The organism is Rhodococcus sp. NPDC060090 (assembly GCF_042729855.1).
Taxonomy (GTDB): Bacteria; Actinomycetota; Actinomycetes; order Mycobacteriales; family Mycobacteriaceae; genus Rhodococcus.
On record NZ_JBHWXB010000013.1, the window covers coordinates 1 to 204,577 of the forward strand.

At 66.0% G+C, this 204,577-nt stretch carries 176 protein-coding genes and 2 pseudogenes; 86 read left to right on the forward strand and 92 right to left on the reverse strand.

The window, feature by feature from the left end:
* Window positions 1-255 precede the first annotated feature (255 nt).
* From ACFWCF_RS18175 to ACFWCF_RS18215, 9 genes are all read left to right on the forward strand, one after another.
* Window positions 256-426, forward strand: a complete 171-nt coding sequence (locus ACFWCF_RS18175; RefSeq protein ID WP_378489723.1) for a hypothetical protein — start codon at window positions 256-258, stop codon at window positions 424-426.
* Between the two features lie 172 nt (window positions 427-598).
* Window positions 599-775: a putative ATP-grasp target RiPP gene (locus ACFWCF_RS18180; RefSeq protein ID WP_378564102.1), complete on the forward strand. Its 177-nt coding sequence runs from the start codon at window positions 599-601 to the stop codon at window positions 773-775.
* Window positions 776-876: 101 nt separating this feature from the next.
* Entirely contained in the window at window positions 877-1,890 is a 1,014-nt protein-coding gene (locus ACFWCF_RS18185; protein WP_378564105.1) for an MvdC/MvdD family ATP grasp protein, read from the forward strand.
* The gene (locus tag ACFWCF_RS18190) at window positions 1,887-2,981 is read left to right on the forward strand and encodes a TIGR04500 family putative peptide maturation system protein (protein ID WP_378564108.1); all 1,095 of its coding nucleotides are present in this window, start codon (window positions 1,887-1,889) and stop codon (window positions 2,979-2,981) included. The genes ACFWCF_RS18185 and ACFWCF_RS18190 overlap by 4 nt, the downstream gene beginning before the upstream one ends.
* Window positions 2,978-5,128 carry a peptidase domain-containing ABC transporter gene (locus ACFWCF_RS18195; RefSeq protein ID WP_378564111.1) on the forward strand — a complete coding sequence of 717 codons (2,151 nt, stop codon included), beginning with the start codon at window positions 2,978-2,980 and terminating at the stop codon, window positions 5,126-5,128. Before ACFWCF_RS18190 ends, ACFWCF_RS18195 begins: the two co-directional genes overlap by 4 nt.
* Before the next feature lie 54 nt (window positions 5,129-5,182).
* Window positions 5,183-8,014, forward strand: coding sequence for a BTAD domain-containing putative transcriptional regulator (locus ACFWCF_RS18200; protein ID WP_378564114.1), 2,832 nt, complete (start codon window positions 5,183-5,185; stop codon window positions 8,012-8,014).
* A gap of 97 nt (window positions 8,015-8,111) precedes the next feature.
* Entirely contained in the window at window positions 8,112-9,593 is a 1,482-nt protein-coding gene (locus tag ACFWCF_RS18205; RefSeq protein WP_378564117.1) for a carboxylesterase/lipase family protein, read from the forward strand.
* Between the two features lie 77 nt (window positions 9,594-9,670).
* On the forward strand, window positions 9,671-11,791 hold the full coding sequence (locus ACFWCF_RS18210; RefSeq protein ID WP_378564120.1) for a catalase: 2,121 nt from the start codon (window positions 9,671-9,673) through the stop codon (window positions 11,789-11,791).
* Between the two features lie 220 nt (window positions 11,792-12,011).
* Window positions 12,012-12,506 carry a DUF4383 domain-containing protein gene (locus ACFWCF_RS18215; protein WP_378564123.1) on the forward strand — a complete coding sequence of 165 codons (495 nt, stop codon included), beginning with the start codon at window positions 12,012-12,014 and terminating at the stop codon, window positions 12,504-12,506.
* Between the two features lie 4 nt (window positions 12,507-12,510).
* On the opposite strand, the gene ACFWCF_RS18220 is transcribed toward ACFWCF_RS18215, so the two are convergent.
* Window positions 12,511-13,326 (reverse strand): DUF1206 domain-containing protein, encoded by an 816-nt coding sequence (locus ACFWCF_RS18220; RefSeq protein ID WP_378564126.1) that lies wholly within the window; start codon window positions 13,324-13,326, stop codon window positions 12,511-12,513.
* Window positions 13,327-13,517: 191 nt separating this feature from the next.
* On the opposite strand from ACFWCF_RS18220, the gene ACFWCF_RS18225 reads away from it, so the two are divergent.
* On the forward strand, window positions 13,518-13,787 hold the full coding sequence (locus tag ACFWCF_RS18225) for a DUF4235 domain-containing protein (protein WP_378564129.1): 270 nt from the start codon (window positions 13,518-13,520) through the stop codon (window positions 13,785-13,787).
* Between the two features lie 56 nt (window positions 13,788-13,843).
* Here ACFWCF_RS18225 and ACFWCF_RS18230 read toward each other — a convergent pair whose 3' ends face one another.
* The 5 genes from ACFWCF_RS18230 to ACFWCF_RS18250 form a co-directional block, all read right to left on the reverse strand.
* Complete coding sequence (locus ACFWCF_RS18230; RefSeq protein ID WP_378564132.1) at window positions 13,844-14,167, reverse strand: YbaB/EbfC family nucleoid-associated protein; 324 nt, start codon at window positions 14,165-14,167, stop codon at window positions 13,844-13,846.
* Window positions 14,168-14,183: 16 nt separating this feature from the next.
* Complete coding sequence (locus tag ACFWCF_RS18235; protein WP_378564135.1) at window positions 14,184-14,966, reverse strand: hypothetical protein; 783 nt, start codon at window positions 14,964-14,966, stop codon at window positions 14,184-14,186.
* Window positions 14,967-14,986: 20 nt separating this feature from the next.
* Window positions 14,987-17,350 carry a hypothetical protein gene (locus ACFWCF_RS18240; protein WP_378564138.1) on the reverse strand — a complete coding sequence of 788 codons (2,364 nt, stop codon included), beginning with the start codon at window positions 17,348-17,350 and terminating at the stop codon, window positions 14,987-14,989.
* Window positions 17,351-17,704 (reverse strand): hypothetical protein, encoded by a 354-nt coding sequence (locus tag ACFWCF_RS18245; RefSeq protein ID WP_378564141.1) that lies wholly within the window; start codon window positions 17,702-17,704, stop codon window positions 17,351-17,353.
* A 76-nt stretch (window positions 17,705-17,780) separates the two neighbouring features.
* A complete protein-coding gene (locus ACFWCF_RS18250) occupies window positions 17,781-18,812 on the reverse strand; it encodes an FAD-dependent monooxygenase (RefSeq protein ID WP_378564144.1) in 1,032 nt (343 codons plus the stop codon).
* A 67-nt stretch (window positions 18,813-18,879) separates the two neighbouring features.
* Between ACFWCF_RS18250 and ACFWCF_RS18255 the strand changes: the two genes are divergently transcribed.
* The 3 genes from ACFWCF_RS18255 to ACFWCF_RS18265 all read left to right on the forward strand — a co-directional run bounded on the left by ACFWCF_RS18255 (window position 18,880) and on the right by ACFWCF_RS18265 (window position 25,803).
* The gene (locus ACFWCF_RS18255; protein ID WP_378564147.1) at window positions 18,880-19,461 is read left to right on the forward strand and encodes a TetR/AcrR family transcriptional regulator; all 582 of its coding nucleotides are present in this window, start codon (window positions 18,880-18,882) and stop codon (window positions 19,459-19,461) included.
* Between the two features lie 302 nt (window positions 19,462-19,763).
* Window positions 19,764-24,359 carry a glutamate synthase large subunit gene (gltB, locus tag ACFWCF_RS18260; RefSeq protein WP_378564150.1) on the forward strand — a complete coding sequence of 1,532 codons (4,596 nt, stop codon included), beginning with the start codon at window positions 19,764-19,766 and terminating at the stop codon, window positions 24,357-24,359.
* Window positions 24,352-25,803, forward strand: coding sequence for a glutamate synthase subunit beta (locus ACFWCF_RS18265; protein WP_378564153.1), 1,452 nt, complete (start codon window positions 24,352-24,354; stop codon window positions 25,801-25,803). Before gltB ends, ACFWCF_RS18265 begins: the two co-directional genes overlap by 8 nt.
* 59 nt (window positions 25,804-25,862) lie before the next feature.
* On the opposite strand, the gene ACFWCF_RS18270 is transcribed toward ACFWCF_RS18265, so the two are convergent.
* From ACFWCF_RS18270 to ACFWCF_RS18285, 4 genes are all read right to left on the reverse strand, one after another.
* Entirely contained in the window at window positions 25,863-26,807 is a 945-nt protein-coding gene (locus tag ACFWCF_RS18270; RefSeq protein ID WP_378564157.1) for an NAD(P)H-dependent flavin oxidoreductase, read from the reverse strand.
* Complete coding sequence (locus ACFWCF_RS18275) at window positions 26,804-28,537, reverse strand: class I adenylate-forming enzyme family protein (protein ID WP_378564160.1); 1,734 nt, start codon at window positions 28,535-28,537, stop codon at window positions 26,804-26,806. The genes ACFWCF_RS18270 and ACFWCF_RS18275 overlap by 4 nt, the downstream gene beginning before the upstream one ends.
* 66 nt (window positions 28,538-28,603) lie before the next feature.
* Entirely contained in the window at window positions 28,604-29,767 is a 1,164-nt protein-coding gene (locus tag ACFWCF_RS18280; protein ID WP_378564519.1) for an acetyl-CoA C-acyltransferase, read from the reverse strand.
* 190 nt (window positions 29,768-29,957) lie between these two features.
* Entirely contained in the window at window positions 29,958-30,899 is a 942-nt protein-coding gene (locus ACFWCF_RS18285) for a winged helix-turn-helix transcriptional regulator (protein ID WP_378564163.1), read from the reverse strand.
* A 149-nt stretch (window positions 30,900-31,048) separates the two neighbouring features.
* Between ACFWCF_RS18285 and ACFWCF_RS18290 the strand changes: the two genes are divergently transcribed.
* The 4 genes from ACFWCF_RS18290 to ACFWCF_RS18305 all read left to right on the forward strand — a co-directional run bounded on the left by ACFWCF_RS18290 (window position 31,049) and on the right by ACFWCF_RS18305 (window position 35,695).
* Entirely contained in the window at window positions 31,049-32,269 is a 1,221-nt protein-coding gene (locus tag ACFWCF_RS18290) for an acetyl-CoA acetyltransferase (RefSeq protein WP_378564166.1), read from the forward strand.
* A 15-nt stretch (window positions 32,270-32,284) separates the two neighbouring features.
* A complete protein-coding gene (locus ACFWCF_RS18295; protein ID WP_378564169.1) occupies window positions 32,285-33,799 on the forward strand; it encodes a carotenoid oxygenase family protein in 1,515 nt (504 codons plus the stop codon).
* 86 nt (window positions 33,800-33,885) lie between these two features.
* On the forward strand, window positions 33,886-34,671 hold the full coding sequence (locus tag ACFWCF_RS18300; protein WP_378564172.1) for a YncE family protein: 786 nt from the start codon (window positions 33,886-33,888) through the stop codon (window positions 34,669-34,671).
* A 115-nt stretch (window positions 34,672-34,786) separates the two neighbouring features.
* Window positions 34,787-35,695, forward strand: coding sequence for a cutinase family protein (locus ACFWCF_RS18305; protein ID WP_378564175.1), 909 nt, complete (start codon window positions 34,787-34,789; stop codon window positions 35,693-35,695).
* Window positions 35,696-35,714: 19 nt separating this feature from the next.
* Here ACFWCF_RS18305 and ACFWCF_RS18310 read toward each other — a convergent pair whose 3' ends face one another.
* The 9 genes and pseudogenes from ACFWCF_RS18310 to ACFWCF_RS18350 all read right to left on the reverse strand — a co-directional run bounded on the left by ACFWCF_RS18310 (window position 35,715) and on the right by ACFWCF_RS18350 (window position 52,361).
* Window positions 35,715-36,623, reverse strand: a complete 909-nt coding sequence (locus ACFWCF_RS18310; protein ID WP_378564178.1) for an SDR family NAD(P)-dependent oxidoreductase — start codon at window positions 36,621-36,623, stop codon at window positions 35,715-35,717.
* 46 nt (window positions 36,624-36,669) lie between these two features.
* Window positions 36,670-38,253 (reverse strand): molybdopterin-dependent oxidoreductase, encoded by a 1,584-nt coding sequence (locus ACFWCF_RS18315; RefSeq protein ID WP_378564181.1) that lies wholly within the window; start codon window positions 38,251-38,253, stop codon window positions 36,670-36,672.
* A 101-nt stretch (window positions 38,254-38,354) separates the two neighbouring features.
* Window positions 38,355-38,729, reverse strand: a complete 375-nt coding sequence (locus tag ACFWCF_RS18320; RefSeq protein WP_378564184.1) for a hypothetical protein — start codon at window positions 38,727-38,729, stop codon at window positions 38,355-38,357.
* Between the two features lie 43 nt (window positions 38,730-38,772).
* Window positions 38,773-39,372, reverse strand: a complete 600-nt coding sequence (locus tag ACFWCF_RS18325) for a histidine phosphatase family protein (protein WP_378564522.1) — start codon at window positions 39,370-39,372, stop codon at window positions 38,773-38,775.
* A 97-nt stretch (window positions 39,373-39,469) separates the two neighbouring features.
* Window positions 39,470-41,398 carry a sensor histidine kinase gene (locus ACFWCF_RS18330; RefSeq protein WP_378564187.1) on the reverse strand — a complete coding sequence of 643 codons (1,929 nt, stop codon included), beginning with the start codon at window positions 41,396-41,398 and terminating at the stop codon, window positions 39,470-39,472.
* 150 nt (window positions 41,399-41,548) lie between these two features.
* Entirely contained in the window at window positions 41,549-44,902 is a 3,354-nt protein-coding gene (gene lysX / locus ACFWCF_RS18335; RefSeq protein WP_378564189.1) for a bifunctional lysylphosphatidylglycerol synthetase/lysine--tRNA ligase LysX, read from the reverse strand.
* A gap of 46 nt (window positions 44,903-44,948) precedes the next feature.
* Window positions 44,949-47,051, reverse strand: coding sequence for an MMPL family transporter (locus ACFWCF_RS18340; RefSeq protein WP_378564192.1), 2,103 nt, complete (start codon window positions 47,049-47,051; stop codon window positions 44,949-44,951).
* Window positions 47,052-47,196: 145 nt separating this feature from the next.
* Window positions 47,197-50,642: pseudogene (locus ACFWCF_RS18345) on the reverse strand (DEAD/DEAH box helicase family protein).
* A 210-nt stretch (window positions 50,643-50,852) separates the two neighbouring features.
* Window positions 50,853-52,361, reverse strand: a complete 1,509-nt coding sequence (locus ACFWCF_RS18350) for a DUF222 domain-containing protein (protein WP_378564195.1) — start codon at window positions 52,359-52,361, stop codon at window positions 50,853-50,855.
* A gap of 104 nt (window positions 52,362-52,465) precedes the next feature.
* Here ACFWCF_RS18350 and ACFWCF_RS18355 point away from each other — a divergent pair, with 104 nt between their 5' ends.
* Together ACFWCF_RS18355 and ACFWCF_RS18360 are read left to right on the forward strand one after the other, a co-directional pair.
* Window positions 52,466-53,050 carry a helix-turn-helix domain-containing protein gene (locus tag ACFWCF_RS18355; RefSeq protein WP_378564198.1) on the forward strand — a complete coding sequence of 195 codons (585 nt, stop codon included), beginning with the start codon at window positions 52,466-52,468 and terminating at the stop codon, window positions 53,048-53,050.
* A complete protein-coding gene (locus tag ACFWCF_RS18360; protein ID WP_378564201.1) occupies window positions 53,044-53,745 on the forward strand; it encodes an RES family NAD+ phosphorylase in 702 nt (233 codons plus the stop codon). Before ACFWCF_RS18355 ends, ACFWCF_RS18360 begins: the two co-directional genes overlap by 7 nt.
* Window positions 53,746-54,741: 996 nt before the next feature.
* Here ACFWCF_RS18360 and ACFWCF_RS18365 read toward each other — a convergent pair.
* The 3 genes and pseudogenes from ACFWCF_RS18365 to ACFWCF_RS18375 all read right to left on the reverse strand — a co-directional run bounded on the left by ACFWCF_RS18365 (window position 54,742) and on the right by ACFWCF_RS18375 (window position 58,349).
* The gene (locus ACFWCF_RS18365; RefSeq protein ID WP_378564525.1) at window positions 54,742-55,647 is read right to left on the reverse strand and encodes a restriction endonuclease; all 906 of its coding nucleotides are present in this window, start codon (window positions 55,645-55,647) and stop codon (window positions 54,742-54,744) included.
* A 17-nt stretch (window positions 55,648-55,664) separates the two neighbouring features.
* Window positions 55,665-56,810 (reverse strand): restriction endonuclease subunit S, encoded by a 1,146-nt coding sequence (locus ACFWCF_RS18370; RefSeq protein ID WP_378564204.1) that lies wholly within the window; start codon window positions 56,808-56,810, stop codon window positions 55,665-55,667.
* Window positions 56,807-58,349, reverse strand: a pseudogene (locus tag ACFWCF_RS18375) (N-6 DNA methylase). The gene ACFWCF_RS18370 and the pseudogene ACFWCF_RS18375 overlap by 4 nt, the downstream one beginning before the upstream one ends.
* 92 nt (window positions 58,350-58,441) lie before the next feature.
* On the opposite strand from ACFWCF_RS18375, the gene ACFWCF_RS18380 reads away from it, so the two are divergent.
* Entirely contained in the window at window positions 58,442-59,245 is an 804-nt protein-coding gene (locus ACFWCF_RS18380) for a putative protein N(5)-glutamine methyltransferase (protein ID WP_378564207.1), read from the forward strand.
* A 13-nt stretch (window positions 59,246-59,258) separates the two neighbouring features.
* On the opposite strand, the gene ACFWCF_RS18385 is transcribed toward ACFWCF_RS18380, so the two are convergent.
* Together ACFWCF_RS18385 and ACFWCF_RS18390 are read right to left on the reverse strand one after the other, a co-directional pair.
* Window positions 59,259-60,002, reverse strand: coding sequence for an anti-sigma factor domain-containing protein (locus ACFWCF_RS18385; RefSeq protein WP_378564210.1), 744 nt, complete (start codon window positions 60,000-60,002; stop codon window positions 59,259-59,261).
* Window positions 59,992-60,567 carry a sigma-70 family RNA polymerase sigma factor gene (locus ACFWCF_RS18390; protein ID WP_378564214.1) on the reverse strand — a complete coding sequence of 192 codons (576 nt, stop codon included), beginning with the start codon at window positions 60,565-60,567 and terminating at the stop codon, window positions 59,992-59,994. The genes ACFWCF_RS18385 and ACFWCF_RS18390 overlap by 11 nt, the downstream gene beginning before the upstream one ends.
* A gap of 332 nt (window positions 60,568-60,899) precedes the next feature.
* Here ACFWCF_RS18390 and ACFWCF_RS18395 point away from each other — a divergent pair, with 332 nt between their 5' ends.
* The gene (locus ACFWCF_RS18395) at window positions 60,900-61,571 is read left to right on the forward strand and encodes a fasciclin domain-containing protein (RefSeq protein WP_378564217.1); all 672 of its coding nucleotides are present in this window, start codon (window positions 60,900-60,902) and stop codon (window positions 61,569-61,571) included.
* 47 nt (window positions 61,572-61,618) lie between these two features.
* Entirely contained in the window at window positions 61,619-62,200 is a 582-nt protein-coding gene (locus tag ACFWCF_RS18400) for a lipocalin family protein (protein ID WP_378564220.1), read from the forward strand.
* A gap of 31 nt (window positions 62,201-62,231) precedes the next feature.
* Here the strand turns inward: ACFWCF_RS18400 and ACFWCF_RS18405 are convergent, their stop codons facing one another.
* The 3 genes from ACFWCF_RS18405 to ACFWCF_RS18415 all read right to left on the reverse strand — a co-directional run bounded on the left by ACFWCF_RS18405 (window position 62,232) and on the right by ACFWCF_RS18415 (window position 66,505).
* On the reverse strand, window positions 62,232-63,731 hold the full coding sequence (locus ACFWCF_RS18405) for an SDR family oxidoreductase (RefSeq protein WP_378564223.1): 1,500 nt from the start codon (window positions 63,729-63,731) through the stop codon (window positions 62,232-62,234).
* Window positions 63,728-65,092, reverse strand: coding sequence for a TIGR01777 family oxidoreductase (locus tag ACFWCF_RS18410; protein WP_378564226.1), 1,365 nt, complete (start codon window positions 65,090-65,092; stop codon window positions 63,728-63,730). The genes ACFWCF_RS18405 and ACFWCF_RS18410 overlap by 4 nt, the downstream gene beginning before the upstream one ends.
* A 63-nt stretch (window positions 65,093-65,155) precedes the next feature.
* Window positions 65,156-66,505, reverse strand: a complete 1,350-nt coding sequence (locus tag ACFWCF_RS18415; RefSeq protein ID WP_378564229.1) for a cryptochrome/photolyase family protein — start codon at window positions 66,503-66,505, stop codon at window positions 65,156-65,158.
* A gap of 58 nt (window positions 66,506-66,563) precedes the next feature.
* On the opposite strand from ACFWCF_RS18415, the gene ACFWCF_RS18420 reads away from it, so the two are divergent.
* Window positions 66,564-66,785, forward strand: coding sequence for an RNA-binding S4 domain-containing protein (locus ACFWCF_RS18420; protein WP_378564232.1), 222 nt, complete (start codon window positions 66,564-66,566; stop codon window positions 66,783-66,785).
* Between the two features lie 6 nt (window positions 66,786-66,791).
* On the opposite strand, the gene rraA is transcribed toward ACFWCF_RS18420, so the two are convergent.
* A complete protein-coding gene (gene rraA / locus ACFWCF_RS18425) occupies window positions 66,792-67,280 on the reverse strand; it encodes a ribonuclease E activity regulator RraA (RefSeq protein ID WP_378564235.1) in 489 nt (162 codons plus the stop codon).
* Between the two features lie 134 nt (window positions 67,281-67,414).
* Between rraA and ACFWCF_RS18430 the strand changes: the two genes are divergently transcribed.
* Window positions 67,415-68,164: a FadR/GntR family transcriptional regulator gene (locus tag ACFWCF_RS18430; RefSeq protein ID WP_378564238.1), complete on the forward strand. Its 750-nt coding sequence runs from the start codon at window positions 67,415-67,417 to the stop codon at window positions 68,162-68,164.
* Between the two features lie 71 nt (window positions 68,165-68,235).
* Here the strand turns inward: ACFWCF_RS18430 and ACFWCF_RS18435 are convergent, their stop codons facing one another.
* Together ACFWCF_RS18435 and ACFWCF_RS18440 are read right to left on the reverse strand one after the other, a co-directional pair.
* Entirely contained in the window at window positions 68,236-68,610 is a 375-nt protein-coding gene (locus ACFWCF_RS18435) for a DUF5313 family protein (protein ID WP_378564241.1), read from the reverse strand.
* A gap of 18 nt (window positions 68,611-68,628) precedes the next feature.
* Window positions 68,629-70,470, reverse strand: a complete 1,842-nt coding sequence (locus ACFWCF_RS18440) for an AMP-dependent synthetase/ligase (RefSeq protein WP_378564244.1) — start codon at window positions 70,468-70,470, stop codon at window positions 68,629-68,631.
* A 162-nt stretch (window positions 70,471-70,632) separates the two neighbouring features.
* On the opposite strand from ACFWCF_RS18440, the gene ACFWCF_RS18445 reads away from it, so the two are divergent.
* Together ACFWCF_RS18445 and ACFWCF_RS18450 are read left to right on the forward strand one after the other, a co-directional pair.
* On the forward strand, window positions 70,633-71,262 hold the full coding sequence (locus ACFWCF_RS18445; RefSeq protein ID WP_378564247.1) for an SRPBCC family protein: 630 nt from the start codon (window positions 70,633-70,635) through the stop codon (window positions 71,260-71,262).
* 76 nt (window positions 71,263-71,338) lie between these two features.
* Window positions 71,339-72,892: a succinic semialdehyde dehydrogenase gene (locus ACFWCF_RS18450; RefSeq protein ID WP_378564250.1), complete on the forward strand. Its 1,554-nt coding sequence runs from the start codon at window positions 71,339-71,341 to the stop codon at window positions 72,890-72,892.
* Window positions 72,893-72,959: 67 nt separating this feature from the next.
* Here the strand turns inward: ACFWCF_RS18450 and ACFWCF_RS18455 are convergent, their stop codons facing one another.
* The 5 genes from ACFWCF_RS18455 to ACFWCF_RS18475 form a co-directional block, all read right to left on the reverse strand.
* Window positions 72,960-74,507 (reverse strand): MDR family MFS transporter, encoded by a 1,548-nt coding sequence (locus tag ACFWCF_RS18455; protein WP_378564253.1) that lies wholly within the window; start codon window positions 74,505-74,507, stop codon window positions 72,960-72,962.
* Window positions 74,504-75,142 carry a TetR/AcrR family transcriptional regulator gene (locus ACFWCF_RS18460; RefSeq protein WP_378564256.1) on the reverse strand — a complete coding sequence of 213 codons (639 nt, stop codon included), beginning with the start codon at window positions 75,140-75,142 and terminating at the stop codon, window positions 74,504-74,506. The genes ACFWCF_RS18455 and ACFWCF_RS18460 overlap by 4 nt, the downstream gene beginning before the upstream one ends.
* A gap of 108 nt (window positions 75,143-75,250) precedes the next feature.
* A complete protein-coding gene (locus ACFWCF_RS18465; protein ID WP_378564259.1) occupies window positions 75,251-75,772 on the reverse strand; it encodes a MarR family winged helix-turn-helix transcriptional regulator in 522 nt (173 codons plus the stop codon).
* 74 nt (window positions 75,773-75,846) lie between these two features.
* Window positions 75,847-76,209 carry a RidA family protein gene (locus ACFWCF_RS18470; RefSeq protein WP_378492022.1) on the reverse strand — a complete coding sequence of 121 codons (363 nt, stop codon included), beginning with the start codon at window positions 76,207-76,209 and terminating at the stop codon, window positions 75,847-75,849.
* A 75-nt stretch (window positions 76,210-76,284) separates the two neighbouring features.
* Window positions 76,285-77,094 (reverse strand): DUF427 domain-containing protein, encoded by an 810-nt coding sequence (locus ACFWCF_RS18475; RefSeq protein ID WP_378564262.1) that lies wholly within the window; start codon window positions 77,092-77,094, stop codon window positions 76,285-76,287.
* Window positions 77,095-77,182: 88 nt separating this feature from the next.
* Here ACFWCF_RS18475 and ACFWCF_RS18480 point away from each other — a divergent pair, with 88 nt between their 5' ends.
* The 3 genes from ACFWCF_RS18480 to ACFWCF_RS18490 are packed head-to-tail and all read left to right on the forward strand — an operon-like array spanning window position 77,183 to window position 81,874.
* The gene (locus ACFWCF_RS18480; protein ID WP_378564528.1) at window positions 77,183-77,932 is read left to right on the forward strand and encodes an ABC transporter permease; all 750 of its coding nucleotides are present in this window, start codon (window positions 77,183-77,185) and stop codon (window positions 77,930-77,932) included.
* Window positions 77,933-77,980: 48 nt separating this feature from the next.
* Window positions 77,981-81,202, forward strand: a complete 3,222-nt coding sequence (locus tag ACFWCF_RS18485; protein WP_378564531.1) for a carboxyl transferase domain-containing protein — start codon at window positions 77,981-77,983, stop codon at window positions 81,200-81,202.
* A gap of 15 nt (window positions 81,203-81,217) precedes the next feature.
* Window positions 81,218-81,874: a UdgX family uracil-DNA binding protein gene (locus ACFWCF_RS18490; RefSeq protein WP_378564265.1), complete on the forward strand. Its 657-nt coding sequence runs from the start codon at window positions 81,218-81,220 to the stop codon at window positions 81,872-81,874.
* Between the two features lie 7 nt (window positions 81,875-81,881).
* Here the strand turns inward: ACFWCF_RS18490 and ACFWCF_RS18495 are convergent, their stop codons facing one another.
* From ACFWCF_RS18495 to ACFWCF_RS18515, 5 genes are read right to left on the reverse strand one after another with little or no spacing between them, the layout of a single operon-like run.
* Entirely contained in the window at window positions 81,882-82,811 is a 930-nt protein-coding gene (locus tag ACFWCF_RS18495; RefSeq protein WP_378564268.1) for a CopD family protein, read from the reverse strand.
* Window positions 82,812-82,816: 5 nt separating this feature from the next.
* On the reverse strand, window positions 82,817-83,344 hold the full coding sequence (locus ACFWCF_RS18500; protein ID WP_378564271.1) for a copper resistance protein CopC: 528 nt from the start codon (window positions 83,342-83,344) through the stop codon (window positions 82,817-82,819).
* Window positions 83,341-84,012: a YcnI family protein gene (locus ACFWCF_RS18505; RefSeq protein ID WP_378564274.1), complete on the reverse strand. Its 672-nt coding sequence runs from the start codon at window positions 84,010-84,012 to the stop codon at window positions 83,341-83,343. The genes ACFWCF_RS18500 and ACFWCF_RS18505 overlap by 4 nt, the downstream gene beginning before the upstream one ends.
* 32 nt (window positions 84,013-84,044) lie before the next feature.
* Entirely contained in the window at window positions 84,045-84,539 is a 495-nt protein-coding gene (locus tag ACFWCF_RS18510) for a hypothetical protein (RefSeq protein WP_378564277.1), read from the reverse strand.
* A gap of 7 nt (window positions 84,540-84,546) precedes the next feature.
* Window positions 84,547-85,233 carry a DUF6474 family protein gene (locus ACFWCF_RS18515; protein ID WP_378564280.1) on the reverse strand — a complete coding sequence of 229 codons (687 nt, stop codon included), beginning with the start codon at window positions 85,231-85,233 and terminating at the stop codon, window positions 84,547-84,549.
* Between the two features lie 112 nt (window positions 85,234-85,345).
* Here ACFWCF_RS18515 and ACFWCF_RS18520 point away from each other — a divergent pair, with 112 nt between their 5' ends.
* Both ACFWCF_RS18520 and ACFWCF_RS18525 read left to right on the forward strand, forming a co-directional pair.
* A complete protein-coding gene (locus tag ACFWCF_RS18520) occupies window positions 85,346-86,941 on the forward strand; it encodes a TM0106 family RecB-like putative nuclease (RefSeq protein WP_378564283.1) in 1,596 nt (531 codons plus the stop codon).
* A gap of 51 nt (window positions 86,942-86,992) precedes the next feature.
* Window positions 86,993-87,382 carry a hypothetical protein gene (locus tag ACFWCF_RS18525; RefSeq protein ID WP_378564286.1) on the forward strand — a complete coding sequence of 130 codons (390 nt, stop codon included), beginning with the start codon at window positions 86,993-86,995 and terminating at the stop codon, window positions 87,380-87,382.
* Window positions 87,383-87,435: 53 nt separating this feature from the next.
* Here the strand turns inward: ACFWCF_RS18525 and ACFWCF_RS18530 are convergent, their stop codons facing one another.
* From ACFWCF_RS18530 to ACFWCF_RS18565, 8 genes are all read right to left on the reverse strand, one after another.
* Window positions 87,436-88,239, reverse strand: coding sequence for an alpha/beta hydrolase (locus ACFWCF_RS18530; RefSeq protein ID WP_378564289.1), 804 nt, complete (start codon window positions 88,237-88,239; stop codon window positions 87,436-87,438).
* A gap of 74 nt (window positions 88,240-88,313) precedes the next feature.
* Complete coding sequence (locus ACFWCF_RS18535) at window positions 88,314-89,081, reverse strand: SDR family NAD(P)-dependent oxidoreductase (RefSeq protein WP_378489451.1); 768 nt, start codon at window positions 89,079-89,081, stop codon at window positions 88,314-88,316.
* A 65-nt stretch (window positions 89,082-89,146) separates the two neighbouring features.
* The gene (locus tag ACFWCF_RS18540; RefSeq protein ID WP_378564292.1) at window positions 89,147-90,358 is read right to left on the reverse strand and encodes an MFS transporter; all 1,212 of its coding nucleotides are present in this window, start codon (window positions 90,356-90,358) and stop codon (window positions 89,147-89,149) included.
* Complete coding sequence (locus ACFWCF_RS18545) at window positions 90,355-90,816, reverse strand: MarR family winged helix-turn-helix transcriptional regulator (protein WP_378564295.1); 462 nt, start codon at window positions 90,814-90,816, stop codon at window positions 90,355-90,357. Before ACFWCF_RS18545 ends, ACFWCF_RS18540 begins: the two co-directional genes overlap by 4 nt.
* A gap of 129 nt (window positions 90,817-90,945) precedes the next feature.
* Window positions 90,946-91,644: a TMEM165/GDT1 family protein gene (locus tag ACFWCF_RS18550; protein WP_378564298.1), complete on the reverse strand. Its 699-nt coding sequence runs from the start codon at window positions 91,642-91,644 to the stop codon at window positions 90,946-90,948.
* A gap of 252 nt (window positions 91,645-91,896) precedes the next feature.
* Window positions 91,897-92,418 carry a peptidase gene (locus ACFWCF_RS18555; RefSeq protein ID WP_378489322.1) on the reverse strand — a complete coding sequence of 174 codons (522 nt, stop codon included), beginning with the start codon at window positions 92,416-92,418 and terminating at the stop codon, window positions 91,897-91,899.
* Between the two features lie 107 nt (window positions 92,419-92,525).
* Entirely contained in the window at window positions 92,526-93,386 is an 861-nt protein-coding gene (locus ACFWCF_RS18560) for an SMP-30/gluconolactonase/LRE family protein (RefSeq protein ID WP_378564301.1), read from the reverse strand.
* A gap of 97 nt (window positions 93,387-93,483) precedes the next feature.
* Window positions 93,484-94,107 carry a superoxide dismutase gene (locus tag ACFWCF_RS18565; protein ID WP_378489324.1) on the reverse strand — a complete coding sequence of 208 codons (624 nt, stop codon included), beginning with the start codon at window positions 94,105-94,107 and terminating at the stop codon, window positions 93,484-93,486.
* A gap of 258 nt (window positions 94,108-94,365) precedes the next feature.
* Between ACFWCF_RS18565 and ACFWCF_RS18570 the strand changes: the two genes are divergently transcribed.
* The 3 genes from ACFWCF_RS18570 to ACFWCF_RS18580 all read left to right on the forward strand — a co-directional run bounded on the left by ACFWCF_RS18570 (window position 94,366) and on the right by ACFWCF_RS18580 (window position 96,935).
* Window positions 94,366-95,499, forward strand: a complete 1,134-nt coding sequence (locus tag ACFWCF_RS18570; protein ID WP_378564535.1) for an acyltransferase family protein — start codon at window positions 94,366-94,368, stop codon at window positions 95,497-95,499.
* A 9-nt stretch (window positions 95,500-95,508) separates the two neighbouring features.
* Complete coding sequence (gene msrA, locus ACFWCF_RS18575) at window positions 95,509-96,177, forward strand: peptide-methionine (S)-S-oxide reductase MsrA (protein WP_378564303.1); 669 nt, start codon at window positions 95,509-95,511, stop codon at window positions 96,175-96,177.
* A gap of 164 nt (window positions 96,178-96,341) precedes the next feature.
* Entirely contained in the window at window positions 96,342-96,935 is a 594-nt protein-coding gene (locus ACFWCF_RS18580) for a hypothetical protein (RefSeq protein WP_378489326.1), read from the forward strand.
* Between the two features lies 1 nt (window position 96,936).
* On the opposite strand, the gene ACFWCF_RS18585 is transcribed toward ACFWCF_RS18580, so the two are convergent.
* Window positions 96,937-97,869 carry an LLM class F420-dependent oxidoreductase gene (locus ACFWCF_RS18585; RefSeq protein WP_378564306.1) on the reverse strand — a complete coding sequence of 311 codons (933 nt, stop codon included), beginning with the start codon at window positions 97,867-97,869 and terminating at the stop codon, window positions 96,937-96,939.
* A gap of 273 nt (window positions 97,870-98,142) precedes the next feature.
* Here ACFWCF_RS18585 and ACFWCF_RS18590 point away from each other — a divergent pair, with 273 nt between their 5' ends.
* From ACFWCF_RS18590 to ACFWCF_RS18600, 3 genes are read left to right on the forward strand one after another with little or no spacing between them, the layout of a single operon-like run.
* Window positions 98,143-99,156: a DUF4328 domain-containing protein gene (locus ACFWCF_RS18590; RefSeq protein ID WP_378564309.1), complete on the forward strand. Its 1,014-nt coding sequence runs from the start codon at window positions 98,143-98,145 to the stop codon at window positions 99,154-99,156.
* A complete protein-coding gene (locus tag ACFWCF_RS18595) occupies window positions 99,153-99,926 on the forward strand; it encodes a glycerophosphodiester phosphodiesterase (protein WP_378489329.1) in 774 nt (257 codons plus the stop codon). Before ACFWCF_RS18590 ends, ACFWCF_RS18595 begins: the two co-directional genes overlap by 4 nt.
* 9 nt (window positions 99,927-99,935) lie before the next feature.
* Window positions 99,936-100,850 (forward strand): DUF5926 family protein, encoded by a 915-nt coding sequence (locus ACFWCF_RS18600; RefSeq protein ID WP_378564312.1) that lies wholly within the window; start codon window positions 99,936-99,938, stop codon window positions 100,848-100,850.
* 84 nt (window positions 100,851-100,934) lie between these two features.
* Here the strand turns inward: ACFWCF_RS18600 and ACFWCF_RS18605 are convergent, their stop codons facing one another.
* From ACFWCF_RS18605 to ACFWCF_RS18625, 5 genes are all read right to left on the reverse strand, one after another.
* Window positions 100,935-101,489 carry a ferritin gene (locus tag ACFWCF_RS18605; protein ID WP_378489331.1) on the reverse strand — a complete coding sequence of 185 codons (555 nt, stop codon included), beginning with the start codon at window positions 101,487-101,489 and terminating at the stop codon, window positions 100,935-100,937.
* A gap of 169 nt (window positions 101,490-101,658) precedes the next feature.
* Window positions 101,659-102,204: a ferritin gene (locus tag ACFWCF_RS18610; RefSeq protein WP_378489332.1), complete on the reverse strand. Its 546-nt coding sequence runs from the start codon at window positions 102,202-102,204 to the stop codon at window positions 101,659-101,661.
* Between the two features lie 32 nt (window positions 102,205-102,236).
* The gene (locus ACFWCF_RS18615) at window positions 102,237-103,601 is read right to left on the reverse strand and encodes an LCP family protein (RefSeq protein WP_378489333.1); all 1,365 of its coding nucleotides are present in this window, start codon (window positions 103,599-103,601) and stop codon (window positions 102,237-102,239) included.
* Between the two features lie 37 nt (window positions 103,602-103,638).
* Entirely contained in the window at window positions 103,639-104,445 is an 807-nt protein-coding gene (locus tag ACFWCF_RS18620) for a CPBP family intramembrane glutamic endopeptidase (RefSeq protein WP_378489334.1), read from the reverse strand.
* A gap of 43 nt (window positions 104,446-104,488) precedes the next feature.
* Window positions 104,489-105,256 (reverse strand): DUF2470 domain-containing protein, encoded by a 768-nt coding sequence (locus ACFWCF_RS18625; RefSeq protein WP_378564315.1) that lies wholly within the window; start codon window positions 105,254-105,256, stop codon window positions 104,489-104,491.
* A gap of 109 nt (window positions 105,257-105,365) precedes the next feature.
* Between ACFWCF_RS18625 and ACFWCF_RS18630 the strand changes: the two genes are divergently transcribed.
* From ACFWCF_RS18630 to ACFWCF_RS18640, 3 genes are read left to right on the forward strand one after another with little or no spacing between them, the layout of a single operon-like run.
* Window positions 105,366-106,028: a hypothetical protein gene (locus ACFWCF_RS18630; RefSeq protein WP_378564538.1), complete on the forward strand. Its 663-nt coding sequence runs from the start codon at window positions 105,366-105,368 to the stop codon at window positions 106,026-106,028.
* Between the two features lie 55 nt (window positions 106,029-106,083).
* Complete coding sequence (gene pheA, locus ACFWCF_RS18635) at window positions 106,084-106,998, forward strand: prephenate dehydratase (RefSeq protein WP_378564318.1); 915 nt, start codon at window positions 106,084-106,086, stop codon at window positions 106,996-106,998.
* On the forward strand, window positions 106,995-107,657 hold the full coding sequence (locus ACFWCF_RS18640) for a histidine phosphatase family protein (protein ID WP_378564321.1): 663 nt from the start codon (window positions 106,995-106,997) through the stop codon (window positions 107,655-107,657). The genes pheA and ACFWCF_RS18640 overlap by 4 nt, the downstream gene beginning before the upstream one ends.
* Window positions 107,658-107,728: 71 nt before the next feature.
* On the opposite strand, the gene ACFWCF_RS18645 is transcribed toward ACFWCF_RS18640, so the two are convergent.
* Together ACFWCF_RS18645 and ACFWCF_RS18650 are read right to left on the reverse strand one after the other, a co-directional pair.
* On the reverse strand, window positions 107,729-107,932 hold the full coding sequence (locus ACFWCF_RS18645; RefSeq protein ID WP_132472693.1) for a cold-shock protein: 204 nt from the start codon (window positions 107,930-107,932) through the stop codon (window positions 107,729-107,731).
* 144 nt (window positions 107,933-108,076) lie between these two features.
* Window positions 108,077-108,673 carry a TetR family transcriptional regulator gene (locus tag ACFWCF_RS18650; RefSeq protein WP_378564324.1) on the reverse strand — a complete coding sequence of 199 codons (597 nt, stop codon included), beginning with the start codon at window positions 108,671-108,673 and terminating at the stop codon, window positions 108,077-108,079.
* Between the two features lie 136 nt (window positions 108,674-108,809).
* Here ACFWCF_RS18650 and ACFWCF_RS18655 point away from each other — a divergent pair, with 136 nt between their 5' ends.
* The 3 genes from ACFWCF_RS18655 to ACFWCF_RS18665 all read left to right on the forward strand — a co-directional run bounded on the left by ACFWCF_RS18655 (window position 108,810) and on the right by ACFWCF_RS18665 (window position 111,272).
* Complete coding sequence (locus ACFWCF_RS18655; RefSeq protein WP_378564327.1) at window positions 108,810-109,052, forward strand: ferredoxin; 243 nt, start codon at window positions 108,810-108,812, stop codon at window positions 109,050-109,052.
* Between the two features lie 4 nt (window positions 109,053-109,056).
* Entirely contained in the window at window positions 109,057-110,340 is a 1,284-nt protein-coding gene (locus ACFWCF_RS18660) for a cytochrome P450 (RefSeq protein WP_378564330.1), read from the forward strand.
* A 92-nt stretch (window positions 110,341-110,432) separates the two neighbouring features.
* Entirely contained in the window at window positions 110,433-111,272 is an 840-nt protein-coding gene (locus ACFWCF_RS18665) for a mycofactocin-coupled SDR family oxidoreductase (protein WP_378564333.1), read from the forward strand.
* A gap of 295 nt (window positions 111,273-111,567) precedes the next feature.
* Here ACFWCF_RS18665 and ACFWCF_RS18670 read toward each other — a convergent pair whose 3' ends face one another.
* Both ACFWCF_RS18670 and ACFWCF_RS18675 read right to left on the reverse strand, forming a co-directional pair.
* Window positions 111,568-112,050, reverse strand: coding sequence for an Lrp/AsnC family transcriptional regulator (locus ACFWCF_RS18670; protein ID WP_378564336.1), 483 nt, complete (start codon window positions 112,048-112,050; stop codon window positions 111,568-111,570).
* Window positions 112,051-112,083: 33 nt separating this feature from the next.
* On the reverse strand, window positions 112,084-112,749 hold the full coding sequence (locus ACFWCF_RS18675; RefSeq protein WP_378564339.1) for a FadR/GntR family transcriptional regulator: 666 nt from the start codon (window positions 112,747-112,749) through the stop codon (window positions 112,084-112,086).
* A gap of 11 nt (window positions 112,750-112,760) precedes the next feature.
* Between ACFWCF_RS18675 and ACFWCF_RS18680 the strand changes: the two genes are divergently transcribed.
* Window positions 112,761-113,993: a CynX/NimT family MFS transporter gene (locus tag ACFWCF_RS18680; RefSeq protein ID WP_378564342.1), complete on the forward strand. Its 1,233-nt coding sequence runs from the start codon at window positions 112,761-112,763 to the stop codon at window positions 113,991-113,993.
* Between the two features lie 25 nt (window positions 113,994-114,018).
* On the opposite strand, the gene ACFWCF_RS18685 is transcribed toward ACFWCF_RS18680, so the two are convergent.
* The 4 genes from ACFWCF_RS18685 to ACFWCF_RS18700 are packed head-to-tail and all read right to left on the reverse strand — an operon-like array spanning window position 114,019 to window position 118,565.
* A complete protein-coding gene (locus ACFWCF_RS18685; protein ID WP_378564345.1) occupies window positions 114,019-115,869 on the reverse strand; it encodes a bifunctional sugar phosphate isomerase/epimerase/4-hydroxyphenylpyruvate dioxygenase family protein in 1,851 nt (616 codons plus the stop codon).
* Complete coding sequence (locus ACFWCF_RS18690) at window positions 115,869-116,753, reverse strand: shikimate dehydrogenase (RefSeq protein ID WP_378564348.1); 885 nt, start codon at window positions 116,751-116,753, stop codon at window positions 115,869-115,871. Before ACFWCF_RS18690 ends, ACFWCF_RS18685 begins: the two co-directional genes overlap by 1 nt.
* Window positions 116,740-117,210, reverse strand: a complete 471-nt coding sequence (gene aroQ, locus ACFWCF_RS18695; protein ID WP_378564351.1) for a type II 3-dehydroquinate dehydratase — start codon at window positions 117,208-117,210, stop codon at window positions 116,740-116,742. The genes ACFWCF_RS18690 and aroQ overlap by 14 nt, the downstream gene beginning before the upstream one ends.
* The gene (locus ACFWCF_RS18700; protein WP_378489349.1) at window positions 117,207-118,565 is read right to left on the reverse strand and encodes an MFS transporter; all 1,359 of its coding nucleotides are present in this window, start codon (window positions 118,563-118,565) and stop codon (window positions 117,207-117,209) included. Before ACFWCF_RS18700 ends, aroQ begins: the two co-directional genes overlap by 4 nt.
* A gap of 106 nt (window positions 118,566-118,671) precedes the next feature.
* On the opposite strand from ACFWCF_RS18700, the gene ACFWCF_RS18705 reads away from it, so the two are divergent.
* A complete protein-coding gene (locus ACFWCF_RS18705) occupies window positions 118,672-119,685 on the forward strand; it encodes a LacI family DNA-binding transcriptional regulator (RefSeq protein WP_378489350.1) in 1,014 nt (337 codons plus the stop codon).
* Window positions 119,686-119,776: 91 nt separating this feature from the next.
* Window positions 119,777-120,421, forward strand: coding sequence for a TetR/AcrR family transcriptional regulator (locus tag ACFWCF_RS18710; RefSeq protein WP_378489351.1), 645 nt, complete (start codon window positions 119,777-119,779; stop codon window positions 120,419-120,421).
* Between the two features lie 54 nt (window positions 120,422-120,475).
* Here the strand turns inward: ACFWCF_RS18710 and ACFWCF_RS18715 are convergent, their stop codons facing one another.
* Together ACFWCF_RS18715 and ACFWCF_RS18720 are read right to left on the reverse strand one after the other, a co-directional pair.
* Window positions 120,476-121,270, reverse strand: coding sequence for an enoyl-CoA hydratase (locus ACFWCF_RS18715; protein ID WP_378489352.1), 795 nt, complete (start codon window positions 121,268-121,270; stop codon window positions 120,476-120,478).
* Between the two features lie 25 nt (window positions 121,271-121,295).
* Window positions 121,296-122,264: an NADPH:quinone oxidoreductase family protein gene (locus ACFWCF_RS18720; protein WP_378564354.1), complete on the reverse strand. Its 969-nt coding sequence runs from the start codon at window positions 122,262-122,264 to the stop codon at window positions 121,296-121,298.
* A 172-nt stretch (window positions 122,265-122,436) separates the two neighbouring features.
* Here ACFWCF_RS18720 and ACFWCF_RS18725 point away from each other — a divergent pair, with 172 nt between their 5' ends.
* From ACFWCF_RS18725 to ACFWCF_RS18765, 9 genes are all read left to right on the forward strand, one after another.
* Entirely contained in the window at window positions 122,437-123,237 is an 801-nt protein-coding gene (locus ACFWCF_RS18725) for a crotonase/enoyl-CoA hydratase family protein (protein ID WP_378564357.1), read from the forward strand.
* 140 nt (window positions 123,238-123,377) lie between these two features.
* A complete protein-coding gene (locus tag ACFWCF_RS18730; RefSeq protein WP_378564360.1) occupies window positions 123,378-124,571 on the forward strand; it encodes a thiolase family protein in 1,194 nt (397 codons plus the stop codon).
* 28 nt (window positions 124,572-124,599) lie between these two features.
* A complete protein-coding gene (locus ACFWCF_RS18735; protein WP_378489356.1) occupies window positions 124,600-125,361 on the forward strand; it encodes a 3-hydroxyacyl-CoA dehydrogenase in 762 nt (253 codons plus the stop codon).
* Between the two features lie 35 nt (window positions 125,362-125,396).
* The gene (locus ACFWCF_RS18740) at window positions 125,397-126,020 is read left to right on the forward strand and encodes a TetR/AcrR family transcriptional regulator (RefSeq protein WP_378564363.1); all 624 of its coding nucleotides are present in this window, start codon (window positions 125,397-125,399) and stop codon (window positions 126,018-126,020) included.
* A gap of 25 nt (window positions 126,021-126,045) precedes the next feature.
* A complete protein-coding gene (locus ACFWCF_RS18745) occupies window positions 126,046-127,029 on the forward strand; it encodes an NAD(P)H-dependent flavin oxidoreductase (RefSeq protein WP_378564366.1) in 984 nt (327 codons plus the stop codon).
* A 25-nt stretch (window positions 127,030-127,054) separates the two neighbouring features.
* Window positions 127,055-128,212 carry an acyl-CoA dehydrogenase family protein gene (locus tag ACFWCF_RS18750; protein ID WP_378564369.1) on the forward strand — a complete coding sequence of 386 codons (1,158 nt, stop codon included), beginning with the start codon at window positions 127,055-127,057 and terminating at the stop codon, window positions 128,210-128,212.
* A gap of 23 nt (window positions 128,213-128,235) precedes the next feature.
* Window positions 128,236-128,994, forward strand: coding sequence for an SDR family NAD(P)-dependent oxidoreductase (locus ACFWCF_RS18755; RefSeq protein WP_378489360.1), 759 nt, complete (start codon window positions 128,236-128,238; stop codon window positions 128,992-128,994).
* 88 nt (window positions 128,995-129,082) lie between these two features.
* A complete protein-coding gene (locus ACFWCF_RS18760; protein WP_378564541.1) occupies window positions 129,083-129,370 on the forward strand; it encodes a putative quinol monooxygenase in 288 nt (95 codons plus the stop codon).
* Window positions 129,371-129,584: 214 nt separating this feature from the next.
* Window positions 129,585-129,746: a hypothetical protein gene (locus ACFWCF_RS18765; protein WP_378489361.1), complete on the forward strand. Its 162-nt coding sequence runs from the start codon at window positions 129,585-129,587 to the stop codon at window positions 129,744-129,746.
* 21 nt (window positions 129,747-129,767) lie between these two features.
* On the opposite strand, the gene ACFWCF_RS18770 is transcribed toward ACFWCF_RS18765, so the two are convergent.
* Both ACFWCF_RS18770 and ACFWCF_RS18775 read right to left on the reverse strand, forming a co-directional pair.
* Window positions 129,768-130,106, reverse strand: coding sequence for a metallopeptidase family protein (locus tag ACFWCF_RS18770; protein ID WP_378489362.1), 339 nt, complete (start codon window positions 130,104-130,106; stop codon window positions 129,768-129,770).
* A 12-nt stretch (window positions 130,107-130,118) separates the two neighbouring features.
* Window positions 130,119-131,168 carry a septum formation family protein gene (locus ACFWCF_RS18775; RefSeq protein ID WP_378564373.1) on the reverse strand — a complete coding sequence of 350 codons (1,050 nt, stop codon included), beginning with the start codon at window positions 131,166-131,168 and terminating at the stop codon, window positions 130,119-130,121.
* Between the two features lie 47 nt (window positions 131,169-131,215).
* Between ACFWCF_RS18775 and ACFWCF_RS18780 the strand changes: the two genes are divergently transcribed.
* Window positions 131,216-131,608: an ankyrin repeat domain-containing protein gene (locus ACFWCF_RS18780; RefSeq protein ID WP_378564376.1), complete on the forward strand. Its 393-nt coding sequence runs from the start codon at window positions 131,216-131,218 to the stop codon at window positions 131,606-131,608.
* An 11-nt stretch (window positions 131,609-131,619) separates the two neighbouring features.
* Window positions 131,620-132,882, forward strand: a complete 1,263-nt coding sequence (gene serS / locus ACFWCF_RS18785) for a serine--tRNA ligase (protein ID WP_378564379.1) — start codon at window positions 131,620-131,622, stop codon at window positions 132,880-132,882.
* A gap of 19 nt (window positions 132,883-132,901) precedes the next feature.
* On the opposite strand, the gene ACFWCF_RS18790 is transcribed toward serS, so the two are convergent.
* Window positions 132,902-133,399 (reverse strand): PaaI family thioesterase, encoded by a 498-nt coding sequence (locus ACFWCF_RS18790; RefSeq protein WP_378564382.1) that lies wholly within the window; start codon window positions 133,397-133,399, stop codon window positions 132,902-132,904.
* A 119-nt stretch (window positions 133,400-133,518) separates the two neighbouring features.
* On the opposite strand from ACFWCF_RS18790, the gene ACFWCF_RS18795 reads away from it, so the two are divergent.
* Both ACFWCF_RS18795 and ACFWCF_RS18800 read left to right on the forward strand, forming a co-directional pair.
* A complete protein-coding gene (locus ACFWCF_RS18795; protein WP_378564385.1) occupies window positions 133,519-134,688 on the forward strand; it encodes an MFS transporter in 1,170 nt (389 codons plus the stop codon).
* A gap of 24 nt (window positions 134,689-134,712) precedes the next feature.
* Entirely contained in the window at window positions 134,713-135,675 is a 963-nt protein-coding gene (locus tag ACFWCF_RS18800; protein ID WP_378564388.1) for a hypothetical protein, read from the forward strand.
* 17 nt (window positions 135,676-135,692) lie between these two features.
* Here the strand turns inward: ACFWCF_RS18800 and ACFWCF_RS18805 are convergent, their stop codons facing one another.
* The 3 genes from ACFWCF_RS18805 to ACFWCF_RS18815 all read right to left on the reverse strand — a co-directional run bounded on the left by ACFWCF_RS18805 (window position 135,693) and on the right by ACFWCF_RS18815 (window position 139,385).
* Complete coding sequence (locus ACFWCF_RS18805) at window positions 135,693-136,715, reverse strand: alpha/beta hydrolase-fold protein (RefSeq protein ID WP_378564391.1); 1,023 nt, start codon at window positions 136,713-136,715, stop codon at window positions 135,693-135,695.
* A gap of 201 nt (window positions 136,716-136,916) precedes the next feature.
* On the reverse strand, window positions 136,917-138,512 hold the full coding sequence (locus ACFWCF_RS18810; RefSeq protein WP_378564394.1) for a Rieske 2Fe-2S domain-containing protein: 1,596 nt from the start codon (window positions 138,510-138,512) through the stop codon (window positions 136,917-136,919).
* A gap of 54 nt (window positions 138,513-138,566) precedes the next feature.
* Window positions 138,567-139,385 carry a hypothetical protein gene (locus ACFWCF_RS18815; RefSeq protein ID WP_378564397.1) on the reverse strand — a complete coding sequence of 273 codons (819 nt, stop codon included), beginning with the start codon at window positions 139,383-139,385 and terminating at the stop codon, window positions 138,567-138,569.
* A gap of 64 nt (window positions 139,386-139,449) precedes the next feature.
* Between ACFWCF_RS18815 and ACFWCF_RS18820 the strand changes: the two genes are divergently transcribed.
* Together ACFWCF_RS18820 and ACFWCF_RS18825 are read left to right on the forward strand one after the other, a co-directional pair.
* The gene (locus tag ACFWCF_RS18820) at window positions 139,450-140,265 is read left to right on the forward strand and encodes a lysophospholipid acyltransferase family protein (RefSeq protein WP_378564400.1); all 816 of its coding nucleotides are present in this window, start codon (window positions 139,450-139,452) and stop codon (window positions 140,263-140,265) included.
* A 4-nt stretch (window positions 140,266-140,269) separates the two neighbouring features.
* Window positions 140,270-141,091, forward strand: coding sequence for an HAD family hydrolase (locus tag ACFWCF_RS18825; protein ID WP_378564403.1), 822 nt, complete (start codon window positions 140,270-140,272; stop codon window positions 141,089-141,091).
* A gap of 24 nt (window positions 141,092-141,115) precedes the next feature.
* Here ACFWCF_RS18825 and ACFWCF_RS18830 read toward each other — a convergent pair whose 3' ends face one another.
* Window positions 141,116-143,155, reverse strand: a complete 2,040-nt coding sequence (locus ACFWCF_RS18830) for an N-acetylmuramoyl-L-alanine amidase (protein WP_378564406.1) — start codon at window positions 143,153-143,155, stop codon at window positions 141,116-141,118.
* Window positions 143,156-143,461: 306 nt separating this feature from the next.
* Between ACFWCF_RS18830 and ACFWCF_RS18835 the strand changes: the two genes are divergently transcribed.
* The 14 genes from ACFWCF_RS18835 to ACFWCF_RS18900 all read left to right on the forward strand — a co-directional run bounded on the left by ACFWCF_RS18835 (window position 143,462) and on the right by ACFWCF_RS18900 (window position 166,757).
* A complete protein-coding gene (locus tag ACFWCF_RS18835; protein WP_378564409.1) occupies window positions 143,462-145,018 on the forward strand; it encodes a SpoIID/LytB domain-containing protein in 1,557 nt (518 codons plus the stop codon).
* Between the two features lie 154 nt (window positions 145,019-145,172).
* Complete coding sequence (locus ACFWCF_RS18840; RefSeq protein WP_378564412.1) at window positions 145,173-145,928, forward strand: MerR family transcriptional regulator; 756 nt, start codon at window positions 145,173-145,175, stop codon at window positions 145,926-145,928.
* 74 nt (window positions 145,929-146,002) lie between these two features.
* Window positions 146,003-147,223: a UDP-galactopyranose mutase gene (gene glf, locus ACFWCF_RS18845; protein WP_378564415.1), complete on the forward strand. Its 1,221-nt coding sequence runs from the start codon at window positions 146,003-146,005 to the stop codon at window positions 147,221-147,223.
* Window positions 147,220-149,142, forward strand: a complete 1,923-nt coding sequence (locus ACFWCF_RS18850) for a glycosyltransferase (RefSeq protein WP_378564418.1) — start codon at window positions 147,220-147,222, stop codon at window positions 149,140-149,142. The genes glf and ACFWCF_RS18850 overlap by 4 nt, the downstream gene beginning before the upstream one ends.
* Window positions 149,143-149,215: 73 nt before the next feature.
* The gene (locus ACFWCF_RS18855; protein ID WP_378564544.1) at window positions 149,216-149,707 is read left to right on the forward strand and encodes a phosphatase PAP2 family protein; all 492 of its coding nucleotides are present in this window, start codon (window positions 149,216-149,218) and stop codon (window positions 149,705-149,707) included.
* A complete protein-coding gene (locus tag ACFWCF_RS18860; RefSeq protein ID WP_378564422.1) occupies window positions 149,704-150,609 on the forward strand; it encodes a decaprenyl-phosphate phosphoribosyltransferase in 906 nt (301 codons plus the stop codon). The genes ACFWCF_RS18855 and ACFWCF_RS18860 overlap by 4 nt, the downstream gene beginning before the upstream one ends.
* Before the next feature lie 4 nt (window positions 150,610-150,613).
* Window positions 150,614-152,584: a flagellar motor control protein ZomB gene (gene zomB / locus ACFWCF_RS18865; protein WP_378564425.1), complete on the forward strand. Its 1,971-nt coding sequence runs from the start codon at window positions 150,614-150,616 to the stop codon at window positions 152,582-152,584.
* A 344-nt stretch (window positions 152,585-152,928) separates the two neighbouring features.
* The gene (locus tag ACFWCF_RS18870) at window positions 152,929-153,939 is read left to right on the forward strand and encodes an alpha/beta hydrolase (RefSeq protein WP_378564428.1); all 1,011 of its coding nucleotides are present in this window, start codon (window positions 152,929-152,931) and stop codon (window positions 153,937-153,939) included.
* A gap of 246 nt (window positions 153,940-154,185) precedes the next feature.
* Window positions 154,186-156,105 carry an alpha/beta hydrolase-fold protein gene (locus ACFWCF_RS18875; RefSeq protein WP_378564431.1) on the forward strand — a complete coding sequence of 640 codons (1,920 nt, stop codon included), beginning with the start codon at window positions 154,186-154,188 and terminating at the stop codon, window positions 156,103-156,105.
* A gap of 176 nt (window positions 156,106-156,281) precedes the next feature.
* Complete coding sequence (locus ACFWCF_RS18880) at window positions 156,282-156,839, forward strand: DUF732 domain-containing protein (protein WP_378564434.1); 558 nt, start codon at window positions 156,282-156,284, stop codon at window positions 156,837-156,839.
* A gap of 31 nt (window positions 156,840-156,870) precedes the next feature.
* Window positions 156,871-157,827: a cutinase family protein gene (locus ACFWCF_RS18885; RefSeq protein ID WP_378564437.1), complete on the forward strand. Its 957-nt coding sequence runs from the start codon at window positions 156,871-156,873 to the stop codon at window positions 157,825-157,827.
* Between the two features lie 512 nt (window positions 157,828-158,339).
* Window positions 158,340-160,229, forward strand: a complete 1,890-nt coding sequence (fadD32, locus tag ACFWCF_RS18890; RefSeq protein WP_378564547.1) for a long-chain-fatty-acid--AMP ligase FadD32 — start codon at window positions 158,340-158,342, stop codon at window positions 160,227-160,229.
* A gap of 50 nt (window positions 160,230-160,279) precedes the next feature.
* Window positions 160,280-165,208 carry a polyketide synthase Pks13 gene (gene pks13, locus ACFWCF_RS18895; protein WP_378564550.1) on the forward strand — a complete coding sequence of 1,643 codons (4,929 nt, stop codon included), beginning with the start codon at window positions 160,280-160,282 and terminating at the stop codon, window positions 165,206-165,208.
* A gap of 7 nt (window positions 165,209-165,215) precedes the next feature.
* Entirely contained in the window at window positions 165,216-166,757 is a 1,542-nt protein-coding gene (locus ACFWCF_RS18900) for an acyl-CoA carboxylase subunit beta (protein WP_378564440.1), read from the forward strand.
* A gap of 83 nt (window positions 166,758-166,840) precedes the next feature.
* On the opposite strand, the gene ACFWCF_RS18905 is transcribed toward ACFWCF_RS18900, so the two are convergent.
* Entirely contained in the window at window positions 166,841-167,251 is a 411-nt protein-coding gene (locus ACFWCF_RS18905; protein ID WP_378489385.1) for a RidA family protein, read from the reverse strand.
* A gap of 74 nt (window positions 167,252-167,325) precedes the next feature.
* On the opposite strand from ACFWCF_RS18905, the gene ACFWCF_RS18910 reads away from it, so the two are divergent.
* Window positions 167,326-167,985 (forward strand): TetR/AcrR family transcriptional regulator, encoded by a 660-nt coding sequence (locus ACFWCF_RS18910; RefSeq protein ID WP_378564443.1) that lies wholly within the window; start codon window positions 167,326-167,328, stop codon window positions 167,983-167,985.
* Here the strand turns inward: ACFWCF_RS18910 and ACFWCF_RS18915 are convergent.
* From ACFWCF_RS18915 to ACFWCF_RS18925, 3 genes are all read right to left on the reverse strand, one after another.
* Window positions 167,955-168,596 (reverse strand): TetR/AcrR family transcriptional regulator, encoded by a 642-nt coding sequence (locus ACFWCF_RS18915; RefSeq protein WP_378564446.1) that lies wholly within the window; start codon window positions 168,594-168,596, stop codon window positions 167,955-167,957. The genes ACFWCF_RS18910 and ACFWCF_RS18915 overlap by 31 nt on opposite strands.
* A 40-nt stretch (window positions 168,597-168,636) precedes the next feature.
* Window positions 168,637-171,825: an arabinosyltransferase domain-containing protein gene (locus ACFWCF_RS18920; protein ID WP_378564553.1), complete on the reverse strand. Its 3,189-nt coding sequence runs from the start codon at window positions 171,823-171,825 to the stop codon at window positions 168,637-168,639.
* 167 nt (window positions 171,826-171,992) lie between these two features.
* Window positions 171,993-175,268 (reverse strand): arabinosyltransferase domain-containing protein, encoded by a 3,276-nt coding sequence (locus ACFWCF_RS18925; protein WP_378564449.1) that lies wholly within the window; start codon window positions 175,266-175,268, stop codon window positions 171,993-171,995.
* A gap of 124 nt (window positions 175,269-175,392) precedes the next feature.
* Here ACFWCF_RS18925 and ACFWCF_RS18930 point away from each other — a divergent pair, with 124 nt between their 5' ends.
* Window positions 175,393-178,170 (forward strand): FAD-binding and (Fe-S)-binding domain-containing protein, encoded by a 2,778-nt coding sequence (locus ACFWCF_RS18930; protein WP_378564452.1) that lies wholly within the window; start codon window positions 175,393-175,395, stop codon window positions 178,168-178,170.
* Here the strand turns inward: ACFWCF_RS18930 and ACFWCF_RS18935 are convergent.
* The gene (locus tag ACFWCF_RS18935) at window positions 178,115-178,966 is read right to left on the reverse strand and encodes a helix-turn-helix transcriptional regulator (RefSeq protein WP_378564455.1); all 852 of its coding nucleotides are present in this window, start codon (window positions 178,964-178,966) and stop codon (window positions 178,115-178,117) included. The two genes, ACFWCF_RS18930 and ACFWCF_RS18935, sit on opposite strands and share 56 nt — an antisense overlap.
* A gap of 58 nt (window positions 178,967-179,024) precedes the next feature.
* Between ACFWCF_RS18935 and ACFWCF_RS18940 the strand changes: the two genes are divergently transcribed.
* Window positions 179,025-179,462, forward strand: coding sequence for a hypothetical protein (locus ACFWCF_RS18940; RefSeq protein ID WP_378564458.1), 438 nt, complete (start codon window positions 179,025-179,027; stop codon window positions 179,460-179,462).
* Here the strand turns inward: ACFWCF_RS18940 and ACFWCF_RS18945 are convergent.
* From ACFWCF_RS18945 to ACFWCF_RS18960, 4 genes are read right to left on the reverse strand one after another with little or no spacing between them, the layout of a single operon-like run.
* Window positions 179,399-180,058: a hypothetical protein gene (locus tag ACFWCF_RS18945; protein WP_378564461.1), complete on the reverse strand. Its 660-nt coding sequence runs from the start codon at window positions 180,056-180,058 to the stop codon at window positions 179,399-179,401. The two genes, ACFWCF_RS18940 and ACFWCF_RS18945, sit on opposite strands and share 64 nt — an antisense overlap.
* A 7-nt stretch (window positions 180,059-180,065) precedes the next feature.
* Window positions 180,066-181,226 carry a hypothetical protein gene (locus ACFWCF_RS18950; RefSeq protein ID WP_378564464.1) on the reverse strand — a complete coding sequence of 387 codons (1,161 nt, stop codon included), beginning with the start codon at window positions 181,224-181,226 and terminating at the stop codon, window positions 180,066-180,068.
* On the reverse strand, window positions 181,223-181,498 hold the full coding sequence (locus tag ACFWCF_RS18955) for a hypothetical protein (protein ID WP_378564467.1): 276 nt from the start codon (window positions 181,496-181,498) through the stop codon (window positions 181,223-181,225). Before ACFWCF_RS18955 ends, ACFWCF_RS18950 begins: the two co-directional genes overlap by 4 nt.
* Window positions 181,495-181,818, reverse strand: coding sequence for an SAV_915 family protein (locus ACFWCF_RS18960; protein ID WP_378564470.1), 324 nt, complete (start codon window positions 181,816-181,818; stop codon window positions 181,495-181,497). Before ACFWCF_RS18960 ends, ACFWCF_RS18955 begins: the two co-directional genes overlap by 4 nt.
* A 124-nt stretch (window positions 181,819-181,942) precedes the next feature.
* Here ACFWCF_RS18960 and ACFWCF_RS18965 point away from each other — a divergent pair, with 124 nt between their 5' ends.
* On the forward strand, window positions 181,943-182,377 hold the full coding sequence (locus ACFWCF_RS18965) for a DoxX family protein (RefSeq protein ID WP_378564473.1): 435 nt from the start codon (window positions 181,943-181,945) through the stop codon (window positions 182,375-182,377).
* On the opposite strand, the gene ACFWCF_RS18970 is transcribed toward ACFWCF_RS18965, so the two are convergent.
* The 3 genes from ACFWCF_RS18970 to ACFWCF_RS18980 all read right to left on the reverse strand — a co-directional run bounded on the left by ACFWCF_RS18970 (window position 182,355) and on the right by ACFWCF_RS18980 (window position 186,563).
* Window positions 182,355-184,235: a galactan 5-O-arabinofuranosyltransferase gene (locus ACFWCF_RS18970; RefSeq protein WP_378564556.1), complete on the reverse strand. Its 1,881-nt coding sequence runs from the start codon at window positions 184,233-184,235 to the stop codon at window positions 182,355-182,357. The genes ACFWCF_RS18965 and ACFWCF_RS18970 overlap by 23 nt on opposite strands.
* A 142-nt stretch (window positions 184,236-184,377) precedes the next feature.
* Complete coding sequence (locus tag ACFWCF_RS18975; protein WP_378564476.1) at window positions 184,378-185,139, reverse strand: decaprenylphospho-beta-D-erythro-pentofuranosid-2-ulose 2-reductase; 762 nt, start codon at window positions 185,137-185,139, stop codon at window positions 184,378-184,380.
* Window positions 185,139-186,563: an FAD-binding protein gene (locus tag ACFWCF_RS18980; RefSeq protein WP_378564479.1), complete on the reverse strand. Its 1,425-nt coding sequence runs from the start codon at window positions 186,561-186,563 to the stop codon at window positions 185,139-185,141. Before ACFWCF_RS18980 ends, ACFWCF_RS18975 begins: the two co-directional genes overlap by 1 nt.
* A gap of 128 nt (window positions 186,564-186,691) precedes the next feature.
* On the opposite strand from ACFWCF_RS18980, the gene ACFWCF_RS18985 reads away from it, so the two are divergent.
* Entirely contained in the window at window positions 186,692-187,171 is a 480-nt protein-coding gene (locus ACFWCF_RS18985) for a GtrA family protein (protein ID WP_378564482.1), read from the forward strand.
* 48 nt (window positions 187,172-187,219) lie between these two features.
* Here the strand turns inward: ACFWCF_RS18985 and ACFWCF_RS18990 are convergent, their stop codons facing one another.
* The 3 genes from ACFWCF_RS18990 to rfbA form a co-directional block, all read right to left on the reverse strand.
* Window positions 187,220-188,068, reverse strand: a complete 849-nt coding sequence (locus tag ACFWCF_RS18990; RefSeq protein ID WP_378564485.1) for a DUF559 domain-containing protein — start codon at window positions 188,066-188,068, stop codon at window positions 187,220-187,222.
* Between the two features lie 121 nt (window positions 188,069-188,189).
* On the reverse strand, window positions 188,190-188,771 hold the full coding sequence (locus ACFWCF_RS18995) for a dTDP-4-dehydrorhamnose 3,5-epimerase family protein (protein WP_378564488.1): 582 nt from the start codon (window positions 188,769-188,771) through the stop codon (window positions 188,190-188,192).
* Window positions 188,772-188,776: 5 nt separating this feature from the next.
* Window positions 188,777-189,652, reverse strand: a complete 876-nt coding sequence (gene rfbA, locus ACFWCF_RS19000; RefSeq protein ID WP_378564491.1) for a glucose-1-phosphate thymidylyltransferase RfbA — start codon at window positions 189,650-189,652, stop codon at window positions 188,777-188,779.
* A 33-nt stretch (window positions 189,653-189,685) separates the two neighbouring features.
* Here rfbA and rfbB point away from each other — a divergent pair, with 33 nt between their 5' ends.
* From rfbB to ACFWCF_RS19015, 3 genes are all read left to right on the forward strand, one after another.
* Window positions 189,686-190,693: a dTDP-glucose 4,6-dehydratase gene (rfbB, locus tag ACFWCF_RS19005; RefSeq protein ID WP_378564494.1), complete on the forward strand. Its 1,008-nt coding sequence runs from the start codon at window positions 189,686-189,688 to the stop codon at window positions 190,691-190,693.
* Between the two features lie 146 nt (window positions 190,694-190,839).
* Window positions 190,840-192,744 (forward strand): glycosyltransferase, encoded by a 1,905-nt coding sequence (locus tag ACFWCF_RS19010; protein WP_378564497.1) that lies wholly within the window; start codon window positions 190,840-190,842, stop codon window positions 192,742-192,744.
* 53 nt (window positions 192,745-192,797) lie between these two features.
* On the forward strand, window positions 192,798-194,321 hold the full coding sequence (locus tag ACFWCF_RS19015) for a mannosyltransferase (RefSeq protein ID WP_378564500.1): 1,524 nt from the start codon (window positions 192,798-192,800) through the stop codon (window positions 194,319-194,321).
* Here the strand turns inward: ACFWCF_RS19015 and ACFWCF_RS19020 are convergent.
* The 5 genes from ACFWCF_RS19020 to ACFWCF_RS19040 all read right to left on the reverse strand — a co-directional run bounded on the left by ACFWCF_RS19020 (window position 194,309) and on the right by ACFWCF_RS19040 (window position 198,825).
* Window positions 194,309-195,157: an ABC transporter permease gene (locus ACFWCF_RS19020; RefSeq protein WP_378489405.1), complete on the reverse strand. Its 849-nt coding sequence runs from the start codon at window positions 195,155-195,157 to the stop codon at window positions 194,309-194,311. The two genes, ACFWCF_RS19015 and ACFWCF_RS19020, sit on opposite strands and share 13 nt — an antisense overlap.
* A gap of 59 nt (window positions 195,158-195,216) precedes the next feature.
* Window positions 195,217-195,624: a DUF2628 domain-containing protein gene (locus tag ACFWCF_RS19025; protein ID WP_378489406.1), complete on the reverse strand. Its 408-nt coding sequence runs from the start codon at window positions 195,622-195,624 to the stop codon at window positions 195,217-195,219.
* 8 nt (window positions 195,625-195,632) lie between these two features.
* Window positions 195,633-197,012 (reverse strand): IS607 family element RNA-guided endonuclease TnpB, encoded by a 1,380-nt coding sequence (gene tnpB / locus ACFWCF_RS19030; protein WP_378564503.1) that lies wholly within the window; start codon window positions 197,010-197,012, stop codon window positions 195,633-195,635.
* Window positions 197,009-197,584 carry an IS607 family transposase gene (locus ACFWCF_RS19035; protein WP_378564506.1) on the reverse strand — a complete coding sequence of 192 codons (576 nt, stop codon included), beginning with the start codon at window positions 197,582-197,584 and terminating at the stop codon, window positions 197,009-197,011. Before ACFWCF_RS19035 ends, tnpB begins: the two co-directional genes overlap by 4 nt.
* 98 nt (window positions 197,585-197,682) lie before the next feature.
* Complete coding sequence (locus ACFWCF_RS19040; RefSeq protein ID WP_378564509.1) at window positions 197,683-198,825, reverse strand: PLP-dependent aminotransferase family protein; 1,143 nt, start codon at window positions 198,823-198,825, stop codon at window positions 197,683-197,685.
* An 89-nt stretch (window positions 198,826-198,914) separates the two neighbouring features.
* Here ACFWCF_RS19040 and ACFWCF_RS19045 point away from each other — a divergent pair, with 89 nt between their 5' ends.
* The 3 genes from ACFWCF_RS19045 (at window position 198,915) to ACFWCF_RS19055 (ending at window position 202,415) form a co-directional block, all read left to right on the forward strand.
* Window positions 198,915-199,343, forward strand: coding sequence for a MarR family winged helix-turn-helix transcriptional regulator (locus ACFWCF_RS19045; RefSeq protein ID WP_378489408.1), 429 nt, complete (start codon window positions 198,915-198,917; stop codon window positions 199,341-199,343).
* Window positions 199,344-199,445: 102 nt separating this feature from the next.
* The gene (gene betT / locus ACFWCF_RS19050; protein ID WP_378489409.1) at window positions 199,446-201,689 is read left to right on the forward strand and encodes a choline BCCT transporter BetT; all 2,244 of its coding nucleotides are present in this window, start codon (window positions 199,446-199,448) and stop codon (window positions 201,687-201,689) included.
* A 129-nt stretch (window positions 201,690-201,818) separates the two neighbouring features.
* Window positions 201,819-202,415 (forward strand): hypothetical protein, encoded by a 597-nt coding sequence (locus ACFWCF_RS19055; protein WP_378564513.1) that lies wholly within the window; start codon window positions 201,819-201,821, stop codon window positions 202,413-202,415.
* An 818-nt stretch (window positions 202,416-203,233) separates the two neighbouring features.
* Here the strand turns inward: ACFWCF_RS19055 and ACFWCF_RS19060 are convergent.
* On the reverse strand, window positions 203,234-204,421 hold the full coding sequence (locus tag ACFWCF_RS19060) for a hypothetical protein (RefSeq protein ID WP_378564516.1): 1,188 nt from the start codon (window positions 204,419-204,421) through the stop codon (window positions 203,234-203,236).
* Between the last annotated feature and the right edge of the window lie 156 nt (window positions 204,422-204,577).

Below are 204,577 nucleotides of genomic sequence, written 5' to 3' on the forward strand. Positions count from 1 at the left end.
CGGATCGGGTCGAACTACGATCTGTGTCACGGCTTCCTCGATCACACCGGGCTTTCCTTATGACCAGTTCTCACTCAATTACCGAAACATCTTTATTTACTGCGAGATGCACTAGCTCTCCGCCCGAGGGTTCGTCGCCGCCACGGGATCCGGCCTGGACCGACGGCACCGCTTGCTCAGAAATTGCTCGGCCCGATCCATGACAGTTGTGCGTGCCCGGAACGTCCGGTGCACGCACACTGTGAGGAGACCGTCGTGCGCAAGTTCGACATCGACACCATCTCGGCTGAAGGCACGGAGCTCGACGAATCACGACTTACTCAGATTCTGGGCGGTCAGGGGATCATCCGGGATGACAAGGGGCGGACCGGCTGCATTCCGGATCTGGGAGGCACCATCCGCGCGGATGATCCCCTGTTGGGCTGAGTCTGAAGGCTCGACACCTTGGCGCGGGACGCATAGTGCGTCCCGCGCCAAGGTGTTTTCTGTGCCGGTCATCGGTCGAGCGCTTTTTCGTTGCTCAGAGTCTGCACAGTCACTCTCGTAACGATGTCCGTGCTGCCGGGAGGTCCGGCACGGAACAGTCGAGGAGATCTGAATGAGCAAGATCAGGATCGAGAACATTCCTGCTGAGGGTGCTGAACTGGACGAGTCGCGGTTGGCGGGCATCGTGGGTGGCGCCCGGCCTATCTGTCAGCAACCGACCGTGCTCCGAATGGACTCGGGCAACTGGCCGGACCTTACCCTTCCCGGTGATCCGAGGAGTCAGTGCTGAGAATCGCGCCGGCAAGCTGAACTGTGTCCCGTTCGGGGCATAGTGATCCTTGGCCCGGGGCGCAGAAGTGTGCCCCGGGCTGTCCTGGAGGGTTCCGCCCCATGTCCCATGTTCTCGTTCTCACCCAACCCGGCGACATGCACGCAGACGCCGTCATCGAGCGGTTGATCCAGCGCCGGGCGAGGTACACGGTCTTCGATCCGGGCGAGTTCCCCGCCGATGCAGCGCTTTCGGTGTCGTATGGTCGATGGGGACTCACCGGGCGCAGACTTCTGAGGTCAGGCGAGCATCTCGACCTCGATGCTGTCGACAGCATCTGGTGTCGGCGACCCAACCTACCCGCCCCGTCTCACGAGATCGGGGATCCTATTGCACAAGAGTGTGTTCGAGATGAGGGCGGTATGTTCTCCGCGTACATGTGGGACAGTCTGGATTGTCTGGCGGTACCGGGAAAGATGCGGGCCATACGGTATGCGTCGCGCAAGCCTGAACAGCTTTCTCTCGCGGGTGTACTCGGTTTGGAGATACCTCCGACACTCATCACCACAGATCCGTCGGAGTTCCTGGACTTCTGGGATCGCCATGGCGGGCAGATCATCACAAAGCCCTTCAATAATCCCAGTCTCGGGGAGGGTGGACGGAGCTTCGTCCGGTTCTCGGAGGTACCGACCACTCTTGATCTCGCCGCGGCAGATGCCATCCGCTTCTGCCCGGTGATCACGCAGGCGTATGTACCCAAGCTCGTCGAACTTCGGGTGACAGTTGTCGGTGATCGCGCATTCGCCGTCGAAATCAACAGTCAGCGAAGCAATCACGCCCGCAGTGACTGGAGAAAATACGATTCCACTCCGGGCTTGTACGCGATTCACTCGCTCCCCGACGAGATAGCCGAGCGTTGCATCCGCCTCGTATCCGAGTTCGATCTGAACTACGGTGCACTGGATTTCGTCCTGACACCCGACGGCCGCTACGTCTTCCTCGAGATCAATCCGGGCGGCCAATGGCTGTGGCTCGAAGCGGCCACCGGCCTCCCGATCGCGGACGCCGTCGCAGACCTATTGCTGTCTGCCAGAGACCGATCACCAGAATCATTGACGAACGGAACACTTCGATGACCCTCACCACCCCACCGCGAAAGCACTCTCTCGACGTGAGGTTGCTGTCCGAGCTTCTGGACGTGATCCGCCTGGAGAACAGCACACCCGATGCAGACTCGGCGGAACCCCTCCGAGTGCTGCGCGAGAACAATCGCGAACTTCGCATGCGCCTCGTGCGACACGTCGAGCCTTTCGACGGGTCGAGCCAGAGCGCACTGCTCATCACCGATGCGGACGGATGCGTGACGACACTGTCGTGGTCGCCTCCCTCGTTCCTCCCGTGGCCCCTCCGTGGTGCACGCCGTGTCGGCGAATCGGACCTCCTGTCGGTGAACGGAGAAACCCTCACGGTCGGCGACGCCATTCTGCACCTCGAAGGGTTGTGGGATCGTCCCGACCTCCTCACAGGGCTCATCGATACCTGCACGATCCGCAGTGCGCTCGAAGAAGAACCCGTCGAGCTGACCGATGCGCAGTTGCAGGAGGCGTTCGATGCATTCCGCCGGGCACGAGGGCTGCTCACTCGCGACGCGACCGAGGTCTGGATGGCGCAGAACCATCTGAGCCTGAACATGTTCGAGCGAACAGTGCGACAAGAAGCAGAATTAGCGGTGCTCCGCAGGCGCATCGTCGGTGATCGTGCCTCGGTGTGGCTCCGTGACCACCCTGATGCGCTCGACCGCGCTCGCATCGTCCGGGTGGTCTTCCCGAGCCGTGCGGAAGCATCCGAGTTCGCGGTACGGGTTGCCGACGTTCATGCCTACGGCGCGGACGACGCGATTCGCTACTTCACCGGTGAGGCAGGTCTTGCAGTGGCCGCGGACCGTGGCCAGGTGGAGTTCTGCGAGATCGGACGCGGTGACCTCGACGGTGATCTCGCGAACCTGGTCCTTGCCTCGAAGCCGGGAACCGTAATGGCTGCACGCGTGGGCCACGACGGATGGGAGATCGTGCAGGTTCTCGCCGTACATCGGGCACAGATCGATGACTCCACCTTGCGGATCGCCGAGCAGTACGTGTTCGACGAGTGGCTCGCCGAACACAGGCGTGCCGCGCGGGTCGAGTGGTTCTGGGGTGAGGCCGAGAAGACAGCGCGGGTTGCGGCGTGAGACGCAAGATTCGGTTGCGCCACCAGTCTGGGATCTCGGACTGCGGTGCGGCCTGCCTGGCGATGATTCTCGATTACTACGGTGCCCCGAGACCGGTCAACGAGGTGGCGGACGATCTCGCGGTGGGGCGCGACGGGACGACGGCGCTTGCGCTGGTCCAGGCAGCGCGAGACTACGGACTGGAGGTGCGGGCGTTCGGCCGGCCCGCAGAATCGATCGTCGGCGGACACACCATGTTGCCCGCGCTCGTGCACTGGGAACACAATCATTTCGTAGTCGTCGACCGGGTCACGGCACGACACGTCGTGGTGGTGGACCCGAGCCGGGGTCGACAGCGCCTGGCACACGACTACTTCGCGGAGCGGTACTCGGGCGTCGTGATCGAATTTGCGGCGGGCACTGTTGCGGACAAGGCCCGACCGGCGCGGCCCCGAGATACTCGCTGGCGACGCGAGTTCCTCTCGCTGGTCTGGCAGAACAACCGCGCATTGTCGGCCGGAATGCTGTGCGCGTCGGTGGTCTTGCAGCTAGTCGGCATCGTGATTCCGCTGCTCACTGCGGTGTTCGTCGACAAGGTCATTCCCGAATCCGACCTCGGGCTTCTGAGCCTGCTTGCTGTGGCGTTGGCCGGTATCGCGTTCGTGGTGCTGGTGGTGGGGTCGTTGCGCACCATCGTCATCGCACTGATGCGTCGCCGTGTCGATGCGGCGCTGAGCGGATACTCGGTCGAGAGACTGTTCTCTCTGCCCTTCGCCTATTTCATGCGAAGGGGCACGAATGACGTTGCGCAAAGGGTCGGAGGTATCGGCACCATCCGAGATCTGCTCACCGAGAGGGTCGTGTCCGCCCTGATCGACGCTCCACTCGCGATCGTTTACATCGCGATCGTGATGTGGTGGGCGCCAGGCGTCGGCGCGGGTCTTCTTGCTCTCACAGCGGTGCAAGCACTTCTTATCTGCGTGGTGCATCGACTCGTGGTCGATCTGAAGCAGCGTGAGGCCGCCACTGCTGCTGAAGCGGAAGGCCTGCTCATCGAGAACATCCGCGGTATCGAAACGGTCAAGGCGTCCGGAACCGAGGCTGCAGTGATTGCGCGATGGACGGCACGGTTCGAACATGCGCTCTCCGTGTCGGTCCGGAGCTCCCTCGTGTCCGGTCTGGTCGATGCCGCACAGACTTCGTTGCGTGCGGCTGCGCCTGCGGTGCTGCTGTTCGTCGGAGCAGTCCATGTGCTGGATGGCCGGTTGTCGCTCGGGGAGCTGATTGCGGTGAACGGGATGACGTTGGCCGCAATGGGTTTCGTGACATCTCTGCTCACGCTCGTACAGTACTTGCAGTCCGCCGCGGCATACGCGCGGCGCCTCCAGGACATCCTCGAATCCGATCCGGAACAGCAGGGGCTCGAAGTCTCTGCAGCGCCGTCGCTGTCGGGTTCGATCAGCCTTCGCGGCGTGGGATTCCGGTACAGTCCGAGATCCCCATGGGTGCTTCGCGGAATCGACTGCGAGATCCCGGCGGGGGCCACGGTTGCGCTCGTGGGGCGGTCCGGTTCGGGGAAGAGCACGCTCGCGCGTCTGCTACTCGGGTTGTACGTGCCTGAGGAAGGTGCGGTTCTCTACGACGGTATCGACGCGCAGCGCATCGAAGCCAGGTCGTTGCGTGCACAGTTCGGTGTCGTCACGCAGGACTCCACATTGTTCACCGGCAGCATTGCCGACAATATCGCCATCGGAAACCCCGATGCACCGTTCGAAGACATCATGCGCGCAGCATCCCTCGCGCAGATCCATGAGGACATTGCTGATTTGCCGATGGGTTACGGCACCGTTCTTCGTGAAGGCGGTGGCCTCTCCGGTGGTCAGCGGCAGAGGGTCACAATTGCTCGTGCGCTCTTGACCCGGCCGCGGGTGCTGTTGTTCGACGAGGCGACGAGCGCTCTCGATTCGGTGACCGAAGCCGCAGTCGTGGAGGGAATCGGCGGGTTACGCCAAACCCGTATCGTCATTGCACATCGCCTGTCCACGGTGCGCGTTGCAGATCTGATCTTGGTGCTGGAAGCCGGACGCGTCGTCGAATCCGGCACCTACGCCGAGCTGCTGATGCAGAGAGGTGTTTTTGCGGATTTGTGCACCGAATCAGCGCGGTAGCCTCGACGTCGACAGGCCCCGGGGAGGGGCCGTGACGAGTCGGGGGTGGGTTCCATGGACGCACGCGTCAGTGGTTCAGAGCTCGCGGACGTGCAGATCGAAGTGGGTGTTCTCGGTCCTGTCTCGGCGCTCCGTGACGGTACTCCCATCGACCTCGGCGGCCCACGCCAACGCGCCTTGCTTGCTGCCCTTGCGGCGGCATATCCGCACTCGGTGAGCGCGGATCAGCTTCTCGCCGAAGTGTGGAACGACGTCCCGGACCCGACGGTCAACGCTCTGCACTTTGCTGTGTCGAAACTGCGTCGTCACCTCGACCCACAGCGAAGCCGCGGACAGGGCGGCCCGGTAGTGCGCAGCGGACCCCATTATGCGTTGCGGATCGCCGAACTCGACTCGGCCCGATTCGATGCTCTCATCAGGACTGCCCATGAGGTTCGTACGGCCCGGACGCCTACAGCCACGGACGATGCCGCGGCGATTCTGAACGAGGCACTCGGGCTGTGGCGAGGCGAACCGTTCCAGGACGTCGGGCACCTCGCGTGTGTGGCTCCCGAGCGGACACGACTGGACGGGCTGTATCGCGACGCGTCGAGTGCACTCATCGAGGTCGATCTTGCTCGTGGATGCACGCGCGAGGCCCTGAACGCCGCGGAGTCACTCGTCGAGCGGTATCCGCTCGACGAGCACGCGTGGGAACTGTTGGCGCTCTCGATGTATCGAAGGGGGCGCCAAGCCGACGCGCTCGCGGCGATTCGACGCGTTCGGCGGGCACTGATGGACGAACTCGGCGTAGATCCCGGAATCGCGCTGCAGGCACTCGAGCAGCGGATTCTCACGCACGAGGTTGCGCAGCGGCCGCCGGACGAACCTCCGCCTCCGGTGCTGCCGGCATTCCGTACTCGGCTGATCGGAAGGACGGCAGACCTGGCGACAGTGTCAGATCTGCTGGAACGTCATGCGCTGGTGACCCTGTTCGGCCCCGGAGGAGTGGGGAAGACGCGGCTTGCGCTCGAGGTGGCGCGAAGCCCCCGAACCGGGGACGATACCTGGCTCGTCGACCTCGCCGGAGTCGCAGAAGGGTCGCCGATCGCAGCGCCGGTTGCCGAGGCCCTCGGCCTACCGGGTGTGGAGACGGTCGAAGAGCTTGCCGCTCTGATCGCCCGGCGCGGGATGTTCGTCATCCTCGACAACTGCGAGCATCTCGTCGTCGCAGCGGCGCACCTCGTCGCGGCAATTCTGGAACGTTGCCCTCACGTCCGCATCCTTGCCACGAGCCGAGAGCTATTGGACGTCGACAGCGAAGTCGGCTACGAGATCAGGCCGCTCGATCTCGCCTTCGCTGTCGAACTGTTTGCTGATCGTGCCGTTCGATTCGATCCGGGCTGGTCGCTCGAGAGGGCAGATTCCACCTCAGTGCATCGGATTTGTGAAGGTCTGGATGGACTTCCGCTTGCGCTGGAACTTGCTGCCGCACAACTGTGTGTGTTGTCCGAAAGTCAGATCGCCGACGGTCTTGCCGATCGGTTCACGATGCTCAGCACCGGACCGCGCTTCGCCGGAGCACGTCAACGACGACTCGTCGATACCGTCGATTGGAGTTACCGAATGCTCGACGCACCGTCGTCGTGGGCATTGCGGGCTCTCTCGGTCTTTGCGGGAAGCTTCGACATCCACGGTGCTGCTGCCGTGCTCGGCGTAGACGATCCGATTCGCGCGGTCGACACTGTGCGAGTGTTGGTGCGTCGCTCGTTGCTGTCGGTCGTGCCCGATACCACGCCCAGACGATACGTGATGCTCCGAACCATCAAACATTTTGCCGCACAACAGCGCACTCCCGCGGAGGAGATTCGAATTGTTGCCGCGTACCTCACTCGAGTCCTCCGGAGGGCAGTCGCCCTGGCGGCCGAACTCCGTGGGCCCGGTGCGCGGGATGCGGTTTCCGAACTGGCCGCCGACCGTGCGGAGCATCGAGCGGCACTGACCACTGCGCTCGAACACGGCGACCCGCATTACGTACTCGAACTGTCCGGTGCTCTGTATTGGTTCTGGTACCGCAAGGCGAACGTGTCGGAAGGGCTGGGATTTCTGCGTGTCGCGATCGAGAGGGTCGATCAGCATCCGATCGCACCCAAGCCGGAACATCTCGGCAGGGCGCTGATGGGGATGGCGCTTCTCACCGACCTCACCGGCGACTCCGAGACCGCGCAGCGCCACAGCGACCGTGCCCGCGAGGTACTGCTCGGAACGGGCGACGTTGCGGACATCGCCTACGCGGACTCACTGAGGGCCTACTACCGCACCGTGTGCGGTGATCACGACGGCGCAGTGGACATCGTGCAGCGAAGTCTCATCGATGCACGCCGCCTCGGCATCGACTGGATCGAAGCCTCACTTCTGATGGTCATGGGAATTGCTCAACGCGGCAGCGGAGACCTGGAGGCGGCACCGACCCTACGGAAGTCCGTCGAAGTCGGTCGCCGATGCGGCTATCAGTGGGTACCGATCTGCTCGCTGTGGGCGCTGGCGAAAATCGCGGCAGATTCCCGAGACCACGCTGAGGGGCTCGAACTTGCGCGCGAGATCCTTCCGATTCTCGAATTCGACAGCGAAGTCACTGGGTGGATCGTCACGATGCACACTGCGGCGGCCGCGCTGGCGCAAGCGGGACGCACTGCCGACGCAGCACGCGTGTCGGGAGCGGCTCGGGCACACGGTGAGCGAGTGGGGGTGCAGGTCGAGCTTCTGGATCCGTACAGCGCGGAGGAAGACGCGGCGATGACCGCGGCGTCGCGCACCGACAACTTCGACGCGTACTGCGACGAGGGCGCCGGCCTCACCCGTGAGGAAGCCAATGCTCTGCTCACGGACTCTCGACCGCCACTGTGAGCGGACCGAGACAATGTTCCGGCCGTCGGTTTCCGCCACCTGGGCGGTCCGGCATGCGATGCTGACGATCGATACGGTCCGCATATGAGGAGAGCGAATGAATCCCGTCGTCGAGACCACGCGCGGCCGAGTGCGGGGAAGAATCGAGGCCGGTAACGCGGTCTTCAAAGGCATTCCGTATGCGGCTGCGCCGTTCGACGACCGACGGTTCGCGGCACCCGAACCCGCACCGGCGTGGAACGACGTGCGCGAGGCGGCCGAATTCGGTCCTACCGCACCCAAAGCGCCCTACCGGCCTCCGATCTCCGAGCTCCTCGAAGACGTAGCGATTCCCGGCGAGAACCCGCTGAATCTCAACGTGTGGACGCCCGATCTCGAAGCGTCGCTCCCGGTGCTCGTCTGGATTCACGGCGGCGCGTTCGTCCAGGGCAGCAGCGCGGTGCCGCTGTACGACGGCGCGAACTTTGCACGCGACGGCATCGTTTTCGTCAGCATCAACTATCGCCTCGGTGCCGAAGGGTTTGCGCTCCTCGCCGACGCGCCCGCCAACCGCGGCCTGCTCGACCAGGTGGCGGCACTCGAGTGGGTCCGCGACAACATCGCGGCGTTCGGCGGCAACCCGGATTCCGTGACGATCGTCGGTGAATCGGCGGGTGGGATGAGTGTCGGTGCATTGCTGGCGATGCCGGCGGCGCACGGACTGTTCCGTCGTGCGATTGCGCAGAGCGGAGCCGGGCACGCGGCGATGTCGGCCGCCACCGCACGTAAGGTGTCGCAGGCCCTCGCGGAGGCACTCGATGTCGAGCCCACCCGTGCCGGCTTCTCGACCATCGACCCCGAGCGCCTCGTCGCAGTACAGGAAGATCTGGTGGTGCGGATCCGCAGCGAGCCGGATCCCCAGGCGTGGGGTGAGATCCCGACCCACGCGATGGCGTTCGAACCCTGCATCGACGGGACGGTGCTGCCGGAACTGCCCATCGACCGCATCGCTGCCGGCGTGTCATCGGAAGTCGACGTCCTCATCGGCCACAACGACGACGAGATGACGCTGTTCCTCGTGCCCTCCGGGGTCGCCGAATCGGTCGACGACAACATGCTCCCCGCGATCGTGGCGCCCTACGGTCTGACCGACCCGGCCGCCCTCGACGCCTACCGGGCAGCCCGCCCGGATACGACGCCGGGCCAGGTACTGATGCATGTGCTCCGCGACTGGATGTACCGGATCCCTGCCCTGCGCGTCGCGGAGGCGCGTGCGGCATGTGATGCCGCCACATACGTGTACCGATTCGATTGGAAATCAGCGGCTTTCGGCGGCCGACTGGGTGCGACACATGCCTTGGATATCGGTTTCGTCTTCGACAATCTCGATGTTCCCGGCAACAGAGCGCTGACCGGACCGAATCCTCCGCGGGATCTTGCCCAGCGGATGCATCAGGCGTGGGTGACGTTCGTGACCACCGGGGTGCCCGGGTGGGCACCGTACGGCTCGACCCGCACCGAGATGGTTTTCGGCGACACGTGTGGAACGGCCGATGATGTCGAGGCCGAACTGCGTGTGCTGTGGGACGGGATCCGCTGACGACGTTTGATCTCCGGGCCGTCGGGTAGCCCGCTGAAAGGCCATCACTGCCCACCGCTCACGAATCGGAGACACACATGTCCGGCGACACCCCCAAGGTCCCAGGTACTCCTTCGTCGATCGAGCCGAGCGTCGAGGAGCCCACGACGCCGGTGGACCCACCCGAGGCCAAACCCGACCAGTCGGAGCCGGCCGGTGTGACCGCCACCGGCGCTCCCGTCGACGCGTCACGCAAGCGTGCGCAGCAGAGCAGGTATCTGACCACTGCGCAGGGTGCCCGTCTCACCGATACGGACCATTCGCTCAAGGCGGGTGAGCGCGGCCCGACGCTCCTGCAAGATCATCACCTCCGTGAGAAGATCACGCACTTCGACCACGAGCGCATTCCCGAGCGTGTCGTGCACGCGCGCGGCGCTGCGGCACACGGGGTGTTTCGCGGCAACGGTGCCGCAACGAGCCTCACCCGCGCGGGCTTCCTCGGCAAGGGCGTGGAAACCCCGGTCTTCGTGCGTTTCTCGACGGTGCTCGGGTCGCGAGGCTCAGCCGACGCAGTGCGCGACACTCGAGGTTTCGCGACCAAGTTCTACACCGACGAAGGTGTTTTCGACCTTGTGGGGAACAACATCCCCGTGTTCTTCATCCAGGACGCCATCAAGTTCCCCGACGTCATCCACGCGGGTAAGCCTCACCCCGATCGGGAGATCCCTCAGGCCCAGAGCGCCCACGACACATTCTGGGATTTCGTCACCCTGCACACCGAAGCGGCCGCGCACACGATGTGGAACATGTCCGACCGGGGTATCCCGCGGTCGTTCCGCATGATGGAAGGCTTCGGAGTCCACACGTTCCGTTTGATCAACGAGGCCGGAGAGACGTCGCTGGTCAAGTTCCACTGGAAGCCCCGTCTCGGGGTGCACTCCGTGGTGTGGGAGGAAGCGCAGTTGATCAACGGCTTCGACCCCGACTTCCATCGGCGCGACCTCGCCGATGCCATCGAAGCCGGTGCGTACCCGGAGTGGGATCTCGGTGTGCAGGTGTTCCCGGACACTCCCGAGCAGATGTTCGAGGGCATCGATCTGCTCGACCCCACCAAGATCGTTCCCGAGGAACTCGCGCCGGTACAGGTCATCGGAACCATGGTGCTCAACGCGAATCCCAGCAACTTCTTCGCCGAAACCGAGCAGGTCGCGTTCCACCCCGGACACCTGGTTTCCGGTATCGACGTGACCGACGACCCGTTGCTGCAGGGCCGCCTGTTCTCCTACCTCGACACACAGATCACCCGGCTCGGCGGGCCGAATTTCGCGCAGATCCCCATCAACCGCACCCATGCCCCCGTCAACGACATGTTCCGCGACGGCTTCCACCAGCACGCCGTGCACACCGGCGTCGCGCCGTATCGGCCGAATTCTCTCGACGCCGGCTGCCCGTTCACGGCGGCGCTCGAAGACGGTGCGTTCATCGACTTTCCTCACGAGCTTCCCGCCGCCCGGAAGGAACGCGCGGCAGCACGGTCGTTCGATGATCACTTCTCGCAGGTGCGATTGTTCTATGTGAGCCTGTCCGAGGTCGAGAAGCAGCACGTCGCCGACGCATACACCTTCGAGCTCGGGAAGTGCTACGAGCAGGCTATCAAGGAACGTGGCCTGCAGGAGCTTGCGAACATCGATCCCGATCTGTGTGCCACGGTGGCGGCCGGATTGGGTCTCCCGGCTCCGGAGCCCACTGTGCCGCTCGGCAATCCGACGCCGAGTCCGGCACTGTCGCAGGTCGGCTCGACATGGCCCGTCGACGGACGGGTCGTCGGTATCGTCGCCGACGACGCCACCGATATCGGCGAGCTGCAGACGGCGGTCCACGCGCTCGACGCTGCCGATGTGGTTCCGCTCGTCATCGCACCGCACGGCGGGACGCTGGGCGGCGGCGCGGTGCCTGTGTCACGGACCTTCCTGACTGCACGGTCGGTGGAGTTCGACGCCGTGCTCTTTGCCGCGTCACCGGCAGATCCGCGTGTCGAGGTTCTGGTCGACGAGATGTTCCGGCACCAGAAGGCACTCGGCGCCTGGGGCAGCGGCACCGCTGTGCTGACGGACACAACGGCACCCGGTGTCGCGACGGCAGCTGACCCGCAGACGCTGGTCTCCCAGGTCGTGGAGCTCCTGGGCGCTCACCGAGTATGGGAGCGCGGCACCGTGTGACCGACTTCACCGGTGCAAAGGGTTTCAAGTTCCGAACCCCTCACGTTAACCTTTCGTTACCTCTGGCCGCAGCTGACGATGTCGCTGCGGCCAGTTGTTATTTACGGGGGGGGTCTTTGCTCCCACACCTCGGGTGAGCGCTGCCCGGTTTGGCAACACGTCGAGCGGGGTATCTATCCGTTCCTGAACCGGTTCGAGTGCATCGACTGTCGAGGTACCAATGAGTACGGATGATCCGACCTATGCGGCTCGGTGCCGCGCACAGGGTTACGCCCTTGTCGTCGCCTTCCTCTTTCTGATCATCGGTGTCCTCGGGTTCGTGCCGGGCCTGACCTCGAACTACAGCACGATCGTGCAGATGGGTTCCGACTCCCACGCGCATCTGCTGGGTCTCTTCCAGGTGTCGGCGGTGCACAACGCAGTGCACCTCGCTTTCGGCGCCGTAGGCGTGGTGGCGGCGCACCGGCTGGTCTGGTCTCGTGTGTATCTCCTCGTCGGAGGGTGCTTCTACCTGGGACTGGCGGCGTACGGCATGCTCATCGACCACCACAGTGCCGCGAATTTCCTTCCGGTGAACGACGCCGGCAATTGGCTGCATGTCGCGCTGGGTGTCGTGATGGTTCTGCTGGCCGTCGACCCTCGCGGCAGGCAGCGTCAGCTCCTACCCGGAAAGCGTCCGCCGCGCAGGAGGCTGCCCCGTCCACGACGTGGGTGATGCACTACATCTTCGCGTACCGGGCCATCGCGAAGCAGTACAGGCCGTAGATGGCCACGCCGGTCCCGGCGCAGGTCAGCAGTATCGCTCCGAATGGTTGCGCCCCCAGGGTCTTCAGCGCTCCATCCAGTCCGGTCGCCTGCTCGGGGTCGCTCCGCACTGTTGCGATGACCACCAGCGCTCCCACTCCGACGATCGTGAGCCCTTTCGCGACGTATCCCACCACAGCGAGAGGTTCGATCCACCTGCGTGCCCCGGTCCGCTCATAGGTGCGCAGATCGTCGAGGAATCCCCGTGTGACGCCCTTGTATACGTGATAAGCCCCGACCGACAAGAGGACGACGGCGGCGACGATCAGCAGCGCCTTGCCGGGCAGTGATTGCATCAGCCGTGCACTGAGCGCAGAGTTCTGCTCGCCGCTGGACCGCCCGGCGCCGACGGCGAAACCGATTGTCGAGTAGGACAATCCGATGTATACGGCGGCGATTCCCAGAGCCTTGACTCGGTCCACCGGAGAGTTCGACCGGGCGTGTGCGCTCTGCCCACCCCACAACGCCTCGACCACACGCCACAGCGCCATAGCGACGAATCCGACCGCCAGCACCCACAGTGCGATACGACCGCCGGGCCTTTCGGCCAGTGCGGCCAACGCGCCCGACTGATCGATGTTCTCCGTCGAACCGAAGGCGACCGCGATGGCCAGCATCCCGATCAGCAGGTGAAGCACGCCGCTGACGACATGACCGAATCGGGCGCCGCGTTCGAACCCCTCACTGCGTGCCGCTCTTCGCGCTCCGCGACCGAATTCGTCTGTCTTCATGTTGCTCCCACTCCCACGGCGTCCCCTATGTGCTGCGCTTGCCCCGGTACTGAGGCCCGGTCAGGGATACCCCGAGGGTCGTCAGCGGAAACTCCCGCGATCAGCGGGCTGTTTGCGAAGCCATGTGTGCGGGTAGTTCGAATGAGTGATCGCGGTGCCTGCCGGCGCCGTAACGAAGGAGGAGCCGACAGATGGCCGATGCACGCGTGATCTTCTACAAACCACTTGCTCTTGCCGCGAGTGTCGGCGGAGGCCTACTCGCAGGTGCGGTGTTCAACCAGCTGTGGAAGCGGATCGGTACGAGCGACAGGAAGCCCGACCCGCAGGATCTGTCGCAGCGCACCCGCGATGTGCTCGTCGCTGCGGCAGTGCAGGGATTGATCTTCGGAATCGTGAAGGCCGGTGTGGACCGAGCCACCGCGAGTGGCTTCAAGAAGGTGACGCACGTGTCGCCGGAGTGACGGCCGGGTCGCGTTGTGGGAGCGGCTCCGCCGACCAGTTGTCATCTACGGGTAGTTCACCTGACCCTGGAACTGTTGGTCAGCGACTCCTCGGTCTCGGCCATGATGCGACGCACCCTCGGGTCCTCCGCGAGCTCCGCCCTGACATTCCGAGCTCTCTCGTTCGCGTCCGAATAGGCAGACGCGTGCGCGGCCGCGATGCGGTCGGCGAGGACGCGGGGCGACAGGTCGTACGCGTGGGGAGGAATCTCGAGTCCCACGATCCGTCCGGTCGGTGACACGGTCATCACAATCCCGTGCGACGTTCCATTGCCCCTGATCATGTCGATCTCGTCCTGGATCCTGCGGACCTTCGACGAGAACTCTTCGGTTCGAGTCACGACGTTCTCCTTTGTCTCACCAGCCGGGGTAGGCCGGCAGGGTCTTGGGTGGGATGGGGGAGCGGATGGTTTCGGAGCCTTCTGCGGGGACGTCGGGTTCGATGCTGCGACCCCAGTCTTGGCAGCGGTGCATGGTTTCGCCGAGGTCGGCGCCGAAAGTGACCGTCCAGCCGGTACCAGTGAAGAGGTCTTCGGTGGGGGCGGACCATTGGTGTTCGGATACCGGCAAGCCTGGTGGCTCTGGAAATGGCCCGGTGTTGTGTACGGTCGGCCAGAAGTCTTCGGGATCGAGTCTGGGGTTGTCGGGGGTGTAGATGATGTGATCGAACTGGATGTATTCCTCTCGTCCGGACCCGTGGGTGATGCGGTACGTTCCGTCGGCTTCGCGGATCGCGAAGTGCGAAGGCTGACTGCATACAGTGGCTTTGAAGCCGGTGTCGGTTTCGGTGATCTGGAGGATGTGCGATCGCATGGTGCCAGCTAGCGACCTGTCCCAGCGTGTGTTGATTTGGGAGGCATACTTGGGGTCGAGTGCTTCCGCGAATCCGGGGTAGGTTGCGTCCATGCCTCCGTAGTGCGCGATGATCGCGGACTCGTGTGCGGCGCGGATGAGTCGGCCACGTTCGTCGAGTAGATCGATACCGTTTTCAGCGGACCATTCGTAGGTGGCGTTGCGTACCTGCGTGGGGGGCTGGTACTCCGAAGGCTTGGGCGTTGTGATGGTCGAATCCTCCGGGGCATTGTGTGAGCAGGCAGCGAGAATAAGAATGCTCAACGCTGCAGCGGCGGAACGAATCATATGTACTGAGATTTTATTCACTATGAGTAGTCCCATCGTCCACCTCCAGAGGCAACCACGTCGCCGAGGAGTACCTCGCGGAAGCCGGATTCACCATCCCTTTGGTCGGCATAGATGATGTTGCGCAGATCTTGGCTACCAGCAGCTGCCGTGATCAGATAGGTGCCTTGCACGTCTCGAGGAATTCCAGCGTCAGCCAGGATCCAGGTTGCTTCTCTGGTCAGTTCGTTGTCTGAAATACTGTTGCGTTCGTTGAGTATTCCATTTTCGATCCAATCGATCGGGAGTGTCGAGGCCTCCAAATGCTCAGACTCGGTGAGTCCTCGCAACATGTTGTACCGTATCGTGTTCTGCGCACTTGATTCCGTCAGATACATCGATGTGTCCAAGCCGTCTATTCCCGACGGCCGGCCCACGTATTGTCCTTCAGAGTCGATGATTTCGGAATCCAAGAGAACCCCGGTCGAGTAGACGATCGGCCCGGTGACCATACCGCCGGGAAGTGCTGTGACCGTGCCGGTCACAAGAGTCTGCGCGACCGCGAAAGCATCGGAACGGTATTGGTTCCGCGAGTCGATCGCGGCCTGTTCGGTCATCCTCTCGTTCTCGTACGCACTGCTCAAGCCGACCTCGACGAGACTCTGCAACCGCCCCGAATACGTTCCGTAGGTGTAATTCCCCTGACCGCCCAGTTGATCCAGCGCAAACCGACGATCGAAGTCGGTGGCCTGCGCGAGCGCTGCGCCGTTGATGAGCGCCCCGGCCGCGGGGTCGGTGTCGAGGAGAGTGAACACGCGCGTCGCCGGGACAGGGCCGAGGTCGCCGAAACCGTGAGTGGGTGTGGCATCCTCGTCTGCCCCGACCATGTCGGATGCGTACGGTGCGAGCGCTTCCGAGAATGACTGGACCGCAATCTGGTTTACCTCTCCGAGGGTTCGGTCGGAGAGCTGCCCATCGGGCTCGGGCATGTGAAGGAGGCGGTCGAAGTTGTTGCCGCCGTCCCAGGCAGATTCGGGTGACGACAAGACTTCGGCCAGACCGAATGCTGCCTGGCCGGCTCGCTGCGCGCGTGAAACTTCAGCGGGGTCGGACGAATCCGACGGCACCGCGTCTGCGGCGATCCAGTCGGTGAGACCGGCCAGGGTAGCGCCGTCGTCCTCCCACTCGCGGGTGAGCAGGGGCACGATCACCTCGTCGCGGTTGAACCCTGATGGAGCGCCGCCGACATCGGTGCCTGTCAACAGGTGGTACGACGCATCGGGGTTGCGCGTGCCGATGTCGAGGAATGTCCGCGTGGTCTCGTCGTAGTACGACGGATCCGGGGTGGGGACCACATGTGGGTCGGCATAGGTGGGCACGCCCGCCATGTATCCCGCGACCCGATTCAGCTCGATCCCCATTTCGGTGCCGGGTCGATACTCGGGATTCGCTTCGCCGAGAACGGCCCCGAGCGCATTGAGACGGTCGAATCGGTTTCCTGAACCGGGTTCGCGAGGCCCGGGTTCGTATCCGTAGTGGATGGTGTCGCGGATGTCCTGCGGCACCCGCTCCCAACTGCCGCCGTAGTCGGGGTTCGACAACGTGAGCAGACAGTTGCCCACTGCGTCGGCCCAACCTGCCGCATTCGGATCGCCGTCGGCTTCCCATTCTTTGAAGGTCGCGAACAGTTCTGTCAGTTCATCCTGTCCGAGTCCGTTGTAGAAGGCGTCGAGGTATTCGATGCTGGCGCCGCTGTCGGCGGACAGGGCCCGTCCGATGCGTTCGAGGTCGGAGTCGCGGGCGCGGCCGGACGAGATGAGTGCGGCGTCCGCGTCGCCGTCCGGTCCGCCCGTTGTCCACAGGCCCTGGGTCCGGAAGTCTCCTCCGAATGTCGACAGCCGGATGGTGATCTGGTCGATCGTGTCGGCTGTGCTGCTGTCGAGCTGCCCGAAGGTGCTCAGCGCGGACTTCAACTGCACCTCGAATGTGGCGGCCTCGTCGTCGAGGCACGCCTGCGCGACGACGTCGGCGCGGGAGTCTCCCGTGTCGCATCGGGGTGGGATGACGCTGCCGTCGTCGTGGACGGTGAATCCGGCGCCGATGGCGTTGTCGGCGATTCGGACCACGGTGTCCCGCGCGGGGACCAGTGCGGCCGATCCGGCACGAAGTGCTTCGATCTGTTCGGCGACTGCGTTGGCGATTCCACGGCCGACGACTCGATCGCTCCACGCGCGCGCCGCTGCGGCCGCGGCAGCATCGCCCTGCCATGTGCTGAACGTGTGGTCGACGTGTCGGTCGACCTGATCGGTTGCCTTGCCGAACGTGTTGTTGGTGGCTTCGACGCCGTCGGCTGCAGATGCAAGGGCCGCGGGGCCGAGTTCTCGGACCTGCGAGAGCGTCGACATCTACGACACTGTGCTTTCAGAGATCCCCGCGCTTTCAGAGGTCCCCGCTCTCTCGAAGCTGTTTCCCACTGCCTCGACCTGCCGCCTGAATTCTTCCTCTGCGGTCTCGTAGTTCATCGCGCCGGCGGATGTTGCTTCGGCCATGCGGTGCAGGCAGATGGACATGGCGTGGTAGGCGGTGTGCAGTGGAGCTTCGGCGCGCGTGAGAGCGCCACCGACCGCTGACGACGTCATCGCTGTGGCCGCCGCAGCGAGCGGAGCCCCCGGCTTCAGCTCGCCGATTAGTTCGGCCTCCGACGTCAATGCTGACGCCAGGGCTCTCAGCGCGTCGATGTCGACTTGCAACCACGTCATCCGCAATCAGCTCCTGATCTTGAAACGGTCCCATCAGGATTGGACGCAGCAGATGTCGGATCGGTTCCATCGGATGTCAGGCGAATCTGACGGCGGCCCCGATCATGGCGTTGCGCCCACCGGTGAGCCGGGTCGCCGTCGCCACCCGCGCGACCATCCGCGACGCACGAACCAGCCGCTGTGTGCGACGACGTCGGGCGCGGTCGTAGAGGCGAAGTGCCTCGCTCACCGGATGCTCGGTCAGCAACAGGGCGAGTGTCGCGCCGTCGACCATCGCTTCGCACGCGCCTCTGCCGAGGTTGGGTGTCATCGCGTGCGCTGCGTCGCCGATCAGTGCGGTGTTGCCGCGTACGTACGACGGCAGAGCCGGTGACTCGTACAGATCGTGATGCAGAACCTCCGCGGGATCGAGCCTGTCGAGTACGTCGCGCACACCGCGGTGCCAGTCGCCGAAGCGTGCACGCAGCTCGTCGACCGTGCCTGCTTCACCCGCTGGCGCGCGGACGGCCGCGAACCAGTTGGTGAGGTCGCCGTCGCGTGGGGTGATCCCGAAGAGTGCGCCCGGACCCCAGGTCTCGCTCATCGCGGTGGTGGCGCCGGGAACCCAGCCGCGCCATGCTGCATATCCGGAGTGCACAGGGCGATACGAGGGGCCGAAAATCTGGTCTCGAACTGTGCTGCCTATGCCGTCGGCGCCGATCGTGACGTCGTAGCCCGTGAGGTCGGCGAGTTCGGGAGCGGCACTCCCGAACCGGACGGTGTCGGACGGGAGCCCCCCTATGAGGAGCCCGAGCAGGACGGGACGTGACAGCAGGATCGCCGGCGTACGGATGTCGCTGAAGCGTCCGAGCACCTTTCCGTCCCATCTCATGAGTGCGCCGGATTTCTGCAGAACACCGAGGCGCTGCGCCTGTCCGCCCAGGCCGGCGAGTTCGAGCGCCTCGACGGCTTCGGGCCACAGTCCCAGTGCGGTGCCGGTGGTGGGCGGCGCTGCGGCCCGTTCGAAGACGTCGACGTGCCAGCCGCGGGTGACGAGGGCGTTCGCGGTGGTGAGCCCGCCGATTCCTCCGCCGAGCACTGCGGCTTTCCGTGCGTATTCGGTGGCCATGCCTGCAAGATACTACGGATGTAGTGTGATGTCACTACATCCGTAGTGTGGGTCGTAGGATCATGCCGTGACCGACAAACGCACTACCGTGCTCGACGCCGCGATCGAACTGCTCGGAACTGAAGGCCTGCGCGCACTCACACACCGGCGCGTCGACTCCATCGCCGACGTACCGGCGGGGTCGACGTCGAATTACTTCCGCACGCGTCAGGCGTTGGTCGAAGGAGTCCTCGATCGCCTTCTCGAACGCGACCGGGTCGACGTGGCGGCGCGTGCGGGCGCCGCATCGGCAGCACCGCGCGACGAACGTGAGCTAGAGGACTTGCTGTGCGGATACGTGCTGTTCGCGACCGACAGCGACACGGTGCGGACCCGGGCGCGCTTCGCGATGTTCGTCGAGGCCATGGCCGTGCCGGAACTTCGCGCCGCGGTAGAGATCAGACGCAGCGAGCTGAGGGCGTGGGGCGCGGCGATGCTGGCAGATCTCGGAGCGGACGGCCCAGGTGAATCCGACGCCGGTGCGCGGCTTCTCGTCGACTATCTCGACGGGGTGATCCTGCATCGGCTGACGTCCGGAAGCGACCCGGACCCGAGGGAGGGGATTCGCCGCATCCTCGAAGCCGTGCTGCGTCCGCAGCACGCGCGGTGACGCCCCCGCTACGGGCCTGTTACCGGCATATTTCCGCTGCTCACGTGCAAAGTAGGGCAGCCTTGCTTGCGTAACCCCCGGTGGGCTGGCATATCGTTTGTTGCGAGGCGGTGGGCCCACGATGTCCCACCGATCGTCAGGTTCGATCCCGCGCTGCCGAAAAAGGCACCCGCACCGTCGCGGATGGGCGGATACTGACGAAGACAAGGTATCGGCACACCCGGGTCGATACCCATCTACAGCAGTAGATGGCCATCAGTGTTGCTGGTCGTCAGTTGCCATCACCGCAACGAAGGCTAGGTATGACTCATCTTCCCGGGCCTCGAGGGCTCTACCACCCGGCAAACGAGCACGACTCCTGTGGCGTCGCGTTTGTCGTGGACATGCATGGTCGCCGCAGCCGCGACATCGTCGAGAAGGCGATCACTGCGCTGGTCAATCTCGAACACCGCGGTGCTGCAGGTGCAGAACAGAACACCGGCGACGGCGCAGGCATTCTCATCCAGGTCCCCGACGCGTACTTCCGCGCGGTCGTCGACTTCGACCTGCCTGTCGCCGGCGCCTATGCCACCGGCATGGCGTTCCTGCCGAAGGGCGAGGACGCCGCCGACGAAGCGCAGGCGGCAGTGAACCGGATCGTCGAGGAAGAGGGCCTCGAGGTCCTCGGCTGGCGCGAGGTGCCGATCGACACCTCCGACCTCGGTTCGATGGCCAAGAACGCCATGCCGACGTTCCGCCAGGTCTTCATCGCGTCGGGCGCGCGGGCGCTCACCGGCCTGGACCTCGAGCGCCGCGCATACGTGGTGCGCAAGCGCACCGAGCACGAACTCGGCAACAGCGGCGCCGGCCAGGACGGCCCGGGCAGCGAGACCGTGTACTTCCCGAGCCTGTCGGCGACGACGTTCGTCTACAAGGGGATGCTCACGACGCCGCAGCTCAAGGGCTTCTTCCGCGACCTGCAGGACGAGCGCGTCGAATCGGCGCTCGGCCTCGTGCACTCGCGCTTCTCCACCAACACGTTCCCGTCGTGGCCGCTCGCGCACCCGTTCCGTCGTGTCGCGCACAACGGTGAGATCAACACCGTCATCGGTAACTCGAACTGGATGCGTGCCCGTGAGGCGCTCATCGACACCGACGTCTTCGGTGGCCGCGGCAAGCTCGAGAAGATCTTCCCCGTCGTCACCCCGGACGCATCCGACACTGCTCGTTTCGACGAGGTGCTCGAGCTGCTGCACCTCGGTGGCCGCAGTCTTCCGCACGCCGTGCTCATGATGATCCCCGAGGCGTGGGAGCGGAACGAGTCGATGGATCCCGCCCGTCGCGCGTTCTACGAGTACCACTCGGCGCTCATGGAGCCGTGGGACGGCCCGGCATCGGTGTGCTTCACCGACGGCACCGTCATCGGTGCGGTGCTCGACCGCAACGGCCTGCGTCCGTCGCGCGCGTGGGTCACCGACGACGGTCTCGTCGTCATGGCCTCAGAGGTCGGTGTGCTCGACATCCCGGCCGAGAAGATCATCAGCAAGCGACGCCTCCAGCCGGGTCGTATGTTCCTCGTCGACACCGCAAAGGGGCGGATCGTCGAGGACGAGGAGATCAAGTCGGAGCTCGCCGCCGAGAACCCGTACGAGGAATGGGTCGAGAAGGGTGTCTCCCGTCTCGAGGATCTTCCGCCGTCCCGCTACACCTACATGTCGCACGAGCGGGTCGTGCTGCGCCAGCAGGTGTTCGGGTACACCCGCGAAGAAGTGGATCTGCTGATCAAGCCGATGGCAGCGACCGGCGGTGAGGCGCTCGGTTCGATGGGCACCGACACACCCATCGCGGTGCTCTCGTCCCGTCCGCGGATGCTGTTCGACTACTTCTCCCAGCTGTTCGCTCAGGTCACCAACCCGCCGCTCGACGCAATCCGCGAGGAGATCGTCACGAGCCTCGGTGGCATGCTCGGCCCCGAGGGCGACGTGCTGCGACCCACCGCGGAGTCGTGCCGCCAGATTCTGCTCTCCGCACCGGTCATCGACAACGACGACTTGCAGAAGCTCATCCACGTCAACGACAAGAAGCAGTACCCGGGATTCAGCAGCGTCATCGTGCGCGGTCTCTACCCGGTCGCGGAGGGCGCGCGGGGTCTGCACACCGCACTCGAGAGCATTCGTGAGCAGGTGTCGCAGGCGATCGACAAGGGCGCGCGTCTGATCGTGTTGTCCGACCGCGAGTCCGACGAGAAGCTCGCGCCGATCCCGTCGCTGCTCCTGACGTCCGCAGTGCACCACCACCTCGTGCGCGAGAAGACTCGCACCCAGGTGGGTCTGCTCGTGGAGGCCGGCGACGCACGCGAGGTACACCACATCGCTGCCCTGTGCGGTTTCGGTGCGGCCGTGGTGAATCCGTACATGGCGTTCGAGAGCATCGACGAGCTGCTGCAGAACGGCGACCTCCCCGACGGCATGACCCTCGAGAAGGCCATCGCCAACTACATCAAGGGGGCGTCGAAGGGCGTGCTCAAGGTGATGTCCAAGATGGGCATCTCGACGCTCGCGTCCTACACCGGCGCGCAACTGTTCCAGGTGATCGGCCTGTCGCAGGAGCTCGTCGACGAGTACTTCACCGGATTGCAGAGCCAGCTCGGTGGCGTCGGCCTCGAGGAGATCGCGGCCGACGTCGCAACGCGGCACGCGATGGCGTTCCTCGATCGCCCGTCCGAGCATGCGCACCGCGAACTCGAGGTGGGCGGTGAGTACCAGTGGCGCCGCGAGGGCGAATACCACCTGTTCAATCCGGACACGGTGTTCAAGCTCCAGCATGCCACCCGCACAGGCCAGTACAGCATTTTCAAGGAGTACACGAAGCTGGTCGACGACCAGTCGGAGCGGCTCGCGTCGTTGCGTGGACTCTTCGAGTTCAAGACGGGTCTGCGTCCCTCGGTCCCGACCGAGGAGGTCGAGCCGGCAACCGAGATCGTGAAGCGTTTCTCCACCGGCGCGATGAGCTACGGCTCGATCTCGGCGGAGGCCCACGAGACCCTCGCGATCGCCATGAACAGGCTCGGTGGGCGCTCCAACTCCGGTGAGGGCGGCGAACATCCGTCGCGCTTCACTCCCGACGAGAACGGCGACTTCCGTCGCTCGGCAATCAAGCAGGTCGCGTCCGGCCGCTTCGGTGTGTCGTCGCACTACCTGACGAACTGCACCGACATCCAGATCAAGATGGCGCAGGGCGCCAAGCCCGGTGAGGGTGGCCAGCTGCCGCCGCACAAGGTGTACCCGTGGGTCGCGGAGGTGCGTGGCTCGACGCCGGGCGTCGGTCTCATCTCGCCGCCGCCGCACCACGACATCTACTCGATCGAGGATCTCGCGCAGCTGATCCACGATCTGAAGAATGCGAATCCGCAGGCCCGCATCCACGTCAAGCTCGTCTCCGAGCTCGGTGTGGGTACGGTCGCGGCCGGTGTCTCGAAGGCGCACGCCGACGTCGTGCTCATCTCGGGCCACGACGGCGGTACGGGTGCGTCGCCGCTGACGTCGCTCAAGCACGCCGGGGCACCGTGGGAGATCGGCCTCGCCGAGACCCAGCAGACTCTGATGCTCAACGGTCTGCGCGACCGCATCGTCGTGCAGGTCGACGGCCAGATGAAGACGGGTCGCGACGTGATCATCGCGGCACTGCTCGGCGGTGAGGAGTTCGGTTTCGCGACCGCGCCGCTGGTCGTGTCGGGCTGCATCATGATGCGCGTATGCCACCTCGACACGTGCCCGGTGGGTGTCGCGACGCAGAACCCGGTGCTGCGCAAGCGGTTCACGGGCAAGCCGGAGTTCGTCGAGAACTTCATGCTGTACATCGCCGAGGAGGTGCGCGAGTACCTTGCCGAGCTCGGATTCCGCAGTCTCGACGAGGCGATCGGTCAGGTCGAGTGCCTCGACACCGTCAAGGCCGTCGACCACTACCGTGCGTCGAAGCTCGATCTGTCGCCGCTGCTCGAGAAGGTGACGTCGCCGATCTTCACCGATCAGGACATGTACTGCACCAAGGAGCAGTACCACGCGCTCGACAAGGCGCTCGACAACGAACTGATCGTCAAGGCGCAGGCCGCTCTGGAGTCGGGTACCCCGGTGTCGATCGCCACGACCATCACCAACGTCAACCGCACGGTGGGCACGATGCTCGGACACGAGCTCACCAAGCTCTACGGTGCGGATGGTCTGCCGGACAACACGATCGATATCACCCTGACCGGTTCGGCGGGAAACAGTTTCGGTGCGTACGTCCCCAAGGGCATCACGCTGAAGCTGTTCGGCGACGCCAACGACTTCGTCGGTAAGGGTCTGTCGGGTGGTCGTATCGTGGTGCGTCCCCCGGAGAACGTGGCGTCCGGATTCGTCGCCGAGGACAATATCGTCGCCGGCAACGTGATCCTGTTCGGCGCGACCGGTGGTGAAGCACTCATCCGCGGTGTCGCCGGTGAGCGTTTCGCGGTGCGGAACTCGGGGGCCACGGCCGTCGTCGAAGGCGTCGGCGACCACGGCTGCGAGTACATGACCGGTGGCAAGGTCGTGATTCTGGGCGCGACCGGCCGTAACTTCGGCGCAGGTATGTCGGGTGGTGTCGCGTTCGTGTACAACCCGGACAAGGAATTCGAAGACAACCTGAACACCGAGCTGGTCGATCTCGAAGACCTCGAAGGCGAGGACTTCGTCTGGCTCAAGGGTGCAGTCGAACGACATCGTGACGAAACGGGCTCCGAGGTTGCAGCCCGCATCCTGGCCGACTGGTCACAACAGGTCGGTCACTTCGCGAAGGTCATGCCTCGCGATTACAAGAAGGTTCTCATGGCTATCAAGGACGCCACCATCCGTGGTGCGAACGTGGACGAAGCGATCATGGAGGCGGCTCGTGGCTGATCCGAACGGCTTCCTGAAGCACGGTTCTCGCGAGACACCGGTTCGTCGTCCGGTTCCGCTGCGACTGCTCGACTGGAAGGAGGTCTACGAGCCGTTCCCGCTCGAGACCGTCCAGATCCAGGCGAGCCGCTGCATGGACTGCGGTATCCCCTTCTGCCACAACGGTTGCCCGCTCGGAAACCTGATTCCCGAGTGGAACGACCTTGCCTACAAGGGCAAGTGGGACGACGGCATCGAGCGGCTCCACGCTACGAACAACTTCCCGGAGTTCACTGGCCGGCTGTGCCCCGCTCCGTGCGAGGCGTCGTGCGTGCTGGGCATCAACCAGGACCCCGTCACCATCAAGCAGGTCGAGGTCGAGCTCGTCGAGAAAGCATTCGACGAGGGCAAGGTCACCCCGATCCCGCCGTCGAAGCTCACCGGGCGCAAGGTCGCGGTCGTGGGCTCCGGCCCCGCGGGACTCGCTGCAGCACAGCAGCTCACCCGCGCCGGCCACAACGTCACGGTGTTCGAGCGTGCCGACCGCATCGGCGGTCTGCTCCGCTACGGCATCCCCGAGTTCAAGATGGAGAAGCGTTTCATCGACCGCCGGCTCGCGCAGATGGAGGCCGAGGGCACCGTCTTCCGTACCGGTGTGAACGTCGGCGTCGACATCACCGCCGACCAGCTGCGTGAGCAGTTCGACGCGGTCGTCCTCGCCGGCGGCGCCACCGTGGCACGCGACCTGCCCATTCCGGGACGCGAACTCGACGGCATCCACCAGGCGATGGAGTTCCTGCCCATCGCGAACAGGGTTCAGCTCGGCGACCTGCCCGCGCCCACCATCACGGCGACGGGCAAGAAGGTCATCATCATCGGTGGCGGTGATACCGGCGCCGACTGCCTGGGCACCTCGCACCGTCAGGGCGCCGAGAGCGTCCACCAGTTCGAGATCATGCCCCGCCCGCCGGAGGAGCGCGCCGAGTCCACCCCGTGGCCGACCTACCCGCTCATGTTCCGGGTGTCGTCTGCGCACGAGGAAGGCGGCGAGCGGGTCTTCTCGGTCAACACCGAAGAGTTCGTCGGCAAGGACGGCAAGGTCACCGCACTGAAGGCATACGAAGTGCAGATGGTGGACGGCAAGTTCGAGAAGGTCGAGGGCAGCGACTTCGAGCTCGAGGCAGATCTGGTGCTGCTCGCGATGGGCTTCACCGGCGCCGAGAAGCCCGGCCTGCTCACCGATCTGGGTGTGGAGTTCGACCAGCGTGGCAACGTCGCACGCGAGTCGGACTGGAACACCAACGTCGACGGTGTGTTCGTCGCAGGCGATATGGGTCGCGGTCAGTCGCTGATCGTGTGGGCCATCGCCGAAGGACGCTCGTGTGCCGCCGCGGTCGATCAGTACCTCGAGGGAGTAACGGCGCTTCCCAATCCGATCACCACGCGGACCGTGCCGCAGCGTTGAGCTGACGGCGAGGGGCCGCGCACCGGAATCCGGTGTGCGGCCCCATCCATTTCCGGACCCTACCGGGCTGGGAACCTTGATGTTGCAGCCGAATATTCCTTCTCGATCCGCGCGACTATGGCCTCGACCGGCTCGACTGCGTCGATGAGACCGAGCCCTTGGCCCGCTGCCCAGATGTCTTTCCACCGACCGTGAACGTCGCCTGCGGCGTTGTAGTCACGTGCCGCGGGAGTGGTGAGGGCCTCGGGATCGAGCCCGTTGGCGATCAGGCTCGGCCGCAGCCAGGAAGCGGGGGTGCCGGTGACTCCGGAACTGACGATGAGGTCGTCCGATCCGTGTTCGACCACCATCTGTTTGTAGTTGCTCGGTGCCATGCTCTCCGCAGCGGTCAGGAAACGAGTACCCATGTACACCAGATCGGCTCCCGCAGCGACGGCTCCCGCCACACCCCAGCCGTCGGCGATCCCACCACCGACGACGACCAGGCCGTCGAAGAATTCCCTTACGGCGGAAACGAATGCGAATGGAGACAGGTGTCCGGTGTGGCCTCCGGCGCCGGCCGCGATGCAGGCCAGGCCGTCGACTCCGAACCCGGCAGCCTTGCGGGCCAATCGAACGGTCGAGACGTCGGCGAGTACGAGACCGCCGTACCCCTTGACCGTGTCGATTACCGGCGCCGGAGAACCGAGAGCAGTGATGACGACGGGAGGACGATGCTCGGCCACCAGTTTCAGGTCGTCGCCGAGTCGTCGATTGGAGCTGTGAGTCACAAGGTTGACGGCCCACGGAGCATCGAGCGGACCGGCAGCCTCGAGGCAATCGGTGATCGTGCCCATCCATTCGTCGAGTTCGGCGGTGGTGCGGCAGTTGGGAGTCGGAAATGCCCCGACCACACCGGCTGTGCCTGCTGCAACGACGAGTTCGGGTCCCGAGACGAGAAACATCGGTGCGACGACCACCGGTACTCGGAGTCTGGAGAGCAGGTCGGATGCGGACGAGGTCATCGGTTCTCCAGAAGGTCGGCGCGAATGTGGCGTCGCAACAGTTTGCCGACCGGGTTGCGGTGCAGCGTATCGACGAGCGCGATATGTTCGGGCAGTTTGAACGAGGCAACCTCACGTGCACGTAGGTGAGCGACGAGGTCGTCGAGGGTCGGTGCTGTGTCTGGAGCCGGAACGACGACGGCGCAGCATTTCTCACCCAGGGTCTCGTCCGGAACGCCAACGATCGCCACCTCGGCGACAGCCGGATGATCTTGCAGGAGACCCTCGATTTCGGCGGGTGCGATGTTCATACCACCTCGAATGATGATCTCCTTGCTTCGGTCGACGAAGCGCAGATATTCGCCGTCGTCACCGCACAGTTCGAAGATGTCGCCGCTGCAGAGGAACCCGTCCTCATCGAATGGGGTTGCGGCCGTCGATCCCTCGATGTACCCGGCGAACACGGTAGGTCCCTTCAAGCGAAGTTCGCCGCGACCGCCGACGGTGTCGACCCGCGTGCCGGTGACCGAGTCGATCAACCGCACCTCGGTGCTACGGCTCAGACGCACCGTCCACTGCCGGTCCGGTGCCGCATAATGCGGGAGGTGCTGGGCGCGAACTTCGGGATCCGGAATGTCCGATGGAGCTCCGAGCAAGCAGACGCCTTCGTTGGAGCCGAAGAAGTTGATGACCTCGATTCCGTGGTCGTTCTGCCATGCCGCGACAACCGAGGGCGGCAGGGGAGCGCCGCCCGCACCTACACGTCGCAACGACGACAGGTCGAACGCGGTGCGAAGTGCGTTCTGCTGCAACAGCATCGTGAGGATAGCGGGCGGCATCGTCGTGTGGGTGGCTCGGTGCTGCTCGATCTGGCGCAGGAACACGGTGATGTCGAGCGGGTGATGATGGACGAGGTGTCCTCCGCCGATCAGCCACGGCAACAGCGCAGCTGCAAACCCGGCCATGTTGACCAAGGGGAACGGGTTGACCAGTACCGATTCCTCGGTGGTTTCGAGGCCGTCCTGAACGCCCTGGCCGATGGCGAGCCAGTCTGCGTGGCAGCGCGGTACTCCCTTGGGTGCTGCCTCGGTTCCGCTGGTCCAGCAGACTGTCACGCGGTCGCTGATGGCCCGTCGCAGTCCGGCCGTGTAGGTATCGGCGGCGATGACGAGATCATCCGGGATGTAGTGGGACTCGAGTTCCACGGCGCCGAGGGGGGCATCCGGGCCGAACGAGAACACCGTGCGGAGGCTGTCGTGTGCCGGAACGAGTTCGAGAGCTTCGGTCGCGAGCCGTCGGTCGCCGAACCTGCCGGTGGTGACCATTGCCACCACCTTGCAGGCCTCGATGATGCCGGAGAACTCGTTGCGTCGATACGACACGGGCATCGGCGTGGCCACGGCGCCGATCTGCCACAGTGCCAGATACGTTGTGGTGAGCGTGATCGAGTTCGGGACGAGCACCGCGACTGTGTCGCCCTTGCGGATTCCGTGGGCGTGGAGCATGGCCGCGATACGGCGAACGCTTTCCTTCAGCTCGGCCCACGTCATCGACTGTGGATCAGCACCGGTGAGATCGGACAGATTCGCGGGGTCGGTGGTTGCGGCGTGGTCCGGTCGACGTTCCACCCACGCCTCGAACAGATCGGTCAGTGTCTCGGTCTGCCACCACCCACGCGCAAGGTAGTCGGATACCTTGTCTGCCGGATGACGCACGTGGTCTGGGCGTGACGTCGAGAGTGAGGAGGACATCGGCGTACCTTTCGTCGTCGCCCCTGAGGGGCGGTCCGGGTTCATGGTCTGGCTCGGCGTTCATGGTCAGACTCGGCGCAAGACCATTGCGGCGCCGAGCCCGAGCGCAGCGGGAATGGTCACGAGCGCATGCTCACCGTCGGTGCGTTCGAGCTGTTCGAGGGCGTGGGCGACGAGGATTCCGCCGGTTGCGCCGAGGGGGTGCCCGACAGCGAGTGCGCCACCGCATGCATTGACTCGGGCAGGGTCGATGTCGAGCTCGTCGATCATCATGAGCGGTGTCACAGCGAAGGATTCGTTCACTTCGACGATGTCGAGGTCTGCGGGGGTGAGTCCGGCCTTCTCGAGTGCCCGCCGTGCTGCTTCGACCGGTGCGGTGAGAAGCGGGGAGCGGACGGCGGTGTGCGCAGTTCCGGCGATCTGTGCTCGCGCCGGTAGCGCCAGCACCGAGCCTGCTTCGGCATTCCCGATCACCACGGCGGATGCACAATCCGCAAGTTGAGGCGCGGTGGCTACGGTGTGCAACCCGATGCCCGGACGCGGTGACTCCGGAAGCTGCCGGGCCACCCGCTCCCAAGCAGGATCGTCACCGAAGAGTGCGGGCAGCACCGCAAGATCCTCGAGTGTGATGTCGGAGCGGATCCCTTCGTCGGATGTCAGCTCGGCACCGCCGGTCCTGACGGGGACCACGGCGGGCGATGCCGGAGCCGCAGCGGCCCTCCGGTGTGACTGCACTGCATAGGAATCGAGTGCCTCGCGGGAGAAGCCGTATCGCGCGGCTGTCAGGTCCGCGGATACTCCGATGGTGACGAACCCGGTGCGTTCGCCGAGATCCGGGTCCGTCGCGATCGGGGGAGAATCCGAGAGCATCGGCACCCGTGACATCGACTCGACTCCGCCGGCCACGATCACCCGAGCGACGCCCGCGGACACACGTGCCGCGGCACTGTCGAGTGCGTCGAGGCCCGAACAACACAGCCGTGAGACGACTCCTCCAGGAACATGATCGGGCCACCGGGCCCACTGCACGGCAGCGCGCGCGAGGTCGCCTGCATGTTCGCCGGTGACGGTGCTGATCCCGAGGATCACATCGTCGGTGACCTGCGATACCGGTGAGCGGTCTCCCAGAGCGGTGAGGAGTCGGCCGATCAGCTCGACGGGCGGTATGCCCGCGAGTGCCCCGCCGTGGCGGCGGACGCGCGCCCTCGGCAAGCGGACGGCGTCGTAGATGTACGCGGTGTTCTTTGGGAGGGCGGTGTTCTTTGGGAGGGCGGTGTTCTTTGGGAGGGCGGTGGCGGTTCGGGGCGGGGTGTTTCGGGGCACAGGAGCGACACCTTCGGCGAGGGCGAAGCGATGCGTTCGCCATCGGTGGCACACATCACTACAGTTAATGTAGTGATACCGGCGGTGCTCTGCGCTGTCAAGGGCTCGTCGGTCGCGCAGCCACCGACTCGACACGCGCCGTGGTGCGATCGACGGGTTCGTCGCAGCCTCGACATCGCAACACCGGTGTCAGGAGGGATCCGCAGGCACGATGGATGATCCGCAGAGGGCTCGGCGCGTCGGGATATGCCCGGATGGACCACCGGATCAGAAAGACGAACACCCCGAACAGTGCGCGACCGCGCGGGGTCAGTCGGTACTCCCGATGCGCACCGGCGGGCCGGGTGAGGATCTCGGCGTCGCACAAACGGGTGAGCCGATCGGTGAGGGTGGTGGGTGAGATGTCGAGTGCCGAGCGGAACTCCCCGAAGCGTCGTGCCCCGGACAGGGCGAGGCCGGTGATCGCTCCGCTCCAGCGGTCACCGAGCGCTTCCATCACCGCGTTGAACTGCATGTCTGCCTGCGGAGCATCGAGAGCAGGCCCGCGAGTGGACCGTCTCCGTGCACCCGACGTCACCGTCCAGACGGTCCGAGCGTCCATCTCGATGTCGGTGTCGTTACTGGCCACGGTCGCGCCGCAGTCCTGGCACATCACCGCGGCCGGTCCGCGGTGGCCACAGGTGGTGTGCACCAGGTCGGGCTGCCATGCACCTTCGGGTGTCCATTCCCGTTGCCACCCCCAGATGCCGACGAGGATCTGCCAGGTGTCGTTGCCGAGGTCGGTGAGGAGGTATTCGTGTCGATCCGATGCGCCGAGCCGCGGCGAGCGGCGCAGAACCCCCGCATCGACGAGGGCATGTAGCCGGCCGGTCAGGACGGAGGGCGGGGCGCCGGTGAGGTCGAGCCACTGGTTGAACCGAGTGGTGCCACTGACGAAAGCATGACCGAGCAATGCGAGGCTGAGCCGGTCTCCGAGGAGATCGAGCGTAGCGGCGACCGGGTTGATGGCGGTCGCTTCGCCGTGGCTGTCGGCTTTCACGGTTCACCTCTTCCAGTGGTAATGGCCCATTGCGGGACGCGAACCGTAGTGCTTCAATAACTGTACTGAATCGGCTCGGACGGCAGCGACGCCACTCCATAACTCTGACAACTCACGCCCGCTTCGTCGAATGTGAAAGCGAACACGACATGACTTCTGCGCAGGTATGGATCGCGGGCGGCCACCAGTCCGACTTCTCTCGGAACATCACCAGGGAAGGTCTCGACATCGGCGACCTCACCGCCGAGGTTGCGACGCACACCCTCGACGATGCAGGCATCGCGGCCGGCGATATCGAGGTCGTCCACGTGGGGAATGCCTTCGGTCAGCTCTACACCGGTCAGGGGCATCTCGGTGCGATGCCGGCCTCGATGATTCCCGAGCTGTGGGATGTTCCCGCCACTCGACACGAGGGTGCCTGCGCCTCGGGCTCGCTGGCGATCCTCGCCGCGATGGCCGACCTCGAATCCGGCCGGTACGACACCGCGCTCGTTGTCGGAGTGGAGGTCGAGAAGACCGTGCCAGGAGACATCGGCACGAACTACATGAGCCCCGCGGCGTGGGTCGGCAGGGAAGGCCAGGATGCGAAGTACATGTGGCCCTACATGTTCAGTAGGATCGCCGATGAATACCGTGACCGTTACGGCTTGGACCCCGCGCACCTGTGGAGCATCTCCGAACTGAACATCCGCAACGCGCGCCGCAACCCCAATGCTCAGACTCGCAGCCGTCACTATTCCCCGGAGTCGTTCACCGCAGACGATATCGAGAACCCGCTGGTGGAAGGGAGCCTCCGTCGGATCGACTGTGGACCTCTCACCGACGGTGCCGCCGGTGTTGTCCTCGTCAGCGACCGCTACGCCGAGCGGAACCCGGCATTCGACGCTCGGCCGCGCTCCCGCATCCTCGGTTGGGGACACCGCACGGTCGGCCTGTCACTCGACGACAAGCTCGCACGCAGTTCCGGTGATGCACTGATGTTCCCGCACCTGCGCGACACCATCGATGATGCGTTCGGACGAGCGGGACTCCGAGGTGTCGACGAAGTCGATCTGATCGAGACACACGACTGTTTCAGTGTCAGTGAGTATCTGGCGATCGACCACTTCGGACTGACGGAACCCGGAGGGAGTTGGCGTGCCGTCGAATCGGGCGATCTCGAGATCGGGGGCCGGATGCCGATGAACCCCAGCGGGGGTCTGCTCGGCGGGGGTCACCCCGTGGGGGCAACCGGAGTGCGGATGGCACTGGACTGCCACCGGCAGGTCACCGGTACGGCCGGTGCCTACCAGGTCGACGGCGCACGTCGTGCGGCCACGCTCAATTTCGGTGGGAGTACCACCACAACCGTTTCCCTGATCATCGGCTGATACCAAGGAGGATGGATGGACCTCGAGATTCTCGGTCGGGCACTGTCGACGTTGCCAGCGGACGACGACCACCCGTACCGCACCGGGCCATGGAGGCCCCAGCACACGGAGTACCAGGCGGACGACCTCGAAGTGATCGGCGATCTGCCTGCCGACCTGGACGGCGTGTACATCAGAAACACCGAGAACCCGGTGCACCCTGCCCAGCAGGGGCGTTATCACCCCTTCGACGGCGACGGCATGGTGCACATCGCGGGATTCCGCGACGGGAAAGCGTTCTACCGGAATCGGTTCGTGAAGACGGAAGGGTTCACCGCTGAGCAGCAGGCCGGCCGCGCCTTGTGGGCGGGTATCGCGGAGAATCCAGCGAAGTCGGAGCGTGACGGCTGGTGCGCCCGCGGCCGTATGAAGGATGCATCGAGCACCGATGTCGCCTTCCACAACGGGGTGGCCCTCACGAGTTTCTGGCAGTGCGGAGACCTGTACCGGGTCGACCCGGTGTCGGGCGAGACTCTCGGGCGATCGGAGTGGGGTGGTGGATTCCCCTCCAGCCTCGGCGTTTCGGCGCATCCCAAGCCCGATCAGCGGACCGGCGAGATGTTGTTCTTCAACTACGGCACCGACGCGCCGTACATGAACTACGGGGTGGTCGACGCCCACGATGATCTCGTCCACTACACCGGCATCGAGCTGCCCGGCCCGCGTTTACCCCACGACATGGCGTTCACCGAGAACTACGCGATCCTCAACGATTGCCCGCTGTTCTGGGTTCCTGAAGCCCTCGCGGCGGGCAAATACGTGTCGCGGTTCCACCCTGATCTGCCGATGCGTCTGGGTGTCATCCCGCGTCGTGGTGACGGCAGCGAAATTGTGTGGTTCGAGGCCGCATCGACCTATGTGCTGCACTGGACCAACGCGTACGAGAACGGCGACGAGATCGTCCTCGAAGGATTCCACCAGGAGACCCCGGAGCCGGAGGACACCGGAAACGGGTCGATGTACGAGCGGATGTTCCGCTTCCTCGCGCTCGATCGGATGGGCACGCATCTGCATCGCTGGCGTCTGAATCTGCGCACGGGCGGGGTAACGGAGGAGCGGCTCTCCGACCGGATCAGCGAGTTCGGCATGATCAACCCCGTTCACGCCGGCATCGCGCACCGCTACACCTACGCTGCGACGGGGAAACCGGGTTGGTTCCTGTTCGACGGTCTCGTCCGGCACGACACCGTCACTGGTGCCGAAGAGCACTTCTCTCTGGGGGAGGGGGTCTTCGGCAGTGAGACCGTGATGGCTCCGCGGGTCGGATCGACGGGGGAGGACGACGGATATCTCGTCACGATGACGGTCGACATGAACCGTGACCTCTCCGAGTGCCTGGTCTTCGACGCGCAGCGTCTCTCCGACGGTCCGCTCGCCCGGGTCCGGCTTCCGGAACGGATCAGCTCGGGAACGCACTCGACGTGGGCGGCGGGAGCACAGATCCCCGGCTGGCGTGACGCGGATCGTGCGGTGGACACCCTGGCCATGTAACTCGTCGGCCGCCGGTTTCTTTCGTTCCCGACTCGCTCTCGATAGTTCCGCTGCCGCCAGGTGAACGAGCAGTTATGGTTCTGCGCATGAGCGCGACGCGAAAGGTCACGACACGGCCACTGGCGGTATTCGCGGTCGGCGCCGGTGCCGCCGCGATGGCCGTACTGGCGGCACCGACGGCCGCAGCGGATCCACTCGGCGACTGCGTTCGCAACGGCGGCGGTGTCGTGTCCATCGACGGAGCACCGCCTGTGGCACCGATTTTCGGCTTCGACGGTCTGAGACTGCTGGGAGTCGACGGCGGCAGTGGCAATTCCTGCATCACCAACGTCGGGCCGGGAGCTGTACACGTCGTGCATCCGGAGGGCCGCGAGCCGGGCCGCAACCATGTTGCCGACGCTCCGCTCGAGATGCGTGTCGACGGGGGCGTGGGCAACATCGCGGTCACGAACCTCGGAACGGGCGCCGTCACGGTCGACCGCCACTCGGTTGCGCCGCGTCCACAACCTGGTCCGCAACCTGCTGCGGCCACAACCGAGGAGCTGCCGCAGCTGGAACTCGACGCGGGTCACGACGGTGTGTTCGTCACCAACATCGGAACGGGCTCGGTCGACGTGGTCGACTGGGATCACGCGAGGGGGCAACTGCCCGCCGAGATCCCGGCTCCGCCAGGCATGGTCGTCACCGACCCGATCACCGGCAACGTGTATGTCACCAACCTTTTCGGTCCGGCAGTAACTGTCGTGGATCGTGCCGGAGCGGTGTCGCAGGTGGTCGAGAAACCCGATCCGGTCAGCTCCCTCGACTACGGCACCAACAACGTGTTCGTCACCAACATCGGGGGCGGAGCAGTCACCGTCGTGCGCGGATAGATCTTTTTGTCCCGAAATTCGGGGACTAGTATCACGCGGCGTTCACGAATGTGTCATATTCGTGATGGAGACTGTGGCGTGGCGTGATACGGCGAGAAGGTCGGGGGATTTTCGGATGCGTTTCGGTAGGGCATCGACGATGTTGGCAGCTGCAGTAGCCCTGGTGGGTTCGATAGTGGCAACGCCTGCGGCGCAAGCAGATCCGGCTGGTTGCCCGACGTTGAACGTGATTGCGGTCCCCGGGACGTGGGAAACCTCGAGCACTCCGGATCCCGAGCGTGGTAACGGCATGCTGGCACAGGTCACATCCGGGTTGCCTGCCGGTGCGCGCGTCGACTACGTGCAGTACCCGGCCACCGCATTCCCGTGGGAGGGCGACATGTACGCGGCCTCCCGCAACCGGGCCGTCGACAATGCCCGCAACCTGATCGCGGGTACTGCGGCGCACTGCCCGGGCACCGACTTCGCGCTCGTGGGATACAGCCAGGGCGCCGACGCCGCGGGCGATCTCGCCGCCGAGATCGGCACCGGGCTCGGTGTGATCCCCCCGCACCGTCTCACGGCGGTCGGGTTGATCTCCGATCCCCGTCGCTCCGAAGCGGATCCGCTCGTCGGGCCTCCGGTGCCCGGAAACGGCGCCGGTGGATCCCGCGTCGGCGGCTTCGGGCTCGTCAGCCCCAATATCCGTACCATCTGTGCCGTCGGCGATCTCTACTGCTCGACGCCGCCCGAAGACTTCGTGACCCGTCTCGCCGGATTCCTGGCAATCTCGGCCGGCACCGAGCCCGGCGATTTCGAGAACTACCGCGACGAGGCGACCCTCCTCTACAGCGACATCATGGCCGCCGGTGGGGTGCCCACTCTCCAACTGCAGATCAGTCCGGAGGCGAACGTCGAGCGGGAGACGCAGATCCGAGAGTTCTACGGGTCGCAGATCCATCAGGACTACTCGAACTATGTGGTCGACGACCGCCACACGACGGCAACGATCTGGCTCCGCGACTGGCTCACCTCGAAGGTGTGACGCCGCGCGTGGGCACGCGTCAGTCGATGTCGAACCGCGAACCCACGCGCACCACCCGGGGAGCCAAGCGGCTCAGCCACTTACGTGCCTTCGCGCCAGGAGCCACGGTGACGATGGGACGATTGTGACGCACCGCGGACACGATCGCGTCGGCCACTCGTTCGGGCTCGACGTGCAGTCTGCGGTGGATCGACAGCGCGCGGTCCCGACGCGCAGCGCGCTTCTCGGAGCTGGGTGCCGCGTAGGCGCTGTTGCGGGTCAGGTTCGTGTTGACCAGATCCGGGCACACCACTGTGACGCCGATGCCGTGCTCGATCAGCTCGGCGCGTAGACATTCCGACAGCATGAAGACCGCCGCCTTGCTCGTCGAATAGGCGGTGAGGTTCCGCTGCGTCATGAATGCCGCTGCCGAGGCCACATTCACGATGTGTCCGCCGGTGCCGCGTTCGATCATCTGGGTGGTGAAGGCGCGGCACCCGTAGACGGTGCCCCAGAAGTTCACCTCCATCACATTCTCGAAGAGGCTCTGCGGGGTCTCGACGAACGCGCCGATCGCGCCGATCCCCGCGTTGTTCACGAGAACATCGGGAACTCCGTGTCGCGACCGGACGGTGGCCGCGAACTCGCGGATCTGTTCCTCGTCGGCGACATCGAGCTCGTAAGCGTGTGCACCGCCGCCGAAGACAGCGGTCGAGCCACCTGCAGAGTCGGGATGGTCGATCAGGGCGACGGTGTCGCGGGCGCCGTCGAGATCTTTGTCGGCCACCACGACGATTGCACCTTCGGCCGCGAAGGCGCGGGCGGAGGCGCGGCCGATTCCGCTCGCACCGCCGGTCACCACTACCAGTGTTCCTGTCAGATCGTTCAGGCGCGAGCGGATCGCTGTGCCGGCTCGCCATCGACGGATCTGCGCGTACCGAGTGGGCATACACTCCATCAAACACGACTGGACCGAGGTGTGGCGGATCCTGCGATCACACCACGGTGACCGAGCGGGTGTGCCATCCACTTGCGCCGTCGGGGATGGGCTCGACGCGTACTTCGGTCTGGGCTTCACCGTCCCTGTCGGTGGCCCGGACCTGAAGAGTGTGAGTGCCGGGTACGGCCTGCCATCTCCAGTACCACTGACGCCAGGTGTCGATGGAGTATTCCTCGGCGAGGGTCGCGTCGCTCCACGGTCCGTCGTCGACCCGCACCTCGACCCGGGAGATGCCGCGGTGCTGTGCCCACGCGGTACCGGCGACCAGAACCTCTCCAGCGGCCACCCTGGCGAACGAGGCCGGGACGTCGATCCGGGACGCGGTCTTGATCGGGGCCTTCTCGGCCCAGCCGCGTCGCGTCCAGTACGCCTGCGCAGAATCGAACCGGGTCACTTCCCAGTCCACGACCCATTTTGTGGCCGAGACGAATCCGTACAGCCCCGGTACTACCTGCCGAGCGGGGTAGCCGTGTTCGAACGGCAATGGTTCGCCGTTCATCGTCACCGCGAGCAGTGCGTCCCGGCCGTCGCGCAGGATTTCGATCGGCGTGCCCACGGTGAACCCGTCGGCGCTGGTGGACAACAACATGTCGGCGTCGGGGGAGATACCGGCCTCGTCGAGTAGGTCCTTGATGGGATAGCCGACCCAGGTGGCGGTACCGGCGAGGTCGCCGCCGACCTCGTTGGACACGCAGGTCAAAGTGATGGTTCGCTCGATCGGTGTGCGGGCCATGAGATCACGCCAGCTCAACGTGATCTCTCGGTCGACCATGCCGTGTATCCGCAGATTCCAGTCGTCGGTGGTGAGCATCGGAACCTGCAATGCGGTGTCGATGCGGTAGAAGACGTTGTTGCCGGTGACGAAGGACGTCGCCCCGGGCACCGCGATCTCGGTACCCGAGGCGACGGCAGGCGCCCGGTCACTCATTCCTACGAGCGGTAGAACGAATGCCATGCGGTTGCGGACGGCACCGGCGATCGAGCCCGCGAGATGGCGTCCCGCCACTCCCGCAGCGACCGCCACAGCCGCCGCGGTGCCCGCGAGCGTGAGGAAGCGTCGACGGGACACCCCCGCGAGGGCGGGAGCGTGCGTGTGCCCGGCTTCGTTGCGTTCGGGAGTGCGGCACGTGAGGAGTCGCAGCGTGAGAATGCCTGCGGCGACACCCACGAGCGTCGGGAGGGCATCGACCGCGGTCGCACCGGGACGAGACAACGCGGCGTACACCCCGACCACTCCGAGAACTACGAGCACAATGCTGCCGTAAGGACGGCGAGCTCGTTCGATGACACCCGCGACCGCGGCGAATACCGCGATCAGGATGCTCATCCCGATGAACAGCGCCGCCTTGTCGTTGGTTCCGAACGCGGTGATCGCGATCTCGCGTGCCCACGCGGGACTCCGGTCGACAGTCGTGGAGCCGACGGCGAAGAAGGGGGATGCCGACGACCCGAACGGCACCGCCACGAGCTCGCCGATTCCGAGCACGACTCCGGCGGACAGCACACCCGCCAGTGCCCGTGCCGGAATGCCGAGCCCGTTGACGGAGCCCTCCTGTAGAGCGTCTTCACTCGTCGCCATGTCCGCCGCCCTTCTGCGAGATCGAGAAGGGGTTCGGCGCCGACCGCGACTCGGATGGGTGCGGACCGGACGTGCCGTTCGTTCAGCGGCAGCAGGTGATGTCAGCCGAGAAAGACGAAGTGCGACGGCCCGCCACCCGGGGCCGACGAGCCGGTGATCGCCGGGAAGTTGAACGGGAGTTCGGTCAATTTGTGCGGATCCCCGTTTGCGTCGGCCTGCCAGCATTCGAGGAGCACGCCGTGGAACTGGGTGCACTCGATACGTGTCGACTCTCCGTACGGCGAGGTGAGGCGGTTTTCGGCCACCAGCGGATTCCAGAACTCGCCGTCGCTCGGAACGAGGAAGTCGGGTTGCTCGACGACACTGACCGCGCCGTTGCCGGAGGGCCATTCCTCGGCGACTGCAGTGCCGGTAGCTGCGAGCACAGCGGCGCCGGCGAGAGCCGCGACGGACAGTGTTCGGGTGAGGATGCGCATGGTCTCTCAGAGTAGGTACCTGCGCGCGGCCGGTGTGAGGGATTCACACACGCAGGGTGTCGCGCACGTGTCCTGTTTCGTTGATCGACGCGACCCGGCGACGACCGCTGCGGGAAACGAGAACGCGGGTGAGCGACGCGTATTCGATAGGAAACGCCAGCGGCAGCTCGAGCCCGAGGAGATCTTGGAGCACGATATTGATGACTCCACCGTGCGCGACGATCACCGCGGTGTCCTCGTGTGCACAGGAGGACACGACCTGGTCGACGGACGCCAGCACCCGGCTGCGGAAAAGATCCGCATCGACGAAATCGGGCAGGTGGCCTGCGAGGATGCGCTTGTAGGCATCGGATCCGAGGTCTTTGGCGGTTTCGAACGGAATGTAGTGATCGAGTTCGTAGTCGTACTCCGCGAGCCCCTTGATCTGCTCGACCGACAGCTTCAGGCTGTCTGCGAGAGGCTGCGCTGTCTGGAGTGCTCGGAGTTGCGGGCTCGAGAACAGCCGCGCGATTCGGTAGGGCGCGAGTGCTTCTACGAGACGCCCGGCCTGCACCAGGCCTTGTTCCGTGAGGGACGGATCGGCACGTCCCAGGTTCACACGGGCGTACTCCGGTTGGGCGTGGCGGATCAGGAGAAGCTGCACGGTGTCCACCATGCCAGGAGAGTCTCTCGAGGTGAGACCGCCCCCGTTTCACGTGAAACACTGTCGTGCAGTGCGCCCCGAACCGTGCCTCGAACCATCAGCGTCCACCCTGCGGATACTGCGGCGTTTCGTGCTCTCGGGAGAGTCGCCGCGGGCGCTCGGTGATCGCCGTGGGACTCGATGCCTGGATGTCGGCGAGCAAGCGTGCGGGGAAGTAGATCGATGCCGTCACGCCGGCATTGGTATCCGAATCGAACGTGGGGCGAAGCCGGACGTTCATGCCGTTGCGCGCGGCGAGACGTCCCACCACGAACAGGCCCATCTGCCGGGGCGCGTTGACATCGGCCTCGTCGCCGTCGGAGAGGCGGGTATTGATTTCGGCGAGCGCATCCGGTGGGATACCGATTCCGACATCGGCGATCTCGAGGAGAAGTCCGCCGCCCTCCGCAGAGGTGAACTCCAGCCGGACGGAGCTGTTCGGAGGTGACGCCCGCAGCGCATTGTCGACGAGCTCGGCGATCATGTGCACGACGTCGTCGGTGGCGATCCCGAGGAGATATCCGTGCGGAGTGCGTCCGATGTGGACCCGCTGGTAGTTCTCGACCTGGGAGACCGCGCCGCGCAACACGTCGGTGAGCGGTGCCGGCGATGTCCGTGTGCGGGGGCGAGTACCGGCGAGCACAAGCAACGACTCGCCGGTGCGACGCATCCGCGTTGCGAGATGGTCGAGCGAGAACAGGCTTTGGAGACGGACAGGGTCCTTCTCCTGGTATTCGAGCGAATCGATGAGCGAGAGCTGCTGTTCGACGAGGGTCTTGTTTCGACGTGCGAGTGTCTCGAACATGACGTTGACCTGCTGCCGGAGGTGTGCCTGTTCGCCTGCGAGACGGAGTGCCTCGTTCTTCATCGAATCGACGGCCCGGGACACCTGGCCGATCTCTTCGTCGGTGTCGATGCCGATCGGAGCGAGCCGGACGCTGTCGACGGCGGCGCCCTCCTTCACCGCTGCGATCGCGGCGGGAAGTTCGGTATCCGCGGCGGCCAGGGTTTCCTTGCGGAGACGACGAAGCGGGAGCCCGAGCGACCGTGCGACGGTCAGGCCGAGGGCGAGGGCGACCACGAGCAGTGTTCCGATCAGAATCGAGTCGCGGATGGCGTCGGATCGTGCGTCGGAGGTGAGGCGGTCGAGTGTCGTCGTGATCTGTTCGCTGGCGCGAACGATGCTGTCGGAGTACGGCTGCGAGGCCGCGACCATCGAGCCACGCAATTGCTCACCGAATGCGGCGGTGGGCGTGTAGTTCTGGATCAACGCGCGGCGCGACGCGACGCTGTCGAGCATTCCCTCGATCTGGCCGGTATCGAGTCTCGACCCGAGGAGGAGTCGCAGCGTCGAATCCTCGTTGTCGACGGCCTTCAACGCAGCCGTCTGTGCTGCATCGGGATTGGTTGCGAACAAGCCGAGCGATTCCATCTCGTTGAGCAGGTTGAGCTGTGCGTCCCACACGGTGATCAGATTGGAAGCATCGACGAGTGCTTCGTTGTCTTCGAGAAGGTCGAAGATGTCGCGGAAGATGTCCTTGCACCGGACGAGGAAATCGGTGGTCCTCCGCTGGCGTTCGTCCGGGGCCATGCCCGAGTTCATCACCCCGTCGTGGAGGATCCCGCCGTCGGCGAGGAGTGCGTCGAGTTCTTTGCGGATTGTGGGTTCGAGTCCGCTGCCGTCGGCGATGTCGACCACGTTCCGCATCGTCTCTGTGATCGCCTCCGAGGTGGTGATTGTCGGGGGGATGCCGAGGCCGGTCACGGTCACCATGCTGACGAGTGCGGTGGAGTAGTCGAGTAGTGCGGGTGCGACGGCGATCTGGTCGGACAGGGCATCGTACCGGCGAGATTCCTCGAGCTGGGTGTTGATGCGGAGGCCACCGAGCAACATGGCGGCGAGCAACGGAACGGCAACGATGACGCCGAGCTTGTACCTCAGCCGCCAGTTGCCGAGCCGTAGGACACGGTTGCGGCGAAGATTCACGCTCGGATTGTTCCTTCCACACAAGGCGATTCCTGTGCATCGCAGAATGCACACAGGAATACGTTCTACCCGTAAATTCCGATCTTGTATATATCCCGTCCCAAAGTCTGGGTAAAGGGCTTCGGAATCGACTACGGATTGTGTGCCGTCCTATATGTCCCGTCCAGCTGTGATTCGAGGTCTTACGAACGGGAACGCCAGCGACTCGCGGATGCTGCCACCGAGGATGAGCATCACGATCCGGTCGACGCCCATGCCGAGACCGCCTGTCGGCGGCATCGCGTACTCGAGTGCGTGCAGGAAGTCTTCGTCGAGTTCCATCGCTTCCTCGTCGCCGCCTGCGGCGAGACGCGACTGCTCGGTGAGCCGCGCCCGCTGATCGATCGGGTCGGTCAATTCGCTGTAGGCGGTGCCGAGTTCGATACCCCACGCGACCAGATCCCACTTCGCCGCGACACCTCGTTTCCGAGGATGAGGCCTGGTCAGAGGCGAAATCGACGTGGGGAAGTCGGTGTAGAACGTGGGGAACTCGGTGCGGGATTCGACGAGGTGTTCGTAAAGTTCCTGCGCCGTGGCGCCCGCGTCCCACGCGGGGTCGTAGGCGATTGAGCGTTCGTCGCACATCCGGCGCAGTACCTCGACCGGAGTCTCGGCGTCGACGAAGGTGCCGAGGGCCTCGGACAGTGCGTCGTGGAATGTCTTCACCGGCCACTCGCCGGAGATGTCGATCTCCACCGGTACGCCGTCATCGCCGGGGCGAACGATGATCTCGCGCCCATGTGCCGCGGCGGCGGCGCTCTGGATCAGGGTGCGTGCGAGCGTGAGCATCTTCTCGTAGTCGCTGTGGGCCTCGTACGCCTCGAGGATTGTGAATTCCGGGTTGTGCTTGAAATCTGCACCTTCATTGCGGAATACGCGTCCGATCTCGAACACCTTCTCCATTCCTGCCACGCACAGCCGCTTGAGGTACAGCTCGGGTGCGATCCGCAGATAGAGGTCGGTGTCGTATGCGTTGATGTGTGTGGTGAACGGTGCGGCGTTGGCTCCGCCGTGGACGGACTGCAGGATCGGGGTCTCGACCTCGAGGTATCCGCGTTCCTGCAGTTGGTCTCGCAGGGACCGCACCACCGCGCTGCGGGCCGCGAGCAGTCGCCGGGCATCGTGATCGACTGCCAGATCCACATACCGCCTGCGGACTTTCGCCTCCGGATCGACCAGGCCCCGCCATTTGTCCGGTAGTGGATGCAGGCATTTGCCGTTGATTCGCCACGAGTCGGCCAGCAGTGAGATCTCTCCGGTACGACTGCGTCCCATCTCGCCGGACACTTCCACGAGATCGCCGAGGTCGAACAGGAATTGCCGACCCGCGACGCGTTCGCGGTCGATGAGGATCTGCAGGTCACCGGACCAGTCGCGTACGACGGCGAAGAGTACGCCACCGAAGTCACGGATCCGCAGGATGCGCCCGGCGATCCGAACCGGGCCCCCGCGCGTCGCTGCAAGTGCTTCGGCGACGGTATGCGTCGGCGGGTCGGCGATCGGATACGGGTCGACGCCGTACTCGACGATCCGTTCCAGCGTGTCCCTCCGCACGCGGTCCTGCTCGGGGCGTCGATGAAGGCTGGGGGAGCGTTCCGGACGATCGGCGGTGGAAGCGATCTCCGCTGCGCTCCCGTCGTCGTGCACCGTTCCGGACTCGACGAGCCCGTCGGGCACCATCGAAGTGGTTCCGGTGTGCTTCCGGATGTTTCGACGTCCGAAGCTGGGGACGGTGAGAAATCCCTCTGCCACTGCGGATGCCAGTGCGACGCGAGGGATCTCGCGGTTGTCGCGGAAGCAGAGGAAACGCGGAATCCACTCCGGGTGGTACTTGACGTTGGATCGGTAGAGCGCCTCGAGCTGCCACCAACGGGAGAAGAACAGCAGGATGGACCGCCACATCCTCATGATCGGTCCGGCCCCGATTCGGGAGCCTTCTTCGAAAGCGGAGCGGAACACCGCGAAGTTCAGCGAGATGCGCTCGATTCCGAAAAGCGTTGCATGCGTTGCGAGTTCGGTGATCATGAACTCGACGACACCATTCGGTGCCGTCGGATCCCGGCGCATCAGATCGAGCGACACGCCGTTCTCGCCCCAGGGTGCGAGCGACAGCATCGCCACGGGTGTTCCGTCGACGACAGCCTCCACGAGCAGGCAGTTCGCGTCGAGTGGATCGCCGAGGCGGCCGAGTGCCATCGAGAATCCACGCTCGGTGTCGGTGTCTCGCCACGCATCGGCGAGGCGGATGATGTTGGCCATCTCGACGGTGCCGAGATCATAGTGACGTCGAATACGCACGGACACACCGTGTTTACGTGCTCGGTTGACCGCCTGCCGGACCGGCTTCATGTTGTGGCCGGCGAGCGAGAATCCCTGTGTGTGCAGCACGGCCTCGTCGCCGAGTTGCAAGACCGACAGTCCGGCACGATGATACGCCTTCGCGCCGTCCTCGCTCGCGCCCATCACCGCCGGCGTCCACCCGTACGCGCGGGCAACACCGAGCCATTCGCCGATCGCGTGCGGCCACGCTTCGACGTCGCCGATCGGATCACCCGACGCCAGGCACACACCGACTTCGACGCGATAGGTGACTGCAGCCTTGCCGCTCGGTGCGAACACCACAGCTTTGTCGCGTCGGGTTGCGAAGTAGCCGAGCGAGTCGTCGCCGTGCTGATCGAGGAGCCCCCGGATCGCGGATTCATCCGTGCCGGTGAGCGCGTTCGTCGAGCGCTGCGAGCGGAACAACACGAGCAGTGCGGCGATCAGGGCGAGCGCGCCGAGTGCACCGAGAACGGTGCTGACGAGCCAGTGCGTGTGACCCGCGAACTGGTCGTTGTCGATGAAGGTCAGGGCGGTGACGCGGTTGACCGCCCACCACAATCGGTCCTCAGGAGGCAACGATCCGGGGAACAGTTCGACGAGGCCCCAGCCGATCAGGGTCGCTGCGAGAAGACCGCCCACGAGGACCGCCAGCGACCACGGAATCGAGCCCGGCCGAACGCGCGTATCGAACTCGCCGAACGAGAGCAGGAGTACACCGACGAGTACCAGGTGCACGATCAGCGCCGCGAGATGGCCAGGGTCGCGGTCCATGATCGCGAGCATCAGATTCGTGATCGCGAAACCACCGAGGTAGATCGTGAGAATCCACCAGGCGATGCGTTTGCGTCCGGCGATCGCCGCGGCGAGCACCGCCACGACGAGCGCGAACGACAGGCTGGTGTCCGGCGCGTCGAAGTAGTACTCGTCGAGGTACTCGCGCGGTGTATGGAGCCAGACTCGCAACGTAGGCGAGAGCGACCACAGCGTCACCATCCCCGCGTACACGGCGAGCGCGACCCCGAAGACATGAGGTACGGCGGCTGTCACGCGAGCGGCGACACGTGAGGATCTCGTGGGTGCTGTGGAAGACGGAGCCGTCACCGGGGACGGTGGATCCGGCCTCGCGGTGATTTCCGCAGACATGCCCCGACCGTAGCGTTGTCGGGGCATGTCTGCGAACGTTTGCGCGCTATGACACCGTCCGCGTGTCGGCCTCGGTGTCGGCTCGAGTGTCGGGTTCGCTGCGGGACAGCGCGCTCGGCCACCAGATCTTGCGGCCTATGTCGATGGTGAGCGCCGGAACCACCAGAGATCGCACCAGCAGGGCATCGAGCAGTACGCCGAATGCCACGATGAACGCGAGCTGCGCGAGGAACAGCAGCGGGATCACCGCCAGCGCGGAGAACGTTGCGGCGAGCACGATTCCCGCCGACGTGATGACACCGCCGGTGACGGTGAGCGCCCGCAGCGTGCCGGCCCGTGTCCCCACCTTCTTCGTTTCCTCACGCACGCGGGTCATGAGGAAGATGTTGTAGTCGATGCCGAGCGCTACCAGGAACACGAATCCGAACAGCGGCACCACCGGGTCCGAACCTGGGAAGCCGAACACGTGGTTGAACAGCAGCGACGACACACCGAGTGTGGCCGCGAACGACACGATGACGGTGAGCATCAGCAGGATCGGGGCCACGATCGCCCGCAGCAGCACGATGAGCACCAGCAGCACCACGAGCGCGACCACCGGGATGATCAGCGTGCGGTCGCGGGTAGCGGTGTCCTTGGTGTCGAGATCGACCGCGGTGGGGCCACCGACCAGAGTGTCGGATCCGGGTACCGTGCCCATGGCCTCGCGGAGGCGTTCGACGGTTGCCTCGGCTTCGAGCGAATCGGCCGGGTCGGAGAGGGTGGCCTGGAGCGCAACCTGTCCATCGACGACGGTGACCGCACCGTCCGGGCCGGTGACGGGTTCGACGGTCGTGACGCCGTCGATCCGTGCGGCATCGGTGACCGCGTCGAGAGACGAGGCGTTCGCGATGATCACGGTTGGCGAACCGCTGCCTGCGTCGAAGTGCTCACCGAGGACCTGCTGCCCGGATTTGGAATCGGTCTGCAGGAGGAACAGGTCGGAGGAGGCGACACCGCTCGCCTTGAACTGCGGCAGGAGCAGAGCGAACGCGACGAGGACGAGGCTGCACACGATCCAGATCGGCCGGGGCTTGGAGCCGACCCACTGGGCAATACGGTTCCAGAAGCGATGCGCCTGCTCGAGATTCTCGCTGTCGAAATCCGGCTCGTACTTCGGCCGAGTGGGCCAGAAGGCGGTTCGCCCTAGCAGGACGAGTGCGGCGGGAAGGAACGTCATGGACGCGATGAACGACGTCGCGATACCGATCGCAGCGACCGGGCCGAGACCGCGGTTGGAGTTCAGGTCGGACAGCAGCAGGCACAGCACGCCGAGGATCACCGTGCCTGCCGACGCTGCGATGGGCTCGAGTACGCCGCGCCACGCCGTGCGCATCGCGGCGTACTTGTCTTCCTGGATGCGCAATTCTTCCCGGAAGCGGGCGACGAGCAGCAGCGCATAGTCGGTGGCCGCGCCGAACACCAGGATGAACATGATGCCCTGGGACTGCCCGTTGAGCGCGATCGTGCCTGCGTCGGCGAGCAGGTAGACGAGCAGACTGGCGAGCGCGAGCGCGAACACGGCGGAGATGATGACGACGAACGGCAGAATCGGGCTGCGGTACACGACGATCAGGATGAGCAGGACCACGCCGCCTGCGACGAGCAGCAGCAGGCCGTCGATACCTGCGAATGCGGCCGACAGGTCGGCGGCCTGACCTGCAGGGCCGGTGACATGGACCGTCAGGCCTTCAGGGGCTCCTTCGAGGGCGGTACGCAGGTCCGCGACGGCGTCCTTGACCTCGACACCGCTGTCGATCGGGACGATCATCTGCACGGCCTGTCCGTCCTCGGACGGAATGGGTGGTGGACCGGCCGATTCGGCGGCGAGGAACGCGAGGTCGTCGGGAGTGATACTGCCGTCGCGCTCGGCGACGACGATCGCCGGAATCGCATCGCTTTCTCGGAACTCGGCGTAGATCTCGTCGGCGCGGGTCGATTCCGCAGAGGCGGGAAGGAAGGAGCTCGCATCGGTCGAGGCGACCTCGCCGAGTTTGCCCGCGAACGGGCCGCCGCCGCCCGCGACGCCGAGCCACACCAGAATCAACAGTGCCGGTATCAGCCACCGCAGGCGCGTGCGGCGTGGAGTCGGTGTCGTCGTGGTGCTCAAGAGCTCCTCCTGATCGGGCGAACACGAATGGACGTGCAGGAACCATGTTGCACAATCGGTGCTGGTGTCCTGGGATTCGGAGCACTACCCGTTTCGGATGGGTGCACGCGGGCACAGGAGGAGTTCGCCGACAAGCAATCTCTGATCAGGCGGTGGCTGCCCCCACAGAGTCACTGATCGACCGGATGACGCCGACGAGGCGTTTCGTCTGCTCGGGTGCGAACAACTGGGTCGGTCCCTGCGGCGCGGCGTCGGTGAACGGCGCCTCGAACAGCAGCTTCGGGTCCATCTCTCCGTGCCGGGTGAGGTGACTGATCACGAGGTTGACGAAGTCGATCTGGCTGGATGAGGCGTTCCGCTCACCGAGGAACTCCGAGAACGCCTCCTGCACAGCCTGCTGGTCGAGTCCGACGAGGGAGCGGATGAACCGCCCCAGCCCGTTCGCGTTCGCCACGGCCCGTTCCATGTCCTCGGGTTCACCGGCGCCGCTGCGCGCCAGCAGCTCTTCGAGGGATTCCAGGTCTGCCGGGGTCAGCGACTTGCCGTAGCGCAGCTTCTGCAAGGCGAGGTTGTCGGGCTGGCGGCGCAGGTAGTCGCGGACCCTCGCGGTGTAGCGCTCGACGTCGGTACCGGACCGCATCTCCGGCATGTCCCTTTCGACAACCTCGCCGCGGGTATCGGTGAAGTCGGTGTAGACGACGACGCGCTTCTTCTTTTCCAGCAGCCCGACGATGGACCGCAGTTCACGTCGCGCGTGTTCGAGCATCTCCGGGGTGACGTCCTGCCACCATTCGTCGCTCGCGACCTCGCGGAGCAATTCTTCCTTGGCTTTGACCTTCGGGATCGCCAGCCCTTCCTCGAGCAGCCCGTCGGCGACACCGCGGATGGTGCCCTCGTGTTTCGGAAGGGTGCCGTCGTCGATGATGACCGCGAGCTGGCCACGCAGGACGACGAGATCGAACCGCTTGGCCATCTCGTCGCTGTCGCGCACGGTGGTAGGCAATCCGGCGAGTGCTTCGACGATCTCGGTGGCCTGCTGCTCTGTCAGTGAGTCCCAGGCCGCGCGGTCGGCGTACTTCTCGACCTCACGACGGCGGGTGCGGACGATGAAGTTGTCGACCTGCATACCGGCGACCTGGGTGTGCAGTGTGTCCGCGGTCGCCTTGCGCAGTTCGGTCGCCGCGCCGGAACGGTCCAGTGCAGCCACGAGTTCGGTGCGTGCGGTGAACAGCCGATGCGACAGCGACGGTGAGAGCGCACCCTCGGAGGCGTCCGGGTGCTGATCGAAATAGTCGAAGTTGCCGCACACGTCGAAGATGAAGAAGTCCGACTTGTCCTGGCCGGGACCGTACAGGTCGGGTCGCAGTCGGGTGCCGCGGCCGACCATCTGCCAGAACTTCGACTTCGACCGGACGGGCTTGAAAAACACCAGGTTCACGACTTCGGGGACGTCGATGCCGGTGTCGAGCATGTCGACGGAGATCGCGATGTGCGGTTCCTGGTCGGGCTGGGAGAACTTGTCGATGAGATCCTGACCGTACGTCACCGAGTGGGTGATGACGCGCGCAAACGAGCCCTTGAACTCGGGGTAGTTGGCGTCGAAGCGATCCGCGATGAACTGGGCGTGCCGCTCGTTCTTCGCGAAGACGATGGTCTTGCCGAGCCTGTCGCCACCCGCGACGCGGTGCCCGTGCGTCATGACTGTTTCGAGGACCTTGTCGACGGTATCGATGTTGAACAACCACTTGTTGACGGCCTCGGCCTGGACGACGTCAGGGATCTCGTCGTCGGAGACGTCGTCGCCCCAGTCGATCCCCTCGTACCGCTTCTTCTCCTCGTCGGTGAGGTCGGCGTAGCGGATTCCGTGCAGCGGAAACGTGAGTGGCACCGTCACCGCGCGCGGCGGTACGAGAAACCTGTCGGTGATGGCCTGATCGAGCGAGTAATCGTCGGTGGGTACGCCGGTTTCCAGTTGGAACAGCTGATAGGTGTTGTAGTCCACCTCGTCCTTGGGGGTGGCGGTGAGCCCGAGTAGCAGCGAGTCGAAGTAGCCGAAGATGTGCCGGTACTTCTGGTACACGGAGCGGTGCGCCTCGTCGACAACGACGAGATCGAAATAGCCGGGCCCGAATCTCCTTTCACCACTGTCGGTTTCGTCGATGAGCCCCATCATCGTCGGATATGTGGAGACGTAGACGCGGCCCTCGGTGTTCTTGTCGGTGAGCAGGTTCACCGGCGACGAATCGGGTAGATGTGTCTTGAACGCGGCGACGGCCTGCTTGACGAGAGCCTTGCGGTCGGCGAGGAACAGCACCCGCTTGACCCAGTTGGCGCGCATCAGCATGTCGGAAAGAGCGACCACGGTACGGGTCTTTCCGGAACCGGTGGCCATGACCAGCAAAGCGGCCCGCTGGTTCTCGTGCTCGAATCGTTCGGCGACGGCGCGGATGGCCTTCTCCTGGTACGGCCGGCCGGCGATTTCCTGCGGTACCGGGATGTCGGCCAGCGGCCTCATCGACGAGCGTCGCGCGACGAGTAGTTCGAGTTCGTCGCGGGTGTGGAAGCCGGCGACTTGCCGCACCGGGTAGCGCAGATCGTCCCAGAAGTGGTGCTCGAAGCCGTTGGTGTAGTAGATGACCGGACGGCTCCCCGTCATCTGTTCGAGGCAGTCCGCGTACAGCTTTGCCTGTTGCTTCCCTGCGAACGGGTCCATGGAGGTCCGTTTCGCTTCGACTACGGCGAGTGGGCGTCCGTCCGCGCTCCACAGCACGTAGTCGGCGAATCCACTCTTGCCGTCGGGCATCCCGGTGACCGGGTACTCGCGGTCCCGTGGCTGGTCGAGCAGCCACCCGGATTCGCGGAGCATCAGGTCGACGAGGTCGCGACGGGTCTGCGCCTCGTCGTAGTCGTGGGTGTCGGGGGCGGCGGCACTGGCCTGCTGGGCGGCCGCGATCTGCGCACGCAGTTCGGCGATGAGTTGTTCGCTGCTGGCCTTCTCGAGTTCGGCCGTCTCGGCGGCCTCGTCGCGGGCCTTCAGCTGCGCGATCAGGTCTTGCTTCTCCGCCTCGGACTTCTCGAGCTGCGCGTCTTTCGCGGTCAGCTCGGCCTCGAGTTTGCCTAGCTGCGCGACGGTCTTCGCGACGACGGCCCCACCGCCGGGCTTGGGCAGCCGCGCAGGGTCGAACTGCTGCTGCGGCGACGGCTTACTCGACGGTTGCGTTGCGTAGCTGCGGGCCAGCCAGGACAGGATGTGGAACAGTTCCGCGAGCGCCTTCGTGCCGGCGTCCTTCGGGACGGGCCTGGTTTCGTGGACGGCGGTGTTGCCGAGCCGGCGGATGAGGTCCATCTTCGCGACGAGGGAGTGCCCGACGATAGCGACGAACTTGCCGTCGTGTAGCCGGGCCGCAAGGTCGGACTTGTACGGCTCGGGCAGGTTCTGGGTGCGGTAGATCCACTTGACGGTGTGCTCGACGACGCGGCGGCGTAGAAGCAGGTGGTGCGCGGGTCGAAGAGTGCGTCGCGTTCGACCTTCCTGGCCTCGGCGTGCAGCTGCGGCCATTCGGCCTGCAGGAAGTCGAAGTTCCCCACCATGGACCGTGGTCCTCTCTTGGCTCGTGTGCGCGCCCGCGCAGTGACGTGTCGTTCTGCGCTCGATCTTGGCACAGGCGTCCGAGTTTCCCGGAGCCGGCGAACACTACAGCTGGCATCCGACAGGCTCGCGCCTGTCCGCCCAGCAGTGTCACCGCTGAGGGTATGCCGAGGTCCGGCCTTGGCGGCACCCTCGCCGGGCGTGTGTCTGCCTCAAGAGTGTGGCGGACCGCTGTCATCGCTCCGGCTGGTGCCGGAGGTATCTCTCCGGCTCGGCCGTTCCCGCCGGTACCGGTGCCGGGCGAGGGCGCCGGCGACGAAATGATCCAGGTGGTGCCGGTGGTTGACCCGGGGGCGGCGGTCTGGGTCGATGTGAGGTGGCGCGATCCATTCGATGCGGCCAGGATGTGCAGCATCGGGCGGTGCGACGCGGGTTTGCCAGCCGCCGGGGCCGTCGTGGACGAGGGCATGGCAGCTGTCGCAGGCGAGATCCTCGTTGGTGATGTCGGTGGCGCCGCCGTACTTCCACTCGGTCACGTGGTGCACGGCCGTGAGGGAGGCAGGAGCATCGCACCCGGGGCGCGTGCACCCGCGAGACGCTGCGATGAGGGCGAGTCGCTGATCCACCGAGGCGAGGCGCCGGGCGCGGCCCAGATGAAGGGGCCGGCCGTTGTGGTCGAACACGGCGAGCACCGGGTGGGCGTTCTGCGCCATGCGCAGCGCATCTCTGATGGGAACGATGCCGCCGGTGGCGGTGGTCGCCACGCCGGACGCCTTCTCGAGTTGGTGTACCGACATCGTGATGATTGCCGTCACCGGTAGGCCGCGATGACTGCCCAGCGCACCGGACGCGAGCATCTGTCGCAGTGCAAAGGTGAGAGCGTCATGGTTGCGTTGCACCGCTGTGCGGGTGTCGCGGGCGGCGGCCTTCGCCATCGCTGTACGGTCCAGATTCGGGGAATCGACATCCCCCGAGGGTGATTCGGGGTCGTCGGGGTTGTTCATGCCGGGGCGGGCGAGTTTGGCGAGCACCGGTTCGAGGAGTGCCCGCGTCTCCGGGTCCAGTAGTCCGGAGATCGGGGTCATGAGGTCGGTGCCCTGCTTGCCGAGTCGCAGGCCGCGGCGACGCTTACGTTCGCGTTCGTCGGGGGCGTTGCCGTCGGGGTTGAGGTGGGCGAGCAGGTGGATGCCGATCTTGGTGACGTCTTCAGGGGTGGTGGAGCGGGCGGCGTCGGCGAGGATCTGCTCTGCGGCGTCGATTTCGTCGGGGGTGGTACCGCTCGGGAGTTGCCGCATGGTTCTGGCGATTGCGGCAACGTGGTCGGGGCCGATGGCGCCTTCGCGGCCGGCCGCCGCGGTGGCGGGCAGAGTGGCGTCCATCGGCTCACCGCTGAGGGTGTGCCAGGTGCCGGTCTTGTTGGCGCCCTTCACGCGTTTCGCGGCGTCGGCTCCCGAGATGCGGAGCGTAGAGACGAGGAAATCGTTGATGGAGCGGCAGGCGAGGTTCGAGGGAATGGACCGTTCGACGGATTCGACGACAAGCCGGTGCCCGACGGCGGCGGCCTTCCGTAGGGAGACCTCCATCCGTTGCAGCGCTTCGACGACATCGGCTTCGGACAGGCCCGTCAGCGGTTCGGCGAGCAGGCCCTCGACGGCAGCGTCGAGGGTGGCCAGGTGGTGCCCCACTCGGCCGAGCCCGTCGACGCCATCATCCGAAAGCATGTTCGAAGTGTAACCCGACCCTCCGACAAGAACTCGAGTTCGAGTCACGGCAGGTCAACAACTTGCCTATCTTGTTTATCTTGTTCAGAAGGTACGCTGGAAGCGTGAGCAGAAAGGCGCACGCGGATACCGACCCCCACCGGGCGACGGACTTCTCGGCGGCCCTGGAAGAGGCGCTCGCCGCCGTCCCCGACACCGAACGAGAAACATTCGTGCTCGGCGTGGTCGGCGACGACACCAACGGCGACGGATTCGATCCCGCACTGTGGGGACCGCCGCCGGCATACGCCGACCGTAAACGCGCCGCGCTGGAGAACCTGCGCCGCCAGTACCACGCACGACGCGCCGTGACGGACGCGTCTCTGACCCGGACGGAAGCAGCGGAACTGCTGGATGTGTCCGAGCAGGCCATCCTCGACCGACTCAAGACCGGAGACTTGATCGGGCTCAAGAAAGGCCGTGAATGGAGACTGCCTGCGTGGCAGTTCCACGCGGACACCGAGACCGGATTCGTGCCCGGCCTCTCCCAAGTCGGTGCCGTGTTCCCCGGCGGTGCAGTGTCGTTGACCGAATGGGCGCAGACCCCGAACAGCGACCTCGAGGGCACCACCCCTGCCGCCGCCCTCGTCGCCGGGCGGGTCGAGGACGTTGTGCGCGCTGCACATGCCGGTACTGCCGCCGCGTGGTAGCCCCACTCGCCGCACCGACACGGCCACTGCGCGGCGGACACGCCTGGATGTGGCGGTGGCGCGACCCCACCAGCCGCCATCCGTGGGCGTGGTGCCGCATCTATCATCTGTCGCCGCATACCTCGGACGGGATCACGCACCGCACGTTCGGACCGCTGCACCGACTCGACCCGCACCTGCCCACCCCCGGCGGCACGCCGCGCGTGTGCCCGGACGGCCGGTCCGTGCTGTACGTCGCCGGCAACATCGCCACCGCCATCGGTGAAGTGTTCGGCGACTACCCCACCGCCGCAGTGTGCCCGCGCTACCGAATCGCGTTGCTGCGGACCACCGCACCGTTGGCTGTGCTCGATCTACGCGGACAAGGAGCCGCGATGCGGATCGGCGCGTTGCCCTCGCTGGCCACCGGCGACTACCCGCGGCCCCGTACTCAGCAGTGGGCGAGGGCGATCTACGAGGACCAACCCGTGGCCCGCCGTCGAATACACGGCATCTACTACGACGCGGCGCACTCGAGCGGACCCGCGCTGGCTTTGTGGAACACAGAATCCCGCGTCGAGGTTGTCCACAGCGCCCGTGGTGACGTCCAGGACCTCGCGCTCACCGACCCCCGGATGTGGCCGCGCATCGTCGACGCCGTAGTCGGTCTGGGGATGCGCGCCGACCTCGTCCCCCGCTGCCCGCTCTGCCCGTGACGGCCTGGCGGCCGAGATTGGTTCGATCATGACCAAGAACGATCGCAAAGACTCGCTTGGGCGCCGCTCCTCCTCACACCGAGATCCGGCTGGATCGAGGTCGGTCGCCCGTTCTGCGATCTCCGCGAACAGGTGGGCAACTTCTGCTCGAGGGTTCACCGTGTGCCACCCAGCGCAATATCTCCAGTTGATGTTCGGACAGCGGCGCATACCGTCGACCCACCCGACAAGAAATGGACATCGACAAACAGCGGAAATCCGGGCGGTGCTTCCGATCTGGAGAACATTTGTGTTGACGCTCGTCGCCGCGCATGGGACCATCCCTGAACCGGCCTGAATACAGGTCGACCCCGGCTGGTGGTGGAACACCGAACCGGGGTCTGGGCACACGACAGAAAGAGCTGTCATGCACCGTAGGGTGGAGTCTATCCACACGCCCCCAGGGGGCGCTCCTCATGGTTCGGTCTTCGATACCGACTCTCTTCTTCTCGCCCCGCCGGGGCCTTCGCTGACGTCCTGATCTTCTGAGCCTCTCGACCTGTCCGGTCGAGAGGCTCGAGGTGTTTTGCTGCGATGTGTGCGCGGGCCGGTCCGGTAGCCGCGACACGTCGGGCATTCGTCGCTCATCTCCCGAGGTCCGACGTCAGCGCAATTGACGCTGCGCGCAGGGGTGCCATTCCCGTGCGTGAAACCGACTGGGCGCCAGTACCTTCGTCTCCACTCTGGCGGTGGAGCACCCGATCGTGAGGGTCGACACGAACGACCGGGTCCAGCGTAAGCCACACGTCACCTCCGACGTGGGGCCAGAAGCGTTGGCCGAGATGGTCTATCGGGGCATGGTGACCGGGCAGCTGTGGGGAAGGGGCCGAAGGCAAGCTCAGGGACCCGCAGGGTCTCCGTACGGTTGGGCGCAGCCGCCCGCAGGGCGCCCGCTTTTCTTCTCCTCACGTGACTGTCGCTCGAGCACGTGCTCGGCGAAGCAGCGATTACGAGCCGTCACTCGAAATAGTCCTCATCGACCTCGACGACAGTGAAGGTTTGCCGGGTCTGGACAGCGACACCGTAGCGAATCATCAAGTCCGCGAGACGCTGCCCGTCGATGAGGATGACGCGGGTGCCGATGTTCTGCGCGTACTCGCGGGCGCCGGAGGTGAAGGAGCTGGTGGTGATGAATACGCCGCGGGCGGCGCCGACGCCGTGCAGTGCACCGACGAACGCCTGAATCTCGGGTCTGCCGACCGTATTGTCGGCGGCGTAGCGCTTGGCCTGCACGTAGATGCGTTCGAGTCCGAGCGGGTCCTGGTCGATGACACCATCTACGCCGCCATCGCCCGATCCGCCGATACGGGCTGCCCGGCCTTCGGTGCCGCCGTATCCCATCGCAACGAGTACGTCGAGCACTGACTGCTCCAGGAACTCAGGGGCCTGACAGCGGAGCCGGTCGAGAAGATCGGCCGCGACCTCGGCGTGCAGGCGACCGACGCCGCCTTCGATCTGCTCGAGCGGGTCGTTTTCCTCCCTGGCCACCACGTATGGGTCGGGTGTGATGTTGCTCGATGAGGCGGTACGCGCCGGGGCGTAGTCCTGATATTCGGGGAGTGTCTTCAGAATTTTCTCGGTGATCCCATCGGGGTGTTCCGCGAGCAGGCTGCGCCCGGCGTCGGTGATGACGAACGTTGCGCGGGCCGGCCTGTCGACGAGTTTCGCGCGGTAGAGCCCACTGAGCGCCCATCCGATCCGATTGTCGGCGCGCCGCTGTCCCGACGGTAGCTTCTCTGCCCGCTGTTCGGTTGTCAGTCCGACATGGTCTTCCACCGCGCTATGCAGGTCCCGCTTTCGCCAGACCTGTTCATCCATCAGTACTTCCAACACGGGGGTGAGGAAGCCGGACCACACCGGCATCTCCGATACCGGCGCGGTCACCGCTCGCCTCGGAAGGCGCGGGATTGGAGGGAGGTGAAGAGGGCGTCAAACTCGGCGAGCGCTGTGCGTTGTCCCTCCTTCATCAGCTCAATCGCCGCCTTTCGCTGCGCGAAGTCCCGCTGCAACTCCAGTGGAGGAATACCAACCGAAATTGTCAGCACCTTTGCCTGGGCAATATTCTTCATCGATCCGCTCGACCCTGTTGCCCGCTCAGACAACTTCCGTCGGAAGGACGGACGCTGGAAGAGCGACTCGACGTAGCGCGGTACTGCCGCGGATTCGTCGCGCCACCTGAAGCGCCATAGCTTGTCGGGAAGTGCGGTCTTACCGTCTGTCGCAGTCACGATCGCGGTCGCGCCAACCAACTCAGACGTGTTGGCACGACTGAACAGCAAATCGCCCTCTCGAACAAGATGATTCGATGGAGGAATGTAGTCGGATGGAAGCGGCTTGCTCTCGGATTCGCGGTATGCAAGTGATGTCACAGCACTGACTTTCAGAACTCGGTATCCATCATCCTGATCGTCAGAGCCGACAATATTGCGACCACCTTCGAACCCGTCGACAAAGTCACTCACGAACCCAGCCGACCAACCACGATCGTTTGAAGCGGGATCGCCGAACATGTCGATGAAGATCGACTGGGTCAGCTCGTCGAGGCGGGCGAGGGCTTCGCGGCGCTTGGCGCGGAGGGTGTCGGCGTGGTCGAGGATCGCCGCGATCCGCCGCTGCTCGGCGAGCGGCGGCAGTGGCACCTGAATACCCGCCGCGCTACCCTTCGTAAGCTTCGCTCGGGTTGTTCCAGAGATGAACGGTCGAACATCCATGTTCTCGAGAACCCTGCACAAGTAACGGAGATCAACTCCATCCCTGGGCCTGAGCACATGGGCATGGTTGTTGACCCATGACTTGCCCGCAATCGTGTACGCGATCCCGCGGGAAGGATTTTCGAAGTGGCCGCCGTCCTCGGCAAGTAGAAGCAACTCCTCGTCGAACAAGAATCCGTCGATCGTTCCCTGCTGTCCATTGGCACCAAAGTACGGATAGGGACCCTCCACGCGATCCTTCTGGGTTACCGGTCGCCGAAGATGATCGAGAAACTCCGCGACATCACCAAGTTTCGCTGCCGGCCACCCACTCACGCCGCACCGCCCGCAAGAATCTCCCGCAGCTGCGCCATGCCGTCAACGATGTCCTTCTCGAGCTGGTCGAGCTCGTCGAGGATCTCGGTCGGCGCTCTGTGCTCGACCTCCTCGTGCACAATCTCCTTGTACCTGTTCAACGACAGGTCGTAGCCCTGCTCGGCGATGTCCTCCTTCGGCACGCAAAAGCTCTGCTCCGTCCGCGCACGCTCCAACTCCGCACCGTCACGATCGGACCAGCGCCGCAGCACATCCGGGAGATTGTTCTTCACGTGCTCGTCGTCCGAAAGCTCGGCGAGCGCACCGAGCTTGTCGGCGTCGAGCAGTGGGTTGCGCTTGTCGTCGAGGGACATGCCGTCGGCCTGCACGTCGTAGAACCAGACGTTGTCGGTGCCGCCCGAGTTGGTCTTGGTGAAGAACAGGATCGCCGTCGACACACCGGCGTACGGCTTGAACACACCCGACGGCAGCTTCACCACCGCGTCGAGCTTCTGCTCCTCGACAAGAATCCTGCGAAGTTCCTTGTGCGCCTTCGACGATCCGAACATCACACCGTCCGGGACGATCACCGCCGCACGGCCGCCAGGCTTGAGCAGGCGGAGGAACAGCGCCAGGAACAGCAGTTCCGTCTTCTTCGTCTTCGCGATCTGCTGCAGATCCTTCGCGGTGTTCTCGTAGTCGAGGCTGCCCGCAAACGGCGGGTTCGCGAGAATCAGCGAATATGCTTCGGCATCACCGGTATTCGCCTCTGCCAGCGAGTCGCGGTAGCGGATGTCGGGCTGCTCGATGCCGTGCAGCATCATGTTCATCGACCCGATTCGCAGCATCGTGTTGTCGAAGTCGAAGCCGTGGAACATCTCGTGGTGGTACTGCTGCTTGCCGGCACCCGAATTGATGGCGTCGGCGTGGTGGCTGCGCATGTAGTCCGACGCACCCACCAAGAAGCCGCACGTACCGGACGCCGGGTCCACGATGGTGTCGCCCGGCTTCGGGGCCGTCATGTGCACCATCAGTTCGATGATGTGACGGGGCGTGCGGAACTGGCCGTTCTGCCCGGCGGCGGCGATCTTCGCGAGCATGTATTCGTAGATGTCGCCCTTGGTGTCGGTTCTCCATCGGCACCCCGTCCAGCCGGTCAACCACCCTCTGCAACATGCCCGCGTTCGAGATGCTGAGCCGCGCGTCCTTCATGAAATGCGCGTACGTGGACTCCTCGCCACGCATGTTCTTGATGAACGGGAACACCCGGTTCGCGACGATGTCGAACATCTCGTCGGCGTGCCGGTTCTTGAACACCGACCAGCGCAGATCGTTGAACGGCCGGCCATCCTCGTCGTCCCCCTCAGGGAAGGGGTTGCCCTCGATCGGCTGTTCCAGCAGGTTCGCCTTCTCCAACGCGAGTGTCTGCTCGTCATCCAACCGGCGAATGAACAGCAGGTAGGTGATCTGCTCCATCACCTCGAGGGGATTCGAGATTCCGCCCGTCCAGAAGGCGTCCCACACTGCGTCGACCTTGTTCTTGATGTCACCGGTGATCACGGGTACCGCTACCTGCCTGTTCTACTCGATTGAGTCCAACAGAACTGTATAGACCGGCCCACCGACACCGAGCGTGCAGGTTAGGGTGCCATGTGCCCGAATCTCCGATCGGCAGTGCGCCGGGCGGTCGGCTTCCAGAAGCCCTGGCCGCACGGCTGAGGTCTGCGGGATGCGTCTATGCGGATGACGAGGCGCAGCTGCTCGCCGATGCGGCGCGCACCCCGTCCGATCTGGAAGAGCTCGTGCAGCAGCGGATCGGCGGTCGACCCCTGGAGCACGTGCTGGGCTGGGTGGAATTCTGCGGTCTGCAGATCTGCGTCGACGCAGGCGTGTTCGTTCCCCGTCGGCGCACGGAATTTCTTGTGCATTGTGCCGCCGAAGTGGTTGCGCCCGGCTCGCTCGTCGTCGATATGTGCTGCGGTTGCGGTGCGGTCGGGGCGGCGCTCGCGTACTCCGTGCCCGGCATCCGGCTGCATGCCGCCGATATCGACCCCGACGCGGCCCGCTGCGCACGACGCAACCTCACACGGTATGACGGCGACGTCCACTGCGGCGACCTCTACACGGCGCTGCCCGACTCGATGCGCGGCCGGATCGATGTGGTCGTCGCCAATGCCCCGTACGTACCGACGGCGGCGATCGAGACCATGCCGCCCGAGGCGCGGATACACGAGCCACGTGTCGCGCTGGATGGCGGCGACGACGGACTCGACGTGCATCGACGGCTGGCGGTGTCCGCATCGGAGTGGCTCGCGCCAGGGGGACATCTCCTCGTGGAAGCAGGCTCCGGGCAGGCCACGGCCGCGACGGAAATTCTCGCCGCGGCCGGGCTGACGCCGGAGATCCGCCGATCGGAGGAGTTCGACGCCACCGTCGTCGTCGGGGCCGGTCCGTGACACGGACGGGTGCTCAGCCGAGCGGCAACTGCGCGAAGATGGCGGTCGGCTGTGTCGAACCTCCGGAGGGCTCCACGCTGAATCCCAATGCGGTGGCATCCGAAATGCCTTCGAGGACAGCAGTGGTCGACGGTGCGACGTCGTCGGGCGCCATGGTGCCCGCAGCGGTGGCGCCGTCCGGTCCGATCAGCCACATCTGGTAGACCGTGCCGTCGGTCGGCGGCGCGACGTTGTTCATCACCAGCACGCCGGCATCGACGTTCTTCGAATACACGACCGTTGCCGTGCCACCGCCCTCGATCGAGCCGGACGTGGTGCGCACATCCTCCGCCGCGAGGACCTGGGCAGATGTGGGGGGAAGTTCCTGGCGGAATTGCGTCGCGACACCGATGCCGCCGATCGCGATCACCACCGCGGCTGCGGCAGTGAGCAGGAAATTGCGGCGCCGGTTCCGGCGCGCCTCCAGCGAGATCGGGGCATCGCCCGCAGACGAATCGGACGTCGCGACGGTATCGAGAAGACGTCGACGCACATGGGCCGGTGGTTCGACGGCGGTCGCACGGGAGACTTCCGCCATCGCTTCGCGGATCTCGCGGATTTCGCGCTGGAACGTTGCAGCGACGTCGGAGCCGGCGTCGGCCAGGCGTGCGTCGATGGTGCGGCGCTCGTCGTCCGAGATCGCATCCAGGGCGTACACAGCGGTGAGGTCGAGCAGATGGCCTTCGTCGTCGAAGCCGGATCGTGTGCTATGCGTCATCGCTGTTCACCCCCAGACAGTTCTTCAATCGGATCAGGCCGTCCCGGATCCTCGATTTGACGGTCGGTAGCGTCGCGGACAACCGCTCCGATACCTCGCGGTAGGTCAGTCCGCTGTAATAGGCGAGCTCGACGGACTGTCTCTGGAGATCGGTCAGTGAGCCCAGGCAGTCGAGGACTTGTCGTGTGTCGTCGCGACGAAGCGCTTCGTCGCTGACGCTGTCGAACTCCGTGCCCGTGGACAGTGCACCGTAGCGGGACTCTCGCTCGGCGCCCGACTGCTCGGTGCGCACTCGGTCGACGGCCCGGCGGTGTGCCAAAGTGATCAGCCACGCGAGTGCGGACCCCTGCGAGCGATCGAACCCCGACGCGGTGCGCCACACCTGCAGGTAGACCTCTTGCAGCGTTTCTTCGCTGTAGCCGGGATCACGGAGCACACGCAGCACCATGCCGTACGCCCGCGACCGAGTCAGGTCATAGAACTCGGTGAAGGCAGCCGAATCTGCGGCGGCGACCCGGACGAGCAACGCTTCGAGCGTGCCGGTCTTGTCGCCGACCCCGGTCATGGTCCGTGTCCGCTCATTGCACGAAACATTAGCCGGACGAATCGGGCCGCTCAACCTGGCCCAGGGGAAGCGGAGTGCGATCTCGGGCTGCAGAGCCCAGGTGAGCATGCCGATCATCTCCCGAAGTAGGGCAGGACGAGAGCGTGAGCGCATTCTCGAGCCGAAGGGAAGTCCATGCCCGATCTTCGGTGCGGGCGCCGTTTCGGATGGGTCACCTGCGTCGAAAAGTTTTTTCAGATCCCACCCATCCCTGTGCGGAGCAGTGGCGAATGACCAGTGACACACCACCTCGCCGCGGCTCGCAGGCCGTGCATCCTGAAGGGAACGGAACAATGGCAAATCGGACACGAAAGAGCTTGGCACTCGTTGGTATCGGCGCTGCGGCAATGCTGAGCATTGCTGCCTGCACGTCGGATGAAGGCACCGACACCATGACCGACACGACCACCATGTCCAGCTCGGCAGAGGAGACCACTGCGCCGATGGAGACGACGGAGTCCGGTTCTGCAACCGCGGCCGGTCTCGTCGGCCCGGGATGTGCCGCTTACGCCGAGCAGGTGCCCACCGGACCGGGTTCGGTCGAGGGCATGGCCGAAGCGAATGTCACGACCGCGGCGGCCAACAACCCGATGCTCACAACGCTCACCTCGGCGTTGTCCGGACAGCTGAACCCGGATGTCAACCTTGTCGACACGCTCAACGGCGGCGAGTTCACCGTCTTCGCGCCGGTGGACGACGCGTTCGCATTGGTCGATCCCGCGACCATCGAGACTCTGAAGACCGATTCGGCGCTGCTCACGGATGTCCTGACGTACCACGTGGTCGCAGGACAGATCGCGCCCGCAGATATCGCCGGTGAGCAGACCACTGTGCAGGGCGGTACCGTCGAGGTGACCGGCTCGGGTGACGAGTGGATGGTCAACGACGCCAACGTGATCTGCGGCGGTGTCGAAACCGAGAATGCGACCGTCTACCTGATCGACGGTGTCCTGATGCCGCAGTAGTCGAGAGGCTGCAGTAGTCCTGACCTCGGACGACGAAGGGATATCTCGTGAGAAAGACGATCATCGGCCTCGCTGCGGCGCTTCTCGCCGCAGCGGGCTCGACACTGATGGTGGCGCCCGCACAGGCCGCGCCGCTGAGTCCGGTTCCGCAGCTCGAGGTGAGCCGTTACCTGGGCGAGTGGTACCAGCTGGCCGCGAATCCGGCGCCGTTCAACCTCGATTGCGTGCGTGACACCACCGCGCACTACACGCTGATCGACGAGCAGAACATCCGCGTGGAGAATTCGTGCACCACCGTCGCCGGTGAACGGCGAGGTATCGTGGGCAACGCACGTGTCAACGACACTGCAGCACTACATGTGTCGTTCCCGGGTGTGCCGACACAGGATTCGCTCGACGGCCCGAGCAACTACGTCGTCGCGCATCTCGCGGACGACTACTCGTGGGCGCTGGTCGGTGATCCGAGCCGGCTTTCCGGGTTCGTGCTGTCGCGGTCCCCGGTTGTGGACGTAGCGGGATGGCAGGAGATTCGCGCGGTCGTGGAGAGCCAGGGATACAATTCGTGCCTGATGCTCACCTCGCCGACCACCGAAGGGCTGCAAGAGATCAAGCCGCTCTGCACTGTGTGATCGAGGCGAAGAGGCCGCTGGCGCCGGACCGTCAGCGGCTTTTTCGTGCTGTTCCTGCGATGTTTTCGAGCATCCCGGCGAAGATGATCCCGTGAAACGGGAGCAGTGAATACCAGTAGATCCGGCCGGCAAGCCCTTTCGGGAAGAAGAGGGCGCGCTGGTGCAGCCGGGTGCGGTGCGGGGTGAGTGGTTCGAGCCGCCACTCGAGCCATGCGCCACCCGGGGCGAGCATTTCGGCACGCAAGCGCAACAACTCCGGACGATCGATGCGTTCGACCCTCCAGAAGTCGAGGGCATCCCCGGTGTGCAGGGTGCGAGGGTTACGTCGTCCGCGGTTCAAGCCCACTCCGCCGACGAAACGATCGAGCCATCCACGAACTGTCCATGCCAAAGGGAAGGAATACCAGCCGTTCTCGCCTCCGATACCCTCCACGACTTCCCACACCGCGGTGACGTCGGTGTCGCAGTCGAGGCTGCGCTCGTCCGTGAAGACCACCTCGCCCGCCCAAGCCGGATCCGACGGCAGAGGATCGGCGGGCGCGCCCACGGGTGACGCGTTCGCCCACGTGGTTTCCACCTCGCCGCGGTCGATGCGCCCCAGCGCCAGCCGGACGGCGTCGCGGTACGCGATGAGCCCACCCGGAGGCGGCGGGATCACCTCGTCGATGTCGTGATCGTTCATCACCGCGTCGTTTCCCAGAGATTCGATCAGGGCACGTCCCAGCGACGGCGGAATCGGGGTGACGAGCCCGATCCACAGCCCGGCCAGTTTCGGGGTGAGCACTGGAAGCACGAGAATCCTGCGACGACGTAGGCCCGCGACATGCGCGTAGACCTGCATCATCTCGCCGTACCGCAGTACATCGGGGCCGCCGATATCGTAGACGCGACTGCGGGGCAGCGGTGCGGTTGCTGCTGCAACCAGATAGTGCAGCACGTCCCGGATCGCGATCGGCTGGATCCGGTTGTCCACCCAGCGTGGTGTCGTCATCACCGGCAGTCGATTGCTCAGATGGCGGATCATCTCGAAGGATGCCGAACCCGAGCCGATCACCACTCCGGCCTGGAACACCAACGTCGGCACCCCGGATTCGAGCAGGATCCGGCCGACCTGTGCCCGCGATTTCAGGTGCGTCGACAGTTCCTCGGACTTCGGGTGCAGGCCACCGAGGTAGACGATCCTCCCGACACCGGCGCTGCGTGCTGCTGCAGCAACGTGCTCCGCCGCGCGACGTTCGGCGTCGAGGAACTCGCCGCGGCCACCCATCGAATGCACCAGGTAGTAGACGACGTCGATGTCCCGGCATGCCCGCTCGAGCGAGTCTGAATCGCCGAGGTCGCCACGCACCACGTCGACGTCGTCCACCCACGGCACATCGCGGAGCTTGTCGGGGCTCCGTGCGAGGACCCGCACGCGGTGGCCGGCTGCGACGAGACGAGGTGCGAGCCGGCCACCGATGTACCCGGTTGCACCGGTCACCAGGATGCGCAGCGGGCGCTCCGAGGCACCTGCGCGATGCGCCTCGGTCATGACGTCGCGACCAGGTGGCCGAGCTGATGACGCAGGGACTCCTCGAGGGTTCCGCGGCGGTACGTGTGCCCGGCGTCGAGGAGCCGTCGGGGCACGACGTACTGGTCTGCAGTGGCCAGCTCACGAGCCCCTTGCTCACCGAGCAGCAGCTTCGGGCCGAAACCGGGAACCGGCAGCAGCGCCGGCCGGTGCAGTATGCCGGCGAGGATGCGCGTGTACTCCTTGTTGCGGACCGGTTCCGGCGCAACAGCGTTGACGGCACCCGACAGCTCGGGGTCGTAGAGCGCACGGTGATAGACGTCCAGAAGATCGTCGAGATCGATCCACGACAACCATTGACGCCCGCTGCCCAGGCGGCCGCCGAGACCGGCGGCGAACAGGGGGCGCATCAACTGCAGTGTGCCGCCGCGCGGCGTCTGCACCACTCCGGTGCGCACGTTGACCACGCGGATCCCGGCGTTCGCTGCGGGTGCGGTGGCATCCTCCCAGTCGGTCACCACGTCTGCGAGGAAACCTGTTCCACGCGAAGCGGACTCGTCCAGCGGTTCGTCACCGCGGTCGTATCCGTACAGACCGACCGCAGAGGCACACACGAACGTAGCGGGTCCGTTCGCGGTAGCGGCCGCGCACTCTGCGAGCCGACGCGTCGGCTCCAGGCGGCTGTCGCGTATCGCGGCCATGTGCGAATCGGTGAACCGCCCGGCGATCGATGCGCCGGCCAGGTGCACCACGGCGTCGACGCCTTCGAACAGGTCAGGCGCGGGAGAGTCGGGATCCCAGCGGCGCTCGTCGTCACCGTGCGCGGCGTGTCGCACCAGGCGGATCACACGGTAGCCTCCGGTGCTCAGGAACGCGGCCAGCGCCGTGCCGATGAGCCCGGACGCACCCGAGATCGCGACGGTCACCGGCCGCACACCCTGCTCGTGCGACCAGCGGTGGCTCGCGAGGTCCTCGGCGAGTTGGCGGTGCCGATACCGGAACGTCTGGAGCAGCAGCTTTTCGGGAACCGGGGTGTCGACGAGGTCGGTGACGCGGGTGCGGTGGGCGTCGACCTGCTCGAATCGGTGCTCGTGGCGCCACGACCGGACGAGCCCGGCCGGCCTCGACATCAGGCCATCGTGCCCGAGCGCATCGACGAACCGTGATGGGGGATCGTAGGCGTCGGGCTGGTGATCGGCGACCCATCGCAGTCCACCGGGCAGGCCGAGTACGGCACGGCCGTCGGCGAGGGAGCGAGCCTCGGACACGACGCTCATCGGCTGCCACGGTGGGAGCAGCCGATGGATCGCGCCGGGCCGGGCATGCCAGTCGAATACTTCCTCGCGGGACGCCTCGACGACACTGCTGTACTCGATACTCATCGACGCCTCCGTGAATCGTGTTCTACCTGTTCTCCATTCGGAGCAGGCACCTCCGTGGATGGGTCATCGGCGGGTGGAGATCTCTCCGTATCGTGCCAGTGCGACCTGCCGCTCGTGGGCGTGATCGACGATCGGCTCCGGATATCCGGGCGGTGGGCCGTCCGGCAGCCGATGAACACGCTTTCCCGTGACGCCACGCAGTTCGGGTACCCAGCGACGCACGTAGTCACCCGCCGGATCGAACTTTTCTCCCTGCGAGGTGGGATTGAACACGCGGAAGTAGGGGGCTGCATCGGTGCCGCACCCGGCGGTCCACTGCCATCCGTGCTGGTTGGATGCGAGATCACCATCGACGAGATGCGTCATGAAGTGTTGAGCACCCCACCACCACGGCAGGTGCAGATCCTTGGTGAGAAACGATGCGACGATCATCCGCAGCCGGTTGTGCATCCAGCCTTCGGCGAGCAACTGCCGCATGCCCGCGTCGACGATGGGGAATCCGGTGCGGCCCTGTTGCCAGGTGGCGAAGGCACGGTCGGCGTCGGGTCCGCTGTCGTAGCGGAGGGCGTCGAAGCGCTCGTTGTAGTTGCGGCGTGCCGTGTCGGGGCGATGGTGCAGGACGTCGGCGTAGAAGTCGCGCCAGCACAGCTCGCTACGCAGGGTCGTCGCACCGGGGTCCGAACGGTCGCGCAGGTCGTGGAGGAGGGTGCGGGGGTGCAGACATCCGAATTTGAGGGCTGCGGACAGGCGGCTCGTGCCGTCGAGGTCGGGTCGATCGCGGTCGGTGTCGTACCGGTCGAGTCCGTCGTCGCGGAATTGCCGCCATCGGCGTAGTGCAGCCTTCTCGCCCGCGGGTGGCAATGCGATGTTCGGGGAGTCGTCGTCCGGGATGGCGACGCGCAGATCGGTGCCGTCGGGATCGAGCCAGGCCGCGGTGGTCGCGCTGGTTTTCGCCGGCGGGCGCCATCCGTGTTCGAGCCAGGCGCGCCGGAACGGCGTGAACACCCGATATGGCGTGCCGTCGCTCTTGAGCACACGCCCCGGCGAGACGGCATAGGGCGAGCCGGTCCGGACCAACGGGACATCGTCGAGGGCGTCCTCGACGGCGCGATCGCGTCGCGACCCGTACGGGGCGTGGTCCGCGCTGACGTGCACCGCGCTCGCGTCGAACTCGCGGGCGATCGTCGGTACCACGTCGACCGGGTTTCCGTGGACCACGAGCAACCGGCCGTCGAGATCGTCGTCGAGGGCGCGCAGACAGCGCAGCAGATACGTATAGCGCGGACCGGGTGTCGCCAGTGCGTCGTCGAGCACGAACAGCGCGACCACACGATCGGCATCGGAGGCGCTCGACAGGGTGGGTAGGTCGCGCAGGCGTAGATCGCGGCGGAACCAGACAACGTGGGTACTCACCCGTCCAGTGTGCAAGGTGGTGGATGGGTGACGTGGTGGATGGGAGACAATGGCGAACATGACCGAAGCGTTCGATGTTCCCATCCGCGACGACTCGATCAGGCTCGGTCAGTTCCTGAAACTGGCGAGCCTGATCGAGTCGGGTGCGGAGGCGAAAGAAGTGATCGCCGACGGTCTCGTCTCGGTCAACGGTGAGGTCGAGGTGCGGCGGGGCCGGCAGCTGCACACCGGGGACGTCGTCGAGATCGCCGGGGCGAGTGCGCGGGTGGCGAGGGGCTGACCTCGGTCAGTTGGCGGCGCGCACGACCACACCGTCGTGGTCGCTGTAGACGATCTCGCCAGGGTTGAAGGTGACGCCACCGATCTCGACCGGCACGTTCTTCTCGCCCGACCCGGTCTGGGTGCTCTTGCGCGGGTTGGTGCCCAGTGCCTTCACACCGATGTCCAGGGTGCGCAGGATCGCGGAGTCGCGGACGGCGCCGTTGATGATGACGCCTGCCCAGCCGTTGTCGACGCCGCGTCCGGCGATGATGTCGCCGACGAGTGCGGTGTGGATGCTCGCGTCGCCGTCCACCACCAGGACACCGCCGTTGCCTGCCTCGGACAGCGTCTGCTTGACCAGCAGGTTGTCCTGGAAGCAGCGGATCGTCGTAATCGGGCCTGCGAACTCGGCGCGCCCACCGTACTGGATGAACTGGGTGTCGCAGCTGCGGATGTCGGGGCCGATCTCGTCGGCGAGATCGGCGGTCGCGGTGAATTCGATGGCTTCGCTCATGAGCCAGAGGATAAGCCCTTCGCGTGGTGGGCAAACCGAAGGTGACGGCCACCACGGGCGAGCCCCACCGCAATCGGGTAGATCCTTGTATTCTTACGGGCCAGCTTCGCCCATGACTGATACAGGACGGTGCAATGCCTCTCGACGCCCGCCAGGCGGTCGTTCGCGTGCCCAAGGCCGGAGAACTGATCGCCGCGAGCCTGCGCCGTCAGATCATCATCGGTGAACTCGAGGCGGGTGAACCCTTGCCCAACGAGGCCGCACTCATGGAGCGATTCGGAGTGTCGCGGCCGACCCTGCGTGAAGCGTTCCGCATCCTCGAATCGGAAGGCATCATCACCGTGCTCCGCGGTGCGCGTGGAGGTGCACGCGTGCAGGCGCCCGACGGGTCGACGGCGGCGCGCTACGCCGGTCTGCTGCTGCAGTACCGCGGAGTCCCGCTCGCCGACGTGTACCGCGCGCGTACCGAACTCGAGGTCGCGGCGGTCGGCTTGATCGCCACGAACCCCGGTGACCGCATCGACACGCTCGCCGCGGTCGTCGAACGCGGTGGGCAGGTGATCGACGATCCGCACGCGTTCGTCAAATACGTCAGCGACGTGAACCGCGCGATCATGGAACTCGGTGGCAATCAGACGATGTCGACGCTCGCGAGCATGCTGCTCGACATCATGGACGCCCACAATGCGCTGTACCTGTCGACCCGGACAGGGCGGGACAGCCCCGGCGTGGCCGTGGCGCTGCGTGCGAACCATAAGCTCGTCGAACTGTTGCGATCTGGGGAACCTGGTGCAGCGGAAGAATTCTGGCGTCGTCACCTCGACAGCGTCGAGCATTACATGACCGGCGATTCGGAGACCACTCTCGTCGAGGTGCTGTCCTGATCAACCGACGCCGATGACGGTCAGCCCCGCCGTGAGCCATTCAACATGCTCAGCACAAGTGCGCGTCGAGTTCAGCGGCCGAACCGGCGCTCGTAGTCGGCACGCTCACGGTCGGCGCGGGCGCGGTCCTTCGAACCCAGGAGCCCGGGATCGAAGCCGTGCTGCTGCAGACGGTGCCGCTGCCAGATCGGCATCAGCGCGATCGCGAAGTAGAGCCACGGAAGCAGGAGGAGCAGCATCATCGCGAACGGAATCCAGACCGGGCCCGGAATCAGCAGGAAGAGCATCAAGAGCGGGATGAGGGGCAGATTCCACCGCATGAGGTAACGCCGGGATCCTCCCGGCCCGAGGATGTCCTCCCGTACCCACTCACGCTGTTCGGCGGGCAGCGTTCGACCGAACATGTAACCGATCCGCTGAGACAAATTAGGTCGCGCGCTACTCATATTGTCCAGGGTAGTGCCTCAGTCGTAGAGCCGCGTCAGGCTGTCCGCGAATGTATCCACGACCACTTTCCTGCGCAGCTTCATGCTCGGCGTGAGATCGCCCTCTTCCACGGAGAGTTCGCGCTCGATGATCGTGAACTTCTTGATCTGCTCCCACCGGTTGAGCTGCAGGTTGAGCTGGTCGATGTCCTTCGAGATCAGCTCGTGCGTCTTGTCGTGCTGCGCGATGTCGGCGAACGACAGACCGCCGAGGCCGTTCTTGTCTGCCCACGCGGTGACGGCTTCGGCATCCAGCGCCACCAGCGCGACACAGTACGGCTTGCTTTCACCGTGGACGATGATCTCCGCCGCGTAGGGCGAGATGCCCTTGAACGTCGCGGCGATCGCCGACGGGGCGACGTACTTGCCCTGCGACGTCTTGAACATGTCCTTCTTGCGGTCGGTGATCTTCACGTAACCGTCGTCGTCGAGGCTGCCGATATCGCCCGTGTGGAACCAGCCGTCGGCATCGAGCGCTTCGGCGGTGGCGTCGGGGCGGTCGTGGTAGCCGGTCATCACACCCGGACCTTTGATGAGCACCTCGCCGTCGTCGGCGATCTTCACTTCTGTTCCGGGGAGGGGCCAGCCCACCGTGCCGAGCCGGTTTGCCTGGGGGCGGTTGACGCAGGACGCGGCCGAGGTCTCCGTCAGTCCGTAGCCCTCGAGCACGGGAATGCCGACGGCATCGAACCACTGCGCCACGTCGGGGTTCAGTGCCGCCGAGCCGGAGATGAAGAAGCGCAAACGGCCGCCGAAGCGTTCGCGGATGGTCGAGAGCACCAGCTTGTCGGCGATGGTGTGCTGCGCTTTGTCGAGCAGGCCGGGCGAGCGGCCGTCCTGGCGCGCCTTCGACACACCGGTGCCCACGCCCATGGCCCAGTCGAAGAGCACCTTCTTGATGCCGCCTTCTTCCGACATCATCCCTTCGACGCGTGCGTGCGCCTTCTCGAAGATGCGGGGCGCGGCACCCATGAAGGTCGGACGGACGACGGCGAGGTTCTCGACGATCTTGTCGACCCGTCCGTCGACGGCGGTGGGGAAGCCCATCTGCAGGGGCAGCGTCAGCAGCACCTTGCCGAACACATGCGACAGCGGGAGCCAGAGGTACTGCAGATCGTCGGAGCCGAGCAGGCCGACGGAATCGACGGCCGCCGCCTCGTACGTCCATGCCGAGTGCGGCAGCCGGACGCCTTTCGGTTTGCCGGTGGTGCCGGAGGTGTAGATGACGGTCGCAAGGTGATGTGGCTCGATGCTGTGGATCCTGTCGATCACCACCCCCGAATCCTCGGCCAGGTGGGCCCGGCCGAGTTCCACGAGATCGTCGAACCCGATCACCCAGTCGCCGTCGCCCGAACCGTCGATCACCACCACTTTGGCGACATCCGGTAGCTCACCGCGATGCGCCGTGAGCTTGTCGACCTGCACCGCGTCCTCGGCAATGACGACGCGGCTTCCCGAGTTCGCCACGATGAACGCGACATCCGGTGCGTGGGTGGTGGGATACACCGTCGTGGTTGCCCCACCGGCGCACATCACCGCGAGGTCGGCGAGCACCCACTCGAAGCGGGTCGACGAGGCCAGCGCCACGCGGTCCTCGAGTCCGAGGCCCAGCGACAGCAGCCCGGCCGCGAGCAGCCGCACCTTGTCGCCGGTCTCTTCCCAGGTGGTGCTCGTCCAGCCGTCCTTACCGTCCGGGTAGCGGAAGGCCTCTGCCTCCGGTGACGCGGTGACGCGATCGATGAACAGCCGAGCGACCGACGGCGCCCGCTTCTCGATCTTGGGGTGATCGACCTTCTCCTCGGACGCGCGCATTATGGTCATTGCCCCAGTCTAGAAGGCAGGCCGGTCCTGAGCAGCGCTTCTCCGGACACCGGAAGAGACGGCTTTCCTCCGCCTGCACGGGTTCCCGTGGGTCGTGAGGCAACGGAAACCCCTACAAGTGGAGGAAAGTTTCAGTTATTCCGACGAGCAAAGGCAAACATCATGAAGGACGTGAAGACCAGGACCGAGACTCTGCGGCGCATCATCGGGCACCGCGTCGTCGACGGCAAGGACGCCGCTGTCGTGACGGTGTCGCAGAGCTATCCGACCGACGCCGACGACCTCTGGGATGCCTGCACCAACCCCGAGCGCATCCCGCGCTGGTTCCTGCCGATCAGCGGCGAACTGCGCGTCGGCGGCCGGTACCAGTTCGAAGGCAACGCCGGAGGCGAGGTTCTCACCTGCACCCCTCCGAAGTCGTTTTCGGCGACCTGGGAATTCGGTGGCGGCATGAGCTGGATCGAGGTGTCGATCATCCCCGAACCCGGGGACTGCGCCCGTTTCGAGCTTTCGCACATCGCTCACGCCGAGGGCGACCACTGGGAGACGTACGGCCCCGGTGCCGTCGGCATCGGCTGGGATCAGGCGCTCCTCGGTCTCGGACTGCACCTCGATTCGGGTGCTGCGGTCGATCCCGCCGAGTTCGAGAAGTGGTCTCTCTCGCCCCAGGGGCTGAGCTATGTTCGGGAAGCCGGAAACGGCTGGTGCGACGCCGACGTGGCTGCAGGAACCGACCCGGAGGCGGCTCGCGAGCGGGCCGATCGCACGATCGCCTTCTACTCCGGGGAGTGAGCGGCCTGTGACAGGTGCCATGCCGGCGCGGTAGTTTGGTGTAACTCCAATTTCTACTCACCGGTAGGGGTGCAACATGCCTGCTCCGAACGCTGCGACCTTCGCGCGGCTCGCGGACCTCATCGCGATCGACGACGCCTCCGACAGGCCCACGCGTCCCGTCGTCGAGGCCTTCACAGGCCGCGAGATCGCGACGGTGCCCGTCGGCACAGCCGACGACGCGAAGGCCGCGGTCGACCGCGCGCGCAAGGCCCAGGTCGCGTGGGCGCAGACGCCCGTTGCAGAACGCGCCGAGATCTTCCATCGCTATCGAGACCTGCTGATCTCGAAACGCGACCAGCTGATGGACATGGCACAGGCCGAAACCGGTAAGTCCAGAGCGTCGGCGCAGGAAGAAGTGCTCGATATCGCGATGACCGCGCGGTACTACGCGCGCACCGCCGCGAAACTGCTGCGCCCTCGTCGTGCCACGGGCATGCTTCCGGTCCTGACGAAAACCACGGTCAGGCACCATCCCAAAGGCGTCGTCGGGGTCATCGCACCCTGGAACTACCCGATGACCCTCGCGGTCTCCGACGCGATTCCGGCACTGCTCGCCGGCAACGCCGTGGTGCTCAAGCCCGACAGTCAGACCCCGTACTGCGCCCTCGCAGTCGCCGATCTGCTGTACGAGGCGGGACTGCCGCGCGACGTCTTCGCCGTCGTCCCCGGGCCGGGTTCGGTGGTCGGCACCGCCCTCGTCGAGAACACCGACTACCTGATGTTCACGGGTTCCTCGCAGACCGGGCGTCTACTCGCCGAACAGGCCGGACGACGTCTCATCGGCTTCTCCGCCGAACTCGGTGGCAAGAACCCCATGATCGTCACCGAAGGCGCGAACCTGCGTGAGGTCACCGAGGCTGCGATGCGCGCGTGCTTCTCGAACTCCGGCCAGCTGTGCATCTCGATCGAGCGGATCTACGTCGAGAAGTCGATCGCGCCCGAGTTCGTGCGGATGTTCGGCGATCGTGTGCGCAAGGTCGCGCTCGGTGCGAGCTACGACTTCGGCGCCGAAATGGGGTCGCTCGTCAACGAAACCCAGGTCGAGACCGTGTCCGGGCACGTGGACGACGCAGTCGCCAAGGGTGCGACCGTCGTCGCCGGTGGTAGAGCGCGCCCCGATCTGGGCCCGTTGTTCTACGAACCGACCGTCCTGACCGACGTTCCCGAGAATGCCGAGTGCTACGCCGACGAGACGTTCGGGCCGCTCGTGTCGGTGTATCCGGTGGACGACGTCGACGAGGCGATCCGTCGTGCCAACGACACCGAGTACGGCCTCAACGCGTCGGTGTGGGCGGCCACCAAGGCACAGGGCGAGGCGATCGCCGCACGCATCCACGCGGGCACCGTCAACGTCGACGAAGGCTATGCACCGGCGTGGGGCAGCACCGATGCGCCGATGGGCGGCATGGGCATCTCCGGTGTGGGCCGGCGACACGGCGCTGACGGTCTGCTCAAGTACACCGAAGCGCAGACCATCGCGACCACGCGCCTGCTGAACCTCGATGGGCCCCGCGGCCTGCCGAAGAAGGCGTGGGCGAAGATGCTGGCGCCGTTCGTCGCTGCCATGAAGTGGCTGCCCGGGCGCTGAGCGCGCAGTGTTGCCAGCCGCTGAGCGCGCAGTGTTGCCAGCCGCTGAGCGCGAGGTGCGGTCGGCTTCAGGATTTCTCGACCGACGTCTTCCGCTCGATGCTCGTCGCAAGCGGTTTTTCGATTACGAAGAACAGGCACACCGCTGCGACGAGCGCGAGCGGAGCGATCGCGAGGTAGATCGGGGTGAGTGCCTCGTTGTACGACTCGACGACCGCCAGGTGCAGCGAGTCGGGCAGACCCTGCACGATGGCCGGGGTGAGGGAGTCGGCGTGGATCCCGGCGTCTGCTGCGTCGGGGATCCGCTCGGTGATCAGCGTGGCCACGCGGGTGGTGAACACGCTGCCGACCACACCGACGCCGAGTGTCGCGCCGATCTGCCGGAAGTAGTTGTTGCTGGCCGTGGCGGTGCCGACCTCCTCGATGGGGAAGGAGTTCTGCACGACGAGGACCAGCAGCTGCATCGAGGTGCCCAGGCCCAGACCGAGGAGCGCGACGAAGCAGCCGAGCAGCCACAGCGGGCTGTCGACGGTGAGCGTCGACAGCGCGACCATGGCCGCTGCTACAAGAATCGCGCCGACGATCGGCCAATTCTTGTAGCGCCCGGTGCGGGTCACGTATCGGCCGATGAGCGTGGAGGTGACGAACAGTGTGCCCATCATCGGGAGCATCATCAGTCCTGCAGCGGTAGCTCCCATGCCTGCCACCATCTGCAGATAGGTGGGCATGTAGGACGCCACGCCGAACAGTGAGACGCTGATGAGAAGTGCTGCCAGGGTGCACAGATTGAAGTTGCGGTCGCGGAACAGGTGCAGCGGGATGACGGGTTCCGCGGTGCGCGATTCGATGAACAGGAACAGTCCCGCCGCCACGACGGTCGCGGCGATCATCGCGAGAACGGTCGGCGACGACCACGCGAACTGTGCACCGCCCAAGGTGGCGACCAACACGAGAAGTGTTGTCGCGACGGACAGGACGGCCATTCCGGCGACGTCGATCCGGGGACGCGCCCGTCGTCGCTCGGGTAGACGCAGGAAGAATGCCGCGGCCAGGAGCGCGAGCAGCCCGATCGGGATGTTGAGCCAGAACACCCAGCGCCAGCCGGGGCCCTCGGTGAAGAATCCGCCCAGCAGTGGGCCGCTCACCGACGACAGCGCGAAGACGCTGCTCATGATGCCCATGTACTTGCCGCGCTCGCGGGCGGGGATGACGTCGGCGATCGTCGCCTGAGAGAGGATCATCAGCCCGCCGCCGCCGAGCCCCTGGATGGCGCGGCCGGCGATGAGCCAGATGATGTCCGGAGCAACGGCGCTGACCACCGATCCGGCGACGAAGATCGAAATGGCAACCATCAGAATCGGTTTGCGGCCGAGGAGGTCGCCGAGTTTGCCGTAGATCGGCATCATGATCGTCGACGCGAGGATGTAGGCGGTGATGACCCACAGCATCAGGTCGGCGCCGTGCAGTTCGCCGACGATGGTGGGCAGTGCCGGGTTGAGAACGGTCTGGCTCAGTGATGCAGAGAGCATCGCCAGCAGCAGCCCCGCGAAGATGAATCCGATGCGGACGGGAGGCGCCGACGTGCCTTGTTCGCTTGTCGAGGTATCCGCCGTCATGGTCTTGTCACGTTCCTGAACTGCGCACATTTCCGTCGCAGGAGCGCATCGGCATCGGTTTCCTCGAGGTCTGCGCGCGCGAGAATCGGGCGCATCGCCGCCCGCATCACGGCGCCCGCGACGGTGACGACCATCTGCGCTGCTTCTTCGGCGGATTCGTCGGGATGGGCCGAGGTCCATCCCTCGGATGCGACGAGTCGTTCGGTGACGAACTCGGCGACGAGCGCCTGCACGTCGTCGATGTACCGGAAGCGCCGGCGGGCGAGTTCGGGGTGGCGTTCCATCAGGTCGGAGTATTCGGCCTGCGTGATCTGTTTGTGGTTGGTGGTGCGGAAGACGGTGAGAAGGAGAATTGCGACCTTCTCGACGAGGTCGTCGCCGGGTTCGATTCTGAACTCGTCGACGACGGTGTCGCTGATGACGGCGGCACGCAGGCCGAGTACAGCGTCTTCCTTCGACTTGAAGTAGTTGAAGAACGTGCGTGGCGAGACGTAGGCGGCGTCGGCGATCGCTTCGATGGTGATGTCCGACAGGTGGTCGTGCGTCGCGGCTGCGTTCGCGGCGGCGAGGTGGATGGCCGTCCACGTGCGGGCACGCTTACGTTCGCGGTGCGACACCTGGTCGGTTGCAGTCATGAATATTTACATTATGGCAACTACCGAGGGATGCAAATCGGATTCTTGCTTTCGGTCTCTACCGAGCTTGTGCCGGTGAGCTGGCGTGGGTATCTCTGCCGACGGCCTTCAGCCGCCCTGGTGTCGGACGACGGAGTGCTCGAGTTTGCGCAACAACTGAACAAGCTCGGCCTGGTCGTCTGCCGACATGCCGGAGAGCATGCGGGTTTCGTTCTCGAAATGAGCGACCGCGACCTCGTCGATGAGTTTCTTGCCTGTTTCGGTGAGCTCGGCGTGCACGATGCGCCGATCGTCGGCGTCGCGCTCACGTCGTACCAAACCCGCCTTCTCGAGACGGTCGATGCGGAGTGTGACGCCGCCGGTGGTCACCAGTGAACTCTCGGCGAGTTGCCCGGGGGTCATCCGGTAGGGCTTGCCCGAACGGCGCAACGCCGCAAGGACGTCGAACGAGGCCATGTTCAGGTCGTACTCGTCGAAGATCCGCCCGATGGTGCTCTGATAGCGCAGGTAGGTGCGGTGAAGGCGTCCGAGGGTCTCGAGGGGTGTGACGTCGAGGCCGGGCCATTCGCGGGTCCACTGGCCCACGATGTCGTCGACGGCATCATGGTCGGGAACAGTGTCGCGCCCCACGCAGGCCTCCTCTGTTGAGCGCCGAAGAATTGTTCACGATACGGCCTGCGCGGCCCGCGCGGGGATGTCAGGGATCAGCGTGGTGCTGTGGCGATTGCGTCGATCTCGACGGTCGCGCCGTACGGAAGCGCACTCACCTCGACGAAGGTCCGGGCCGGGCGCGGTTCGGCGAAGAGACGCTCGAACTGGCGGTTGGCTTCCTCTCTCAGCGACAGGTCGGTGACGAAGTAGGTGAGCTTGACGACGTCGGAGAGCTTCCCGCCTACCACGGCGAGCCGGTCGGTCATGCGGTCGATGGCGGCGTCGAGGGCTTCGGTGCGGCCCTCGACGGCGACACCGTCGGGATCGATGGACAGCGCACCGGAGACGAAGACGAGACCTCCTGCGACGTACGCCGGGCTGTACGGATGGTGGGCGCTGACGGAGGTGAGTGACATCGGTGATCGCTCCTGGGGTCGAGTCGCGGTTCGCCAACTATCTCAGTGCTGAATGTTTTCTGTGAAGTGGCGTGCTCACTCCGATACGGACACATCCGCCGCGTCGTCGTAGAAACACACGTGCCCGGCGATCGGCTCCATCCCGGCGAGCGGCTCCTCGTACGACCACGCGACGTTCTCGGCCGGCTGCTGTCCTGAGAACGACTGCCCCGAGAACGATTGCGCCGAGAACGACCAGTACCGGGCCGTGCCTTTGTACGGACATCCCGTACGCAACACCGACTCCTCGAGCTGGGAGAAGTCCACATCGGCGGGGGGAATGTAGTAGCGCGTCGGCAGTCCGGTCTCGAACACCAACACAGGTGTGCGGGTTTCGGCGACGACCGAATCTCCCACCGTGACGCGGACGTGGCGGGAACTCGGGAGTGCGTCGACACGGTGGTGCGGGTCGCGCGGATGGGTGAACACCTCGGCCTCCTCCTCGAACCAGTGCTCGTCCTCGTCGATGTGGACCGTGTCGCCCGGCTCGGGTTCACCCTGCCGGAACCACGCGAACGCCAACCGGTCGTCGAGACCGTCGATGTCCAGCTGGAACACCGGTGAGTACGCACGCCGGTCATCGACGACGATGTCGTACCACTGCCACACGTCCGGGCGGCTGCGGCTCGGCGACAGCGATGCGGACAGCAGATCGAAACGCACGTCGTCGCGCGGGAACGCATAGAACGGCACGGGTTTGCCCGGTGCCCACACCAGCACCGCGCGGGTGCTGTCCACGACCGTCCGCCCGAACCACTTCCCCCGGATCCGGCGCTCGCAGGGTTCGTACAGGTAATCGTCGGATTCGAGGGTGGGCCGGGGTGCGGCGATCTTGCGGGCAGACATACATCGACCGTATCGCGCATGAACACGACGCGGCCGTATCCTGCGCCGTCCTGGCGAGGCGATCTGCGGGATACGCTACTCGGCGATGATCGACGACCCGCTCGAACTCGTCCGGACACTGGTGGGAGTCACCGCGCTCGCCGCCGTGGCCACCGCTGTCCTGTGGGCGTTCGGTGTTCCGCACCGATTTGCGCCGGTGTACGCAATCGCGCGCGGCACAGTGCAACTCGCATTCGTTGCCCTCGTGCTCACGGGAGTCATCGCCGACGCCCGGTGGGTCGCGCTGGTGCTCGCGGTCATGTTCGGTGTGGCGCTGTGGACCGCGTCGCGCCGGGTCGGGCGAGGACGTGCGACGACCGTGATGGTCGGTGTCGCCATGGCCCTCGGAATCGGCACCGCACTCGCGATCGTGTTCGTCAGCGGAGCCATCGAGCTCACACCTCGATATGCACTGGCACTCGGCGGAATCGTAATCGGTGGTGCGATGACGGTCGCGAGCCTGACGGGTCGCCGGTTCACCGAGATCGTCGACGACCGGTGGACGGAGGTCGAAGGGTGGCTCGCGCTCGGCGCGACCATGCGGCAGGCGACGCTCGACCACGCCCGGCTCGCGGTGCGGGCGGCGCTGATCCCGTCCCTCGACCAGACGAAGACCACCGGACTGGTGACACTGCCGGGGGCCTTCGTCGGCGCGATCTTCGGCGGGCTGTCGCCCCTCGAGGCCGGTCGTTTCCAGGTGGTGGTGCTCGCGGCGATCATGGCGGCCGGATCGATCACCGCGGTGGTGCTCGCGATCGGCCTCGGACGTCTGCGGGTGCGTCCGAGGCCCGAGGAGTGAGCTGCGGTATGAATTGAGGTCGACGTCGACTTCGATGGAGGCATGGGAATGCTGCTCGTAGCCAACCGCGGTGAGATCGCCCTACGGATCATCCGCACGGCGACCGAACTCGGCCTCGACACCGTCGCCGTGTACGCCGAGGACGACGCAGGAAGCCCGCACGTCGCGGCCGCCTCCAGGTCCGTTCCCCTCGTAGGCTCCGGTCCGGCCGCGTATCTCGCCCAGGACGCGATCCTCCGCATCGCCCGCGACACGGACTGCACTCTCGTGCATCCCGGATACGGCTTCCTCAGCGAGAACGCCGCGTTCGCGGACCGCTGCGCCGAAGCGGGGGTGACGTTCGTCGGTCCCGATCCCGACGCGCTGCGGACCTTCGGCGACAAGAAGTCCGCCCGCGCCGCCGCGGCACGCCTGGGCATTCCCGTGGTGCCGGCGTCCGGCACGGGCGATGACTCGGACTCCGTGACTCAGGACTCCGTGGCTCTGGACTCCGTGGCTCTGGAGGACTTCCTCGCACAGAATCCCGACGGCATCGTCATCAAGGCTCTCGCCGGGGGCGGCGGGCGCGGCATGCGGATCGTGCGCAGTGCCGACGACCTCGACGACGCGCACCGATCCGCCGCCGCCGAAGCGCTCGGTGCATTCGGCGACGACCGTCTCTACGCCGAAGCGCTCGTCGTGCAGGCCCGACACATCGAGGTGCAGATCGTCGCCGCATCCGACGGCGTGGGCGGCACCGTGGTGCGTGCACTCGGCGACCGTGACTGCAGCGTGCAGCGACGCCATCAGAAGCTCGTCGAGATCGCCCCCGCCCCCGCACTGAGCAAACAACTGCGCCGCGACCTGCATGTCGCGGCTGCTCGCCTCGGTGTCGGTACGCACTTGCGTGGGGTGGCGACGGTCGAGTTCCTCGTGACCGACGCCGGGATGGTGTTCCTCGAGGTGAACCCGCGGATCCAGGTGGAACACACCGTCACCGAGGAGGTCACCGGGATCGACCTCGTGGCCGTGCAGATCGCGGTGGCGCGAGGTGCCCTGTTCGACGAACTCGACCTACCCGACGGCATCACGGCGGACTCGCACGGTGTTGCCGGAGTGCCCACCCGTGTACGCGGTGTGGCCGTGCAGGCACGCGTCAACACCGAAACGCTGCGTCACGACGGCCGGACCGTCCCCTCGACGGGGCTCCTGTCTGTCTTCACCCCACCATCCGGTCCCGGGATCCGGGTCGACACGCACGGCCGTCCGGGACTCGAGGCGGGTGCCCGCTACGATTCGCTGCTCGCGAAGGTCATCGCGCACGTGCGGGTTTCCGATATGGGAGTCGCGTTCCGGAAACTCGATGCCGCGCTCGGTGAGTTCGTCGTCGACGGGGTCGCCACCAACCGCGACGTCCTCCGGAAAATTCTGACCGACAAAGAGTTCCGGTCGGGTCCGGTCACCACGTCGTGGTTCGATGAGCGCCTCGCCGAATTCGTCGAGCCGCACGCGGCAACCTCGGTTCCGGCTCGAGCCCCTGAGCTGCACGCCGGTGAGCATGCGTTGCGCGCCGACATGGTCGGCACCGTCGTCGAGTCGGCCGCAGAGGGTGACACCGTGCCGGTCGGTGCGCCCATCGTGATCCTCGATGCGATGAAGATGCAGCATGCGATCACCGCGTCGGGCTCGGCCACCGTGATCCGGATGCTCGTGCGACCCGGGCAGACCGTGCAGCCCGGAACGGTGGTCGCCGTGATCCAAACCGAAGGCGATACCGGAACCGATCACGCCGCAGCCGCATTCGACCTCGATGCCGAACGGGCCGATCTCGACGAGATCCGCGCGCGGCACGCCGTCACCCTCGACGACGCCCGTCCCGACACGGTGTCTCGACGGCACGGCCGCGGGCGCCGCACCGCGCGCGAGAACATCACGGACCTCGTCGACACCGACAGCTTCGTCGAATACGGCGGGCTCGTCCTCGCCGCGCAACGTGGCCGTCGCAGCGAAGAGGATCTGATCGAGAACACCCCGGCCGACGGTCTCGTCGGGGGTGCGGCACGTATCGGCGGTGCCGACGCGGTGGTGATGTCCTACGACTACACCGTGCTCGCAGGAACCCAAGGCCGGTACAACCACAGCAAGACCGATCGGCTCCTCGAACTCGCTGCGCGCCGCGAGGTGCCGCTGGTGCTGTTCGCGGAGGGCGGTGGTGGACGCCCGGGTGATGTCGATGCGGCGCACGGCGCGGGCTTGGATCTGTCGACGTTCCGGTCGATGGCGGCCCTGCGCGGTCGCGTGCCCACCGTAGCGGTGGTGTCGGGTCGGTGTTTCGCCGGCAACGCTGCACTCGCCGGCGTCTGCGACGTGCTCATCGCGACACCCGACGCCAACATCGGGATGGGCGGGCCCGCGATGATCGAGGGCGGCGGACTCGGAGTTCACCGGCCCGAGGACATCGGTCCGATCGACGTACAACGCCGCAACGGTGTGGTTCACCTCGCCGCGCGCGACGAAGAGCACGCAGTCGCGCTGGCCCGGAAATACCTGTCGTACTTCACCACCCCGGGAACCGATTTCGAGGCCCCGGACCCGCGTCTCCCGCGACACGTGGTTCCCGAGAATCGGCTTCGCTCCTACGACGTTCGTGCTGCGCTCACCGCGGTCGCCGATGTCGATTCGGTGCTCGAATTACGCCCGGACTACGGAATCGGTATCGTCACCGCCCTCGTGCGGGTCGAGGGCCGGGCCTACGGCATGCTCGCCAACAGCAGCCACCACCTCGGAGGTGCGATCGATGCGGAAGCCGCCGACAAGGCCGCAGACTTCCTCGAACTGTGCGAAGAACACCGCCTTCCCGTTGTGAGCCTGTGCGACACGCCGGGTTTCATGGTCGGACCGGAATCGGAGAAGCAGGCGACGGTGCGACGATTCGGCCGTTTCTTCATCGCGGGTGCGCGAATGACGGTGCCGTTCGGCACGATCATCCTCCGCAAGGGATACGGTCTCGGCGCCATGGCGATGGCCGGGGGGTCGTTCCACACACCGCAGTTCACGATTGCGTGGCCCACCGGCGAGATCGGCGGCATGGGACTCGAAGGTGCGGTGCGGCTCGGCTTCCGCAAGGAACTCGATGCCTCGCCGACCCCCGAGGCCCGTGAGGAACTGTTCGACGAGCTGGTCGCGGCGGCATACCAGCGGGGCAAGGCACTGCAGGCGGCGACGATCTTCGAACTCGACGACGTCATCGACCCCGCCGACACGCGAACGTGGATTTCACGGCTGCGATAGGGGTATCCGTTTCGTATGGTCACCTATCCCGGGGCTCAGGAATATCTCCCTGACACTCTCGACCTTCTCTCGCTTGCGACCGCATCCCGGGGATGCCGCGGCTGCGATCTGTTCAAGGCCGCCGAGCGCACCGTCTTCGGTGCCGGACCCGACGACGCGCGCATGATGTTGGTCGGCGAACAACCCGGGAACGAGGAGGATCTGTCGGGGGAGCCGTTCGTCGGCCCTGCAGGGCGGTTGCTGGACAAGGCGCTCGAAGACGCGGGCATCGACCGGGAAACCGTGTACGTCACCAATGCCGTCAAGCATTTCCGATTCGATCGGGCGGCGGGCGGGAAGAGGCGCATCCACAAGAAGCCGTCGGGCGGACAGATCACCGCGTGCCGGCCGTGGCTCGTCGCCGAACTCGACGTGGTGCGCCCTGACATCGTGGTGTGTCTCGGTGCGACGGCGGCGCAGGCGCTGATCGGGAAGAATTTCAAGCTCACCGAGCATCGCGGCGAGGTGATGCAGCTCGGTGACGATCTGCGCGGCAGCGACCTGCTCGGCAGGGTCGACCCAGCGGTGGTCGCCACCATCCATCCGTCGGCGGCACTGCGGGCCCGGGTGGACCGAGAGGAGGCGTTCGAGTCTCTCGTGCGCGATCTGCAGCGCGCGGCCGGGTTGCTCTGACCGTCCTCTACGCGGTGGTGGCGAGTGCCGCTGCCAACCCGAACGCCACCGACATCACGGACACCTCGATCACGGCATTGCGCAGGGAGACATCCGCGGTGGTCCGGTGGGTACCCGCCGCGGGCACCCATGTTCGTCGCCAGATCCACGCGAGCCCGAGCAGGGCGACGAGAAGCACGATTTTCGCGAGCACGAGGCGGCCGTAACCGGAGTCGACGAGCGCGGACACCGACCCGAGGCGCACGACCGCGTTGACGACACCGGTCGCCCCGAGCACCACGACGCACTTCGTCGCGAGCTCCGAATAGCGCGGCAACAGCCGAGCCCAGGCCCCTCGACCTCGGACCAGCAGGGCGAGCGCGGTGAGCACTCCCAGCCAGAGGGCGGCCGCGAGGACGTGCGCCGCGTCGAGCAGCGACCCGAACGCCTGCTGCGACATGTGCCCCGTGACGGGTCGCGCGACGAGAGCGAGGGCCGCCGCGACGAGCACCGGCACGGTCGACCACGACGCCTCGCGCCGGTAGGCGAGCGCTGCCGCGACGGTGAGCGCGGCGACGCACACCCACGCGGCGGCCGCGACCCGGCCCGACCCGGCTGTGCCGAGGTATTCGGCGAAGAGTCCGGCGCTGAGCCGGGCCACGGGGACGTCGACCGTCGCGGCGGCTTCGAGGACGAGCTGAACGGTTTCGAGCAGTAGCCACACCCCACCGAGGACGGTGGTCGCGCGCCACACGTCGCCGGTGGACACATCGGGGCGCGGCATGCTGCGCATCATCACAGCGAGTGCGGCGACGCCGAGCACGGTCGACCCCACTCCCAGCGACAGTGCGCGTATCCACGCCGACAGCTCCGGCGCGGCCAGCAGCATGCCGAGCGCGACCCCGGAGACGGCGCCGGCGGCGGCTCCGAGGAGCCACCGCCGGCGCACTTTCTGCACGGTTGTCAGGCCTTCGGCTTGCGCAACACGAACCACAACGCAGCCGCGACCACGACCACACCGGCCACGACGAACCACCAGACGGCGGGGCCGCCGCCGTTGTCGATGGTGCCGTCCGATGCAGGCGCGGTGTCGCCGCCGGCCGCAGCCTCACCGGGGGTGCCGGTGCCCTCCTGGGTGAGGGTGAAGGTGCGGGTCCCGCTGACGGGATGCCCGTCGGCGGACGTCACGCGGTAGGCGATCGTGTACTCGCCGACCGGGCCGAGTCCGTCGAGTCCGACGCTGACGGTCGATCCGTCGACCATCGGGTCGCCCGTGGACCACAGGTTGCCGTCGGGACCGACCACGGTGATCGCTGCGAACTGCTCCTGCAGCGCTTCGTTGAATGTCACGTCGACCCGCTCGGGTGCTTCCGCGATCTGTTCGCCCTGTTCGGGAGTGCTGCCGATGACGACGGAGTGCGCCGCGGCGGGGCCCGACGCGAGCATCAGGGCGCCGGCGAGGGTCAGGAGAACGGTGACGAGACGCTTCATGCTCGCCGTCCCCGGATCACTGCGCCGAGCCCGAGTGCGGCTCCGAGCGCGCCGAGGACCAGGCCGATACCGCCGAGCCAGCGTGCTGTGTTGTCGGTGGTGCTGCCCGACTCGGCCGCTAATTCGGTGTCGGTGCCCGTCTCGGCACTCGCGCCGTGCCCGTGCCCGTCGCCGCTGCTCGCAGCGAGAGTGAGGGTGGGTGCGGGCTTCTCCGGTTCCTCGTCACCGGTCGCGATCTGATCCCACGCGACGACCTCGCCGTCGCCGTAGGTCTGGGTGGCAGGGAACGCGACTTCCTCTTCCTCCGGGAGCGGCCCGGCGGAGAGCACGAACTGCTGGAACTGGCCGGGACCCACCTCGATGCCGGGGTCGGCGGTCCAGGTGACCGAGGTTGCGAGCTGGGATTCGGGATTCGTCTCGACGGTCGCCGTCCAGCCGGGCAGCGGCTCCGTGCGAGCGGACCGCAGACCGGGCAGTTCGACGGTGAGAGCCGTGGTACCGGCGGTCTCGGATTCGGTGGGGACGCGGAACGTCAGGACGGAGTAGCCGCCCTGCTCGGCGCCCGGCGCCACCACGGAGACGTGCGCAGCGGCAATGCCGGAACCGGTCAGCAGCAGCGCCGCGGTGGCGCCGGAGCCGACGAGGACCCGGGTGAGGGTGTTCTTCATGAAGATGTAGGTGCTTTCTCGAGCAGTAGGAATCAGGACACGGCCGGCGGTGCTGCCGGTGGGCCTCGTCGAGAAATGCTGGAGGCGAGGGGCCTCGAGATGTACGGATCGGTATCGACAGCCGGGATGAGGAACGCGGGTGCGGGAACCGTGGGACGCCACGGCCGGATACGCCGCACCACCGAGGTACACGCGGTGTAGAGGCGGTCGGCGATGCCGATCAACAGGGCGCATCCGACGACGGCGACGGTATGCGCGACCAGCATCGACGCGGAGATGTGCAGGTGCCCGTCCGTCAATGTGGACAGGACGATGTGGGTGCCGAGCTGGCCTGCGGCAAGCAACGCGACCGGCGACGTCCCCGGACGCCCGGCACCCACGATGCCGACCCCGACGGCAACCGCCGTCAGCAACGCCACGGCCGGGTTCGTCGGTACCGAACCTCCGGCCGCGCCGTGCGCTGCGACGGCGAGCGCCGCGGTGGAAACCCCCGCGGTGCCGCCGAGCAGGGTCGGATTCGTTTTCATCGGTGTGTCAGCGCACACCGAGGCGGGCAAGCAGATCCGCCTCGATTCCGTCGAGCTCGTGGCCGATGGAGGCGTGTGCGGCCTTGCGGCGCGCGGCAGGCATCTGTTCGGCAGCGGACACCGCCGCGGTCAGGTCGGTGAGACGCCCGCGGATGGCCTCCGCGAACTTCTTCGTCTCGGCGTCCTTGGGATGCAGTTCCACGGTCTTCGTGACCGACTGCTCGGCCGCCGCGATGCGTGCGCTGAGCCGCGCACCGTGACCGGTGAACTGGCCGAGCTGCTCGACGCCGACACCGAGTTTCTGGGCGCGGCGGACATCGAGCTGCCCGCGCACCGCCGTCGCGGCCTGGTAGACGAGGGGAGCGAGCACAGGTATGAGCAGGCGCGCGACCCCGAGGTAGCGGCGGATCTTCGCCGCGGTCAGCCCCTGGTTCTCCGCGGCCTTCTTCTGCGCCTTGAGCGTGGCGATCTGCTCTTTTTCAACCTTGGCCTGCGACTTCACAAGCTCGTGGTCGAGTTTGGTCTGCGATTTCGCGAGTTTCTTCGCGAGCTTTTCCTGGGACTTCGCTGTGCGCCGATCGCTCTTGAACTGGTTCTTTGCTCCGAGCCTGGCTTCGAGCTCCGCCTTGTGCTTGAGTGCCTTTGCCTCCGCCTTGCGGGTGGCACGCCGCTTCCGCCGTGTGAACAACCCCATCGAACAGCACCCTCCATTCGGTACGACCGCAGCGCGCCCGCGCTCGTCGGCAAGCCTAACGTGACGGTGCTGCTTCGAGGCGCCGCACGTCGAGCGAATACGCTGGACAGTTGTGGAGGCGACAGGTAAGCAGCGACGCAGGCCCGTCTCGATCGAGGCGAGCGCGTTGACGCGGTGCCGCCACCGGGTGTTTCTCGATGCCACGTTCCCCGAGGAGTTGTCCGGGGCACCCAAGAATCCGGGCGCTGCGCAACGTCAGGAAGCCGCCGCGGCGCACCGCGACGCGATCCGGCAGCGGATGTTCGACGCCGACCCGGAGGGGTGGGTGCACATCGCTCCGGAAGGGACCATGTCGCAGCGCGCCGACCGGACCCTCGAGGCGTGCCGGTCCGGCGCCGACCGCATCTGGGGTGCGGTCCTGCCCGTCGAACCCGATACCGGCCGCCGGGGCCGATCCGAGATCCTGCTCCGCGATGCGCAGCGCGGCGGCTACATCCCCGTGATCGTCGTCAACCACAAAGTCACCGACCCGGGCCGAGGCGCGACCACCACCGACCTGTTCCGGTGGGCGCCCGCGGTCGACGAGAACCGCAAGGTACGGGCACACTCGAGCGATCAGATGCGTGTCGCCCATCTGTACCGGATGCTCGAACGGCATGGGCTGGCCAGTCCCGCGCAGGTGGCGGGGGCGATCGGATACAACGCCGACTGCATCCTCGTCCACGATCTGAGCGCCGTCCTCGACGACTACGACGCGCGGCTCGCCGACCGTCTCGAGATCGCGCGCGGCAACGTGCCGACCGTGCCGTCGCAGATCGGGGAGTGCCGTACCTGCCCGTGGTGGGAGCGGTGCAGTTCGGAGTTGGCCGAGCGGCACGACGTGTCGCTGGTCGCGCCGGGGCAGCGCGCCGACGTGCTGCGTGAACTCGGTGTCACCACCATCGACGGGCTCGCCGGCTGGACCGGTGCGCAACCCGAGGTGTGGCCGCAGGGGCCGTTCGAGGATGCGGTGGTGATCGCGAAGGCGTGGCTCGCGGGGGCGCCGCTGGTGCGGCGGTACCGCCAGGTGCACGTCGCGCGTGCCGACGTCGAGATCGACGTCGACATGGAGAGCTATCACGAACACGGCGCATATCTGTGGGGGACGCTGCTCAACACGGACGTGCAGTCGGTGTACCGGCCGTTCTCGACGTGGCAGCCGGTACCCACGACCGATGAGGCCCGTTCGTTCGGCGAGTTCTGGACGTGGCTGTCGGCCGAGCGGCGTGCGGCGGAGCGTCGCGGGAAAACCTTTGCTGCCTACTGCTATTCGAGGTCGGCAGAGGACAAGTGGTTGTTGTCGTCGGCGCGGCGTTTTTACGGGTATCCGGGGGTGCCGTCGGAAGCTGAGGTCAAGGAGTTCATTTCGTCGCCGCAGTGGGTGGACATCTACCAGGCGGTGACCGACCAGTTCGTGTGCCCGAACGGCAAGGGTCTGAAGAAGATCGCGCCGATCGCGGGCCATCACTGGCGCGACGACGAAGCCGGCGGGGAAGCATCGATGGCCTGGTACCGGGAGGCCGTCGGTTACGACGGGGGCGAGCCGGTTCTGTTCGAGCGCACGCGGTTGCTCGAGTACAACGAGGACGACGTGATCGCCACCAAGGTGCTGCGTGAGTGGATGAGTGACCGTGCGGTGCTGGATATTCCGCACATCGATGATCTCTGACCCGTGGAAACGATCCCTTTGCGGCGATCGTCGAGCTCGTAGTCTCGCGTCATGCATTCACATCTGATCTTCCATAACCCTCCGGCCCTGTCGCACGAGGTAGTAGTCGAGACGTTGGAGCGGGCGCTCGAGGACCGGGTGCACGAGCCCGAGGCAGCGGACGTCATGGTCGGGACTGCCTTGTATGACGACGATCGAGAGTTTGTCGAGTACTGGTGCATGCAGGTCGGAACGCGGGCAGTGTCCGGCAGCCCGCTGCTGGGACTGGCGGGCCTGTGCCTGGGCACACTGCTCGGCGGTTCGGACAACTCAGCGATGAGGCACTTGCACTGGCACGAGCCCTTGTCGGCGCGCGCTGAGATGAATCCGGCGGACGTGGTCGGTCGTGCGCTCGACGGCCTCGACGACGTCCGATCCTTTCTGCGCCTCCGGCCGGCCTGATCCCGCAGCACGGGCCGGGCGACATCCGTCGTGGTCACGACAGGTGGACGCGCCTAGCGTAGGGCGTCGGCGAGTCTGCCAAGCGCGTCGATGACGGGTGTTCCGAACATCGCTGGATCGTTGTGTTCGAGCCCATGAAGTTCGACGCGTTCGACGAGGTTCCGTGCACTGTCCGCAACCGCTGCGCTCTGCTGGGCCGGCACGATGCTGTCGGAGGTGCCGTAGACGACGGTGATGGGGACATCGAGCTGTGCGACGGTCCCGGCGACCTCGAACCTGTCCTTCAGGACGAAGGTCGGCACGATCCGGTAGTGGTGGCGCGCGACCGATCCGAGGTCCGTGAAGGGCGAGCGTAGAAGCATTCCGGCCGGCGGTGATTCGGCGGCGAGCGCAGTCACGACGGCGCAGCCCAGACTTTCCCCGAAGTACAGCAGTCGATCCGGATCGACGTCGTCTCGGCCGCTCAGGTACTGCAGCGCGGCGCGCGCATCGCGGATTACTCCGTCCTCCGACGGACGACCGGGATTGCCGCCGTACCCGCGGTAATCGACGAGCAGTGTCGAGAATCCCGAGGCGGCGAGGTCGGCGGCGGTCTGTGCGCGCCCGAGCCGGTTCCCGCCATTACCCGGAGCGAGAAGAACCGTGAAGTCGGCGCCCGGCCCGGACGGGTTGCGGCCGGGGACGAACCACGCTCCGAGCTCGAGGCCGTCCGACGTCGTCAGAACCACGTCTTCGGCACCGGGCAGCAGCGTCGCGGCGGCGGGTGGGGGTGATGCGTCGGGCAGGAAGATCAACCGACGTTGCAGCGCCCACACCGCGACACCGGCGACCAGTACGACGACGAGAGCGATCCGCACAACCTCTGTGTAACCGATCGTGCGCGGTTGCGGTAGTGGGTACTACCGAAACCGCGCACCGGCGGCGAAGCTGCCTATCGCGGTGCCATGCGCAGCGCGCCGTCCATGCGGATGGTCTCGCCGTTGAGATAGTCGTGCTCGACGATCATCTGCGCGAGCTGTGCGTACTCGGCGGGCTGCGCGAGCCGCGACGGGAACGGCACACCGGCTTCGAGGCCCTTGCGGTAGTCCTCGGTGACGCCGGCGAGCATCGGGGTGTCGACGATGCCGGGGGCGATGGTGTTGACGCGGATACCGAACTGCGCGAGGTCGCGTGCGGCGGGCACCGTCATGCCGTGCACGCCGCCCTTCGATGCGGAGTACGCGATCTGCCCGATCTGCCCTTCGAACGCGGCGACGGATGCGGTGTTGATGATGACGCCGCGCTGGCCGGAGTCGTCGACGGTGTCGGTCTTGGAGATCGCGTCGGCGGCAAGGCGCATGACGTTGAACGTGCCGAGCAGGTTCACCGTGATGACGGTGCGGAACAGTTCCAGCTCGTGCGGACCGTTCTTGGACAGGATCCGCCCGGCCCAGCCGACACCGGCGCAGTTGACGACGATGCGCAGCGGCACTCCGGATTCGGTGATGCGGGCGACGGCGGCTGCCACCTCGTCACCGCTGGTGACATCGGTGGGAATGAGCGTGACACCGGTGGGTGCGGTGTCGCCGACCCGTTCGATGGACTGCTCGAGATCGAGTCCGAACACCGTGGCCCCGGCATCGGTGAGGCGGCGGGCGGTGGCGGCACCGAGACCCGATGCGGCACCGGTGACCAGCGCGGCAGAACCTTGAATTTCCACAGTCATGACTCCTGTTCCGGGGGACACACGTATCGAGTCGAACGATAGCGCGAGAACTGCCCGGATCACTTGCGCCGCAGCACCGCAGTGCCGATCAGTGCGGCTGCCACACAGGCACCGGCGCCGAGCAGCAACCCGGCGCGCCCACCCCACTGTTCGACGACCCAACCGGCGATGGGACCGCCGATCGCGGTGGAACCGAGGAACGCGACCGCCCACAGCGCCATCACACGCCCGCGCATCTGCGGGGAGGCGGCGAGTTGCAGGGAGCTGTTCGCGCTCGTGGTGAATGTGACGCTCAGGCCGCCGACGATCACCATGAGTGCGATCAGGACCGGCAGGGACGGTGCCGCGGCTGCGACGGCCATGGCGACACCGAAGGCGAGGGCAGCGAACACGAGCGGCTTGATGCCGGTGCGACCCCACGTGGCGACGACGAGGCCGCCCACCACGGAGCCGGCGCCCATCGCGGCGGTGAGGAAGCCGTACGCACCGGCGCCCGCCTCGAAGGTCTGGTCTGCGAGGACGGGAAGTACCACCTGGAATTCGTAGGCGAGACAGCCGACGAGCGCCATCATCGTCAACGGCACTGCCAGGTCCGGCGTGCGGCGCACGTACGCGAGCCCTTCGCGCAACTGGCCGCGGGCTCGCGCCGTCGGGGGAGAGGGGCGCAGCTTCGACACGTCGAGGGTGAGCAGCGAGGTCACCACGGCGACGAAGCTGGCGGCGTTGAGCAGGAAACAGATTCCGATGCCGCCCGCGGCGATGACGAGACCGGCCACCGCGGGGCCGATCATGCGGGAACACGCGGCCAGGGTGGACTGCAGGCTCACCGCGTTGCGCAGGTCCTCGGGCCCGACCATCTCGAGCATGAACGACTGCCGCGCCGGATTCTCGAAGCACTGGTTGAGTCCGAGTGTGAGGGCAAGGACGTAAACGTGCCACAGCTGCACGGCGTCGGTGATGACGAGCAGTCCGAGGATCAGCGCGAGCAGGCCCATCATCGACTGCAGACCGATCATGAGTCTGCGCTTGTCGGATCGGTCGGCGACGACCCCGCCGTACGGGCCGAGCAGCAGCATGGGGACGGTTTGCAGGGCCAGTACGATGCCGATCGCGGTGGCCGATCCGGTCAGTTGCAGGACGAGCCACGATTGCGCGACGATCTGCATCCACGTGCCGACGAGGGAAATCGCCTGGCCGGTGATGTAGCGGCGAAAATTGGGGCCGCGCATCGCGGCGAATGTGGTTCCACGGATATCGGCGAGCACGGTCACGTGCGCGCCTCGTTTCTGCCGCATCCCATGCTGTCGGCGAGGGCCTCGAGTGCGGGGAGCGCGTCGTACAGGGCGTCGACGTGGTGTTCGCTCAGCTCGGTGAGGTGTTCGGTGAACAGGGCGGTACGTCGGATCCGGAGTGTCTCGGCGAGGGCTGCACCGTCGGTGGTGATGTAGGCGAGAACGACGCGCTTGTCGTCGGTGTCGGCGGAACGTGACACGAGCCCGGCGTCTTCGAGCTTGCCGAGCATGCGTGAGCACATCGTGGGGTTCAGGCCTTCGAGGTCGGCGAGTTCGCGTACTCCGACCGTCTTCCGTCGCGCGACCGTGCTGAGCAGGGATGCCTGTGACGGTGTCAGACTGCCTTCGCCGGCAGGCCGGGAGACGCGGCGTGCGATGCGGCCGAGCGCGATGCGGAGTCGGTTCACCTCGTCGGAATCGAATGAATCTCCGCTCATCGGTTCACACCTCCAAGTATTTGCCTATCGGCAAGCATATACCTGGTGATGCAAACGGGTGCCGGTCTGCGTGGAAGGTCACACGTGCGAGGCAGTCACACGTGGGAAGCAGTCACACGTGGGAAGCAGTCACACGTGGGAAGCAGGGGCGGGTTCGGTGCTGTCGGTCTTCCGGGTGCGACGCGTGAACAGGAACATGGCCACCGCCGTGATCACGAGGGTGAGGCCACCGGCGACGGGGCCGACCGCGGGTGCGTCGGGAGCGATCCCGGACCCGAGCATCCATGCGCCGAATGCGAAGAACAGTGCCGAGGCGCCGAAGCGGATCGCGTTCTCCGGCAGGTGTCGACCGAGGACGACGCCTGCGATGATCGCGAGTGCGTCGGCGGCGACCATGCCGACCGTCGACCCGATCCAGACGCCGGCCCAGTCGTTGTCGGTCGAGAGCGTGATGGTCGCGAGCATCGTCTTGTCGCCGAGTTCGGCGAGGAAGAACGCCGAGGTGACGGCCAGGAATGCCGATCGTGTGACGCGGCCTGCCTTGGACTCCTCGTTGTCGTCGAGAGAGTCTCCGCGCAAGGTCCATGCGCCGAACAGCAGGAATGCGACGCCGCCGATGATCGAGATCGCTACCGTCGGAATCGCGACACCGAGATAGTGGCCGACTGCGACCGAGGCGAGGTGCACAGCGGTGGTGGCGAACAGGATGCCCGAGAGCACCACCCACCAGCGGTAGCGCAGCGCGAACGTCATGGCCATCAGCTGAGATTTGTCGCCGAGTTCGGCGATGAAGATGACTGCGAAACTCAGGACGACTGCGGACCACATCAGCGGCTCTCCTCCTCTACGTGTGGAGGAAATGGGCTTCCTCCGGACGCCGGACGCGTGGTGCGTCGACGACCGAAGGTCTCGCCCACCGGAGGCCATCCGGTTCGCCGTGCCGGGCCGATGGCGGCCAGTGTGTCGACAGGGCGATTGGGGGCTACTCCCCTTCGCGTACTCGACGTTAGCGTGCTCGAGCCGCCGCTGTAAAGGTAATGCTAAGTTTAGTAGAACCGAACTCTCATTTACGGCATAGCGTCATGCCGCCAGGAGCATGGCCAGAATTGCGGTGTCGGGATCGCTGCCGGGATCTACGTTCACCTTACTGACCAGCGACGTCACGGTCCCGTCGGCCTCGGCCTCCACCCACGCGGCGCGATGGTCGAGCCCGAGATACGGCAACCCGGGCAACAGCACACACCCCGACGCGGCGCCCGCATTCTCGGGCAGCGACGGCGTCGTCTCCGACGGGGGATGCAGCATGATCAGTGCCGGGGGCTGATGCTGCGCGAAGCACCCCGGCTCCACCGCAGTCTCCCCGAGTACCGGCCCAACCGCGAGGACGAGACCGACGGTTCCCGGTTCCGGATCGTCCGGCTGGTCCTCGCGCACCCCGAACACCGTTGAGGTCGGCAGCAGACCCGGCAGCGACGCCACCCGCACGGTCAGCGCGAGCAACTGCGTCCATTCGCGGGTTGTCGAGGGCCACCGTCCGGTCACCACGAACCCGCGTAGCGACCCACCGGAATGAAACGCGGCAATCCCGACCTGATCCCTCATGGCGTCTCTCCGATCACTCGGGGGCGATGAGGGAAGAATGCCCGTTTTTCGGGCTGGCACACAAGAGGCGCCGAGTGCCAGGTGTGTTCGTCAGTCCCGCTGCACACTCACACGGGGACACTCACGCCCGGCACCGTCACACGCAGCCGCACGACGGCCCCGGTGCGTTCACGCGCCGCGATCTCGGGCTGCCAACTCTCCGCGGTGCAGACGAACAGGTCGCGACCGTCGTCTCCACCGAGTGCCACCGCGTACGGATTCGCGATGGCGATACGGTCGGTGATCGTTCCCGCCTGCGACACCCGGATCACCTCGTTGCCGAACGGCGACGCGACCCAGATGGCGTCGTCGCGGTCGATGGCGAGCCCGTCCGGGAACACCGACCGATCGAACTCGATCAGCGTGCGACGGTCGGTGAGGGAGCCGTCGTCGCCCACCGTGAACGCGGTGAGCCTTCCCGGATTCGCGCGGGTCTCGGCGACGACGAGTGTGCCGCCGTCGGCCGTCGCGACCATCCCGTTCGCGAACAACAGGTCGTCGGCGACCGCCCGCACGGTTCCATCCGGTTCGACGAGGGTGAGCACCGCGGGAGTGATCGGATCGGGCGGTCCGCCGGCGTCGCCGTAGTTGCCCACGTATGCGCGGCCGGCACCGTCGACGTACATGTCGTTGAGATGCCAGGTCGCGAGGCCCGACAGATCCGCGTGCGTGGTGAGTGTGCCGTCGGATTCGCGCCGCATCACCGTGCGGGTGTGTCCGACGGCAACGAGCAGGCGCCCGTCGGGAAGGAAACCGAGCCCTGCGGGATGCCCGTCGATGTGGGCGACGACCTCGGACGACCCGGTGGCCGGGTCGAGGCGATACACGTCGTTCGCGTACACATCGGAGAACCACAGGCTGCCGTCGTGCCAGCGTGGACATTCGGGAAAAGCCAGGCCGGAGCACACGGTGTCGAGCGGAGTGGTCATGGCCGCACAGGTTAACGGTCGGCGGGCAGGGATGGTGCCGCGAAACGCCGACGAGGGCCACCCAGCCGGGTGACCCTCGTCCGCATGGTGCCGGTGACTAGACGATCAGGCCGGCGGTCTGGGTGCGTGCGCGCTCGAAGCGAGCCTGCACGTCGGCCCAGTTGACGATGTTCCAGAACGCCTTGACGTAGTCGGCCTTCACGTTCTGGTACTGCAGGTAGAACGCGTGCTCCCACATGTCGAGCATGAGCAGCGGGGTCAGGCCGATGGAGATGTTGCCCTGCTGATCGTAGAGCTGGACGATGATCAGACGCTGTCCGATCGAATCCCATGCCAGGATCGACCAGCCGGAGCCCTGGATGGAGTTCGCGTTCGCGGAGAAGTGCTCGCGGAACTTGTCGAACGAGCCGAATGCGTCGTCGATCGCTGCTCCGAGATCACCCGTCGGCTTGTCGCCACCCTCGGGCGAGAGGTTCTGCCAGAACACCGAGTGGTTGGTGTGGCCACCGAGGTGGAACGCCAGGTCCTTCTCGAGCTTGGTGGCCTGGGCCGCCATGGTGCCGTTCTCGCGGGCCTCGGCCAGCTTCTCGAGAGCGGTGTTCGCGCCCGCGACGTAGGTCGCGTGGTGCTTGTCGTGGTGGAGCTCCATGATCTTCGCCGAAATGTGCGGCTCGAGTGCCGCGTAGTCGTAGGGCAGTTCCGGAAGCGTGTACTCAGCCACGAAGGTTCCCTTCTTTGCGGGCCTGGTGGGCCCGTTCGATTTTTTCCGTGCCTATATGGGTATCCACCCAAACCCATAACTACACGCTGCGCAACATTCGGGCTCGGGCGGGACGCCGGGCCCCACCGACGGCCTGGCGGAACCGGCATGCGCAAAAAACCGACTCGCATCGCTCCTACCTGCACCGACTCGGCCGAACGGGTGCGCGATTGGAGGGAAAGGTGAACGGGACCTTAACATTGCGGGGTGTCTCGGCCGGTGTTCGACGTTCCGACACGCGGAGCCGAGGCACCACGTGTCCAGCTGCCTGGGCTCGACCTACTGAGATTCTTCGCCGCGATCGCGGTCGTGTACTCGCACATCTGCTTCTATCTGATCGATGACCTGGGCACCGGTTGGTGGTTCATCGACGTCGTCCACATCGTGCTGACCCGGGGCGCAGGCCTCAATATGCATCTGTCGTTCGTCGGTGTCGCGGCGTTCATGATGCTCACGGGACTACTCATCACGCGCTCGGCGATACGCCAGCCGCGAGGGCAATTCCTGATCGCTCGTGCGGCGCGGCTCGTCCCGGCCTTCTGGGTGTGCATCCTCGCGGCAATCCTGCTGGTCCGCTTCGGCATCAACGGCATGTTCAGCGGCCACACCACCGTCACCGACGGTGAGGCCGCACTCAGTTTCTTCCTCGGTGCGTTCTTCCTGAAACCGCAGGTCGCGGTTCTCGGCGTAGCGTGGACCCTCGCCGTGCAGATCGTGTTCTATCTGTTCTGCGTGAGTGGCCGGTCGCTGCTGCGTGCCAAGCCCATCGCCATGCCACTGCTCGGGGCGGCCCTGTGCATGCTCGTGATCATCTACAACCTGTACATGCCGGAGCCGTACACAGTGCCGTTCCTGTCGAAGATCGCCGCGACGCTGCCCACCGTGTTCCTCGGGCAGATCGCCTACCTTGCGTGGGCGCGGCTGATCTCCGTCCGCGGCCTGATGGTGGCTCTGATCGCCCAGGTTCAGGTGATCGTTCTCGCCACCGACATGCAGGTGTACTGGGCAGGAAGCCACTATCTGTGGACGATCAGCGTGGTGTTCGCGGTCGTGGTCCTGCTCTCCCGATACGACGGCAGGCTCGGTCGACTGCGTGTCGTGCGCTGGGTCTCGACCCGTAGCTACGCGATCTATCTCGTACACACCCTCGTCATGTACCGGATCTACGAGAACACCGTCGGATTCGTCGGAATGACGGGCGCCGTGATCTGTCTGCTCATCGGCGTCGGGCTGGTGTCCGAGCTCGTGTATCGCGGCGTCGAAGTGCCTGCGGCCCGCTGGATCAGCAATAGGTGGCTCCGGTCGAAGCGGCCCGCCGTCGCGGAAAAGGGCATCGCACGCATTCACGCGTAGCATCGGGTCATGTCCTGGTTCGACGACATCCTCGCCCATGCCGGCTCGAAGTCCCAGATGGTCGCAGCGGAAGAAGCGCTGCCCGGACGACCGGACGCCATGCCGGTCCCGGAGACGCATCACGTCAACGGTCATCGCATCGTCCCGCCCTTCCCCGAAGGTCTCGCCACCGCGGTGGTCGGTATGGGGTGTTTCTGGGGTGCAGAGAAGGAGTTCTGGGAGCTCGACGGCGTGTACTCGACCGCTGCGGGATACGCGGGCGGTTACACCCCCAACCCCACCTACGAAGAAGTCTGTTCGGGTCGTACCGGGCACACCGAAGCCGTGCTGGTCGTCTTCGACCCCGCAGTGATCGACTTCGGGGGGATCCTGAAGCAGTTCTGGGAGAACCACGATCCCACGCAGGGCATGCGACAGGGCAACGATCAAGGAACTCAGTACCGCTCCGCCATCTACACGTTCGACGAATCGCAGATCGAGGTGGCCGAGGCCACCGCAGAATCCTTCGCCGGGCGCCTCGAAGCCGCGGGATTCGGCAAGATCACCACGGAGATCGCGCCGCTCACCCAGTTCTACTACGCAGAGGGCTACCACCAGCAGTACCTTGCAAAGAACCCCAACGGATACTGCCCGGTGCACGCGACCGGCGTGAGTTGCCCGGTCGGGCTCGGAGCGTAGCGACCATCGATGTCGGAGCGTAGCCGCTTTCGATTTCGGAGCGTAAGCAGCGCTGTGCGTCACCGCACAGTGTGAGATGGGTTGGTATTCCTTGAAATTCGCCCGGCCGGCGAGCATTGTGGAGTGCAAGAGTGTCGGCCGGGGGAATGGATCGGGGTACCGAGATGACGTCCACAGCAGGGTTTCTACGGCGCACACGCCGGAGTCTGCGTGGGCGAAGTCCCCTCGTCCGCGGCACCGACCGCGTCGAAGCCCGCATCTTCTCGCTGCTCGTCGCCGCAATGCTCATCATGGTCCCCGTTGCCGGCATCGTCATCGCGAACGTCCAGAGCACGCAGGTCGCGATGGCGCAGCAGCAACTCGCCGAACGCACCATGGTCACCGCCACACTCGATGCAGACCCCATGATGGCCGACGCGGGCTGGGGCGAGTACGCCTACATCGCACCGTCGACTGCTCCCGCCACCTGGGAGTTCCGCGGAGTTGAACACCACGGCGACGTGCAGATCACCGGTTCCGAGGTCGCAGGTGACGAAGTGCAGGTGTGGGTCGACCGCGCAGGTGCTGTGACTTTGCAGCCGATGAGCGTGTCCGCCGCCGAGTTCTCGGCGGTGCTGGCCGGTGTCGCGCTGTACATCTTTGCGTTGATGATCGCCGGCGGCGTGTTCGCCTTGGCCCAGTGGAGCATCGAGCGTGCCCGCAGCCGCGAGTGGAGCCGGGACATCGAAGCGTTCCTCGGCTCCACCAGCAGCCACTGATCTACAGCGTGCGCACTTCGGGCATGACCTCCTGCGCAACCAGTTCCAGGTGGTCGAGATCGGCCAGGTCGAGAATCTGCAGATAGATCCGCTGCGTTCCGATGTTGGCGTAGGTGCGGATCTTCTCCACAACCTCCTCGGGGGTCCCCGCAAGCCCGTTCTCGCGAAGTTCGTCGACCTCACGGCCGATGCGCGCCGCACGACGGGCGATCTCCGCCTCGTCCCGCCCGCAGCACAGCACCAGCGCGTTCGAGAGCGTCAGCTCCGCGGGGTCGCGGTGTGCGTCGCGGCACGCCTGCCGCACCCGGTCGAACAGGGTCGCCGACGCTTCCACCGAATTGAAGGGAACGTTGAATTCGCTCGCGTAGCGGGCCGCCAACGCCGGTGTCCGCTTCTTTCCCGCGCCGCCGATGACCACCGGGATCTTCTGCTGGAAAGGCTTCGGCAGAGCCGGTGAATCCACGATCCGGGTGTGCGTGCCGTCGTACGAGAACTTTTCGCCCACGGGCGTCTCCCACAGGCCTGTGGTGATGGCGAGGGCGTCCTCGAGTCGATCGAAGCGTTCCTTCAACGACGGGAACGGAATGCCGTATGCGGAGTGCTCCTCCTCGAACCAGCCGGCGCCGAGACCGAACTCGACGCGACCGGAACTCATCGCGTCGACCTGCGCGACCGAGATCGCGAGCGGGCCGGGATAACGGAAGGTCGCCGAGGTCACGAGAGTGCCGAGCCGGATCGTCGAGGTGTCGCGGGCAAGGCCGGCGAGCGTGATCCACGCGTCGGTGGGGCCGGGCAGGCCCTCGGTGTTCATTGCGAGGTAGTGGTCGGAGCGGAAGAAAGCGCCGTAGCCGAGTCGTTCGGCGGTCTGCGCGACCGCGAGCAATTCGTCGTAGGTCGCGCCCTGCTGAGGTTCGGTGAAGATCCGTAATTCCATTTCTCGATTGTTTCAGGAACCCACCCGCCCCGAATTGTGAGCGGTCTCGAGCGGTGAATTCCAGCGCCGGCCATCCCTGGGGATAAACCTGTGGAAACTGTGGATAACTCCTGCGCGTAGGCATTGTGGATATTCAGTACGGCCTGCCATGCGGCTGCATCGCATATCGGCGCGTGCCACTATTGGAATCGTGAGTTCTTCCGATGTGCCCACCGTGTCGGTGGACGAGGTTCCCGCCGGGGTGTACGGCAACGACCCGGCAGAGATCTTTTGATGACCGCATATCAGATCTGCGTTCGTTGCGAAAGTCGCTGGCCGGTGTCGTACCAGGCACGACAGTGGTGCCCGTCGTGCCGCGGGTTGCTGCTCTCACCCGTCGACTCCCACGTGGCGGTTCCTCCGAACAGACGGAACTTCCGGTGGGTCGTCCGATCACCGCAGAGCGATCCCGAGAACGGCCCGGCGCCCCGCGCCCCGCAGTCCACGCCGACCCCCGAGTACGCCGAGATGCCGCGGTGGGGACTGCTCGACCGATCGCGAGAACACGACGAGGAACCGACCCGAGCGGAGACTCTCGCCGGACTGGCTCCCACGCTGCTGGCGGGGGCGGCCGCCGTGTTCGGGCTCGCAGCCGTCGCCGAACTGGTCCGGTATGTAGTGCTTCTCGTCAACCGCACGCGGCTGATCGAACCGATCGTCCTTGCCCTGTCCGACTCGGCTGTGTGGGCCACTCAGATCGTCGGTCCGCTCGTCGCGCTCGCTGCCGCGGTCGCGTCGGGTCTACGCCTGATCGAGGTCCGTCGGCACGTGTTCGCCGAGCGAGGCACCTCCGATCCGCGCTCACCGGGATCGGTCTTGTTCGGCGCGGTGGTGCCCGGCGTCAATCTTGCTCTGCCCGGCGTGTTTCTCACCGAGATCGCCGACGACAACCCGCGGATCCTGCGCGCGGTCCGGATCTGGTGGGTGCTGCTCGTGTCGAATGCGGTGCTGTTCGTGTTCGTCCTGTTCTGGCGTCAGCGAGATGCGCTCCAGGCCAAGGCCGACGCGGTGCTGTTGACTGCTGCCCTCGCCGCCCTCGCCGCGGCGGTCGCTGTGGCGGCACTGCACATCCTGCGCTTGTTCGACGGCACCGACCTGTGGGGCCGGCCCCTCGAACACCCCAGGTACACCACGGCCACCGGGCCCGCGTATGCACCGATCGCCGAGATCGTGCCCGTGCCGAAAGCCGAGCCTGTTCAGGAGGAACGGGAGACCGACGCGGAACGGACTCCGGCGGTGACATCGTGACCGAGTTCGCCGTGCCCCGCGTCGTCGCCCACCGTGGTTCGTCCGCAGCCAAGGCGGAACACACTCTCGCCGCGTACGAACTTGCGCTCGAGGAAGGCGCCGACGGTCTCGAATGCGACGTGCGTCTGACCCGCGATGGTCACCTCGTGTGCGTTCACGACCGCACGATCGACCGGACCTCGACGGGGACCGGTGTCGTGAGCGAGATGACGCTCGCGGAACTGTCCGAATTCGACTACGGGAGGCCGGGAGAGCCTGCGAGTCTGCTCACCCTGCGTCAACTGATCGAACTGATGATGGACTTCACGACTGTGCCGGTGAAGTTGTTCGTCGAAACCAAGCACCCGGTGCGGTACGGCGCGCTGGTCGAGACGAAGCTGCTTGCCGAACTGTCGAGGTTCGGATTGGCGACGCCCCCGTCGGCGGACTTCTCCCGGGTTGTGGTGATGTCGTTCGCGGCGTCCGCTGTCTGGCGGATCCGCAGGCAGGCACCGCTACTGCCCACGGTCTTGCTGGGAGAAACATCCCGCTACCTCGGTGGGAGCGCAGCCACCACCGTCGGCGCCACCGCGATCGGCCCCTCCGTCGCGACGTTGCGTGAGCATCGGGATCTCGTCGACAAGGCCGCCCTTGCTGGTCGGGCGACGTACTGCTGGACGGTCGACGAGCCCGCGGACATCGAGTTGTGCCGCACACTTGGTGTCGGCTGGGTGGCCACCAATCACCCCGGGCGTACCAAGGCTCAACTCGACGCAGTGCCCGGCGTGTAGTTTTGCGCCGTGGCGAAGAAGAGCAAGAGAAACAGCGGACCCAAGCCCGGCAGCAATCGCGCGGCCAAGCTCGAGCAGCGCAGGCTCGAACGGGAAGCGGCGTCCGGCGCATCGTCCCGACCGTTCGAGGCCCTCGCTCTCGAACTCGACCTCGTGGCGTTGCGGGAGTTCGTGCCGTCCGCGCTCGTCGACCTTCCGGTCGCAGGTGGCGGACGCCGAGTGGTCGGCGCGACCATCCTCCCGGGCGGTGTCGCGGCGCTCGCGCGCGAGGAAGGCGGAGAGGTCGTCGGATACGTCGGGCTGCAATTGGCGACCTTCGGTCCCGATCCCGCCGGGGAACTCGGCGCAGCAGTCGAGTGGGCCCTCACCGCGGAGCCCGGGACGTCGTTGAAGGTGTCGGAGCCGACCGCGGATTCGGCACGCCTACAGGATCTGCTCGTAGCCGACGAGCTTCCCTCGATCACCGTGCACCAGGATTTCCAGTGGTGGATCCCGGAAGGTGTCGAGGCCGCGCCTGATGTCGCGCAGACGCTGCAGCAGGCCAACGCTGCCGTGATGCCCTCGGCTCGTCTCGACGGCGAGAATCTGGTTGCGGCGTGGTGGGTCGATACCGGAGAGAAGGCGCACCTGCGCTGGATTCGTCCGGAGGACGAGGACGCACTGATGACGGCGCTGTCGCGCGTGCACGCTGCCGGTGGACTGCACCTCGGTGAGGGGTCGCGGTTCGCGGGCTCGTTCCGCACGCACGGCCTGCTGGTGCCCGTGTTCGACCTCGATCGTGAGAAGCATCCCGACGAATGGGTCGCGGCGACCCGCGAACTCGGCGCCCGACTCGATGCGGCGCTGGCCGACGAGTCGCCGCTCACCGTCGCCGAGCGAGGCTCCCGCGACGGCCTGCGCAGCCGCCAGGTCACTCTGCGCTGACCGGCCACCTTCGGACAAGCGAATGGCACACCCGATCGCCTGAGGCGAGCCGGTGTGCCATTCGCTCGGGGGCAGCGAGGCTGGCTAGATGCTGCCGCCTGCGGCCAGCGGGGCGTTGCCGCCCCGCGCCTCGGTCTTCGAGTTGAACTCGCGTGCGACGAAGTCCTCGAGGTTGAAGAGGTTCTCGCCTGCACGATCGGCGACGGTCAGCAGCGTGGTCACGGTCGCGACCTCCTCGACCTGCTCCTGCAGGAACCACTGCATGAACTGCTCACCCAGGTAGTCGCCTTCATCGCGCGCGGTGCGGGCGAGCTCGACGATCTGCTCGGTCACGGCCTTCTCCTGTTCGAGGGCCAGTGCGATCGGCTCGCGGGCGCTCTCGAACATCGACTGGCAGGCGTCGACACCGGTGAGGTCGACGGCGATGTCGCGGTCGAGGAAGTACTGGACGATCATCATGGCGTGGTTGCGTTCTTCGACCGCCTGCGCGTAGAAGTGCTTCGCGAGCTGCGGGAGATCAGCGTTGTCGTAGAAGATCGCGATCGCGATGTACTGATGCGATGCATTGAATTCGTTGCGAATCTGGTCGTGCAGAAGCGAATGGAATTTGGTGCTGCGTGATTCGCCCATTGTTGTCATGTCGACGACGTTAATGCAGGTCAAGGTTAATTACATCCAAGCTTTGGCTAGACTGATTTATCGGAGTATTGCCTAAGCTGGGCCATTTGAGGATTGGCTAACCCAAGATCATCCGGGGTGACCGGGGCATCGAATTCGATGGTTTTTCGACGACCACTGTAAGAGGAATCTAGACCATTCCGTGGGGCAGTGGAGGGGCGCCCGCCCTCTCCGGCGCCTCGCTGAGTTCGCGCTCCACGAACGTCTCGAGCTGGAAGAGGTTGTCGCCGGCCCGGCGTGCGGTGGTTGCGAGGGTGTTCATCGTCGCGACCTCGTCCACCTGCTCCTGCAGGAACCACTGCACGAACTGTTCTCCCAGGTAGTCGCCCTCTTCGCGGGCCGTCCGGGCAAGCTCGACGATCTCGTCTGTGAGCCGCTTCTCGTTCTCGAGCGCGAGCGAGATGGGTGCGTGGACGTCGCTGAATCCCGACACGGCGGCACCGACCGCAGGTAGTTCCACCGATATGTTCCGGTCGACGAAATAGCGGATCACCATCAGCGCATTGCGATGTTTCTCTTTCGCCTCCGAGTAGAAATGGGCGGCCAGATGGGGCAGATCGAGGTTGTCGAAATGTACGGCGATCGCCATGTGCTGGTACGACACGTCGAAGAAATTCCCGATCTCGCTCTGCAACAGGATGTGAAAACGAGTCGTGGGTCGTTCGGATGTGCCCATGATCACACGTTAGACGGTGGCCGGGAAAACGGTCAGGGCGCGGGTGCGAGAAGCTCTGCCGGGATCTGCTGGTCCTGTTCGAGCGCGCCGAAGAACTGGAGTGCGCGCTCCCGATCCCACAGCAGCACATTGCCGACCCCGTAGACGTCCTCGAATCCACCGACCGGGACTGTCGCGGTCACTGTCTGGCCGCGCATTGCCCACGCGAGCCGGCCGAGGTCCCACAGATGATCGCCTTCGTCGACGCGCACGGAACCCGCCGCCCCCGATACGAGCGGCCACAGCCGGAACGGATTGAGGAAGGTGGTGGGGCTGGTCGCCTTGCCCAGCAACGCCGACATGAACAACCGCTGGTTGTTCATCCGGTCGAGGTCGGCAAGCGGTGTCGCTCGGGTGCGCACGAACCCGAGCGACTGCGCCCCGTTCAGTTCCTGGCAGCCCGCCTCGAGGTTCAGACCTGCGAGGGGGTCGTCGATCGGGTACGGGACGCAGATGTCGACACCACCGACCGCATCGACTATCGACGCGAATCCACTGAAGCCGATCTCGGTGTAGTGATCGATGTGGATTCCCGTCGCTCCTTCGACCGTTTGGACGAGTAGTTGCGGCCCACCGAGCGCGAACGAAGCGTTGAGCTTGTCCTGTCCGAAGCCGGGAACGGGGACGTACGAGTCGCGGGGCAGGCTCACCATCGTGGTCGCGCCACCCCCGCTGGGGACGTGGACGAGCAGGATCGTGTCGGTGCGATCGGGGCCGACGTCGCCGCCGGTGGCGAGTTCCTGTTCCTGTTCGGGGGTCAGCCCGATGCGGCTGTCGGAGCCGACCAGCAAGAAATTGGTTCCGGGAGTGTCGCCGACACGGCCCTCGTAGTCGGCGAGCGCGTCGATCCGGTCGAGTTTGCCGTCGAAGTAGACGACACCCGCGACCGCGGCGATCAGCAGGACGGCGAGCAGCGCGCCCACGCGGCGCATTGCCCGTCGGACTCCGCCGGGTCGTCTGCGACGCGGTTCGGGTTCGGCGACCGGCGGCCGGCGACGACGCGGGGGAGCGGGGGGTGGCGCAGTCGCGGTACGTCGCTTCTCGACGACGGGCTCGGGTCGCTGCCGCGGCTGGTGCTGTTGCGGCGGCGGTTGCCGGCGGGGCTGCCTGCTCGGTGGTGGCTGCTGTGGAGGTGGTTGCCTGCGGGTCGGTGCAGGCGCGACGCGCTGCTCGGGCCCGGGTGTCTGCGACCACGCCCGCGGCGGCGCGGCCGGGTTGCGCCGGATGATCTGATTACCTTCCGGAGGTGGGGGCGCGGCGCGAGGTGGAACGGGTGGGCGCATCGGCGGTTGCCGGCGCGGTGGCGGCCCCTGGGGTGGGCGCGGCCGGTTCCGAGGATCGGGTTGGTCGCCGTTCACCCGAGCAACTGTACGTTCAGTGCAGTCGACTGCATGTTCACGGTAACCACGAGACGTGCCCCCCCAGCGCTTGGTATCCGATGAACGCGACGCAGTCGATCAGCGCGTGCGCAATCACGAGGGGCCACAGTTTCGAGGTGCGTTGCCAGTACCGGCCGAACACCAGGCCCATGATGACGTTGCCGAAGCCGCCCCCGAGGCCCTGGTAGAGGTGGTAGCTGCCGCGGAGCAGTGCCGACGCCCACAGCGAGCCGTTCTCCGACCACCCGAGTTGCCGCAGCCGCGTGATCAGATAGGCCACCACGAGTATTTCTTCGGCACCGGAATTGGCGATGGCCCACAGCACCTCGGTGGGCAGGCGCCACCAGTAGTCGGCGAGGATGCTCGGCGCCACGTTGAGGTTGAGTCCGACGGCACGCGCCACGAGGTACAGCCCGAGGCCCGGTAATCCGATGAGCGCGGCGAGCCCGGCGCCAGGCAACCAGTCGCGCCGGAACAGTGGACGCGCGAAGCCGACGATCTTCGGTCCGTAGCCGCTGCGCCACAGGAGATAGAGGCCGAGTCCGGCCCAGGCGAACAGACGGATGACGCCGAGGAGTTGACGCGAGAGGTCGATGAACTCCTGCGACGACCGCGGGGCATTCAGCGCGACCGTCTGATCGGACAGTGGCTCCGGTGCGAGGGCAGCTTCGAGCAGCGACAGGATCGACGACACTCCGCTGAGCCCGAAGGTGACGAGCAGGACGATCGCTATCTCGATCCACAGTGCCCGTCGTTCGGCGGCGTCGAGCGGTGTGCGGGGATTCTGGCGGGGTGGAGTGAGCCAGGTGCGGATCGTCGTCACCGGAGCGATTGTGCCCGAGCGCTCTGTGAAGCCGGTCGTGCGATCAGTGCGTGGCGCGCATTCCGTTCATGAATGGGCATCCGACGAGCAGGCGCAGTGCCTTGCCCAATCCGGACGGTTCCTCGACCGGTTCGTGGAACGGGATGCGGACGTCGTGGTCGCCGTCGCCGGATTCGATGCGCAGGCGCAGCCTGTACCGGTCGAGGCCGAGCGGCCGGATTCGGCCGGTGCGTGCGGACGCCGGAATCCGCCGTGCGATGCGGGCGACGATGTCGGCGTGATCCTGTTCGAGGTGTTCGAGCCACGCGGTCTCGTAGGTCGCGAAGGGGTCGGGGGCGGCGTCGAAGACGTCCGGAAGGTCGACGGATTCGGCGCCGGTGGTGTCGGCGGCGACCACGGAGGTGAGTCGCAGGATCAGCAGCTCGGAGCCGTGGCCGACGTCGAGGAGCTCGGGGTGCGGAAGGATCTCGGCGACGTCGGCGGCGATCTGTCGTGGTTCGTCGACGGGGAACAGGTTTCCGCTGAGCCAGATCAGCGACCGGACGGGGTTGCGCAGATTCAGGGGCGAGTGGTCGGTCAGCTCGAGCATGGCGGGGAGGCCTGCGGCTCCGGACTGCCAAGCGAGTGCGACCGCTGCGGTCTCGGCGGGCACGACGATCGCGATGGTGTCGTCCTCCTGCAGGAAGTGGACGGTCGTCGAGAGCGGGTCGCAACCGTCGATTGCCAGGCAGGTGGTGTCGGCGCGGATGAGAGCGGTACGCACGCGTTCCGCCGTGGTCGGCGCCGGGATGTCGGTCGTGGTGGTCTGCATGCGGACCCTCCTTCTCATGTAGGTGAGGCAAACCTAAGTTATTGTGACGCTGGTCGCAAGGGGTACCAGCGTTAGCCTGGAAGACGTGTCCATCCCACTGCCCCTCGGAATGCCGCCCTCGCGGAACGAGCCACGCGGTCTGCTCGACGCGCTGCTCTCCCGTCGGTACGAGGTCGTGGGTCCCGCGCTCGCCGCATCCGGAAAGGCACTGGCAGCGCCGATCGTCCCCGCGGCCGCGGTCACGGAGGCACCCGGTCGCGACGTCGTCGTCGAACTCGACGCCTCTGCCGCAGCGCCGTCGGCCGCCGGCTGGCGACCCGTTCGCTACCAGCTCGACTGCAACCTCGACGACCTGGACGACGTACTTGCTTTCACCGCTCCCGCGCCGCTGGCGGTCTATGTGCAGGTCGACGACCCGGCTCTCGCCGACACGGCCCGCGCGCTCACCGAAGCCGGACACATTCCCGGGCTGCCGACCGGTCACGGTCCGGGCGCCGTGGCCGATTTCCTCGCCGTGCTCGCGCACTCCGAGACCGGGTTCGTCGCCCGTGCCGACACAGCGTCCGATGTGCTTGCACTGCTCTCCGGCACGGCAGCAGCGCTGAGCGGATTCGACGTACGAGACGCCTTGGCCGAACCCGACGCCGGCCGCCTCGGCCGATTGATCCCCGAGGCCGCTGAAGCATTGCGCGAAATTCTCCTTGCCGTCGAGGTCGACGACACTGCCGCCGTGATCGACGGGCTGCGAGAGCTGGGCCTCGCCGTGAACTGAGACGGTTCACTTTTCCGACGCATTCCGGCAACGGGCGATGCGTAACCTGGGAGCCGTGCCCCGTATCGCGTATTTCGGCCCGACCGGAACTTTCACCGAAATGGCCCTGGCCCGTTTCGAGGACCTCGGTGCCTTCGACGCGCCAGTCGAGCGTGTTGCTGCCGCAAGTCCGCCCGCCACGCTGCAGTTGCTGCGCGACGGTGAGGTGGACGCCGCGGTCGTTCCCATCGAGAGTTCCGTCGAAGGGTCGGTGCCTCCGACGATGGATGCGCTCGCACTCGGGCCTCGCCTGCAGATCGTGGCCGAGACAGAGCTCGACATCGCGTTCACGGTGGTGGTGCGCTCCGGGGTGACGCTCGACACGATCGAGACGATCGGTGCATATCCGGTGGCGGCGGCACAGGTCCGGCAGTGGATCGGCGACACGCTGCCGAACGCAACGATCGTGGCGGCATCGTCCAATGCGGGTGCCGCCGAGGATGTGGAGGCGGGCAAAGTCGACGCCGGAGTGTCGACCGCGCTCGCCGGTGAACGGCTGGGGCTCGAGGTCTTGGCGGATGGCGTCGCGGACTTTGCCGGAGCCCGCACACGTTTCGTCCTCGTCACCCGTCCGGTCTCGGTTCCGAAGCGCACCGGTCGCGATCGCACGTCGGTGATCCTGCAGCTCCCTCACGAGCCGGGGTCGCTGGTTCGGGCGATGACGGAGTTCGCGACCCGGGGCATCGACCTCACCCGGATCGAGTCGCGCCCCACTCGTATGGAATACGGCACCTATTTCTTCCATTTGGACTGTGTGGGGCACATCGACGACGCACTCGTCGCGGAAGCCCTCAAGGCACTTCACCGTTTCGCCCAGGTGCGGTTCCTCGGTTCGTGGGCGGCAGTGTCCGAGCCGGGCGTCGCCCCGGTGTCGGACGACGACGATGCACAGTGGCTGGAGCGGTTGCGGCGCGGAGAGGAAAGCAGTTGAACGGGAGATTGATTCTGGCCCGGCACGGCCAGACGGTGGCGAATGTGGAGAAGCGGCTCGACACGAAGCTGCCCGGCGCTGAACTGACCGAACTGGGTGTCGCGCAGGCACAGACGCTCGGGAAGAACCTCATCGAGCGCGCGCCGACGCTACTCGTGTCGTCGCAGGCCATTCGCGCCAAGCAGACCGCGCAGCACGCGCAGGATCCGGTGGGCCTGCAGGCGTCGGTGCGTGACGGGCTGCACGAGGTGCAGGTCGGCGAACTCGAGGACCGCGCCGACGACGAGTCGCACGCCATGTTCGTGAAGGTCTATCAGGCATGGCACGACGGCGATCTACGTGCGCGGGTGCCCGGCGGTGAGACCGCATTCGATGTCCTCGACCGGTTCGTGCCGGTGCTCGACGAGCTGCGCGCCGATTACCTCGAGGCCGGGTCGGGCGACATCGTGGTGGTCAGCCACGGCGCTGCGATCCGTCTGGTCGCGTCGTACCTCGGCAAGGTGCCCGGTGGCTTCGCGAGTGGTAACCACCTGGCCAACACCGACACCGTCGAACTGGTGCCGATACCTGGCGGCGGGTGGGAGTGCGTGCGGTGGGCGGCGGTCCACGCACCGTTCCGCGACACCGCCCGTGCGGGAGCCGACGACCCGATGGGGTGAGCCGGAGCGCTACGACGTGAGGAAAAGCATGGGGCCGTATCCACTGGATACGGCCCCTGACGTCACACTGGTCAGACAGTGCGGACGTTGGTGGCCTGCGGGCCCTTCTGACCCTGGCCGACCTCGAACTCCACGCGCTGATTCTCATCGAGCGACTTGAAGCCGCTGCCCGCGATCTCGGAGAAGTGGACGAAAACGTCGGGGGTTCCGTCGTCGGGTGCGATGAATCCGAAGCCCTTTTCGCCGTTGAACCACTTGACGATGCCCTGTGCCATACCGATACTCCCTACACACTCGATCCGGACCCTCACATCGAGGTTCCGATCTCGATGAAGTCATTCTCCCATCCCTGACGAGATCGCGACACCCCGCACCGTATGTTGTGCCCTTCGGGGGACGATCGAGGAGGCTGAGTCGGCTCAGGTTTCGTCGCGAAGTTCCGACTGATAGCCGGTCGTGAGCCAGTAGACGGTGCGATCGATCGTGGGCACGATGTCGGTGATCTCGATGTGCCCTTCGCGGCAGCGTCCCACCAAACCGTAGATGACGCTCGACAGAATCGATGTCGCCTCCGCGACGAATGTCGGGTCCACGTCGGACAGAACTGCCATGCCGACGGGCACGACAGAGTCGAAGCCGTGCACGGCCAGGCTGTCGCCCCCCGGTGCGGACCGCACGCGGAAATATGCGAAGAGCATCTCCGGGTGCTGTTCCCACGGCTCGAAGATTGCACGGATCACCCGCATCATCGCCGGGTGCAGGGGCTCGTTCGGATCGCGGCTCTGAGTGACGATCCCGGAGTAGTTCGCGTTCATCCAGTGTTCGATCGCGGCGAGGATCAACTCTTCCCGCGTGGCGTATCGCTTGTAGATGGTCGACAACGAGGTGCGAGCCCGACGAGCCACTTCACGCAGCTGCACCGCGTCGTAGCCCTCGTTCTCGAGGAGGTCGACGACGGTGACGAGAAGTCGCTCTCGGGTCGGATCGACCGCGCCGGGCGAATCGGTGTTCTCCATGTTCGTGAATTTCCTTGCCGTATGGGGATAACGGGGTTATCGTCTCGTCAGTAACGTTGTTACTCAGCCTACCCCCGGCGCGCGGACGCGGTCCGTTGTGCCGTCTGAACCCGACCTCATTCCTGGGGAGTGCCCGATGACGGGATCGACGAAGCGACTGCGCATCGATCGCGAGATGTGCGAAGCCCATGCTCTGTGTATCGAGATCGCCCCGGAGATCTTCGATCTCCCGGACGACGACGTCGCAACCTGCGACGAACACCCACCGGAAGCGCTGTGGTCCAAAGCGCACTCCGCAGCCGGCGCATGCCCGCGCCAGGCCATCAGTATCACCGAGGACGCGCGTGGTGCGTCACCTCGTTCACCGAAAGGTCAGTGACCCGATGACCGATCTCGCCTCAGCCGACTACTTCTCCGACGGAGAGCTTGCGCAGAATCCCTTCGAATATTTCGACGACCTCCGAAGTCGGAATCCGGTCTTCCGTGAGCCGAACTACGGCGTGGTGGTCGTCACCGGCTATCAAGAGGTTGTCGAAGGATTCAAGAACTCCGACGCGCTCTCGGCGGTCAACGCCATCGGCGGTCCGTTTCCGCCGTTGCCGTTCGAGCCTGAAGGCGACGACATCACCGAGCAGATCGAAGCGCACCGCCACCTGTTTCCGATCTCCGAACACATGGTGGTGATGGATCCGCCCGATCACACACGGGCCCGGTCCCTGCTGGGTCGACTCCTCACTCCGAAGCGGCTGAAGCAGAACGAGGAGTACCTGTGGATTCTCGCAGATCAGCAGCTCGACGAGTTCATCGACAACGGGAGCTGTGAGTTTCTCGGCGAGTACGCCAAACCTTTTGCGACGTTGGCCATCACGGATCTGCTCGGGGTTCCGGAAGGGGACCGTGAAGAGTTTCGCCGAGCGCTGGGGGCCGGCGAACGTCCCGGCACCCGGGTGGGGTCGCTCGATCACGAGCCGGTGGGCATCAACCCGTTGGAGTATCTCGACGAGCGATTCAGTGGCTACCTCGCTGATCGGCGGCGTGATCCTCGCGGAGACATACTCAGCGGTCTGGCTGCAGCGACGTATCCGGACGGCTCGACTCCGGAGCTCATCGAGGTGGTGCGACCCGCGACCTTCCTGTTTGCCGCCGGCCAGGAAACGGTCACGAAACTCCTCAGCTCGGCGCTGCGGGTGCTCGGTGAACGGCCGGAGTATCAGCAGATGCTGCGCGAGGACCGCAGTCTCATCAAACCGTTCATGGAGGAATCGCTCCGTTTCGACAGCCCGACGAAGATCGACTTCCGCCTCGCCCGGAAAACCACGACACTCGGCGGCGTCGACATCCCTGCGGGAACGATCGTCATGCTGAGCCTCGCCGGAGCGAACCGAGATCCCCGAAAGTTCGAGAATCCGAACGAGTTCAGACTCGACCGCAGGAACTCGCACGATCACATCGCGTTCGGGCGTGGATTGCACACGTGTGCGGGTGCACCGCTCGCTCGGATAGAAGGTCAGGTCACCCTGAACCGACTTCTCGACAGGATGGACGACATCAGGATCAGCGAGAGCCGGCACGGGGCGACCGACGACCGGAGCTTCGTATACGAGCCCACCTTCCTGCTGCGCGGTCTCGTCGAGTTGCACATCGAGTTCGAGCGGATCCTGAGATAGACCGTTCCCATTGAGAAGTGCGAAAAGCATAGGGGCTGTTCGGAAAACACTGCATCGAGCAGACGCTCGTTGCGTAACGCGAGAGGTGGATCATGGCAGGGAGAGTTGAAGGAAAGGTCGCGCTCGTCACGGGGGCGGCGCGTGGTCAGGGGCGGAGTCACGCGGTGAGACTCGCGCAGGAAGGCGCGGACATCATCGCACTCGATATCTGCGGCCCGATCAGGGAGAACGCGCAGATCGCCCCGGCGACACCAGAAGACATGGCCGAAACGGTCGAGCTGGTCAAGGGTTTCAGCCGTCGGATCGTGACGCTCGAAACCGACGTCCGCGACTTCGACGCGGTGAAGGCCGCGGTGGACGCCGGCGTCGAGCAGTTGGGCCGACTCGACATCATCGTGGCCAACGCCGGAATCGGAACCGGTGGTGCACCACTGCACGAGACCGACGAGTTCGACTGGCAGGAAATGCAGGACATCAACCTCTCGGGGGTGTGGAAGTCGGTGAAAGCCGGTGTGCCCCACATGATCGCGGGAGGGCAAGGTGGTTCGATCATCCTGACGAGTTCGGTGGGCGGATTGAAGGCCCATCCCAATATGGGACCGTACATTGCCGCGAAGCACGGCGTCGTAGGGTTGATGCGCTCGTTCGCTGTCGAACTGGGGCAGCACTTCATTCGCGTCAACACCGTTCACCCCACGAACGTGAACACGCCGATGTTCATGAACGAGGGCGCGATGAAGATGTTCCGCCCCGACCTCGAGAACCCGGGCCCGGAGGATATGAAGGTGGTTGCGCAGCTCATGCACGTACTGCCGATCGGCTGGGTGGAACCCGAGGACATCAGCAATGCGGTGTTGTTCTTGGCGTCCGACGAATCCCGTTACGTCACAGGGCTCACCCTGTCGGTCGACGCGGGAAGCGCACTCAAGTAACGCCCGAATCGGCGCCGGGTCCTGCTCGCGCTTCGGCGGGATGTCAGGCCCCGGTGCCTGCCGTGGTGAATCGTTGGCGGAACGTCGTCGGTGTGATGCCGAGGTGGCGCGCGAAGACTCGCCGGAGCCTTTCGTCGCTACCGAAGCCGCACCGAGGTCGAAGGTGAATGCGCGCGTACAGATTCAAACATCGGTTCGGGTGTCCGGCAATCCGCACGGCAGGAGTTCAGCATTCTGCACGCGAGGAGGGCGGAAGGTGTGATCGGCGTGAGCACAATGCCAATCCGGCCCTGGCTCAGGGGCGTTTGGTGATCTGCGCCAAGAGGGGAGTCAGCCGGTAGTCGAGCAATTGTCGCATCACGAGCGATGTGGTGGTCTGTTCGACGCCGTCGATGTCGAGAATGCGCCCGGCGATGCGGTAGAGATCGTCGGCATCGCGAGCGACGACATGGACGAGAAGGTCTGTGACACCGCTGAGTCCGTGTACCTCGACGACCTCGGGAACCCCGTCGAGCGCCGCTGCGATCTGCGAGAGTTTGCGCTGGGCGACGTTGGTGAGGATATAGGCGGTCAGCGGGTAACCGAGCGCGGAGGGATCGATGCGGCGTTCGAACGAATGAAGAACGCCCCGCTGTTCGAGCTTGCTCAGGCGGGCCTGGACGGTATTTCGAGACAGCCCGGTTGCGTCGGCCAGGGCGATGACAGTGGCCCGAGGTTCCGCGGTGAGCGCAGTCAGGATCTTTGCGTCGATCGGATCGACGACGGTTTTGCTCGGCATTCTGTCAGCCTCCAGTGGACGCGGATGGACTCCTCATTTCATCACTTCGGCGAAAAGGGCCCGTGCAGCTGTGGTCGCGGAGGTCTCGTCGCCCTCGATCACAGCGGTGACCAATGCGGTGTGCTCGTCGTGGAAGCCTGCTCCGGTCGCGTGGACATGCCGGTCCACGGTCTGCCGGATCGACGGCAACAGGGAGTCGTAGAACTCGAGGTACACGGCGTTGTGGCTGGCCTCGACAATGGCGCGGTGGAGCGTGATGTCTGCTTCGACAGCGGCATCGGTGTCGGAGTCGGCGAATCGGGCGTTGCGTTCGGCCAGCAGCTTCTCGAGCCGCGCGACGTCGTCGGAGGTGCGTCTGCGCGCGGCGAGAACGGCGGCGGTGACGTCGAGGGTCTGCCGCAGTTCGAGCACGTCACGTTCGTGTGCGGTCGCGAAGTACTTGCCGAGGGTGCCGCCGATGTCGGAGGTCGCGACGACGTACGTGCCGGAACCCTGGCGGCGTTCGAGAAGGCCGGTGTGTACGAGTGACTGCACTGCTTCGCGGACGGTGTTGCGGCCCGTTCCGGTGAGTGCACACAGTTCGGGTTCGGTGGGAATGCGCTCCCCGACGGCCCAGCGTCCGCTGCAGATTTCGCTGCGCAGATGTTCGGTGACCTGCGAGATCAGGCTGGAGCGGCGAACGGGTTCTCCGAATGTCATCCCATCATCCTATGATTTGTCGAGTGAGTCTTCTACGCGGCCGTCTGCTCGTCTTCTGTGCCATCGTCATGTCCGCACTCGTGCTCCGGCTCGCTGTCACCTCGTTCAGCCCGCTGGCCTCCGCGATCAGCGACGAACTGGGCTTCTCGTCCACTCTCGTCGGCGTGTTCGGGATGATGCCGACCGCGATGTTCGCGCTCTTCGGATTCGCTACCCCGTTCCTCGCACGACGGTGGGGTCTCGAAGCGACGGCGCTGGTCGCAATGCTCATGGCCGGTGTCGGCATGGCGACGCGTGCCCTCGTGTCCGACACGTGGGTCCTGCTCGCATTGTCGGCGCTCGCGCTGGGCGGAATGGGTATCGGCAACGTGGTCATCCCGCCACTGGTGAAGCGGTATTTCTCGGATCGTCTGGCCGTGGTGAGTTCGGTGTATATCGTCGGCGTCCAACTCGGCACCATCGCACCCGCATTCGTCGCGGTGCCGCTTTCCGACGCGTACGGCTGGCGCGTGTCGCTCGGTGTCTGGGCGGCCATGGGATTCGCTGCGGCACTGCCCTGGATCGTCGTCCTGCTCCGACGCCGCGGGGCCGCCGCACAGGAAGATCGATCGTCGGTCACCCCCCAGACACACGGCCAGGTCTGGCGTTCGCCGGTGGGATGGGGGATGGCCGGAATGTTCGGCATGACCTCACTGGTCACCTACTCGATGTTCACGTGGATTCCCGACATCCTCGGCGACGCGGGCGCGAGCCCCGCTTTCGGTGGTGCCATGGTCGGGTTGTTCTCGCTGATGGGGCTCGTCGGTGCATTCGGCGGCCCGACGCTGTGCGCTCGGATGTACAACCCGTTTCCCGTTGTGCTGGCGTGTGCGGCCTGCATGCTCGTCGGATTCGCAGGGCTGTGGCTGGCGCCCATGAGCGTGCCCATCCTGTGGATCGTGCTGCTCGGCCTCGGGCCCAGCACCTTCCCGATGGCGCTGACCCTGATCAACCTCCGTACCCGCACGCAGGCGGGATCCTCCGCGCTGTCGGGATTCACGCAGGGCGTGGGCTATGCCGTCGCATGCCTCGGCCCGCTACTGTTCGGCATCCTGCACGACGCCACGACGGGGTGGACGGCGTCGTTCGCTCTCCTGATCGTCGCGGTTGTCGTACTGGTGACCGGCGGCTACCAGGCCTGTAAGCCGCGTGTGCTCGAGGACAGCTGGCAAAAAGCGCGCGAGGAAGACCTCTCGCCCCGCTGACAGTGAGTTACCGCCTGACCGTGAGTTACCGGGGTGCGGCCAACCGGACGTGCGTGTTCGACGCTCCGTATCCGTCGTAACCACCGCGTCGTTCGAGTAGTTCGACCTGGAATCCACCCTGCACCGGAAGCGTGTAGGCGTGCAGCAGCTCGCCGTCGCCGACCCGGTCGTACAGCAGACCGTGCTCGCGCAACGTGGCGAGTAGCGCGGTGTCGAGGACGAACCGTGCGTCGAGGTCGACGTAATAGTTCTCCGGCGGCCGCAGGAATTCGACACTGTTCGCGCGGGCGCGCCTCACCTCGGCGACCACATCGGCCGTTGCAAACGCCAGCTGCGAGATACCGTGCTGCTGCGGGATACCGTGCCGCTGCGGAACGTCCGCTCCGGTCTCCGAAACGTTGAGGGCGACCCGCAGGTCTCCCTTCTTCGCTCGGAGCGCGCGGATCCGCAGCCGCCCGTGCGGCTGGATGTACTCCTCGGGAGCCTCCGGCTCGAGCCCGAACAGGGTTCGGAAGAAGGACAATTCCTGATTGAGTACATCGGCGGGGACGGTCACGTCGAGGTGGTCGAGGCCCAGCCAGCCGTGCTCCGGCGCAGCCTCGGTCGACGGGACGAAATCGGTGCGCCAATCGTCGGCGTCTCCGGGTTCCGAACTGACGAACACGTGCAACCCGGACGGCGACGTGATGCCGGGCAGATCGGCTTCGCCTGCACCGCGGGTGCGGTCGACCGCAGGCCACAGCAGGGCGGCGGCGCGCTCGGCGACATCCGACACCGGAGGTGCGACGAGCCCCAGTGCGGTGGCGGCCGGTCCGGCCGCGGGTTGTTCGTTGAGCACCACGTCTGCGCCGCCGTTGCGCCATCGGACCACCGGCTTGCTGCGATGCCGTCCCTCGATGTGAAAGCCGAGACCCGTCAGCAGTTCGGCATAGGCGGAACCGGCGGGCGCTGCGAGTTCGACGAAGGCGACATCGGTGCGCTGCGGCGCGGGCTGAGCGGCGGTGAGCTTCTCACGGACCGCGCCGGACAGGCGGGCACCGAGCTGATCTTCGAGGAAGACGAGCGACCGCATGCCGTCGCGCGCGGTCACGAACGGGTCTGCCTCACGAACGACATCACTGAAGATCTCCAGTGACACCGGGCCGGTGTACCCGGATTCGAGGACCGCGGCGACGACGCCGGCGACATCGAGGGTGCCCTGTCCCGGGAAGCACCGGAAATGCCTGCTCCATTCGAGCACGTTCATGTCGAGCACAGGCGCATCCGCAACCTGCAGGAATCCGATCCGGTCGCCGGGGATGCCGGTGAGCGCTGCAGCGTCGTCACCCCTTGCCAGCATGTGGAACGTGTCGACAGCCAGTGTGATCGCCGGGTGGCCGGCACGTTCGACCGCCGTCCATGCCTGCCCGACCCGATTGATGTGCCTGCCCCATGCCAGCGCCTCGAAGGCGACGGTGACGCCGAAGGACGCGGCGAGTTCTCCGACGGCGTGCAGCTGTTCGGCCGACAGATCGACGTCGCCGACGGCGTCGGGCAGCGCGTTGGAGCAGGCGAGGAACACGGTTGCCCCGAGCTCGGTCATCACTTCCAGCTTGCGCCGCACGCGATGCAAGACCGCAGGGAAGCACTCGGGGGCAACGCCTTCGATGTCGCGTACCGGCTGGAACAGGTCTATCGACAGTCCGAGATCTGCGCAGCGTCTAGCCACCTCGCGTGGTGAGAGCGGTGAGGCGACGAGGTCGTTGTCGAAGATTTCGATGCCGTCGAAGCCCGCGGCGGCGATGGCATCGAGCTTGTCGTCGAGGACTCCGGACAGCGAAACGGTTGCGATGCCCTTTCGGATTCGACTGCCCTTTCGGATTCGACTGCTGTGCATCAGCGGCTCAGCTCCTCGAAATGACGCACCATCCGCTCGGCGTCCGGTGTGCGGCCGGTGAAGTATTCGAAGGCTCCGACCGCCTGGAACACTGCCATGCCGCCGCCGGGGACGACGCGGCAGCCGCGTGACCGCGCGAGCCGGACGAGTTCGGTTTCGAGTGGGAAGTACACGACGTCGGACACCCACAGGTCGTCGCGTACGAGGTCGGCTGGGACGGGGAGCCCGGTGTGGCCGGTCATGCCGATCGGCGTCGCGTTGACGAGTCCCTGTGCGTCGCCGAGTGCCCCGGCGAGGTCGCCGGTTGCGCAGACCCGGTCGTCACCGAACCGCTTGGCCAGGCGGGTCGCGCACTCCTGGGCCTTCTGCGTATCGGTGTCGATGATCGACACATGCGCGGCGCCGTGGTCGAGGAGTGCGTAGCCGACGGCAGCACCGGCGCCGCCTGCACCCACGAGAACTGCTCGATCGGTGACGGCGTTGGGCAGCCTGCGGCGGAATGCGCGCCCCCAGCCGGACCAATCGGTGTTCCTGCCGAGTGCCTTGCCGTCGCGGAAGACGACGGTGTTGACGGCGCCGAGATCATGGGCATCGTCGGAGAGTTCGTCCAGGAGCGGGAGGATGTGCTGCTTGAACGGATGAGTGATATTGAGCCCGTCGAAACCCAGGCGCTGTGCCCAGGAGAGGATTTCGGGAAGATCGGCGGCGCCGAATCCGATCTTCTCGGCGTCGATCAGGCGGTAGGTCAGGTTGAAACCGGATTCGAGTCCTTCTCGTTCCTGCATGGCGGGGGTGAGCGATCCGCCGATTCCGGCGCCCACGAGTCCGAGGAGGAACGAGGTGCGGTCGGGGTTACTGGTGGACACGGTGTTACGGGTGGACACGGTGGATCTCCCGGTGGGTGTCGAGCGAGGCGAGGTGGCGGAGGGCGAAGTCGTAGCCGGCGGCACCGAATCCGGCGACGACAGCCGCTGCGATAGGAGCGACGTAGGACACGTGCCGGAATTCCTCTCGCGCATGGACATTGGTCAGATGGACTTCGATGACCGGCGCGGCCACAGTGACCAGCGCATCGTGTAGTGCGATCGATGTGTGGGTGTAGGCCGCGGCATTGACCACGAGTCCGGAGGCCGTGTCGCGGATTTCGTGGACGAAGTCGACCAGGTCGCCCTCGTGATTGGACTGCCGGAAGTCGATGTCGTAGCCGAGTTCGTCGGCGACCCGGGTGCAGAGTGCTTCCAGATCTGTGAGGGTCGCGGTGCCGTAGAGCGCGGGTTCGCGTTGTCCCAGCAGATTGAGGTTGGGCCCGCCCAGCACTGCGAGGATGGGCCGGCCGGTCATCCCGCGACTCCGGCCGGGATGCGGGTGCCCGCGTCGGCGGTGGGTCGCTGTCCGAGATCGCGAGTGAGTACCGTGTGGGTGGCCTTCGGGCCGGACAGGACCGCGATCAGCGAGATGACGACGGCGCCCAGTGCGAACAGGGCCACGCGGTACCAGTTGTCGGCGTCGCCGCCCATCAGTGCGCCTGCGATGGCGGGAGTGAATCCGGCGAGCGCGAACCCGAACTGAGTGCCGATCGCCATTCCGGAGAGCCGGACGCTGGTGGGGAAGTACTCGGCGTAGGTGGCGGGCCACACCGCGTTGGGCATGCTGTAGATGATTCCGGCGAGCAGGATGCCGGTGATCAGCACGAGGGTGACATTGCCGAGGGAGATCGACCACAGGAACACGGTGGCCATCACCGCGGTGCCGATGAGCCCGGAGACGAATACGGGTTTGCGGCCGACCCGGTCGGACAGTGAGGCCCAGACCGGGATCGTGCCCACCGCGATGACGTTCGCGACGATCGCGAGCCACAGCATGGTGGTCGAGCTGATTCCGATGCCGTATTCGTCGGAGGTCGCGAAGTTCAGGGCGAAGACCTGGAACACGGTGTTGACCATCGCGATGAACGAGGCGAAGAAGACGCGCAGCACTCCGCGCCAGTGGTGCCGGAACAGCAGTGCCAGGGGAGCGGGCGGCACCTCGGCGTGCTTCTTCTCGGAGTGGAACTCGGGGGTTTCGTCGAGGGTGCGGCGGATGATGAACCCGACGACCAAGAGCAGAGCGCTGATCCAGAAGGGGATACGCCAGCCCCATGCGTGCAGCTGTTCTTCCGACAGCAGGGCGATGATGGGCAGGAACACCAGCGGCGCCAATACCTGGCCGCCCTGGGTGCCGCTGAGCGTCCAGCTGGTGAAGAATCCGCGCCGGTCGTCGGGGGCATGCTCGAACGACATCGAGTTGGCGCCTGCCTGTTCGCCTGCGGCCGAGAGGCCTTGGAGCAGTCGGAGCGTGACCAGCAGGATCGGTGCGAGCATGCCGACCTGGTCGTAGGTGGGCAGGCAGCCGATGAGGAACGTCGAGACGCCCATCAGCAGAAGGGTGCCGATGAGGATCTGCTTGCGGCCGAAGCGGTCGCCGATGTGGCCCATCAGGAACGAGCCGAACGGCCGGGCGACGTATGCAACACCGAAGGTGGCGAGGGACGCGACGGTGGCGACGGCCTGGTTGCCTTCGGGGAAGAAGATGGTGGGAAAGACGAGTGCGGCGGCGGTGCCATAGATCGCGAGGTCGTAGTACTCGAGCGCACTGCCACTCCACGCTGCCAACGCCGCCTTGCGCGGCGTGCGCTGCACGGTGGTCGTTTCTGTCATGGGATAGCCCCTTCGGGATTGCTACATCGATTGTCGGTGTTCTCGACGGTAGGGGTGGCGGGCATCACACGGCAATCGCTTGCCATTTTTTGCCATACTGGTCTTCATGCCCCCTGAACACCAGCGTGTGCCGCCCCGTAAACGAGCGACCCTCACCGACGTCGCACGTGCCGCAGGCGTGGCCACATCCACCGTGTCCCGTTCGTTCACCAATCCGGACCGGGTCAACATCACCACCCGCGAACACGTCCTCGGGATCGCCACCGAACTCGGGTACACCCCGAACCCGATGGCGCGGGCACTCGAGTCGGGACGCACCAACACCTTCGCTCTGCTGGTTCCCGACATCACGAACCCGTATTTCGCGGGCATCATCAACGGTGCGGAACGCGCTGCCGCCGCGGCGGGCCGCACGCTCGTTCTCGGCAACACCAAGGAGAGTGCCGCAACGGAACGGCAGCTGGTGTCGCGGCTCGGCCCGGCCGTCGACGGCTTCGTCCTCAGCGCGTCACGGTTACCCGACGACGACCTGCGCTCGGTGGCCGAACTGAATGCGGTCACGCTGGTCAACCGTGCGACCCGTGGCGTCTCGTGCGTCGTCGCCGACTACGACTCGGGTACTCGCCAGATCGTCGACCACCTCGCCTCACTCGGTCACCGGGCGCTCCTTGTACTCGGCGGACCGCCGGAATCGTGGTCGGGTGCGCGACGCTGGGCAGGTTTGCAGGCCGCGGCTGAACTGCACGACATACAGGTTCGTCGATTCGGGCCGTACTCACCAACTTTGGGGAGCGGACCGGCGGCGGCAGATGCCGCCGTCGCCGCGGGCGCCACCGCAGTCGTCTGCCACAACGACATGCTCGCGATCGGTGTCCTGCGGAGATTGCGGGAACGGGGAATCTCGGTGCCGGAGCAGATGAGCGTCGTCGGGTTCGACGACATGTTCGGGTCGGCGATCTGCACGCCCTCCCTGACCACGCTCGCGGAGCGCACCGAGGACGCCGGAGCGCAGGCGATCGAGATGCTGGGTCGTCTCGCCTACGAGCGGGTCGCCGAACCGGGGTCGCTCGTGTTGCCCACCCAGCTCGTGGTGCGCGAATCGACCGGCCATGCCGGCTGAAGTGCCGACAGCGACGGTCCGGTCTATCCGGGTACCTGCACAGGTATCCTCGAGCCGTCCGGGTATAGCGATCGATAGGTTGGATGAGTTCATGGGGAGTTCGACCGACGACACAGTCGCCGCGGCAGAGGCCGTTGCTCCGGACTGGCGCACCCTCGAACCGATGGAGCTCACCCCGATCCTGTCGGCGAGTCTCGACGCGTTCTACGAAACAGGCTTCCACGGCACGTCCGTGCGTGAGATCGCGCGGCGGGTCGGGGTCACGGTGCCCGCGCTCTACTACCACCACGAGAACAAAGAAGGCCTGCTCATCGCCTTGCTCGAGCTGTCGACGAGCGATGTGCTCTCACGCTCGCACGCGGCCGACGCCGACGGCGGCACCGATCCCGTGCAGCGCCTGTCGAATGTCATCGAAGCGATCGTGCTGCGGATGACGATGCGCGCGCGACTCGCGGCGCTCGAAGGTGAGGCGCGGTACCTGAGCCCCGAGAACCGCCAGCGTTACCGTGCGGTACGTAAGGGAATCGAGCAGATCGTGCGGCAGATCGTCGAAGAAGGCACCGCCTCGGGAGCGTTCGACGTCGACGATTCCGCCGAGACCACGCGTGCTCTGCTCGGGATGTGCCAGTCGATTCCCCGCTGGTACCACGCGGAGGGAACGCTCAGCCCGCCGGAGGTCGCGAAGAAGTACGTGGCGATCGCGCTCAAGACGGTCGGGGCCCATCCTCCTGCGTGACAGTGCCTGCACGGACAGCGCCCTGCAGGTGACGTGCCCCGACCGGTTGCGTGATCAGTTCGCGCGGAAGTTCGCGGGCCGCTTCTCCTGAAAAGCGCTGACCCCTTCCTTGAAGTCCGGCCCGGCGAGCAGCTTCATCTGCCCGTCCCACTCGCGGGTGAAGGCATTGTCGAGTTCGGTGAGCGTCGCGTCGTTGATCGCATGCTTGGTGGACGCGAAGGCGGGAGTCGGGCCGTCCGCGAGTCGCTTCGCGAGTTCCTCGACCTTTGTGTCGAATTCGTCGTCCGGGTAGGTCTCGGCGATCAACCCTGCCGCGAGCGCCTCGGGAGCCGGGAGACGCTCGGCGAGCAGCGCCAGCTTCAGGGCGCGGGCGCGTCCGACCGACGCGGCGACCAGGGCGGTGGCGCCGCCGTCGGGCATCAGGCCGATCTTGGTGAACGCGAGAAGGAAGTACGTGGACTCCTTCGCGACGGTGAGATCGCACGAAAGTGCCAGCGACACACCGATCCCGGCTGCGGCACCGTTCACAGCGCCGATGACGGGTCGGGGGAAGGTGCGGAGCAGTGCGGCCACCCGGTTTCCGGCATCGATGGTCTCGCTGCTCGGCGGTACCGACAGATCGCGGCCGGCAATATCGGCGCCCGAACAGAAGGCCCGTCCGGTACCGGTGAGAACGGCGACGCGGATGGAGTCGTCGTCCGCGTACTTCTCGAAAGCGTCGCCGATGGCGGTGAGCGTAACCGCCTGAACGGCGTTCATGCGCGCGGGACGGTTGATCGTCACGCGCAGGATGCCGTCGGTGACCTCGACGTCGACGCCGGGCAGATCGTTGGTGGGGTTCTCGGTCATGCGGTGTCCTTCGGGTTCGGTGTCGCTATCGAAGTGAGAGTGCGACTTTTCCTGTGGCGGAACGGGTTGCGAGTGAGTTCAGCGCGTCTGCGGCCTCGGTCAGGGGGTAGACGGTGGGTTCGGGGACCCGTAGGGCGCCCGACCGCAGCAGGGGTTCGAGCGTGTTCCACTGCTCCGCGGGGTACTCGGGAAGCATTCGGATGTGTTCGCCCCAGCCCGCGCCGACCACCGAGATATTTTTGAGCAGAAGGCGGTTGACCTTCACGATCGGGATCTCGCCGCCGGTGAAGCCGAGTACCACGGCGCGACCACCCGGCGCGAGGCTGCGGAGGCTGTCGGTGAACCGGTCGCCGCCGACGGGGTCGAGCACGATGTCGACGCCTCGTCCGCCGGTGAGTTCGAGGACTCTGTCCTTGAATCCGTCGACACGGATGACGTGGGTCGCTCCGTTGGCTCCGGCGACCTCGGCCTTGTCGTCGGTGCTCACGACGGCGATCGTCTCGAGGCCGAGTGCCGCAGCGACATTGAGCGCCGCGACGCCGACACCGCCTGCGGCGCCGTGGACGAGCACCGTCTCTCCGGGGCGGTAACGTGCGCGTTCGTCGAGGGCGAAGTGAGCCGTCAGGTAGTTCAGTGGCATACCGGCCGCTGCTGTGAGCGACACGTGGTCGGGGAGCGCGAACACCGACCGGGGGTCGACGGCGACCGTCTGCTGCCACGCGCCGCCGTGTGCGAGCACGGCAACCCGCTGGCCGGGGGTGAACCCGCTGCCTGCGGGTGCGGAGCGGACGATGCCTGCGCCTTCGGAGCCGAGAACGCAGGGAAGTGGGCGAACCACCTGGTAGCCGGCGCTGGTCTGGAGTAGGTCGGGGAACGAGACGCCTGCTGCGTGCAGGTCGACGACGACGTGGTCCGGGCCGGGGGTCGGTTCGGGGATGTCGACGGTGTGTATGCCGTCGGGTCCGATGTTCTCGGTCAGATGTGCTGCCTGCATTATTCTCCCGCCGTGTGTGGGACGCATCGGTCTCGTGCCGATCGCCCTCGCAATCATTACCACGCGTAACTGATCGGGCGCTAGATAGAACGTAGCCATTGACCGAGCGATCGTTCCGTGGTAGTTCTTTAGCGATCGATAAGTAGAGGGTCCGGACTTGGGAGGGCACGAAATGGCCGACGATACGACGGCAACCGACGCTGCTGCGCTGTACGAAGTACGCGGTGGGGTCGCGATCATCACGCTGAACCGGCCGAAGGCGCTCAACGCCGTCAACGGCGCGCTGTCGACCGCAGTGGGCGCCTTCCTCGAACAGGCCGAGAACGACGGTGACGTCCGTGTCATCGTGATCATCGGTTCCGGCCGTGCGTTCTGCGCGGGCGCCGACCTCAAGGCCATCGCCTCAGGCGAGGACACCTCGGCTGCCGGTCACCCCGAATGGGGCTTCGCCGGATACGCGCAGCACTGGATCAGCAAGCCCACCATCGCGGCCGTCAACGGCTTCGCTCTCGGCGGCGGAACCGAACTCGTCCTCGCCAGCGACCTCGCCGTGGTCGACGAGGAAGCCAAACTCGGATTGCCCGAAGTCAAGCGTGGCCTGTTCGCTGCGGCAGGCGGCGTGATCCGCCTCCAGCAGCAGATCCCACGCAAGATCGCCCTCGAGATCGCCCTCACCGGCGAACCGATCTCCGCTGCGCAGGGCAAGGAATACGGTCTCGTCAATCGCGTCGCACCTGCCGGCACCGCCCTCGACGTCGCACTCGAGATCGCCGAGACGATCGCTGCCAACGCGCCGCTGTCGGTCCGCGAATCGAAGTCGATGATCTACCGTACGGCGAACCTTCCCGACTGGGAAGACGCGGCGTGGAACGCCAATGTCGAAGCCCTGAAGGTCGTCTTCACCAGCGAGGACGCCATCGAGGGCCCCACTGCGTTCGCGCAGAAGCGGCAGCCCGTGTGGAAGGGCCGCTGACTTCGAGGCTGCAACCCGAAAGCTTGGCCCCGAAAGCTCGGCCCCGACAGCACGGCCCCGAAACTCGGCCCGGTGGCGCGGCGACGATTCCCACGCCACCGGGCCGTACCAAGCCATCCCGCTCGAATTCAGGAGTCACCATGACCAACGCAGTCATCGTCGACGTCGTCCGCACCGCGGTCGGCAAAGGCAAGCCCGGAGGCGCACTCTCGGGAACCCACCCCGTCGAATTGCTCGCGCACGTGCTGCGCTCGCTCGTCGAGCGCAACGGCATCGACCCCGCGCAGGTCGACGATGTCATCGGCGGGTGCGTGAACCAGGCCTCCGAGCAGTCGCTCAACATCTCTCGTACCGCGCTGCTCGCGGCCGGATTCCCCGAGTCCGTTCCCGCCACCACCATCGACCGCCAGTGCGGGTCCAGCCAGCAGGCCGCGCACTTCGCGGCACAGGGCGTCATCGCAGGTGCCTACGACATGGTCATCGCATGCGGCGTCGAATCGATGAGCCGTATCCCGATGGGCACCTCGTCGATGGGCAAGGACACCCACGGTCCGAGCATCCGCGCCCGCTACCCCGAGGGGTTGGTCAACCAGGGCATCTCCGCAGAGCTGATCTCCGCCAAGTGGAAGTTCGACCGCGACGCCCTCGATGCGTTCTCCGCACAGTCGCACCAGCGCGCCGCTGCTGCGATCGCCGCAGGCCACTTCGACAAGGAGATCGTGCCGATCGAGGTCACCAACGCGGCAGGAGAGCAGGTGCAGCACACCGTCGACGAGACCGTGCGCGCCGCAACCACACCCGAGGGGCTCTCCGGTCTGAAGCCGTCGTTCTACACCGAGGAATACGCTGCGCGTTTCCCCGAGGCGCAGTGGGTCATCACCCCCGGTAACTCCTCGCCCCTCACCGACGGTGCATCCGCAGCGCTGATCATGAGCGAGGAGCTGGCGAACAAGCTCGGCCTCACCCCGCGCGCCCGCTTCCACTCGTTCGCCGTCGCCGGTGACGACCCGGTCTTCATGCTCACCGCGCCGATCCCGGCCACACAGAAGATCCTCGCCAAGTCGGGCCTGAGCATCGACGACATCGACGCATACGAGGTCAACGAGGCGTTCGCGCCCGTGCCGCTCGCATGGGCGCACGAGTTCGGTGCCGACCCGGCCAAGCTCAACCCGTGGGGCGGCGCGATCTCGCTCGGCCACGCACTCGGCTCGTCGGGCACCCGCCTGCTGAGCACACTCGTCAACCATCTCGAGTCGACGGGCGGCCGCTACGGCCTGCAGACGATGTGTGAGGGCGCGGGCATGGCCAACGCCACCATCATCGAACGTATCTGATACACAACACCATTCGAAGGGGTATTTCATGATCGTCAACGACAGCGTTGCCGTCGTCACCGGCGGTGCCTCGGGCCTCGGCCTGGCCACCACCAAGGCACTGATCGCCGACGGCGCCACCGTCGTCATCATCGACCTCCCGTCGTCCAACGGTGAGGCCGTCGCCAAGGAGCTCGGCGACCGTGCGCGTTTCGCGCCCGCCGACGTCACGGACGAGGCTGCCGTCGTGGCGGCACTGGACCTCGCCGAGTCCCTCGGCCCGCTGCGCGTCGCGGTGAACTGCGCCGGCATCGGCAACGCCATGAAGACCGTCAGCAAGAAGGGCGCCTTCCCGCTCGACGGCTTCAAGAAGGTCATCGACGTCAACCTGATCGGCACGTTCAACGTGATCCGCCTGGCAGCCGAGCGTATTTCGAAGACCGAGCCGATCGACGGCGAGCGCGGCGTCATCATCAACACCGCCTCCGTCGCCGCGTTCGACGGCCAGATCGGCCAGGCCGCGTACTCGGCGTCGAAGGGTGGCGTCGTCGGCATGACCCTGCCGATCGCCCGTGATCTCGCTTCGCTGCTCATCCGTGTCGTGACCATCGCTCCGGGCCTGTTCAAGACCCCGCTGCTCGGCTCGCTGCCGGAAGAGGCCCAGGCCTCGCTCGGCCAGCAGGTTCCGCACCCGGCCCGCCTCGGCGATCCCGCCGAATACGGTTCGCTCGCTGCGCACATCGTGTCCAACGCGATGCTCAACGGTGAGGTCATCCGTCTCGACGGCGCCATCCGCATGGCACCGCGCTAGACACCGCAGCACGCACACGCGAGAGGAGGGGGTCGGTGACTGCGCAACCCGAGACGAGGTCCACGCAGTGGCGGGTTTTCGAACCGTTGCGGCACGACCCCATCCTCGAGCATGCATTGGAAGCCTTCAGCGAGAACGGCTTCCACGGCACCACCGTGCGCGACCTGGCCCGCCGGGTCGGTGTGACGGTGCCTGCGCTGTACTACCACTTCGAGAACAAGGAAGCCGTTCTCGTCACCTTGCTCGACGCCGCCGTTCTCGACCTCATCGACCGTGTCCTGGCCTCGGTCGGGGACGGCGGCGCCGACCCGGTGGACCGATTCTCCAATGCCGTCGAGGCGATCGTGCTCAACATGACGTACCGCGCCATGCGTTCCGGGCTGGATTCCGAACTGCGCCACGTCTCGTTCGAAAACCGCCGTACTTACGCTGCTACGCGAAAGCGTCTCGAACTCATCATGCTCGACCTCGTCCGTGACGGTGTCGAGGCAGGGGTCTTCGACGTCGACGATGCCGAGGAGACCGTCCGGGCCATGCTCGGCATGCTCCAATCCATCGCCCGCTGGTACCAACTCGACGGACCACTCACCCCGGCGCAGGTCGCCGACCGCTACATCGTGATCGCCCTGCGTATCGTGGGCAACCACGCCACCACCTGAACGTCTCACCGCGAGGAGATCTTTCGTGCTGTCCACCGCTTTCACCGAAACCTTCGGAGTTCGTCACCCCATCGTGCAGGGCGGTATGCAGTGGGTCGGCCGCGCCGAGCTGGTCGCCGCTGTCGCCAATGCCGGTGCACTCGGCATGATCACTGCGCTCACCCAGCCCACCCCCGAGGATCTCGAGAAGGAGATCGCCCGCACTCGCGAGCTCACCGACCAGCCGTTCGGTGTCAACCTCACGATCCTGCCGTCGATCACACCGCCGCCGTACGACGAATACCGTCAGGTCATCATCGATTCCGGCATCAAGATCGTCGAGACCGCAGGATCCAACCCCGCGCCGCACCTGCCGGACTTCCACGCCGCCGGAATCAAGGTGCTGCACAAGTGCACCAGTGTCCGCCACGCCGTCAAGGCGCAGGACATCGGTGTCGACGGCATCAGCATCGACGGATTCGAATGCGCAGGCCATCCCGGTGAAGACGACATCCCCGGCCTCGTCCTGATCGCCGCGGCAGCAGAGCAGATCACCATCCCGATGGTCGCCTCGGGCGGATTCGGTGACGGCCGCGGCCTCGTCGCGGCACTCGCACTCGGTGCCGACGGCATCAACATGGGCACCCGCTTCATGTGCACCGTCGAATCGCCCATCCACCAGAAGATCAAGGAAGCGATCGTCGAGGCGAAGGAAACCGACACCGAACTGATCTTCCGCACGCTGCGCAACACCGCGCGCGTGGCCAGCAACTCCGTCAGTCGCGAGGTCGTCGAGATCCTCGATCGGGGTGGGCAGTTCCCCGACGTGCAGGAACTCGTCGCCGGTGCGCGCGGGCGACTCGTGTACGAGAACGGCGACCCGGAGGCCGGAATCTGGACCGTCGGCACTGTCCAGGGCATCATCCACGACATCCCCACCGCAGGTGAGCTCGTCGCGCGCATCGTCGCCGACGCGGAATCCCTGATCTCGGAGCGTCTCGCAGGTCTGATCGACCGCGTGAACGCCTGATACACGCCCACTCCCAGGAGGACCCATGAAGCGCACCCATTTCGAGAGTGATCACGAGGCGTACCGGGAAACGGTGCGCGAGTTCTGCGCCCGCGAGGTCGAACCGAACTACGAACGATGGGAAGAGGAACGGCTCATCGACCGGTCCGTGTACCTCGCGGCGGGCAAGGCCGGGATCCTGGGCCTCGGAGTCCCCGAAGAATTCGGTGGATCCGGTGTCACCGACTACCGGTTCCGTCAGATCGTCCAGGAAGAGACGGCCCGCACCAACACCACGTCGTTCGGTGCGACCCTCGCCCTGCAGGACGACATCGCCATCCCGTACCTTCTGCACCTCGGAACCGAGGAGCAGAAGGCCCGCTGGCTGCCGCGCATGGCCTCCGGCGAGATCATCGGCGCCATCGCGATGACCGAGCCGGGCGCCGGTTCCGACCTGCAGGGCGTCAAGACCACCGCGGTGCGCGACGGTGACGACTGGGTCATCAACGGCCAGAAGACGTTCATCACCAACGGTATTCACTCCGATCTCGTGATCGTGGTGTGTCGCACCGATCCGAGTGCCGGATCGAAGGGCTTCTCGCTCATCGTCGTCGAGCGCGACACCCCCGGCTTCAGCCGCGGACGCAAACTCGACAAGGTCGGCCTCGCCGCGCAGGACACCGCAGAGCTGGTGTTCGAGGACGCACGCGTGCCCGCCGAGAATCTGCTCGGCACCGAAGGCCGCGGGTTCGTCCATCTCATGGAGAACCTGCCGCTCGAGCGGATCGGCATCGCCGTCAGCGCGATCACCTCTGCGCGCGCGGCGTACGAGTGGACGAAGCAGTACGTGTTCGAGCGCAAGGCATTCGGCAAGCCGATCGGCGATCTGCAGAACACCCGTTTCGTGCTCGCCGAGATGCTCACCGAGATCGAGGTGACCGAGTCGCATGTCGACCGGTGCATTCTCGCGCTCAATGCCGGGGAACTGACCGCGGTCGATGCATCGAAGGCCAAGTGGTGGGCCAGCGAACTTCAGAAGCGTGTCGTCGACCGGGGTGTGCAGTTGCACGGCGGCTACGGCTACATGATGGAGTACGCGATCGGTCGCGCGTACCGGGACGCGCGGATCCAGACGATTTACGGTGGCACGACGGAGGTCATGAAGGAAATCATCGGCCGCGACATCGCTGCCGAGTTCAAGTAGCGAGGTCATACATGGGGAGCGGCATGTTCGATCTGACCGGTAAGCGGGCCCTGGTGACCGGCGGATCGGCCGGTCTCGGGCTCGGCATGGCGCGCGGACTCGCGCGCGCAGGCGCCGACGTGGCGCTGTGGGGTCGCAGTACCGACAAACTCGAGGTCGCGGCAACCGAACTCGCCGGCTTCGGCACGAAGGTGATCACGCGGTCGGTCGACGTGGCCGACGAGCAGGCGGTGATCGATGGCGTCGTCGACGCTGCAGACGCTCTCGGCGGCCTCGACATCGTCGTCGTCAACGCGGGTATCACCGGCCCCCTGCAGAAATTCCCGGAATCGTCGACGGAGCAGTACCGGAAAGTGATGGCGACCAATCTCGACGGTGCGTACTTCACGTTGCGGGAATCGTCGAAGGTTCTCGTCGCACAAGGCACCGGTGGTTCGATGATCGTGACGTCGAGCCTGGGCGCGCTCCAGGGCGCCGGCCGCAATCAGGCGTACGGCGCGACCAAGGCCGCGGTGCTGGCCATGGCCAACGGGTGCGCCGTCGAGTTCGCGCGGTTCGGTATCCGCGTCAACAGCGTCCTTCCCGGCTGGATCGCAACCGATCTCACCGGGCAGTTGCAGGAATCCGAGGTGTTCAACAGCAACGTCATCTCTCGGGTGCCGCTCGGTCGCTGGGGCACGCCCGAGGACTTCGAAGGCATCGCGGTGTACCTCGCGAGCGACGCGTCGCGTTTCCAGACCGGAAGTACCACGCTGATCGACGGCGGATACAGCATGTTCTAGTTCTCCACCCCCGGGACCGGCCTATTGCGCGGCCCGGAGCGATCGGGAAATGTAGAGCGTGAAAATGGCATTCTACGAAAGGGAGAACATGGCGCTCACCGCACTGCTGGAGCTGGAGTTCAAGGCAGACGCGCTCGACGACGCGAAGAGGGTCATGACTCGGGTCCTCGACGAGACCCGTGCGTTCGACGGCTGCGTCGGCATCGAGATCCTTGTGGACCAGAAGAACGAGGCACGCTGGGTCGTCGTCGAGAAGTGGCAGTCGCAGGAGCACGACACCGCGTACCGCAAGTTCCGCGCGGGCGACGGCGCGATCACCGACCTCGGACCCCTGCTCGCCGGTGCGCCGAAGCTGACGCACTACACAGGGCTCTGAGCGGCCTGTCGAAGAACGAAAATGTGGGGTCGAGCCCGGAGTGCAGGCTCGACCCCACATTTTCATGGTTGCGGAGAGTCGCAGAGGGACGCCGGTCTTCGCCGGGGCCGGGCGGCCGGTTAAGGTGAACCTCGGAGTGTCGTGTCCACTGCACTTCCGTGGAGTGCGATATCCCTGCACTCCGATGTTGCGTCGAGCGTGGAGGTATTCGGGCATGTTGGAACTGATCGGCATGATCATCGTGGTCGCGTGCGCGGTCGTCGTCAGCGCCTGCTGCCTGCTGCTGCTCGTGGCATCGACGGTTGGCCCCCACTTCCTTCTGGCTTCCGACAAGAAGAACGCAGAGGTCGAGCGGAACACTCCCGCACGCGTCTGATCCCGTAAGAGTTCTGAGCGCCTATCCCCAGCCCAGCTGGTGGAGGCGCTCCTCTTCGATTCCGAAATAGTGTGCGATCTCGTGCACGACGGTCACCGCGACCTCGTGCACCACGTCGTCGTCGGTGTGACAGATGTCGAGGATCGCGTCGCGATAGATCGTGATCGTGTCGGGTAGCGACCCGGCGTAATGACTGTCGCGTTCGGTGAGCGCGATTCCCTGGTAGAGGCCGAGCAGGTCCGGTTCGTCCTCGTGCCGCGGCTCGACCAGGACCACCACGTTGTCGATCGCCCGCGTGAGTGCCGCGGGAATCTCGTCGAGCGCATCCGAGACGAGTCCCTCGAAGCGTTCGTCGCTCATCTCCACCATCGGTCAGGACCCCGGCAGGGGAGCGGCCCCGGGGAGTGGGATGGGCAGCGACCGGCCGTCGGGCTGCGGCGGCGGCGCGACCGGAGGCTGACCGTCGATGAGGATGTCGCCCTTCGCACTGCCCGTGATGGAGGCGAAGCCGCCGCCCTCGACCTGCTTACCGACAGAGCAGTTGACCTTGCGGCTGCCCGCGAGCCAGCTGTCGAAGTTCAGGTTGTCCCAGAACAAGGTCAGCGTCTTGTTCCGCAGCGCGTCGGGGTTGCCCAGGTATTCGTTGACCCGCTCCGTGCAGGTCCGCTCGAGGTAGGCGTCCTGATCCTCGACGCCCGGCAGTCCGCCCGGGAAGTTCTCGGACAGGTCCACCGTCGCCACCACCTCGAAGGCATGCGGCTTCGAGCATTCGACGGGATCGGCCGGGACCCCGTTGTTGATGCCGATGCACAGGCCGACGTCCCACGCGCGGGACTGGTCCTGGTCGGCGACCCTGCCGTTGATGGGCAGCAGATTGCCGGTGGTCGACGAGAACTGCAGTCCGCAGCGCAACGTGCGTTCGCCTGCAGCCCAGCCGGCTTCGCCGGGGTTGATCAGCCCGACGCTGAACTTGCCGTGCGGATCGAAGCGGCCGCCGAGGTAGTCCATCGCGGCAGGTGCACACATCTCGTCGCGGAGTTCGGTGAACCGCAGCACCGACGGGAAGCGCGAGCCCGGCCCCCACTCGGAGCCCGGGAACACACTCAGGTCGATGTCTTCGACCACCTCGAACAGGTGCGTCTGCTCGCATTCCACCTTCGCGAGGTCGCTCGCATCGAGCGCCGTCCAGGTCAGGCAGTCACCGCTGGTGGAGGTACCGAACGCATCACCGGCGACGGCGCCGGTCGACGGGGACGCACCGCTGGTGTTTCCGTCTGTGGTGTCGGTCCCCTCGAAGCCCGCGACGACGAACGTCGCGATCGCGGCGAGGATCGCGCCCGCGGCCACGAACACCAACGCGCGTCGCGTCAGCTCGGCTGACGGCGGACGCCGTACCGGCTTCTTCTTCTTGTCTTCGGCCATCGCCTCCCATCATGCCCTGGAGGGGCGCGTCCGGGTAACGTCGGTTCATGGCCGACGACCAGATCGATCCCCGGATCCAAGAGATCGCCCAGAGTTGTTTCGACGCAGCGCGCGCAGGCGATAGTGAGACCTTGGCGACATACATCGAGGCAGGTGTCCCTGCGAACCTGACGAACGGTGCGGGCGACACCCTCGTCATGCTCGCCGCGTACCGCGGGAACGCTGCGGCCGTACGCGTCCTCATCGACAATGGCGCAGACGTGAATCGCGCGAACGACCGCGGTCAGACTCCGCTCGCCGGTGCAGTCTTCAAGGGTGAGGAAGAGGTCGTGCGCATGCTCACCGAAGCGGGCGCCGATCCGCTGGGCGGGCATCCCACCGCGGTGGACGCGGCGCAGATGTTCGGGCGCGAGGACTACCTGCAGCTCTGGCAAAGGTAGGCTTCATCTTCGTGATCGACCTCAAGTTTCTCCGCGAGAATCCCGACACCGTTCGCGCCTCGCAGCGCACCCGAGGCGAGGACCCCGGTCTCGTCGACGCGCTGCTCGATGCGGATGCTTCCCGCCGCGCCGCTGTGCTGGCGGGCGACAACGCCCGCGCCGAGCAGAAGGCGCTGGGTAAGAAGGTCGGCAAGGCGTCCCCGGAGGAGCGTCCCGCACTGCTCGACGGCTCGAAGGACCTCGCGGCCAAGGTCAAGGAACTCGAGGCCGAGCAGTCTGCTGCGCAGGAAGCGCTCGAGCGGGCACACATGGCGATCTCCAACATCGTCCAGGAGGGCGCTCCGGCCGGCGGCGAGGACGATTTCGTCACCCTCGAGACGGTCGGTGAGCTGCCCACGTTCGATTTCGAGCCGAAGGATCACCTCACCCTCGGTGAGTCGCTGGGCCTGATCGACATGGAGCGCGGTGCCAAGGTCTCCGGTGCGCGCTTCTACTTCCTCACCGGCTACGGCGCGCTGCTGCAGCTCGGTCTGCTCCAGCTCGCTGCGCAGAAGGCCACGGCCAACGGCTTCACGATGATGATCCCGCCGGTGCTGGTGCGCCCCGAGATCATGCGTGGCACCGGCTTCCTGGGGCAGCACGCCGACGAGGTGTATCACCTCGAGGACGACGACCTGTACCTGGTCGGCACGTCCGAGGTGCCGCTCGCGGGCTACCACTCGGGCGAGATCCTCGACCTGTCCGGCGGACCGAAACGATACGCGGGCTGGTCGTCGTGCTTCCGCCGCGAGGCAGGCAGCTACGGCAAGGACACCCGCGGCATCATCCGCGTGCACCAGTTCGACAAGGTCGAGATGTTCGTCTACTGCAAGCCCGAGGAGGCCACTGCAGAGCATCAGCGGCTCCTGGCGTGGGAACGCGAGATGCTCGCTGCGATCGACGTTCCGTACCGGGTCATCGATGTTGCCGGCGGCGACCTCGGTTCTTCGGCCGCCCGCAAGTTCGACTGCGAGGCATGGGTGCCGACGCAGCAGCGGTACCGCGAACTGACGTCGACGTCGAACTGCACCACTTTCCAGGGGCGTCGTCTCGGCGTCCGCTACCGCGACGAGAACGGCAAGCCGCAGACCGCCGCGACCCTCAACGGGACGTTGGCGACGACGCGGTGGCTCGTGGCGCTGCTCGAGAACCACCAGCAGGCCGACGGCACCGTCAAGGTCCCCGCAGCGCTGGTGCCGTTCGTCGGGCGTGAGGTGCTCGAGCCCACCGGCTGACCGCCGGTGCTGCCGAACGTCAGCTCAGGATGAGGCAACTCGTGGAGCCGGTCGCCACCAACCGGCCCTGCTCGTCGCGCGCTTCTCCGCGTGCGGTCGCGGTGCGGCGACCGGCGTGCTCGCAGAATCCCTGCACGCGCAGGATGTGGCCGGGTTGTACCCCGCGGAGGTAGCGCACCTGTAGGTCGAGGGTCGTGTAGCCGACACCCGCGTCGAGCGTGCTCGACACCGAGAATCCCATCGCCGTGTCGAACAGCGTGGCGAGCACCCCGCCGTGCACACTGCCGACGGCGTTGGCGTGGAACTCCTGCACCTCCAACGTCACTTCGACGAACCCTTCCCGCGCGTCGGTGACGGTGAAACCCAATGTCCGTGACGTGGGGTGATGGGGGATGCTGCCGTCCATCAGCCCGCGCAGGAACTCGAGTCCCTTCATGTCGCGATTGGCGGCCGACGTCGGTGCCGGATCGTCCCACGTGTAGGTGCGTTGCCGGTGCAGTTCGTTGTCCTCGCTCACAATTGACGACGGTATCGGACGTACACGTCGTCCGTGACACGAGCGAACTGCAGTGCCATGCTGTAGTCATGCGCCGACGATGTTGATTCGACCCCTCGACCTCGCTGTCCGTCCGGGCGGTGGCCTATGCGGCCACCCGCGAACTGGTGCCGCTCTACGGTCTCTACGCGCTGCTGTTCGAAGACCGCGGGCTGAGCACCGGGAGCATTTCGCTGCTGTTCGTGCTGTGGTCGGTTGTCGCGTTCGTGACGGAGGTTCCATCGGGCGCGTGGGCGGACACGGTGTCGCGCCGTGGTCTGCTGCTTTGCAGTGGCGCCCTGTTCACTGCGACCTTCACGATCTGGATGCTGTGGCCGACGGTCTGGGGTTTCGCGACCGGTTTCGTGCTGTGGGGCGTCAGTGAATCCCTGAAGTCGGGCACCTTCGAGGCGCTCCTCTACGACGAACTCGCGGCGCTCGGCGCCGAGCGCAGGTACGCGGCCGTGACGGGATATGCGAACGCCGGCGAGATGGTGTGTGTCTTCGTCGCGATCCTGTCGGCGGCGCCGCTGTTCGAACTCGGTGGTTACGCGCTCGTCGGATGGTTGTCCGTGGCGATCACCATCGCGAATGCGGCACTGGTTCTGACCTTGCCGTCCGCGCCCCGGGTCATGGATGCCGACGAGGTCGACGGCACCCGCGACACGTTGCTCGCCCGCTACGTCGGGGCACTGCGTGACGGCACGACCGAAGTGCGCACCGACAAGGTGGTGCGCCGCGCGGTGATCCTCGCTGCCGCTCTGCTCGCAGGCCTTGCCTTCGACGAGTACTTCGGTCTGCTCGCACGGGAAGGTGGTGCGAGCATCGAGCAGGTGCCGGTCCTGGTGGCGCTGACGGTGGTCGGTCAGGTGATCGGTGCCGCGACGGCGGGCCGGACCGCGTCGATGAGTGGTCGGGTGATGGGCGCGGTGGTGATTGCGGGGGCAGTGCTCCTCGCAGTCGGCGCCCTCGCGGGCGGTGTCGGCGGGTTCGTCGCGATCGGGCTCGGATACGGCGCGCTGCACAACACCGCTGTCGTCGCCGAGGCCCGGTTGCAGGACACGATGTCGGGCCGCACCCGTGCGACGGTGACCTCGGTCGTGGGCCTGACGAGTGAGATCCTGTCGGTCGGTGTGTTCGCGGGGTTCGCGGTGGGCTCGACATGGATTCCACTGTCCGGGCTGGTCGTCGCGACGGTATTGCCGCTGCTCGTCGTGGGCCTCGTAGCCGGCCGATGGCTGCCTACCCGGGGCTGCTCAGCAAGCTCTTAGCCGGACGCTCTAGCGTCGACGCACATGCGTGCACGTCTGCTCACCATGATCACCGCCGTGTCCGGGCTCGCCCTCGTGGGCGCCGGATCGACCTTCGCCTATCTGGATTCACCCGACACCACCGTCACCGTTGCAGAACAGGAAGCCGGGGGTGAGGGCGTCTCCGATGCCCGCAGCACATTGCAGCAGGCCAGCCTTCCCCTCTCGATTCTCGGCGGTGGAGTCGGCCAGCTCACCGACGGCAGCCGTCAACTCGACGACGGCGCAAAGCAACTCGCCGACGGCCTCGGCCAGGCAAGGGCAGGCGGAGAACAACTCGCAGACGGGCTCGATCAACTCCAGGGCGGTGTCGGTCTGCTCGGTGACGGGGCATCCCAGGTCAGCGGCGGTGTCGACGAAGTGGTCACCCGGCTCACCGGATTCGGCGAGATGCAGGGCAGCGTCACCGCGAAGCTGACGACCGTCGCCGATACCCTCGACCTGTCCGGTGACCCGGTGTCGCGCTCGGCGTCCGGGGAGATCCGGGAGCTGGTCGGCATGCTGAACAATCAGGGCCTCGGACCGGACACGATGGACCAGCTCGCGCAGCTGCGCGGCGGAGCGCAGCAGCTCGCCTACGAACTCACCGACCCGGACGCGCAGTTCGTCGCGGGTATGTCCCAGGCCGCCGACGGGTCCCAGCAGCTGCTCGACGGCCTGGTCCTGCTCGACGACGGTGGCAGGCAACTGACCGACGGCACCGGTCAGCTCGTCGCGGGCGTCGGACCGGTCAGCAACGTCGTCGAGAGCATCTCGGGCAACGTTCGGGAAGCGACGGAAGCACTGCCCAAGGGCGGCGCCGCGCAGGCTGCCGAACCCACCGTGGCGACCGCGGACCGTCAGTGGTGGCCCTTCGCGTTGATCGCGGGCGGCGCGGTGCTGTTGCTCGTGCCGGTCTTCGCACCGAGGCCCGCGGTCAAGCCGATCCGGAGCGACCAGACCGTGTGATCAGCAATTCTGTGTGATCAGGAATTCTGTGTGATCAGCAGTTCGGTGATCAGCGCGGGCAGCCGCTCGCGCCACTGCACCCAGTCGTGACCACCCGCGAAGGTCTTCGAACGGATCGGATGTCCGGCCGCGGCCAGCCGCGCTGCGGCGGCGGTGACCTCGTCGAGCATCATCCACTCGAGTGAGCCCACCTCGCTGAGGATGGGTACCTCGCCGCCCTCATCGGCATCTGCAAGGGTCGGTACGTCTCGGCCCTGCTCGTCGTGCCACCACATCGACGGTGACAGGCAGGCGGCGCCGCGCACGGCATCGGGCCGGGTCAATGCGAAGAACATCGACGCGAGTCCGCCGTACGAGCAGCCGCCCACCGTCACGGGCTCGCCCGCGAACGCGAGAAGGTCGTCGCGGAAGCGCGGATTGGCGGTCAGATCGGACGCCCGCACGTTGCGTCCCTGGCCGTCGGCACTCATGTGGTCGACGACGAGCACCCGCGCGGGGGCGTTCTCGGGATGGTCGAACGCCGCGAGCACCCGGTGACGGCGGATCTCGTCGCCGTCGAACAACACCACGGTGCCGCGACCCGGCACCGGCGGTACGTAGGTGCCGACGCGTCGAGGGATTCCGTCGAGCTCCACCGTGTCGGTCGTGAGGATGCCCTCCGGATGTGCGCCCGTCCGGAGTCGTTGCGGTTCGGCATCGGGGGCAGCGCCCTCGAATGTCCCGATGGCGCCCCGGCGGAAGGCGATCCACCAGTTCCGCTGGTCCTCGTCGCCCTCCGGAACCGTGAGCGGTGTGTTCGACGGAATGAACGTGTACGCGCCGCGCCAGCCGGCCGGAACCCGCACGGAGAGGACCCACGACCGTGAGTCCGTGTCGCGGTGCATGGTGCCCTCGGCGATCAGGCTGCGGTCGGTGACGCAGTTGACGTCGAGGAAGACCGCGGTTGTCGAGGACGGCAGCGCGGCGTCGCCCACGGCGAACGTCGCGATCCAGTCGCTGCCGTCGGAGGTGAAGACCGGCGTTCCGTCACCCGGCAACATGGCCCGAGCGGTAGGCGGAGTGGGTACCGAGCGATCGGGGGCCGGTCGACGCTTCCTCGGAGAGGGTGCGGGAACGGTGGTGCTCTTGGTCAAGTTGGATCACGCCTCTCCGCCGACTGCCACAAGTGTGAGCAGACCCTAACCTGTGGGAGTCGTGGGTGGTTCCGGTAGCCAGAGCTACCGGAACCACGCATCGATGCGTCAGAGTTTGCTGCTGCGCAGCTCGTGACCCTTCGACGTCTTGCAGCGACCGGACTCGAGATCCCACTGCCAGCCGTGGAGGTTGCAGGTGAGCGTGGTGCCGTCGACCACGCCGAACTTCGACAGGTCGGCCTTCAGGTGCGGGCAACGACGCTGAATCTCGTAGCCGCCCAGCTCGATCGACGCCGTGTCGTCGTGGGCCTCGGAGAACCAGCCGTCCGCGTAGGCGATCCGCTCGTCGGTGAGGCACTTGAAGAACGTGTACAGGAACTCGTTGTATCCGCCGATCCGCCACGCGGTGAAGCGAGTGGACAGGAAGATCGTGTTGACCCAGTCGGGTTCGTCGTCGCGCAGGACCGTCCGTACCAGCTCCGGCGCGATGCGGAACCCGTAGCGGTACTTGCCTTCTCCCTCGACGGGCTCGCGCACGACCCGCTTCGGGAAGTCAAGCACGACGGTTTCGGCGTCGTCTCCCGAGCCCATCACCAGACCCACGGGGTAGCCGATGCCGTCGCAGATCAGGTCGGACTGCGCCATGATCGGCTCGAACTTCGCCTTCAGGGCGGGCAGCAACGGCTCGCCCTCCGCGGGAGCCCATGTGGCCTTCTCCGCCGCGATGATCGGCGCGAACCGCTGCGCCATGTCCTCGATGTAGGCGGCCTTGTCGGTGAAGATCGCATCGACCTGCTCGTCCGGGATCGGGTGAGTGAGGGTCATCCGATCCTTGCCGACCAGATCCACGGTCGATCCCGGGATCATCAGCAGGCCGCCGTCGCGCCCGTGGATGCGCAGCTGCTCGAGGAACACGTGCTGGTCGGGGAAGATGTTCCCCTCGTCGCCGTGGTCGTCGTTGAGGTCGCGCAGATCGTCGTCGAGGAACACCGGCGGCCCGGCCGACGGCACGATCCAGGTGGCGCCGACCTGCTCGATGTAGCTGCGGCAGCGGTCCATGCCGCGCTGGCGTTTCTGCTTGCCGAAGTTTGCCTTGGTCTTCTTCGGGATGTCGTAGACCATCGGGTACCAGATGGCACCCGAGTACTGCAGCAGGTGGATGTCGATGCGGCCGAATGCGTCGTGCATCGGATCCATGTCGATCGGACGCGCATCGTTCATGTTGAACACCGTGGTTGCGCCGTCGGAGACGACGAGACCGGAGTCGCCGATCGGTCCGTCGGCGGGCGCCCGGAGCGCAATGATCATGATGTCGAGCTCGCCCGGCTCGAGCGGAGCCTGCGGAGCGACCTCGATTCCGGCCGTGGTGATCCGATGCTTGACGGAGTCGGTGGTCTCGAGGAACTTGGTGAAGCCCAATGCCTCGAGTTCACGCCGCAGCTCCGGCACCGGATAGTCCGGCAGCAGCACCCTCGCGTCCTTGCTGACGTACTTGCTCAGCGTGCCCGGATCGAAGTGATCCTTGTGCAGGTGCGACACGTACAGGTAATCGACGTCACCGAGCGCGTCCCAATCCAGCGCTGTGTTGTCCGGGAACGGTACCCACGACGCGAAATAGGCAGGGTTGACCCACGGATCGCACAGGATGGACCCGGCTTCGGTCTGGATGTGGAAACCCGCGTGTCCGACGCTGGTGATCTGCACTTCGTTGCCTCCTGACGGGCTGGCCGACGTGACCACCAGGGTAGGCGGAGCCGCTCAGTCCACTGCGCCCAGGCAGTATCCGTTCGATGCGGTTGTGACGTAGACAACCAGGTCACGAGCCGTTCCTGCCTCGACGACCGGAATCGTCACACTTCCGTAGACCTCGTCGAGAGGTGAGAAGGTCCCCGATTCCGCGTCGAATGTCGTCACGTCGCCGAGGGCATCCGGAACCATCGACAGTGGCGGTGCTCCCGGACTGCCGGTGCCCCACGGATCCCAGATCTCCCTCCCCGGGCAGATCAGCGGGTAGTTCTCCTCGGTGTCGTCGGAGTGGACCGGGTCGCCTGTGGCACGTCCGAGGAACCGTTCCACCGCGTAGACGGCGTCGCGGCCCGTGTAGATGTCGCCGCCGGCCGGGTGCACGTACGGGCACGCGTATCCGGATGCGATCTCGCTGCGCAGCACCGACACGTCGGTGCCGTCCGCGGACCACGTCACCGCGTACTGGCCGTCCTGCCCGGGCTGCCGGACCGCGGCAGTGATGGCGTCGACGTCCGCATACATGGCCTCGGCCCGGTCGGGGGCGATCGTCCAGCACTCGGCGGTCACGTCGTTCCCCGACGCCAGGTCGTTCACCCACGCCTGCAACGCCTCGGTCGCCGCGGCGTTGCCCGGCACGTCACCGACCGGTACCGCGGGCGCTTCCGTCGTCGCGGGTGCAGCGGTGACGGTCTCCGTAGCGGCGGGCGGTCCGGGGCTCTCGGTGGGGATGCCGGACTGCCCGTCGCCCGCGCATCCCACCGTGGTCAAGGCCACTACGAGGCTTGCGCCGGTGAGCGCGAGCAGGCGGGACTTTCGGGTGGTGGTGCTCATTACTGTCGCCTCTGACGTCGATCGCGATCGGTCTGCTGCCGTGGACCCGGCTACGCTAACCGACGTGGAACCCTTCTACCGGACCATCATCGGCGTGGCACGCACACTGTTCGCAGCGCAGGGCCTGAAATTCAGGATCTCCGGGGCGAAACAGATCCCGGCGACCGGGGGAGCGGTCATCGCGATGAACCACACGGGCTACATGGACTTCACCTACGCGGGCATACCTGCACGTGAGACCAAGCGGTACATCCGATTCATGGCGAAGAAGGAAGTCTTCGACAACAAGATCTCCGGGCCGATGATGCGCGCCATGAAGCACATCCCCGTCGACCGCGGTGGTGCCGGCGACGCGTATCGACTTGCGGTCGAGGCGCTGCGCAGAGGCGAACTCGTCGGTGTGTTTCCCGAGGAGACGATCAGCCGCAGTTTCGAACTCAAGGAATTCAGGTCCGGTGCGGCCCGAATGGCCCTCGAAGCCGGTGTGCCCGTCGTTCCGATGGTGCTGTGGGGGTCGCAGCGGGTGTGGACGAAGGGACACCCGAAGCGGCTCGGCCGGACGAACACGCCCATCACCATCATCGTCGGGGCCCCGATCGAGCCGTACGAGCCCGCCGCCGAGATGACCGCGCAGCTGCACACCACCATGGAGCAGATGCTGCAGGAAGCGCAGAAGGACTATCGCCACGAGGCGGGCGCCTACTGGGTGCCGAAGCGTCTCGGTGGTTCGGCACCGACGCCCGAGGAAGCAAACGCCGAGGATGCGCGTGTCGCGGCCGAACGTCGTGCCCGCAAGGACGCGGAAGGCACCGGTCGCGAGGCCGGTGACGGCACTGGTGGAGAGCCGGGCGCAACAGGAAACGACCCTTCGGCACAATAACGGGGTGAGCCCTCAGCGTCCGAGCCTTGTCGCGACAGATGTCGACGGCACCCTGATCGACGACTCGGAGAGGATTTCCGATCGCACCCGCAGCGCAGTACATGCGGTGATCGATTCCGGCACTCCGTTCGTCCTCGCGACCGGCCGCCCGCCGCGGTGGATCGCGCCGGTGGTCGACCAACTCCGGTATGCGCCGCTCGCGGTATGCGCCAACGGCGCGGTCCTCTACGACAGCGCCTCCGACCGGATACTCAGCGCCGCGGTGCTCGGCACGGACGAATTGTCGTGGCTCGCCGAGCTCGCGGTCGCCGTCCTGCCGGGGAGCGGGCTCGCGGCCGAACGGATCGGGGCCAGCGCACACGATGCCGCGACACCTCAATTCGTGAGTTCACCGGGATACGAGCATGCGTGGCTCAATCCGGACAACACCGAACTCGCCGAGCACGACGTGATCGCCGAGCCCGCCATCAAGCTGTTGATCCGGCAGCCGGGTGCGACCAGTGCCGAGATGGCCGAGGTGCTCCTGCCGGAGCTACACGGTCTCGTCGACCTGACGTACTCGACCGACAACGGCCTCATCGAAATCTCTGCGGCGGGCATCACGAAGGCGTCGGGGCTGCAGGAGGCCGCTCGGCATCTCGGGGTGACGGCCGAACATCTCGTCGCATTCGGCGACATGCCCAACGACATCCCGATGCTGTCGATGGCGCGTCACGGTGTCGCGATGGAGAACGCACACCCCGAGGCCAAATCGGTGGCAGACGAAGTCACTGCCACCAACGTCGAGGACGGGGTTGCCCGCATCCTCGAACGCTGGTGGCAGTGACTCGTATCTGCCGGTGACCGTAGGTCAGCCCGCGGGCACCGGTTCAGGTGCCGGCGCGGCTTCGGGTGCCGGTGCAGGTGCCTGCATCGACTCCTCGTAGGCATCGTTGTAGGCGCGGAGCACCTTCGTGACGACACCGGTGACCTCGTTGAAGATCAGCGAACCGAACTCGAAGTCCGATCGCCAACCGTCCGGCACCCGGTACTCGTCGCTGGTGGGCAACCCCAGCTCACCAGCGTCGAGCCCGGACTTCTGCCACGCCTGGTAGATCTCACCGAGCACCGTCCACACACCGCCGTTGGGTGAGGTGTAGATGGCCCCGTTGACGAACTGGGCGCTCTCGAATCCACCCTTGACGGGGAGGATCGATGTCAATGCCGTACCCAGACGTCCGGCCTCGCCGCCTTCGGCGATCCACTTCTGGGCAAGCGGATGATTGTCGGCCAGCCGAATCAGTTCCTGGACGAGGTTCTGCACGTTGTCGGCCGATCCGGTGGCCGGCGCCCCTGCACTGCTGTCGGGTACCGCACCGCGCGCGGGCGGAGGATTGTCCGTCGCGAGATCGGTGCTCGGGCTCGTGCCCTTCGCGGCCTCCGCGGCGATGTTGCGGATCTTGTCCATCTGGGCGTATCCGCCGTCGCCGGGGCAGCTGGTGCTGCCCACGTCGCGGTGCGCGAAGATGATCGGCAGGTCGACGGCCGCGCCGCGGGGGTACGGGGTGAACGAGGTGCCCTCGGAGTACATCGTGGTGTGCCCCTTGGGGTCGAGTCCGGCCTTCGCGAGCCGCCAGCCGAGGAACTTGCCCACCGAGTCGACGGTGGCGTCGGGTGGTGTCGCCGACGAAAAGTCGCCCATCATGGCGATACCCATTGTGTTCTCGTTGAAGCCGCCGGAGTGGGCGCCCTGCACGTTGCGATCGAGGCCGCCCGCGCGCCCCTCGAAGATCTGGCCGTACTTGTCGACGAGGACGTTGTATCCGACGTCGCACCAGCCGAGTGTCTGCGCGTGGTAGGCGTAGATCGCGCGCACGATCTCCGCGGATTCGGCCTTCGAGTAGTCGTTGCTGCCCGCAGTGTGGTGCACCGTGGCCCCGCCCAGCGAGTCGTCGTAGGTGGGCTCGTCGCATCGGATCGATTCGTCGGCACCCCACTGTGAGCGGGTGATGACCTTGAGGTCGGAGGAGCCCACCGGGCCCGCGATGTCCGAGAGGGTGGCATCGGCGGGGCTGGTGCCCGGGTCGATGAGTACGGCGCTGACGCTGTCGGCGAGGGCCTGGGCGGGATCCTGGGCGTGCAGCGGGCGTGACGACGACGCGGGGACGTACCCGAGTTCGGGTGCGCCCTCTGCGGGTGCCGCAACGGGGGCCGGTGCTTCGGCGGGTGCAGGCACTTCAGCCGGTGCGGGAGCCTCGGGGGCAGCGGGAGCCTCTGGTGCAGCGGGAGCCTCGGGTGCCTGCGGTGCAGGCGCCGCTTCCGGCGGCGCCTCGGCACCGGCGAGATTCGGCTCCGGACCCGGTCGCGGTGTCAGCAGGACCTGCACGGCGTTGGTCGCGCCGACGAAGATCGCCTCGGTGCCTCTGCGCGTATCGGGGGAGGAGTCGTTGCGGGCAGTCTCGAGGGGTTCGGTCACCGACCAGGCACCCCACGTGCCGTCCTCGTTCTGCGCGCGGATCATCGCATCGGTGTCGGCGACGTCGCTCGCAGTGAGGGCGACGAGGCTGAAGGGCGTGTCGCGGGTGAGTTCCTTGACGACGGCGCCCACGTGTCCGATCGGTCCACCGTTGGGGTCGGGTGCTGTCCTGACCTCAGGGATTCCCTGGACGATCTCTTTGAGGCTCATGTCGGGAAGGTTGAGCCCGGTCAGTTCCTCGAGGGGAATTACGAGGTCGGGGACCGATGCGAGTACGACCTCGGCGATCGTGGGCGCAACGGCCTCGACGGAATCGCTGGTCTGTCGGATCTCGGTCTGGTCACTGGTGAAGCCGGACACCGCGAAAGGTGTTGCGACGGCCAGGGCGGCGACGGCACCCAGGACGATCGACGGCTTCGGGCGGCGATGCGGCACTGTTTGCTACTCCCTGTTGGTGTGCGCGGGTTCGGACAGGCGGTATCACTTGTCGGAATCCAACATCCTCGAGCCTGTTCCGTGCCGGAAAGAGCCGTGGATGAAGGCAACTTGTGATGCCATTGTTGCTGTTGTGACATTTGTTGCGATACCTCGCCACTCTTGCCACACTAGACACAGCAAACCATAACCCTCAACCTGAGCTTGAGCATCGCGTCTCGAGATGTCCGATCCGCGAGAGCGGGCGATGACGTGGACGACCGTTCGCGTGACCAGCGGAAATGCGAGAACAAGGGAGCAGAGCGCATGGCACGACAGTCGATTCGTCGCAAAGGAAAGATTCGCAGACGGCGTGTCGTCCTCGGCCGGCCGCTACGCAACGGATGGCGACCGGCCGCGACACGTGCGGCTGCGATCGGCATTGCGCCCGCATTGCTCGCCGGGGCGGTCGTCGGCGTTCTCGTGAGCGGCGGATCGGACGGCCCAGAGGTGAGGCAGGCGGTCTCCGCCGACACCCCGTTCACTTTCAGCGGTCAAGGTCACGGCCACGGTCGCGGTATGGGCCAGTGGGGTGCCTACGGCTACGCACAGGACGGCTGGACGGCCGAGCGCATCGTCGGCCACTACTACGGTGGCACCACCCTGGGCACTGTCGAAGACTCCATGATCGCCGTGCGTCTCACCGGCCTCGACGACCACAGCCTCGACGTCTACTCCGATGCCGGACTCACCGTCGCGGGCAGGCAGGTCGGCCCCGGCGAGGCCGCCCACCTGACCCCGAACGCAGACGGGGGCGCGAACGTCGTGGTGACCGCCGGATGCAGCGGTGACGTGCTGTGGCAGGGTGCCACGGATCTGCCGTGGGTCGACCCGGTCGATCTCGGTGAGGACCGCCCCAAGGAAGAGCATCTGAAGCTGTGCTCGGGCGACACCACCTACCGTGGCGCGATCGGCGTGGTCCTCGAAGGCGAGGCGGCCCGCACCGTCAACCGCCTGAACGTCGAGGACTACCTGCGCAGCGTCGTCCCCGCCGAGGCGCTGCCCGGCTGGGCCGACACAGGCGGAGCCGAAGCATTGCGGGCCCAGGCCATCGCGGCCCGTTCCTACGCACTCGCGGAGAAGCGCAGCGAACAGTGGCAGACCTGCGACACGACGAACTGCCAGGTGTACGGAGGTTCGGGAACGGAGGACCCCCGTACCGATGACGCCGTCCGCACCACCCGGGGAGTCGCGCTGATGAAGGACGGCGCGGTCATCCGCAGCGAGTTCTCGGCATCGACCGGTGGATACAGCGCCGGCGGCACCTTCCCGCCCGTCGAGGACCTCGGCGACAAGGTCGCACCCAACCGGCAGTGGGCCAAGACCGTCACCGCCGGTGAGATCGGCACGGCATTCGGTGTGGGCGAACTCCAGAACATCGACGTCATCGCCCGCAACAACCTCGGCGACGCGGGAGGCCGCGCCACGCAGGTCCGCGTCATCGGCTCCGATCGGACCATCGAGACCACGGGTGCCGAGGCACGTGCCAAGCTCGGACTGCGGTCCGACTGGTTCACCGTGCAGGAAGGCACCGAAGCGGCCGTGCCGCCGCCCACACCGGCACCGGAGATCGACACCGAAGTGGGAGCACTTCGGTTCGAGACCAGCGACAGCTCGGAAATCCAGCGGGCATATCTGGAACTCGGTGGGGTCGAGAGCATCCTCGGTTCGCCCGTCGGACCCGAACTGATGCTTCCGGACGAGCGAGGCAAGTTCCGGATCTTCACCGGTGGCGCGATCGTGTGGACTCCTGAGGTCGGCGCCCAGATCATCGACTCGAGCTTCCTGCGTGACTGGTTCCCGAGCACCGGCAGCGCCGAATAGAGCTGACCACCCGACACAGTGAGCAATGCCGTCCACGGAGTCCGTGGGAGGCATTGCTGTGTGTAATGCCGCAGCGTTGTGTAATGCCGCAGCGTTGACATTGACGCAACGTCAAGATGCACGCTGGATATCGAGCAGAACGGGGGCGGAAACCATGCGGCGCGAATGGTCGATCCAGGAGCTCGCCCGGGCCTCCGGCGTCACCAGCCGCACCCTGCGGCACTACGACGACGTCGGGGTGCTTGCACCGAGCCGTACAGGGCGTAACGGGATGCGCTTCTACGGCTCGGGCGCGCTGGTCCGGCTGCAGCGGATCCTGCTGCTGCGCGACCTCGGTCTCGGACTACCCGCGATCCGTGAGGTCCTCGACGACCACCGTGACACCGCGGGTGCGCTGCGTACCCACCTCGAACTGCTCGAACACGAGCGAACCCGACTCGAACGCCGGATCCGGGCGGTTCGCACGACCCTCGAGAAAACAGAGAAAGGAGAAGATCTGATGGCGAACGAAGTGTTCGACGGGTTCGACCACACGCAGTACCGCGACGAAGTGACGGAGCGCTGGGGTGAACAGGCGTATGCCACCGGCGACCGCTGGTGGCGCGGGATGAGCGAGCACGAACGTGGCGACTGGAAGGCGCACGTCGACCGGCTCGGTGCCGACTGGACCGCCGCGGCGCAGGCAGGTCTCGACCCGCACGGACAACAGGCCCAGGTACTCGCACGGCGTCACGTCGAGTGGTTGAGGTCTGTGCCCGGAACACCTGCCCACGGGGAGGGCGCCTGCAACCTGCGCGATTACGTGCTCGGTCTCGCCGACATGTACGTCGACGACGACCGGTTCGCCGCCAACTACGGCGGTACCGCCGGAGCCGAGTTCGTGCGCGCTGCCCTGCAGCATTACCTCTGATCACCCGGCCCTTTCGGGACCCGCCGACAGACCGAAAGGGCATCGGGGTGACAAGGTCGTTACCCTGGTTCTCCGTGACTGCTGCATCAGCGCCCCAGCCCTCTCCCGGTGAGTACGACCTGATCGTCGTCGGCTCCGGATTCTTCGGACTGACGATTGCCGAGCGCGCGGCCACGCAGCTCGGGAAGCGGGTCCTCGTGGTCGAACGCCGCCACCATCTCGGTGGCAATGCGTACTCCGAACCCGAACCGGAGACCGGGATCGAGGTCCACAAGTACGGAGCCCATCTGTTCCACACGTCGAACAAGAGAGTCTGGGATTACGTCACCCAGTTCACCGACTTCACCGGCTACCAACATCGCGTGTTCGCGAAGCATGGCGGCCAGGCCTACCAGTTCCCCATGGGCCTCGGCCTGATCTCCCAGTTCTTCGGGCGCTACTACAGCCCGGACGAGGCGCGGGAACTGATCAAGCAACAGTCCGCCGAGATCTCGACCGCCGATGCGCAGAACCTCGAGGAGAAGGCGATCTCCCTGATCGGCCGTCCTCTGTACGAGGCGTTCATCCGCGACTACACCGCCAAGCAGTGGCAGACCGACCCCAAGGAACTGCCCGCAGGCAACATCGCCCGCCTTCCCGTGCGGTACACGTTCGACAACCGCTACTTCAACGACACCTACGAGGGTCTGCCCGTCGACGGCTATACCGCGTGGCTCGAGAACATGGCGAAGGACCCGAAGATCGAGATCCGGCTCGACACCGACTGGTTCGAGGTGCGCGACGAGATCCGTGGCGCGAGCCCCGACGCACCCGTCGTCTACACCGGTCCGCTCGACCGTTACTTCGACTACTCCGAAGGCAAGCTCGGCTGGCGCACCCTCGACTTCGAGACCGAGGTTCTGCCCACCGGTGATTTCCAGGGCACCCCGGTCATGAACTACAACGACGCCGATGTGCCCTTCACCCGCATCCACGAGTTCCGGCACTTCCACCCCGAACGCGATACGTATCCGGCGGACAAGACCGTCATCATGCGTGAGTTCTCGCGTTTCGCGGAGGACGAGGACGAGCCGTACTACCCGATCAACACGGCCGACGACCGCGCGAAGGTCAACGCCTACCGCGAGCTCGTCAAGAACGAAGCCATCGAGAACAAGGTGCTGTTCGGCGGCCGTCTCGGCACCTACCAGTACCTCGACATGCACATGGCCATCGCGAGCGCGTTGACCATGTTCGACAACACGGTGGCGCCGCACTTCGAGTCGGGCGCACCGATTGCAGGGGACGTCTCATGAGCAGGTCCACCACCGCCGTCGCGCCCGCACCCGATGCGACTGCAGACGAACCACTCGGCAAGGCGCTGCTCCAGCGGATCATCCTGCCGCGCCCCGGCGAACCCCTCGACGTGAGAACCCTCTACATCGAGGAATCGGCCACCAACGCGCGGCGAGCGCATGCGTCGAGCCGCACCGAGCTGAATATCGGCGGAGAATCCGAGGTGTCGCTGTGCACCTACTTCAACGCGTTCCCGGCGAGCTACTGGCGTCGCTGGAGCACGCTGAACTCGGTGGTGCTGCGACTCGAACTCACCGGTCACGGGCGTATCGACATCTACCGCAGCAAGGCGGATTCGAGTCGCATCCACGTGCAGGGCCGTGAATTCCAGGGCTCCGGCATCGTCCTCGAACTCGAGACCGACCTCGGCCCGTTCGAGGACGGCGGGTGGGTCTGGTTCGATGTCACCACCGACACCGACGTCACGGTCCATGCCGCGGGCTGGTTCGCGCCCGTCGAGGCACCCGGCAAGGCGTCCGTCGCGGTGGGTATCCCCACGTTCAACCGGCCGGCCGACTGTGTCGCGGCGCTGCGCGCACTCGCATCGGACCCGCTGGTCATGGACGTCATCGACGCGATGATCATCCCCGACCAGGGCACCCGCAAGGTCCGCGACCAGGACGGCTTCGAGGACGCAGCGGCGCCGTTCGGCGACCGCCTCGTCATCCACGACCAGGCCAACCTCGGTGGCTCCGGTGGCTACAGCCGCATCATGTACGAGGCGCTGAAAACCACTGATGCGCCGTACATCCTGTTCATGGACGACGACATCGAGATCGAACCCGACTCGATCCTGCGCGCACTCGCGTTCTCGCGATTCGCCAAGTCTCCGACCCTCGTCGGCGGACAGATGCTCAACCTGCAGGAACGCAGCCACCTCCACACGATGGGCGAGGTCGTCGACCGGTCGATCTTCATGTGGTCGGCGGCGCCGAACGTCGAATACGACCACGATTTCTCCGCGTACCCACTGCGCGACCGCGAGAACTCGAAGCTGCTGCACCGGCGCATCGACGTCGACTTCAACGGCTGGTGGATGTGCATGATCCCGCGCGTCGTCGCGGAGGAGATCGGGCAGCCGCTGCCGCTGTTCATCAAGTGGGACGACGCCGAGTACGGATTGCGTGCCCGCGCCGCCGGCTACTCCACGGTGACCATGCCCGGTGCCGCGATCTGGCACATGGCGTGGAGCGACAAGGACGACGCCATCGACTGGCAGGCGTACTTCCACCTGCGCAACCGTCTGGTCGTCGCTGCCCTGCACATGCCGGGCGACGGGAAGGGCATGGTCCTCGACACGGTCAAGGCCACCATCAAGCATCTGGTGTGCCTCGAGTACTCGACGGTCGCGATCCAGAACAAGGCCATCGAGGACTTTCTCGCAGGCCCCGAGAACCTGTTCGAACTACTGCCCACGTCGCTCGGCGACGTGCATGCGCTGCGGAAGAACTTCTCGGACGCCCGCGTGCTCCCGTCGTCGACCGAACTGCCGTTGCCGTCGGGCGCGGAAGTGGGTGCCGTCGGAATGCCTGGCGGCCCGATCGGGAAGATCAAACGGCTCGCGAAGGGCGTACTGCACAGCGTGCGCGCCGAGAACCCCGAGCATCACACCCGTCCGCAGCTCAACGTGCCGACGATCGATGCCCGCTGGTTCCTGCTGTCGCAGGTCGATGGTGTGACGGTCACCACCGCGGACGGCCGGGGCGTCGTCTACCGTAAGCGCGACCGCGCGCAGGCCCAGGCCCTATTGACCGAGGCGCTGCGGTTGCGGCGCGAACTCGCACAGCGTTTCCCGGAACTGAAGCAACGTTACCGAGATGCGGTTCCCGCCCTGACCAGCAAAGAGGAGTGGGAACGTGTCTTCGGCATCGACGGATAGCGTCACTGTCCCGGCCGGCGACGGCACCGCAGACGTGCGCGTCGACCTCGACCGCGCGCCCGTCGAGGTGCGGATGCTGCACGCAGTGCAGGGCACCGTCGGCGCCCTGCCCGGAGCGACCTCGGTCGCGCGCGGCATGTCGCACTTCGGGGAGCACGCCCTCGGCTGGATCGCGATCGGCGCAGTGGGCGCTCTCGCGGATCCGAAACGACGCACGCAGTGGGCGGGTGTCGCCATCGGGGCGGTCGGAGCGCACGCCGCATCGATCGTCATCAAGCGCGTCGTCCGCCGTCGTCGCCCGAACCATCCGTCCGTGCAGGTCAACGTGTCGACGCCGAGTCGGCTGAGTTTCCCGTCGTCGCATGCGACGTCCACGACGGCAGCGGCTGTGCTGATGGCGCGCACCACCGGGCTACCCTTTCCGGCGATGCTCGTGCCGCCGATGCTGCTGTCGCGTCTCGTTCTCGGTGTGCACTATCCGACGGATGTCCTGGCCGGTGCTGCGCTCGGGGCGGCGTCCGCTGCTGTGGTGGCGCGGGCAGAGAAGAAGTTTGGAGAGCGATGAGCGAGGAACCGACCGCCGTTTCGGAGGCCCCGAAGAGCCTTCCGGCGGCCATCGTCAAGGCAGTGCGCCCACGGCAGTGGGTCAAGAACGTGCTGGTGCTCGCGGCGCCGATGGCGGCGGGGTCCGTCACCGAATCCTCCGTGCTGCTGCCGGTTGCGCTCGCGTTCGTGGTGTTCTGCATGGCGGCGTCCGGGATCTACCTCGTCAACGACGCGCTGGATGTCGAGGCCGACCGGGCACACCCGACCAAGCGGTTCCGGCCGATCGCGGCAGGGGTGTTGTCACTGCAGCTCGCGTACATCATGGCTGTCGGCCTGCTCGTAGCGTCGATCGTCCTGTCGTTCCTCGCGAACTGGCAGCTGGCGGTGGTGATCGCCGTCTACATCGTCATCCAGCTCGCATACTGTTTCGGCCTCAAGCACCAGGCAGTGCTCGACATCTGCATCGTCTCGTCGGGTTTCTTGATCCGTGCGATCGCAGGCGGTGTGGCCGCCGGGATCCCGCTGTCGCAGTGGTTCCTGCTGATCATGGCGTTCGGGTCGTTGTTCATGGCGGCCGGTAAGCGGTACGCGGAGCTGCGGCTCGCGACGCGGACCGGTGCGAAGATCCGCAAGTCGCTCGAGTACTACACCGAGACGTATCTGCGGTTCGTATGGACACTCGCGGCCACGGCCGTCGTGATCTGTTACGGCCTGTGGGCGTTCGAGCAGGACACGATCGCCGGTTCCAACTGGTACGCGATCTCGATGATTCCGTTCGTCGTCGCGATCCTGCGGTATGCGGTGGATGTCGACGGTGGCGATGCCGGTGAGCCCGAGGAGATCGCTCTGGGCGACCGGGTGCTGCAGCTCCTTGCGGTGGTGTGGATCGTGGTGGTCGGCGGTGCTGTCTACCTCTTCTGACGTCGTGGACGGCGTCGATGACAGCGCGGTGGGCAGGTCGGTCACCGACCGGCCCGCCCGGTCGGGTCGCCTCGCGACGGGGGTGTTCACCGGCGGTGTCGTGATTGCGGCACTGCTGATGTTCCTGGGGGCGTGGGAACGCCGCTGGATCGCCGACGACGGTCTGATCGTGTTGCGCACCGTACGCAACCTGATGGCAGGCAACGGTCCGGTGTTCAACATCGGCGAGCGGGTCGAGGCCAACACTTCCACCCTGTGGACGTACATCGTCTACGCGGTGGGAGAGCTGAGCGGAATTCGCCTCGAATACGTGGTGCTCACGATCGCCCTGATGTTGTCGACCGGCGCAATCGTGCTGGCCATGCTCGCCGCCGCGCGGATGTACCGGTGGCGCCTGCGGGGCACCACGGGCACTGTTCTGCTCCTGCCGGCGGGAGTGCTGGTCTACATCGCCGTGCCGCCCGCGCGCGACTTCGCGACGTCCGGGCTCGAGACCTGCTTGGTGATCTGCTGGATCGCGCTGCTGTGGCTGCTGCTCGTGCGGTGGGCGACCCCCGACTCGAAGCAGGAGAACCTGCCGGGGACTACACAGATCCTCGTCACCGCGTTCGTTGCGGGGCTCGGTCCGCTCGTACGGCCCGAACTCGCCATTCTGGCGGCCGGGGCGCTGGCCATGCTGTTCCTCGCGCAGGGGCTGACGTGGCGGGTGCGGGTAGCGATGGTCGCGGTAGCAGGGCTGGTGCCGGTGGCGTATCAGATCTGGCGGATGGGTTACTACGGTCTGCCGTACCCGAACACCGCTGTGTCCAAGGATGCGGGCGGAGCGAAGTGGTCCCAGGGGTTCGAGTATCTCGGCAATCTCGTGAGTCCGTACCTGCTGTGGTTGCCGGTGCTGTTTCTGGCGGTCGTCGCTGCGGTGGTGCTGTGGACCACGCGGACCCCGGCCCGCGACGGTGCTGTGTCGCCCGACTCTGTGTCACTCGGTGCCGGGTCATCCGAGAGGGGAGCCGACCTTCGGGCGTGGGCTCTGCGGGGGCAGCGGGCGCTGCGCACCCCGACGACGGTCGTCTTCTTCGCGCTCGGCGCGGGTCTGCTGCTGATGCTCTATTCGATGCGCGTCGGCGGCGACTTCATGCACGGTCGCGTGCTGTTGCCGCCGCTGTTCTGCTTGCTGCTTCCGGTCGCCGTCGTGCCGCTGCGGGTGCCCGCGCGGTCGGAGATCGGCAACAACAGGGCCACCCGCATGGCGGGAGGTATGGCGCTGCTGTGGATCGGGACGGTGATCTGGGCGTTCTTTGCCTCGAACACGACGGGCATGCCCGAGGGTGCGGTGGTGGGCCGATCGGGGATCGTCGACGAGCGTGCGTTCTACGTGCTCAACACCGGTCATCAGCATCCGATCCTCGCGACCGACTATCTGGACTACCCGCGCATGCGCGCGATGGTCGAGGCCATCGCGAACACTCCGGACGGTGGGCTGCTGCTGTCGTCCCCTTCGTATGACGTGTGGGACGTGGTGCCTCCGCCTCTGCCGATTCCTCCAGGCGGTGCCGGGCACACGGTCTACTTCCTGAATCTGGGGATGACGAGCATGAACGTCGGCCTGGATGTGCGTGTGGTCGATCAGATGGGCCTGGCGTATCCGCTCGCTGCACATACCGAGCGACTAGAGGACGGCCGGATCGGGCACGACAAGATCCTCTACCCCGACTGGGTGGTCGCGGACTCCGGGATGGTCGATGTCCACCCGTGGATGCCCGCGTACCTCGACGAGGACTGGGTTGCGATGGCGCACGTGGCGTTGACGTGTCCTGAAACACAGGAACTGCTCGCGTCGTCGAGTGCGGAACTCACGTGGCCTCTGTTCAAGCGGAATCTGCAGAATTCGTTCGAGTACGCCGGGTACCGCATCGAGCGGGTGCCGAAGTATGAGATTGCGCGCTGCGGTCTGGAAATGCCGGCCCCTCGAGGTTAAGATCCTGACGGTTTTCGGAAGAATGTCGCATTCATGCAGTTGACCTGGATGAATGCGACATTTTCGTTGCGGGGGGATTCAGGCGACCCGGCAGGGGACCCCCGTCGAGGTCTCGCTAAGATCACGCCGGATAACGGATATGTAACGTTCGGGCCCCTGCGATGCGACGAAGTGGTCAAGACAAGCTCAAGACCTTGGGAATCGGGGTTTGTCAGAGATCACGCTGTCCTTTACAGTCTTGACCGCAGTGTGACTTGAAGGCGACCTTCACCCGGTTGCCGCCGCCGAAATCCGTCGGGGGACGCAGACGCGGACGCCGCAGATCGAGAAAGTGAGCATTGTTCATGCGTTTTGCCCCTAGGTTGTCGCAGGGCCTTCGCAGGCGCCTGCTCGGCACCGCCGCCGCAGCGCTGGTACTCCCTGTTGCTGCAGGTGTTGTCGGCACGACCGCGGCTCTCGCCGCGCCGGCTCAGGCCGCGCCGGTCTCGCACCGTGCGCCCGCCGGAGGTTTCGAAGAGGTATTCGTCGAATCCGACATGGGTCCGATCAAGGTCCAGATCCAGTGGGCCGCACGCGGTGGCGACGCCGCTCTCTACATGCTCGACGGCCTGCGTGCCCGCGACGACGCGAACGCATGGTCCTTCGACACCAACGCGCTGGATCAGTTCGCGAACGACAACCTCAGCCTGATCATGCCCGTCGGTGGCCAGGCGAGCTTCTACACCGACTGGTACTCGCCGAGCAACTTCAACGGCCAGGACATCACCTACAAGTGGGAGACGTTCCTGACCGAGCAGCTCCCGTCCTACCTCGAGACCCGCGGTGTCTCGCGTACCAACAACGGCATCCTGGGTCTGTCGATGGGCGGTTCCGCTGCCCTGACCCTGGCCGCGTACCACCGCGACCAGTTCCAGTTCGCGTCGTCGCTGTCGGGCTACCTGAACCTGTCGGCTCCCGGCATGCGTGAGGCCATCCGTATCGCGATGCTCGACGCAGGCCGCTTCAACGTCGACTCGATGTGGGGCCCGCCGTGGAACCCGGCATGGCTGCGCAACGACCCGTTCGTGTTCGCGCCGAAGCTCGAGGGCCTGTCCATGTACATCTCGGCGGCCAGTGGCCTGCCCGGTGAGCACGACAACCCGAAGGGCCTGGTCGGCTTCTACAACACGGCCAACGCCATGGGCCTCGAGGCGCTGTCCCTCGTCCAGACCCGCGCCTTCCAGGTGAAGCTCGCGACCCTGGGTATTCCGGCCACCTTCGACTTCCCGGCCCGCGGAACGCACGCGTGGAAGTACTGGGAGGACGAGCTGTGGAAGGCTCGCCCGCAGATCCTGGACGCCCTCAACGCGCACTGATCTGACTGCCTGGCCAAGCACACTGTTCTGACGTCGCCGCCCGGTTGCTCCTCACGGAGTAACCGGGCGGCTTCGTGCATTCGGTAACAATTTCCCCACCTGTCACAGCGAGGCTCCCTCACATCACGTCGTTCGACGTGTAGAAACAGGACTCGGGCGTGGTCGATCCGGTCGACGGGACGGCCCCCGCGATACCGAGTCCGCTCGGCGGACGACTTTGTATTACCGCAATGCAGGAAGTGAGCGATGTCGATGCGAACTGTGCATGGTGGCCATCGGGGGAGGCCGAACGAGAAAGCCGTACGGCGAGCGCCACGGCCGGGCGGGAGGACGCAGCGACGACTGCTCGCACTCGTCGCTGCGGCGCTCGTGGCGCCGGTCGGAGCGGGATTGACGACCGTCGCGGTGGCGACGGCACAACCGTCGGTCACCGAATCCGGCCCGGCAGCGACGCAGGACTCGTCCGGCGCGACCGTGCGTCAGGTCGACTGGCTCACCGATCGCCGGGTCGCGCTCTGGATCGATTCGCCGTCGATGGGTACACCCATCCAGGTTCAGCTGCTGCTCGCGCGGGATTGGAACCTCACACCGGAGGCGCGGTTCCCCTCGGTGTTCATGCTCGACGGCCTGCGCGCTCGCGACGACGAGAACGGCTGGACGCTCGAGACGGACGCCGAGCAGTTCTTCGCAGACAAGAACGTCAACGTGGTGCTTCCGGTCGGAGGCCAGTCGAGTTTCTACGCAGACTGGGTGGACCAGAACAACGGGCAGAACTACAAATGGGAGACCTTCCTGACGAAGGAGCTCCCGACCATCCTCGAGAAGGATTGGCGCACCACCGACAAGCGCGGTGTGGTCGGGCTGTCGATGGGTGGCACTGCGGCGATGTTCCTCGCGGCCCGCAACCAGGGTTTCTTCCAGTTCGCGGGATCGCTGTCGGGGATCCTCACCACCACGACCCTGGGTATGCCCGAGGCCATCCGCTATGCGATGCAGGACGCCGGTGGTTTCGACGTCGATGCGATGTGGGGCGAGCCGGGCAGCGAGAGCTGGGAGTCGCACGATCCGTACCTCCTCGCCGACAAACTCCGCGGCGTGAGCATGTACGTCTCGAGCGGTAGCGGCAGCACCGGTCCGTACGACCAACCGACCACGGTTCCCGGCGTGAGCACCAACTATGCGGGTATGGGGCTCGAGATCCTGTCCCGCCTGACCTCGCAGGCGTTCGCGACGAAGGTCAACAAACTCGGTATCCCCGCGCAGATCGTGTACCGGCCGTCGGGTACGCATTCGTGGCCGTACTGGGAGTTCGAACTGCATCAGCTGTGGCCGCAACTCGCCAACACCCTCGGCGTCGAGATCCAGAAGCCCGAGTGCGCTCCACTCGGAGCGTTCGGCGGGGTCGCGGCCGCGAATCCGTGGCTCGGCGACTGCGTGACACGCGAGTACGCCGTCGCGGGTGGTTCCGTGCAGGACTTCCGCCACGGTCGGGTCTTCTCGTCCGGCGGCACCGCGGTGCCTGTCGCGGGAGCGATCGGCGGCAAGTACCAGAGCGCCGGTGGACCCGCAGGCCGGCTCGGCTATCCGACGACCGAGGAGCGGGGAACCGCGGACGGCCGCGGCCGCTTCAACCATTTCCAGCACGGAGCCGTCTACTGGACTCCTGAGCACGGCGCACGCACAGTGCAGGGCGCGATCTTCGAGGAATGGAAGGAGCAGGGCTGGGAAGCCGGTCCGCTCGGATATCCGGTGCTCGACGAGGTCGGCACCCCCGACCAGCGCGGCACCGTCCAGGCATTCGAGATCGGCGCGATGTACTGGACGGAAGCGACCGGCGCGAACGGCGTGCTGGGGAAGATTCTGGCCAAGTACGGCGAGCTCGGTTACGAGACCGGAGTACTCGGTTATCCGACCTCGAGCGAGCATGTGATCACCGGCGACGGGCGATTCACCGAGTTCGAGCACGGCACCGTCTACTGGACACACCAGACAGGTGCGTGGCCGGTGCGTGGCCGTGTGCTCGAGGCCTGGGTGGCCGAGGACGCAGAGAACGGCAGGCTCGGTTACCCGATCGGCGACGAGACGCCGATCGAGGGCGGAATCGAGCAGAAGTTCCAGCACGGGTCCGTCACCGTCGTCGGTGATGTCCCCACGATTCACCCGTGATGCCGTACTGATTCACCCGTGATGTCGTACTACGGACGGATTCTGTACAACGGCTGAGCCCATAGCCCACTCGGTGCCGGTCGGAGCAGGCGCTCCGGCCGGCACCGTTTGCGCTCTGTAGCCTGGACCGAGCTCAGCTCAGATCGACTCGATTTCCGGATGTGAGGACACCCAAGATGCCTGCACGGACCCGCTCGCGCTCGACCCGCGTCCTCGGTGCGATCGCCGCAGCATTGACCTCCGCGGCCGTCCTGGCCGCGTGCGGTAGCGACGACTCGACTGCCACGAACACCCCCGACGTCACGACGACCACTTCCGCGACGACCTCCGCCGAGGCGACCACCTCGGAGGAGACGGAGCCCGGCGACACCACCACCTCGGATGCGTCCGGCACCGAGGACACCACCACGGATGCTGCCCCGACGAGCCCGGGCGAAGCAGCGACCGCGCCGCCGCCGGGCTCGCAGCCGGCCCCCAGCGAGAGCGGTGAGGCGTTCCTCGCCGCGCTGCGCGACGCGGGCGTCGAGCCGTCGGACGAGGCGAGCTCGATTGCGATCGCGGACTACGTCTGCGGCGCCGAAGCGCAGGGCGGTGCTCCCGACGAGATCAAGACGATGGTGACCGCCCTTGTGGGCAGCGGATCCGTCGCCGCCGGTGAGGAGATCACCGAAGAGGACGCATCCACGACCGCCGACACCTACATCTCGGTCGCTCACGACACGTACTGCAGCTGACCGGTACAGCAGGTAGAGGGAGAAGCACTTCATGGCCAGGACGAAGCGGCGTCGCGGACGCAAGATCGTGGTACTCGGGGCGCTGCTCCTTCTGGTCCTGGTGCTGGCGCTCTGGTACATGCTGGCGGGGCGTTTGGACGTACCCGGACCCATCACACCCCCCGGGCCGGACGAACCGCAGTCGCAGCCTGCGTCGTGCCCCGACGTCCAGGTGGTTGCGGTGCCCGGCACGTGGGAGTCTGCAGTCGGAGACGATCCGTACGACCCGACGGCCAACCCGGCGTCACTGATGTTGAACGTGACGCGACCGCTGCAGGAACAGTTCGACCCGCAGCGTGCGGACGTCTACACGGTTCCGTACGTCGCTCAGTTCTCCAATCCGGTCGCGCTCCCGCCGGACGGCCAGCAGTCGTACAACAACAGCCGTAGCGCCGGTACCGCCGCGATGACCGAGTTCCTCGCGGGACGGTCGGCGGAGTGCCCGCTGACCGGGTACATCCTCACCGGGTTCTCCCAGGGCGCCGTCATCGCAGGCGACGTCGCGTCCCAGATCGGCGCGGGCACCGGGCCGGTCCCCGCGGATCGGGTCTTCGGTGTCGCGTTGATCAGTGACGGCCGTCGCGACGGTGTGACGGGCATCGATATCGGCCCGCCCGTCATCGGGGTCGGGGCCGAACTCTCGCTCGCCGGGCTCAGACTTCCCGGCATCACGATGACCGGCGAACGTTCCGGTGGATTCGGCACGCTCGACGATCGCACGTTCCAGATCTGTGCACCGTCCGACAGCATCTGCGATGCGCCGCCGGATGCGCTCAACCCGACCAACTGGATGACCGCTGCGCCGCGGCTTCTCGAGTACGTCAACAATCCGATCCACGCCCTCTACAACACGTTCGTAGTGGACGAATCGGGCACGACCGCGACGCAGTGGGTCGCGGGGTGGGCGGCCGAGAAGATCGAGTCCGCGCCGCGTCCTCCGGAAGAGTGACGAATTTCGGTTACTCGGCGGTAGTGTCCGTGCTCACGTAACCGGTACAATCTACCGACTGCCGCCTACGGGACAGCCCGTGAGTGATGTCGGCGGGGCCGGGGGGAGACGGCGGGACAGTTCCACCGTAGTGACCGAAGGGGATGGATGTGTGTCGTGAGCGGCTGAAGCCTCGGGGGAACGGCGGGCCGATCGGAATGATCCTCGTCACGGAGGTACGTGCACAGATCGCCGAACGAGACCGTGTTTCGCGGATGGCGGTCCCGGTGTCGTATCTTTGATGCTTCCCATCTCGGACGGAAGGGTTCGTGCCACAGGAACCGCTGCTCGCGGGGGAGCGAGCTGAGCCGATCTGTAACATATTCGTGATCTCGGATCGATGGACAGTACTGGCGGGTTGATTGCCGAGGCTGTCAGTGCCGTGCAGGCACCACGATCCGGTAGCGCGAACAACGAAAATGGAGCGCAACCATGTCGAGTGGTTGTGGGATCGCTTCGACAGGGAGAAGGAATTGAGCGTCGGGTTCGAAGAGTTCATCGATGAGAGCGGGCAGATCAAACTGCCGGAGGGCAGTACGTTGCTCGATCACCTCGAGCAGCACACTGCTTCCAACGGTGACGAGCTGGCCTACCGGTACATCGATTACTCGCGTAACCGTGACGGCGATGTGGACGAGCTCACCTGGGCACAGTTCGGCGTGCGGCTCCGTGCGATCGCTGCTCGATTGCAGCAGGTCACCAATCCCGGCGACCGTGTTGCGATCCTTGCGCCCCAGGGCCTCGACTACGTGGTGTCGTTCTTCGCGGCGATCTACGCGGGTGCCATCGCGGTTCCGCTCTTCGACCCGGACGAGCCGGGTCACACGGATCGCCTGCACGCCGTCCTCGGCGACTGCACGCCCAGCGCGATCCTCACGGCCACCTCGTCCGCCGCAGGTGTGCGTCAGTTCTTCCGGCCACTCCCCGCTGCGCAACGACCCCGCGTGATTGCCGTCGACGCGATCCCCGACGCCGTCGCCGACTCCTGGAAGCGTCCCGTCGCCACCAGCGACGACATTGCCTACCTCCAGTACACGTCCGGTTCGACGCGTGTGCCCGCCGGTGTGGAGATCACCCACCGGTCGGTGCTCACCAACGTGGTCCAGATGGCCGACTCGATGGAGCTCAACGAGCACTCGCGGGGCGTCACCTGGTTGCCGCTGTTCCATGACATGGGCCTGCTCACCGTCATCCTCCCGGCGATCGGTGGCAAATACATCACGATCATGAGTCCCCGTGCCTTCGTGCAGCGACCGGGCCGGTGGATCCGTGAACTCGCCGCCGTCTCCGACGGAGCAGGCACCTTCGCGGCAGCGCCGAACTTCGCGTTCGAGCATGCCGCCGCGCGCGGCCTGCCCAAGGGCGACGAGACGCTCGACCTGAGCAACGTGATCGGTCTGATCAACGGCAGCGAGCCGGTGACGACGTCGTCCATGCGCAAGTTCAACGAGGCGTTCGCGCCCTACGGGCTGCCGAAGACCGCGATCAAGCCGTCCTACGGCATGGCCGAGGCCACGCTGTTCGTGTCGTCGACCAGGAACTCCGAAGAAGCCAAGGTCCTCTACGTGGACCGGAACGAGCTCAACGCCGGTCGGATCGTGCTGGTCGACCGCGATGCGCCGGGCGCCATCCCACAGGTGTCGTGCGGCTACGTCGCACGCAGCCAGTGGGCCGCGATCGTCGACGCGGAGACCGGTGCGGAGGCCCCGGAAGGCCGAGTCGGTGAGATCTGGCTGCACGGCGACAACATCGGAATCGGTTACTGGGGCCGCAAGGACGAGACGGCCGAGACCTTCCACAACAAGATCACGAAGCGTGTCGCCGAGGGAAGCCAGGCCGAGGGCACCCCAGAGGACGCCAACTGGCTGCGCACGGGCGACTACGGCGTCTACGTAGACGGCGAGCTGTACATCACGGGTCGCGTCAAGGACCTCGTGATCGTCGACGGCCGCAATCACTATCCGCAAGACCTCGAGTTCTCCGCCCAGGAAGCGAGCTCTGCGCTGCGTCCGGGCTTCGTCGCCGCGTTCGCGGTACCGGCGAACCAGCTGCCGAGGGTCGTGTTCGACAACTCGGCATCGGGCCTGCAGTTCGACGTCGACGACTCGTCGGAACAACTCGTGGTCGTCGCCGAGCGCGCTCCGGGTGCAGGCAAGGCCGACCCGCAGCCGATCGCCGACGCCGTGCGCGCCGCGATCTCCGCGCGACACGGTGTGACCGCGCGCGATGTGCTTCTCGTACCGGCCGGATCCATTCCTCGTACATCGAGTGGGAAGATTGCGCGGCGGGCCTGCAAGGCCGCCTACATCGAGGGAACGCTGCGTGGTGGGTACCAGCAGCAGGCGTTCCCCGACAGCGTGTAAGAAATTGTCCTCTGTCCGGGTAGCGTGGTGGGTTGATGGCTGACACTGAAATGACCGTTGCGCAGCTGCGCGAATGGCTGCGGAACTGGATTGCCGACGCAACCGGCCAGCCGGTCTCCCAGATCTCGGACGACCGTCCGATGGAGGAGTTCGGGCTGGCGTCGCGAGACGCCGTCGCACTCAGCGGCGACATCGAGGATCTCCTCGGTGTCACGCTGACGGCGACGGTCGCGTACCAGCACCCGACGATCGCCTCGCTGGCGACTCGCATCATCGAGGGCGAACCGGAGGTGCCGGAAGGCACCGACGACGCGTTCTATGTCGCCGGTGGCGGCCTCGGTTCCAAGGATGTCGCGATCGTCGGCATGTCGACGCGCCTTCCCGGGAACGTCCACACCCCGGCCGAGATGTGGGATCTGCTCGCGTCCGGGCGCGACGGCATCACGGATCTGCCCGAGGGCCGCTGGTCGGAGTACGACGGCGATCCGCTCGTCTCCGAGGCCATCGCGAACGCGAACACCCGCGGCGGCTACCTCGACGACGTCAAGGGTTTCGACGCCGAGTTCTTCGCGATGTCGCCGCGCGAGGTCAAGATGGTCGACCCTCAGCAGCGTCTCGCGCTTGAACTGACGTGGGAGGCACTCGAGCACGCCCACATCCCGGCGAGCGACCTCAAGGGCGGCTCGGTCGGTGTGTTCATCGGCTCGTCCGCGAACGACTACATGCTCATCACGGCGTCCGACGCGTCGGTGGCCGATCCATACGCGATCACCGGCACGTCCACGTCGATCGTGTCCAACCGCGTCTCGTACTTCTTCGACTTCCGCGGTCCGTCGATCAGCATCGACACGGCGTGCTCGTCGTCGCTCGTCGCGGTCCACCAGGCGGTACGTGCGCTGCGCGGTGGTGAAGCGAACGTCGCGATCGCCGGTGGCATCAACATGCTGCTCGCCCCCGCCGGGACGCTCGGTTTCGACGAAACCGGAATGCTCACCGGCGACGGCAAGATCAAGGCGTTCTCGGCGGACGCGAACGGCATCGTCCGGGCGGAGGGCGGCGGGCTCGTCGTCCTCAAGCGACTCGAGGACGCCGAACGCGACGGCGACAACATCCTCGCCGTGATCGCCGGATCGGCCGTCAACCAGGACGGACGCTCCAACGGCCTGGTCGCGCCCAACCCGGACGCGCAGGCGGACGTGCTGCGTCGCGCCTACCGCGACGCGCAGATCCTGCCGTCGGGTGTCGACTACATCGAGGCGCACGGCACCGGCACGGTGCTCGGCGACCCGATCGAGGCCGATGCCCTCGGCCGTGTCATCGGTCGCGGTCGCGAGGCAGACAAGCCGGCGCTGCTCGGTTCCGCGAAGACTAATTTCGGGCACCTCGAGGCTGCCGCAGGCGCCGCCGGCCTGATCAAGGTCGTTCTCGCGATGCAGGAGAACACGCTTCCTGCCACGCTCAACTACACCGCGCCCAATCCGTACATCCCGTTCGACAAGGTCAATCTCCGGGTGATCCCGGAAGGCGCCGAGTGGCCGCGCTACTCCGGTCGTGCTGTCGCAGGCGTCTCCGGTTTCGGGTTCGGCGGCACCAACGCGCACCTCGTCGTGCACGAGTACACCGGCTCGGAAGGCCAGAGCGACTCCGAGGCCGAGGTCGAGGTCCTGCCCGACAGTGCCGAGGCCGCCGAGCATGCTCCTCCTTCGGAGCCCGCACGCCAGTTGCCCGTCGTGCTCGCCGTGTCTGCACCGATGCCGTCACGCCGTCGCCGTGCGGCGGCGGATCTTGCCGACTGGCTCGAAACCGAGGTGGGCAGCACTACCGCGCTGGCCGATGTGGCCCGCACGCTGTCGCGCCGCAACCACGGTCGGTCCCGTGCCGTCGTCATCGCGAGCGACCGCGCCGACGCGATCGCCGGGCTGCGTGCCGTCGCGGCAGGCAAGCCCGCGCAGAACGTCTTCACCGCCGACAGCCCGTCCCCGAACGGTCCGGTGTGGGTGCTCTCCGGATTCGGTGCGCAGCACCGCAAGATGGCCAAGCAGCTGTATCTGGAAAACCCGGTGTTCGCCGCTGCGGTCGACGAGGTCGACGAGTTCATCTTCGACGAGTCGGGCTTTTCCATGAAGGAGAAGTTCCTCGACGATGCGCAGGACTACAACGTCGAGACCGCACAGGTCGGTATCTTCACCATTCAGGTCGGACTCGCCGCGTTGCTGCGGCATCACGGTGCCGAGCCTGCAGCGATCGTCGGCCATTCGATGGGGGAGGCCGCAGGCGCGTACATCTCGGGAGGTCTGTCTCTCGAGGAGGCCGTGCGCGTGATCTGCGCCCGGTCGCGTCTGATGGGTGAGGCCGAGAGCGGGCTCGAGGGCGACGACATCCGCCTGATGGCGCTCGTCGAATACACCTCCGAGGAGATCACTTCGGTCCTGCCCGACTTCCCGCAGCTCGAGGTGTGCGTGTACGCGGCGCCTACCCACACCGTGATCGGTGGGCCGCAGGAGCAGGTCAATGCCATCGTCGCGCGCGCCGAGGCGGAGGAGAAGTTCGCTCGCGTCCTCCAGACCAAGGGTGCGAGCCACACCTCTCAGGTCGATCCGATCCTGGGTGAGCTCGCCGCCGAGCTCGCAGGCATGGAGCCGCAGCGACTGAAGGTGGACGTGTACTCGTCCGTCGACCAGGAAACGCTGTACCGCGCAGGTCACGAGGGCATCCACCCGGTCGAGTACTGGACGAAGGGCATGCGGCACAGCGTGTACTTCACCCAGGCGGTCCGGAAGGCGCTCACCGATGGGTACACGACGTTCGTCGAACTCAACGCCAATCCCGCGACGTTGATGTCGGTTGCTGCCACCGCGTTCGACGCCGGTGTGCAGGACGGCGTGTTCATCCAGACGCTCAAGCGTAAGGAAGACGAGTCGCTCGGTGTGCTCACCGCGCTCGCACAGCTCTACGTCCACGGGCACCAGGTGGATCTGCGCAGTCTGCTACCGGAGGGCGACTACGCCGACATTCCGCGCACCGCATTCCTGCGCAAGCCGTACTGGGTCGACGCCCGCATCGGCGGTAGCGGCGGCCACGGCCGGGTCCCCGGCGCGCACGTCGCGCTGCCCGACGGCAGGCACGTGTGGGAGGTGCAGGCGTCGGCGGTCACCGATCCCGCGGAGCTCGTCACCGCCGCCGCGTCGCAGGTCCTCGCCGATGTCGCTCTCACCGCATCCATCCGGCATGCCGAGCTGCCCGCCGCAGCCACGGTGACCACCACCCTCACCCCGCACCCGGGCGGTGCCTCGGTGCAGGTGCACGCCCGCACCGAGAGCGGTTTCACCCTCGTGCACGAGGGTGTCGTCACCTCCGGTGAGCCGCTGCCCACCCCGGTGATCGCCACTCGCGCTCGTCCGTCCGACGACGTCGAGGAACTGTCCGAGGTCGTCGAAACCTTCGGCGACAAGTGGGATCCCGAAGGCTCTCAGACCCTCGAAGCTCGCCTGACCCTGATCGTCGCCGAATCCATGGGGTACGCACCCGAGGATCTACCCGCCGAGATCCCGCTCATGGAGCTGGGCCTCGACTCGCTGATGGCGGTGCGCATCAAGAACCGCGTCGAGTACGAATTCGACATCCCGCAGCTGCAGTTGTCCGCGGTCAAGGACGCGTCGCTGCAGGATGTCGCGAAGTACCTGCACTACGCGGTCGAGAACCGCGAAGAGGTCGCGCAGCTCGCCGAGCAGCAGGCCGCGGAGAAGACAGCCGAGCGCGCTGGGACGGAAGCGTCGCTGTCGCCGGTCGAGGACACCACGGTGGTCGGCGAGGCAGAGCAGGTCCTTGCGGCGGCTGCGGAAGCGCAGGCTGCTGCTCCGGAAGAATCCGGCCTGAGTGAATCCGGCACAGAATCGTCCGGTCCGGATGTTCCGCCGCGCGACGCCGCTGAACGCCTGACTTTCGCGTCGTGGGCCGTGATCACCGGTAGATCCGCCAAGGGCATCTTCAACACGCTGCCGACCCTCGACGCCGCCGCGGCCGAGCGTCTCGCGGCACGGCTCACCGAGCGGTCCGGCGGGGAGATCACCGTCGACGACGTGCGCGGCGCGTCCACGATCGAACAGCTCGCGGAGACTGTCCGGCAGTATCTCGAGTCGTCCGACAAGATCGACGGAATAGTTCGGGCGCTGCGGTCCCGTCCCGAGGGGTCGTCGGCGGTGCCGGTGTTCGTGTTCCATCCCGCGGGTGGCTCGACCGTCGCGTACGAGCCGCTGCTGCGCCGCCTGCCTGCCGACACTCCGATGTACGGCTTCGAGCGCACCGAGGGCCCGATCGACGAACGTGCCAAGGTCTATCTGCCGCTGATCAAGGAGATCCAGGGCGACGGTCCGTATGTGCTGTACGGCTGGTCGCTCGGTGGGGTGCTGGCCTACGCGGTCGGTCGTCTGCTGCGGGCCGAGGGTAAGGACGTGCGGGTCATCGGTCTTCTCGACACGGTCATGCCCGGTGAGCAGGTCGAGGACACTCCCGAGGAGATCCGCAAGCGCTGGCAGCGGTACTCGGCCTTCGCGAAGAAGACCTACGGTATCGAGGCGCCGCTCCCGTACGACCTGCTCGCAGAGGCAGGCAGCGACGAAGAGCAGATCAAGATCCTCCTGAGCTTGCTCGAGATGAGCGGCGCAGAGATCCCCGGCGGCATCATCGAGCATCAGCGCACGTCGTGGCTCGACAACCGGGCGATCCAGACCGCGAAGCTCGAACGGTACGACGGCGATGTGGTGCTGTACATGGCCGACAAGTATCAGGACGACGCAATCGACCTGGAGCCGGCGTACGCTACCCGGCAGCCCGACGGCGGGTGGGGCGATGTGGTCGCGAATCTGGAGATCGTCCACGTCGGTGGCGATCACATCCAGATCGTCGACGAGCCGTACATCTCAAAGGTGGGGGCCGACCTGACCCGCAAGCTGGCCGACATCGAAGCCTCGAGGAGCTGAGCAAGTAGTGACCACCACGGCAGAGAAGCTGGCCGAGCTGCGCGCAAAACTGGAGATCGCGAACGAACCCGCAGGGGAAGTCGCGATCGCCAAACGCGCCCAGAAGGGAATTCCCAGCGCTCGGGAGCGCATCGACATGCTTCTCGACAAGGGCACCTTCGTCGAGATCGGCGCCCTGATGCGGACGCCCGGGAACCCGAACGCTTTCTACGGCGACGCGGTCGTCGTCGGGCACGGACTGGTCGACGGCCGGCCCGTCGCGGTGTTCTCGCACGATCAGACCGTCCTGGGCGGCAGTGTCGGTGAGATGTTCGGCCGCAAGGTGTCTGCCGTTCTGGAACATGCCTTGAAGATCGGCTGCCCGGTCGTCGGTATCAACGACTCCGGCGGAGCCCGCGTCCAGGATGCGGTGACTTCGCTCGCCTGGTACGGCGAGATAGGCAAGCGGACCGAGCCGCTGTCCGGGCTGGTCCCGCAGATCTCGGTCATCGTCGGCAAGTGCGCCGGTGGTGCGGTGTACGCGCCGATCAACACCGACGTCGTCGTCGCCACCGAAGAGGCGTACATGTTCGTCACCGGTCCGGACGTCATCAAGGCGGTCACGGGCGAGGACGTCAGTCTCGAGGAGCTCGGCAGCGCGCGTAAGCAGGCCGAATACGGCAACGTGCACCACGTCGCTTCCGACGAGAAGGCGGCCTTCGACTGGGTGCGTCAGTACCTGAGCTACATGCCGTCGAATGCGCAGGAGAAGCCTCCCGTGATCAACCCGGGCCTCGAGCCCGAGATCACGCCCGACGACATCGAACTCGACTCGTTCATGCCCGACGCCGACAACTCCGGTTACGACATGCACGACGTCCTGCTCAAGATCTTCGACGACGGCGATTTCTTCGAGGTGCGTTCACAGACGGCACCGAACATCATCACCGGTTATTCGCGCGTCGACGGACGCCCCGTCGGTGTGGTGGCGAACCAGCCGCTGTATCTGTCGGGTGCGCTCGACGCTGCCGCTGCCGACAAGGCCGCGCATTTCGTGCGTGTGTGCGATGCCTACGACATTCCGCTCGTCTTCGTCGTCGACACCCCGGGCTTCCTGCCCGGTGTGGAGCAGGAGAAGATCGGCGTCATCAAGCGTGGCGGCCGGTTCCTGTTCTCCTACGTCGAAGCATCGGTTCCGAAAGTCACGGTGGTGGTACGTAAGTCGTACGGCGGTGGCTATGCGGTGATGGGTTCGAAGCAGCTCGGCGCCGACATCAACTTCGCGTGGCCGACGGCGCGTATCGCGGTGATGGGTGCGGAGTCCGCGGTCGCGGTGATCGGCCGCAAGCAGATCGCCGAAGCCGGTGACAACGCTCCGGTGGTGCGTCAGCAGCTCATCAATTTCTACAACGAGCATGTCGCGACGCCGTATATCGCGGCCGAGCGCGGCTACATCGATGCGGTGATCGAGCCGAAGACCACGCGCCTCGAAATCCGGAAGGCGCTGACGCTTCTCCGCGACAAGAAGGTGTTCAAGAACCCGCGCAAGCACCACCTGCTTCCGCTCTGAGAGTTCGACCGAGAAGTCCCACCGGCCCGTCGACACGGCTGTGCCGGTGGGACTTTCGCGTTTCTGATTCAGTCGGTTCCGAATCAGTCGAGGACGACGGTGGCTTCGACCTCGACCAGGAGATCGGGCTCGGCCAGCGCCGAGACTCCGATGCCGGTGAGTGGTGCCAATGAGGCGTCGATACCGAGTTGGGCGGTCGCGCGGCCGATGCCCTCACCGATCGGGCCCATCTTCTCCGGGGTCCAGTCGACGATGTATGCGGTTATCTTGGCGACGTCGTTCCAGGTGGCGCCGACTTCCTTCAGTGCGGTCGTGATGTTGAGATAGCACTGCGCGGTCTGCGCGGCGAGGTCTCCTTCGCCGATTCGGTTGCCAGCAGCGTCGCGCGCCACCTGGCCGGCGATGAAGACCAATTTCGTTCCGGTGGCGATCGACACCTGCCGGTACATGTCGACCTGCGGTAGTCCTGCGGGATTCACGAGGGTGACGGCCATGAGTTCTCCTGGGGTGGTCGGGGTCCGAGCGGACCTTCAAACTATAACAGTGCAATGCTATGTAAAGTGGGTGCATGGCGAGGACGAAGGATCCGGCGGTGCGTACCCTCCTCGTCGAGCGCGCAGCGCAGATGCTGCGGGCCCGCGAGCCCCTCACCCTGCGCTCGCTGGTGGCAGGCACAGGAGTGTCGACGATGGCCGTCTATACCTACTTCGGTGGCATGGACGGCTTGTGGAAAGCTCTGCGGCAGGAAGGGTTCACGCGTCTCGGGTCCGGATTCCACACGGTGGAGACATCGAGTGATGCGGTAAGAGACCTTGCGGCGTTGTCCGCGTCCTACGTCGATAACGCCCTCGACCACCCTGACCTGTACCGGGTCATGTTCGACGCGAGCGTCGACCTGGAAGACCTCGAGGCGGCAGACGCCACCCTGGAGTACCTGGTCCAGGCTGTGCGGCGGGCGCAGGACGAGGGACGCTTCCGCGCCGACGTCGACCCGCTCGAACTGGCGATCCAGAGCTGGGCCATCGACCACGGACTCGTCTCGCTCGTGGCGAACGGGCCGCTACCGCACAGCACCCTCGAGCATTGTGTACCTATGCTCACTGCGTTGTTCGTCCATGCGGGCGATGAGCCCGACCGGTGTCGCGCATCAGTGGAGAGGGGGTGGGCGCAGCGGGTGCCCCCGCGAAATGTAGGAGGTCAGGCGGTGTGGAGAGCGCCCCGGATGTAGCCGAGGATGTGCTCGACCTCCTTCTCGGCGTCGAACCCCTCGGTGTCCTTCCACAGCAGGTGTTCCATCGAGGCCAGCAGCAGGATCGCCGTCGTGATCGAATCACGCTCCGGGTCGGTGGATCCCAGATCGGTGATCGGCCCCGCGAGAATGCGGGCGAGGGTGAGCTCGAGTTCCTCCCGTACCTTCGGAGCGTGGCTGCGTCCACCTCCGCCGACGACGTTGCGTGTCGCGGCGGCGATCTCGGGGTCGACGCCCTGCTTCAGGATCACGGTCGCGCCCGCGCGGAGCGCCGCTTCCGGCGTCTCGGCGGCATCGATCTTCCTGCGCAGATGACTGACCAGGCGGTGTCCGCCCTCTTCTACCACGGCATCGACGAAGTCGCCCTTGCTGCGGAAATACCGGTAGAATGCGTCGTTCGACAGCCCGGCGGCCGCCACGATGTCGGCGACGCGCGCGGGGGAGCCTGCGGTCAGCAGTTCGCGGCCTGCCTTGATCAAGCGGTCGACGTCGCGGCTCGCCGCCTCCTGTCGCGGGGTGAGGCTGCGCTGTACTGCTTCGGTGGCGCGGGCCGACATGGAGCTGGTGCCGGAGATGTTTTCGGTGGTCACCCTTGCCATTCTAGAGAGTCGGAACCGAATTCTGTGCGCCCTACCGCTCGTAGACCCGCAGCGTGCCCGGGTTCCACAGGCCCGACCGGGTGACCTGGTCGGTCGCGACATCGGCGGGCTCGGCGTTCGGGTAGTAACGCACATAGCGTTCGAGCGAACCCCAGTCGCGGGCCCAGTCCCCGTCGAGATACGTCGGAATCGCTTCTGCACGCGCGAGGACCTCGGTGAAGCCGAGTGGTCCACCGAATTCGGCGGCTTGCCAGGTGTCGGTGGACGACACGGCCAGCGGGCGGTCGGGCAGGATGCGATAGTTCGGCATCTCCGCGACCCCGTAGCGGTGGTCGAACGGCCGCTGACACGGGAACTGCAGGCCCACTGCCCAGTCCAGCAGCACCGGCTGTTCGGAGCCGATCACCGAGTCGAGCGTGTCGAGTTCGGGCATGCGGGGCGGGGTGAACGCGAGCCACTGGTCGCCGGTGAGGTTGGGATCGTGCGCGACGATGCGGACGACGTCGGCGTCCTCGGGGAGGTCTGCGACCGGGATCCGCAGGTTGCGCCACGACGGCGCGGGACCGATGTCGCGGGGCAGGTAGCTGCCCTTCGCTTCGAAGGTGCCGTCGGGATTGCTGGTGCCGTACTCGAGCATCAGCGACTGTCCGTAGGTCAGCGCGCCGGTGTCGTCGTACGACCAGATGCGACCGGCCGCGGAGATGACGATCAGCGGGGCGTTGTCGCTGCGTTCGGGCAGCCGGTACCAGCTCGATGTGAGCATCGCGGGTTCCTGGATGCCGTTCTGGTAGCTGCCGAGGATCGGTGTCACGGCCGGATCGAGGCCGAACGGCAACTTCACGGTGCTGCCGTTGATCGTTTCGGCACCCGAACCGCCGGTGGTGCCGCCGCCCGCGCCGGTCTCGAAGGTGGGGCCGATGCTCTGGGTGTCGGTATTGCCCTGCCCGGGCTTGACCTCGACGTAGTCGGCCGTCAGATCGCTCGGGACGCCGTTGGGAGAGAAGCCGACAGGCCCGCCTCCGGCGAGGGCATCACCATCGGCCGGCGGATTGGCGGGGTCGATGATCGGTTCGAGGCGCCCGGAATTCGGATCGCTCTCGACGAGCACGTCGTTGGCGAGGCCGCACGACGAACCAGTCAGGGCGTCGACGTTCGAGCGCGCCAGCGAGTACGCCGGATACTGCGACACGGCGCCCTTGACGAGCGACAGCACCTCGAACAACACCATCACTGCCGCGACGACGGTCAACGGTGCCGCCGCGAACGCGCGGATCCGGCGCCCCTTCTCCGACGTGGGCTTCTCCGGGGGCGGCGCATACCCTTCGCGCAGGTACTGCCAGGCGACGAGAGCGAGGGCAAGAGCGAACAGAACCAGGAACAGGCTGCTCGATTGGTAACCCGAGAGCGACACGGTCTTGTCGAACCACGGAACCCCGTAGCTCGACACGTACCACCAGCCGTTGATACCCGCGAACGAGACGGCGAGGACGAACAGCAGTCCGGCGAGGAAGATCGTGCGGTTACGCCGCGACCGCAGCGCCTGCGCCGACACGACCACAGCGGTCAACGCGGCAAGGGATCCGGCGATGCCCGCGTACGCCCCGAAGTGGTGGGTCCACTTCGTGGGGTTGAACATCATGAAGAAGATCGTTCCGAACACGATGCCGATCAGGCGCCACGACGGGCTCACCGCGATACCGGGGATGCGGCGACGGCGCAGCAGCACGAGCAGCGTCGTGAACAGGCACAGGATCATGACGAGGAACGCGAAGCGGCGCGGCAGCGACCCGTCGACGGTCTGCACCATGAGGTAGTAGTAGCGGAGGAAGTCGTTCCACCACTCCTCGTTGGGACCGATGATGGTGCGCACGCGGGTGGCTTCGAGCACCGCGGAGAGCGTCTGGTCGGAGAACACCACGACGAGGACCAGCAGACCGGCGGCTCCGATCGGGGCGAGCAGCGCCGCGGTGCCGACCTCGCGGTGCTTGCGGACGATGATGCGCGTCATGGGCCGGATACCGGCGATCAACGCGGCGATACACATCAGGCCGGTCGGGGCGGCCGCGAGTGTGAATGCGCCGATGAACACGGCCATGGCGGCGGGGAGCAATCGTCCGGTGGCGATGGAGCGTTCGATGGAGCACCACGTGAGCAGTGCGCCGAGGGCCACGATCGGTTCGGGACGCAGGCCGTTGTTGTAGGGCAGCCAGAACGCGAGGAACACGAGTCCGCCGGTCCACAGCGCGATCTGGTTGTGCCGCACCGCCCGTCCGAGACGCGGTACGACCTCGCGGCTGATCACCATCCAGCACAGGATCCCGGCGATCAACGCGGGCAGGCGCATCCAGGGGCTTGCCGTCGAAATCTTCGCGAACGCAGCCAGCACGTCGTAGTACCAGCCGAACGGCGCCTCGGGGACACCGAACCAGCGGAAGTAGTTGGCCATGTACCCGGCATGATCGGACACCCGGGCCATGGTGAGCAGATAGCCGTCGTCGGAGGTGTTGGCGCCGAAGAAGTGCCACCCGATCAGCGTGCCGACCACCACGAAATCGATACCGCGGAACTTCCACCAGTGCGACGGGAAGAATCGCCGGTGCCCACGGCCGTCGGTGCCGTCGAGTTTCGCGAGCGCGCCCAGCGCCAATGCCGTCGACAGCACCGCGAGGATCATCGCGAGGGACTTCACGAGCGTCGGCGACGACGAGAACCGCGAGTCCACATCGATGAGCACGTCGAGGCCGGGGACATCGGTGCTCAGGTCGCTGAACACACCGACGACGAGGGGCCGCAGGTCGCCGGTCAGCTCACCGGCACGTGGGTTGCCGTTGTCGTCGGTGAGACCGACGAACTCCGCGGTGGTGCGTTCGATGTCGGAGAAGATACGGATCTCGGTGCAGGCGCCGGATGCGACCTCGGTGCGCGGGGCGCTCGCGACCACGACGTTGCGATCGAGAACGTCGACGTTCTCCGCCCCGACCCGGACGAACATCGCGTTGAGCGCGGCGTCCTGTCCGCCTGCGGGCGCGGTCGCGAGGAGCATCCCGCCGCTGTCGGGCATCTGCGCGATCGCGGCGCACGGCACGGTCGCGCTCAGCTGCAGCGGCACCTGCGACATGAGCGGTGCCTCGACGTCCGTCATCGAGCCGTTCTGCGGCCACGACACGGTGGCCTCGGTGACCTTCACGGGCAGGAACGGGGTTGCGAGCGCGAGCAGCATCCCGATGATGCCGGTGACGACTGCGATGAGCCGCGCGGTTCGGTACTGCGTTCGTAGATCCTCGCCGACCGGCCGGGTGGCGGTCACGGTCGGGGAGGAGTCGATTCTCGCGTCGTCGGGCACGGGTGTCGATGGTATCGGGCGACGAGCAGCGGGAACACTCACCCTCACTCGAGCAGATCGGGTACTCCGTCACGGATCGATCCCGGACTCCACAGTCCGGAGCGGGTGATCTCCTCGACGCGGACGGTCGCGGTCTGCGCGTCCGGGTCGATCCGGCGATACCGTTCGAGCGACCCCCAGTCGCGACCCCAGTCGTGATCCAGGTAGGTGGGCACGGTCTCGGCGGTGAGCAACAGCGGGATCCACCCGAGGGGTCCGCCGCCGATGGAGTCCTGCCACCCGTTGGTCGCATCGGCACCCACCCGGTCGGGGAGGATCCGGTACTCGGGAACCTCCGCGACCCCGTAGCGGTGTGCGAACGGGCGCTGGCACGGGAATGCGAGCCCGACCGACCAGTCGATCAGACCCGGGGCATCGGAGCCGACGACGTCCTGCAGGGTGTCGAGCTGTGGCATCCGCGGCGGCGTCACCGCGACCCACTGGTCCGGCGACAGGTCGCCGTCGTCGACGACGAGCCGCACCGCGTCGGCCTCCGCGGGAATCGCGTCGCTCGGCACCCGCAGATTGCGCCACGACGGAGACGGTCCGATGTCGATCGGCGCTACCCGCCCGATCTCCTCGACACTCTCACCTGCGGTGACGCCGAACTCGAGGAGTACCTCCTGGCCGGGGGTGATGACTCCGTCGGGGTCGACGTACTGCACGCGACCAGCAGCGGTGACGACGAGCAGCGGTGTGTCCTCGGTGCGTTCGGGCAGCGCATACCACCCGGATTCGAGCTCTGCGGCGTGCTGAACGCCGCCCCGGTAACTGCCGAGCACCGGGGTGCGCGCGGGGTCGAGACCGAACGGGAGCCGCACGGTGCTGTCGTTGATCCCGGCGTCGCCGCGGCGTCCGCCGCCGGTACCTGCCGTCGTCGAGGTGGTGGTGCCGCCTTCGTCGGCCTCGACGGAATTCGCGCCACCGGAGGTGGAGATCTCCGCGTCGGCGGTGAGGTCCAGCGCGACACCGTCGGGTGTGAATCCTTGCGCGCGGCCGGCGCCGAGAGCGTCGGCGACCGAACCGCTCAGCGGAGCGAGCATGGTGGCGTTCGGGTCGGTCTCGACGAGGACGTGGTCGGCGAGACCGCACCCGTCGCCGGTGAACGCGGCGATGTTCGATCGCGCGATGGAGTAGGCCGGGTACTGCGACACGGCGCCCTTGACGAGGGAGAGCACTTCGAACACGACGACCCCCGCTGCGATGACGGTCAGCGGAGCAGAAGCGAGCGCGCGAGCCCTGCCGCTCCGCACGGGCTTCTGCTTCGCGAACGGTTCGCGGAGGTGGAACCATGCCGCCACCGCCAGCGCAAGAGCCGTGAGGACGAGCAGTGCCGTCGAGAACGCGTATCCGGAGATGGACGGTGGCTTGTCCCACCAGGGGACGCCGTAGCTGGACACGTACCACCAGCCGTTGGACCCGGTGAACGACATCGTGAGGACGAACAGCACACCCGCGGTGAACAGGGCACGGTTGCGGGCCGACCGGATCCCGGCGGCCCCCACCCCGACTGCCGCGAGTGCCGCGACCGCCGCTGCGAGGCCCGCGTACACACCGAAGTGGTGGGTCCACTTCGTGGGGGTGAGCATCATCAGCAGCATGGAGGCGAAGACGATGCCGAGGATGCGCCGCGAAGGCCCGATCGCGGTACCGGGGATGCGGCCCTTGCGGAGGACCAGCATCACGCACACCACGAGGCACAGCAGCATGACGAGCACCCCGAACCGGCGGGCCAGCGACCCGTCCGGTGCCACGGTGAGCAGTGCGTCCCAGCGCAGTCGTTCGTCGAACCACGGCACGTTCGGTCCGACTGCGGACCGCACCCGGGTGGCCTCGAGCACCGACGCGAGCGTCTGATCGGCGAACACGGCGATCATGACGACGGTGCCCGACGCGAGGACCGGGGCGAGCTGCGGGAGGACCCCGACGAGAGGCCGTCGCGCAGCCACCAGCTTCGTGACCGGGCGCGCCCCGGCGAGCAGCGCGGCCACACAGATCAGACCGGTGGGGCCTGCGGCGAGTGAGAACGCGGCGATGAGCACGCCGATCGCCGCGGGCAACATGCGGCCGGTCGCGATGGCGCGTTCGATCGAACACCATGTGAGCAGCGCGCCGACGGCGATGATCGGTTCGGGACGAAGACCGTTGTTGTACGGCAGCCAGAACGCGAGGAACACGAGTCCCGCCGTCCACAATGCGATCGTGCTGTGCCGGACGGCCACACCGAGACGCGGAATCACCTCGCGGCTGATGACCATCCAGCACACGATCGCGGCGACGAGCGTGGGCAGGCGCATCCACATGCTGGCCGTCGACACCTCGGACATCACGACCAGCACGTCGTAGAACCAGCCGAACGGCGCCTCGGGCACCCCGAACCATCGGAAGTAATTCGCCATGTACCCCGCGTCGGTGGATACGCGGGCCATGTTGAGGATGTAGCCGTCGTCGGAGGTGTTCGCGCCGATCACATGCCACAGCAGCAGGACCCCGACCACGACTGCGTCGGTGAGCGTGAAACGCCACCAGTGCGACGGCAGGAACCTGCGTGCCCGGCGGCGGTCGACGCCGTCGATGCGGTGCAGCGCGACGAGCGACGACAGCGTCGCCAGGGCGCACACGATCATCGCGACCAGCTTGATCACCGTGGGAGTGGAGGTGAACCGCGAGTCCAGTTCGGCCTGCACCGACAATCGCTCGGTGTCGGTGGCTGCGGCGCCGTCGAGATCGGAGAAGACACCCACCATCTGCGGACGGACATCGCCCTCGATGGTGACCTCGACGGCAGGATCGGCGCCGACGATTCCGGCCGCGGTCCGCTCGGAGTTGGACGCCACGGTGACGGCGGTGCACTGCTCGTCGAGCGGGGCCGAGACCAGTACGGAATTCCTCAGTACCGCCTCGACGGTGCCGGGTGCGCCGTCCTCACCGGGGGCGACCCGGATCACGAGTGCGTTGCCGGTCGCATCCGGCGCACCGGGCGGCACCGTCGACACGAGCGTGCCGCCGTCCTCGCCGAGCGCACCGGCCGCGGCACACGGCACGCTCACCCGCAACGTGAGCGGCGTGTACGTGATGAGTGGCGCTTCGATGTCGGCGAGGCTGTTGCTCTGGGTGCCCTCGCTCTGGGGCCCCTCGCTCTGGGGCCCCTCGCTCTGGGGCCACTGGACGGTCGCGGCTTCCTGCTTCACAGGGAGAAACGGGATGGTCAAAGCCAGGACGAACCCGAGCAGACCTGTGACAACAGCGATGAGTCGCGCGGTACGGACGCTCGCGGTCACGGAGGAACCGGGCGTAGCGGTCGAATGGGAAACGTCTGGCACAGGGGTCGATGCTAGGCGAGTAGTGAATCGTTCTGCTCGACCTGATCCGGAGAGTGACGCATCGCAGTTAGCATCGGTCAGCATGGAGATCTCCTCGGCGATCGGCAGTCGCCTCCGTCGATCGGGGATCTCCGATGTCCGAGACGACAGCACCACCCGCGCGATGTACTCGTCCGACGCATCGCTGTATCGGGTGCCGCCGCAGGTCGTGGTGCGGCCGCGAAGCATCGACGAGGCGGCCGCGACCCTCGACGTGTGCCGCAGTGAAGGAGTGCCGCTCACCTCGCGCGGCGCGGGGACGTCACTTGCGGGCAACGCCGTCGGCACCGGGGTGGTGCTCGACTTCTCCCGGCACCTGGGACGCGTGCTCGAGATCGATCCCGAGCAGCGCACCGCCCGCGTGCAACCGGGCGTGGTGCAGGCCGCCGTGCAGCGCGCTGCGGCACCGCACGGCCTTCGATTCGGACCGGACCCGTCGACCCACAACCGCTGCACGATCGGCGGCATGATCGGCAACAACGCGTGCGGTGCGCGTGCGCTCGGCTACGGCCGCACCTCCGACAACGTCGTCGGCATCGAGGTTCTCACCGGAACCGGGCATCCGCTCTCGCTACCCGGCGGTGATCCGATGCTCGAGCCGCTCCGCGACCTCGTCGCCGCGAACCTCGCGACGATCCGCACCGAGTTCGGCCGCTTCGGCAGGCAGGTGTCCGGATACGGCCTCGAACATCTACTCCCCGAAAACCGCTTCGACGTGCGCAAACTGTTCGTCGGTAGCGAAGGCACCCTCGGCGTGCTCACCGAGGCGACCATCCGGCTCGTTGCCGATTCGCCGGTGCGCACCATGGTGGTCCTCGGCTACCCCGACATCGTCGCCGCCGGAAACGCCGCCCACACGCTGCTCCATTTCAGCCCGACTGCCTGCGAGGGCCTCGATTCGCGCATCGTCGACATCGTCCGCACCCGCCGCGGGCCGGGCGCGGTGCCGCCGCTGCCGCGGGGCGCGGCGTGGCTGTTCGTCGAACTCGTCGGCGACGACTACGTCGAGGTGCACGACCGCGCCGTGTCGATGGTCGACGTCTCCGGAGCGATCGACGCCCTGCACATCGACGATCAGGCACGCGCCGCGGCGCTGTGGCGAATCAGGGAAGACGGGTCGGGGTTGTCGGCGCGCAGTCCGCGAGGACTTCCTGCGCACGCCGGGTGGGAGGACGCTGCTGTCCCCCCGGAGCGCATGGGCGACTACCTGCGTGATTTCGAGCAGCTCACCGACAGCTACGGCATCACCGGATACCCGTACGGGCACTTCGCCGACGGCTGCATCCACATCAGGCTCGACGTGCCACTCGAGATGCCCGGACTGTTTCGCGAATTCCTTTTTGCTGCAGGACGATTGGTGGCATCGTACGGCGGTTCGATGTCTGGGGAACACGGCGACGGACGGGCCCGCAGCGAACTGCTGCCGCTGATGTACTCCGCCGACGCACTCCGCCTGTTCGGGGCAGTCAAGTCGGTGTTCGACCCGGAGAACCTGCTCAACCCCGGCGTCCTCGTCGATCCCAGGCCAGTCGACGCCGACCTGCGCGTCACCGCGGCGCCCGCACTCCGCGCGGGTCTCGCATTCCGGTACCGCGAGGACGGCGGCAACTTCACCCAGGCCGTGCACCGATGCACCGGCGTCGGGAAGTGCCGCGCCGACACCACCGCTGTCGGCGGGGTGATGTGCCCGTCGTATCTCGCCACCCGCGAGGAGAAGGACTCCACGCGCGGCCGGGCACGTGCCCTGCAGGAAATGCTGAACGGGTCGCTGGTGACCGACGGGTGGTCGTCGCCGGAGGTGCACGAGACCCTCGACCTGTGCCTGTCCTGCAAGGGCTGCGCGTCGGACTGCCCCACCGGTGTCGACATGGCGACGTGGAAATCGGAGGTACTGCACCAGACCTATCGCGGAAAGCGGCGCCCGATCAGTCACTACACCCTCGGTCGGCTACCTCAGTGGGCGGCGCTCGCCTCACGAATGCCGAAGGCCGCCAATGCGATCACGAAATTTCCCGGCATAGCATCGGCGGGTCTGCGGCTCGGGGGCATGGACACGCGCCGGAACGTGCCCGCCTTCGCGCCCCGCACCTTCCGTCGATGGCTCGCCGACACGGCCGGGCAACGCGCCCGCACAGGCGAACCCGTGCTGCTGTTCGTCGACACCTTCACCGACTACTTCACGCCCGAGGTCGGTGTGGCAGCGGTGGAAGTCCTCGAAGCCGCCGGATATCGCGTCCGCGTGACCGAGAAGCAGCAGTGTTGCGCGCTGACCTGGATCACCACGGGGCAGCTCGATGACGCGCGAAAGATTCTGGGCCGCACCGTCACCGAACTTTTCCGCGCCGGGACTCCGATAGTCGGGATCGAGCCGTCATGCACGGCGGTATTGCGTTCCGACACCGTCGAACTGCTCGGATCCGAGCCTGCACGTGTCGTGGCTGAGTCCACCCGTACACTCGCCGAACTGCTCGGCGACTGGGAACCACCGTCGCTGGCAGGCACCACCGTCGTCGCCCAGCCGCACTGCCACCACCACGCGATCATGGGGTGGGATTCCGACGCCGCGCTCCTGAAACGTGCGGGCGCGGAGGTCACCCGGCTCGGCGGCTGCTGCGGCCTCGCCGGCAACTTCGGGGTCGAACGCGGCCACTACGACGTGTCGGTCGCGGTCGCGAACAACCAGCTCGTCCCCGCCGTCGAATCCGCCGCCCCCGACACGGTGGTGCTCGCCGACGGCTACTCGTGTCGTACCCAGCTCAGCGACCTCACCGATCGTCGCGGAACTCACTTGGCGGAGCTGCTCGCGTCGCGGTTGCCGTAGGGGACAGGGCCGCATCGTCGACCACAATGTTCGTGCCCGTCGTAGCGAGTGACGTGGCGGTGAGGCCGAACATCCGCAGGAAAGAGTCGCTGAAGTGGGACGGCGACGCGAACCCTGCCGACATGGCGGCGCTCGTGAAATCATTGCCATCCGAAATGGACCGGGCGACGTGGAGCATCCGCACCCACAGACGATACCGACCGAAACTCGTGCCCGTCTCCCTGCCGAACAACCTCGAGAAATGGGATGTGGAGAGATGCTCGGCGCGAGCGAGATCGGAGGCGTTGCGACGAAGGGGCGCATCCGAGTGGATGCGCCGGACAGTGCGGACGATGCGCGGATCCAGGTCGCTGTGGCGCGGTCCTGTGGCCAGGGTGGCGATCGCGGCGCCGTCCGAAACCGGCCCTCTGCAGAGCCGGACCAGAGCGGCTTCGTCACGGTGGTCGGTCCAGAACAGATCTTGTCGTAACGCCATGCGGGACGCGTGATCGCGTCCCAGTGTCATCGTGACATCGGAGTAGCAGAAGAGGATTCGGCTGCCGGGTGGAGAGATCACCTGGTGGACGACACGCGGAGGCACCAGCGCGCTTCGTGTGACCAGATCTGCTGCGCCCTCCACGCGCAGCGTGAACAGATCGTCGACCCCGACGATGACGCAATGTACCGAAGTGGAGTGCGGTGCAAGCTCCAACGAGGGACCGAGATAAGTGGCGCGCCCAGCGCCGATCCACAGCAGAGGTTCCTGGGAAGAAGATTCCGGAGGAGCGCACGTTTCTGGAAGCGCGGCGTGGGCCATGTGCGCAAGTCTAGAGACCAGAGAGACAGTCACGCAGACACACACGAAGGAGCAGCAAATGTTCGGTACTCGACTCGGTTCGGTCTTGATGGCGGGCGTCGGTTTCGCGCACCTGGTCCCCGCAACGGCGATGATGTCACGAGACCGTGTCGAGGATGTTTACGGCATTACTGTGAACGACTCCGACACGGAACTTCTTCTGCGGCATCGTGCAACATTCTTCGGGCTCATCGGCGTCGGGTTGATCGTCGGTGCTGTAGATCCGCGATACCGGATCGCAGCACTGGCATCGGGTGCGCTGCCTCTCGGGTCGTTCGTCGTTCTCGCGAACACCATCGGCACCTCGAACGATGCGCTGACCCGTGTCGCACGAGTGGACGTCGGACTCCTCGGCGCGCTGGCGACAGCGGCACTCGCGTCCAGCCGAGGGGTTCACCATCCGCGGCGTCGTCCCTTGCTGCGTTTGTCGTTGACCGGGCGTGGTCCGAGTTCGTAGGGGATTTTCAGGATGCGGCGGGTTTTGGCGTCGATGTCACAGTTACCGGAGGCGACGGAGTGGAGGATGCCGTTGTAGACGAGGTCCCACAGGTCGGGGTTGCCCTGGATCTGGCTGATCTTGAACGAATGGATTTCGTTGCCGTGTGCGTCCTTCAGTCGGAGGACGCGGTTGGTGCCGTCGGCGGAGAAGCGGATGCGGGTGAGGTGATATGTGTCGACCCAGCTGCTGCGCCACTGCACCCAGGTGGCACCGGCGGCGGCCCAGTGGTTCCTTGTGGCGCCGAACATCACCCATGCACTCGCGGCCATGATCAGCCAAATGCCCCACCAATTGATCCACCGGAATCCTCCGTTGGTGAGGGTGAGATACGCGACTGCAATCCCGACCATCATGAGCGCGGCGATGTACGGATCGCGGGCGGTGGGCTGAATCCATTCGAGGGTGGGGCCCAGATGGCATGGCGGTGCAGGGGGATTCCGTGGCTCTCGGTCGGAGGGTGTGTTCTGCGTGCCCCGATGAATCCGTGGAGCGCGGGGCGGTCGGGGTTCGCCAGTGGTCGGATCGGGGATCGGGGGCAGGTCGGTTGAGTTCATTCAGTCCTCAGAACAGGTTTCCGACCCAGCGCGCCGCCGAGCCGGCGGCACCGGAGATGTCGTCCCAGTGCTCGATGGCTTCACCGACGCCGAATGCGACCCCGACTCCGGCGCCGACGGCGAGCAGGGTGACTGGGCCGCCTGCGGCACTGGCGAGGATCAATTCGGTGGCGATGGTGCCCGCGACGAAACCGCCGACGTCCTTGGCGACCGCCTTGACTGCGTCGCCACCATTGTCGGCATCACTGACGTCGGAGTAGGTTTGCAATGCGGTCAAGCCCAACCCCACGACAGGGACCTTTGATCCGATTTGTGATAGCGCTGACCCCTTCGGGAGATAGTCGTCTGCGGTACTTCCGAGAATCTGGACGAATTTGTTATCACCGAACCCGGCGAGCAGCCGGGAGTTCTCCGCAGCGAATCGCGCCGCGTCGTCGGCTCCACCTTGGAAAACCCGAACAGCTCTGGCTGCGGTGGCTTCCGGGTACGGGTCGCCCAACCGGGCTGCTTCCGCGGCCAGTTCCTGCAGCCGGGCCAGGTTCGCGCCTCGACTGTCGGCGAGCGGCCCCCATTTCGCCAGCTCGGAGAAGGCGGTCCCGACATATCCGGTGACTGCGAACGCGGCCAGCCAACCCCACTGGGCCTCCGCGTCCTTCAGGAGCGTGGTCGGCCCGCGCAGTGCTTCCCTGAACGTGCTGTGCGCTGCGACCTCGATCCCGCGACCCTCCGCGACGAGCCCCGCCGCAGTCTCGTACACCACAACTTGCCGTGCTCGAAGGATTTGGGGTGCAACGTCATACGAATTCGGATCGACTTCGACCGGATCACCGATCCCGGAACCGAACTCCACAGGGATTCCAGCGTCCGACGCGACCGTCTCGGCCTGCGCCATCCGTGCCTTGGCGGTGACGAGCTCATCGGCGAATACACGCAGGGCGGCGGCAACCACGTCGATCTCGTCCGCGGCCTCGGTGGTTCCGGCGATGATGCGGTCCAGCGTCAACCGGAACTCGTCACCTGCCGTGCTCCTGAACTCGTACTCGGACTCCGTGCGGCCGTCGCGCACCGACTTCAGCTGATCCTTCACACCGGTCGCGAGAGTGGCGAGCGAATCCGCGCACGCGTAGCACGAGGCAGGATCGCCGAAGACATAGGTGTCGAGGCTCATTGTTCACCGGCCTTCGCGATCTCCTGCGCGTTGTGATCATCGGTTTCCTGGTAGGCGCGCAGACTGTCCTGGGTGAGGTCGGCTGCATTGGCCAGCGACCGTACAGCCACGTCCAAGGCGGATGCGATCGATCCGAGAGTATCCACGAGCAGCACGGTGGACGCACCAGCATCCGGTATTTCGGCAGCGTCGGATCCGAGGTCGTTGATTCCGATCGCTCCGGTCGCCAGACGTCTCGCAACCGAGTTGAGGTCTCCGATTTCGATGCTCACCGGGTTCCTGTTCGTCCGATCGGATCCTGCAGCCAGCCTCTAGGCCGCCGGGATTCGTCCTCGGTCGCACTTGGTGGCGGCGGTGGTGGCTGTGCGGCGTCGAGCAGGACCAGGTCGTATCCGGTGTTGCGGTGGATTTCCCGCAGTCCGGCGCTGTCGACACCCATCCACGGCTGCCGCGGTCCGCAGCAGCGCACCAGTTCCTGGAGGGACGTGTAGGCAGCTAATGCCAGTCGGCCGTCGAGCAGAGTGCGCATCTCCAGCTGCACCTGCCCCGACTCGTCGCGGCGCCTGGTCGGCACATACAGAATCTCACTCATCGAATCCCCCGATCCTGTCGCACCCCCGCACGACCCGCTGCGACACTACCTCAGCGGTGATGAGTTTCCGCACGGCGCCGGGTCGGTATCGGTGACATCAGCGCATCGACTCGAGGAGATCATCATGACCACCCATTCCGCCACCAACCACGGCACTCACACCCACGCCGAAACGCCCGGTCGGGGCGCGCACATCGCAGGTCTGATCGTGAGCGGCCTCGTCGTCCTGTTCCTGCTCTTCGACTCGGTCATCCACATCATGAACACCTCGCAGGTGCAGGAGGCCATGGCCGATCTCGGCTTCGATCCGAGCCTGAACAGGGTGTTCGGCATCGTGCTGCTCATCTGCCTCGTGCTCTACGTCGTGCCGACGACCGCGATCCTCGGCGCTGTGCTGCTCACCGGATACCTCGGCGGAGCGGTCGCGACCAACCTGCTCACCGAGCAGCCGATCGTCAGCACCACACTGTTCCCGATCTACACAGGAATCTTCGTGTGGGGCGGATTGTGGCTGCGCGACAACGGAGTTCGAAACATCATGCCACTTCGGCGCGGGTGACCACGGCAAACGGCCCCACCTCGGTGATCGTGAAACGTGGATCGTCGAACAGGGTCTCGGGGAAGGTGACCGTGTATCGGCGGACATTCGGGTCGTTCGGGTAGACGTCCTCGGCCAGCCGAAGTGTGTAGCCCTCGGCGCCCTGTCGGAAGACGATGGCGTCGGGGGCTCGCCACTGCAGCGAATCCCACGCGGAGAGAAGCTCTTCGGACGATCCGAGTTCCGACCATTCTTCGATCGCCGCTGCACGACCCGCGAAGTCTGCGAGGGGATTCGCGTAGTGCGACGTCAGCGCCTGGAAGCCGAAGTACGGGTAGTACGCGAGGAACGCGGTGTCGGCGGTGAGGATCACGTGGTCGTCGCGCTCGTCGCCGAGTTGCGAGCGCAGCGTCTCGTCGATCTCCGCGTAATACGACGCAGCGCCTGCCGGTCGCTGGTCGGCCCGCTCACCGCTGCCGTCGGTGTCGGTGTAGGCGACGGTGATCTCGTTCCCGAGAACTTGCGGAATGTTCTGGGTGAACGCCAGCGCACCGAGCGCGCCCACCGCGACGAGCACCCGCCGCACATTCGGGTTGTCGCTCGTGGCGAGGCTGATCCATCGCGAGAATTCGACGAACGCGAATGCACCCGCCGTACCGAGTAGCACCAGCAGGATCACTTCGAGCCGGAACGCGAGCAGCGTGTTGCCCAGCGCAGTGAACGCCATCGACCCCAGGAACCACAGGTACACAGAGACGACGCCGAGCCCGAGCGCCTGAGCTCGCCGCGATGACGTCGCCCGCCCGATCAGCCACACACTGCCGAGCAGACACAACAAACCGATCAGCGACATGTGGAACATCGGCAGCGGCAAGCGTGCGCCGGTGTCGGGAAGGTAGTGGGTCGCGGATCCCGAGCCGGCGGTCGAACCGCCCCCGAGCACGTCGAGCAGGAACGGCGCCCACACGATCAGCGCGACCACCCCCGCGATCACCGCGATGGAGACGAATCGCACGAGCACCGGCATCACGCTGCGCCACGAACCTTCGGCCCGCTTGGCGAGCACTGCCGCAGTCAGCGCCATCACCGTCACCGCGAACGCGGCCAGGCCCAAGTACAGCGTGTAGAACGTCGCGGCGATCCCGAGGAACAGGCCGGTACCCACCACCGCGCCCCACCCCTGCCGTGCGCGTTTCTGGTAGTCATCGCTACCAGAAACGCGCACGGGGTTGAGGGCGCCCCAGGCCAGCGCCAGAGCCGGTGCGATCAGCAGAGCGATCACCGCGCCGTACGGTTCCGGCGACCCGTACGCCAGGACGATCACCGTCGATGCGGTCGCCACCAGCACCGCGAGATCCGACCGGACGAGTTCCGACCACAGCACAAGCGCCACGACCGCCGCGACCGCCAATGAGGCGATGGCATAGGGCTTGAATGCCTCCCAGCCGTCCATCCCGAGCAGGTTCGCGACACGGCCACCGATCCAGAACCAGCCCGCCGGATAGAAGGGGGGCATGTCGGCGTAGTTCATGTCGCGCAGGGCCGCGCTGTCGGTGAGTCGCGTGAGGAACTGCGTGCGGAACTCCTGGTCGACGGAGATTCCGTGCAGATACAGCTTCGTCGCGGCCAGCGGCATGCCCAGCGTCGCGGTGACGAGGCCGGACAGCGCCGCCCACGACAGCACGTGCGCGCCCGTCACCCACTTGCGGTGACGCAGCAGGTAGATCGAGCACCCCAGCGCGGCCAGCGCGACGAACTGCATCACCGTGGTGACGGCCTGAGTGACGTTCGACGAATTGAACGCCGGCCATTGCACTCGCGCGAACGCGAACAGTCCCACTGCAGAAACGACGATCGCGACGACCACGGCCGCAACCATGCGACCGGCGGTCGTCGCGACCTTCCGAAACGGAGCGACGGGGATGACGGTGGGACTCTCGGCGACTGTCACGGGACCCGAGCCTAGTGAAGCTGTGGGTACTGGCGGTGTAGCCGGGTCCGTGACGGTGTAGCCGGTGCCGTCAGATCGGCAGCTTGCGGAAGACGGCGCGCGGAATGTGCCGCAGCACGATCATCACGAACCGGAACGGGCCCGGTGCCCACACGATTTCCTTGCCCTTGTCGGACGCAGATACCGCGAGTGCGGCGACGTCTTCCTTGTTCACGGTCAGCGGCGCTTCGTCGACGTGCGCGCTGAACTTGGTGCGAACCTGGCCGGGGCGCACCACGGTGACGCGGGGACCGAACGGGCGGAGCGCCTCGCCGAGACCCAGGTAGAAGCCGTCGAGACCGGCCTTCGACGAGCCGTACATGAAGTTGGCACGCTTGACGCGCTCACCGGCCACCGACGACATCGCGATGATCCGGCCGAAGCCCTGCGCCTTCATCTTCTCGCCGATGAGTACACCGACGGACACCGACGCCGTGTAGTTCACATTCGCGACGCGGACGGCCTTGGCCTGGTTCTGCCAGAGTTCCTCGGAGTCACCGTCGAGACCGAATGCGACGACGGCGATATCGACGTCGCCACCTGCCCATGCCTCCTCGATGACCTTCGGGTGGGATTCGGTGTCGAGCGCGTCGAAGTCGATGACGTCGACCTTCGTCGCACCCACAGCATTCATCTGGGCGACGGATGCGTCGCGCAGCGGGTCGCCGGGCAGCGTCGCGAGGATGACGCGGGCGGGTGCCTTGCGCAGGTACTCCTCGACGATCGTCAGGCCGATCTCGGAGGTGCCACCGAGCAGCAGCAGGGTCTGGGGGTTACCGACGGCGTTGATCATCAGTGGAGTTCCAACCTTCTGGACATATCGGAGGCGAAGACGTTGGTGGGGTCGACCGTGCGGCGCACCTTGAGCCACTCGTCGATCCGCGGATACATCGAATGGAAGGTCTCCGCGTCGGTCCGCGAATCCTTCGCGGTGTAGAGGCGACCGCCGAATTCGAGGACGCGCTTGTCGAGTTCGCGCACGAACTCGTTCAGGCCCGCCTTGATCGGGAAGTCGACGCAGATGTTCCAGCCCTTCATCGGGAAGCTCAGCGGCGCCTTGTTGCCCTCACCGAACAGCTTGAACACGTTGAGGAACGAGTAGTGCCCTGACTGCTGGATGTCGACGATGATCTTCTTGAACTCGTCGACGGCCTCGGGCGGCACCACGAACTGGTACTGCAGGAATCCGCCCGGACCGTAGGCGCGGTTCCACTCGCCGAACATGTCGAGCGGGTGGTAGAACTGCGTCAGGTTCTGGACCTTGCCGGTGTAATTGCCCGACTTGCGGTACCAGACTTCGCCCACCGCCGAGAAGGTGTACTTGTTCGCCAGGCCGTTCGGGAAGATGTCAGGGAAGGTCAGCAGCGTCGGCGCGTCGAACTTCAGCGGGTTCTTCTGCAGCTTCTTCGGCAGCTGATCGATCGTCGCGAGGGATCCTCGCGAGATGGCGGCACGGCCCAGTTTGGGCTGCGGCGCGACCGCATCGAACCATGCACTCGAGTAGTCGTACTTCTCCTCCGATCCGTCGCTGTGCACGGCGATCGTCTCGTCGAGGGACGAGGTGACCAGACCGTCGGCGATGAAGTACGCCGTCTCGGTGGGCGTCATCTCGATGGTCGCGCGCAGGATGATGCCGGTAAGACCCATACCTCCGACGGTCGCCCAGAACAGCTTGGCGTTGCGCCCGGAGGGCGTGCAGGTGCGGACCTGACCGTCTGCGGTGAGCAGGTCGATCGAACGCACGTGGTTGCCGAAGCTGCCCGCGCTGTGATGGTTCTTGCCGTGGATGTCGGACCCGATGGCACCGCCGATCGTGACCTGGCGTGTGCCGGGCAGGACGGGAACCCACAGGCCCAGCGGCAGCGCGGCGCGCATCAGCTGATCGAGGTCGACACCGCCGTCCACCACGACGCGGCAGGTGGCGCGGTCGATGCTGTGGATCTTGTTCAGCGTTGTCATGTCGACGACGAGCCCACCTGCGTTCTGTGCGGGGTCGCCGTAGGAACGGCCGAGGCCGCGCGCGATGACACCGCGACGCAGGTGCGACGGCTTCGACTCGTTGTCTTCCGCGACGCGCGCGACCGCCTGGGCGATCAACTCGACGTCGGGAGTGGTGAGCACCTCTGCGGTGGTCGGCGCAGTGCGCCCCCATCCGGTCAGGGTGCGTGTCTGGGTGGGGAGAGGCTCGCTCGCCTGCTCTTCAGCTGTCGTAGACATCGGGGTAGAGGCTACCCGCGTCTGCTCACTACCCGGCAAGATGCCGTAGGTCACTCGTCGTTATTTGGTGAGAATCTCCATGTTGTGGCGGTGCGGGTTGTGCCGGGACGGGCGCTACCCTCGACTCCGTGCCCGAACCCCACGACCATCTGCAGCCGCTGCCGGAACATCACGCTCCGCTCGCTCCCGAGTTGCCGCTGACCGACTCGACCGCCGACGACGCGCTCGACCTCAAGACGCAGTTGGTGCGGTTCGTGCTCACCGGTGGACTGTCGGCGATCGTCGACTACGGCCTGTACGTGCTGCTCATGACGCTGGGCGTCACGCGCGACGCGGCGAAGGCCGTCTCGTTTGTCGCGGGCACCACCACCGCCTACCTCATCAACCGCCGCTGGACTTTCAAGGCCGAGCCGAGCCGTGTGCGCTTCGTCGCTGTCGTGATCCTGTACGCGGTGACGTTCGCCGCTCAGGTCGGTATCAACAGGGTGCTCAACGAGTCGCTGGCCGAGGCGTGGTGGGTCACCCCGTTCGCCTTCGTCGTAGCCCAGGGCGTGGCGACGGTCATCAACTTCGTCGTGCAAAGGGTCGTGATCTTCCGGATCCGCTGAACTTCGGTGGGTTTTTGCCCGCTCAGTGGGCACAATCCCACCAAGATCTCAGGCACGGCGGCTCAGAGCGTGTTCGATCTGTCTGAGCACACCCTCTGGATCGTCGTTCAGTGCGTGCCATGTAAAGCGTAAGACGTGCCAGCCGGCGTTGACGAGGACGTTCTGGCGCTCGGCGTCCATCCGGAAGCGGTTGGAGTCGCGGTGCCAGGCCCAGCCGTCGATTTCGATAGCGACACGTTCCGCCTCGAATGCCACGTCGAGCTCGTAGCCGCAACTCCGGACGTGTGCGCGCCACCCGATCAGGCCGGCAGCCCGCAGGAGGCGGTGGAGGATCCGTTCGGCTTCCGAGTGCCCGCCGTCGCCGGCAGAGCACAGCAGTCGCGCTGCCGCACGTGCGCCATGACGGTGCGAGTTTCTGCGATGGGCGCGCTCGAGTCGGGGGAGTGACGTATGCCGTTGTAGTGCGCGGTCCATGAGCACGGACCCGTTGGGCATTTCGACGGAGGCTTCGAGGACGGTCAATTCCAGGGCAGTGACGGGGAGGTTTCGCACCACCACGGTGTCTTTCCACGGCAGATCACGGCGGCGGATGCAGATGCTGTGGTGGCGAGGACGCGTCCGATGGTGAGGGACGGTCACGTAGTGTCGTGTCGGTGGTTTGTCGAGGAGGCCGTGCCACCACGCAGCGCTCGGCCCCCAGGCGACTGCGTCGAACCCGGCTCCGTACACCGCTGCGCGTAGCAGAACCGAGGGAGTTTCTTCCCTATCGGCGCGCATGTAGACGCCCGGAGCGAGCGTGCACCACTCGCCGGACTGGACGTGTCGGGCTACGGCAGACGAACTCATGCCGCTTTCGAGGGCCTGAACGCGAGTGACGACGCCGTCCTGACGAGACATGATCGAGTGGATTGCTTTGCGGCTCACACCTTGTTCGACGCATTGGCGCACTGAACGGTTCCTGCAGTAAATAGTTTTGGTGGGTTTTTGCCCGCTCAGTGGGCACAATCCCACCAAGGTGTTACAGGTGTGGGAGGCGCCCCGCCGCACGCGCTTCGGCGAGCGTCGGCGCGACACGGTCCTTCGCCGACAACTCGTACTCGAGCCGGCGACCGCCGTGTCCGACGGTCGGCCACTCGATCCCGATCGCCGGATCCAGCGGGTGAACCTCGTGCTCACGCGCCGGGTCGTAACCCGTCGAGCACAGGTACATCACCGTCGAATGGTCCTCCAACGCCAAGAACCCGTGCCCCAGCCCTTCGGACAGGAAGATCGCACGACGATCGACAGTGTCGAGCAACACCGAATCCCACTGTCCGAACGTCGGCGACCCCACCCGCAGATCGACGACGAGATCCAGCACAGACCCCGACACGCACGTCACGTACTTCGCCTGCCCCGGCGGCACGTCCGCATAATGGATTCCGCGCAGTACTCCCGCCGCCGACACCGAGCAATTGGCCTGGGCGAGATCGAGTTCCCGGCCCGTCTCCTCGGCGAACGTGGTCTGCTTGAACCATTCGAGGAACACGCCCCGGTCGTCACCGAACTGCTTCGGCGTGATCTCCCACGCGCCCGCGATCTTCAGTTCGCGATAATCCATCTGGTTCAGAGGTCCTTTCCCTGCGCGAGAAGATCCAGCAGATACGTGCCGTAGCCCGACTTCACCAGCGGATGTGCCAGAGCAGCGAGCTCGTCGTCGGTGATGAATCCGCGTCGCCACGCAACTTCCTCGGGCACACCGATCTTCAAACCTTGACGTTGTTCGATGGTGCGCACGAAGTTCGACGCATCGAGCAGTGAATCGAATGTGCCGGTATCGAGCCATGCGGTTCCGCGAGGCAGTACCTCGACCTGGAGTCTGCCCGCCTCGAGGTATGCGCGGTTGACGTCGGTGATCTCGTATTCACCACGCGTGGAAGGCTTCAGCGACCGCGCGATCTCCACGACATCGTTGTCGTAGAAGTACAGGCCGGGCACCGCGTAGTGGGACTTCGGGTCGACGGGCTTCTCCTCCAATGACAGTGCGTGACCGTCGGAATCGAATTCGATCACCCCGTATGCCGACGGATCGGAGACCCGGTAGGCGAACACCGCTCCGCCGTCGACTCTGGCGAATCGCCCGAGCTGCGTCCCGAGTCGGGGTCCGTAGAAGATGTTGTCGCCCAGCACCAGCGCGACAGGTTCGGTGCCGATGTGATCGGCGCCCAGGACGAATGCCTGCGCGAGCCCGTCGGGCTGTTCCTGGACGGTGTAGGTGATCTCGATTCCGAACTGCGATCCGTCGCCGAGTAGATGCCGGAACTGGTTGGCGTCGTGCGGGGTGGTGATCAGGAGAATGTCGCGGATTCCGGCGAGCATCATCGTCGAGAGCGGGTAGTAGATCATCGGCTTGTCGTAGACGGGAGTCAGTTGCTTGCTGATGCCCAAGGTGATGGGGTGCAGCCGCGAACCGGTCCCGCCGGCCAGGATGATTCCGCGCATGCCGGTCAGTGTCCCATGGGTAGGGTTGGCGCAATGAAGATGCTCGTCACCGGGGGTGCCGGATTCATCGGCGCGAACTTCGTCCACCAGACCGTCGCCGACCGCCCCGACGTGGCCGTCACCGTCCTCGACAAGCTCACCTACGCCGGCAACATCGATTCCCTCGGCCCGGTGAAGAACAAGATCACCTTCATTCGGGGCGATGTCGCCGACGCAGACCTCGTCGACCGGCTCGTCGCCGACACCGACCTCGTGGTGCACTTCGCCGCCGAATCCCACAACGACAACTCCCTGCACGACCCGTCGCCGTTCGTGCACACCAACCTCATCGGCACATTCGCGCTGCTCGAAGCCGTCCGCAAGTACGACGTGCGATACCACCACATCTCCACCGACGAGGTGTACGGCGACCTCCCGCTCGACGACCCGGCGAAGTTCACCGAGTCCACCGCCTACAACCCGTCGAGCCCGTACTCGTCGACCAAAGCGGGCTCCGACCTGCTCGTCCGCGCCTGGGTCCGTTCGTTCGGGGTTCGCGCCACGATCTCGAACTGCTCGAACAACTACGGCCCGTACCAGCACGTGGAGAAGTTCATCCCCCGCCAGATCACGAACGTGCTCACCGGAGTGCGGCCCAGGCTGTACGGCAGCGGCACCAATGTGCGCGACTGGATCCACGTCGACGACCACAACCGCGCGGTGTGGACGATCATCGACAAGGGAGTGATCGGCGAGACCTATCTCATAGGTGCCGACGGCGAAACGGACAACCGCACGGTCGTCGAGACCGTTCTCGAGCTGTGCGGCAAGGACCCGGGCGAGTTCGATTTCGTCACCGACCGGCCGGGTCACGACCTGCGCTACGCGATCGACGCGACCCGGTTGAAGACCGAACTCGGCTGGCAGCCGGTCTACCAGGATTTCCGCTCCGGCCTGCACGCGACCATCTCCTGGTACCGCGCGAACGAGGCGTGGTGGCGGCCTACCAAGGAGGCGACCGAAGCCGTCTACGGTCTAACCGAGCGCACCCTCGAATCCTGAGCGCAGGCCTCCTAATGGGCAAACAACGCATATTTCGTGATCGTCACCAATCGGTCGCAACTCTCACGTGACGGGCGGGCCGCGGTGTTCTCGCTGCTAATGTCGCATCCGGACCAACAGGATCGACGAGATCGGGGAGTTACTCGATGGAGCAGGCACCTGCCGGCGACACGACAACAGACGGAAGCAATGTCGACGCGCTGGAGGATGCTCTCGTCGAGCCCACACGCCGCGACCGGCTGATCGTCCAACGCGGACTGTTCGGGTCCCTCTCGTCGCGTGTACCCGAGAAGATGTACGTGGTCACCAAGGGCGACGCCGCCGCCGACCGGCACGGACTTCAGCTCGCCGAGGGCGCGACCGCTCACACCAACACCTACTTCGGAAGGTTCGCCGCGAGCTTCTGGCAGCGCTGGACCGCCGTGAAGACGGTGAATCTTCAGCTCACCTACGCCTCGTCGGGCAGCGCGACCTTCACGGTGTGGGCATCCGATGCCCGCGGTCGCGAGCGCGTCGTCACCGTCGAGAAGGTATCGGGTTCGGACGACCTCGATCTCGAGCTTCCCATCGAGCGGTTCGTCGACGGTGGCGCGATGTGGTTCTCCGTGGAGTCCGACAACGGCTCGTTGCTCATCTCCGATGCCCGCTGGACGGTCGCCGCTCCCGAGCACCTACGACCGGCCGCGGTCGTCATCTGCACGTTCAACCGCGCCGACGACTGCACCATCACGGTCGACACCCTCGCCTCCGACGACGATGCGATGGCCGACATCGATGCGGTGGTCATCGTCGACCAGGGCACCGACCAGGTGCGTTCGCGTCCCGCGTTCGCCGAGGTCGAGGAGAAGCTCGGCAAGAAACTGATCTACCTCACACAGCCGAATCTGGGTGGCGCGGGCGGATTCTCCCGCGGCATGTACGAGATCACCGGCTCGCCCAACTCGGCGCACGCCAACGTGATCGTCATGGACGACGACATCCTGTGCGAGCCGGAATCCGTTCTGCGGCTCAACGCGTTCGCGAACATGACGGTGGAGCCCACGATCGTCGGCGCGCAGATGCTGTCGCTGAGTAACCCGCAGATGCTGCATGTCAGTGCCGAGCGAGAGGTGCTCGACGAGATCACCGCCGGCGAGCTCACCCCCGGCGCGAAGATGGGCATCGACCTCGTCAAGAAGAAGCAGGATGCCCGCTTCGACGCCGGTTGGAACGGCTGGTGGACGTGCCTGCTGCCCGCCGAGATCATCGCCGAGTGCGGCCTGCCGATTCCACTGTTCTTCCAGTGGGACGACATCGAGTACGGGATTCGCGCCCGCTTCGCCGGGCACCCGACGGTCACGCTGCCCAATGCGGGTGTGTGGCACGCCGACTTCCACCTCAAGGACTACGACGACTGGGCGCGATATTTCAGTATCCGCAACGGTCTCGTCGTGTCCGCGCTGTACGGGCGGTTCGACGGCAACGACATCTCGAAGTACCTGTTCCGCAAGATCAGCGAGCTGATCGTGTCGATGCAGTACGGGCTGGCCGCCACTTTCATCAAGGCCGCCGAGGATTTCCTCGCCGGGCCGGACTTCCTCTACGACGGCGGTCAGACGGTGCTGCGCGAACTGCGCGAGTTGCGCGACCGCTACCCCGAGACGAAGCCGCTCCCCGCGTCGCAGGTGGGCAAGGAATCGGATCCGCACACCCAGATGAAGGTGTGGGAGTTCGAGCCCGACAAGAAGCGCGAGAGTCTCGTCCTCGTCAAGCGGGCGGTGCAGCAGTTCCGGGGCAAGGTCGATCGCAGGCAGGTGACGGTTCCGGCACACTTCGCGAACTGGTGGCACGTGTCGTTGTTCGACACGGCCGTGGTCACCGACGCGTCGCAGAACGCGGTGCGGGTGCGCCGCCGCGACAAGGACACCGCCGTCGAACTCGCGAAGCACGCCGCGAAGGTGTGCTGGCGACTGCGCAAGGAAGCCCCGCAGATGAAGAAGGTGTGGCACGACGCCATGCCCAAGCTGACCAGCCGCGAGAACTGGGCGCGTCTCTATGGCATCGATGAGTAGACAGCACCGATGATCGGACGCCACCGCCGAGTAGACGGCACCGCCGGTCTCTCATGAAAGCATGGCTGCTTCCCCTGATCATCGGGGGAGCAGCCGTGCTCGTAGGTGCGGCCTTTTCGTGGGTGCCGTCGTTCTGGTGGGACGAGGCCGCCACGATCTCTGCGGCCGATCGTTCCGTCGCGGCGCTGTTCGAGCTGCACACACTGCGAGACGCCGTGCACGGGTTGCACAACCTCCTCCTGCACTGGTGGTTCTCTCTCGTCGGCATCAGTGAGTTCACGGCCCGTATCCCGGGTGCGGTGGCGCTCGGCGTCGGTGCGGCCGCCGTCACCGCGACCGGGCAGATCCTTGCCGGGAGGCGAGTCGCGCTCGCGGCGGGAATTCTGTTCATGATCACCCCGCGGGTGACGTGGGCGGCGACCGAAGCGCGATCCTACGCCTTCGCGATCGCCGGCGTCGCAGTGCTCACTCTGCTGCTGGTGGCTGCGACGACGACGGGCAGGGCGCGATGGTGGGTGCCGTATGCACTGCTGGTGACGGTGTCGACGGTGATGTTCGTGTACTCCGCGACCGTGCTCCTCGCGCACGCGGTGACGGTCCTGGTGCACAAGCGCGACCGGGTGCGGTTCGTCGTCGCCGCAGTGGTGGGGCTCGCATCGGCGGGCCCGTTCGTGGTCCTCGCGGCGTCGCAGGTGCATCAGGTGTCGTGGATTCCGCCGCTCGACGTCACGGTGGTACGCACGATCCTCGTCGACCAGTGGTTCCCGCAGGCGCCGTGGGCGGCAGCGCTGTGCGGGGTGATCGTTGCTGTGGGGGCGGTCGTCGCGGTGCGGAGAGGCGTGACGCCGGGGGATCGGATGCTGCTCTGGGTGGCAGTCCCGGGGTTCACTGTGCCGATGGCGGTGCTGCTGGTGGGTTCGCTGGTGTCGCGGAATATGTACCTCGACCGGTACCTGTCGTTCACGGTGCCGGCGATGGCACTGCTGGTCGGCTGGGCACTGGCCCGGATCGCGACCCGTTGGTGGACGATGGTCGTCCTGTTCGTCGCGCTGATTGTGGCTGTGTCCCCGGCGTATGTTGCGCAGCGTCAACCATTCGGCAAAGCCGGTGGGATGGACTACAGCGCTGTGGCAGACCGGCTCATCGAGGTGTCGGAGGCCGGCGACTGCGTGGCGTTCGAACCGGACGTGTCGTGGGCGCCGACGTCACCGCGAGCGGTCATGGATGCGCGACCGGATGCGGTGGACGGTCTGGACGACGTCGGGCTCGGGCTCAGCGCGGTCGAGCGGACCAACCTGTGGTCGAGTGACGCATCGCCGACCGAACTGGCCGAACGCGCCTCCACACGATGCGAGGTGCTGTGGGTGATCGCCGACCGCGACCGCGATACAGCGTGGAGGTTGTGGCATCCGAACAACGTGTGGTGGCGGTTCGAGCCGTACCGGTTCACCGACACCGACACCTACCGCGAACTGGCCGCGGCGGACTTCGAGATCACCGGCCGCGAACCGATCCACCGATCGCAGCTGATCCGGTGGGAGCCGGCCCAGACGCTGGTACCGACTCAGACCCAGTAGGCGACGCGTGCGCGGTAGTTGCGCATCGCCAGCAGCGCGAGCCCCCAGCCGAGCACCGTGATCACCAGGACGATGACCCAGTGGTAGAGCTGCTGGTCGCCGCCGAGCAGCGGGGTGCGGACGATGTCGAGGAAGTGGTAGAGCGGGTTGATCTCGGCGATCTTGGCGCGGCCCTCGTTGCCCGTGCCGACGAGGGTCTGCTCGGTCCAGATGATCGGCGTCATGAAGAACAGCAACTGCACGATACTGCCGAGCAGTGGGGAGATGTCGCGGTAGCGGGTCGAGAGGATGCCGAACACCAGCGACACCCACACCGCGTTGATCGCGATCAACGCCAGTGCCGGAATCGCCGCGATGGCGGTCCATTTCAGCGGCTGCGGAAACACGATGAGGATGCCGACGTAGATGACGATGTTGTGGGCGAACAAGATCATCTGACGCCACACCAGGCGGTACACGTGCACACTCAGCGGCGTCGGCAGCTGTTTGATCAGGCCCTCGTTGGACATGAACACGTCCGCGCCCTCGAGGATGGAACCGCTGATCAGGTTCCAGATGATGAACCCGAGCGCGACGTACGGGAGGAACGTCGGGACGTCGAGGTTGAACAGCGTGCCGTAGAGGATGCCCATCGCGATCGCGGACACACCCGTCGCGATGGTGATCCAGAACGGGCCGAGCACCGAGCGCTTGTACCGCTGCTTGATGTCCTGCCACCCGAGGTGGAACCACAGCTCACGATGCGAGAAACCATCGCGGAGATCCTCGAATGCACGCTTGAACGTGCGGGAGGACGATTCGATCGGCTCGTCATCGACGGTGAGGGCATCAGACACGGGTCCCGAGCCTACCCGCGGCGAAATCGTGCCTGATTCGGTGTGGTCGCGGAGACGGTTCACAGGCCCCAGGTGTGATGGCCCAGTGCCCGACGCTGGTAGTGGTAGGTGTTGACGCGTGAGGCGATGAAGAACGCGAATCCGAAGGCGACCATCCGGTCGATACTGCCCGGCAGGTCGAGTAGCACGCTGATGATGCCGATGGAGATGCTGAGTGCAACGAGAACGATCGCCTTCTTCCACAGCCGCAGATACAGCAGGTAGAAGACGCCGAACAATGCACCGATCCAGTTGAAGTTGAGCTTGATGCGTTGCCCGAACGACAGTGCCCGGAAGGCGGCCGTGTAGTCGGGGGAGGTCTTCACCATCCCCGGCAGGCCGTGCTTGTCGAAGAATTCGAACCGGAAGCGCCACGTGTCGCTCAGGCCGTCGTACTTCTCGGTGCTGGGCGTGCTGATATTCGTCATGGATCCGTTCAGGAAACGTGCAAATGTGTGTCCTGAGTCGACGCCTTGCGGCGTCGACGTTGGCCCTCACCCGGGGGTGTGGGTCTTCCCGGGGCAGTACCCGTCGCCCGCGTAGTGCAGGTCTTACGTGGGTTTCCGTCGGGCTCGTTTTCCGTCGCCCCGCAACTCGGGGAGGACGCCTCTGCAAGTGCGGCGAGGTTGCGCGCCGCGTTGAGGTCACGATCGAGGCGTTGTCCGCATCCATCGCAGGTGAAGATGCGTTCGGACAGGCGCAGTTTGGTTTTCACCACGCCACACGCCGAGCACGTTTTGGAGCTGGGATACCAGCGGTCCGCGACCACGATGTCGGTCACGTGCCAGTCGGCCTTGTATGTGAGCTGTCGTCGTAGCTCGGCCATGCCGACTCCGGCGATGTGCCGGGCCAACCGCCGGTTGCGGACCATCCCGGCCACGTTCAGGTCCTCGACCACGATGGTGGTGTGGCTGCGGACGAGGCGGGCCGAGAGCTTGTGCAGCCCGTCGGCCCGCGCGTTCGCCACGTACGTGTGCAGACGAGCTATCCGGGCCTGGGTCTGTCGCCACCGGTTCGACGGCTGCTGCCGGGCCCGCCGGTCCGGTCCTGTGCGCCGTGCGGCCTGGCGGCCGAGTCTGTGTAGTTCCTTCTGCGCCTGCTCGAGGTGACGCGGGTTCGGAACCACCTCCCCGGTCGAGAGGACCGCAAGCGACGCGACGCCCAGGTCCACACCCACCACCGACGGCGGTCCTGCCGGGTTCGGGGCGGTGCGTTCGACCTCGACGGAGAACGAGACGAACCAGCGACCCCCCTTGAACGACACTGTCGCCGAACGGATCCGAGCCGTCCCGGCCTCGATCCGGCGGGTGAGCTTCCGCGTCGACTCGTGGGTGCGGACCAGGCCGATCCGTGGAAGCTTCACATGTCGCCGATCAGCGTCGGCGAGACCGAACGCGCCGGTGGTGAACCGGCATGACGACATGCCACGCTTGCCCCGGAACCGCGGGAACCGGACCGCCGCGCCTTTTCGGCGTCCCGACCGGGAATCCGCCCAGTTCGACAGGGCCGTCGCCAGGTTCGCCAGACCCGAGGAGTAGGCCTCCTTCGAGTTCTCCGCCCACCACGGCGCGGCACCATCTTTGGCTTGGTTCCAGTCCTTGCGAAGGTTGTAGGCGGACCAGCTCACGCTCGGTGTCAGATCCGGGTCGGCGATGCCGTAGGAACGCTCCGCGTCGCGCTGGTCGAGGTTCGCCTTCACCCGCGCCAGGCCCCAGTTGAACGCGAAACGCTGCGCACCGCAATGCGACCGGAGCTGTTGCTCCTGCCCGATGGTGGGATCGAGCGCGAATCGGTAGGCCTGGATCACCGACCTCATCCGGTCGCCTCACCCGCAGCGGCCCGGATGCCCGCCTCGGCGCGGCGCCGCGCGGAGCGGGGGCCGTACAGCCGAGCGCACATCGACGTCAACACCTCGACCATGTCCGCGACCAGATCATCGTTGATCTCGGCGTCGTCGAGGACCACGATGCGGCGGCCGGATGCCGACAGCGCAGCCTCGAGATGCTCGACACCGAGCCGGGCCAACCTGTCACGGTGCTCAACCACGATCGTCGTCACCGACGGATCCGCCAGCAGCTTCCGCAGTTTCGGGCGATGAGCGTTGAGCCCGGAACCAACCTCGGTCACCGTCGCCGAGAGCACGATCCCGCGCTCACCGCACCGCTCGGCCACCCGACCCGCCTGCCGTTCCAGATCCGCCCGCTGATCCGACGACGACACCCTGCAATACGCCACCGCCACACCATCCGTCGCAGCGACAGGAGGGTCGACCAGGATCGTCCCGGTCGGAAGCTGACGAGCAGACACAGGCAACGTTCCAGCATGAAACCAGTTCAACGCGGTCCGGTACGAAACCCCCTGACCAGCAGCCCACTCCTTCAACCTCACATACACAAAACTACATCAAATAACGCAAACTTACTCGATATGGCGAACAGTTGACACCCCCCAGGATCTCGACCGTTCCCCCTGAACGGTCCGCTGCATTATGCACGTGACGGGTGGAGCGGGTGTTGTGCGGGTGCGTCGGCGGTTTCTCTGAGCAGCTGCGCCAGTACGCGGAGGCCGCGCTCGGCGTCCTCGGCGTCGGCGTGGCTGAAGTTCAGCCGCATGGTGCCGAGCTCTGGGTTGTCGGGGAAGAACTCCTCGCCCGGCATGAACGCGACACCACGGTCGATTGCGGTGGCGAGAAGCGCGCGGGTGTCGACCGGGCGGGTGAGGTGGAGCCAGAAGAACAAGCCCCCGGCGGGAGTCTCCCACTCGGCGAGCCCACCGAGATGACGGCGTAACGCGGCGTCGAAGGCGTCGCGACGCTTTCGGTAGAACGAGGCAAGCCCGTCGAGGCGGCTCGACCAGCTCGGGTCGGTGAGGGCGCTGCGCACGAGCTGTTGCGACAGGGTGGAGCTGTGCAGGTCGACGGCCTGCTTGAGCATCACCAGTCGAGAGAACAGGTCCTCGGACGCCGCGAGGAACCCGAGGCGCAGCCCCGGCGCGAATGTCTTGGAGAACGAGCCCTGGTAGACCCAGGATCCGCCTCTCATGCGTGCGGTGACGGGCGCGCGGTCGCACGGTCCGTACGCGAGTTCGCGGTACGGGTCGTCTTCGAACAGCGTCGTACCGCTGTCGAGGCAGGCGCGGGCGAGGGTGTCGCGTTCGTGGTCCGTCGCGCAACGTCCGGTGGGGTTGGCGAAGGTGGGCACGACGTAGGCGAGTGGCGCCGCCGGCGCGGCGCTCCAGCTCAGGTCGGTGAAGTCGGCGCCGTACAGGCGGAACACCTGCAGTGCCGCGAGGTAGGTGGGTGATTCGACGGCGACGGGTGTGCCGGGGTCGACGAAGAGTTTCGCGACGAGGTCGATGCCCTGCTGACTGCCGGACAAGATCATCACGCGCTCGGTCGGTGCGTCGATGCCGAGCGCACGTAGTTGCTCGGACACGACGGCTCGCAGTTCGGGATCGCCTTCGCTCGGCCCGTACTGCAGGGAGGTAGGTGCGGCCGAGAGGGTCAGGGGCGGAAGCATTTCCGGCGCGGGGAGACCGCCCGCGAACGACACCATGCCGGGCCGGTCGATGACGGAGAGGATCTCGCGGATCGGTGACGGTCGAAGTGTGGCGATGCGCTGGGAGAACATGAGCGATTCCCGTCATATAGGTCAACTATGTTGACGTACTGTATGGCATGAGTGAGAATAAGGTCAATATGTTTGACCCAAATCGTGAGATGGAGCTGCGAGAGGCCATCGAAGGCTTCTTCTTCGGATATCGCGCCTTCACAGCGCTACCCGATCGGCTACTCGCCGAACGCGGACTCGGCCGGACACACCACCGCATCCTCCATTTCGTCCGCCGCGACGAAGGACTGTCCATCGGCGCACTTCTCGACGTCCTCGGCATCACCAAGCAGGCGTTGCACCGGCCCATCAAAGACCTCGAGTCGCAGGGGCTGATCACCATCGCACCCGACGCAACCGATCGGCGAGTTCGCCGGCTCACCATCACCGACGACGGGCGGACGCTCGAAGCCGAACTGACCGCCGCTCAGATGCGCCTCCTCGACGACACGTTTCGTCAGGCAGGCGACGGGGCGGAAGCGTCGTGGCGGGCCGTCATGGAGCTGCTGCGCGCGCATCCGCTCGGGCCTCACACCTGAGCGATCCGACATTCACGACAACAACTGCACACACCCACGTAGCGGGGGATAGTAAGACTTCGACCAGCGGTGGAGGCGAGCTTTGCAGGCAAGGAGTACCAGTTGACCGACGCAGAACCACCGCAGCCGCGAATCGAACGCAGTCAGTTCGGAGTACCCGAACGACGCAGAGAACCCGACATCGAGGACAGGCCCCCGATCTCCAGCACGGAGTTGAGCAAAGGGCCGACCGAGCTCGCCGAGCACAGGGAGCCCCGCGTCAACTGGCGGGTCTTCCTCATCGCAGCCACAGTCGTTCTGGCGTTCTCGATCTGGGCCATGACGATGCCCGACCAGGCCGAAGCAGCCATGCATACGGTCGTCACCTGGATCGCCACCAACCTCGGCTGGTTCTACGTCGTCACCGTCACGCTGGTCATCCTCTTCGTGCTCTGGGTTGCGTTCTCGAAGGAAGGCAGCGTGAGGCTCGGGCCTGATCACTCGCGCCCCCAGTACAACCTGTTCACCTGGGTCGCAATGCTCTTCGCCGCCGGCGTGGGCATCGACATGCTCTTCTACTCGGTCACCGGCCCGATCACCCAGTTCATCACCCCGCCCTCGGCCACCCCGGAGTCGACGGAAGCGATTCAGGACGCCGTGGTCTGGACGATGTTCCACTACGGCATCGCCGGCTGGGCCATGTATTCGCTCCTCGGCATGGCCATGGGCTACTTCGCCTACCGCTGGGGTATGCCGTTGTCCATCCGCGCCGCGCTGTACCCGCTGCTGGGCAAGCGGGTCCGCGGAGTGACCGGCGACGTCATCGATATCTTCGCCCTCGTCGGTACCGTCTTCGGGGTTGCGACCTCGATGGGGATCGGTGTCGTCCTGCTCAACGTGGGGTTCGCGACCCTGTTCGGCCTACCGGAAGGCCTTGCACTGCAGATCGCGCTGGTGCTGGTCGCGGTGCTCATGACCGTCGCCGCATGCACCTCGGGTGTGGACAAGGGCATCCGCCTGATCTCCGAGCTCAACCTGTGGTCGGCGGGCGCGATGATGCTGTACATCCTCGTTACCGGCAAGACCGCGTTCCTGCTCAACGCCATGGTCGAGAACATCGGTCGCTTCGTGTTCACCCTCCCCGAACGGACCCTCCAGACATTCGCCTACGAGAGCGACGGCTCCGCGTGGATGGCGAGCTGGACCCTGTTCTTCTGGGCATTCTGGCTCGCGTGGGGACCGTTCGTCGGACTGTTCCTTGCCCGGATCTCCCGTGGCCGCACCCTGCGTGAATTCGTCATTGCCGCCATTACCGCGCCGGTGCTCTGCGACTTCTTCATCGTGTCGATCTTCGGCAACAGCGCCATGAGCGAGGTTCTCGGCGGCAACGACGAATTCGCGGAGCTCGCAGTCGAGAGTCCGGAACACGGCTGGTACGCCCTGCTGGAAATGTTCCCGGGAGCGACGTTCCTGATCGGTCTGGCCACGCTGTCCGGTCTGTTGTTCTACCTCACCAGCGCCAACTCCGGTGCCATGGTGATGTCGAACTTCTCCTCGTCGATTCCCGACCCTGCTGTCGACGGCGCGAAGTGGCTGCGGATCTTCTGGGCCCTGGTCACTGCGATCCTCACGATCGCCATGCTCATCGCAGGCGGCGTGACGACGATGGAGTACGCGACCCTGATCTTCGCCCTACCGGTGACGATCATCGCCTACCTCGTCATGGCGTCCTTCTCGAAGGTGCTGAGAATGGAACGGGCCGAACGCGAAGGCCACATGTTGCGCCGCAGGTCGATGGCCGTGCACGGTGGACAGACACCGGAGAAGACCTGGCGGCAGCGACTGGGCAGCCTGCGGTCGTACCCGTCGAACAAGGCGGTGGCCCAGTTCTCGACCCGCGTGATCGAGCCGGCTCTGCATGAGGTCGCCGACGAGTTCGGCAAACTCGGATACGAAGCCGACCTCACCACCACACCGAACGCGGACACCGGGATCGACGCCCACACACTCGTCGTCAACATGGACGAACATCGCGATTTCCACTACCAGGTGGCCGGGGTCGAGGCGCCCGTACCCACATTCGGCGGGCGCAGCATGGCCAGGCAGATCGACGTCTACTACCGGCTCGAGGTGTTCACCCAGACCGGTTCGGAGGGCTACGACCTGATGGGCCTGACCAAACAGCAGGTCATCAACGACGTCCTCGACCGCTACGAGGCCCACCTCGGTTTCCTCAGCTATTCGGCCGAGCGTGACTACGCGTCGAAGCTGACCCCGCCGACGCCGCCCGCTCTCGAAGAGACACCATCGATCCCGGTCACCGCCGACGACGTCGAGCGCATCGACGACGACAAACCGGACCGATAACAGCGGTCGTGGGTTCCCGTCCGGTGGATGTCGGGCGGGTGGTCTATACAGTTCTGTTGGTCTCCTTCGTGTCCGTACCTTCACTGTCGTCGCTGGCGACGAAGATTACTTCGAATAGCAAGGAAATCAATGGCACTGAACCCGTCAGCATCGGAAGCGAACTTCCTGAGACTGCAGCAGAACGAGGACTGGTACGAAGCGTCACTCGATTGGATTGCGGCCTATCTCGGGATGGCATTCGAGAATCCAGCGGCCGAGGAAGTCAGCCGATGGACGTTGAGTTGTCTGCCCGCGACCAACGGAAGCGCCCGCCTCTTCACGCTCAATATCGGCCCGATGGAGGTTCTCCACCTCGAGCGGCCCACACTATGGGCCGACGATACGCGGACGTGGCGTCTGTCGATATACGTGTCGCGATCGGCGTTCGAGCAAGAGATGGGGCGACCGATCGCCTCGCTCGCAGAGGAGTTTCCAGGATGGCGGTTCGTGCCGAGCGCACTCGCTTCCGGTGACGGTGACGCCGTCGTCATCGTTGTCGACCTTCTCGACGACACCGCGACCGCTCGTTTCGATCGGGTCCCCGAAAGCACCGTTCCGGTGAAGAGGCTGGCCGACGATCTCTCGGCCAAAGGCAAGGGACCGTACGAGCAGTACCACAACAAGTGGTTCGCGGCCGCTGCGCTGGAGTGGATCGAGCGGAATGCTGCTGCGGAAGGTGTCGGATAGTTGCTGCTGGGTGTCCGGTGGATGAGCTTCGGTAGGCGCCGAGCCGGTTCCGTCGTGGTAACTCACTCGAGAATCGGGCGCCCTGCGGGCGGCTGTGCCTGACCGTACGGAGACCCTACGGGTCCCTGAGCTTGCCTTCGGCCCCTTCCCCAACGCTGCCCGGCCGCCATACCCCGATAGACCTTCTCGGCCAGCACTTCTGGCCCCACGTCGGAGGTGACGTGTGGCTTGTGCTGGACCCGGTCGGTTGTGTCGACCCGCGCGATCGGGTGCTCCACCGCCAGCTGCGGAGACGAAGGATACTGGCGCCCAGTCGGTTTCGTGCCCGGGAATGGAACCCTGGCACGCAGCGTCGATGCGCTGACGTCGGACCTGAGGAGATGAGCGACGAATGCCGGGCGTGCCGCGGTTACCGAAACGGCCCTTGCACACGCCGGAGCAGGAGAAACGCCTCTGGCCCCTCGATCAGCACTGCCGTGGTGGCAGGATCGAGGGGTCGGAAGTTCAGGACGCCGGTGAAGAACCTGGCGGGCAGGTGCGATGTCGGCCGGCGCCGAAGAATGCGCTCGCGGCTCGTTGCTGATTTACGCCTCTGATGGGCGTGTGGATAGAATCCACCGTACGGTGCATGACAGGTTCCTTCTGTCGTGTGCCCAGACCCCGGTTCGGTGTTCCAGCACCTGCCGGGGTCGACCTGTATTCAGGCCGGTGGAGGGATGATCCCACGTGCGGCGATGGCCGTCAACCCGAACGTGCTTTCGCCCCACCGATGGAAGAAACTGCCTGCACTGCTCGCGGTGGGATCTCGCGTTTCGAGGTCAATTCTGCGTATTCGTCCGGACATGACGGTCGTCGTCACTGCTGGCGCGGACCGTGGCAGTCCCCGGGAGGAGGATAATGCGCATCGCGAGGTCGCCGGGCAGGTGATCTCGCTCGATCTCGAGTTTCCTGATGGTGCGATCGAGCGCGCGATCGATGAGGACGCGCGGTGCTCGGAGCACCACGCCTAGCGTCCGGGTTTGGTTGGTCCCGAGGAGGACCAATGTCAGCGGGACGAGAATCGCGATGAGCGCGACGAGCATGCGTGTGGTGGTGACCAGCGGGGTATCCGACCAGAGAACCTCTACGGCAGAGACTCCAGCGATCAGATAAATGAGGACACCTACGCTCGCCTGGAGTGCGAAGTTGGTGAACTGGCGGGTATCCCACAAGAGTCGTGCAGTGAAGGCGACGTATACGGCTCCGACTGTGCTTGCCAAGGCGGCAATGCTGATTCCCGCAGCAGCCTGGAGGAGATGTACATCTACGTCCGAAATCCACGCATGCAGCGCTACTCCGAGACTCATGGGCACTGCAGTCAGCAGCACGATCACAGAAAGGTTCTGCAAGACATGGGTGCGGACTTTGCGTTTCTTCAGGGCAGCGCTCGAGCTTCGATCGTTGGCGTTCGTAGAGAGCCGTTCGATCTTGCTGCTGATCTCCGCCTTCCGCACCTGAAGCTGAAGAGCATTTTTCGGGTCGACAGCGAAGGTTCCGTCGATTGCGACGCCGATGATTACGACGGCCGCCAGGCAGGTCAGCAGTGTGCCGGTACCCATGTTGTCCGGGTAGCTATGGAGCACCGTTGCGGGCAAGGTACATGCGGCGATGAGCCCCAAAATACCGTTAGCGGTGTTGGCAGAACGCCTTCGCGCGAACCATTTCCAACTTTCCGCATCCGCGAGACTTGGCAGCCATGCAGTGACGTTAGTGGCAACAATGAGTGTCGCGATCACGGCAAGCAGAGTAAGTGCGTCACCCCAGGCGAGTGCGAGGACGAAGGCCGGCGCGGAGTTGTCCGCGCTCGTAAAACGGAACCATTGGAACATACCCCAAAGAACCACGTATGTGCAGCACGTCGTCAAGATCACCCAGGCGACTCTCTTCGCGAACTCTCGTTCGTGCTCGACGATCCGGTGGCCCACCTGAGTCTCCGGCAACTCGGGCCCCTGTGCTGGTCCGTACATGTTTCCCCCTTTGATGTAGGTATTGTAAATCGATCTGTCCACAGCGGAGATTGCCCTCTAGCCTCGATCTTTCGTGCGGGTGACGCGCCGGCCTGAGCAGTTCGGACTGGGTGTGGAAACCGCGGATCCGGTGTGCGGCCACGATCGACTACCCGA

Bases quoted from the DNA above. Each gene is read 5' to 3' on its own strand.
- ACFWCF_RS18180 (WP_378564102.1), top strand. From the start codon at position 599: ATGAGCAAGATCAGGATCGAGAACATTCCTGCTGAGGGTGCTGAACTG.
- ACFWCF_RS18185 (WP_378564105.1), top strand. From the start codon at position 877: ATGTCCCATGTTCTCGTTCTCACCCAACCCGGCGACATGCACGCAGAC.
- ACFWCF_RS18190 (WP_378564108.1), top strand. From the start codon at position 1,887: ATGACCCTCACCACCCCACCGCGAAAGCACTCTCTCGACGTGAGGTTG.
- ACFWCF_RS18200 (WP_378564114.1), top strand. From the start codon at position 5,183: ATGGACGCACGCGTCAGTGGTTCAGAGCTCGCGGACGTGCAGATCGAA.
- ACFWCF_RS18205 (WP_378564117.1), top strand. From the start codon at position 8,112: ATGAATCCCGTCGTCGAGACCACGCGCGGCCGAGTGCGGGGAAGAATC.
- ACFWCF_RS18210 (WP_378564120.1), top strand. From the start codon at position 9,671: ATGTCCGGCGACACCCCCAAGGTCCCAGGTACTCCTTCGTCGATCGAG.
- ACFWCF_RS18215 (WP_378564123.1), top strand. From the start codon at position 12,012: ATGAGTACGGATGATCCGACCTATGCGGCTCGGTGCCGCGCACAGGGT.
- ACFWCF_RS18220 (WP_378564126.1), bottom strand. From the start codon at position 13,326: ATGAAGACAGACGAATTCGGTCGCGGAGCGCGAAGAGCGGCACGCAGT.
- ACFWCF_RS18225 (WP_378564129.1), top strand. From the start codon at position 13,518: ATGGCCGATGCACGCGTGATCTTCTACAAACCACTTGCTCTTGCCGCG.
- ACFWCF_RS18235 (WP_378564135.1), bottom strand. From the start codon at position 14,966: ATGATTCGTTCCGCCGCTGCAGCGTTGAGCATTCTTATTCTCGCTGCC.
- ACFWCF_RS18240 (WP_378564138.1), bottom strand. From the start codon at position 17,350: ATGTCGACGCTCTCGCAGGTCCGAGAACTCGGCCCCGCGGCCCTTGCA.
- ACFWCF_RS18245 (WP_378564141.1), bottom strand. From the start codon at position 17,704: ATGACGTGGTTGCAAGTCGACATCGACGCGCTGAGAGCCCTGGCGTCA.
- ACFWCF_RS18250 (WP_378564144.1), bottom strand. From the start codon at position 18,812: ATGGCCACCGAATACGCACGGAAAGCCGCAGTGCTCGGCGGAGGAATC.
- gltB (WP_378564150.1), top strand. From the start codon at position 19,764: ATGACTCATCTTCCCGGGCCTCGAGGGCTCTACCACCCGGCAAACGAG.
- ACFWCF_RS18270 (WP_378564157.1), bottom strand. From the start codon at position 26,807: ATGACCTCGTCCGCATCCGACCTGCTCTCCAGACTCCGAGTACCGGTG.
- ACFWCF_RS18275 (WP_378564160.1), bottom strand. From the start codon at position 28,537: ATGTCCTCCTCACTCTCGACGTCACGCCCAGACCACGTGCGTCATCCG.
- ACFWCF_RS18290 (WP_378564166.1), top strand. From the start codon at position 31,049: ATGACTTCTGCGCAGGTATGGATCGCGGGCGGCCACCAGTCCGACTTC.
- ACFWCF_RS18295 (WP_378564169.1), top strand. From the start codon at position 32,285: ATGGACCTCGAGATTCTCGGTCGGGCACTGTCGACGTTGCCAGCGGAC.
- ACFWCF_RS18300 (WP_378564172.1), top strand. From the start codon at position 33,886: ATGAGCGCGACGCGAAAGGTCACGACACGGCCACTGGCGGTATTCGCG.
- ACFWCF_RS18305 (WP_378564175.1), top strand. From the start codon at position 34,787: ATGCGTTTCGGTAGGGCATCGACGATGTTGGCAGCTGCAGTAGCCCTG.
- ACFWCF_RS18310 (WP_378564178.1), bottom strand. From the start codon at position 36,623: ATGCCCACTCGGTACGCGCAGATCCGTCGATGGCGAGCCGGCACAGCG.
- ACFWCF_RS18315 (WP_378564181.1), bottom strand. From the start codon at position 38,253: ATGGCGACGAGTGAAGACGCTCTACAGGAGGGCTCCGTCAACGGGCTC.
- ACFWCF_RS18320 (WP_378564184.1), bottom strand. From the start codon at position 38,729: ATGCGCATCCTCACCCGAACACTGTCCGTCGCGGCTCTCGCCGGCGCC.
- lysX (WP_378564189.1), bottom strand. From the start codon at position 44,902: ATGTCTGCGGAAATCACCGCGAGGCCGGATCCACCGTCCCCGGTGACG.
- ACFWCF_RS18350 (WP_378564195.1), bottom strand. From the start codon at position 52,361: ATGCTTTCGGATGATGGCGTCGACGGGCTCGGCCGAGTGGGGCACCAC.
- ACFWCF_RS18365 (WP_378564525.1), bottom strand. From the start codon at position 55,647: ATGCCGGTGTGGTCCGGCTTCCTCACCCCCGTGTTGGAAGTACTGATG.
- ACFWCF_RS18385 (WP_378564210.1), bottom strand. From the start codon at position 60,002: ATGACGCATAGCACACGATCCGGCTTCGACGACGAAGGCCATCTGCTC.
- ACFWCF_RS18390 (WP_378564214.1), bottom strand. From the start codon at position 60,567: ATGACCGGGGTCGGCGACAAGACCGGCACGCTCGAAGCGTTGCTCGTC.
- ACFWCF_RS18395 (WP_378564217.1), top strand. From the start codon at position 60,900: ATGGCAAATCGGACACGAAAGAGCTTGGCACTCGTTGGTATCGGCGCT.
- ACFWCF_RS18405 (WP_378564223.1), bottom strand. From the start codon at position 63,731: ATGACCGAGGCGCATCGCGCAGGTGCCTCGGAGCGCCCGCTGCGCATC.
- ACFWCF_RS18410 (WP_378564226.1), bottom strand. From the start codon at position 65,092: ATGAGTATCGAGTACAGCAGTGTCGTCGAGGCGTCCCGCGAGGAAGTA.
- ACFWCF_RS18420 (WP_378564232.1), top strand. From the start codon at position 66,564: ATGACCGAAGCGTTCGATGTTCCCATCCGCGACGACTCGATCAGGCTC.
- rraA (WP_378564235.1), bottom strand. From the start codon at position 67,280: ATGAGCGAAGCCATCGAATTCACCGCGACCGCCGATCTCGCCGACGAG.
- ACFWCF_RS18430 (WP_378564238.1), top strand. From the start codon at position 67,415: ATGCCTCTCGACGCCCGCCAGGCGGTCGTTCGCGTGCCCAAGGCCGGA.
- ACFWCF_RS18435 (WP_378564241.1), bottom strand. From the start codon at position 68,610: ATGAGTAGCGCGCGACCTAATTTGTCTCAGCGGATCGGTTACATGTTC.
- ACFWCF_RS18440 (WP_378564244.1), bottom strand. From the start codon at position 70,470: ATGACCATAATGCGCGCGTCCGAGGAGAAGGTCGATCACCCCAAGATC.
- ACFWCF_RS18445 (WP_378564247.1), top strand. From the start codon at position 70,633: ATGAAGGACGTGAAGACCAGGACCGAGACTCTGCGGCGCATCATCGGG.
- ACFWCF_RS18450 (WP_378564250.1), top strand. From the start codon at position 71,339: ATGCCTGCTCCGAACGCTGCGACCTTCGCGCGGCTCGCGGACCTCATC.
- ACFWCF_RS18455 (WP_378564253.1), bottom strand. From the start codon at position 74,507: ATGACGGCGGATACCTCGACAAGCGAACAAGGCACGTCGGCGCCTCCC.
- ACFWCF_RS18460 (WP_378564256.1), bottom strand. From the start codon at position 75,142: ATGACTGCAACCGACCAGGTGTCGCACCGCGAACGTAAGCGTGCCCGC.
- ACFWCF_RS18470 (WP_378492022.1), bottom strand. From the start codon at position 76,209: ATGTCACTCACCTCCGTCAGCGCCCACCATCCGTACAGCCCGGCGTAC.
- ACFWCF_RS18475 (WP_378564262.1), bottom strand. From the start codon at position 77,094: ATGTCTGCCCGCAAGATCGCCGCACCCCGGCCCACCCTCGAATCCGAC.
- ACFWCF_RS18485 (WP_378564531.1), top strand. From the start codon at position 77,981: ATGCTGCTCGTAGCCAACCGCGGTGAGATCGCCCTACGGATCATCCGC.
- ACFWCF_RS18490 (WP_378564265.1), top strand. From the start codon at position 81,218: ATGGTCACCTATCCCGGGGCTCAGGAATATCTCCCTGACACTCTCGAC.
- ACFWCF_RS18500 (WP_378564271.1), bottom strand. From the start codon at position 83,344: ATGAAGCGTCTCGTCACCGTTCTCCTGACCCTCGCCGGCGCCCTGATG.
- ACFWCF_RS18505 (WP_378564274.1), bottom strand. From the start codon at position 84,012: ATGAAGAACACCCTCACCCGGGTCCTCGTCGGCTCCGGCGCCACCGCG.
- ACFWCF_RS18510 (WP_378564277.1), bottom strand. From the start codon at position 84,539: ATGAAAACGAATCCGACCCTGCTCGGCGGCACCGCGGGGGTTTCCACC.
- ACFWCF_RS18515 (WP_378564280.1), bottom strand. From the start codon at position 85,233: ATGGGGTTGTTCACACGGCGGAAGCGGCGTGCCACCCGCAAGGCGGAG.
- ACFWCF_RS18525 (WP_378564286.1), top strand. From the start codon at position 86,993: ATGCATTCACATCTGATCTTCCATAACCCTCCGGCCCTGTCGCACGAG.
- ACFWCF_RS18545 (WP_378564295.1), bottom strand. From the start codon at position 90,816: ATGAGCGGAGATTCATTCGATTCCGACGAGGTGAACCGACTCCGCATC.
- ACFWCF_RS18550 (WP_378564298.1), bottom strand. From the start codon at position 91,644: ATGTGGTCCGCAGTCGTCCTGAGTTTCGCAGTCATCTTCATCGCCGAA.
- ACFWCF_RS18555 (WP_378489322.1), bottom strand. From the start codon at position 92,418: ATGAGGGATCAGGTCGGGATTGCCGCGTTTCATTCCGGTGGGTCGCTA.
- ACFWCF_RS18560 (WP_378564301.1), bottom strand. From the start codon at position 93,386: ATGACCACTCCGCTCGACACCGTGTGCTCCGGCCTGGCTTTTCCCGAA.
- msrA (WP_378564303.1), top strand. From the start codon at position 95,509: ATGTCCTGGTTCGACGACATCCTCGCCCATGCCGGCTCGAAGTCCCAG.
- ACFWCF_RS18580 (WP_378489326.1), top strand. From the start codon at position 96,342: ATGACGTCCACAGCAGGGTTTCTACGGCGCACACGCCGGAGTCTGCGT.
- ACFWCF_RS18585 (WP_378564306.1), bottom strand. From the start codon at position 97,869: ATGGAATTACGGATCTTCACCGAACCTCAGCAGGGCGCGACCTACGAC.
- ACFWCF_RS18590 (WP_378564309.1), top strand. From the start codon at position 98,143: ATGACCGCATATCAGATCTGCGTTCGTTGCGAAAGTCGCTGGCCGGTG.
- ACFWCF_RS18605 (WP_378489331.1), bottom strand. From the start codon at position 101,489: ATGACAACAATGGGCGAATCACGCAGCACCAAATTCCATTCGCTTCTG.
- ACFWCF_RS18610 (WP_378489332.1), bottom strand. From the start codon at position 102,204: ATGGGCACATCCGAACGACCCACGACTCGTTTTCACATCCTGTTGCAG.
- ACFWCF_RS18625 (WP_378564315.1), bottom strand. From the start codon at position 105,256: ATGCAGACCACCACGACCGACATCCCGGCGCCGACCACGGCGGAACGC.
- ACFWCF_RS18630 (WP_378564538.1), top strand. From the start codon at position 105,366: ATGCCGCCCTCGCGGAACGAGCCACGCGGTCTGCTCGACGCGCTGCTC.
- ACFWCF_RS18645 (WP_132472693.1), bottom strand. From the start codon at position 107,932: ATGGCACAGGGCATCGTCAAGTGGTTCAACGGCGAAAAGGGCTTCGGA.
- ACFWCF_RS18650 (WP_378564324.1), bottom strand. From the start codon at position 108,673: ATGGAGAACACCGATTCGCCCGGCGCGGTCGATCCGACCCGAGAGCGA.
- ACFWCF_RS18655 (WP_378564327.1), top strand. From the start codon at position 108,810: ATGACGGGATCGACGAAGCGACTGCGCATCGATCGCGAGATGTGCGAA.
- ACFWCF_RS18660 (WP_378564330.1), top strand. From the start codon at position 109,057: ATGACCGATCTCGCCTCAGCCGACTACTTCTCCGACGGAGAGCTTGCG.
- ACFWCF_RS18665 (WP_378564333.1), top strand. From the start codon at position 110,433: ATGGCAGGGAGAGTTGAAGGAAAGGTCGCGCTCGTCACGGGGGCGGCG.
- ACFWCF_RS18670 (WP_378564336.1), bottom strand. From the start codon at position 112,050: ATGCCGAGCAAAACCGTCGTCGATCCGATCGACGCAAAGATCCTGACT.
- ACFWCF_RS18675 (WP_378564339.1), bottom strand. From the start codon at position 112,749: ATGACATTCGGAGAACCCGTTCGCCGCTCCAGCCTGATCTCGCAGGTC.
- ACFWCF_RS18680 (WP_378564342.1), top strand. From the start codon at position 112,761: ATGATTTGTCGAGTGAGTCTTCTACGCGGCCGTCTGCTCGTCTTCTGT.
- ACFWCF_RS18685 (WP_378564345.1), bottom strand. From the start codon at position 115,869: ATGCACAGCAGTCGAATCCGAAAGGGCAGTCGAATCCGAAAGGGCATC.
- aroQ (WP_378564351.1), bottom strand. From the start codon at position 117,210: ATGACCGGCCGGCCCATCCTCGCAGTGCTGGGCGGGCCCAACCTCAAT.
- ACFWCF_RS18700 (WP_378489349.1), bottom strand. From the start codon at position 118,565: ATGACAGAAACGACCACCGTGCAGCGCACGCCGCGCAAGGCGGCGTTG.
- ACFWCF_RS18705 (WP_378489350.1), top strand. From the start codon at position 118,672: ATGCCCCCTGAACACCAGCGTGTGCCGCCCCGTAAACGAGCGACCCTC.
- ACFWCF_RS18710 (WP_378489351.1), top strand. From the start codon at position 119,777: ATGGGGAGTTCGACCGACGACACAGTCGCCGCGGCAGAGGCCGTTGCT.
- ACFWCF_RS18715 (WP_378489352.1), bottom strand. From the start codon at position 121,270: ATGACCGAGAACCCCACCAACGATCTGCCCGGCGTCGACGTCGAGGTC.
- ACFWCF_RS18720 (WP_378564354.1), bottom strand. From the start codon at position 122,264: ATGCAGGCAGCACATCTGACCGAGAACATCGGACCCGACGGCATACAC.
- ACFWCF_RS18725 (WP_378564357.1), top strand. From the start codon at position 122,437: ATGGCCGACGATACGACGGCAACCGACGCTGCTGCGCTGTACGAAGTA.
- ACFWCF_RS18730 (WP_378564360.1), top strand. From the start codon at position 123,378: ATGACCAACGCAGTCATCGTCGACGTCGTCCGCACCGCGGTCGGCAAA.
- ACFWCF_RS18735 (WP_378489356.1), top strand. From the start codon at position 124,600: ATGATCGTCAACGACAGCGTTGCCGTCGTCACCGGCGGTGCCTCGGGC.
- ACFWCF_RS18750 (WP_378564369.1), top strand. From the start codon at position 127,055: ATGAAGCGCACCCATTTCGAGAGTGATCACGAGGCGTACCGGGAAACG.
- ACFWCF_RS18755 (WP_378489360.1), top strand. From the start codon at position 128,236: ATGTTCGATCTGACCGGTAAGCGGGCCCTGGTGACCGGCGGATCGGCC.
- ACFWCF_RS18760 (WP_378564541.1), top strand. From the start codon at position 129,083: ATGGCGCTCACCGCACTGCTGGAGCTGGAGTTCAAGGCAGACGCGCTC.
- ACFWCF_RS18765 (WP_378489361.1), top strand. From the start codon at position 129,585: ATGTTGGAACTGATCGGCATGATCATCGTGGTCGCGTGCGCGGTCGTC.
- ACFWCF_RS18770 (WP_378489362.1), bottom strand. From the start codon at position 130,106: ATGAGCGACGAACGCTTCGAGGGACTCGTCTCGGATGCGCTCGACGAG.
- ACFWCF_RS18775 (WP_378564373.1), bottom strand. From the start codon at position 131,168: ATGGCCGAAGACAAGAAGAAGAAGCCGGTACGGCGTCCGCCGTCAGCC.
- ACFWCF_RS18780 (WP_378564376.1), top strand. From the start codon at position 131,216: ATGGCCGACGACCAGATCGATCCCCGGATCCAAGAGATCGCCCAGAGT.
- ACFWCF_RS18800 (WP_378564388.1), top strand. From the start codon at position 134,713: ATGCGTGCACGTCTGCTCACCATGATCACCGCCGTGTCCGGGCTCGCC.
- ACFWCF_RS18805 (WP_378564391.1), bottom strand. From the start codon at position 136,715: ATGTTGCCGGGTGACGGAACGCCGGTCTTCACCTCCGACGGCAGCGAC.
- ACFWCF_RS18815 (WP_378564397.1), bottom strand. From the start codon at position 139,385: ATGAGCACCACCACCCGAAAGTCCCGCCTGCTCGCGCTCACCGGCGCA.
- ACFWCF_RS18835 (WP_378564409.1), top strand. From the start codon at position 143,462: ATGGCACGACAGTCGATTCGTCGCAAAGGAAAGATTCGCAGACGGCGT.
- ACFWCF_RS18840 (WP_378564412.1), top strand. From the start codon at position 145,173: ATGCGGCGCGAATGGTCGATCCAGGAGCTCGCCCGGGCCTCCGGCGTC.
- ACFWCF_RS18850 (WP_378564418.1), top strand. From the start codon at position 147,220: ATGAGCAGGTCCACCACCGCCGTCGCGCCCGCACCCGATGCGACTGCA.
- ACFWCF_RS18855 (WP_378564544.1), top strand. From the start codon at position 149,216: ATGCTGCACGCAGTGCAGGGCACCGTCGGCGCCCTGCCCGGAGCGACC.
- ACFWCF_RS18860 (WP_378564422.1), top strand. From the start codon at position 149,704: ATGAGCGAGGAACCGACCGCCGTTTCGGAGGCCCCGAAGAGCCTTCCG.
- ACFWCF_RS18870 (WP_378564428.1), top strand. From the start codon at position 152,929: ATGCGTTTTGCCCCTAGGTTGTCGCAGGGCCTTCGCAGGCGCCTGCTC.
- ACFWCF_RS18875 (WP_378564431.1), top strand. From the start codon at position 154,186: ATGTCGATGCGAACTGTGCATGGTGGCCATCGGGGGAGGCCGAACGAG.
- ACFWCF_RS18880 (WP_378564434.1), top strand. From the start codon at position 156,282: ATGCCTGCACGGACCCGCTCGCGCTCGACCCGCGTCCTCGGTGCGATC.
- ACFWCF_RS18885 (WP_378564437.1), top strand. From the start codon at position 156,871: ATGGCCAGGACGAAGCGGCGTCGCGGACGCAAGATCGTGGTACTCGGG.
- pks13 (WP_378564550.1), top strand. From the start codon at position 160,280: ATGACCGTTGCGCAGCTGCGCGAATGGCTGCGGAACTGGATTGCCGAC.
- ACFWCF_RS18905 (WP_378489385.1), bottom strand. From the start codon at position 167,251: ATGGCCGTCACCCTCGTGAATCCCGCAGGACTACCGCAGGTCGACATG.
- ACFWCF_RS18910 (WP_378564443.1), top strand. From the start codon at position 167,326: ATGGCGAGGACGAAGGATCCGGCGGTGCGTACCCTCCTCGTCGAGCGC.
- ACFWCF_RS18920 (WP_378564553.1), bottom strand. From the start codon at position 171,825: ATGCTGCTCGCGCTCGCAACCCCGTTCCTGCCCGTGAAGGTCACCGAG.
- ACFWCF_RS18930 (WP_378564452.1), top strand. From the start codon at position 175,393: ATGGAGATCTCCTCGGCGATCGGCAGTCGCCTCCGTCGATCGGGGATC.
- ACFWCF_RS18935 (WP_378564455.1), bottom strand. From the start codon at position 178,966: ATGGCCCACGCCGCGCTTCCAGAAACGTGCGCTCCTCCGGAATCTTCT.
- ACFWCF_RS18940 (WP_378564458.1), top strand. From the start codon at position 179,025: ATGTTCGGTACTCGACTCGGTTCGGTCTTGATGGCGGGCGTCGGTTTC.
- ACFWCF_RS18945 (WP_378564461.1), bottom strand. From the start codon at position 180,058: ATGAACTCAACCGACCTGCCCCCGATCCCCGATCCGACCACTGGCGAA.
- ACFWCF_RS18950 (WP_378564464.1), bottom strand. From the start codon at position 181,226: ATGAGCCTCGACACCTATGTCTTCGGCGATCCTGCCTCGTGCTACGCG.
- ACFWCF_RS18960 (WP_378564470.1), bottom strand. From the start codon at position 181,818: ATGAGTGAGATTCTGTATGTGCCGACCAGGCGCCGCGACGAGTCGGGG.
- ACFWCF_RS18965 (WP_378564473.1), top strand. From the start codon at position 181,943: ATGACCACCCATTCCGCCACCAACCACGGCACTCACACCCACGCCGAA.
- ACFWCF_RS18970 (WP_378564556.1), bottom strand. From the start codon at position 184,235: ATGGTTGCGGCCGTGGTCGTCGCGATCGTCGTTTCTGCAGTGGGACTG.
- ACFWCF_RS18975 (WP_378564476.1), bottom strand. From the start codon at position 185,139: ATGATCAACGCCGTCGGTAACCCCCAGACCCTGCTGCTGCTCGGTGGC.
- ACFWCF_RS18980 (WP_378564479.1), bottom strand. From the start codon at position 186,563: ATGTCTACGACAGCTGAAGAGCAGGCGAGCGAGCCTCTCCCCACCCAG.
- ACFWCF_RS18990 (WP_378564485.1), bottom strand. From the start codon at position 188,068: ATGTCTCGTCAGGACGGCGTCGTCACTCGCGTTCAGGCCCTCGAAAGC.
- ACFWCF_RS18995 (WP_378564488.1), bottom strand. From the start codon at position 188,771: ATGGATTATCGCGAACTGAAGATCGCGGGCGCGTGGGAGATCACGCCG.
- rfbA (WP_378564491.1), bottom strand. From the start codon at position 189,652: ATGCGCGGAATCATCCTGGCCGGCGGGACCGGTTCGCGGCTGCACCCC.
- rfbB (WP_378564494.1), top strand. From the start codon at position 189,686: ATGAAGATGCTCGTCACCGGGGGTGCCGGATTCATCGGCGCGAACTTC.
- ACFWCF_RS19010 (WP_378564497.1), top strand. From the start codon at position 190,840: ATGGAGCAGGCACCTGCCGGCGACACGACAACAGACGGAAGCAATGTC.
- ACFWCF_RS19015 (WP_378564500.1), top strand. From the start codon at position 192,798: ATGAAAGCATGGCTGCTTCCCCTGATCATCGGGGGAGCAGCCGTGCTC.
- ACFWCF_RS19025 (WP_378489406.1), bottom strand. From the start codon at position 195,624: ATGACGAATATCAGCACGCCCAGCACCGAGAAGTACGACGGCCTGAGC.
- tnpB (WP_378564503.1), bottom strand. From the start codon at position 197,012: ATGAGGTCGGTGATCCAGGCCTACCGATTCGCGCTCGATCCCACCATC.
- ACFWCF_RS19040 (WP_378564509.1), bottom strand. From the start codon at position 198,825: ATGTTCTCCCAGCGCATCGCCACACTTCGACCGTCACCGATCCGCGAG.
- ACFWCF_RS19045 (WP_378489408.1), top strand. From the start codon at position 198,915: ATGGAGCTGCGAGAGGCCATCGAAGGCTTCTTCTTCGGATATCGCGCC.
- ACFWCF_RS19055 (WP_378564513.1), top strand. From the start codon at position 201,819: ATGGCACTGAACCCGTCAGCATCGGAAGCGAACTTCCTGAGACTGCAG.
- ACFWCF_RS19060 (WP_378564516.1), bottom strand. From the start codon at position 204,421: ATGTACGGACCAGCACAGGGGCCCGAGTTGCCGGAGACTCAGGTGGGC.